This is a genomic window from Aeromicrobium stalagmiti, from assembly GCF_013283745.1.
In the GTDB taxonomy this organism is placed as follows: domain Bacteria; phylum Actinomycetota; class Actinomycetes; order Propionibacteriales; family Nocardioidaceae; genus Aeromicrobium; species Aeromicrobium stalagmiti.
On sequence record NZ_JABSTZ010000001.1, the window covers coordinates 282,694 to 508,686 of the forward strand.

The 225,993-nt window shown below is 70.7% G+C and carries 220 protein-coding genes, 1 tRNA gene, 1 pseudogene and 2 riboswitches (2 of these 224 cut by a window edge); of the genes and pseudogenes, 112 read left to right on the plus strand and 110 right to left on the minus strand.

Annotated features, from left to right (window positions below; all coding sequences use genetic code 11):
• Positions 1–1,005: the 3' portion of a tyrosine-protein kinase domain-containing protein gene (locus HQK15_RS01360; protein ID WP_173489642.1), read on the plus strand. 366 nt of this gene lie to the left of the window's left edge; the window shows 1,005 of its 1,371 coding nt (coding positions 367–1,371); its start codon lies off the left edge, out of view; the stop codon is at positions 1,003–1,005.
• Here HQK15_RS01360 and HQK15_RS01365 read toward each other — a convergent pair.
• From HQK15_RS01365 to HQK15_RS01375, 3 genes are read right to left on the minus strand one after another with little or no spacing between them, the layout of a single operon-like run.
• Positions 1,002–1,556, minus strand: a complete 555-nt coding sequence (locus HQK15_RS01365) for an arsenate reductase/protein-tyrosine-phosphatase family protein (RefSeq protein ID WP_173489643.1) — start codon at positions 1,554–1,556, stop codon at positions 1,002–1,004. The two genes, HQK15_RS01360 and HQK15_RS01365, sit on opposite strands and share 4 nt — an antisense overlap.
• Positions 1,553–2,503, minus strand: coding sequence for a CAF17-like 4Fe-4S cluster assembly/insertion protein YgfZ (gene ygfZ, locus HQK15_RS01370; RefSeq protein ID WP_173489644.1), 951 nt, complete (start codon positions 2,501–2,503; stop codon positions 1,553–1,555). Before ygfZ ends, HQK15_RS01365 begins: the two co-directional genes overlap by 4 nt.
• Entirely contained in the window at positions 2,496–2,990 is a 495-nt protein-coding gene (locus HQK15_RS01375) for a heme-binding beta-barrel domain-containing protein (RefSeq protein ID WP_173489645.1), read from the minus strand. The genes ygfZ and HQK15_RS01375 overlap by 8 nt, the downstream gene beginning before the upstream one ends.
• A 36-nt stretch (positions 2,991–3,026) precedes the next feature.
• Between HQK15_RS01375 and dtd the strand changes: the two genes are divergently transcribed.
• Together dtd and HQK15_RS01385 are read left to right on the plus strand one after the other, a co-directional pair.
• Entirely contained in the window at positions 3,027–3,449 is a 423-nt protein-coding gene (dtd, locus tag HQK15_RS01380; protein WP_173489646.1) for a D-aminoacyl-tRNA deacylase, read from the plus strand.
• A gap of 94 nt (positions 3,450–3,543) precedes the next feature.
• Positions 3,544–4,650, plus strand: coding sequence for an LCP family protein (locus tag HQK15_RS01385; protein WP_173489647.1), 1,107 nt, complete (start codon positions 3,544–3,546; stop codon positions 4,648–4,650).
• Between the two features lie 9 nt (positions 4,651–4,659).
• Here the strand turns inward: HQK15_RS01385 and HQK15_RS01390 are convergent, their stop codons facing one another.
• From HQK15_RS01390 to HQK15_RS01425, 8 genes are all read right to left on the minus strand, one after another.
• Positions 4,660–6,450 (minus strand): DUF4012 domain-containing protein, encoded by a 1,791-nt coding sequence (locus HQK15_RS01390; protein WP_173489648.1) that lies wholly within the window; start codon positions 6,448–6,450, stop codon positions 4,660–4,662.
• Positions 6,451–6,525: 75 nt separating this feature from the next.
• The gene (locus tag HQK15_RS01395; protein ID WP_173489649.1) at positions 6,526–7,125 is read right to left on the minus strand and encodes an LAVTG motif-containing sortase-dependent surface protein; all 600 of its coding nucleotides are present in this window, start codon (positions 7,123–7,125) and stop codon (positions 6,526–6,528) included.
• A gap of 273 nt (positions 7,126–7,398) precedes the next feature.
• The gene (locus HQK15_RS01400) at positions 7,399–7,695 is read right to left on the minus strand and encodes a DUF1416 domain-containing protein (protein WP_173489650.1); all 297 of its coding nucleotides are present in this window, start codon (positions 7,693–7,695) and stop codon (positions 7,399–7,401) included.
• Positions 7,695–8,543 (minus strand): sulfurtransferase, encoded by an 849-nt coding sequence (locus HQK15_RS01405; protein ID WP_173489651.1) that lies wholly within the window; start codon positions 8,541–8,543, stop codon positions 7,695–7,697. Before HQK15_RS01405 ends, HQK15_RS01400 begins: the two co-directional genes overlap by 1 nt.
• 61 nt (positions 8,544–8,604) lie before the next feature.
• Positions 8,605–9,045, minus strand: coding sequence for a DUF4395 domain-containing protein (locus HQK15_RS01410; RefSeq protein WP_173489652.1), 441 nt, complete (start codon positions 9,043–9,045; stop codon positions 8,605–8,607).
• 252 nt (positions 9,046–9,297) lie between these two features.
• Positions 9,298–9,723 (minus strand): TlpA family protein disulfide reductase, encoded by a 426-nt coding sequence (locus HQK15_RS01415; RefSeq protein WP_367649020.1) that lies wholly within the window; start codon positions 9,721–9,723, stop codon positions 9,298–9,300.
• Between the two features lie 43 nt (positions 9,724–9,766).
• The gene (locus tag HQK15_RS01420; RefSeq protein ID WP_173489653.1) at positions 9,767–10,573 is read right to left on the minus strand and encodes a hypothetical protein; all 807 of its coding nucleotides are present in this window, start codon (positions 10,571–10,573) and stop codon (positions 9,767–9,769) included.
• A 24-nt stretch (positions 10,574–10,597) separates the two neighbouring features.
• Positions 10,598–10,864 (minus strand): MoaD/ThiS family protein, encoded by a 267-nt coding sequence (locus HQK15_RS01425; protein ID WP_367649021.1) that lies wholly within the window; start codon positions 10,862–10,864, stop codon positions 10,598–10,600.
• 145 nt (positions 10,865–11,009) lie between these two features.
• Here HQK15_RS01425 and HQK15_RS01430 point away from each other — a divergent pair, with 145 nt between their 5' ends.
• The 4 genes from HQK15_RS01430 to HQK15_RS01445 all read left to right on the plus strand — a co-directional run bounded on the left by HQK15_RS01430 (position 11,010) and on the right by HQK15_RS01445 (position 14,879).
• Positions 11,010–11,723: a winged helix-turn-helix transcriptional regulator gene (locus HQK15_RS01430; RefSeq protein WP_173489654.1), complete on the plus strand. Its 714-nt coding sequence runs from the start codon at positions 11,010–11,012 to the stop codon at positions 11,721–11,723.
• Between the two features lie 12 nt (positions 11,724–11,735).
• The gene (locus HQK15_RS01435) at positions 11,736–13,160 is read left to right on the plus strand and encodes a carboxyl transferase domain-containing protein (RefSeq protein WP_173489655.1); all 1,425 of its coding nucleotides are present in this window, start codon (positions 11,736–11,738) and stop codon (positions 13,158–13,160) included.
• Complete coding sequence (gene mshD / locus HQK15_RS01440; RefSeq protein ID WP_173489656.1) at positions 13,157–14,002, plus strand: mycothiol synthase; 846 nt, start codon at positions 13,157–13,159, stop codon at positions 14,000–14,002. Before HQK15_RS01435 ends, mshD begins: the two co-directional genes overlap by 4 nt.
• 121 nt (positions 14,003–14,123) lie before the next feature.
• Positions 14,124–14,879, plus strand: coding sequence for an SDR family NAD(P)-dependent oxidoreductase (locus HQK15_RS01445; protein ID WP_173489657.1), 756 nt, complete (start codon positions 14,124–14,126; stop codon positions 14,877–14,879).
• 121 nt (positions 14,880–15,000) lie between these two features.
• On the opposite strand, the gene HQK15_RS01450 is transcribed toward HQK15_RS01445, so the two are convergent.
• Complete coding sequence (locus HQK15_RS01450; protein WP_173489658.1) at positions 15,001–16,056, minus strand: alpha/beta hydrolase; 1,056 nt, start codon at positions 16,054–16,056, stop codon at positions 15,001–15,003.
• Between the two features lie 91 nt (positions 16,057–16,147).
• Between HQK15_RS01450 and HQK15_RS01455 the strand changes: the two genes are divergently transcribed.
• Complete coding sequence (locus HQK15_RS01455; protein WP_173491036.1) at positions 16,148–18,268, plus strand: RNA degradosome polyphosphate kinase; 2,121 nt, start codon at positions 16,148–16,150, stop codon at positions 18,266–18,268.
• Positions 18,269–18,272: 4 nt separating this feature from the next.
• On the opposite strand, the gene HQK15_RS01460 is transcribed toward HQK15_RS01455, so the two are convergent.
• The gene (locus HQK15_RS01460) at positions 18,273–19,358 is read right to left on the minus strand and encodes a hypothetical protein (protein WP_173489659.1); all 1,086 of its coding nucleotides are present in this window, start codon (positions 19,356–19,358) and stop codon (positions 18,273–18,275) included.
• 45 nt (positions 19,359–19,403) lie between these two features.
• Here HQK15_RS01460 and HQK15_RS01465 point away from each other — a divergent pair, with 45 nt between their 5' ends.
• The 5 genes from HQK15_RS01465 (at position 19,404) to pstB (ending at position 24,417) form a co-directional block, all read left to right on the plus strand.
• On the plus strand, positions 19,404–20,291 hold the full coding sequence (locus HQK15_RS01465; protein WP_173489660.1) for an NUDIX hydrolase: 888 nt from the start codon (positions 19,404–19,406) through the stop codon (positions 20,289–20,291).
• A 123-nt stretch (positions 20,292–20,414) separates the two neighbouring features.
• Complete coding sequence (gene pstS, locus HQK15_RS01470; protein ID WP_367649022.1) at positions 20,415–21,512, plus strand: phosphate ABC transporter substrate-binding protein PstS; 1,098 nt, start codon at positions 20,415–20,417, stop codon at positions 21,510–21,512.
• A gap of 82 nt (positions 21,513–21,594) precedes the next feature.
• A complete protein-coding gene (gene pstC / locus HQK15_RS01475; RefSeq protein ID WP_173489661.1) occupies positions 21,595–22,542 on the plus strand; it encodes a phosphate ABC transporter permease subunit PstC in 948 nt (315 codons plus the stop codon).
• Positions 22,542–23,621: a phosphate ABC transporter permease PstA gene (gene pstA / locus HQK15_RS01480; RefSeq protein WP_173489662.1), complete on the plus strand. Its 1,080-nt coding sequence runs from the start codon at positions 22,542–22,544 to the stop codon at positions 23,619–23,621. The genes pstC and pstA overlap by 1 nt, the downstream gene beginning before the upstream one ends.
• A 16-nt stretch (positions 23,622–23,637) precedes the next feature.
• Positions 23,638–24,417: a phosphate ABC transporter ATP-binding protein PstB gene (gene pstB, locus HQK15_RS01485; protein ID WP_173489663.1), complete on the plus strand. Its 780-nt coding sequence runs from the start codon at positions 23,638–23,640 to the stop codon at positions 24,415–24,417.
• 108 nt (positions 24,418–24,525) lie between these two features.
• Here pstB and HQK15_RS01490 read toward each other — a convergent pair whose 3' ends face one another.
• From HQK15_RS01490 to HQK15_RS01505, 4 genes are all read right to left on the minus strand, one after another.
• Positions 24,526–25,548 carry an inorganic phosphate transporter gene (locus HQK15_RS01490; RefSeq protein WP_173489664.1) on the minus strand — a complete coding sequence of 341 codons (1,023 nt, stop codon included), beginning with the start codon at positions 25,546–25,548 and terminating at the stop codon, positions 24,526–24,528.
• 3 nt (positions 25,549–25,551) lie between these two features.
• A complete protein-coding gene (locus tag HQK15_RS01495; RefSeq protein WP_173489665.1) occupies positions 25,552–26,169 on the minus strand; it encodes a DUF47 domain-containing protein in 618 nt (205 codons plus the stop codon).
• An 86-nt stretch (positions 26,170–26,255) separates the two neighbouring features.
• Positions 26,256–26,441: a hypothetical protein gene (locus HQK15_RS01500; RefSeq protein ID WP_173489402.1), complete on the minus strand. Its 186-nt coding sequence runs from the start codon at positions 26,439–26,441 to the stop codon at positions 26,256–26,258.
• Positions 26,442–26,558: 117 nt separating this feature from the next.
• Positions 26,559–27,992, minus strand: a complete 1,434-nt coding sequence (locus HQK15_RS01505; protein WP_217361315.1) for an MFS transporter — start codon at positions 27,990–27,992, stop codon at positions 26,559–26,561.
• A 94-nt stretch (positions 27,993–28,086) separates the two neighbouring features.
• Between HQK15_RS01505 and HQK15_RS01510 the strand changes: the two genes are divergently transcribed.
• The 7 genes from HQK15_RS01510 to HQK15_RS01540 all read left to right on the plus strand — a co-directional run bounded on the left by HQK15_RS01510 (position 28,087) and on the right by HQK15_RS01540 (position 34,606).
• Positions 28,087–29,289, plus strand: coding sequence for a GAF domain-containing sensor histidine kinase (locus HQK15_RS01510; RefSeq protein WP_173489666.1), 1,203 nt, complete (start codon positions 28,087–28,089; stop codon positions 29,287–29,289).
• Positions 29,290–29,482: 193 nt separating this feature from the next.
• Positions 29,483–30,013, plus strand: a complete 531-nt coding sequence (locus HQK15_RS01515) for a TasA family protein (RefSeq protein ID WP_173489667.1) — start codon at positions 29,483–29,485, stop codon at positions 30,011–30,013.
• Between the two features lie 96 nt (positions 30,014–30,109).
• Complete coding sequence (locus tag HQK15_RS01520; RefSeq protein WP_173489668.1) at positions 30,110–30,742, plus strand: signal peptidase I; 633 nt, start codon at positions 30,110–30,112, stop codon at positions 30,740–30,742.
• A gap of 76 nt (positions 30,743–30,818) precedes the next feature.
• A complete protein-coding gene (locus tag HQK15_RS01525) occupies positions 30,819–32,657 on the plus strand; it encodes an Ig-like domain-containing protein (protein ID WP_173489669.1) in 1,839 nt (612 codons plus the stop codon).
• A 39-nt stretch (positions 32,658–32,696) separates the two neighbouring features.
• The gene (locus tag HQK15_RS01530; RefSeq protein WP_437340232.1) at positions 32,697–33,416 is read left to right on the plus strand and encodes a response regulator transcription factor; all 720 of its coding nucleotides are present in this window, start codon (positions 32,697–32,699) and stop codon (positions 33,414–33,416) included.
• Positions 33,409–34,239, plus strand: coding sequence for a sensor histidine kinase (locus HQK15_RS01535; RefSeq protein ID WP_173489671.1), 831 nt, complete (start codon positions 33,409–33,411; stop codon positions 34,237–34,239). Before HQK15_RS01530 ends, HQK15_RS01535 begins: the two co-directional genes overlap by 8 nt.
• 49 nt (positions 34,240–34,288) lie before the next feature.
• Positions 34,289–34,606 (plus strand): metal-sensitive transcriptional regulator, encoded by a 318-nt coding sequence (locus HQK15_RS01540; protein ID WP_173489672.1) that lies wholly within the window; start codon positions 34,289–34,291, stop codon positions 34,604–34,606.
• Between the two features lie 67 nt (positions 34,607–34,673).
• On the opposite strand, the gene HQK15_RS01545 is transcribed toward HQK15_RS01540, so the two are convergent.
• Positions 34,674–36,110: an MFS transporter gene (locus tag HQK15_RS01545; protein WP_173489673.1), complete on the minus strand. Its 1,437-nt coding sequence runs from the start codon at positions 36,108–36,110 to the stop codon at positions 34,674–34,676.
• A gap of 626 nt (positions 36,111–36,736) precedes the next feature.
• Here HQK15_RS01545 and HQK15_RS01550 point away from each other — a divergent pair.
• From HQK15_RS01550 to HQK15_RS01565, 4 genes are all read left to right on the plus strand, one after another.
• A complete protein-coding gene (locus HQK15_RS01550; RefSeq protein WP_173489674.1) occupies positions 36,737–38,476 on the plus strand; it encodes a PDDEXK family nuclease in 1,740 nt (579 codons plus the stop codon).
• A 111-nt stretch (positions 38,477–38,587) separates the two neighbouring features.
• A complete protein-coding gene (locus HQK15_RS01555) occupies positions 38,588–38,974 on the plus strand; it encodes a TA system antitoxin ParD family protein (protein WP_173489675.1) in 387 nt (128 codons plus the stop codon).
• Between the two features lie 86 nt (positions 38,975–39,060).
• Positions 39,061–39,450, plus strand: a complete 390-nt coding sequence (locus tag HQK15_RS01560; RefSeq protein ID WP_173489676.1) for a hypothetical protein — start codon at positions 39,061–39,063, stop codon at positions 39,448–39,450.
• Positions 39,451–39,729: 279 nt separating this feature from the next.
• Positions 39,730–39,900 carry a hypothetical protein gene (locus tag HQK15_RS01565; protein ID WP_173489677.1) on the plus strand — a complete coding sequence of 57 codons (171 nt, stop codon included), beginning with the start codon at positions 39,730–39,732 and terminating at the stop codon, positions 39,898–39,900.
• A gap of 232 nt (positions 39,901–40,132) precedes the next feature.
• Here the strand turns inward: HQK15_RS01565 and HQK15_RS01570 are convergent, their stop codons facing one another.
• The 3 genes from HQK15_RS01570 to HQK15_RS01580 all read right to left on the minus strand — a co-directional run bounded on the left by HQK15_RS01570 (position 40,133) and on the right by HQK15_RS01580 (position 42,619).
• Positions 40,133–40,531, minus strand: coding sequence for a hypothetical protein (locus HQK15_RS01570; RefSeq protein ID WP_173489678.1), 399 nt, complete (start codon positions 40,529–40,531; stop codon positions 40,133–40,135).
• Positions 40,528–41,166 (minus strand): nucleotidyltransferase domain-containing protein, encoded by a 639-nt coding sequence (locus HQK15_RS01575; protein WP_173489679.1) that lies wholly within the window; start codon positions 41,164–41,166, stop codon positions 40,528–40,530. Before HQK15_RS01575 ends, HQK15_RS01570 begins: the two co-directional genes overlap by 4 nt.
• Before the next feature lie 266 nt (positions 41,167–41,432).
• A protein-coding gene (locus HQK15_RS01580) for an IS3 family transposase (RefSeq protein WP_173489680.1) occupies positions 41,433–42,619 on the minus strand; the annotation gives its coding sequence in 2 pieces (ribosomal slippage) (positions 41,433–42,338 and positions 42,341–42,619; 1,185 coding nt in all).
• Between the two features lie 549 nt (positions 42,620–43,168).
• Here HQK15_RS01580 and HQK15_RS01585 point away from each other — a divergent pair.
• From HQK15_RS01585 to HQK15_RS01605, 5 genes are all read left to right on the plus strand, one after another.
• A tRNA-Lys gene (locus tag HQK15_RS01585) sits at positions 43,169–43,241 on the plus strand.
• A gap of 102 nt (positions 43,242–43,343) precedes the next feature.
• Entirely contained in the window at positions 43,344–43,805 is a 462-nt protein-coding gene (locus HQK15_RS01590) for a MerR family transcriptional regulator (protein WP_173489681.1), read from the plus strand.
• A gap of 45 nt (positions 43,806–43,850) precedes the next feature.
• Positions 43,851–44,894: an NAD(P)-dependent alcohol dehydrogenase gene (locus tag HQK15_RS01595; RefSeq protein ID WP_173489682.1), complete on the plus strand. Its 1,044-nt coding sequence runs from the start codon at positions 43,851–43,853 to the stop codon at positions 44,892–44,894.
• Positions 44,895–44,944: 50 nt separating this feature from the next.
• Complete coding sequence (locus HQK15_RS01600) at positions 44,945–45,472, plus strand: STAS domain-containing protein (RefSeq protein ID WP_173489683.1); 528 nt, start codon at positions 44,945–44,947, stop codon at positions 45,470–45,472.
• Positions 45,473–45,708: 236 nt separating this feature from the next.
• On the plus strand, positions 45,709–47,094 hold the full coding sequence (locus HQK15_RS01605) for an LCP family protein (RefSeq protein WP_173489684.1): 1,386 nt from the start codon (positions 45,709–45,711) through the stop codon (positions 47,092–47,094).
• Between the two features lie 14 nt (positions 47,095–47,108).
• On the opposite strand, the gene HQK15_RS01610 is transcribed toward HQK15_RS01605, so the two are convergent.
• Positions 47,109–48,725: an amidohydrolase gene (locus HQK15_RS01610; protein ID WP_173489685.1), complete on the minus strand. Its 1,617-nt coding sequence runs from the start codon at positions 48,723–48,725 to the stop codon at positions 47,109–47,111.
• 298 nt (positions 48,726–49,023) lie between these two features.
• Between HQK15_RS01610 and HQK15_RS01615 the strand changes: the two genes are divergently transcribed.
• Genes HQK15_RS01615 through HQK15_RS18945 form a run of 4 tightly spaced genes read left to right on the plus strand, consistent with a single transcriptional unit; the run spans position 49,024 to position 52,145 of the window.
• A complete protein-coding gene (locus HQK15_RS01615) occupies positions 49,024–49,494 on the plus strand; it encodes a peptidase inhibitor family I36 protein (RefSeq protein ID WP_173489686.1) in 471 nt (156 codons plus the stop codon).
• Between the two features lie 33 nt (positions 49,495–49,527).
• Entirely contained in the window at positions 49,528–50,067 is a 540-nt protein-coding gene (locus tag HQK15_RS01620) for an RNA polymerase sigma factor (RefSeq protein ID WP_173489687.1), read from the plus strand.
• Positions 50,064–51,152 carry a CU044_5270 family protein gene (locus HQK15_RS01625; RefSeq protein WP_173489688.1) on the plus strand — a complete coding sequence of 363 codons (1,089 nt, stop codon included), beginning with the start codon at positions 50,064–50,066 and terminating at the stop codon, positions 51,150–51,152. The genes HQK15_RS01620 and HQK15_RS01625 overlap by 4 nt, the downstream gene beginning before the upstream one ends.
• 51 nt (positions 51,153–51,203) lie before the next feature.
• On the plus strand, positions 51,204–52,145 hold the full coding sequence (locus tag HQK15_RS18945; RefSeq protein ID WP_173489689.1) for a sensor domain-containing diguanylate cyclase: 942 nt from the start codon (positions 51,204–51,206) through the stop codon (positions 52,143–52,145).
• Positions 52,146–52,160: 15 nt separating this feature from the next.
• Here the strand turns inward: HQK15_RS18945 and HQK15_RS01635 are convergent, their stop codons facing one another.
• From HQK15_RS01635 to HQK15_RS01645, 3 genes are read right to left on the minus strand one after another with little or no spacing between them, the layout of a single operon-like run.
• The gene (locus tag HQK15_RS01635; RefSeq protein WP_173489690.1) at positions 52,161–53,264 is read right to left on the minus strand and encodes a calcium:cation antiporter; all 1,104 of its coding nucleotides are present in this window, start codon (positions 53,262–53,264) and stop codon (positions 52,161–52,163) included.
• Positions 53,265–53,304: 40 nt separating this feature from the next.
• Positions 53,305–53,796: an SRPBCC domain-containing protein gene (locus tag HQK15_RS01640; RefSeq protein WP_173489691.1), complete on the minus strand. Its 492-nt coding sequence runs from the start codon at positions 53,794–53,796 to the stop codon at positions 53,305–53,307.
• Position 53,797: 1 nt separating this feature from the next.
• Complete coding sequence (locus HQK15_RS01645) at positions 53,798–54,136, minus strand: ArsR/SmtB family transcription factor (protein WP_173489692.1); 339 nt, start codon at positions 54,134–54,136, stop codon at positions 53,798–53,800.
• 83 nt (positions 54,137–54,219) lie between these two features.
• On the opposite strand from HQK15_RS01645, the gene HQK15_RS01650 reads away from it, so the two are divergent.
• Genes HQK15_RS01650 through HQK15_RS01665 form a run of 4 tightly spaced genes read left to right on the plus strand, consistent with a single transcriptional unit; the run spans position 54,220 to position 59,262 of the window.
• Positions 54,220–54,927: a lysoplasmalogenase family protein gene (locus tag HQK15_RS01650; RefSeq protein WP_173489693.1), complete on the plus strand. Its 708-nt coding sequence runs from the start codon at positions 54,220–54,222 to the stop codon at positions 54,925–54,927.
• The gene (locus HQK15_RS01655) at positions 54,928–55,728 is read left to right on the plus strand and encodes a lysophospholipid acyltransferase family protein (protein ID WP_173489694.1); all 801 of its coding nucleotides are present in this window, start codon (positions 54,928–54,930) and stop codon (positions 55,726–55,728) included.
• Positions 55,729–55,771: 43 nt separating this feature from the next.
• Positions 55,772–56,611, plus strand: a complete 840-nt coding sequence (locus HQK15_RS01660; RefSeq protein ID WP_173489695.1) for an alpha/beta fold hydrolase — start codon at positions 55,772–55,774, stop codon at positions 56,609–56,611.
• Positions 56,608–59,262, plus strand: coding sequence for a DEAD/DEAH box helicase family protein (locus HQK15_RS01665; RefSeq protein WP_173489696.1), 2,655 nt, complete (start codon positions 56,608–56,610; stop codon positions 59,260–59,262). Before HQK15_RS01660 ends, HQK15_RS01665 begins: the two co-directional genes overlap by 4 nt.
• 4 nt (positions 59,263–59,266) lie before the next feature.
• Here the strand turns inward: HQK15_RS01665 and HQK15_RS01670 are convergent, their stop codons facing one another.
• A complete protein-coding gene (locus HQK15_RS01670) occupies positions 59,267–59,500 on the minus strand; it encodes a hypothetical protein (RefSeq protein ID WP_173489697.1) in 234 nt (77 codons plus the stop codon).
• A 73-nt stretch (positions 59,501–59,573) separates the two neighbouring features.
• Positions 59,574–60,416: an exonuclease domain-containing protein gene (locus HQK15_RS01675; protein WP_173489698.1), complete on the minus strand. Its 843-nt coding sequence runs from the start codon at positions 60,414–60,416 to the stop codon at positions 59,574–59,576.
• A 130-nt stretch (positions 60,417–60,546) separates the two neighbouring features.
• Here HQK15_RS01675 and HQK15_RS01680 point away from each other — a divergent pair, with 130 nt between their 5' ends.
• Positions 60,547–61,401 (plus strand): SDR family oxidoreductase, encoded by an 855-nt coding sequence (locus tag HQK15_RS01680; RefSeq protein ID WP_173489699.1) that lies wholly within the window; start codon positions 60,547–60,549, stop codon positions 61,399–61,401.
• Between the two features lie 30 nt (positions 61,402–61,431).
• On the opposite strand, the gene ccsB is transcribed toward HQK15_RS01680, so the two are convergent.
• From ccsB to hemL, 6 genes are read right to left on the minus strand one after another with little or no spacing between them, the layout of a single operon-like run.
• A complete protein-coding gene (gene ccsB, locus HQK15_RS01685; RefSeq protein ID WP_173489700.1) occupies positions 61,432–62,367 on the minus strand; it encodes a c-type cytochrome biogenesis protein CcsB in 936 nt (311 codons plus the stop codon).
• Complete coding sequence (gene resB, locus HQK15_RS01690) at positions 62,364–63,947, minus strand: cytochrome c biogenesis protein ResB (RefSeq protein WP_173489701.1); 1,584 nt, start codon at positions 63,945–63,947, stop codon at positions 62,364–62,366. Before resB ends, ccsB begins: the two co-directional genes overlap by 4 nt.
• A complete protein-coding gene (locus tag HQK15_RS01695) occupies positions 63,944–64,696 on the minus strand; it encodes a cytochrome c biogenesis CcdA family protein (protein ID WP_173489702.1) in 753 nt (250 codons plus the stop codon). The genes resB and HQK15_RS01695 overlap by 4 nt, the downstream gene beginning before the upstream one ends.
• Positions 64,693–65,283, minus strand: a complete 591-nt coding sequence (locus HQK15_RS01700; protein ID WP_173489703.1) for a TlpA family protein disulfide reductase — start codon at positions 65,281–65,283, stop codon at positions 64,693–64,695. The genes HQK15_RS01695 and HQK15_RS01700 overlap by 4 nt, the downstream gene beginning before the upstream one ends.
• 2 nt (positions 65,284–65,285) lie before the next feature.
• On the minus strand, positions 65,286–65,936 hold the full coding sequence (locus HQK15_RS01705) for a histidine phosphatase family protein (RefSeq protein ID WP_173489704.1): 651 nt from the start codon (positions 65,934–65,936) through the stop codon (positions 65,286–65,288).
• 24 nt (positions 65,937–65,960) lie between these two features.
• Positions 65,961–67,277 (minus strand): glutamate-1-semialdehyde 2,1-aminomutase, encoded by a 1,317-nt coding sequence (gene hemL / locus HQK15_RS01710; RefSeq protein ID WP_173489705.1) that lies wholly within the window; start codon positions 67,275–67,277, stop codon positions 65,961–65,963.
• Between the two features lie 177 nt (positions 67,278–67,454).
• On the opposite strand from hemL, the gene HQK15_RS18730 reads away from it, so the two are divergent.
• Positions 67,455–68,678: a lytic transglycosylase domain-containing protein gene (locus HQK15_RS18730; protein WP_217361316.1), complete on the plus strand. Its 1,224-nt coding sequence runs from the start codon at positions 67,455–67,457 to the stop codon at positions 68,676–68,678.
• 205 nt (positions 68,679–68,883) lie between these two features.
• Here the strand turns inward: HQK15_RS18730 and HQK15_RS01720 are convergent, their stop codons facing one another.
• The 10 genes from HQK15_RS01720 to HQK15_RS01765 form a co-directional block, all read right to left on the minus strand.
• Positions 68,884–70,821, minus strand: a complete 1,938-nt coding sequence (locus HQK15_RS01720) for an ABC transporter permease family protein (protein WP_173489706.1) — start codon at positions 70,819–70,821, stop codon at positions 68,884–68,886.
• On the minus strand, positions 70,818–71,513 hold the full coding sequence (locus HQK15_RS01725) for an ABC transporter ATP-binding protein (protein ID WP_173489707.1): 696 nt from the start codon (positions 71,511–71,513) through the stop codon (positions 70,818–70,820). The genes HQK15_RS01720 and HQK15_RS01725 overlap by 4 nt, the downstream gene beginning before the upstream one ends.
• A complete protein-coding gene (locus HQK15_RS01730) occupies positions 71,510–72,043 on the minus strand; it encodes a PadR family transcriptional regulator (RefSeq protein WP_173489708.1) in 534 nt (177 codons plus the stop codon). Before HQK15_RS01730 ends, HQK15_RS01725 begins: the two co-directional genes overlap by 4 nt.
• 74 nt (positions 72,044–72,117) lie before the next feature.
• On the minus strand, positions 72,118–73,095 hold the full coding sequence (gene hemB, locus HQK15_RS01735; RefSeq protein WP_173489709.1) for a porphobilinogen synthase: 978 nt from the start codon (positions 73,093–73,095) through the stop codon (positions 72,118–72,120).
• Between the two features lie 9 nt (positions 73,096–73,104).
• Positions 73,105–74,730 (minus strand): bifunctional uroporphyrinogen-III C-methyltransferase/uroporphyrinogen-III synthase, encoded by a 1,626-nt coding sequence (locus HQK15_RS01740; RefSeq protein ID WP_437340234.1) that lies wholly within the window; start codon positions 74,728–74,730, stop codon positions 73,105–73,107.
• A 29-nt stretch (positions 74,731–74,759) separates the two neighbouring features.
• Positions 74,760–75,686, minus strand: coding sequence for a hydroxymethylbilane synthase (gene hemC / locus HQK15_RS01745; RefSeq protein ID WP_173489710.1), 927 nt, complete (start codon positions 75,684–75,686; stop codon positions 74,760–74,762).
• Entirely contained in the window at positions 75,683–76,975 is a 1,293-nt protein-coding gene (locus HQK15_RS01750) for a glutamyl-tRNA reductase (protein ID WP_173489711.1), read from the minus strand. The genes hemC and HQK15_RS01750 overlap by 4 nt, the downstream gene beginning before the upstream one ends.
• Positions 76,972–77,670, minus strand: a complete 699-nt coding sequence (locus HQK15_RS01755) for a redox-sensing transcriptional repressor Rex (protein ID WP_173489712.1) — start codon at positions 77,668–77,670, stop codon at positions 76,972–76,974. Before HQK15_RS01755 ends, HQK15_RS01750 begins: the two co-directional genes overlap by 4 nt.
• A gap of 125 nt (positions 77,671–77,795) precedes the next feature.
• On the minus strand, positions 77,796–78,059 hold the full coding sequence (locus HQK15_RS01760; protein ID WP_173489713.1) for a glutaredoxin family protein: 264 nt from the start codon (positions 78,057–78,059) through the stop codon (positions 77,796–77,798).
• On the minus strand, positions 78,056–79,630 hold the full coding sequence (locus HQK15_RS01765) for a class I adenylate-forming enzyme family protein (protein ID WP_367649023.1): 1,575 nt from the start codon (positions 79,628–79,630) through the stop codon (positions 78,056–78,058). The genes HQK15_RS01760 and HQK15_RS01765 overlap by 4 nt, the downstream gene beginning before the upstream one ends.
• A gap of 52 nt (positions 79,631–79,682) precedes the next feature.
• Between HQK15_RS01765 and HQK15_RS01770 the strand changes: the two genes are divergently transcribed.
• From HQK15_RS01770 to HQK15_RS01780, 3 genes are all read left to right on the plus strand, one after another.
• Complete coding sequence (locus HQK15_RS01770) at positions 79,683–80,570, plus strand: HAD family hydrolase (RefSeq protein WP_173489715.1); 888 nt, start codon at positions 79,683–79,685, stop codon at positions 80,568–80,570.
• A gap of 47 nt (positions 80,571–80,617) precedes the next feature.
• Positions 80,618–81,319, plus strand: coding sequence for a sigma-70 family RNA polymerase sigma factor (locus HQK15_RS01775; RefSeq protein ID WP_173489716.1), 702 nt, complete (start codon positions 80,618–80,620; stop codon positions 81,317–81,319).
• Positions 81,320–81,419: 100 nt separating this feature from the next.
• Positions 81,420–82,505, plus strand: a complete 1,086-nt coding sequence (locus tag HQK15_RS01780; protein WP_173489717.1) for a DUF5667 domain-containing protein — start codon at positions 81,420–81,422, stop codon at positions 82,503–82,505.
• A gap of 75 nt (positions 82,506–82,580) precedes the next feature.
• Here the strand turns inward: HQK15_RS01780 and HQK15_RS01785 are convergent, their stop codons facing one another.
• From HQK15_RS01785 to proC, 6 genes are all read right to left on the minus strand, one after another.
• Complete coding sequence (locus HQK15_RS01785; RefSeq protein WP_173489718.1) at positions 82,581–83,840, minus strand: lysophospholipid acyltransferase family protein; 1,260 nt, start codon at positions 83,838–83,840, stop codon at positions 82,581–82,583.
• Complete coding sequence (locus tag HQK15_RS01790) at positions 83,837–84,820, minus strand: NAD-dependent epimerase/dehydratase family protein (protein WP_173489719.1); 984 nt, start codon at positions 84,818–84,820, stop codon at positions 83,837–83,839. Before HQK15_RS01790 ends, HQK15_RS01785 begins: the two co-directional genes overlap by 4 nt.
• A gap of 6 nt (positions 84,821–84,826) precedes the next feature.
• The gene (locus HQK15_RS01795) at positions 84,827–84,928 is read right to left on the minus strand and encodes a 30S ribosomal protein bS22 (protein WP_019143756.1); all 102 of its coding nucleotides are present in this window, start codon (positions 84,926–84,928) and stop codon (positions 84,827–84,829) included.
• A gap of 194 nt (positions 84,929–85,122) precedes the next feature.
• Entirely contained in the window at positions 85,123–85,308 is a 186-nt protein-coding gene (locus tag HQK15_RS01800) for a helix-turn-helix domain-containing protein (protein ID WP_173489720.1), read from the minus strand.
• 156 nt (positions 85,309–85,464) lie between these two features.
• Positions 85,465–86,661, minus strand: coding sequence for an acetoin utilization protein AcuC (locus HQK15_RS01805; RefSeq protein ID WP_367649025.1), 1,197 nt, complete (start codon positions 86,659–86,661; stop codon positions 85,465–85,467).
• A 9-nt stretch (positions 86,662–86,670) separates the two neighbouring features.
• The gene (gene proC / locus HQK15_RS01810; protein ID WP_173489721.1) at positions 86,671–87,477 is read right to left on the minus strand and encodes a pyrroline-5-carboxylate reductase; all 807 of its coding nucleotides are present in this window, start codon (positions 87,475–87,477) and stop codon (positions 86,671–86,673) included.
• Between the two features lie 24 nt (positions 87,478–87,501).
• On the opposite strand from proC, the gene HQK15_RS01815 reads away from it, so the two are divergent.
• Positions 87,502–88,452, plus strand: a complete 951-nt coding sequence (locus HQK15_RS01815) for a bile acid:sodium symporter family protein (RefSeq protein WP_173489722.1) — start codon at positions 87,502–87,504, stop codon at positions 88,450–88,452.
• Positions 88,453–88,466: 14 nt separating this feature from the next.
• On the opposite strand, the gene HQK15_RS01820 is transcribed toward HQK15_RS01815, so the two are convergent.
• Genes HQK15_RS01820 through HQK15_RS01830 form a run of 3 tightly spaced genes read right to left on the minus strand, consistent with a single transcriptional unit; the run spans position 88,467 to position 90,860 of the window.
• The gene (locus HQK15_RS01820; RefSeq protein WP_173489723.1) at positions 88,467–89,111 is read right to left on the minus strand and encodes a LysE family translocator; all 645 of its coding nucleotides are present in this window, start codon (positions 89,109–89,111) and stop codon (positions 88,467–88,469) included.
• A 15-nt stretch (positions 89,112–89,126) separates the two neighbouring features.
• Entirely contained in the window at positions 89,127–89,912 is a 786-nt protein-coding gene (locus HQK15_RS01825; RefSeq protein ID WP_367649027.1) for a sugar phosphate isomerase/epimerase family protein, read from the minus strand.
• A 36-nt stretch (positions 89,913–89,948) separates the two neighbouring features.
• Positions 89,949–90,860: a Ppx/GppA phosphatase family protein gene (locus HQK15_RS01830; RefSeq protein ID WP_173489725.1), complete on the minus strand. Its 912-nt coding sequence runs from the start codon at positions 90,858–90,860 to the stop codon at positions 89,949–89,951.
• A 65-nt stretch (positions 90,861–90,925) separates the two neighbouring features.
• On the opposite strand from HQK15_RS01830, the gene HQK15_RS01835 reads away from it, so the two are divergent.
• Together HQK15_RS01835 and HQK15_RS01840 are read left to right on the plus strand one after the other, a co-directional pair.
• Positions 90,926–91,669 carry a DUF3109 family protein gene (locus HQK15_RS01835; protein WP_173489726.1) on the plus strand — a complete coding sequence of 248 codons (744 nt, stop codon included), beginning with the start codon at positions 90,926–90,928 and terminating at the stop codon, positions 91,667–91,669.
• Between the two features lie 42 nt (positions 91,670–91,711).
• Complete coding sequence (locus tag HQK15_RS01840; RefSeq protein WP_173489727.1) at positions 91,712–92,350, plus strand: VOC family protein; 639 nt, start codon at positions 91,712–91,714, stop codon at positions 92,348–92,350.
• Here HQK15_RS01840 and HQK15_RS01845 read toward each other — a convergent pair.
• Positions 92,340–93,002 carry a DUF2238 domain-containing protein gene (locus tag HQK15_RS01845; RefSeq protein WP_173489728.1) on the minus strand — a complete coding sequence of 221 codons (663 nt, stop codon included), beginning with the start codon at positions 93,000–93,002 and terminating at the stop codon, positions 92,340–92,342. The two genes, HQK15_RS01840 and HQK15_RS01845, sit on opposite strands and share 11 nt — an antisense overlap.
• Before the next feature lie 90 nt (positions 93,003–93,092).
• On the opposite strand from HQK15_RS01845, the gene HQK15_RS01850 reads away from it, so the two are divergent.
• Genes HQK15_RS01850 through disA form a run of 3 tightly spaced genes read left to right on the plus strand, consistent with a single transcriptional unit; the run spans position 93,093 to position 96,440 of the window.
• Positions 93,093–93,884, plus strand: coding sequence for an alpha/beta fold hydrolase (locus HQK15_RS01850; protein ID WP_173489729.1), 792 nt, complete (start codon positions 93,093–93,095; stop codon positions 93,882–93,884).
• Positions 93,885–93,919: 35 nt separating this feature from the next.
• The gene (gene radA / locus HQK15_RS01855) at positions 93,920–95,296 is read left to right on the plus strand and encodes a DNA repair protein RadA (protein ID WP_173489730.1); all 1,377 of its coding nucleotides are present in this window, start codon (positions 93,920–93,922) and stop codon (positions 95,294–95,296) included.
• A gap of 43 nt (positions 95,297–95,339) precedes the next feature.
• Positions 95,340–96,440 carry a DNA integrity scanning diadenylate cyclase DisA gene (gene disA / locus HQK15_RS01860; protein ID WP_173489731.1) on the plus strand — a complete coding sequence of 367 codons (1,101 nt, stop codon included), beginning with the start codon at positions 95,340–95,342 and terminating at the stop codon, positions 96,438–96,440.
• A gap of 19 nt (positions 96,441–96,459) precedes the next feature.
• On the opposite strand, the gene HQK15_RS01865 is transcribed toward disA, so the two are convergent.
• A complete protein-coding gene (locus HQK15_RS01865) occupies positions 96,460–97,149 on the minus strand; it encodes a hypothetical protein (RefSeq protein ID WP_173489732.1) in 690 nt (229 codons plus the stop codon).
• Positions 97,150–97,195: 46 nt separating this feature from the next.
• Between HQK15_RS01865 and HQK15_RS01870 the strand changes: the two genes are divergently transcribed.
• Positions 97,196–98,098: an HhH-GPD family protein gene (locus HQK15_RS01870; RefSeq protein ID WP_173489733.1), complete on the plus strand. Its 903-nt coding sequence runs from the start codon at positions 97,196–97,198 to the stop codon at positions 98,096–98,098.
• On the opposite strand, the gene HQK15_RS01875 is transcribed toward HQK15_RS01870, so the two are convergent.
• Complete coding sequence (locus HQK15_RS01875; protein WP_254450660.1) at positions 98,081–98,620, minus strand: TetR family transcriptional regulator; 540 nt, start codon at positions 98,618–98,620, stop codon at positions 98,081–98,083. The two genes, HQK15_RS01870 and HQK15_RS01875, sit on opposite strands and share 18 nt — an antisense overlap.
• A gap of 65 nt (positions 98,621–98,685) precedes the next feature.
• Between HQK15_RS01875 and HQK15_RS01880 the strand changes: the two genes are divergently transcribed.
• Positions 98,686–99,012 carry a DMT family transporter gene (locus HQK15_RS01880; RefSeq protein WP_173489735.1) on the plus strand — a complete coding sequence of 109 codons (327 nt, stop codon included), beginning with the start codon at positions 98,686–98,688 and terminating at the stop codon, positions 99,010–99,012.
• Positions 99,013–99,113: 101 nt separating this feature from the next.
• Here the strand turns inward: HQK15_RS01880 and HQK15_RS01885 are convergent, their stop codons facing one another.
• From HQK15_RS01885 to HQK15_RS01920, 8 genes are all read right to left on the minus strand, one after another.
• Entirely contained in the window at positions 99,114–101,624 is a 2,511-nt protein-coding gene (locus HQK15_RS01885) for an ATP-dependent Clp protease ATP-binding subunit (protein WP_173489736.1), read from the minus strand.
• 284 nt (positions 101,625–101,908) lie between these two features.
• On the minus strand, positions 101,909–103,384 hold the full coding sequence (gene lysS / locus HQK15_RS01890) for a lysine--tRNA ligase (RefSeq protein ID WP_173491041.1): 1,476 nt from the start codon (positions 103,382–103,384) through the stop codon (positions 101,909–101,911).
• Positions 103,385–103,591: 207 nt separating this feature from the next.
• On the minus strand, positions 103,592–104,554 hold the full coding sequence (locus tag HQK15_RS01895) for a hypothetical protein (RefSeq protein WP_173489737.1): 963 nt from the start codon (positions 104,552–104,554) through the stop codon (positions 103,592–103,594).
• 26 nt (positions 104,555–104,580) lie between these two features.
• The gene (locus HQK15_RS01900) at positions 104,581–105,375 is read right to left on the minus strand and encodes a type III pantothenate kinase (RefSeq protein WP_367649030.1); all 795 of its coding nucleotides are present in this window, start codon (positions 105,373–105,375) and stop codon (positions 104,581–104,583) included.
• A 10-nt stretch (positions 105,376–105,385) separates the two neighbouring features.
• Positions 105,386–105,820: an aspartate 1-decarboxylase gene (gene panD / locus HQK15_RS01905; protein ID WP_173489738.1), complete on the minus strand. Its 435-nt coding sequence runs from the start codon at positions 105,818–105,820 to the stop codon at positions 105,386–105,388.
• A complete protein-coding gene (panC, locus tag HQK15_RS01910) occupies positions 105,817–106,674 on the minus strand; it encodes a pantoate--beta-alanine ligase (protein ID WP_173489739.1) in 858 nt (285 codons plus the stop codon). The genes panD and panC overlap by 4 nt, the downstream gene beginning before the upstream one ends.
• Before the next feature lie 3 nt (positions 106,675–106,677).
• Positions 106,678–107,580 carry a Rossmann-like and DUF2520 domain-containing protein gene (locus tag HQK15_RS01915; protein ID WP_254450661.1) on the minus strand — a complete coding sequence of 301 codons (903 nt, stop codon included), beginning with the start codon at positions 107,578–107,580 and terminating at the stop codon, positions 106,678–106,680.
• Positions 107,581–107,721: 141 nt separating this feature from the next.
• A complete protein-coding gene (locus HQK15_RS01920) occupies positions 107,722–109,188 on the minus strand; it encodes a glycosyltransferase family 2 protein (protein ID WP_173489740.1) in 1,467 nt (488 codons plus the stop codon).
• Positions 109,189–109,224: 36 nt separating this feature from the next.
• Between HQK15_RS01920 and HQK15_RS01925 the strand changes: the two genes are divergently transcribed.
• The 4 genes from HQK15_RS01925 to HQK15_RS01940 are packed head-to-tail and all read left to right on the plus strand — an operon-like array spanning position 109,225 to position 114,446.
• Positions 109,225–110,154 (plus strand): SAM-dependent methyltransferase, encoded by a 930-nt coding sequence (locus HQK15_RS01925; RefSeq protein ID WP_173489741.1) that lies wholly within the window; start codon positions 109,225–109,227, stop codon positions 110,152–110,154.
• On the plus strand, positions 110,151–111,626 hold the full coding sequence (locus HQK15_RS01930) for a polysaccharide pyruvyl transferase family protein (RefSeq protein ID WP_173489742.1): 1,476 nt from the start codon (positions 110,151–110,153) through the stop codon (positions 111,624–111,626). The genes HQK15_RS01925 and HQK15_RS01930 overlap by 4 nt, the downstream gene beginning before the upstream one ends.
• Positions 111,623–112,765: an NADH-quinone oxidoreductase subunit D gene (locus tag HQK15_RS01935; protein WP_173489743.1), complete on the plus strand. Its 1,143-nt coding sequence runs from the start codon at positions 111,623–111,625 to the stop codon at positions 112,763–112,765. The genes HQK15_RS01930 and HQK15_RS01935 overlap by 4 nt, the downstream gene beginning before the upstream one ends.
• A 28-nt stretch (positions 112,766–112,793) precedes the next feature.
• Positions 112,794–114,446, plus strand: a complete 1,653-nt coding sequence (locus HQK15_RS01940; RefSeq protein WP_173489744.1) for a DUF885 domain-containing protein — start codon at positions 112,794–112,796, stop codon at positions 114,444–114,446.
• Between the two features lie 9 nt (positions 114,447–114,455).
• On the opposite strand, the gene HQK15_RS01945 is transcribed toward HQK15_RS01940, so the two are convergent.
• From HQK15_RS01945 to ftsH, 7 genes are read right to left on the minus strand one after another with little or no spacing between them, the layout of a single operon-like run.
• Positions 114,456–114,974: a DUF3180 domain-containing protein gene (locus tag HQK15_RS01945; RefSeq protein ID WP_173489745.1), complete on the minus strand. Its 519-nt coding sequence runs from the start codon at positions 114,972–114,974 to the stop codon at positions 114,456–114,458.
• Between the two features lie 38 nt (positions 114,975–115,012).
• A complete protein-coding gene (folK, locus tag HQK15_RS01950) occupies positions 115,013–115,576 on the minus strand; it encodes a 2-amino-4-hydroxy-6-hydroxymethyldihydropteridine diphosphokinase (protein ID WP_173489746.1) in 564 nt (187 codons plus the stop codon).
• Positions 115,573–115,950: a dihydroneopterin aldolase gene (gene folB, locus HQK15_RS01955; RefSeq protein ID WP_173489747.1), complete on the minus strand. Its 378-nt coding sequence runs from the start codon at positions 115,948–115,950 to the stop codon at positions 115,573–115,575. Before folB ends, folK begins: the two co-directional genes overlap by 4 nt.
• Complete coding sequence (locus HQK15_RS01960; RefSeq protein ID WP_173489748.1) at positions 115,950–116,396, minus strand: nuclear transport factor 2 family protein; 447 nt, start codon at positions 116,394–116,396, stop codon at positions 115,950–115,952. The genes folB and HQK15_RS01960 overlap by 1 nt, the downstream gene beginning before the upstream one ends.
• Positions 116,396–117,193 carry a dihydropteroate synthase gene (gene folP, locus HQK15_RS01965; protein ID WP_173491044.1) on the minus strand — a complete coding sequence of 266 codons (798 nt, stop codon included), beginning with the start codon at positions 117,191–117,193 and terminating at the stop codon, positions 116,396–116,398. The genes HQK15_RS01960 and folP overlap by 1 nt, the downstream gene beginning before the upstream one ends.
• A gap of 41 nt (positions 117,194–117,234) precedes the next feature.
• Positions 117,235–117,801, minus strand: coding sequence for a GTP cyclohydrolase I FolE (gene folE / locus HQK15_RS01970; RefSeq protein ID WP_173489749.1), 567 nt, complete (start codon positions 117,799–117,801; stop codon positions 117,235–117,237).
• Complete coding sequence (gene ftsH / locus HQK15_RS01975; protein ID WP_173489750.1) at positions 117,798–119,807, minus strand: ATP-dependent zinc metalloprotease FtsH; 2,010 nt, start codon at positions 119,805–119,807, stop codon at positions 117,798–117,800. The genes folE and ftsH overlap by 4 nt, the downstream gene beginning before the upstream one ends.
• A 197-nt stretch (positions 119,808–120,004) precedes the next feature.
• On the opposite strand from ftsH, the gene HQK15_RS01980 reads away from it, so the two are divergent.
• Both HQK15_RS01980 and HQK15_RS01985 read left to right on the plus strand, forming a co-directional pair.
• Entirely contained in the window at positions 120,005–120,685 is a 681-nt protein-coding gene (locus tag HQK15_RS01980) for a hypothetical protein (RefSeq protein WP_173489751.1), read from the plus strand.
• Complete coding sequence (locus HQK15_RS01985) at positions 120,682–121,725, plus strand: ATP-grasp fold amidoligase family protein (protein WP_173489752.1); 1,044 nt, start codon at positions 120,682–120,684, stop codon at positions 121,723–121,725. The genes HQK15_RS01980 and HQK15_RS01985 overlap by 4 nt, the downstream gene beginning before the upstream one ends.
• Here the strand turns inward: HQK15_RS01985 and hpt are convergent.
• Genes hpt through dacB form a run of 4 tightly spaced genes read right to left on the minus strand, consistent with a single transcriptional unit; the run spans position 121,716 to position 125,723 of the window.
• Positions 121,716–122,273, minus strand: a complete 558-nt coding sequence (gene hpt / locus HQK15_RS01990) for a hypoxanthine phosphoribosyltransferase (RefSeq protein WP_173489753.1) — start codon at positions 122,271–122,273, stop codon at positions 121,716–121,718. The genes HQK15_RS01985 and hpt overlap by 10 nt on opposite strands.
• A 4-nt stretch (positions 122,274–122,277) precedes the next feature.
• Entirely contained in the window at positions 122,278–123,231 is a 954-nt protein-coding gene (gene tilS, locus HQK15_RS01995) for a tRNA lysidine(34) synthetase TilS (RefSeq protein ID WP_173489754.1), read from the minus strand.
• 4 nt (positions 123,232–123,235) lie between these two features.
• Entirely contained in the window at positions 123,236–124,294 is a 1,059-nt protein-coding gene (locus HQK15_RS02000; protein WP_173489755.1) for a zinc-dependent metalloprotease, read from the minus strand.
• A 19-nt stretch (positions 124,295–124,313) separates the two neighbouring features.
• Complete coding sequence (gene dacB / locus HQK15_RS02005; RefSeq protein WP_173489756.1) at positions 124,314–125,723, minus strand: D-alanyl-D-alanine carboxypeptidase/D-alanyl-D-alanine endopeptidase; 1,410 nt, start codon at positions 125,721–125,723, stop codon at positions 124,314–124,316.
• 31 nt (positions 125,724–125,754) lie between these two features.
• Here dacB and HQK15_RS02010 point away from each other — a divergent pair, with 31 nt between their 5' ends.
• The 3 genes from HQK15_RS02010 to HQK15_RS02020 are packed head-to-tail and all read left to right on the plus strand — an operon-like array spanning position 125,755 to position 128,898.
• A complete protein-coding gene (locus HQK15_RS02010; RefSeq protein ID WP_217361318.1) occupies positions 125,755–126,291 on the plus strand; it encodes an inorganic diphosphatase in 537 nt (178 codons plus the stop codon).
• Positions 126,292–126,350: 59 nt separating this feature from the next.
• Positions 126,351–127,679, plus strand: a complete 1,329-nt coding sequence (locus HQK15_RS02015; RefSeq protein WP_173489758.1) for an endonuclease/exonuclease/phosphatase family protein — start codon at positions 126,351–126,353, stop codon at positions 127,677–127,679.
• Between the two features lie 58 nt (positions 127,680–127,737).
• Entirely contained in the window at positions 127,738–128,898 is a 1,161-nt protein-coding gene (locus HQK15_RS02020; RefSeq protein ID WP_173489759.1) for a PQQ-dependent sugar dehydrogenase, read from the plus strand.
• A 3-nt stretch (positions 128,899–128,901) separates the two neighbouring features.
• Here the strand turns inward: HQK15_RS02020 and HQK15_RS02025 are convergent, their stop codons facing one another.
• Positions 128,902–129,507: a TetR/AcrR family transcriptional regulator gene (locus HQK15_RS02025; protein WP_367649032.1), complete on the minus strand. Its 606-nt coding sequence runs from the start codon at positions 129,505–129,507 to the stop codon at positions 128,902–128,904.
• Between the two features lie 78 nt (positions 129,508–129,585).
• Here HQK15_RS02025 and HQK15_RS02030 point away from each other — a divergent pair, with 78 nt between their 5' ends.
• Both HQK15_RS02030 and HQK15_RS02035 read left to right on the plus strand, forming a co-directional pair.
• Positions 129,586–131,052: a flavin-containing monooxygenase gene (locus HQK15_RS02030; RefSeq protein WP_173489760.1), complete on the plus strand. Its 1,467-nt coding sequence runs from the start codon at positions 129,586–129,588 to the stop codon at positions 131,050–131,052.
• Position 131,053: 1 nt separating this feature from the next.
• Positions 131,054–132,388 carry a cytochrome P450 gene (locus HQK15_RS02035; protein ID WP_173489761.1) on the plus strand — a complete coding sequence of 445 codons (1,335 nt, stop codon included), beginning with the start codon at positions 131,054–131,056 and terminating at the stop codon, positions 132,386–132,388.
• A gap of 27 nt (positions 132,389–132,415) precedes the next feature.
• On the opposite strand, the gene HQK15_RS02040 is transcribed toward HQK15_RS02035, so the two are convergent.
• On the minus strand, positions 132,416–134,962 hold the full coding sequence (locus tag HQK15_RS02040; protein ID WP_173489762.1) for a DEAD/DEAH box helicase: 2,547 nt from the start codon (positions 134,960–134,962) through the stop codon (positions 132,416–132,418).
• Positions 134,963–134,992: 30 nt separating this feature from the next.
• A complete protein-coding gene (gene eccCa / locus HQK15_RS02045; RefSeq protein ID WP_367649033.1) occupies positions 134,993–138,955 on the minus strand; it encodes a type VII secretion protein EccCa in 3,963 nt (1,320 codons plus the stop codon).
• Between the two features lie 163 nt (positions 138,956–139,118).
• Between eccCa and HQK15_RS02050 the strand changes: the two genes are divergently transcribed.
• The 10 genes from HQK15_RS02050 to HQK15_RS02095 all read left to right on the plus strand — a co-directional run bounded on the left by HQK15_RS02050 (position 139,119) and on the right by HQK15_RS02095 (position 149,004).
• Positions 139,119–140,507, plus strand: a complete 1,389-nt coding sequence (locus HQK15_RS02050; protein WP_173489764.1) for a hypothetical protein — start codon at positions 139,119–139,121, stop codon at positions 140,505–140,507.
• Positions 140,508–140,631: 124 nt separating this feature from the next.
• Positions 140,632–140,946: a WXG100 family type VII secretion target gene (locus HQK15_RS02055; protein WP_173489765.1), complete on the plus strand. Its 315-nt coding sequence runs from the start codon at positions 140,632–140,634 to the stop codon at positions 140,944–140,946.
• Between the two features lie 14 nt (positions 140,947–140,960).
• On the plus strand, positions 140,961–141,263 hold the full coding sequence (locus HQK15_RS02060) for a WXG100 family type VII secretion target (RefSeq protein ID WP_173489766.1): 303 nt from the start codon (positions 140,961–140,963) through the stop codon (positions 141,261–141,263).
• A 6-nt stretch (positions 141,264–141,269) separates the two neighbouring features.
• Complete coding sequence (locus tag HQK15_RS02065) at positions 141,270–141,857, plus strand: hypothetical protein (RefSeq protein ID WP_173489767.1); 588 nt, start codon at positions 141,270–141,272, stop codon at positions 141,855–141,857.
• Positions 141,854–143,125 carry a S8 family peptidase gene (locus HQK15_RS02070; RefSeq protein WP_173489768.1) on the plus strand — a complete coding sequence of 424 codons (1,272 nt, stop codon included), beginning with the start codon at positions 141,854–141,856 and terminating at the stop codon, positions 143,123–143,125. Before HQK15_RS02065 ends, HQK15_RS02070 begins: the two co-directional genes overlap by 4 nt.
• Positions 143,112–144,419, plus strand: a complete 1,308-nt coding sequence (locus tag HQK15_RS02075) for a hypothetical protein (RefSeq protein ID WP_173489769.1) — start codon at positions 143,112–143,114, stop codon at positions 144,417–144,419. The genes HQK15_RS02070 and HQK15_RS02075 overlap by 14 nt, the downstream gene beginning before the upstream one ends.
• Positions 144,416–145,765, plus strand: a complete 1,350-nt coding sequence (gene eccD / locus HQK15_RS02080) for a type VII secretion integral membrane protein EccD (protein ID WP_173489770.1) — start codon at positions 144,416–144,418, stop codon at positions 145,763–145,765. The genes HQK15_RS02075 and eccD overlap by 4 nt, the downstream gene beginning before the upstream one ends.
• A gap of 15 nt (positions 145,766–145,780) precedes the next feature.
• On the plus strand, positions 145,781–146,464 hold the full coding sequence (locus tag HQK15_RS02085; protein ID WP_173489771.1) for a hypothetical protein: 684 nt from the start codon (positions 145,781–145,783) through the stop codon (positions 146,462–146,464).
• Positions 146,465–146,467: 3 nt separating this feature from the next.
• Positions 146,468–147,820 (plus strand): type VII secretion protein EccB, encoded by a 1,353-nt coding sequence (gene eccB / locus HQK15_RS02090; RefSeq protein ID WP_173489772.1) that lies wholly within the window; start codon positions 146,468–146,470, stop codon positions 147,818–147,820.
• Positions 147,817–149,004: a S8 family serine peptidase gene (locus HQK15_RS02095; RefSeq protein ID WP_173489773.1), complete on the plus strand. Its 1,188-nt coding sequence runs from the start codon at positions 147,817–147,819 to the stop codon at positions 149,002–149,004. The genes eccB and HQK15_RS02095 overlap by 4 nt, the downstream gene beginning before the upstream one ends.
• Here HQK15_RS02095 and HQK15_RS02100 read toward each other — a convergent pair.
• Positions 148,982–149,548, minus strand: coding sequence for a phosphatase PAP2 family protein (locus HQK15_RS02100; RefSeq protein WP_173489774.1), 567 nt, complete (start codon positions 149,546–149,548; stop codon positions 148,982–148,984). The genes HQK15_RS02095 and HQK15_RS02100 overlap by 23 nt on opposite strands.
• A 68-nt stretch (positions 149,549–149,616) precedes the next feature.
• Here HQK15_RS02100 and HQK15_RS02105 point away from each other — a divergent pair, with 68 nt between their 5' ends.
• Positions 149,617–150,576, plus strand: a complete 960-nt coding sequence (locus HQK15_RS02105; RefSeq protein ID WP_173489775.1) for an NADPH:quinone oxidoreductase family protein — start codon at positions 149,617–149,619, stop codon at positions 150,574–150,576.
• Here the strand turns inward: HQK15_RS02105 and HQK15_RS02110 are convergent.
• From HQK15_RS02110 to HQK15_RS02135, 6 genes are all read right to left on the minus strand, one after another.
• Positions 150,566–151,105, minus strand: a complete 540-nt coding sequence (locus HQK15_RS02110) for a GNAT family N-acetyltransferase (protein WP_173489776.1) — start codon at positions 151,103–151,105, stop codon at positions 150,566–150,568. The two genes, HQK15_RS02105 and HQK15_RS02110, sit on opposite strands and share 11 nt — an antisense overlap.
• Positions 151,102–153,084, minus strand: coding sequence for a penicillin acylase family protein (locus HQK15_RS02115; protein ID WP_173489777.1), 1,983 nt, complete (start codon positions 153,082–153,084; stop codon positions 151,102–151,104). The genes HQK15_RS02110 and HQK15_RS02115 overlap by 4 nt, the downstream gene beginning before the upstream one ends.
• The gene (locus HQK15_RS02120; protein ID WP_173489778.1) at positions 153,081–155,456 is read right to left on the minus strand and encodes a GNAT family N-acetyltransferase; all 2,376 of its coding nucleotides are present in this window, start codon (positions 155,454–155,456) and stop codon (positions 153,081–153,083) included. Before HQK15_RS02120 ends, HQK15_RS02115 begins: the two co-directional genes overlap by 4 nt.
• Positions 155,453–156,778, minus strand: a complete 1,326-nt coding sequence (locus tag HQK15_RS02125) for a lysine N(6)-hydroxylase/L-ornithine N(5)-oxygenase family protein (RefSeq protein WP_173489779.1) — start codon at positions 156,776–156,778, stop codon at positions 155,453–155,455. Before HQK15_RS02125 ends, HQK15_RS02120 begins: the two co-directional genes overlap by 4 nt.
• Complete coding sequence (locus HQK15_RS02130) at positions 156,778–158,247, minus strand: pyridoxal phosphate-dependent decarboxylase family protein (protein WP_367649034.1); 1,470 nt, start codon at positions 158,245–158,247, stop codon at positions 156,778–156,780. Before HQK15_RS02130 ends, HQK15_RS02125 begins: the two co-directional genes overlap by 1 nt.
• Positions 158,248–158,369: 122 nt before the next feature.
• Positions 158,370–159,374 carry an aldo/keto reductase gene (locus HQK15_RS02135; RefSeq protein WP_173489780.1) on the minus strand — a complete coding sequence of 335 codons (1,005 nt, stop codon included), beginning with the start codon at positions 159,372–159,374 and terminating at the stop codon, positions 158,370–158,372.
• Positions 159,375–159,475: 101 nt separating this feature from the next.
• Here HQK15_RS02135 and HQK15_RS02140 point away from each other — a divergent pair, with 101 nt between their 5' ends.
• Together HQK15_RS02140 and HQK15_RS02145 are read left to right on the plus strand one after the other, a co-directional pair.
• The gene (locus tag HQK15_RS02140) at positions 159,476–160,315 is read left to right on the plus strand and encodes a helix-turn-helix transcriptional regulator (RefSeq protein WP_173489781.1); all 840 of its coding nucleotides are present in this window, start codon (positions 159,476–159,478) and stop codon (positions 160,313–160,315) included.
• A 31-nt stretch (positions 160,316–160,346) separates the two neighbouring features.
• Positions 160,347–160,979: a DUF2461 domain-containing protein gene (locus tag HQK15_RS02145; RefSeq protein WP_173489782.1), complete on the plus strand. Its 633-nt coding sequence runs from the start codon at positions 160,347–160,349 to the stop codon at positions 160,977–160,979.
• A gap of 10 nt (positions 160,980–160,989) precedes the next feature.
• Here HQK15_RS02145 and HQK15_RS02150 read toward each other — a convergent pair whose 3' ends face one another.
• Positions 160,990–161,976: an aldo/keto reductase gene (locus HQK15_RS02150; protein ID WP_173489783.1), complete on the minus strand. Its 987-nt coding sequence runs from the start codon at positions 161,974–161,976 to the stop codon at positions 160,990–160,992.
• Between the two features lie 8 nt (positions 161,977–161,984).
• Complete coding sequence (locus HQK15_RS02155; protein ID WP_173489784.1) at positions 161,985–162,377, minus strand: MerR family transcriptional regulator; 393 nt, start codon at positions 162,375–162,377, stop codon at positions 161,985–161,987.
• 120 nt (positions 162,378–162,497) lie between these two features.
• On the opposite strand from HQK15_RS02155, the gene HQK15_RS02160 reads away from it, so the two are divergent.
• The 3 genes from HQK15_RS02160 (at position 162,498) to HQK15_RS02170 (ending at position 164,590) form a co-directional block, all read left to right on the plus strand.
• Complete coding sequence (locus HQK15_RS02160) at positions 162,498–162,980, plus strand: SRPBCC family protein (RefSeq protein WP_173489785.1); 483 nt, start codon at positions 162,498–162,500, stop codon at positions 162,978–162,980.
• Positions 162,977–163,294, plus strand: coding sequence for an antibiotic biosynthesis monooxygenase family protein (locus HQK15_RS02165; protein ID WP_173489786.1), 318 nt, complete (start codon positions 162,977–162,979; stop codon positions 163,292–163,294). The genes HQK15_RS02160 and HQK15_RS02165 overlap by 4 nt, the downstream gene beginning before the upstream one ends.
• Before the next feature lie 66 nt (positions 163,295–163,360).
• Complete coding sequence (locus HQK15_RS02170; RefSeq protein WP_254450662.1) at positions 163,361–164,590, plus strand: SGNH/GDSL hydrolase family protein; 1,230 nt, start codon at positions 163,361–163,363, stop codon at positions 164,588–164,590.
• A 23-nt stretch (positions 164,591–164,613) separates the two neighbouring features.
• Here HQK15_RS02170 and HQK15_RS02175 read toward each other — a convergent pair whose 3' ends face one another.
• Entirely contained in the window at positions 164,614–165,327 is a 714-nt protein-coding gene (locus HQK15_RS02175) for a TetR/AcrR family transcriptional regulator (RefSeq protein ID WP_217361319.1), read from the minus strand.
• Positions 165,328–165,424: 97 nt separating this feature from the next.
• On the opposite strand from HQK15_RS02175, the gene HQK15_RS02180 reads away from it, so the two are divergent.
• A complete protein-coding gene (locus HQK15_RS02180; RefSeq protein WP_173489787.1) occupies positions 165,425–166,900 on the plus strand; it encodes an MFS transporter in 1,476 nt (491 codons plus the stop codon).
• Between the two features lie 19 nt (positions 166,901–166,919).
• On the opposite strand, the gene cobF is transcribed toward HQK15_RS02180, so the two are convergent.
• Positions 166,920–167,687 carry a precorrin-6A synthase (deacetylating) gene (cobF, locus tag HQK15_RS02185; protein ID WP_173489788.1) on the minus strand — a complete coding sequence of 256 codons (768 nt, stop codon included), beginning with the start codon at positions 167,685–167,687 and terminating at the stop codon, positions 166,920–166,922.
• The gene (cobN, locus tag HQK15_RS02190) at positions 167,684–171,280 is read right to left on the minus strand and encodes a cobaltochelatase subunit CobN (protein ID WP_173489789.1); all 3,597 of its coding nucleotides are present in this window, start codon (positions 171,278–171,280) and stop codon (positions 167,684–167,686) included. Before cobN ends, cobF begins: the two co-directional genes overlap by 4 nt.
• A 47-nt stretch (positions 171,281–171,327) precedes the next feature.
• A riboswitch (cobalamin riboswitch) is annotated at positions 171,328–171,403 on the minus strand.
• 122 nt (positions 171,404–171,525) lie between these two features.
• On the opposite strand from cobN, the gene HQK15_RS02195 reads away from it, so the two are divergent.
• Genes HQK15_RS02195 through HQK15_RS02210 form a run of 4 tightly spaced genes read left to right on the plus strand, consistent with a single transcriptional unit; the run spans position 171,526 to position 175,048 of the window.
• The gene (locus HQK15_RS02195; protein WP_217361320.1) at positions 171,526–171,984 is read left to right on the plus strand and encodes a universal stress protein; all 459 of its coding nucleotides are present in this window, start codon (positions 171,526–171,528) and stop codon (positions 171,982–171,984) included.
• Between the two features lie 39 nt (positions 171,985–172,023).
• Positions 172,024–172,902 (plus strand): ferredoxin-like domain-containing protein, encoded by an 879-nt coding sequence (locus HQK15_RS02200; RefSeq protein ID WP_173489790.1) that lies wholly within the window; start codon positions 172,024–172,026, stop codon positions 172,900–172,902.
• Positions 172,899–173,549, plus strand: a complete 651-nt coding sequence (locus HQK15_RS02205) for a precorrin-8X methylmutase (protein WP_173489791.1) — start codon at positions 172,899–172,901, stop codon at positions 173,547–173,549. Before HQK15_RS02200 ends, HQK15_RS02205 begins: the two co-directional genes overlap by 4 nt.
• On the plus strand, positions 173,546–175,048 hold the full coding sequence (locus HQK15_RS02210; RefSeq protein ID WP_173489792.1) for a precorrin-2 C(20)-methyltransferase: 1,503 nt from the start codon (positions 173,546–173,548) through the stop codon (positions 175,046–175,048). The genes HQK15_RS02205 and HQK15_RS02210 overlap by 4 nt, the downstream gene beginning before the upstream one ends.
• An 8-nt stretch (positions 175,049–175,056) precedes the next feature.
• On the opposite strand, the gene curA is transcribed toward HQK15_RS02210, so the two are convergent.
• Positions 175,057–176,097, minus strand: a complete 1,041-nt coding sequence (gene curA, locus HQK15_RS02215; protein WP_367649035.1) for an NADPH-dependent curcumin/dihydrocurcumin reductase — start codon at positions 176,095–176,097, stop codon at positions 175,057–175,059.
• A gap of 59 nt (positions 176,098–176,156) precedes the next feature.
• On the opposite strand from curA, the gene HQK15_RS02220 reads away from it, so the two are divergent.
• Together HQK15_RS02220 and HQK15_RS02225 are read left to right on the plus strand one after the other, a co-directional pair.
• Positions 176,157–176,993 carry an SCO6745 family protein gene (locus HQK15_RS02220; RefSeq protein ID WP_173489794.1) on the plus strand — a complete coding sequence of 279 codons (837 nt, stop codon included), beginning with the start codon at positions 176,157–176,159 and terminating at the stop codon, positions 176,991–176,993.
• 20 nt (positions 176,994–177,013) lie between these two features.
• A complete protein-coding gene (locus HQK15_RS02225) occupies positions 177,014–177,826 on the plus strand; it encodes an SCO6745 family protein (protein WP_173489795.1) in 813 nt (270 codons plus the stop codon).
• A gap of 28 nt (positions 177,827–177,854) precedes the next feature.
• Here the strand turns inward: HQK15_RS02225 and HQK15_RS02230 are convergent, their stop codons facing one another.
• Positions 177,855–178,286: an organic hydroperoxide resistance protein gene (locus HQK15_RS02230; RefSeq protein WP_173489796.1), complete on the minus strand. Its 432-nt coding sequence runs from the start codon at positions 178,284–178,286 to the stop codon at positions 177,855–177,857.
• Between the two features lie 85 nt (positions 178,287–178,371).
• Between HQK15_RS02230 and HQK15_RS02235 the strand changes: the two genes are divergently transcribed.
• Complete coding sequence (locus HQK15_RS02235) at positions 178,372–178,941, plus strand: TetR/AcrR family transcriptional regulator (RefSeq protein ID WP_173489797.1); 570 nt, start codon at positions 178,372–178,374, stop codon at positions 178,939–178,941.
• Positions 178,942–178,956: 15 nt separating this feature from the next.
• Here HQK15_RS02235 and cobM read toward each other — a convergent pair whose 3' ends face one another.
• Complete coding sequence (cobM, locus tag HQK15_RS02240) at positions 178,957–179,715, minus strand: precorrin-4 C(11)-methyltransferase (protein WP_173489798.1); 759 nt, start codon at positions 179,713–179,715, stop codon at positions 178,957–178,959.
• Positions 179,712–180,923 (minus strand): precorrin-6y C5,15-methyltransferase (decarboxylating) subunit CbiE, encoded by a 1,212-nt coding sequence (gene cbiE / locus HQK15_RS02245; protein ID WP_173489799.1) that lies wholly within the window; start codon positions 180,921–180,923, stop codon positions 179,712–179,714. The genes cobM and cbiE overlap by 4 nt, the downstream gene beginning before the upstream one ends.
• A gap of 239 nt (positions 180,924–181,162) precedes the next feature.
• On the opposite strand from cbiE, the gene HQK15_RS02250 reads away from it, so the two are divergent.
• From HQK15_RS02250 to HQK15_RS02305, 13 genes and pseudogenes are all read left to right on the plus strand, one after another.
• A complete protein-coding gene (locus HQK15_RS02250) occupies positions 181,163–181,807 on the plus strand; it encodes a DUF2975 domain-containing protein (RefSeq protein WP_173489800.1) in 645 nt (214 codons plus the stop codon).
• The gene (locus tag HQK15_RS02255; RefSeq protein WP_173489801.1) at positions 181,804–182,019 is read left to right on the plus strand and encodes a helix-turn-helix domain-containing protein; all 216 of its coding nucleotides are present in this window, start codon (positions 181,804–181,806) and stop codon (positions 182,017–182,019) included. The genes HQK15_RS02250 and HQK15_RS02255 overlap by 4 nt, the downstream gene beginning before the upstream one ends.
• A 108-nt stretch (positions 182,020–182,127) precedes the next feature.
• Positions 182,128–182,270: riboswitch (cobalamin riboswitch) on the plus strand.
• A 46-nt stretch (positions 182,271–182,316) separates the two neighbouring features.
• A complete protein-coding gene (locus HQK15_RS02260) occupies positions 182,317–184,395 on the plus strand; it encodes a magnesium chelatase subunit D family protein (protein ID WP_173489802.1) in 2,079 nt (692 codons plus the stop codon).
• Positions 184,395–185,009: a cob(I)yrinic acid a,c-diamide adenosyltransferase gene (gene cobO / locus HQK15_RS02265; protein WP_173489803.1), complete on the plus strand. Its 615-nt coding sequence runs from the start codon at positions 184,395–184,397 to the stop codon at positions 185,007–185,009. Before HQK15_RS02260 ends, cobO begins: the two co-directional genes overlap by 1 nt.
• Complete coding sequence (gene cobBC / locus HQK15_RS02270; protein ID WP_173489804.1) at positions 185,003–187,480, plus strand: bifunctional hydrogenobyrinic acid a,c-diamide synthase/histidinol phosphate aminotransferase CobBC; 2,478 nt, start codon at positions 185,003–185,005, stop codon at positions 187,478–187,480. The genes cobO and cobBC overlap by 7 nt, the downstream gene beginning before the upstream one ends.
• An 11-nt stretch (positions 187,481–187,491) precedes the next feature.
• Positions 187,492–187,626, plus strand: a pseudogene (locus HQK15_RS18950) (NAD(P)-dependent oxidoreductase); the annotation flags it as partial.
• Positions 187,627–187,722: 96 nt separating this feature from the next.
• A complete protein-coding gene (cobA, locus tag HQK15_RS02275) occupies positions 187,723–188,475 on the plus strand; it encodes a uroporphyrinogen-III C-methyltransferase (protein ID WP_367649115.1) in 753 nt (250 codons plus the stop codon).
• Positions 188,472–188,933, plus strand: coding sequence for a histidine phosphatase family protein (locus HQK15_RS02280; protein WP_173489806.1), 462 nt, complete (start codon positions 188,472–188,474; stop codon positions 188,931–188,933). Before cobA ends, HQK15_RS02280 begins: the two co-directional genes overlap by 4 nt.
• A gap of 174 nt (positions 188,934–189,107) precedes the next feature.
• Positions 189,108–189,317: a CbtB domain-containing protein gene (locus HQK15_RS02285; protein ID WP_173489807.1), complete on the plus strand. Its 210-nt coding sequence runs from the start codon at positions 189,108–189,110 to the stop codon at positions 189,315–189,317.
• Positions 189,318–189,391: 74 nt separating this feature from the next.
• Positions 189,392–190,195: a CbtA family protein gene (locus HQK15_RS02290; RefSeq protein ID WP_173489808.1), complete on the plus strand. Its 804-nt coding sequence runs from the start codon at positions 189,392–189,394 to the stop codon at positions 190,193–190,195.
• Entirely contained in the window at positions 190,192–191,226 is a 1,035-nt protein-coding gene (gene cobT, locus HQK15_RS02295; protein ID WP_173489809.1) for a nicotinate-nucleotide--dimethylbenzimidazole phosphoribosyltransferase, read from the plus strand. The genes HQK15_RS02290 and cobT overlap by 4 nt, the downstream gene beginning before the upstream one ends.
• Positions 191,226–191,981 (plus strand): adenosylcobinamide-GDP ribazoletransferase, encoded by a 756-nt coding sequence (locus tag HQK15_RS02300; RefSeq protein ID WP_217361321.1) that lies wholly within the window; start codon positions 191,226–191,228, stop codon positions 191,979–191,981. The genes cobT and HQK15_RS02300 overlap by 1 nt, the downstream gene beginning before the upstream one ends.
• Positions 191,978–193,021 (plus strand): enoyl-CoA hydratase/isomerase family protein, encoded by a 1,044-nt coding sequence (locus HQK15_RS02305; RefSeq protein ID WP_173489810.1) that lies wholly within the window; start codon positions 191,978–191,980, stop codon positions 193,019–193,021. The genes HQK15_RS02300 and HQK15_RS02305 overlap by 4 nt, the downstream gene beginning before the upstream one ends.
• A gap of 5 nt (positions 193,022–193,026) precedes the next feature.
• On the opposite strand, the gene HQK15_RS02310 is transcribed toward HQK15_RS02305, so the two are convergent.
• Positions 193,027–193,557: a bifunctional adenosylcobinamide kinase/adenosylcobinamide-phosphate guanylyltransferase gene (locus HQK15_RS02310; RefSeq protein WP_173489811.1), complete on the minus strand. Its 531-nt coding sequence runs from the start codon at positions 193,555–193,557 to the stop codon at positions 193,027–193,029.
• Positions 193,558–193,604: 47 nt separating this feature from the next.
• Between HQK15_RS02310 and HQK15_RS02315 the strand changes: the two genes are divergently transcribed.
• On the plus strand, positions 193,605–194,546 hold the full coding sequence (locus tag HQK15_RS02315) for a cobalamin biosynthesis protein (protein WP_173489812.1): 942 nt from the start codon (positions 193,605–193,607) through the stop codon (positions 194,544–194,546).
• Here the strand turns inward: HQK15_RS02315 and HQK15_RS02320 are convergent.
• From HQK15_RS02320 to HQK15_RS18735, 5 genes are all read right to left on the minus strand, one after another.
• Positions 194,503–195,243, minus strand: coding sequence for a cobalt-precorrin-6A reductase (locus HQK15_RS02320; protein WP_173489813.1), 741 nt, complete (start codon positions 195,241–195,243; stop codon positions 194,503–194,505). The genes HQK15_RS02315 and HQK15_RS02320 overlap by 44 nt on opposite strands.
• Positions 195,240–196,733 (minus strand): cobyric acid synthase, encoded by a 1,494-nt coding sequence (locus tag HQK15_RS02325; RefSeq protein ID WP_173489814.1) that lies wholly within the window; start codon positions 196,731–196,733, stop codon positions 195,240–195,242. The genes HQK15_RS02320 and HQK15_RS02325 overlap by 4 nt, the downstream gene beginning before the upstream one ends.
• Complete coding sequence (locus HQK15_RS02330) at positions 196,730–197,305, minus strand: antibiotic biosynthesis monooxygenase (RefSeq protein WP_173489815.1); 576 nt, start codon at positions 197,303–197,305, stop codon at positions 196,730–196,732. The genes HQK15_RS02325 and HQK15_RS02330 overlap by 4 nt, the downstream gene beginning before the upstream one ends.
• Before the next feature lie 89 nt (positions 197,306–197,394).
• Entirely contained in the window at positions 197,395–197,598 is a 204-nt protein-coding gene (locus HQK15_RS02335; RefSeq protein ID WP_056208020.1) for a cold-shock protein, read from the minus strand.
• Positions 197,599–197,820: 222 nt separating this feature from the next.
• Positions 197,821–197,949 (minus strand): hypothetical protein, encoded by a 129-nt coding sequence (locus tag HQK15_RS18735; RefSeq protein ID WP_302477471.1) that lies wholly within the window; start codon positions 197,947–197,949, stop codon positions 197,821–197,823.
• A gap of 96 nt (positions 197,950–198,045) precedes the next feature.
• Here HQK15_RS18735 and HQK15_RS02340 point away from each other — a divergent pair, with 96 nt between their 5' ends.
• The 3 genes from HQK15_RS02340 (at position 198,046) to HQK15_RS02350 (ending at position 201,855) form a co-directional block, all read left to right on the plus strand.
• Positions 198,046–199,950 (plus strand): acyl-CoA dehydrogenase family protein, encoded by a 1,905-nt coding sequence (locus HQK15_RS02340; protein ID WP_173489816.1) that lies wholly within the window; start codon positions 198,046–198,048, stop codon positions 199,948–199,950.
• Between the two features lie 104 nt (positions 199,951–200,054).
• Complete coding sequence (locus HQK15_RS02345; RefSeq protein ID WP_173489817.1) at positions 200,055–200,891, plus strand: hypothetical protein; 837 nt, start codon at positions 200,055–200,057, stop codon at positions 200,889–200,891.
• 160 nt (positions 200,892–201,051) lie between these two features.
• On the plus strand, positions 201,052–201,855 hold the full coding sequence (locus tag HQK15_RS02350) for a hypothetical protein (RefSeq protein WP_173489818.1): 804 nt from the start codon (positions 201,052–201,054) through the stop codon (positions 201,853–201,855).
• A 67-nt stretch (positions 201,856–201,922) separates the two neighbouring features.
• On the opposite strand, the gene HQK15_RS02355 is transcribed toward HQK15_RS02350, so the two are convergent.
• Together HQK15_RS02355 and HQK15_RS02360 are read right to left on the minus strand one after the other, a co-directional pair.
• Complete coding sequence (locus HQK15_RS02355; protein WP_173489819.1) at positions 201,923–202,282, minus strand: nuclear transport factor 2 family protein; 360 nt, start codon at positions 202,280–202,282, stop codon at positions 201,923–201,925.
• 58 nt (positions 202,283–202,340) lie between these two features.
• Complete coding sequence (locus HQK15_RS02360; protein ID WP_367649036.1) at positions 202,341–202,847, minus strand: MarR family winged helix-turn-helix transcriptional regulator; 507 nt, start codon at positions 202,845–202,847, stop codon at positions 202,341–202,343.
• A 72-nt stretch (positions 202,848–202,919) separates the two neighbouring features.
• On the opposite strand from HQK15_RS02360, the gene HQK15_RS02365 reads away from it, so the two are divergent.
• From HQK15_RS02365 to HQK15_RS02385, 5 genes are all read left to right on the plus strand, one after another.
• Positions 202,920–203,249, plus strand: coding sequence for a type VII secretion target (locus tag HQK15_RS02365; protein ID WP_173489820.1), 330 nt, complete (start codon positions 202,920–202,922; stop codon positions 203,247–203,249).
• Positions 203,249–205,180 carry an alpha/beta hydrolase gene (locus HQK15_RS02370; protein WP_173489821.1) on the plus strand — a complete coding sequence of 644 codons (1,932 nt, stop codon included), beginning with the start codon at positions 203,249–203,251 and terminating at the stop codon, positions 205,178–205,180. The genes HQK15_RS02365 and HQK15_RS02370 overlap by 1 nt, the downstream gene beginning before the upstream one ends.
• Before the next feature lie 32 nt (positions 205,181–205,212).
• Complete coding sequence (locus HQK15_RS02375; protein ID WP_217361322.1) at positions 205,213–205,614, plus strand: hypothetical protein; 402 nt, start codon at positions 205,213–205,215, stop codon at positions 205,612–205,614.
• Between the two features lie 114 nt (positions 205,615–205,728).
• A complete protein-coding gene (gene icmF / locus HQK15_RS02380) occupies positions 205,729–208,956 on the plus strand; it encodes a fused isobutyryl-CoA mutase/GTPase IcmF (RefSeq protein WP_173489823.1) in 3,228 nt (1,075 codons plus the stop codon).
• A gap of 82 nt (positions 208,957–209,038) precedes the next feature.
• Entirely contained in the window at positions 209,039–211,126 is a 2,088-nt protein-coding gene (locus tag HQK15_RS02385) for an acyltransferase family protein (RefSeq protein WP_173489824.1), read from the plus strand.
• Here HQK15_RS02385 and HQK15_RS02390 read toward each other — a convergent pair.
• Positions 211,119–211,967, minus strand: a complete 849-nt coding sequence (locus tag HQK15_RS02390; RefSeq protein WP_173489825.1) for an NAD(P)-dependent oxidoreductase — start codon at positions 211,965–211,967, stop codon at positions 211,119–211,121. The genes HQK15_RS02385 and HQK15_RS02390 overlap by 8 nt on opposite strands.
• A 60-nt stretch (positions 211,968–212,027) precedes the next feature.
• Between HQK15_RS02390 and HQK15_RS02395 the strand changes: the two genes are divergently transcribed.
• The 3 genes from HQK15_RS02395 to HQK15_RS02405 are packed head-to-tail and all read left to right on the plus strand — an operon-like array spanning position 212,028 to position 213,797.
• A complete protein-coding gene (locus HQK15_RS02395) occupies positions 212,028–212,504 on the plus strand; it encodes an NUDIX hydrolase (RefSeq protein WP_173489826.1) in 477 nt (158 codons plus the stop codon).
• Positions 212,505–212,541: 37 nt separating this feature from the next.
• The gene (locus tag HQK15_RS18380) at positions 212,542–213,048 is read left to right on the plus strand and encodes a thioesterase family protein (RefSeq protein WP_173489827.1); all 507 of its coding nucleotides are present in this window, start codon (positions 212,542–212,544) and stop codon (positions 213,046–213,048) included.
• Positions 213,045–213,797, plus strand: a complete 753-nt coding sequence (locus HQK15_RS02405) for a helical backbone metal receptor (RefSeq protein WP_173489828.1) — start codon at positions 213,045–213,047, stop codon at positions 213,795–213,797. Before HQK15_RS18380 ends, HQK15_RS02405 begins: the two co-directional genes overlap by 4 nt.
• Before the next feature lie 251 nt (positions 213,798–214,048).
• Here HQK15_RS02405 and HQK15_RS02410 read toward each other — a convergent pair whose 3' ends face one another.
• From HQK15_RS02410 to HQK15_RS02430, 5 genes are all read right to left on the minus strand, one after another.
• Positions 214,049–214,327 carry a GIY-YIG nuclease family protein gene (locus HQK15_RS02410; RefSeq protein WP_173489829.1) on the minus strand — a complete coding sequence of 93 codons (279 nt, stop codon included), beginning with the start codon at positions 214,325–214,327 and terminating at the stop codon, positions 214,049–214,051.
• 465 nt (positions 214,328–214,792) lie between these two features.
• Entirely contained in the window at positions 214,793–215,545 is a 753-nt protein-coding gene (locus HQK15_RS02415; RefSeq protein ID WP_173489830.1) for an enoyl-CoA hydratase/isomerase family protein, read from the minus strand.
• A 60-nt stretch (positions 215,546–215,605) separates the two neighbouring features.
• Entirely contained in the window at positions 215,606–216,982 is a 1,377-nt protein-coding gene (locus HQK15_RS02420) for an NAD(P)/FAD-dependent oxidoreductase (RefSeq protein WP_173489831.1), read from the minus strand.
• 62 nt (positions 216,983–217,044) lie between these two features.
• Positions 217,045–218,079, minus strand: coding sequence for a hypothetical protein (locus HQK15_RS02425; RefSeq protein ID WP_173489832.1), 1,035 nt, complete (start codon positions 218,077–218,079; stop codon positions 217,045–217,047).
• Positions 218,080–218,116: 37 nt separating this feature from the next.
• Complete coding sequence (locus HQK15_RS02430) at positions 218,117–218,689, minus strand: TetR/AcrR family transcriptional regulator (RefSeq protein WP_217361323.1); 573 nt, start codon at positions 218,687–218,689, stop codon at positions 218,117–218,119.
• A 75-nt stretch (positions 218,690–218,764) separates the two neighbouring features.
• On the opposite strand from HQK15_RS02430, the gene HQK15_RS02435 reads away from it, so the two are divergent.
• Together HQK15_RS02435 and HQK15_RS02440 are read left to right on the plus strand one after the other, a co-directional pair.
• Positions 218,765–219,370: a hypothetical protein gene (locus tag HQK15_RS02435; protein ID WP_173489834.1), complete on the plus strand. Its 606-nt coding sequence runs from the start codon at positions 218,765–218,767 to the stop codon at positions 219,368–219,370.
• The gene (locus HQK15_RS02440; protein ID WP_173489835.1) at positions 219,367–221,292 is read left to right on the plus strand and encodes a linalool dehydratase/isomerase domain-containing protein; all 1,926 of its coding nucleotides are present in this window, start codon (positions 219,367–219,369) and stop codon (positions 221,290–221,292) included. Before HQK15_RS02435 ends, HQK15_RS02440 begins: the two co-directional genes overlap by 4 nt.
• On the opposite strand, the gene clpB is transcribed toward HQK15_RS02440, so the two are convergent.
• The 3 genes from clpB to HQK15_RS02455 form a co-directional block, all read right to left on the minus strand.
• Positions 221,286–223,877 carry an ATP-dependent chaperone ClpB gene (gene clpB / locus HQK15_RS02445; RefSeq protein ID WP_173489836.1) on the minus strand — a complete coding sequence of 864 codons (2,592 nt, stop codon included), beginning with the start codon at positions 223,875–223,877 and terminating at the stop codon, positions 221,286–221,288. The genes HQK15_RS02440 and clpB overlap by 7 nt on opposite strands.
• A gap of 114 nt (positions 223,878–223,991) precedes the next feature.
• Positions 223,992–225,548: an FAD-dependent oxidoreductase gene (locus HQK15_RS02450; protein WP_173489837.1), complete on the minus strand. Its 1,557-nt coding sequence runs from the start codon at positions 225,546–225,548 to the stop codon at positions 223,992–223,994.
• Positions 225,545–225,993, minus strand: partial view of an FAD:protein FMN transferase gene (locus tag HQK15_RS02455; RefSeq protein WP_173489838.1) — the 3' portion only. The gene runs 406 nt beyond the window's last position; only the last 449 of its 855 coding nucleotides appear in the window; its start codon lies off the right edge, out of view — the gene reads right to left on this strand; it ends in the stop codon at positions 225,545–225,547. The genes HQK15_RS02450 and HQK15_RS02455 overlap by 4 nt, the downstream gene beginning before the upstream one ends.

The window sequence follows — 225,993 nt, forward strand, 5'->3', positions numbered from 1 at the left end:
AGCCAGGCGGCCGCGGAGTCGTTCGTCACCTGGCTCGGCGAGCAGGACAACCCGCTGGTGGCGACGATCGTCGAGCCCGCCGCTGCGTCGTCCACGCCGTCCAGCCCCGACCGCGCGCCCTGGCTCGTGCTCGGCGGCCTCGTCGGGCTGCTGGCCGGCCTCGTCGTGGCTGCGGTCCGCGTGGTGTCCGACCAGAGCGTCCGCACGCCCGCCGAGCTGGAGGAGCTCGCAGGGGCCCCCGTGCTGGGCGCCGTCGCCTACGACCGCACCGCCGTCCAGACCCCGCTCATCACGTCGCTCGGCACCCACCACCCCCGCTTCGAGGCCGTGCGCATCCTGCGGACCAACCTGCAGTTCCTCGACATCGACCACGACCACAAGGTCATCACGATCACGAGCTCGGTCCCCGGCGAGGGCAAGTCGACCACTGCGACCAACCTGGCGATCGCGCTGGCCCAGGCTGGCTCGCGCGTCGTCCTCGTCGAGGGCGACCTGCGCCGTCCCCGCGTGAGCGAGTACCTCGGCATCGAGAAGTCGGTCGGCCTCACGACGGTGCTCGTCGGCCGGGTCAACCTCGACACGGCCCTGCAGGCAGCCGGCACTCCCGGACTCGACGTGCTGACCAGCGGCGCCCTGCCGCCCAACCCGTCCGAGATCCTGCAGACCAACGCCATGAAGGCCCTGGTCGCCGAGCTGCGCCAGCGCTTCGACGTCGTGCTGATCGACGCTCCCCCGCTGCTGCCCGTCACCGACGCCTCACTGCTCGCGTCGATCTCCGACGGGGCGATCCTGGTCGTCCGCCACGGCGAGACGGGACGCGAGGAGGTCCGGTCGGCGGCCGGACGCCTGCAGGCCGTCGGTGCCCGCCTGCTCGGAACCGTGCTCAGCATGGCCCCGGTCAAGGAGCTGTCTCGTCACGGCTACGGATACGGATACGGCTACGGGCCCGAGTACTTCGAGCGCACCACCGCGACCCGCAGCCGCGGCGGCGCCCGCAAGGGCTAGCCCCGGACGGTCTCGCTGCCCACGAGTGCGTTGAGCCGGGTGCTCACCGTGGTGACGGCCTCGGCGATCTGGTCGGCGATCATCCGGTGGACCTCGGGCCCGCGCCGGTAGGGGTCACCGATGTCGGCCTTCGCCGGGGCGAGGCTGCGCCGCACGGCGGCCTGGGCGACGAGCTGCTGGGGGGTGTCTGCGTCGACGATGCCGCACAGCGCCGCGAACTCCACCAGCGTGAAGCTGCGTCGCAGGGCCTGGGGGTTCATCGCCAGCACGTCGGAGCGGTGGGCCCGCGTCGCGGTGAGGATCAGGTCGGCGGAGTCGACGAGGTAGGAGTCGATCGCGTGGGAGCGGAACGTCGTCGCGGACTGCCCGAGACGCATCAGCTCCATCGCCGCCATCGAGTCCATCGGCTTGCGGTCCCAGCCCTGGACACCGGCGCTCGCGACCTCGAAGCGGGTGTCGTCGAGCTCGGCGCGCAGCAGGGCCTCGATCATCGGGGACCGGCAGATGTTGGCGGTGCAGACCGCCAGGATCGCGAAGCGGCGCTCGCTCACGACAGCACCGGCCGCACGTGCAGGCCGGCCTCGGGGTCGACCAGGACCTCCTGCGCCGCGGCGACGCCGTCGGCCTCGAGGGTGGCCGCGGGGTCGACGTTGCGCTTGACCATCGCGAGGGCGATCGGACCCAGCTCGTGGTGGCGGGCCGCGGTGCCGACGAACCCGACCCGCACGCCGTCGAGCATCACGTCGGAGCCGTGCGGCGGCAGGTGGTCGACCGATCCGTCGAGGTGCAGCCGGACGAGACGCCGGGGCGGGCGTCCGAGCGTGTGGACCCGGGCGACGGTCTCCTGACCGCGGTAGCAGCCCTTGTCGAGGTGGACCGCGACGCCGAGGAGCCCGGCCTCGTTGGGGATCGTGCGGTCGTCGGTGTCGAGGCCGACCCGCACGAGGCCCGCCTCGATGCGCAGCGCCTCCCAGGCCCAGAGGCCCACGGGGTCGCCCAGCTCGGCCGGCAGGTCGACGAGCGAGGCGCGGGGAACGATCTTCCAGGCCAGGTCGCGCAGGCCGATGACGGCCCAGGCGTCCGAGACGAGGGCGACCTCGACCCGCATCATGAAACGCATGCGGTCGAGGAACTCGACCAGGGCGGCGCCGGCGCCGGGCTCGGTGTGGGCCCAGAACGTCTCGCCGTCGTCGATGCCCGAGAAGCCGTGCTCGATCTTGCCCTGGGGTGACAGCAGCAGGACGTCGGTCGGGACGCCGGGGGCCAGACCCTCGAGGAACTGGGTCGTCAGCGAGTGGAGCCAGGTCAGGCGATCGGGCCCGCTGACGGTGACGACGTCGCGGTGCGAGAGATCGACGAAGGTGCCGCCGGCCGTGAGACGTCGCTGCTCGGCGGAGATCGCGCCGTAGTGGGCCGCGACGCCTCCGTCGGGGGCGTCGCCGGGCACCGCGCCCGGCAGGCTCAGCAGCGGGCTCGTCCGCACGGCCTCGTCAGACACGCTGCAACCGTCCCCACAGGTGCGACTGCATCTCCTGGCCCTCGGCAGCCATGTCGTAGGCGTACATCAGGTCTCCGTCGACGAGCCCGTACATGCGCTGGCCGGCGGTGTACTCCTTGGCCGACGACGTGCGAGCCACCAGGTCGGTCGCGAGCGTGACCCGCGCACCGTCGACCTCGCCGTACCAGACCTCGGCGTAGCCGGTGGGGTGAGCAAGCACCAGCTCGAGCTGGTTGTCGCCGGCCGGACGCAGGAAGCCCGTCTCGATCGCGCCGGGGCGGACGCGCTCGCCGGCCTCGTCGGTGATCCAGGTGCGGCTGAAGTAGTGCAGGAACGGCCTGGTGTCATGGGCGAACACGACGTCCTGCTCGTAGGAGAACGGCTCGATCGTGGGGTAGTCGCCCTGCCCGTTGCCGTGCCAGTTGCCGAGCAGCCACACGACCGGCATCAGGTCGGGGTGGAGGTCTGACGGGATCTCGAACGGCATGGATTCCAGTCTACTGTCCCCTACTAGTCTCGAACCATGAGAGCCGTCGTGCAGCGAGTCACACACGCCCGGGTCGACGTCGGGGGCGAGACGGTGGGCGAGATCGGCACCGGGCTGATGGTGCTCCTGGGCGTCACCCACGACGACACCCCCGAGGTCGCCGGACGCCTCGCGGCCAAGATCTGGGGACTGCGGATCCTGCGCGACGAGCTCTCCGCGTCCGACCTGGACGCCCCGATCTTGGTCGTCAGCCAGTTCACGCTCTACGGCGACGCCCGCAAGGGCCGACGGCCGACCTGGACCGCCGCCGCACCCGGCCCCGTCGCCGAGCCGCTCTACGACGAGCTCTGCGCAGCCCTGCGCCGGCTGGGCGCGACCGTCGCCGAGGGGGTCTTCGGCGCCGACATGCAGATCACGCTGACCAACGACGGTCCGACGACGCTGGTGCTCGAGATCTGACCTCGCCGGTCGACGCCGAGGGGCTTGGAGGGTCGACGCCGAGGCGGCACAATGGCCCGGAAGATCACCGGGGCGGAGGACGATGGCAGGCAGGATGCGCACGACGTACCGCGACGCCGGCAAGCGCCGGGTCGGCGGCATCCCCTTCCACCGCCGCCACCGCCGGCTGATCGTGACCCTCGTCGCGGTGCTCGTCGTGGTCCCGGTCCTCGGCACCGCCGCCTACGCGTACGTGTTGAACACCAAGCTCAACGGCATCGACAAGGTCGAGAAGAAGCTCCCCGAGGCGGACCGACCCGACCCCGACGAGGGCGACGCGATCAACATCCTGCTGATCGGGTCCGACAAGGGCAAGAAGATCCCCGGCGAGTCCGGGGACACCTCGATCGCCGAGGACGCCAAGGCTGACGAGTGGCCCGCCGGCAAGTACCGCAGCGACACGATGATGGTCGTCCACGTCACGGCCAACCGGAAGTACGCCTTCCTCACCTCGATCCCCCGCGACACCCTGACGACGATCTACGACGAGCAGGGCCGACCCCAGGGCATGTCGAAGGTCAACGCCGCGTTCTCCGACTATGGACCGCTCGGCACCCAGTCGACCGTCGAGCACCTCACCGGCATCCGCATGCAGCACTTCGCCATCATCGACTGGGCCGGCTTCAAGGACCTGTCGCGAGCCGTGGGCGGCGTGCCCGTCACGATCCCGCGCTCGTTCTACGACCCGCAGCAGAAGATCCAGTGGGAGGCCGGCGAGCAGGTGCTCGAGGGTGAGCAGGCCCTGTCCTACGTCCGCACCCGGTACGGCCTGCTCCGCGGCGACTTCGACCGCATCGCGCGGCAGCAGAACTTCCTGCGCGCGATGATGAAGAAGGTGCTCTCCAAGGGCACGATGCGCAACCCGGTCAAGCTCGTCAAGACGGTCTCGGCGCTGACCGAGAACCTCACGGTCGACGGCGAGTGGTCGGGCGGCGACATGCGGGGCCTCGCCCTGTCGTTGCGCGGGGTCAGCACCGAGGACGTCATCTTCCTCACCGCGCCGGTCGCCGGCACCGAGACGATCGACCCCTACGGCAGCATCGCCCGGCTCGACGAGGCCAAGACCGCCGAGCTCTTCGACGCGTACCGCAAGGACAACCTGCGGGCCTACCTCAAGAAGTACCCGGACGACGTGCTGAAGGGCGAGGACGAGGTCAGCTGAACGCCGGCGTCACTGGCAGGCGGACTTCACCTCGACGTCGTTCTGGGTGCTGCGCACACCCGGGGTCGTGGAGAACACCGCGTCGCCGTCCTGGCCCTTGCCCGTGATCATCGTCGTCGTGATCGTCTGCGTCTCGCCGGGCTTGATCGTCAGCAGCACCTTGGTGACGTTGCGCCCCTTCTGCTGGTCGGCGTAGATCGTCTGCGGCACGTTGTTGAGCTTGACCGACGTGAAGCCACCACCGAACGGCGCGTAGAAGCGGGCGATCAGCTTCATGGTGCCCTTCGGCGTGTACTTGCCGGTGCCCACGACCGACTCGGCCAGCTGGGCCGCGTTGGACGGCGCCGTGGACGTCAACGAGGTCGACGTGCTGATCTCCTGGATGTCGCCCGGGAGGCAGCGGCCGGCCGCCACGGACGTGGCGTAGTCGAGGTAATACTCCATCTTGCCGGAGGCCGCGTCGCCGAGATACATCCCGACGTGCGGGGTCGACCCGTCGTCGCCCTTCAGCGCTCCCGACAGCGCCGAGGGGCCGATGAGCGCCTGCTCCTCCGCGCGGGACGACCACACCATCACCCGGTTCTCGGCCACGCCCTGCACGAGACCTCCGATGACCAGCCGTGGGTCGGCCTTGCCCTGGGTGATGACGTCGAACACCGTCCGCGCCGCGATCTCGAAGGCGTCGTCCTGCTGCTGCAGGCCGAGCTTGAGGTAGGTCGTGTTGAGCAGCAGGTCGACCGCGTTGACCTCGTTGAGCACGAAGCCGGGCAGGTCGGTCTGCACGGGTCCCGTCGCCCGCAGGATGAACGACATCGCCACCGGGTCGACCGAGATGACGCCGTCGACGTCCTCGTCGCGGACCTTCTTGACGAGGGCACGCGCGATCTCGCCGGACCGCGGGAAGTCCGGGGTCACGTTGACGTCGAGGATGTTGGTGGCCAGGGTCGCCGGGAAGAGCGTCTTCTCGGACGTCGTCATGGCGACGACGGGCTCCGGCGACTGCACCAGGTCCGCGTAGGACCCCTGGAAGCCCATCGAGAGCTTGCCGTTCTTGGCCTTCAGCATCGCGAACGATCCGGAGATGCCGCCCGTCGAGCGGACCTCGGCGTTGTTCTGGATCAGGAGCAGGTAGCGCCGCGTGGTGCCCTCACCGAGCATCGACGGGAGCAGGCGCGCGGCCAGCACGCTGTTGGACGACGCGCTCGCCGCGTTGCCGATCTTGAACTGGATCGCGCCGACGGGACCCCGCAGCGGCACGAGCAGCGACTGGGCGTCGATGCCGTCGAGCTTGCGCTCGGCGCGCTGCAGCGCGCGGTCGGCGGTGATGATCGACGGCGAGATCTTCTTGACCGCGGCCAGGTCGACCCGGCCGTCCTTGGGGCTGAAGGTGTCGAGGTTGATCTGCTTCGACAGGGCCACGACGGGCGGGAGCGCCTCGGTGGCGACCTGGTCGATGACCTCGGACACCGTCTGGACCGCCTTGACGTTCTTGCCCACCAGCGGCACCCGGGAGCCGATGTCCCACATCAGGCCGTCCGTCGTGCCCTTGGCGCGGTCGGCCGACTCCTGCAGACGACCCAGGGTCGCCTTGGCACCGGCGTCATCGCCGGCGACGATCTGGTTCTGGAGCAGCTCGGCCTGGCTCGCGGCGAGCCGCAGCGAGCTCGAGGCGCGCATCGCCTGCCAGCCGAAGAGGAGCACGAGGAGCACGACAGCCGCGAGCGCGGCCAGCAGGGCCCGCTCGCGGGTGATCCTGCGGTACCACGGCTTCGGCCGACGACGTTGTTGCGACGATGCCATCAATACGCTTCCGTCAGAGCAGTCATGCACGCCCCGACACGCGGGACGTGCATGACCAGGTGGTGTACAGGGCGATCAGTGAGCCGAGTGGCGCCGGCGCGAGGCGTACAGGGCGCCTCCACCTGCGAGCACGAGGCCGGCTCCGAGCACGAGGATCCACAGGTTGGAGCCACCCGTGTCGGGCAGGGCGCCGTTGTCGTCCTCGTCGTCGCCGCCGCGGGGCAGCAGGGTCACGGTCGCCGAGGCGCTCGCGTCCTGGGTCGCGGCCTGCAGGGTGCTCGCGGAGCCGGAGTAGAGCGCGGGCGTCACGTCGTTGCCCGTCAGGATCTTGGCCGAGACGGCGGGCACGCCGTCGTCGTAGACGCACGTGGCGGTGATGGGTGACTTGAAGGTCTTGCTGACGACCTTGGTCTTGTAGGAGCCCGAGAGGGACTTGCCGCTGCCGTTCTGGCCGGCGGCCACGCCCGAGGCGCGACCCTCGGCATAGGTGACGGTCCACTCACAGTCGACGTCGGCCTTCGCCGTGTAGGAGAACGTCTCACCGCCGTAGATCACCGAGTCGGGGATGGTCAGGGTCACGTTGGGCACGTCGGGATAGGCCTGGGCTGCGCCCGAGGACAGGAGCGTGACCACGCCGGCGATGGCCGCCGCCGCAGCAAGCCGAAGATTCTTCATTCCATGTCTCCCCGTGGAGTCCGAGTGGGTGGTGCCGATGACACGTGCTGCATGGAGCAATCGGTCGGCGTTGACCGAGACCGCACGTCACGCATCGACAACGAGCGCGCCGAGCGGTTTGTTATGGGTCACTGTAGCGCAGGTCACCGGCGACGGGGCCGACTTCTCGGGCCGCCCCAACGGCTCGATTTTCGCTGTGATGGCGAGGCAGAAACGACGACGAGGTGTGCCGGCCGGAGCCGGGCACACCTCGTCAGGATCGAGCTGATCGGGTCAGACGGCGACCGCGACCTCCGCGACGACACCGGTGGCGGCGGTCACCGGGTTGTCGACCGACACCGCCTTCGGAGCGAGCGTGCGCAGCGTCCACTCGCCGGGTCCCGCGAAGAAGCGGAACTGACCGGTGGCCGAGGTGGGCACCTCGGCGGTGAACTCGCCCGTGCGGTCGAGCAGACGCACGTACGCGTTGCCGACCGGCTGGCCGTCACGCGTCACGACGCCCTGGATCACTGCTTCGTTGGCCACGTCGACGCCCTCGAGCGAGGGGCCGCCCTTCACCGCGCCGCACATCAGGCAGCACCCGGCTCGTCGCCCAGCGCGACCGGCACGGCGCGCAGGGCGCCGTACTCGGTCCAGGATCCGTCGTAGTTCTTGACGTTGTCGTGACCCAGGATCTCCTTGAGCACGAACCACGTGTGCGAGCTGCGCTCGCCGATGCGGCAGTAGGCGATGGTGTCCTTGGCGTCGTCGAGACCGGCGTCGGCGTACAGCGCCTTCAGCTCCTCGTCGCTGCGGAAGGTGCCGTCGTCGTTGGCTGCCTTGCTCCACGGCACGTTGCCAGCCGTCGGGATGTGACCGCCGATCTGGGCCTGCTCCTGCGGGAGGTGCGCGGGCGCCAGGAGGCGACCCGCGTACTCGTCGGGGCTACGGACGTCGATGAGGTTCTTGACGCCGATCGACTCGATGACCTCGTCGCGGAAGGCGCGGATCGAGGTGTCGGCGTCCTTCGCGGTGTAGGTCGTGGCCGCGCGGTCGACCACGTCGGTGGTCAGCTCACGCGAGTCGAGCTCCCACTTCTTGCGGCCGCCGTCGAGCAGACGGAGGTTGTCGTGGCCGTAGTACTTGAGGTACCAGTAGGCGTAGGCCGCGAACCAGTTGTTGTTGCCGCCGTAGAACACGACGGTGTCGTCGTTGCCGACGCCCTTGGCCGACAGGAGGGCCTCGAGCTTCTCCTTGGTCACGAAGTCGTGACGGACGCCGTCCTGGAGGTCCTTCTTCCAGTCGAGCTTGATGGCACCGGGGATGTGCCCCTTGTCGTACGCCTCGGCGTCCTCGTCGACCTCGACGAGAACCACCTTCGGGTCGTTGAGGTTCTCCTCGACCCAGTCTGCTGTGACGAGCGCGGTCTCGCGGCTCATGCTTACCTCCGTTGTGCCCGGGCGGGCGTTGGTTGTGGCGAGTGGTGGCGGGATGAAGTTGTCAGGCGTTGACCGGCCGGAGCCGGCGCAGCACCAGGTAGAGCTCGCATCCCAGGCAGAACCCGACGGATGCGTTGAGCAGGGCCGCCACGAGCGCGAACGCCGTGGCGACGAGGGCGGCCGTCGTCGCACCCGCGAGGAGCAGGACGAGGGCGACGGTCGCGAACGCGAGGCCGACGGCCTGCGCGAACCGCGGTGGGCGGGAGTCCTCGAGCTCGGCCGGACGGCCGATCCGGGGACGGACGACGCGGGCGAAGAAGATCGCGTACGGCGACTTCTGCAGGCCCGCGACGACGGCGATCGCGAACACCACGACCTGCACGGTGAGCAGCGCGGTCCGCACCGGCTCGGACGGAACCACCAGCACGACGGCCAAGACTGCGGACGTGATGCCGGCGACGACCCGCAGTCCTCGCGGGTCGACCTGAGTGGGTGTGGACATGATGCTCCTGCGCTGATGGCGTGGGCACAGCCCGGCAGAGGCCAGGGCGGTGCAGGCTGACGGTCGAGAGGTGTCAGGCCATACGACACAGCGACGAGCGCGTGCGGCAGTTGTCCACTGCACGTCGGCGCGTCAGGTGTGTCGTCCGGAACATGTCTCCAGAGTAGGGACACCACCCGGGGATTTCACTCCCTCATCCCACATGATGGACAACCATCCCACTATATGGCGCGCATGCTGCAACGACAGTGGTTATCGGGTGCTTCCGACGGCGGCGTCGAGGGCGGCCAGCACCTGATCCCGGCGCGGAAGACCCGATGCCCTGGTCGTCACGACCCCTGCCGCGTCGAGGACCAGCACCGTCGGTGTGCGCATGATGTCGAGCTCGCGCACCAGCTCGAGGTGCTCCTCGGCGTCGATCTCGACGGTCACGACTCCGTCGACCTTGTCGGCGATGTCGGCCAGCAGCACCCGCGTCGCTCGGCACGGGCTGCAGAACGCGCTGGAGAACTGGACCATCGTGGCCCTCTCGCCCAGCGGCGCACCGATCTGCTCGGCCGTGACGACCTCGCGATCGTCGTCGACGACGGACGTGAAGCGTCCGTTCTTCCACCGCATCGCGGCGGCGACGGCAGCGGTCACGACGACGGCGGCGATGAGGACGAGGGCTCCGGTCACCTCTTCAGGATACGTCGGTGACCACCGCCCGGCCCGGCGTCGCTCAGAGGCTGGGCACCGTGAGGAGCTGTCCCCCGACGTAGACGATCGGTGCGGCGAACGCGACCGCCATCGCGCCGGGGAAGCCCCACGTCGCGGCCGCGTGCGTGTGGCCCCTCGCGATCGAGCGGGCCGCGACCTGGCCGATCACCGCGAACAGTGCGGCGGCCGCGCCGACCAGCACGCCGAAGAAGACCGTCATGGACGACTCAACGGTGGCGGCGACCACTGCGCCGGTGCCGGCGCCGGCCACGACCGAGAGGCCGAGCGAGATCCAGCGGTCGATCGGCACCGCCCACGCGACCAGTCCGCCCGCGACACCGGCTGCTCCGACGGCGATGACCTCGGGCCCGTCGATGGCGTCCACGGCACCGATCCAGCCGACCGACAGCGCGGCGACGACCGCGAGCATCACGGCGTACCCCACCGACGTCACGAGGTGGGCCCTGCCGTCGGAGCGGAGCATCTGGGCGACGAGGGCGACGAACACCGCCGCGGCGGCCGCCGGGAGGACACCCGCCAGCATCCCGGTGTCGGTCGCGCCAACCACGTCGGCAGACGTGCCCGACGCCCCGGAGAGCAGGTCCGGCTCGAGCGTCACGACCGTGGCGACGACGCCGGCGACGACCACGGGGAAGAAGCGCGGGGACGGTATGGCCTCACCCGAGGCGGTCACGATGCCCGGGGCGGTGGCGACGAGCACCTGGACCAGCAGGACCGCGGCGCCGACCAGCACCGGGTCGGCGTAGGCAGCGAGCGTGATGACTCCCACGAGGACGAGGGAGAGCAGCGTGGATCCGAGTCGAGACACCCCCGCATGATGCCAGCCCGGCGGTCAGCCGCCCGCGAACGGTGGAAGGAACTCGACGTTGTCGCCGGGCCGCAGCGCGACCTGGGCCGGGTCCTTCGCGCCCACCGGGGTCTCCCCCACGAGCACCGAGCAGATCGCGATGACGTCGTCGAACCGGTCACGATCGCGGTGCCGGCGGCTGATCTCGTCGAGCAGATCGGCCAGGGTCACGGCCGAGACGGTCTCCTCGGCGATGCCTGCAGCGGCGCGCGCGGCGGCCCAGTAACGGACTGTGACGTCGTTCTCATTCACGTCACCTCGCGGCAATTGATCCGACACATGAAGTATTGTTGACCATGCAACGAGGCCACGGTGATCCACCATGGCCTTTTTGCATAACTGCACACAGTGCAAGCACGCTTGCCCCGCACGAATCGCAGCACCGGAGGTCGACACCATGTCCCACCTGCTCCTGCTCACCAAGAGCACGCAGTCCTCGGTCGAGGTGCTGCCCGCCTTGGCGCTGCTGCCTCACCACGTCAAGATCCTCCCGGCCGAGGCGAGCGCGCTGCTCGACGCCCCGCCCTGCGACGCCGTCCTGGTCGACGGCCGCCACGACCTCGCGCAGGTGCGCAGCCTGACGCGCGTCATCCGCACCACGGGCGTCGAGTGTCCGCTGATCCTCATCCTCACCGAGGGCGGCCTCGCCGTCGCCGCGTCCGACTGGGGCATGGACGACGTCATCCTCACGACCGCCGGGCCGGCCGAGCTCGAGGCCCGCCTGCGTCTCGGCATCGGACGCATCGCCGCCACCCTCGACGGCGACAACGAGAGCCACGTCATCTCCTCCAGCGGCCTCGTCGTCGACGACGCGACCTACACCGCCAAGCTCGAGAACCGCACGCTCGACCTGACGTTCAAGGAGTTCGAGCTCCTCAAGTTCCTCGCGCAGCACCCGGGCCGGGTCTTCACCCGCCAGCAGCTGCTGCAGGAGGTGTGGGGCTACGACTACTTCGGCGGCACCCGCACGGTCGACGTCCACGTGCGCCGGCTGCGGGCCAAGCTCGGCACCGACAACGAGACGCTGATCGGCACGGTCCGCAACGTCGGCTACCGCTTCGTCGCGACCAAGTCCGAGCCGGCACGCGACACCGCCGACGCGAAGTCCTGACACCATGGGCTCATGGCCCATCTGACTGCGCAGGGACTCCTCGACCTCGTCCTCGACGAAGGATCGTTCGAGTCCTGGGACCTCCCCGTCGACCGGTCGGGGCTCGACCCGGCCTACCAGCAGGAGCTCACGGCCGCCGCTGAGCGCGCCGGCACCGACGAGTCCGTCCTCACCGGACGCGGTCTCATGCGCGGACGCCCGGTCGCCGTCGTCGTCAACGAGTTCCGCTTCCTCGCCGGGTCGATCGGACGCGCCGCCGCCCTGCGCATCGTCTCGGCCGTGCGCCGCGCCACGGCGGAGGGCATCCCCGTGCTCGCCACGACCGCCTCGGGCGGCACCCGCATGCAGGAGGGCACGCCGGCGTTCGTCCACATGGTCGACATCACCCGGGCGATCATGGACCACCGGGCGGCCGGGCTGCCCTACCTCATCTACCTGCGCCACCCCACGACCGGCGGGGTCTTCGCCTCGTGGGGGTCGCTGGCCCACATCACGATCGCCGAGCCCGGCGCACTGATCGGGTTCCTCGGCCCGAAGGTCTACGAGATCATGGAGGGCAAGCCGTTCCCGCCCGGCGTCCAGACCGCCGAGAACCTCGCCGATCGCGGCATCATCGACGCCGTGGTCCTGCCGGACGAGCTGCCGCTGCTCGTCGACCGGGCGCTCGGCCTGCTCGTCGACGCGCCGACCCGCCAGACCCGAGAGCTCCGCACCTCCGAGGTGCGACGCGAGCGCTCCGCGTGGGACTCGATCCAGATCACCCGTGGGGCTCGGCGGGCCGGTGTGCGTGAGGTGCTGCGCTACGGCAGCGACGCGACCGTCCGCCTGCAGGGCACCGAGAAGGGCGAGCGCGACAGCGCGATGATCGTCGCCCTCGCCCGGCTCGACGGCCAGCCGTGCGTCGTGATCGGCCAGGACCGCACGACCCAGACCAGGTTCAAGCCCATGGGCCCGGCAGCCCTGCGCGAGGCCCGGCGCGGCATGCGGCTCGCCAACGAGCTGCGACTGCCGCTCGTCTCGTTCATCGACACCCCCGGCGCGGAGCTGTCGCCGGAGGCCGAGCAGGGGGCCATCGCCGGCGAGATCGCGCGGTGCATCAGCTGGATGTCGACGATGCGGGTGCCCACCGTCTCGGTGCTGCTGGGCCAGGGCTGTGGCGGTGGCGCGCTGGCGCTGCTGCCGGCCGACGTCGTCATCGCCGCCGAGAACGCCTGGCTGTCGCCGCTGCCGCCCGAGGGTGCGAGCGCGATCGTCCACGGCGACCTCGAGCACGCCGCCGAGATGGCGGAGGCGCAGCGCGTGGGTGCCCTCGACCTGTTCGACAACGGCACGGTGCACCACATCGTCCCTGAGCCTCCCGGCGACACCCCCGAGGCGTTCGCGCGTGCCATGGCGGCCGAGATCGGCGCGCAGCTCGTGGCGCTGAGGTCACGATGAGCCTCCTCGACCTCGCCGACCGGGCGACCACGGCCGACGGCGTCGCCCCGTTCAACGAGGCGAGCGTCTTCGCGTTGCGTGACCGGGCCCGGGCCCGCGTCCTGGTGCAGCAGTCAGACCGCGACGGCACGATCATCGCTGCGGCGTTCGCGGTCGGCGACGCGCCCGTCGAGGTCGTCGTCGACCCGCAACGACGACGCCAAGGCCTCGGCCGACGCATCGTCGACGAGCTGCTGGCTGACGGCGAGGACACCTTCTGGGCCCACGGCGACCTGCCCGGCGCGCGGGCGCTCGCCTCCTCGACGGGGCTCGAGGTCGTCCGCGAGCTGCTGGTGCTGCGCCTCACCTTCGACGGACCCCCCGCACCCGAACGGGTGCCCGCCGCGACCACGATCCGGGCCTACCGGCCCGACGACGCCGACGCGGTCGTCGCGGTCAACGGTCGGGCGTTCGCCCACCACCCCGAGCAGGGGGCCATGGACCGCGCCGACCTCGACCGCCGCATGGCGTCCAACTGGTTCGACCCGGCCGGCCTCTTCGTCGCCGAGCGGGACGGCCGGGTCATCGGCTTCCACTGGACCAAGGTCGAGGACGGCGTGGGCGAGGTCTACGTCGTCGGCATCGACCCCGACGCGCAAGGCGGCGGGCTCGGCACCGCGCTCACGGCCCGGGGCCTGCGTCACCTCCACCAGCTGGGGCTCCCCGTGGTCGACCTCTACGTCGAGGGCGACAACGCGCCCGCCCTCGCGGTCTACCGCAACCTCGGCTTCCGGGACTGGAAGAAGGACACGCTCTACGCAGCGCCGCAGGACGACGCCGCGCACGTCCACGACCACACCTGAGACACCAGCACGTCGTCGCGACGGGGTGTCTGGTTTGTCACAGCCGAGCAGGGCATGTCGACTGGTGGTTGAACGTTCACCTAGATGTGGCGCGTGCCCACCCTGTCGAGAGGAACCCCTCATGTCCACCTATGACGTCGCCCAGCGATCCGCCATCGTCACCGGCGCCGGCTCGGGCATCGGCGCATCCGTCGCCACCACGCTCGCCGCCCACGGCGCATCCGTCCTGGTGACGGACATCAACGCCGAGGCCGCGCAGTCGATCGTCGACCAGATCACCGCGAAGGGCGGAACGGCCGAGGCCTTCGCCGGCGATGTGAGCGACACCGACTGGGTCGCCGAGAGCATCGTCCGCGCCAACGCGCTGGCGCCCCTGCGCATCGCGGTCAACAACGCCGGGATCGGCGGCGAGGCCAAGCCGGTCGGCGACTACTCGCTCGAGAGCTGGCGCAAGGTCATCGAGGTCAACCTCAACGCCGTGTTCTACGGCCTGCGCGCGCAGCTGCCCGCCATCGCGGCCAACGGTGGCGGCTCGATCATCAACATGGGATCGGTGCTCGGCAGCGTCGGCATCCAGAACTCCTCCGCGTACGTCACCGCCAAGCACGGCCTCGTCGGTCTGACGAAGAACGCCGCCCTCGAGTACGGGCCGCAGAAGGTGCGCGTCAACGTTTTCGGACCCGGCTTCATCGAGACTCCCCTGCTGCTCGCCACCATGGACGTCGCGGCCCGCGAGGCGCTCGGCGCCAAGCACGCGCTGCAGCGGCTCGGCACGCCCGAGGAGGTCGCCGCGCTCGTGGCCTTCCTCTCCAGCGACGACGCGACCTTCATCACCGGCAGCTACCAGCTCGTCGACGGCGGGTACGCCGCCCAGTGACCCCACCCCGCTGATGAGAGCGTTCTCGCCCCTCGAGGAGAGGGTTTCCGCCCCTGACCGGGGCGGAAACCCTCTCGCCACGGGGCGACAACGGTCTCGTCAGGGGGCGGAAAGGGTCTCGTCAGCGGTGGGGGGTGGTGAGGCCGCGCTGGAGGGCGGTGGCGGCGCGGCGCGCTGCCTTGGGGGCCGTACGGCCGATCGCGACCATGTTGATGAAGCCGTGGATGAGGCCGTCCTCGCAGACGTGCTCGACCGGCACCCCGGCGGCACGCAGCTTGTCGGCATAGGCGTTGCCCTCGTCGAGCAGCGGGTCGAAGCCGGCCGTCACGACGTACGCCGGCGCCACCCCCGAGACGTCGCCGTGCAGGGGCGAGAGTCGCGGGTCGGAGCGGTCCTCGCCCCCGACGAGGTAGTTCTCCTCCGCGAGATCCATGAAGGCCTTGGTCAGGAAGAAGCCGTCGGCGTACGTCAGGCGGCTCGGCGCGGTCTCGAGGAAGTCGGTTGCCGGGTAGATCAGGAGCTGGAACGCCGGGGCCGGCCCGCCGGCACGCGTCGCCTGCTGGGCGACGACCGCGGCCAGGTTGCCGCCCGCGCTGTCGCCACCCACCGCGATGCGGTCGGGGTCGATGCCCAGGCCCTGGGCGTGCTCGACGACCCATGCCCACGCCGCCATCGCGTCGTCCACGGCCGCCGGGAAGGGCGCCTCCGGCGCGAGCCGGTAGTCGACCGCGACGACGCGCACCTGTGCCTCCTCCGCGAGGAACCGGCACGTGGCGTCGTGGCTCTCCAGGTCGCCGTAGATCCAGCCGCCACCGTGGAAGAACAGCAGCGCCGGCGCCTGGCCCGACAGGCCACGCGGGGTGTAGAACCGCAGGCCGAGAGGCCCGCCCGGACCGTCGATCGTGCGGTCGGTGACGGCGCCGATCGGCTGGTTGCCGCCGGCAAGGCGTGACGACGCGCGGATGATCTTGCGACCCCGGCTGATCGCGACCGTCTCGGCGGCGGGGCCCGCGAGGCGCTGGAGCCGCAGCAGCAGCTGCATCTCCGGGTCGAGGGTTCGCCCGTCGACGACGACCGGCGAACCCGCCAGACGAGCGAGGACGGGCCGCGGCAGCTGCATCAACGACCGTGCGGTGACGCCTCGTGCGGCGCCGATGAGCTGGGGTACGAGAGCCATGGGGCAACGCTAGCGCCTCGGAGCGCCGGAGCGCCTTGTTCAATCGGCGTTCACCTTGGTCTGACACTCTGGACGTGTGGACACACACGACATGGCGGTCGCCGATCTGGAGGATCCGGCCTCCCCGGACGAGTTCGACGTCGACCCGCCGTTCGACCCGGCACAGAGCGCCCTGCCCGCCGACCGGTTCCTCGACCGCGAGCTGTCGTGGATCGCGTTCAACTCCCGCGTGCTCGAGCTCGCCCAGGACGAGGACCTGCCGCTGCTGGAGCGCGTCCGCTTCGCGGCCATCTTCGCGAGCAACCTCGACGAGTTCTTCATGGTCCGCATCGCCGGCCTCAAGCGCCGCATCGCCGCCGGCGTGGCGGTGCCGTCGGCCAGCGGCCTGAATCCCCGCGGCGTCCTCAGCCGCAGCCTGGCCGCGAGCCAGGAGCTCATGGTCCGGCACGCCGAGACCTACCACGACCACCTCGTGCCCCAGCTCGCCGAGCAGGGCATCGAGCTGATCCACTGGGAGTCGCTGCGAGCGGACGAGCAGGAGCGGATCAGCTCGTTCTACCGCGATCGGGTCTTCCCGATCCTGACCCCGCTCGCGGTCGACCCGGCGCACCCGTTCCCCTACATCTCGGGCCTCTCGCTCAACCTCGCGCTGGTCATGCGCAACCCCGCCACCGGCAAGAACCACTTCGCCCGCGTCAAGGTGCCGCCGATCATCAACCGGTGGATGGAGGCCGACCCCGGACGGTTCGTCCCGCTCGAGGAGGTCATCGCGGCCCACCTCGACCTGCTGTTTCCCGGCATGGAGGTCATCGCCCACCACGCCTTCCGCGTGACCCGCAACGAGGACCTCGAGGTCGAGGAGGACGACGCCGAGAACCTGCTCAAGGCCCTCGAGAAGGAGCTGCTGCGGCGCAAGTTCGGCCCGCCCGTGCGCCTCGAGGTCGAGGAGTCGATCGATCCGGGCGTGCTCGACCTGCTCGTCTCCGAGCTGGGCGTGAAGGCCGACGAGGTCGTCCGCCTCAAGGGCCCCCTCGACCTGCGCAGCCTCAACGAGGTCGCCGACCTCGACCGTCCCGAGCTGCGCTACGAGCCGTTCATCCCGGGCACCCACCAGCACCTGGCCGAGGTCGAGACGTCGGAGCCGGCCGACCTGTTCAGCGCCCTGCGCAAGCGCGACGTCCTCGTGCACCACCCGTACGACTCGTTCGCCACCAGCGTCCAGCGCTTCATCGAGCAGGCCGCCGCCGACCCGCACGTGCTCGCGATCAAGCAGACGCTCTACCGCACGTCGGGAGACTCCCCCATCATCGACTCCTTGGTCGACGCTGCCCGCGCCGGCAAGCAGGTGCTGGTGCTGGTCGAGATCAAGGCCCGCTTCGACGAGCAGGCCAACATCCGGTGGGCCCGCAAGCTCGAGCGCGCCGGCTGCCACGTCGTCTACGGCCTCGTGGGTCTCAAGACCCACTGCAAGCTCGCGCTGGTCGTCCGCGACGAGCCCGACGGCCTGCGCCGCTACGCCCACATCGGCACCGGCAACTACAACCCCAAGACCGCGCGCCTCTACGAGGACTTCGGCCTGCTCACGGCCGACCCGGCGATCACCCACGACCTCACCGACCTGTTCAACAACCTGTCGGGCTTTGCCCAGGACTTCTCCTACCAGCGGCTCATGGTCGCTCCGGCGGGGCTCCGCGACGGCATCATCGAGCGGATCGACACCGAGATCGCGCACCACCGCGCCGGACGGCCTTCCGGCATCCGCATCAAGGTCAACTCCCTGGTCGACGAGGCCACGATCGACAAGCTCTACGAGGCCTCACGGGCCGGTGTGCAGGTCGACCTGGTCATCCGTGGCATCTGCACGTTGCGGCCCGGCGTGCCCGGCCTCAGCGACAACATCCGCGTGCACAGCATCCTGGGGCGCTTCCTCGAGCACAGCCGGATCTACTGGTTCGCCGGCGGGGGCGAGCCCGAGGCGTGGATGGGCTCGGCCGACCTGATGCACCGCAACCTCGACCGCCGCGTCGAGGTGCTGGTGCGCGTGCCGACGCCGGAGCACACCGAGGTGCTCGGCGACCTGCTCGCCCGCTCCGTCGACCCGGAGACGACCTCGTGGCACCTCGACGGCGACGGCGCCTGGACGCGTCACGTCGGGTCCTCGGACCTGCAGGCCGTCCTGATCGAACGGGCACGGTCGCGCCGCTCCCGCTGACGTGTCAGCGCGGGCAGCTGGCGAACAGCAGCGGACCCTCGCCGGCCATGTAGGCGCCGCGGTCGGGGTCGAGGTCGAACCGCAGCGTCGCGGTGCCGCCGCTCGACGTCGCCCCGACGAGGTCGAGGGAGTCCTCGATGCGGCCCGACTGGCCGATGAACGGGCCGAACGCCAGCGCGCGACGGACGCGCAGCTGCTCGGCGGCCTCGGCCGGTGAGTCGAACGCCGCGACGAAGCGGATGTCCTGCCGCGGCGACCCGTCGACCAGGCCGCGTCCGCTGAAGACCGGCGCGGCCAGCCGCCCTGCGCGGGCCACGGCTGCCGCGGCCTGAGCCGCGACGTCGGGGTCGGAGTCGCCGACCGCGGTCGAGCGACAGCCCTCCTGCCGCGCCTGCAGCAGCGCGGTGTCGGAGCCGGCCAGGGCGGTCGCCAGCTCGGCCACCGGGCGCCTCGAGAGCAACGATGCCCGCTCGTGACGGACGGTCGCGAGCACGGTGGGCGCGTACGCCTCCTCGCTCACCGCGACGACGAGCTGCTCGTCAGGCAGGACGGCCAGCGTGCCCAGCGCAGCCGCGAGCCCCTGGCCCACGGTCCGCCGCCCCTCGTCTCCCAGCACCCAGGTCTCGCCGCTGCGGGCGTAGCCGATCGAGCGGAGCCGCTTCTGGACGTCGTCGAAGGACACCGAGCCGGTGAGGCGGGCGACGAGAGCGGCTCCCCCGGCCGCCTGCCCGTACGACTCCCACTCGACGTCGGCGGCCGACCATCCGTAGAGCGAGTGCATCTCGTCGATCGAGGCACCCAGCACCGAACGGGTCGTGAGGTCGCGCAGCGAGGCGTCGTCGCTCAGCGCCGCCCTGGCGCGGGCCGTGGACGCATCGCCCAGGCCGAGGCCTGCACGGATCGCCGACCAGTCGGTGAAGCCTGCCACGACCGTCCCGGTCGGCAGCGCGTCGAGAGCCGAGGCGAGCGGCGGACGCGGGTCGGCGGCCACCCGATCGGCGACCCATCCGCCGGCCGCGAGCGCCACGGCGATGACCACGACCGGGGCGAGGACGGCACGGACACCGAGGCTGCGCAGCACGTCGTCCACACCTCCTTCACCTGTCGGCCACTTCCTCAGGGGACAATACGCACCATGGCAAGTGAACGGATCACGACCGCAGCGGGTGGCATCGTGTGGCGCAACCGGCCCGGACCCACCCGGCCGGAGCCGCGCGTCGAGATGCTGGTCGTCCACCGTCCCTCGTACGACGACTGGACCTTCCCCAAGGGCAAGACCGATCCGGGCGAGGCCCTGCAGACGACCGCCGTCCGCGAGATCGCCGAGGAGGCAGGTGTCCGCGTACGCCTCGGGCACCCGCTGCAGGAGCTGTCCTACCCGATCAGCGGCGGCACCAAGTCGGTCACCTACTGGTGCGCCCGGGCGACCGGACCTGACGAGGCCACGCCGTTCGTGCCCAACAAGGAGGTCGACGAGGTGCGCTGGGTCGGCGTGCGCGAGGCCCGCAAGCTCCTGACGTACGAGCACGACGTCGAGCTGCTCGAGACGTTCCGCGACCTGCGCGAGAACCAGGCCCACCGGACCCGCACGCTCATCGTGCTGCGGCACGGCAAGGCCGTCCCCCGGTCGAGCGACCTCGACGACCTGGACCGGCCGCTCACGGCCTCCGGCACCGGCCGCGCCCAGGCCCTCGTCCCCGTGCTCGACGCCTACGGGATCCGCCGGGTCGTCAGCAGCCCCGCCGTGCGCTGCGCCCAGACCGTCGAGCCGTACGCGCAGTCGATCAGCACGTTTCTCGAGATCGACGACCGCATCTCCGAGCAGACCCGTGCGGCCCAGGTGCAGCGGTCGATCACCTCGCTGCTCGACCGCAAGAAGCCGGTCGTCCTGAGCACCCACCGGCCCACCCTGCCGTGGGTCTTCGACGCGCTGGGCGTCGACGTCGTCGACCTTGCACCGGGCGAGGGAGTCGTCGTGCACCACCGCAAGGGTGTGGCGCTCGCCACAGAACCCCTGATCTGACGGCGATTCGTTCCCACCGTTACGGCACCGTTCACCCGCTGTTCACCGTCGGTCGGAAAGCGATACACCTGGGCTCCCTACGTTCACGGAGTACGCATCATCAGATCCCAGAGAGGGACCCCCGTGAACCGCAAAAACCTGCGCATCGCCGCCCCCGCGGCCATGCTTGCACTCGCCCTCGGCCTCAGCGCCTGCGGTGCCGCGAACGAGTCCGACGGAGGCAGCGACGCGCCGTCCGGCGACAGCGTCTCCGGCACGCTGAACGGCGCTGGCGCCACCTCCCAGGAAGCGGCCATCGCCGCCTGGAAGAAGGAGTTCCAGACCGCGAACCCCGACGCGACGGTCAACTACGACCCGGTCGGCTCGGGCGGCGGCCGTGAGCAGTTCATCGCCGGAGGCGTCGCCTTCGCCGGCACCGACTCCTACCTCGAGGACGAGGAAGTCACCGCGGCCGCCGAGAAGTGCGGCAGCGACATCGTCGAGGTCCCCGTCTACGTCAGCCCCATCGCCGTGATCTTCAAGCTGGACGGCGTCGACGAGCTGAGCCTCTCGCCGAAGACGATCGGCCAGATCTTCGAGGGCAAGATCACCCAGTGGGACGACGCCGCGATCAAGGCCGACAACCCGGACGCGACCCTGCCGGACACGGACATCACCGCCGTGCACCGCTCGGACGACTCGGGCACCACGAAGAACTTCACCAACTACCTCGAGGCTGCCTCCGAGGGTGGTTGGACCGGCGGCACCGTCGAGACGTGGCCCATCAAGGGCGGCGAGGCTGCTGAAGGCACCTCTGGCGTCGTCGCTGCCGTGACCGGCGGAAACGGCACCATCGGCTACGCCGACGAGAGCCAGGCCGGCGAGCTCGGCAAGGCGAAGGTCAAGGTCGGTGAGGACTACATCGAGCCCACCCCCGAGGCCGCTGCCAAGACGCTCGACACCGCCACGCCGGTCTCGGGCCGCGCCGAGACCGACATCGCCGTCGACATCGACCGCAAGACGTCGGAGGCTGGCGTCTACCCGATCGTCCTGGTGTCCTACCAGGTCGCCTGCCAGACGCAGAAGGACGCCGCGACGGCCGATCTCGTCAAGGGCTGGATGACCTACATCGCGAGCACCGAGGGACAGGCTGCCGCCGCCAGTGGCGCCGGCTCCGCCCCCCTCTCGGGCGACTTCGCCACCAAGGTCCAGGCCGCGATCGAGACCATCGCCGCTGCCTGATCCACCCGCTGCCGCCCGGTCCTTCACAGGGCCGGGCGGCAGCACCCGGTACTCCCCCCTCCACTCCTGAAAGGCACCGCCTGTGACCAGCACGCTGGCCCCCCGTCGCAAGCGCGGCACCGTCGTCCGCGCCGGTGACCGCATCTTCTCGGGGCTGTCGACCAGTGCGGGAATCCTGATCCTGCTCGTCCTCGCAGGCGTCGCCGCGTTCCTCACGATCGAGGGCGTCCCCGGCATCCTCGCCAACCCCGACGAGGTCAAGAGCGGCCAGAGCTTCTGGCCCTACGTGTGGCCCCTCGTCTACGGCACCCTGATCGCCGCGACCGTCGCCCTCATCATCGCGACCCCGGTCGCCGTCGGCGTCGCCCTGTTCATCTCGCACTACTCGCCGCGCAAGCTCGGCCAGATCCTCGGCTACCTCGTCGACCTGCTCGCCGCGGTCCCCAGCGTCGTCTACGGCCTCTGGGGCATCCAGTTCCTCGCGCCGAACATGGTGCCGGTCTACACGTGGCTCGAGGACAACCTCGGCTTCGTCCCGTTCTTCGCCGGTCCGGCGTCGGCCACCGGCCGCACCATCATGACCGCCTGCATCGTGCTCGCCGTCATGATCCTGCCGATCATGACCGCGATCTGCCGCGAGATCTTCCTGCAGACGCCCCGCCTCCACGAGGAGGCCGCCCTGGCGCTCGGCGCCACGCGCTGGGAGATGGCCCGGCTCGCGATCTTCCCGTACGCCCGCTCCGGCATCGTGTCCGCCGCGATGCTCGGCCTCGGCCGCGCCCTCGGCGAGACCCTCGCCGTCGCGATGGTGCTGTCGGTGACCGCCGGCACCGTGACCGCCAACCTCATCAGCAGCACCAACCCGAGCACGATCGCCGCCAACATCGCGCTGAGCTTCGGCGAGGCGAGCGGCAAGACCGTCAACGTCCTCATCGCCAGCGGCCTGGTGCTGTTCGTGATCACCTTCCTCGTCAACTTCGCCGCCCGGTCCGTCGTGGACCGCCGCAAGGAATTCTCCGGAGCCAACTGATGACGACCACGCTCTCCCCCCAGACCCCCGGGTCCGGTCCGCTCGACGTCCAGCAGGAGCTCTACGGAGCCCAGCTGCCGTCGTGGGGCTCCAAGGCCGTCGTCGGCCTCGCCCTGGTGGTCGGTGCCGCGCTCTACCTGACCGGCACCAACCTCGTGCTGGCCGCCCTCGCCGTCTGGGTCGTCAGCCTGGGCCTACCCGTCTGGTCGGTCGTCGTCGAGGGACGCCGCAAAGCCACCGACCGCCTGGTCACGGTGCTGGTCACCTCGGCCTTCGCGCTCGCGATGTTCCCACTGGTGAGCATCCTCTACACCGTCATCAGCAAGGGCACCAAGGTCCTGTCGGCCGAGTTCTTCACCTACTCGATGCGCAACGTGGTCGGCGAGGGCGGCGGCATCTACCAGGCCCTCGTCGGCACGCTGCTCATCACCGGCGCCGCGGCCGTCATCTCGATCCCGATCGGCATCTTCGCCGCGATCTACCTCGTCGAGTACGCCGACGGCAACCGGCTCTCGCGCTGGATCCGCTTCCTCGTCGACGTCATGACCGGCATCCCGTCGATCGTCGCCGGACTCTTCGCCTACGCCCTGTTCGTGGTGTTCTTCGGCGAGGGCGTCCGCATGGGCATCGGCGGCTCGGTCGCGCTGTCCGTGCTCATGATCCCGGTGCTCGTCCGCTCCACCGAGGAGATGTTGAAGCTGGTGCCCAACGAGCTGCGCGAGGCGTCGTACGCCCTCGGCGTGCCGAAGTGGCGCACCGTCGCCAAGGTCGTCCTGCCGACGGCCCTGGCCGGCATCGTCACGGGCATCACGCTCGCGATCGCCCGTGTGATCGGCGAGACGGCTCCCCTGCTGATCATCGCCGGAGCCACCGACTCGGTGAACTTCAACCTGTTCGACGGACGCATGGCGACCCTGCCGGTGTTCGCCTACCAGTCGATCCGCAGCCCCGGCATCCCGCCGGAGTTCAGCATTGACCGCGCTTGGGGCGCGGCACTTACCCTGCTGTTGATCGTCATGCTCCTCAACCTCATCGCCCGTCTCGTCTCCTACTTCTTCTCGCCCAAGGGCGAGCGTTAAACCGGAAGGTTCCACCATGGCCAAGAGCATCGACGTCTCGGACCTGAACATCTACTACGGCGACTTCCTCGCCGTCGAGGACGTCACCATCCCCATCGCGGCGAAGTCCGTCACCGCGTTCATCGGCCCCTCGGGCTGCGGCAAGTCGACCTTCCTGCGGTCGCTCAACCGCATGCACGAGGTCATCCGCGGCGCGCGCGTCGAGGGCAAGGTCCTCATCGACGGCCAGGACCTCTACGGCGCCGACATGGACCCGGTGAACGTCCGCCGCATGATCGGCATGGTCTTCCAGCGCCCCAACCCGTTCCCGACGATGTCCATCTACGACAACGTCCTCGCGGGCCAGAAGCTCAACAGCAAGCGCATGAAGAAGTCCGAGTCCGACGACATCGTGGAGCGGTCGCTGCGCAGCGCCGGCCTCTGGGCCGAGGTCAAGGACCGCCTCGACCGTCCCGGCTCGGGCCTGTCCGGTGGTCAGCAGCAGCGCCTGTGCATCGCGCGGGCCATCTCGGTCGAGCCCGAGATCCTGCTGATGGACGAGCCCTGCTCGGCGCTCGACCCGATCTCGACCAGCGTCATCGAGGACCTGATCCACGAGCTGAAGAGCCAGTACACGATCGTCATCGTCACCCACAACATGCAGCAGGCGGCGCGCGTCTCCGACGAGACCGCGTTCTTCAACCTGTCGGGTGTCGGCAAGCCCGGCCGCCTCATCGAGGTGGGCCGCACCGAGACGATCTTCTCCAACCCCACCGACCCCGCCACCGAGGCCTACATCCAGGGCCGGTTCGGATAACCCCTCCTCCTGATGCCTAGGAGAACCCCGCAAACCACCACCTCACCTCGGTCACGACCGAGGTGAGGTGTTCGTTTCCCAGGAGAACCTGGGAGACAGCCGGGGGGGTCAGTTGCCGGGGATGAGCACGCGCAGGATCAGGTACGTCACGGCGCCGACCGCGGCGGCGGCGGGGATCGTGACGATCCACGCCGTGATGATGCCGCGAGCGACGCCCCAGCGCACGGCACTGAACCGCTTCGTCGCCCCGGCACCCATGACCGCGGACGTCATGGTGTGGGTCGTCGAGACCGGGGCGTGCAGGCCGATCGCCATGCCGTACAGCACGACGGCGGCGGTGGACTCGGCCGCGAACCCGCGCGGCGGGTCGAGCGCGATGATGCGCCGGCCCATCGTCCGCATGATCCGCATGCCGCCCGACAACGTGCCGAGCGAGATCGCACCCGCGGCCGCGAAGACGACCCAGTAGGGGATCTCGCGCTCACCGGCGGACGGACCGTAGCCGCCGGCGACGAGGGCCAGCACGATGACGCCCATCGTCTTCTGCGCGTCCTGCAGACCGTGGCCGAGCGACAGGGCCGCCGCCGACACCGTCTGCGAGAGCCGGAAGCCCCGGTTGACGGTGTGCGGATTGGCGCGGCGGAACAGCCACATGATCGACAGCATGACCAGGAAAGCCCCGCCGAAGCCCAGCGCCGGGCTCATGACCATCGGGATGACGACCTTGTCGACGACCTTGTCCCAGTCGACCGTCACGCCCGCCGCCAGGCCGACCCCGATGAGGCCGCCGATCAGGGCGTGCGACGACGACGACGGGATGCCGAAGTACCACGTGATGAGGTTCCAGGTGATGGCGCCGACGAGCGCGCTCATGACGACGGTCAGGGCGTGCTGGGAGGTCATGTCGTCGAAGCCGACGAGGATCTCCTTGATCGTCTTGGCCACGCCGACGCCCAGCAGGGCACCGACGAAGTTGAGGATCGCGGCCATCGTCAGGGCGATCCGCGGCGTGAGCGCCCGCGTCGAGACCGAGGTCGCGATCGCGTTGGCGGCGTCGTGGAAGCCGTTGGTGTAGTCGAAGAACAGGGCGATGGCGACCGTGGCGATCACCAGAGCGAGGACGAGGTCCACTACTCAGGACTCCTTGACGGCGATCTGCTCCACCGTGTTCGCAACGGACTCGAGGGCGTCGATGGCGTGCTCGAGCGAGTCGACGACGTCCTTGAGCTTCATGACCTCGAGCGACTTGTAGGCGCCGCTGAACAGGTGCGCGACGATGCGGCGGTAGGAGCGGTCGCCCTGGTTCTCGAGGCGGTTGATCTCGATCCAGTACTCGTCGAGGTCCTTCATGGTGCGCAGGCGGGGCATGGCCTCGGCGGTCAGCTGGGTCGCGCGCTGCAGCACCTCGACCTGCGGGGCGAAGTCGGCCGGCAGGTCGCCGAGCTCGTAGAGCCCGACGAGGTCGACGGTCTCCTCCATGAAGTCCATGACGTCGTCGAGGCTGCTCGCGAGGCGGTAGATGTCCTCGCGGTCGAACGGGGTGATGAACGTGGAGTTGGCCCGCTTGACGATCGCGTGGGTCGTCTCGTCGGCCTGGTGCTCGGCTTCTCTCATCTGCTCACCGAGGGCCTTCTTGTCGGTGCTGGAATCGAGCATCTGCGCCAGCAGATTGGCCCCTTCGACGAGGTGGTTCGCCATCTCGGTGAACAGTTCGTAGAAGGATGTCTCAACTGGTCGGATGCGAAAACGCACGACTAGCTCCTGTCAATGCTGAGTAGGGCAAGCCCATGCTAGAGGCAGGCTGTTCACGCATGTCAATCGCGGGTGTCACCCACAGGTCAACTGGCGTTCGCTATGCCCAGGATCTCGTCGACCTCGCGCTGCGACAGGTGGCCGTCCTTGGCGGAGGCCGCGATGATCAGACGACTGGTGAGCTCGATCTCGTCGAGCGCCTCGTCGTCGCGCAGGCGACTGTCCAACGGCTCCGGCATACGGGGGGCTCCAGCGTCCTTCAGGTTCAGCATGTGTGTCGTCGTCCTGTCTGGGCCGGTGTCGAGGACCCGGTCCCCCAGGATCGTTCTCCCTGACGCCGAGGCTATCTGGTCGGTCCGCACGGCGCAGCCATATCGGTCGACTCGGGGTCAGTCGCTGCGGGCCCGCCGCACCCCGTCGGCGAGGGCCATCACGAGCGCGAACGCGACGAAGGCGATCGTCACGTGCAGGCTGTATGACAGCGCGTCGGCGTAGTCGCCGTCGGTCGACCTGACGCGTTCGAAGAACAGGGCGAGGACGATCGCGACCCCGATCGCGGAGCCCACCCGCTGTGCCGTCTGGAGAAGTCCGCCGCCCGCCCCCGCGCGCGCCGGGTCGACCTCGTCGAGCGACAGGGTGATGTTGGGCGAGATCACGAGCCCGCCGCCGAGGCCGGCGAGCAGCAGCAGCGGCGCGAGCCTGAGGCCGACCTGTCCGTCGAGGTGCGGGACGACGAGGTCGACCGCAACGAGCGCTGTGGTGATCATCACCAGGCCCGTGACCACCAGGGCCCGACCGAAGCGCTCGACGAGCCGGCCGCCGATCCACGCCGAGGTGGCGGACCCGATCGCGAAGGGCAGCTGCGAGAAGCCCGCCTCGAGCGCGGAGTAGCCCAGCCCCTGCTGCAGGTAGAGGGTCAGGATGATGAAGATCGAGGTGAACCCGGCGAAGTAGGCCGTGCCGACGCCGAGCCCGAGCATGAACGACCTGACCTTCACGAGCGACAGGTCGAGCAGGGTCTCGCTGCCGCGGGCCGCCCACCGGCGCTCCCACGCGACGAACACCGCGAGCAGCACGACCGAGATGCCCATGAGCCACCAGGGCCGCTGCGACAGCGACGAGTCCTGACCGCCCTGCACCAGGGGCAGCAGGACGAACAGCATCGCCGCGCCGAACAGCACGACGCCGACGGGGTCGAGCGACTGCTTCGGCCCGTGCTCCGCCCTGGGCAGGTAGCGAGCGGCGAGGAACATCAGCGCGATGCCGATCGGCACGTTGACGTAGAAGACGAGCCGCCATCCCGACTCGGCGCCACCGACGTGGACGAGCAGGCCGCCCAGCAGCGGCCCGATGGCGGTCGAGACCCCGATGGTGGTGCCGAACAGCCCGAACGCCCGGCCCCGCTCGGGCCCCTTGAACAGGTTCTGGATGAAGCCCGAGACCTGGGGCGTGATGAGGCCACCGCCGATGCCCTGCAGCACCCGGGCGGCCGCGAGCATCAGCGGGGTCTGCGCCGCCCCGCAGAGTGCGCTCGACAGCGTGAAGAGGCCGACGCCCCAGATGAAGACCGTGCGACGGCTGCGAGCGTCGCCGAGGCGGCCCGCCGGCACGAGCACGATGCCGAAGGCGAGCGCATAGCCCGCGACGACCCACTGGATCGTGCTGTTGCCGGCGTCGAGGCCCTCGCGGATCGAGGGCAGCGCCACGTTCACGATGCTCACGTCGAGCAGCGTCATCGCGCCGGCCACGAGGCAGACCGCGAGCGCGTGCCACCGCCGGGAGCGCTCGTCCGCCGTCAGGTCAGGGGTCTGCACGTCGGTCACTCCCCCACGCTAGAGCGGGGGCCATGACTGCGCGCGCCGATGCCGGCGGATGTGGCAAGGTCATAGGTGCAGACGGACGACACAGGGGGCGTCGATGACGACACACAGTGCGATCGACCGCGACGAGGCGCTCGAGCAGTACGCCGTGCTGAGCGAGCCCGCGGGCCGCGACCTGCAAGGTCTGGTCGACCTCGTCGCCCAGGTCTGCGCCGTCCCCACCGCGGCGATCAACATCATCACCCGCGACCAGCAGCACCAGATCGCGACCGCTGGCTTCGACCCGTCGGTCTGCTCGCGCGACGACTCCATGTGTGCCCTGGTCATGACCGAACGAGCACCGGTCGTGGTGCCCGATGCCAGCCTCGACCCCCGGTTCTCCTCCAACGCGTTCGTCACCGGAGACATCGGCAGCGTGCGCTTCTACGCGTCCGCCCCGCTCATGACCCCCGACGGCACGACGCTCGGCCGCCTCTGCGTCTTCGACGACGTCGCCCGCACCCTGACACCCGAGCAGGAGCAGGGCCTCATGACGCTCGCGGCCCAGGTCATGGACGTCCTCGAGCTGCGCCTGCGCACCCGCGAGCTCGAGAGGTCGCTCGCCGAGCTTGCCATGCTGCGCGACGAGCTGCGCCGGTCCAACCGGCACCTCACGCTCTTCGCCGGGCAGGTCAGCCACGACCTGCGCAGCCCGCTGACCGCGATCCTCGCGACAGCCGAGCTGCTGGCGACCGAGCCTGTCGTCGAGACCGACACCGACCTGCTGTCGATGGTCTCGGCCGTCAACAGTGCCGGCCAGCGGATGAACCGCATGATCGAGGAGATGCTCGACTACGCCCTGCAGGGCGGGCAGCTCCAGCTCGCCGACACTGCCGTCGAGCACGTCGTGAGCCTCGTGCTGGCCGACCTGGCGCCCCTCGTCACCCAGAAGGGCGCCACCGTCCGGGTGCTCGACCTCCCGACCGTCACGGCGGACGCCGACATGCTCTACTCCGTTGTGCTCAACCTGCTCACCAACGCGTTGAAGTTCGTCCGGCCCGACGTCCCGCCCGAGATCGAGGTCTCCGCGACACGCGGTCCGGACCGGTGGCGCGTCACCGTGAGCGACAACGGGGTCGGCATCCCGGCCGACCGGCGGCAAGCCGTGTTCAGCCTGTTCGAGCGCGAGGAGTCGACCGTCGGCGGCCATGGCATCGGCCTGGCGACGACCCGCAGGCTCATCGAGGCGCACGGTGGCTCGGTCGGCGCCGACAGCTCCCCCAGCGGTGGCGCCGCTGTGTGGTTCGAGCTGCCTGACTGACCCTCCGGGTCAGGAAAACCATCACTGAACGCTCGCACCTCGGTGTGAGCGCAGGGAAAAACACGCCTTCAAACAAACCGTTCCGAAATGTGGCAATCGCGGGGAACTGGTGTGGAACGTCCGTGGATCCGACCTCCGTAGCGTCGTAGACATCACCTCACAGACACCCTCACCGCACAGGAGCACCACCACCATGAACGCCAAGAAGAAGATCCTTCTCCCCCTCGCCACTCTCCTCGGCGCCGGCGCCATCGCGATCGGATCGGGTGCCACCTTCACCTCGACCACCGCGAACACGATCAGCTCGGTCACCTCCGGCACGCTGAACCACACGAACTCCAAGAGCGACAAGGCGATCCTCAGCCTCACCGACATCAAGCCCGGCGACACCGTCAACGGCGCGCTGACCATCACCAACACCGGCTCGCTCGCCGCCGACTTCAGCCTCACCGAGACCAGCTCGACCAACGGCTTCTCGGACAACTACCTGACGCTGACGATCACCAACAACACGACCGGCGCCTCGGTCTACAGCGGCACCTTCGGTGGCCTCGTCGACGGAGCGAAGACCGCCCTCGGCTCGGTCGCGCCCGGCGTCGCCAACAACTTCACCTTCAGCGTCCACCTCGCGGACGAGGCCCCCAACAGCCAGCAGGGCAAGACGGCCACGGCCGCCTACCAGTGGGACTCGGTCCAGCAGGCCGCCACCACCACCAACCAGTAGCACCGAGGCCGAGGGGCGCCCCCATCCAGGGGGTGGGCGCCCCTCGGCCCTCTGCCATCTCCACGCACTTCCCCCACCACCACGTCAGGAGCAACCATGAGCGCCAGTCATCTGCGACCCAGCCGCCGAATCTCGGGGCGTCTGGGAGCTGCCGTGGTCAACGGACTCCTGCTGATCGCCACGCTCGCCGGCGTCGCCTACCTCGCGCCGAGCCTGTTCGGCTACGAGCGCTACGTCATCACCGGCGGCTCGATGTCCGGGACGTTCGAGAAGGGCTCGATCGCGTTCGAGAAGCCCGTCCCGGTCGAGGACCTGTCGGTCGGCGACGTCATCACCTACCAGCCCCCCGCCGACAGCGGCGTGACGACGCTCGTCACCCACCGCATCGTGTCGATGAAGCTGCTCCCCACCGGCGCCACCCAGTTCCAGACCCAGGGCGACGCCAACCCCGACCGCGACCCGTGGAAGTTCCAGCTCGTCAGCGGCGACCAGCCCGTCGTCCACCACACCGTCCCGTATGCCGGCTGGATCTTCGTCGGCCTGGCCGACCGCGAGATCCGGATGCTCGTCATCGGTGTGCCCGCCGGACTGATCGCGCTGCTCAGCGTGGTCGAGCTCGGTCGGGCCCTGCGACCGAACCGGCGCGACGACGAGCCCCAGGCACCGAGCCCGACGTCGACGCCCAGCAGCACCGTGCTTCCCGAGCCCACCCTCGTCGGGGCCCGATGAACCGGTCGACAGCTGTGGATCTCTTGTCGATGTCTCGTGGAGATCGTGTCGATCGCTTCTTCGTAGCGTTGTCCTCATGAACCAGCAGCCCCGCCACCGCCAGGAAGCAGCTCGCAGCACCCGCGTGCCGCGCGCCCTCGCCCTGGTCACGCTGCTGGCCGTCACGGCGTTCTCGCTGACGGGCTTCTCCTCGGCGTCGTTCACCTCGATGAGCGCCAACACCGGCACGGTCAGCGCAGCGTCCGACTGGACGCCGCCGACCGTGACGATGCAGAGCCCCGGCACCTCGGTGCGGGGCACCCAGACACTCACCGCGACCGCCACAGACGGCGAGTCCGGTGTGCAGAGCGTTGCCATCCAGCACCAGGCCGCGGAGGGAGCGGGCTGGACGACGGTGTGCACCGACACCACGACACCTTTCACGTGCTCGTGGGACACCACGGCCGTGGCCGACGGCGCGTACGACCTGCGCGCCGTCGCCACGGATCGTGCCGGCTACTCGACCACCTCGGACACGACGCGGACGATCGTCGCCAACAAGTTCACGGTCGTCCTCACCGATCCGGGAGACGTCGTCAAGGGCAACGTCACCCTCACCACCACGATCTACAACGCCGGGCTCACGATCTCCGGCTCCTCCGTCCAGTACGCCGTCGCCGGCTCGGGCAACTGGAAGACCGCCTGCACCAACGTCCTCTCCTCCAGCTGCACCTGGAGCACGACGGGGCTCGCGAGCGGCTACTACGACCTGCGATCCGTCGCGACCGTGCTCCTCGGCGGCACCTACTACTCGGCCGTCAAGACCGACGTGCTCGTCGACAACACCGCACCGACCGTGACCATGACCGATCCGGGCACCCCGCTCAACGGCACGCGGACGTTCGCCGCGACGGCGAGCGACGCCGACTCCGGTGTCGCCCAGGTCGTCCTGCAGTACGCCACGAGCGGCTCCACGACGTTCAAGACTCTCTGCACCGTGACCGACGCGCCGTACAGCTGCCGCTTCGACACCACGACGCTGGCCAACGGCACCTACACGTTCCGCGCCGTCGCCACCGACGTCGCCGGCACCAGCACGACGTCCACGACCGTGACCAACCGCGTCGTCGACAACTCCGCGTCGTCCGTCTCGGTCGAGGACCCGGGCACGTACCTCACCGGCACGGTCACCGTCGCCGCCACGGCCAACGCGCCGTCCGGGATCACCTCGGTGCGCATCCAACGCTCCCCCGCCGGCACGAGCACGTGGACCGACCTCTGCACCGACACCTCGTCGCCCTACTCCTGCTCGTGGGACACCAAGACGGTCGCCGACGGCAGCTACGACCTGCGGGCCCTGCTCCTCGACGGCGCCGGCAAGACCACGGCATCCGCGGTCGTCTCGGGACGGCTCGTCGACAACAGCGTGGTGCGCGGCGTCGACGTCCAGACCTCCAACGGCGGTGGCACGGCCGGCAAGGTCGACAACGGCGACAAGCTCACCCTCACCTACAGCGAGCAGCTGAGTGCCGGCACGGTGCTGGCGGGCTGGGACGGCAGCGCGACCGCCGTCTCGTTCCGCCTCCGCGACGGCAACTCGCTCGGGCTCGGCAGCTCCGGTGACACCGTCGACGTCCTCAAGGGCAGCACCGCGGTCAACCTGGGCGCGGTCGTCCTCAACAAGGACTTCGTCAAGACCAACAAGACGGCGACGTTCGCAGCGACGATGACCGCCTCGACCACCACGGTCGCCGGCGTCACCCGCACGGTGGTCACGATCCAGCTCGGGGCGCTCGCGTCGGGCAGCGGCCTCAAGACCGTCAGCTCCGCCGGAACCATGAAGTGGACGCCCTCGGCCTCTGCAACCGACCTGTCAGGCAACAAGTGCTCGACGGCACCGGCCACCGAGACCGGCACGGCCGACCGGGACTTCTGATCCGGGTCCGGGGAGTGCTGTCACCATATGATTCATGAGGTGCCCCACCACCTGCTTCTCGTCGAGGACGACGACCAGATCGCCGCACCCCTGATCCGCACCCTCGAGCGCGAGGACTACGCCGTCGAGCGCGTCGCGGCAGGTCTGCCCGCCATCGAGCGGGTCGAGGCCGGGGGCATCGACCTGGTGCTGCTCGACCTCGGCCTGCCCGACATCGACGGGCTCGAGGTCTGCCGGCGCCTGCGCGCCGCGCAGTTCGCCGGCGGGATCATGATCCTCACGGCGCGCGGTGGCGAGCTCGACCGGGTGGTCGGGCTCGACGTCGGAGCCGACGACTACATCGCCAAGCCCTTCCCGCTCGCCGAGATGCTGGCCCGCGTCCGTGCCCTGCTGCGCCGGTCGACCGTCGCCCCGGCGGCTGCACCCGCCGCCGCGCCGGTCGATGCCGTCCCCGCGCGGGCCGACGTCGTGCGCATCGACGCCCCGGCCCGTCGCGTCTGGGTCGGCGACCACGAGCTCGCCCTGACGGCCAAGGAGTTCGACGTCATCGCGCTGCTCGGGTCTGAGCCCGGCGCCGCGATCACCCGTGAGCGACTCATGGACGAGGTCTGGGACGAGAACTGGTTCGGCTCCACCAAGACCCTCGACGCGACGATCGGACGGCTGCGGCAGAAGATCGAGGACAGCGGTGCGAGGTCACGGGTCGAGACCGTCCGCGGCGTGGGGTTCCGTCTCGAGATCGATCCACCCGATGCCTAGGCGGCTCGCGGCGACGTTCGTCCTGGTGACCGTCGCCGCCGTCGTCGGCACGTGGGTCGTGGCGCAGGCGTCCGACTCCCTCGTGGCGCTGGTCGCGATCGCCGTGATCCTGGCCGTCGCGGCCGGAGCTGTCGGCCTCGCGACGGGCTCCCGGCTCTCCCGCACGTTCCGGGCCCTCGTGCGGCGTGACCAGGCCGTGGCCGTCGCCGCGTCGCACGAGCTGCGCACCCCCATCACGGCGCTCCGCCTCTCGCTCGAGGACCTCACGCTGTGGAAGGAGACCCCGGGCGAGGTCTCCGACGAGCTGCACCGCGCGATCAGCGAGCTCGACCGTCTCTCCGACGCCGTCACGCGGATGCTGGCCTCGCACCGCCAGGATCAGCAGGACGGGGTCGGTCTCGTCGACGTCGCCGCCCTGACCGCCGGCGTGGTCGACGGGTGGCGCCCACGCCTGGACGCGTCGCGCGAGGTCGTCGTCGATGCCGGCACTCCGTCGTACGTCCGGCTCGACGCCGGCAGCGTGAACCGGATCGTGTCGACGGTCCTCGACCAGTTCGCCGGCGGCGGGCAGGGCACCGTCTCGATCGACGTCGCCCGCCTCGGCCGGACCGTCCGCGTGCGGGTCGGCGACCAGTCGCCGCCGCGGTTCGCCCCGGGCGTCATCCACGGCCGCCCGACCGGCAAGGGCGGGACGGACGGCCTGACCCTCGACGAGGCCGGCGCAGTCGCCGAGGCGCTCGGCGGATACCTGGCCGTCGCGGCGGCGCCGACGACGCGCCTCGCGCTGATCCTTCCCAGCGCGCCCGAGAACGTCACGACCTGACGGCTCATACCCCCACTAGGTATACTGGGAGCGACGGCAGGAGAAGCCCATGACCACCGACGCCTCGGTCGAGCACGATCACCACACCCACGGCTACATCGACGACAAGGATGCGCTGCTCAAGCGGCTGCGTCGCGTCGAGGGGCAGGTGCGCGGCATCCAGCGCATGGTCGACGAGGAGCAGTACTGCATCGACATCCTGACCCAGGTCTCGGCGACCAACAACGCGCTGCAGAAGGTGGCCCTGGCCCTGCTCGACGACCACATCGCGCACTGCGTCGTCGACGCCGCTCGCGAGGGCGGCCCCGACGCCGAGGCGAAGCTGAAGGAGGCGTCGGACGCGATCCGGCGCCTCGCCCGCGCCTGACACCAGCACACAGAAGGGCGGTCCCGGCTCACGCCGGGATCGCCCTCGCCTGTGCCTCGCCCCTGACTCAGACCGCGTGGACCGAGTCGTCGGCAGGTGCTGCGATCGGGCTCTTGAGGAGCACGCCGGCGACGACGGCACCCACCAGTGCGACTACTGCAGCCCCCACGAAGGCGGCGGAGTAGCCCTCGGTCAGGGCGGCGGCGTCACCGACGAGGTCCGCACCGTTGGCAGCCGCGACGGCCGTCATCACCGCGAGCCCCAGCGCGGACCCGACCTGATAGCTCGTGTTGACGATGCCGCTGGCGAGGCCGCCCTCCTCCGGCCGGGCGGCCGAGATCGCCGTGCCGAGGGTCGGGATGAACGCGAGCGACATGCCCAGCGCCGCGACCAGCGAGGCCGGCAGCACGTCGACGGCGAAGGATCCGTCCGCGTCCACCATCGACAGCCAGCCCATGCCGACAGCCAGCAGCACCAGCCCGACGACCGTGGCCCGTACGGGGCCGATGGCACCCATGACCCGCGGCGCGACGACGACCATGCCGATCATGATCAGCGCCGTCATCGGGAGCAGCGCTGCGCCCGACGGGAAGGCGGAGTAGCCGAGGACCTGCTGCAGGTAGAGGTTGAGGAAGAACCACATCGGGATCCACGCGGCCCCCAGGAGCATCTGGGCCAGGTTGGCGGCCGCCAGGTTGGGGGCTGAGAAGACACCCAGGCGCAGGAGCGGGTCGCGTCCCCGTGCCTGCAGAGCGACGAAGGAGCCGAGCAGCACGACGGCGGCCGCGAGCGCGCCCCACGTCTGCCCGGCACCCCAGCCGACCTCCGGCGCCTTGACGACGGCGTAGACCGCGAGACCGAGACCGGCGGTCACCGTCGACGCGCCGACCAGGTCGATGCGTCGCCCCTGGGCGGCTCCCGTCTGCGGGAACAGGCGCGGAGTCACGGCGAGGACGACGAGGGCGATCGGCACGTTGATCCAGAAGACCCACGGCCACGAGAGGTACTCGGTGATGACGCCGCCGAGGAAGACGCCGGCCGTGCCGCCCGCCGGGGCCGCCGCGCCGTAGACCGACAACGCCTTGGTGAGATCGCGGGGGCTCGAGCCGAACAGCATGAACAGCAACGTGAGTGCCGACGGCGCGATGAGAGCCGACCCTGCCCCCTGGACGGCGCGACCGACGAGCTCGACGGCGGGCGACGTGGCCACCGCGGCGACGACCGACCCGACCAGCAGCACGCTCCACCCGGCGGTGAAGATGCGGCGGGCGCCGAAGACGTCGGACAGCTTGCCGCCCAGCAGCAGGAGGCCACCGAGGGCGACCACGTAGGCGTTGAAGACCCACGACAGGCTGCCGGGGCTGAAGCCGAGATCTGCCTGCATCTCGGGCAGAGCGACACCGATGATCGAGGTGTCCATGATGACCATGAACTGGGCCGCGGCGATCACCGCGAGCCCGAGCCATCGACGGTCCGGGGCCGCCGATCTTGAGGTTCGAGACATGAGGGAGTCCTTTCGTTATATACCCTAGGGGGGTATATAAGCACGAGACGGCAGTCGTATGCAAGTACCCCCTAGGGGTATGTCCTCGCGGTCCCGGATCACGCGGGCCATCCCAGTCACCGGCCGATCGGCGCGGTGTCTGTCGCTTCGCCTCGAGGCGCATTCCACGCCCCGCCCGCTCCTCTGCGATACTCGCTGGTGGACGCCGCGAGCCGCGTGCGTCCCGGGCCTCTGGGACATGGGGACAATAGTTCTAACCTGCAGAAACGCGATGCTGTCGCCTTCGCGACGCAGCCGGTCGAGAACGCGTTTGCGCACTTAGCAGGAACGCCAACTCACTTCCAGCATCGGAACGGGTTCGGCCAGCCGCCGGAACGTCCGAGACGCCCGCTGCCCGTTCGGCTGATCAGTCCGCCCGCATCGATACGCAGGACGCTGATCGGCGGTTGTTCGGCACCACCGTGGGAGGGCCCCGACGCGGGCGCGCAACCTTTCGGGCCGGACTCGTCAAACGGGCCGCCTTTCCTTGATCCGCCGGTTGGCTCGGTGGCGAGCCCCTGCGGTATCCCTCGGGCTTTAGGGTTGGAGTGAGCTAGGCGAAGAGCCGGGCCGCGCCGAGGAGGATCATGCCGGGTCGCATCGAGTGGGGTCGCTATGGAGGTGATGACATCGAAGCTGTCGTATCGATGATGCTGAATCGAGAGCATCCCAACTCCGTCCGCATCGCGCCGTCGCAAGGCGATGGAGGAGTCGACATTCTTGACCGCGGTGCCGGGCCAGACGGCGGAGACATCGTCTACCAGGTCAAGCGGTTCACTGGGCCGCTAGATTCTGACCACAAGTCCAAGATCAAGAGTTCGCTAGAGACGCTGTGGGGCAACCTGCACGACGAGGGTCGGTGGTCGCACCTCAATGTCACGTCTTGGCAGCTCATAACCGCTACGACGCCAAGCCCAGAAGGCGATGAGTGGTTCCACGAGACCTTGATGGCGGACTACGACACTCACTCCGTCTGGCACGGCCTCGACCACCTTGAGCAACTGGCAGCGAAGTATGACGACGTCATCGACTACTACCTGCGCGCCGGCAGAGACCAGATCCTGACGGCGTTCTCTCAGGCTATGGAACTGTCCAACCTCAGCTTGACGCATGAAGACGTCACCCCGGCTGAGGTAGTCCAGAAGGTCCAGCGCGCCATCGGCCTGCTCGAGCGAGACCCTCATTACCGGTATGGCCTGAGGTTTGGGCATGGCGAGCCCTCCGGCCCGCCGGTCCCGCCCCCAGAGCGGTACATGTTCAGCGAGTACAGGGTCAATCCTGCGGCCGACCAATGGCATGCGGTCGACGTCAGTGCGAGGTGTGCGCACTCGCCACACGAACGCCCCATTACGGGTGCGGGAACCTTCACGGTTGAGCCGGGCAGCGACTTCGCCGAAGCAGTTAGGGCGTTTCATGAATACGGTGCAGGGTTCACCAGCCCACCCGGCGCCTTCACCGGCAACCTTGACGCGCCTGGCGGCTTGGGGGGCGGACTCGAGGGCGCGCAGGTTCGGCTCATGCCCATAACAGAGTCAGACACCGTGATCGACCTCCGGCTAGAGATCCTCGACCCCACTGGGGGCCCTCTTTGCGAGGTGAAGGTCAAGCGCATCCAGAACACCACCGGTGCCTTGGGAAAGCGCGCCGTCTTGGCCGAGAGCGCAGGAGTGTTCGAGCTGACCATGTTGTTCAACCAGGTCGATGATCAGGCTGCCGTCTCATTCCGATTTCACGACACGACGGGCAAACCGGTGTCGGCTGTCCTGCCCGCCTACGAGTTTCTCGCGCTCTTCCGCGCGCCGAACGCACTTCGGGCCAGCAACTGGAACACCGGCGCACACCACGGGATAGCGCAAGAACTTCCCGAGCTGGATCCGACCGATCCGCATGCGCCCGACCGCGCCGAACTTCAGGAGGCGCTCCAGTCCACTGCCCGAATCTGTGCACTCCTCAACACATTCCAGGCCCTGGTTTCGACGCCAATTGGTATGCCCAGCGATGACGACATCCAAAAGCAGCACGAACTGTGGGACTTCGCCGGTGGCGTCCTGGCGGGCGACGTCATGGAGGTCACCGTCGACGACACTCAGACATTCCAAGTCGTTCTCGACGCAGGCACCGAGTTGCCGGAGGGTTCTTTCGCCGTGACCGTTCCGCTGAACGTAGACGTCGGCGAACAACGGGTGGAGCTCGGTTGGATGGTCGCGGAGTTCGAGGACCCCGTCCAGAGCGCCGACCCGGTGACGGTGGGCGACCAAGTAGTCCACTCCGTCACAACACTCAGCCACAAAGTGCGATACAGCCGGACGATTGAGCCCGTCGAGTGAGCGTGCAGCGACCCTCCAGTGCCTCGACCATGCCATCAGCCCTGACCTATCCGTATGGCTACGAAGCCCCGCCGGACGTTTATGGTCGTCTGAAGTGGGAGGAGTTGCCCTATGACTAACAAGCCGCACCCTGCGTTACGAATCTCGACTGCCCTGATCGACTCCGCCAGAGCTGAGGGGGCGAAGCGATCAGTGACAGCGGAGCAGCAGCTCGAGCACTGGGCCCGAGTCGGCAGAGCGCTCTCGAGCAGCCCCTTTGTGGCGAAAGACAGGATCGAGTCCGCCTTGGCCGGGCATCTTCCCCTAGACGCGATGACCGGCGATGAGCGTGCCGTCGTCAACGCCGAGATCGCTGCCACAATCGAGGAGCGCGTAGTGACGTCCGACTTCAGTTCAGCCCTCGCGTCGGCGGGACTGACGACCGTGGCACTCGATGATGAGGGCAGGCTGATCGAGTACCACCCGGATGGAACGCAAACCCTCCTGGACGAGGGCTAACGTCACCCCTGCTCCCGCGGCGTGGTGCAGCGGCTAGTTCTGTCTATCTCGCCCCGCGTGCACCCTGACGGGTCTACTGTCTGGCCATGCTCCTCAGACGTCTGGTCGCTGGTGCGGCACTCGCCGCAGGTCTCGCGCTATCGGTGTCCGGGTGCGCTGGCTACGCCGACGACGGGAGCGGTTACTCGGGGAACGAGGCTCCCTCGTATGACGACGTCGAGGTGCCCGAGTCCGACTACGACGCCCTGATCGAGGAGCAGGATGCTTTGGCGGAGGAGCAGATCGCTGAGGCCGCGTCGCAGTGGAGGTGCACCTACGCGCCGTCCTACGACAACGACTGGCACAACGACGTCGCCTGCACGAACGGTATTGACGTAGAAGTCCCCTACCTTCGCGAGTGGGACACCTTCATCACCGAGGACGAGATCATGGAGTCCGCGCGCGAGTACGAGGACCAGCTCAACGCCGGTCGATAACGCTGGGCCCCGACGACTACCGGGGCTCGATGGTGACGTCGCACATCTGATCACCGTGCTGCAGCCCGACCATGCCGTTCATGACCGGGGTGGGGACCTTCTCCGAGAACGGGACGCGCACGTCGTCGCCCGGCTCAACTGTGACGGTCTTCGAGGCGGTGTACGCCCCTGACCGACCGGGTACCACTCGACCGTCACCCTGGCCTTGCCGGCGACGGTGCCGCTGTTGGTCACGTTGCCCGTGGCGACGAGGGAGTACGCCGGATCCGGCGGTGGCCGGTGTGGGTTGTCGCCTACGTCGACCCGGAGCACCCAGACGACATCTTGGTCGGCGGCGCGATCGTCGTGACCGACAATGGCGCCGTCCACACCGTCGGGTCGATCCCCGACGCGCTCGACGCACTGATGATGGCCCTCGGTGCTACGCCCGAGACCGGTGACGCCTGGTAGCGGGAGGGCTTGGCCCTGCTCACTAGAAGGAGGCCCGCGGCCTCGCGGCCTACGCCGATGAGCGGCACGCGCGGCGCCGGCCGTCGGCCGCCTAGCTGTGTTGTTCGGAGAGGTTGTTGTCCCGGAAGACCGTCCAAGCCTCTTGTGCCCTCTGGCACGACGACCTCCACCGCGTGGCAGCGCGCAACGACACCCTGCCAAGACTCCGAGCGCCGGCATGCCAGTCAGGCGGTCAGATGGTCCGCTGACGTGCCTCGTCGACGAGCGCGTGCCCTGCTCGCAGCGCGCTGGCGCGCTGTGCGGACGTGAGGAGGGCGTTGCCGTAGTGGGCACCTGGCTTGAGCGAGAGGAGCGACCGGAGCTTACTCGCGAGGTCCTTGTCGACACGTCCCAGCAGGTCGGCTGCTGCCGCGTGGTCGCTGCCAGAGTAGTAGTGACCTAGGGCGCTGACGCAGATGGCGTCGGCGGCGGCGATGCCTGCGAGGACTGCCAGACCGACGCACACGTTGATGGCTTCGCCGTCCTCGGTGGCGGCCAACTCCGCGACCTCTAGGTACTTGGCGCCGACGTCTCGGCGGCCCCGAGCCCAGGCTTTGTCGGCGTCGCGGGTGGTGAGCTTCTTGGGGCTCATCTCGTGGCCGTCGTCTGACGCGTGGCGGTGACCAGCGGCCCCAGGGCCAGGCCGCTGAGGTCGTGGGCGTCGTTGAGCAGTTCGTCGATGATGCGCTCTTGGTTGTGGACCGCCCGCCGGAACGCGTCCAGCTCGAGGGTCAGCGTCTCGAGGCGGTTGCCCGTCCAGGCGAGGACCTGGTCCTCGAGGTCGCGCATCTGCGCCTCCCAGCGGGGGGTCACGTGTTGTCCTTCTTGAAGCACGATGAGCAGGTCGATGTCGCTGCTTTCGTCGCCGTCTCCTCGCGCGAACGACCCGAACAGCGACGCATGCAGCGGCGCGGGGTCCAGCGTGGTCACTGAGTCGGCCAGGCGCTTAAACAGTTCCTGGCGGGCTCGCGCCGCTGACAGGACCGCCGGTGTCAGCAGGTGGTCGCGGTTGAGGCTGTACACGTGCCCACGATTCGTCGGCTCGGCGACGACGAGACCGTGCTCGACCAGCCGGTCGAGGACCAACTGGATTCCCTGACGTGTTCCACGTCCGGCCAGTCGCGCCAGCTGTGTGGGCCCGAGGCCGGTCTTGCTGCGCGACAGCACCTCGAGCACCGCAGAGTCCAGACTTGGCACTAGTGAGCGCAGAGGTGAGGAGAGGTCCATGCTCCCACTGTGCCAAATATGCTTGCCATAAGCCAGTATTCTTGCCTAAAGCCAAAATACTTGCTTTGCCCCGTGGGCGGGGCGGCCGCCGCGTCGGTTGGGCGCTGAGTTGGGTGAGCACGATGACCATGAAGAGGATTTTGATGAGGGTTGCCGGGGAGCACGACGTTCTTGGTCTTGCGCATCGTGGCGTTCCGTACAGACCGGACCAGCCGTTCCCGATCGGGACTGCCCAGCCTTTGGTTGACACCAATGGTTGACAGTTTTCAGGCCGCGTCAGCGGCCATGTAGATGGTCTCAAACTCGATCGGGGTGAGCTTTCCGAGGCCCCGTTGGCGTCGCTTGCGGTGGTACTTGCTCTCGATCCAGGTCACGATCGCCAGGCGGAGTTCGTCACGGGTCTGCCACCGCTGAGTGTTCAGCACGTTCTTCTGCAGCAGCGAGAAGAACGATTCCATCGCGGCGTTGTCGCCACAGGCTCCGACCCGGCCCATCGACCCGACCAGGCCGTGGGACTTCAGGACGCGGACGAACTTTTTCGACCTGAACTGGCTGCCTCGGTCCGAGTGCACGATGGTGCCGGCGGGGTCTCGCAACCCGATCGCGTTGCGCAGCGCTGAGACAGCCAATGACGCCTTCATCCGCGAGTCGATCGAATACCCGACGATCCGACCCGAGTAGCAGTCCTTGATCGCACACAAGTAGAGCTTGCCCTCGGCGGTGTGGTGCTCGGTGATGTCGGTCAGCCACTTCTCGTTCGGCCTACTGGCGGTGAAGTCGCGGCCGGGCCGGCCGTGGTGGTCGACGGTTGCGAGCAGGTCGTCATGAACTGGCGGGCCCGCCTTGCGGTTCAGGCCACGCTTCTTCGAATGGATCGAGAAGATCCCTTGGATCGAGCACAGCCGCCACACACGGTTCTCGCTGGCGATGAAGCCCTGGTCGGCCAGCTCGTCGGCTATGAACCGATACCCGAACCCCGGGTCCTCCAGATGGGCGTCGAACGCGGCGTTGATCAGGTGAGCGTCGTCCCAGTCGCGCTGACAGAACGGCTCGGCGAGCCACTGGTAATAGCCCTGCCGACTCACCTTGAGAACCCCACACGCCACCGCGACCGGCACCCGCACAGGGGCACCGGTCGCGGCCATCTCACGAACGAGTGGGAAGACTATTTTCCCGGCAGGTTGGCCTGAGACAGATACGCAGCCGCCCGCCGCAGGACCTCGTTCTCCTGCTCGAGCAGACGGATGCGCTTACGCGCCTCCCGCAGCTCGGCGCCCTCAGCGGCAGTGACACCGGGACGTTTGCCGTCCTCGATATCGGCCAGCTTCAGCCAGCGTTGAAGACATGACTCGGACACACCGAAATCCTTCGCGACCTGAGCGATCGACGCCTCGCCCTTGCGGGCGACCGCGACCACGTCATTGCGGAACTCGATGGGAAACGCTCTCGGCACGTGAACATCCTTCCAGCAAGGATCGAAATCCTCACAAGTCAGATGTCAACCAAACTCTGAGCAGTCCCAAACACGCTCACTTGGGGCTTGATGGATGACGGGATGCGGACACTTCGCGAGTTCTTCGGATGGATGGTCACGGTTGGCACCGCATCAAATGGCGCCCGCTCTTGATCATCCGTGGATGATCTCTCGATCGAGTTCGTGGACCAACTCTCGGGTATTGAGCGCGTGCTCGAAAACTTGCTGGCTGTGACCCTCGATGGAGGGGTGCTCGATGAAGACTTCGGCCCATGACGGTGCTCAGGTCGACTTTCCGTCCAAGATCCATCACGCTCTCGACCCAGGCGATGGAGCGCCTGGGTCGAGAGCGTGAGCCGCAGAAGCCAACCTCTCAAGGGCAATATTCGCGACAGCCGAACTACAGGCGTGTTGTCCCGAGGATTCTCCCTAGGCACCAACCACACCGGCCGCAGTCCTCTGCGATACTCGCTGTTGGGCGTAGCGGGATTCTCCGGAAGGTTCTCCGGATTATTGTCCCCATGTCCCGGGCCTCTAGCTCAATTGGCAGAGCAGCGGACTTTTAATCCGCGGGTTGTGGGTTCGAGTCCCACGGGGCCCACTGTGTGATGACGCCGACCCGCAAGACGACGCCATCCACCGTGACCACCCCCACAACCGCTCACGTTGACTTCGAGTGCTTGAAGTTTTCTACAGTGGACAGGTGAGCCCGACCACCGCACAGCGCACCTACTCGATCAGGCAGGCAGCATCATTGACCGGCCTGCCGGCCAGCACCCTGCGCTACTACGAGTCGATCGGCGTGATCGGCCCGATCGGTCGCGGCGAGACCAGCAGCCACCGGGTCTACACCGAGGACGACCTCGACCTGCTCACGTCGGTGGCCTGCCTCAGCGCGACCGGGATGTCGGTCGACGACATGCGCACGTACGTGGCCAACGGCCCTCTCGGCGCACACGCAGCGTCCGAGCAGCTGGGCCTGCTCGTCGAGCAGGAGCGACGCCTCACGCTCGAGGCCGAGCAGATCGCCCTGCGTACGACCTACGTCCGCATCAAGATCGCCTACTGGCAGGCCGTCGAGGCGGGCGACGACGCCCGTGCCGACGACCTCGCGAGCCAGGCCCGTGCCCTCGCCGACGACCTGCAGAAGATCAAGAAGACCTGAACCAGCACTCCCAGACCAGCACGCCGCACCAGGAAATGAGGACCCATGACCACCGTCAACGCCTTCGCTGCCCCCTCGGCCACCGAGCCCCTCGTCCGCACGACCATCGAGCGCCGCGAGGTCGGCGAGAACGACGTGTCGATCGCCATCCGCTACTCCGGCATCTGCCACTCCGACATCCACCTCGTCCGCGGCGACTGGGGACCTGTCACCTACCCGCAGGTCGTCGGCCACGAGATCGCCGGTGAGGTCGTCGCGATCGGCTCGGCCGTCACGAAGTTCTCCGTCGGTGAGCGGGTGGGTGTCGGCTGCATGGTCAACTCCTGCCGCGAGTGCGAGAACTGCCTCGCCGGCATGGAGAACTACTGCCTCAAGGGCAACACCCAGACCTACGGCTCCGTCGATCGCGACGGCACCATCACGCAGGGCGGCTACTCCAGCCACGTCGTCGTCGACCAGGACTTCGTCCTGCGGATCCCGGAGGCCATCCCCTACGAGGCCGTCGCGCCGCTGCTGTGCGCCGGCATCACCACCTACTCTCCCCTCGCCCACTGGAACGCCGGCCCCGGCACCAAGGTCGCCGTCGTCGGCATGGGCGGTCTCGGCCACCTCGCGGTCAAGATCGCGGCGGCGAAGGGCGCCGAGGTCACGGTGCTGTCGCAGACGCTGTCGAAGCAGGAGGACGGTCTCGCGTTCGGCGCCGAGCACTACTACGCCACCAGCGACCCGACCACGTTCAAGACGCTGCGCAACACCTTCGACCTGATCATCAACACGGTCTCCAGCGCCGACCTCGACTTCAACGCCTACCTCAAGCTGCTCCGGCTCGACGGGACGCTCGTCAACGTCGGCGCCCCGCCGCAGCCCATCCCCGTCTCGGTGTTCACCCTGTTCGGCAACCGTCGCTCGTTCGCCGGCTCCGGCATCGGCAGCATCGCCGAGACGCAGGAGATGCTCGACTTCTGCGCCGAGCACGGTGTCGCGCCTGCCGTCGAGGTCATCACCGCCGACCAGATCAACGACGCGTACGAGCGGGTGCTCGGCTCCGACGTGCGCTACCGCTTCGTCATCGACGCCGCCACGATCTGACGCACGCCTCGTCGGTACGGACGCACCCCGGCAAGCCCTAGAATTTCACCGTGAGACTGGTGGAGCGGGCAGCATGCCCCGACTGTGGTGCGTCCGTCCTGGCCGGGGTGACCCTGGCCGAGGGCGGCACGGCTCAGCGGCAGTCGTTGACGTGCCCTGAGTGCGGCGTCACGTGGACTCCCGAGCAGGCACCCGGCCTGCGCGAACGAGGTGCGCCGGCCGTCGTCCCCGACGGCTTCAGCATCGCCGTCCACGTGGGCGAGGGCCATGCCATCGTCTCCGTCAGCGGCGAGATCGACCTCGCCACGGCCGTCCAGCTCCGCGACGCGGGCCTCGACGCCCTGGGCGTCGAGCCGACCCACGTGGTCGTCGACATGAGCGACGTGACCTTCATGGACTCCACCGGACTCGGCGTCCTCGTGCTCCTGCGGCGCAAGGCCCGCACCCGCCGGTGCCGGCTCAGCATCGTCTCCAGCAAGAGCATCGAGACCGTCCTGTACGTCTCGGGGCTCGACCAGGCGTTCAACGTGCGGCGCTCGGTCGACGAGGCGCTGGCCGCACCGGACGAGACCGTCTGAGGCGCTTCAGCCCAGACGGGACTGCCGGTCGTCCGGGACCGATCCGGACCGGCTGGTCGACAGGATGACTCGCCGGTGGCGCGAGCGCCGCACGCTCCCAGCGGGAGGCGGCCGCCGAAGATACCCTGCGAATGCGGGCAAGGTCACGTGCCGTTCACACCTTGTTCTCAGGTCGGCCTCGTATTCTGGAAGTTCTGCCGGTCACCACCGGCACCCCGAAACCGCAGGAGATGATCGTGACCACCCCCGATGCGCCGACGTCGCGCAAGCGCGAGCGCACCCGTGGCAAGCGCATCCTGCGCCGCCTGGGAATCGGCGTGCTCGCCTTCTCCCTCGTCCTGGGCATCGGTGCTGCAGCGGCCTACTGGAAGTTCAACAACAACATCGAGTCGGCCGCGCTCGGCGACACCGATCACGTCGTCAAGGACGACACCCCCAAGGGCGCGCTGAACATCCTGTTCATCGGCTCCGACTCCCGCAAGCTCAAGACCAAGGGCTACGGCAGCGAGAAGGGCCAGCGCAGCGACGCGCTCATGCTGGTCCACTTCTCCAAGGGCAACACCCGCATCGACGCGGTGCAGATCCCCCGCGACACCCTCACCGACCTCCCCGCCTGCGACGACACCGGCAGCGGCGCCTTCGCCGGTGGCGCCAACCAGATGATCAACTCGGCGCTGGCCGGCGGCCCGGCCTGCTCGGTGCGCGCGGTCGAGCAGCTCAGCGGCGTCCGCATCAACCACTTCGTGCAGCTCGACTTCGACGGATTCGCCTCGATGGTCAACGCGCTCGGCGGCGTCAACGTCTGCCTCAACCAGGCGATGGTCGACCCCGACGCCAAGCTCGACCTGCCGGCCGGCAAGCAGAAGCTGAAGGGCAAGGACGCCCTCGCGCTCGCGCGCACCCGCCACGCGGTCGGCGACGGCAGCGACATCGGCCGCCTCGGTCACCAGCAGGTCGTCATGTCCTCGATCATCAGCCAGGCCCGCAGCGCCGGCACGCTGACGCGTCCCGACCGGCTGTTCAAGTTCGTCAACGCCCTGACGTCGTCCATCACGGTCGACAACGGCATCTCGTCGATCAGCAAGCTGACCGGCCTCGCCAAGCGCGCCAAGGCCGTCGACGACTCGGAGATCCGCTTCGTCACGATGCCGAACGGCGCCGCACCGACCGACCCCAACCGCGTCGTCAAGACGGCGGACGCCGACACGATCTTCGGCGCGATCGCCGATGACCAGAAGGTGCCGGTCGAGGCCAAGGACGCCGAGACCACCACCAACGCGACCCCGGTCACGGTGCTCAACGCCGCCGGCACCGAGGGCCTCGCCACGCAGGCCCAGGCCGCGCTCGTCAAGGCGAAGTTCACCGTCTCGAGCATCGACAACGCGCAGAAGAACGCCACCGCGACCCGCATCTTCGTCGACTCGACGCCCGAGGCCATGAAGACGGCCAAGGCGATCAACAAGAAGTTCGGCTTCGACGCCGAGATCGTCGAGCAGCCCAGCGGCGTGACCGGCGTGTGGCTGATCGTCGGCTCCGACCGCGTCCAGGCCGGGTTCGAGCCGGCCGAGCCCGACGCCGTCAAGGCCACGACCCGCACGGCCAGCGACTCCCTCTGCGCCTGACGGCTCGCTCGTCGTCAGCCGCCGTGGACGCAGCGACCGTCGACGTAGGTCCGCAGCACCCGCACGTCGGCGATCTCGTCGGCCGGCACCGAGAGCACGTCGCGGTCGACCACTACGAGGTCGGCGGCGGCTCCCACAGCGATGCGCCCTGAGGTCTGCTCCATCCGGCTCACCCACGCGCTCCCCCGCGTGTAGGCCTCGAGCGCCTCGGCGACCGTCAGGCTCTGATCGCCGAGCAGCGGTGGCAGCGGGCTGCCCGGAGCGGTGCGGTTGACCGCGACGTGCATCGCGCCGAACGGGTCGGGCGACGACACCGGCCAGTCGCTGCCGAAGGCGAGCCGGGCGCCGGACTCCAGCAACGACCGGAAGACGTACTGCTGCCCGCGAGCGGCCTCGCTGAGGAACGGCAGCGTCAGGTCGACCATCTGGTCGTCGAGGCAGGCCCACAGCGGCTGGGCGTTCGCCGACACGTCGAGCGCCGCGAACCGGGCGACGTCATCGGGGTGCACGATCTGCACGTGCGCCAGGTGGTGCCGGTTGCCCCGGCGCCCGTTGACCGTGACAGCGTGCTCGATCGCGTCGAGGCTGTCGCGCACCGCCCGGTCACCCAGCGCGTGCACGTGCACCTGGAAGTCGAGCGCGTCGAGCTGCTGGACGTACGCCGCCAGCTCGGCCGCCTCGATGAACGTCATCCCGTGGTTGTCCGTCGCGTGGCCGTGACGGTCGAGATAGGGGTCGATGACCGCGGCCGTGAACGTCTCGCAGACCCCGTCCTGCATGATCTTGACGCTCCCGGCGTCGATCCCGGCCGAGGCCGCCCGTGCACGGCGCTCGACCAGGGCGGCCACCTGCTCGAGCCCCCTCGCCCGGTCCCACCACTGCGCGGCGACCACCTTGGCGGTCAGCGACCCGTCCCGCGCCGCCCCGAGATAGGTGTCGAGCGAGTCGGCCATGCCCAGCCCCTCACCGACCAGCGCGTCCTGCCAGCCGACGATGCCGAGCGAGTGCAGGTGGGCCTGCGCCGTCAGCAGCGCGCGGGTCTGCTCCTGGGCGGTGGCGGGCGGCACGAGCCTGCGGACGAGCTCCATCGCCCCCTCGTGCAGGGCGCCGGTCGGCTCGCCGTCGGCGTCGCGCTCGATCCGCCCGTCGGCCGGGTCGGGCGTCGACCGGTCGATGCCGGCGAGGCGGAGCGCCGCGGAGCTGACCCACGCGCTGTGGTGGTCGCGGTTGGGCAGGAACACCGGCCGGTCCGGCAGCAGACGGTCGAGCGGAGCGGCGGTCGGCACCCCGCCCGGGAAGGCGTCCATCGACCAGCCACCACCGACGACCCAGTCGGCACCCGGGTGAGCCGCGACGTGGGCAGTGATCACCCTGAGGTAGTCGTCGAGATCGTCGCCACCGCTCAGGTCGCAGGCGTTCATCTCGAGGCCCGCCTGGACGGGGTGGACGTGGGCGTCGTGGAAGCCCGGCAGGACCCATGCCCCGTCGAGGTCGACGACGTCTCCCGCGACCGGCAGATCCGACCCGATCGCCACGATCCGGCCGTCCCGCACGGCGATCGCATCGGCGTCGGTGCGCCACGTGGACCCATCGTGGACGCGCCCGTTGACGAGCAGGAGATCAGCAGCCATGGGATCAACCTGCCAGAGGTCGGCCAGGACATGCCAAAGCGGTCACCGGGACGACCGCGTGACACCCCCCTCCCCGATGTCAGGAAGCTCGCACGCCGCCGGGCGCCCCCCGTGCTTGCGTACGACGACGTGCGAGCCTCCACCAGGGGTGTGACACGTCAGATTGTGGTGGTGACCGTCTGACACCTGTTCATCCATCTCGCGGCGAGGTATTCACCTGTCGTTGACGATTCTTTGACGTGACCTGCATCACATAGCAATACCGGTGAATTTCGGGTCTCTTCTGGGATGAACAGTCGTGAAGATTCCCCCTGCTCTTCAGATCCTGTCCCTCTGGCTCCTGGTCACGATCATCGGCACAGCGCTCACGATGACGCGTGCCGATGCGGCCGAGACCACCGATCCGCCGACTGCTCCGTCGTCGCTCGTCGCACCGGCGGAGGCGGAGGCCACGACGGCCGAGACCACCGACGGCCCCGACGTGACGCCAGCCTCGACCAACCAGTGCGCGAGCGGCTACTTCTGCGTCTGGACCCAGGCCAACTACACCGGCACGATCCAGCGCTTCAAGACACAGAGCCAGTACTCCTCCATCGCGGTCTACCGGGTCGGGTCGTTCTACAACAACCGCAGCAAGCGCGTCTTCCTCTACGCGGACGCGAGCGGCGACACCTCGGCCTGCTACGGGGCGGGCGCCAAGCGCAGCTCGACCTCGGGCTGGGTCACCTACGCCGAGGGCACCTATCTCTCGACCGCGACGAGCTGCTGACCCGATGATGCCCTGCTCACGTAGCCTCCCTGTGTGGGAGAGGAAGAGTTCGCCGAGGCGTACGCACGCCTGCGCACCGAGATCTTCCGCTTCGCCGTGGGCCGCCTGTCACCCGACCAGGCCAAGGACGTCGTCCACGACACCTTCGAGGTGGTGTGGCGCAAGCGAGCCGAGAGCCCGACCGACCCGGCGCAGTGGCCCGCCTGGATCGTGGGCATCGCACGCAACAAGGTGCTGCAGGAGATCGACCGCGCCGCGCGCAAGCACCACGACTCGCGCTTCATCGAGGACCAGTCGTCGATCGTCGAAGCCGTCGTGACGGCCGACGTCGCCGACGTCGTGGTCGCCTCCGACAACGGGCGGCGGGTGCTCAGCCAGCTCACGCCGGCCGAGCGAGAGCTCCTCGACCTCGCGTTCGTCACGCGCATCGACCGTGACCAAGGGGCCACGATCCTCGGCCTCACCCCGACCGCGTACGCCACGCGGTTGACCCGGCTGCGACAACGCATCATGCGACTCGATGCCGACGAGACCGCAGCCCCCACGACCGACAAGACGGGCGACACACCATGACCGACACGATTCCTCCCCCCGATTGGGACATCGAGCTGCGCGCGCTCCGCGCGGCCGCCACGTCCGCGGGCATCCGCGGCGCCCTCGATCCTGCTGACGCCGGCGTCCGGCTCGACACGGCCGACGAGCTGCTGGCCCGCCTGCTGGCGACCGACCCGGTCGACGAGCTGGCACAGCGCCGCCGCCGCACGCGCCGCCGCGTGCTGCTCGCGAGCGGTGTCGCTGCCGCCGGCCTCGTGGTCACGAGCATCCTGCAGCCATGGGGCGGCACTCCTGTCCAGGCCGCGACCCCCGCGATCCTCGACTACGAGTTCGCCGCGGCCGACACCATCGCGGTCGCCCCCGGCCAGGACCCGTCAGCCGCGCTGGAACGACTGTCCGCCGCGGCCGCCGGCGCCCCGGCGGCGACCGGCTCCGGCGTGCAGCACGTCGTGACCGACAGCTGGGTGGCCGAGTTCGACACCTCCGCCGACGATGCCACCTCAGCCCTGATCCCCCAGATCACCGAGTCGTGGCTGGCACCCGACGGCTCGCTGCGCACCGTGACCCGGCGCGACGACGCGCTGGCACCCGACGGACGCGGCCTGCCCCGCGACGGCGCGTGGAACGACCAGCCCACGAGCGCCGACGAGTCGGAGCCCCCCGGCACGATCGATGCCGAGCTCGCCGCCACCCTCCCGACCGACGCCACTGGCCTGCGCCGAGAGCTGCTGGAGATCTCCGGCTGTCGCACGACCGACCGCAGCTCGGCCACGTCGCTGTGCCTGTACGACCAGGTCGTGGCTCTCAACCAGACCTACGTCATCCCCGCGGCACTCGACCGGGCCATCTGGGAGATGCTCGGCGGCGAGGCCGGCTTCCGGACGCTCGGCTCGGTCGAGGACCGGGTCGGGCGCGATGGTGTCGGCATCTCGCTCATCTCGTCGGACCGCCCCGAGTACCGCCTGGTGCTGATCGCCGACCCCTCCACCGGCGACCTCCTCGGCAGCGAGCAGATCTTGATCCGCTCCGTCCCCGGCCTGACGATCGACGCCCCCGCGATCACGAGCTTCAGCGCGATCCTGGAGTCGGAGCACGTGACGTAGAGCCCCGGCGAACGCCTGCGGCGGCCACCACCCAGGGGGCACAATTGCAGGGTGAGTACTCGCGACGACGTGATCGGGGCCGACCTGTTCAGCGCCTCGGCGCAGCGCATCGTCGACTACCTCAACGCGCACACGCCGATCCCCGACTGGTCGGTCTCCCGTATCGCCGGAGGCGAGCAGGTCCACGTCCACGTGCATCCCGAGGCCTTCCTGAGCGTCGGTCAACGCGAGCCGTGGCCCGAGACCTTCTGCATCCGCATGCTCGGGGGCGCTGCCCGGGTCGTTCCCGACTCCCTCGCCGATCCCGACTACGCCGACCACCCGGCGGCCGGTCACGTCCGCGCCTATGCGGGCTTCCCGATCGTCGACGACCTCGGCAACACCTTCGGCACCCTCTGCGGCGTCGGGCCCGACCCGCTGCAGGGCATCGAGGCGGTCGACGTCGAGCTGATCGAGCTGATGGGCAGCCTGCTGTCGTCTCAGCTCGCGATGTCCCGCACCGCTGACCGGGAGCGGCGAGCAGGCGAGATCGCCGTGGCCCTCGCCCACACCGATGCCCTCACCGGGCTCACGAACCGTCGTGGCTGGGACCTGCTGGTCTCCGACGCCCAGCAGCGCGTGACCGCCTACGGCGATCCGGTCGCGGTTGCCGTCATCGACCTCGACGGCCTCAAGAAGGTCAACGACGTCCACGGCCACGCGGCCGGCGACGACCTGATCCGCGGGGCCGCCGCAGCGCTCGCGGCGACCGCGACCGAGAGCGACCGGGTGGCCCGCTACGGAGGCGACGAGTTCGTCGTGCTGTCCAACAACGTCCCTGCGGCTCGACTCGACGCACACTTCGCGGCCTTCCAGCACTCGCTCGAGCAGGTCGGCATCAGCGCATCGATCGGCTACGCGCCGACCAACCCGGGCGTCGTGTCGATCGCCGACGCCTTCACCCTGGCCGATGCCGCGATGTACGAGGCGAAGCAGGAGCGCCGGATCGCCTGACGCCCGCGGCTCCGATCAGGGGCTGGCGGCGAGGAACAGGAACGCACCGAGGATCGCCAGGTGGATGCCGCCCTGCAGCAGGGTCGCGCGGCCGGGCACGACCGTGAGCACGCTCGTGATGAGCGTGAGCACGAGCAGGACGATCTCGGTCTCACCGAGTCCGAGCACGAGCGGGCCGTCGAGCCAGATTTGCGCGATCGCGATGACCGGGATCGTGAGCCCGATGCTGGCCATCGCCGAGCCGTAGGCCAGGTTGAGGCTGATCTGGACCCGCTTGCGCTTGGCGGCGTTGACGGCGGCGATCGTCTCGGGGGCGAGGATCAGCAGCGCGATGATGACGCCGACGACGGCCTGGGGCATGCCGGCTGCCCGCACCCCTTCCTCGATCGACTTCGACACGTTCTTGGCGTTGCCCACCACGGCGACGAGCGCGACGACGAGGAACGCCAGGCTGACGAACGCGGCCTTGCGGGTCGGCGGCTCCGCGTGGTCGTCCTCGGGCTTGATCTCGCCGGTGCTGGTGCGGGGCAGGAAGTAGTCGCGGTGCCGCACGGTCTGCATCGCGACGAACAGGCCGTAGAGACCGAGAGACGCCACGGCCGCGAAGGCCAGCTGCCCGGGGGTGAACTCCGGACCCGAACGACCCGTCGTGAACGCCGGGAGCACGAGGCACAGCGTCGCGATCGTGCCGACCGCCGCAAGGGCGCTGCCGGTGCCCTCGGCGCTGAAGTGGGCGATCTGACGGTTGCGGGTCGCTGCCACCAGCGAGATGCCCACGATGCCGTTGCAGGTGATCATGATCGCCGCGAACACGGTGTCGCGCGCGAGGCTCTCGCTGCCCTTCGCGCCGGTGAGGACGAGGGTGACGATCAGCGCGACCTCGATGACCGTGACCGCCACGGCGAGCACCAACGAGCCGTAGGGCTCGCCGACCTTGTGGGCGATCACCTCGGCGTGGTGCACCGCGGCGAGCACCGCCCCGGCGAGGAACACCGACACCACGATCACCGCGAGCAGCGAGAGATCTCGTTGCCACGCGAGGGCGAACACGACCAGCGCCCCGATCGGGACAGCCGCCGTCCATCGTGAAGCGAGGGCGGCGGCCGTGGAGGTCGTCATGTCTCCATTCTCCCAGACTGGCGGCCCATGACCCAATCGGTCAGCTGGTCTCGACGACCCCGGCGATGCGGTCGAGGAGCCAGCCGGTCCCGTGCTCGCGGCCGGCGGCCGCCTCGGGGCCGGGCCCGTGGACGCCGTCGAGGTGGACTCCCTGCTCGGTGAAGGTCAGGTGGGTCCCGCTCGCGGTCGCCGCGAAGACGATCGTCGTGATCGACGTCGAGGCGTGCACGCCGTCGCTCCACATGTCGTAGGAGTAGACGATGCGCTCGCGGTCGACGATGTCGGTGTAGACCGCGCGGAACTGGCTGCGGCGACCGTCCATCGTGCCGTCGTTGATCGCGATGCCGCCCACCCGGAAGTCCTCGGAGACCTCGGGGTCCTCGATCTCGTCGGGGCCGAACCAGCGGCTCTTGACCTCAGGGTCGGCGAAGGCGGCCCACACCCGGTCGAGGGGTGCGGCGTAGTCGCGCTCGAGGACGAACGTGGCGTGGGTCTGGGTGCGTGCGGGCGTGGTCATGTCGGTGGTGGTCATGTCAGTGCTCCTGGGGGTCGTCGTCGATGAGCTGGGCCGCGAGGCGGTCGAGTCGTTGCTCCGCCGGGAGCCGCTGCCGACCGATCCACTCGCCGCCCGCCGCAAGGGCGTCGGGGGCGAGCTGGACGGTCCGGACCCGCCCGACCTTCTGCGAGGTCACGATCCCGGCGTCCTCGAGCACCTTGAGGTGCTGGACGACGGCCGGCATCGACATCGCGAAGGGCTCGGCGAGCTCGCTCACCGACGCGGGGCTGCGCACCAGGCGTTCGACCATGGCACGCCGCGTCCTGTCGGCGAGGGCGTGGAACGTCCTGTCGAGACTTTCCGAATAGTTAAGCATCTACTTAAGTATTGCGATCCGGCGTCGAATGTCAAGCCCTGCGTCGACCGTCAGGCCGGATCGCGGAGCGATACGGTGAGTCCATGACCGCCATCAGGAGCCCGTGGCTGATCGGGTTCGGACTCGTCACGGTCGTGCACCTCGTGCTCAACGGCGTCGATGCGACCCCCTGGGACAGCATCACCAAGTGCCTGCTCGCGCCGCTGCTCGCCGCATGGGTCGTCGAGCAGAAGGGCCCGCGCCTGCTGGTCGTCGCCTTGGTCTTCTGCTTCCTCGGTGACCTGTTCCTGGAGATCGAGGACCTCTTCACGGTCGGCATGGCCGCCTTTGCGCTCGGCCACGTCTGCTTCATCGCGTTCTTCGTGCAGCGCGGTGCGGTCAGCCAGCTGCGCCGCAAGCCGATCATCCTGCTGGCGTACGCGGCTGCGGCGGTCGGGCTCGTCGCGTGGTGCTGGGGCGGGCTCGAGCCCGACCTCAAGCCGCTGGTGCCCGTCTACGCCGTGCTGCTGCTCGGCACCGCGTCGACCTCGCTGGCGACCGACGTGCGAGCAGGTGTCGGCGGGGCGATGTTCCTCGTCTCGGACGGCATCATCGCGCTCGGCGAGGCCGGACGCATCGACCCGGACGCGACGCTCACCGGTCTGGCGATCATGACGCTCTACATCCTCGCGATCTTCTTCCTGACGACCGGCATCCTGTGGCGGGAGAAGCGCACGCTCGAGGCCGGCCCCGGATTCGACCCGACCGTCCGCACCGACTGCTGGCCGCGACTGCCCGCGGCGAAGGCCTAGATGGCCGTTCGACAGGCCCGGGGGACGCGCGACCTCCCGCTGGTCGGGTCCGACCGCACGTACCGGTGGGTCAACCGGATCTTCGCGGTGCTGTTCCGGCTCATGGGCTATCGCTTCGACGTGCGGGGCGCCGAGCACGTCCCTGCCGCCGGACCGGCCGTGCTCGCCGGCAACCACATCGGCTTCCTCGACTTCACCTTCATCGGCTATGCCGCCCGCGACCGGGGCCGGCTCGTGCGCTTCATGGCCAAGACGTCGGTCTTCGAGCTGCCGGTCGTCGGTCGGCTCATGACGGCCATGCGCCACATCCCCGTCGACCGCCGGCACGGCGCCCGCGCCTACCGCCGGTCGCTGCAGCTGCTCGACGCCGGCCAGCTCGTCGGGGTCTTCCCCGAGGCGACGATCAGCCGGTCGTGGCTGCTCAAGCCGTTCAAGCGCGGCGCAGCCGGCATGGCCATCAACCGCGGGGTGCCACTCGTGCCGGTCGTCGTGTGGGGCGGCCATCGCATCCTGACGGTGGACGGCCACCGGTCGCTCCGGCGGCGGATGCCCATCACGATCATCGTCGGCGAGCCCCTGGTGCCCGGGGACGACGAGACCGTCGACGAGCTGTCGGCGCGGCTCCACCTGCGCATGGAGGGCCTGCTCGCCGCGGCGATCGACACCTACCCGGCCGAGCCCCGCGACGACCAGGACCGATGGTGGCTGCCCTACGATCGCGGTGGGAGTGCCCCCGACCCCGAGACAGCAGCCGTGCTCGACCGCGAGGCCGTCGCACGCATCGGTGACACCTTCGAGTGAGCACCACCCGCCGAGCACCGTCGAGCGACCCAGGAGGTCCACCATGACGTACGACTCCACCACCCCCGTCCAGGTCGGAGACCTGACCTTCGACGTCCGCACCGCCGGGCCGCAGGACGGCACGCCGATCATCCTGCTGCACGGATTTCCCGAGACGTCGCTCTCGTGGACGGTCGTCGCGGCCCGCCTGGCCGAGGAGGGCTTCCGCGTGGTCGCCCCCGACCAGCGCGGCTACTCGCCCGGGGCTCGCCCCGAGAGCGTCGAGGACTATGCGACCGAGCTGATGGTCGCCGACGTCCTGGGCATCGCGGACGCCCTCGGCATCGGGACGTTCCACGTCTCCGGCCACGACTGGGGCTCGGTCGTGGCGTGGCTGCTCGCCGCCCACCACCCCGACCGGGTCCGCACCCTGACCGCGGTGTCGGTGCCGCACCTCACGGCCTACAACGCGGCGCTCCGCGACGATCCCGACCAGCAGGAGAAGGCGGCCTACATCCAGGTGTTCCGCCAGCCCGGCAAGGCCGAGGACCTCCTGCTCGCCGACGGCGCCCAGCGCCTCACCGCCCTCTACGGCGACGCCGTTCCGGTCGGGCTGGCCGTGCGCTACGTCGCGCACCTCGCCGAGCCGGGGGCCCTGACCGCGGCGCTCAACTGGTACCGCGCGATGAGCGCGGCTCTCGCCTCGACGCCCCGAGTCCAGGTGCCCACGACCTTCGTCTGGGGCGAGCTCGACATGGCGATCGGACGGGTCCCCGCCGAGGCGTGCGGCGACTTCGTCGATGCCGACTACCGGTTCGTCGAGCTCACCGGCATCGGCCACTGGATCCCCGAGCAGGCACCCGACTCCCTGGCCGAGGCGATCCTGGTGCGCGCCGGGACGTGACCCTCGCAGACGACCTCGCCCGGACGGCGCCACCCTTTCCCCTCCGGACCCTGCAGGCGCGGGCGCTCGAGGCGGTCGAGACGGCGGTGGCGTCCGGCCGGCGTCGCGTCTGGGTGTCGCTCCCGCCGGGGACCGGCAAGACCCTGCTGGGGCTCGAGATCGCCCGGCGCCTCGGCACGCGGACCGTCGTCCTCGCACCCAACACCGCGATCCAGGGGCAGTGGCGCGATACGTGGGCCCGCTACACGCCTGCCGTGGTCACGACGGGCACCGACCGCGACCTGTCGGCGCCGATCACGGTGCTGACCTACCAGGCACTCGCCACGTTCGACCGGGTCGAGGCCGATGACGATGAGCCCGAGGACGATCAGGGCGCCCTCGTCGACCGTCTGCACCCCAACGGGCAGGCCCTGGTCGCAGCGCTCAGGGCCGCCGGCCCCGTCACGATCCTGCTCGACGAGTGCCATCACCTGCTCGAGGTGTGGGGACGTCTGCTCGCCGAGGTGCTGGCCGACCTGCCCGAGGCGACCGTCGTCGGTCTCACCGCCACGCCGCCGACGGTGCTCGACACCCGGCAGGCCGCCCTCGTCGACGAGCTGTTCGGCGACATCGTCTTCAGCGCATCGATCCCTGCCGCGGTCCGCGAGGGGCACCTCGCCCCCTTCGCCGAGCTCGCCTGGCTGACCACGCCGACCGCGGAGGAGGCCGACTGGCTCCACGACCAGTCCCTACGGTTCCTGCAGCTCACGACCGACCTGGTCGACGTCAAGCTGGGCTCGACGCCGATCCTGGTGTGGTTCGATCGCCGGTTCCTCGAGCTCACGGTGCCGTGGGACCGTTTCGAGCGGGACTCCCCCGCTCTCGCCCGCGCCGCGCTGCGCCTGGTGCACGCCGAGCTGCTGGCTCTGCCCGACGGGGCCCGGATCCGTGAGGAGCACCGCCAGGCGCCGACCGCCGACGACTGGGCCGGGCTCATCGACGACTGGGTCAGACGCTGCCTGCGCCGCAGCGGCGACCCGTCCGACGACACCGTCTTGGAGTCGCTGCGCGCCGCGCTCCCGGGCATCGGCTTCCAGCTGACCCGTGCCGGCGTCCGCCGTGGCCGTTCACCCGTCGACCGGGTCATCGCCCGCAGCGAGGCCAAGATGCGCGGGTGCCAGCAGATCCTCGAGGCCGAGCACCTCACGCTCGGCGAGCGGCTCAGGTCGCTCGTGCTGTGCGACCACGAGCTCGCCGGTGCCACGACCCCGACCGGGCTGCGACCGACCCCAGCCCGGTCAGGGTCGGCACGGCAGATGCTGCGCACGCTCGTCGCGGCTCCGCCGACCCGCGCGCTGCGCCCGGTCCTCGTCACGGGTCGCACCGTCGCCGCACTGCCGGACGTGGCCCAGCGGATCGTCGACCTCGTCGCCACGACCGACCCCGCGGTCGCCGCCCGCCTGACGTTGGAGCCTCTGGACGATGCCCTCGACGACGACCCGCTCGTCCGCATCGCCGGCCCGTGGGAGAGCCGCGACTGGGTCAGGGTCGTCACCCGGTTCTTCGAGTCGGGCGGCACCCAGGCACTCGTCGGCACCCGCGCCCTGCTCGGCGAGGGCTGGGACGCCCGCGGCCTCAACAGCCTGGTCGACCTGACGACGGCCACGACGACGAGCGCGGTCGTGCAGACCCGAGGGCGGGCCCTGCGGCTCGACCCGTCCTGGCCCGACAAGGTCGCGATCAGCTGGACCATCACCTGCGTGGCCCCTGAGCACCCGCGGGGCGACGGCGACTGGCAGCGACTCGTCCGCAAGCACCAGGGCTTCTTCGGCGTCGACGACGCCGGCGAGGTCGTCTACGGCGTGGCCCACATCGACGCTCGCTTCTCACCGTTCAGCCCGCCCGACTCCACGACGTACGACTCCGTCGACGCCGACATGCTCGAGCGAGCCCGCGACCGCGACACGGTTCGCACCCGCTGGGCGGTCGGCACACCGTACGACGACCGGCTGGTGCACACGCTCCGCGTGCGGCCGACCTCGGCCCACCGCAGCACGACCGTCGCGGAGGGGCCCGTGTCGGCCGTCCGACCGGCCTACGTCCCGGGTCCCCACGGCCCCGTCGCGAGCGGTGGCGGGCCGGCCCCTTGGCGCAGCCCGTGGTCGTCGACACGGCTCGCGGCGCAGGACCCGGGCCTCATGGCCTATGCCTGCGTCGTGGCCGACGCGATGCACGCGGCCGGGCTGTCGCCCCACGGCGCCGACCGGGTCGAGGCCACGATCGACCACTCCGGTGAGTACCGGCTCCGGCTCGTCGACGTCGACGAGGCGACGTCCGCGCTGTTCGCCACCTCGCTCGACGAGCTGCTCGGCCCCGTGCGCTCGCCGCGCTACCTCGTGCCGAGGTACGTGCTCGGTGAGCCCGGGTGGACCGACGGCTGGCGGGTGCTCGTCGGCCGGCTGCGACCTGCCGGGCGGGTGTGGCACGCGGTGCCCAGCGTGTTCGGCACGCACGCCCGACTGGTGGCACACGTCGACGCCGCATGGGCGAGGTGGATCAGCGACGCCTCAGCGGTCTATGCCCACAGCCCGGAGGGCATCGCCGCACTGGCCGGCGGCAATGGCACGGCCCCGCTGGAGCTCGTGACGGTCATGCGCTCCGCGTGGTCGTGAGCGGTCAGCCCACTCCTACGCCACCGGGGCCGAACCAGTCACCGAACGATCCAGGCCCCTGAGCGGCTGCGGAGTCGCGGGTGCCGCGCAGGGCATCGCCATCCTGGCGGTGCCGCATGGTCTGGACCTGGTCCTCACGCGAGAGGCGGTCGAAGCCGGATCCCCGGTGACGCCGCAGCGTGAGCCAGAGACCGGCCAGTGTCGCGACCACGACGACAGCCACGATGATGAGCCACATGATGCCCCCGCCTTCTCGTCGAAGGCCTCGACCCTATCCGTGAGACAGGGAGAAGGCGAAGGTCTGTCGACGATCAGGCGGAGCGCACGACCGGTGCGGCGACTCGCTGCAGCGGCCATCCGGCCGGGTCGTCGAGGGTGCGACCCACCGTGGCGGCATAGCGGTTCCAGTCCTCGGCGCGATCGGCGTACCAGGCCCGCTGGCGATCCATGAGCTGCTCGAGCGATCCGGCGGCGATGTCCGGGTGGCGCCGGCCGATCTCGTGGGCGATCTCGCGAGCAGCCCGTGCATCGGCCGTCGCGTCGTGGGCGTTGTCGAGCGTGACGCCGTAGTAGGTGGCGACGTCGGTGAGCCGGCGCGGGCCGAGACCGCCCCGCTCGATGCCCCAGTCGACGACGTAGGGGTCGACGACGAGCAGCCGCGACCAGTCGGGCTGGGCCAGGCCCCAGCGCTCCGCCTCGGCCCGCAGCATCGTGAGGTCGTAGGCGGCGTTGAAGACGACGAGACCGATGCCGCGGTCGACGAGGTCCTGCACCCACGCGACGACCTCGGCGATCGCGTCGACAGGCGCGGGGGCGCCTGCCAGCGCCTCGGCGGTGAGGCCGTGGACGGCGGCGGACGCGGCGGGGATCGGGACTGCCGGGTCGATCAAGCCGCAGAAGTCGCGGCCGCGGTCGTCGAGCAGCGCGAAGCTGAGGACGCGGTCGGTCAACGGGTCGACGCCGGTGGTCTCGAAGTCGAGCGAGGCCAGGGCGAGTTCGTGCCACCCGCCGTGGTCGCCGCGCGGCGGGGGCGTGGGTGAGCAGGTCAGGCAGATCGTCCGCCAGCTGCCCGGAGCGCCGATCAGCTGACCGGCCTCGACGGCGACGGACGCTCCACACTCGGCGCACCGTCCTGCGTACTTGTTGACTCTCACTCGTGGCCTCCTGCTGACCACGCTAGTGGTCGGTCCCGACATGATCTGGGAGACACGTCCCACCGGGCTGATCCCCGACAAGCGATACGATCGTCCCAGTTGAGCCATCCAGGGGAGCAGAGGCAGATTCATGACCAGGACGACGTTCGACGGCCGGACTGCCGTCATCACCGGGGCCGGCAGCGGCATCGGCCGAGCAGCGGCCGTGCAGGCCGCGGCCAAGGGAGCACGGCTCGCACTGACCGACGTCAACGCCGAGGGTCTCGCCGAGACGGTCGCGCTGGTCGCCGGCAGCGTCGTCCACCACGAGGCGTTCGACATCGCCAACGAGGACGCGGTGGCTGCCTTCGCGCACCGCACGCTCGAGCGGGGGCCCGTGCACATCGTCATGAACGTCGCCGGCATCTCGACGTGGGGCCGGATCGAGGACCTCGCCTCGCAGCACTGGCGCGACTGCGTCGAGATCGACCTGATGGGACCGATCCACGTCATGTCGGCCTTCGTCCCGGCGATGATCGAGGCCCGCGCGGGCGGCCACGTCGTCAACGTGTCGTCGGCCGCGGGCCTGTTCGGCCTGCCGATCCACGCCCCCTACAGCGCGGCGAAGTTCGGCCTCCGCGGCGTCAGCGAGGTCCTGCGCTTCGACCTCGAGCGGCACGGCATCGGCGTCACCGTCGTCTGCCCGGGAGCCGTCAAGACACCTCTCGTCGGCACCGTCACGATCGCCGGGGTCGACCGCGACCATCCGGCGATCCAGAGGACGGTCGCCGAGTTCGAGGAGCGCGCGGTCACCCCCGAGAGCGCCGCGGCGTCGATGATCCGGGGCGTCGAACGGGGCAAGTACCTCGTCTTCACCTCCCGCGACATCCTCGCCGGGCACTACCTGCAGCGCTATGCGCCGTGGGCGTACGAGCGGGTCATGCGCGGGCTGAACCGCAAGCTCACCCGGGTGCTGTCGAAGGTCGAGGCCAGCCAACCCGCCTGAGCCGCTGGCCTGCCCGCTCGGGCTGTCGGACTACTTGGCGTAGGAGTGGAGCCCGCCGACGAACAGGTTGACCCCGACGAAGTTGAAGACGAACGTCGCGAAGCCGACCAGCGCGAGGATCGCGGCCGCCTTGCCCTTCCACCCTGCTGTGGCGCGGGCGTGGAGATAGCCCGCGTAGACGACCCAGGTGATGAACGCCCAGACCTCCTTGGGGTCCCAGCCCCAGTAGCGGCCCCAGGCGTACTGCGCCCAGATCGGGCCGGCGATCAGCGCGGCGAAGGTCCAGATCGGGAAGGCGAAGGCGTGCACCCGGTAGGCGAGCTGATCGATCTTGGCCGACGCCGGGATGCGCCACAGGAAGCCGACGCGGTCCTCCTCGGCAGTCGTGCGCTCGGCCTTGGCCTTGACGAGGTAGAGCACCGAGGCAGCGGCGCCGACCAGGAAGGCGGCACCGGCGATCATGGCGCCGAGCACGTGGATGACGAGCCAGTAGGAGTGCAGCGCGGGAACGAGGGGCCCGGCCGGGACGAAGACGAGGGCGGACGCACCGAGGACGACCGTGCCGAAGCCGGTGATGATCGGGCCGACCCAGTCGATGTCCCAGACACGGACCAGCACGACGTACGCGATCAGCGCCGACAGCGTCGCCGCGCAGCCGAACTCGTACATGTTGCCCCACGGCACCCGCTGGGCCGAGAGGCCGCGCGCCACGACACCGACGAGGAGCACGACGGCAGCCAGCTGCGTCAGGGAGAAGCCGATGCCGCCGGCCATGTTGCTGCGCTGGACCGGGTCGTCCGTCGTGGAGGGAGCCGTCTCGCCGTCGGACAGCACGAGCTCGCGCTCGGGTGCGACGTTGCGGGCCAGGCTCCACTGCAGGACGTACGCGACGAAGGCCAGGGCGAGCACGCCCGTGGCCGACGCGACGGCGTAGTTGGAGAACTGTTCGTACTGAGCGAGCGTCATGCCTGCTTCTCCTCGGTGTGTCCGAGCGCGTCCTTCAACCGCTCGAGGAAGTCGTCCAGGTCGGCGGGCAGGTCATCACGGGGCACACGGTCCAGGACGGCGACATCTACTACGGTACGTGAGCCCCCCTGACGTGCGCGAATCCACGTCCTGCGGGGCTTGATCGTGAGCGAGGCCATCAGCCCGAACAGGCCGGCGATGATGCCGAACAGCGGCACCTTGACCAGGGGCGACGAGCTGATCTGGAACCGGGCGAACTGGGCGACCTTGACGAACTCGATCGTCCCGCCGTCCGGGAGGTCGGCCGTCTGCCCGGGGCTCAGCGAGATCCGCAGGTTCTTGCTGCCGTCCTTGTACTGCGTCATCTTCGACTTGTCGAGGGTGAAGACCGACTGCGGGACGCCGTCGTCGAGCCCCAGGTCGCCGTGCCAGACGTTGAACGACAGCAGCGGGTTGGCGGCCGCGGGGTGGATCGAGATCGAGATGCCGTTCTGCTCCGCGGCCGTCGGCAGGAAGAAGCCCTGGAAGCCGAGCTGGTCGGGCTCGGCGTCGGGCACCTTGAGGACACCGTTGGACGTGTAGGTCGGGTCGGCCGGCAGGAACGGCACGGCGTCGTCCCAGACCGTGTTGCCCTTGCTGTCGGTCACCTTGATCACCGGCGCGTAGCCCTGACCCACGAGGTAGACCGCCGAGCTGCCGATCGAGAGCGGGTGGTTGACCGTGATGTCGAAGGGCCGCGGCGCCTGTCCGGGCTCGGCGGTGTAGGTGCCCTGGGCGCGGAACTCGCGCGGCGCACCCGCCTGCGGGCTGCCGAACGGCTGGAAGCGTGCCGTCATCTGCTCGAGCGTGAACGCGAACGGGGGCAGGTCGTCGTTGGTGAACAGCGAGCCGGAGGTGAACTCGTCGTACTGCGTCAGCGAGTTGGCGAACTGGCCGCCCTCGTCGGTGACGATGACCGAGCCGCGGTAGCCGAAGAGCGTCCCCACCGCGACGCCCACCAGCACCACCACGATGCTGACGTGGAAGACGAGGTTGCCGGCCTCGCGCAGGAAGCCCTTCTCGGCACTGACCTCGGTGACGTCGTCACGGTCGACGACGTCGACACGGGCCCGGCCGAGCGCGCTGCGGGCCGCCTCGACGACCTCCGCGGGCGAGCGGTCGGTCTCGAACGTCGCGGAGGCGGGCAGGCGCGAGAAGTTGCGGGGCGCCTTGGGCGGGCGGGCCCGTGCGGCGCGGAAGTAGACGAACGACCGCGGCAGGATGCAGCCGACCAGCGAGACCATGAGCAGCAGGTAGACCGCGCTGAACCACGGCGAGCTGTAGACGCTGAAGAAGCCGAGCTTGTCGAGGATGGGGGCGCTCGTGGGGTTCTCGATGAAGTAGGCCTCGACGGCCCTCGCGTCGACGCCGCGCTGCGGCACGAGCGATCCGGGGATCGCGGCGATCGCGAGGAGCAGCAGGAGGAACAGCGCCGTGCGCATCGACGTCAGCTGACGCCAGAACCACCGGGTGAACTCACGGCGCCCCAGGGCGGGGACCGCGTTGGAGGTGCCGCCGCGGGACGGACGCTGCTCGCTCATACGGGTGCCTCGAATCCGCTGACCCAGGTCTGCATCTCCCCGACGATGTCGGTCCACCAGCCGGTGACGAGCATGATGCCGACGGCGATCAGCATCGAGCCGCCGATGATCGAGACCGCCCGCTGGTGACGACGAAACCAGCTGAGCGCGTGCATGAACCGGCCGAAGCCGAGGGCGGCCAGCACGAACGGGATGCCCAGGCCCAGGCAGTAGACGAAGGCCAGGAAGGCACCACGCGCCGCGGTCGCGTCGTCGGTCGCGAACGACAGGCCGAGCACCGCCGCCAGCGTGGGGCCGATGCACGGGGTCCAGCCGAGGCCGAAGAAGACGCCCAGCACCGGGGCGATCGCCAGACCGACGGTCGGGACGGCGTGCACACGTCCCTCCCGCTGCAGGAACGGCACGAAGCCGATGAAGACCAGGCCGAGCACGATGACGAGGATGCCGGTGACGACCGACAGCGTGTCCTGGTAGCGGCGCAGCTCGAGCCCGATCGACCCGAACAGCGCACCGCCGAGCACGAACACGGACGTGAACCCGAGGACGAACAGCAGGGCTCCGGCGAGCAGCCGCCCGCGACGGGCCGACTCGAGGTCCTGTGCCGCGACACCGGAGACGTAGGAGAGATAGCCCGGCAGCAGCGGCACGACGCACGGGGAGAAGAACGACACCAGGCCCGCGAGCACCGCGATGGGCGCTGCGAGCAGGAGGTTGCCGGAGGAGACGGTGTCGCTGAACCAGTCGGTCACGCGGCACTCTTCTGGGCGGTGCTCTTCTGGACGTCGTCGACCAGGTTGGCGAGCGTCGAGGCGGTCGTCTTGCCGAGGATGCGGGCTGCGACCCGTCCCTCGGCGTCGATGATCCACGTCGTCGGCACCGAGATGCTCGGCAGGCTGTCGTTGAAGCCGAGCTCGAGCTGTCCGCCCTGGTCGGCGAAGCTCGGGTAGGTGACGCCCTGGCGACGGTTGAACGCGATGGCGCTCGCAGGGTTCTTGGTGCGGGTCAGGACGCCGACGAACTGCACGTCCTGATCGGCGTACTCCTCGGCGACCTGGTCGAGGGCGGGCGCCTCGGCCCGGCACGGCGGGCACCACGGCCCCCACACGTTGACGACGATGGTCTTGCCGGCGAAGTCGGCCGTCGACAGGGGCTGGCCGTCGAGTCCCTCACCCTCGAGGACCGGCGCCTCCTTGCGGTCGGCGGGGTCGACCCGGGTGATGGTGCCGTCGCCGGAGATGTAGCCGTCGGTGGTGCCGCGGTTGCCGACGCCTCCGCACGCGGCGAGCAGGACGCAGGCTCCCACTGCCGCCACGAGGCGGATGCGCATCGACGTCATGATCAGGCTCCGCCCACGACCTTGCCCCGCAGCGGCGCGGGCAGCAGGTCGGCAGCGGGCTCGCTGTAGGTGAAGCCCACGAAGTCGTCGCCGTCGAAGGTCAGGCTGGTGAGGCTGGCCAGCGTGCACTGACGCTTGCGCGGGTCGTGCACGAAGCTCTTCTGCTCGTAGGCGCGACGCGCGATCCACACGGGAAGCTGGTGCGAGACGATGACGGCCTCGTGGCCGCGGGCGGCCTCGCGGGCGTCGTCGACCGCGAGCCGCATCCGGGCGGCGATCTCCTTGTAGGGCTCTCCCCACGACGGACGGATCGGGTTGCGCAGCATCCACCAGTTGCGCGGGTTGGTGAACGCGCCGTTGCCGACGCCGACGGTCTTGCCCTCGAAGAGGTTGTCGGCCTCGATGACGCGGTCGTCGGTGACGATCGGCACCTCGAGCAGCTTCGACAGCGGCTCGGCGGTCTGCTGCGCGCGCTCGAGCGGCGAGGCGACCATGTGGACGATCTCGTTCTTGGAGAGGTACTCCGCCGCGCGGGCCGCCATCTGGTGGCCCAGCTCGGACAGGACGAACTTCGGCAGCCGGCCGTAGAGGACGCCCTCGGGGTTGTGGACCTCGCCGTGGCGCATGAGGTGCACGATCGTGCGTTCGGACATGACGTTCCTCGCTGGTGGTCGGGTCTAGCTCTCGGGCGTGGCCTGGGCAGCGGCGCGAGCGGCACCAGGAAGTGCCTCGCCAATTCTAGAGAGTGCCTGTTCGTCGTGTGCAGCCGAGACGAACCAGCACTCGAACGCGCTCGGCGGGAGGTAGACGCCGGCGTCGAGCATCGCGTGGAAGAACGGCTTGTAGCGCCATGCCTCCTGCGCCTGCGCACCCGCGAAGTCGGTGACCGGGGCGTCGACGCCCCAGAAGACGCTGAACATGTTGCCGGCGTTCTGGATGACGTAGGGCAGGCCGGTCGCGTCGAGCGCGTCGCGCACCAGGCCCTGCAGGTGGGAGGACGCGGCGTCGAGCCGCTCGTACGCTGCGGCGTCCGCGAGGCGCAGCGTCGTCAGCCCGGCCGTGGTCGCGATCGGGTTGCCGGACAGCGTGCCGGCCTGGTAGACCGGCCCGACCGGGGCCAGCTGCTCCATGACGTCGCGCCGACCGCCGAACGCCGCGGCCGGGAAGCCACCGCCCATGACCTTGCCGTAGGTCACGAGGTCGGGGGCCCAGCCCTCACGTTCGCCGTCCAGACCCCAGTGACCCGAGCGCGTCACCCGGAAGCCGGTCATCACCTCGTCGCTGATGAAGAGGGCACCGTGCCGTGCCGTGACCTCGGAGAGGAACTGGTTGAAGCCGGGCTCCGGCGGGACGACACCCATGTTGCCGGCCGCCGCCTCGGTGATCAGGCAGGCGATCTCGTCGCCGTACTCCGCGAAGGCCGCCTCGATGGCGGCCCGGTCGTTGTAGGGCAGCACGATCGTGTCGGCCGTGACGTGCAACGGGACGCCGGGCGTCTCGGGCAGGCCGAGGGTCACCACGCCCGAGCCGGCCTGGGCCAGCAGCGCGTCGACGTGACCGTGGTAGCAACCGGCGAACTTGACGACCTTGTCGCGACCCGTGAAGCCCCTGGCCAGGCGGATCGCCGACATCGTCGCCTCGGTGCCCGACGAGACCATGCGCACCATCTCCGACGAGGTCCGACCGACGATCTCCTCGGCGAGCAGCACCTCGGGCTCGCTGGGGGTGCCGAACGACGTGCCGCGGGAGACTGCGGAGCCCACCGCGGCGAGGACCTCGGGATGCGCGTGGCCCAGCAGCATCGGCCCCCACGAGCCGACCAGGTCGACATAGCGCTGCCCGTCGACGTCGGTCAGCCATGCCCCCTCGCCGGAGGCCATGAAGATCGGGTTACCGCCCACGGCGCGGAAGGCGCGCACCGGCGAGTTGACGCCGCCGGGCGAGACGGCACGTGCGCGGTCGAACAGCTGCTCTGATGCTTCGGTGGAGGTCACGTCTCCATTGTCCCGCGTGGCCCAACCGACCGGCAGGCGGCGTCATCTCCCCGTAACCTGAGGGGGTCGGGCCTCGTTGACTCACTGTTGGTGACTTGGCACACAAGTTCCCCGGCAGTAACATCGGTTTACGTTTCGCCGACGCGAGGTTCGCGTTGCTAGGGAGGGCACGTACGCATGGGAGCACGCAATCTGACGCGGTGGCAAAAGGCCAGCGCACTCGTCCCGATGGCAGTCCTGGTGGGCGCCTGGGGTGCAGCGCTGGGCAACTCCGGTCTCGCGACCGCATCCGGCGGCCTGTCCGACTCCGAGGTCCCCAGCGTTCCCGCCACGGCCTTCGAGCAGCCCGCGAGCGTCCAGCAGGCTCCCCAGGGCGTCGACGCCAAGGCCGGCGCTGCCGGCACGGTCTCGACTCTGTCGACCAACGGCATCCCGTCGGCGGCGCTCTATGCCTACCGACGCGCCGAGACCCTCCTGGGCCAGGCCGACAAGGAGTGCAAGCTCCCGTGGAACCTCGTGGCCGCGATCGGTCGCGTCGAGTCCAACCACGGCCGCACCGGCGGCAACGCGCTCAACGCCGACGGCATCGCCAAGCCCGGCATCTACGGCGTCCCGCTCGACGGCAACGACGGTCGCGCCCGCATCACCGACACCGACTCCGGTGCGCTCGACAAGAACTCGGTCTACGACCGCGCGGTCGGCCCGATGCAGTTCATCCCCGGCACCTGGAAGTCCGTCGGCGTCGACTCCGACAACGACGGTCGCAAGAACCCGCAGGACATCGATGACGCCGCCACGTCGGCCGGCATCTACCTCTGCGCCGGCGCGGGCGACCTGACCGATCCCGCCGACACAGCGGCTGCGCTCAAGCGCTACAACAACTCCGACGCCTACGTCGACCTGGTCATGAAGATCTCGTCGGCCTACGCCAGCGGCGACTTCACGCAGTCGCCCAACGGCTTCTCGACCGCACCGGTCCTGACCCAGATGGCGTCCGACCAGACCCTCACCCCGGCCGAGCGCAAGAAGGCCGCCCGGGACGAGCAGAAGGCCAGCTCCAAGCCCAAGCCCGACAAGGACCGCGGCGGATCGACCGGCGGCGGCTCCGGAACCGGAACGGGCGGTGGCACCGGCGGTGGCACGGACGGCGGCAACGGCGGTGGAACGGGCGGCGGCACCGGCGGCGGTTCCGACTCCGGCTCCAGCGGCAGCGTCGGCGGCCTCGTCGACGGTCTCGTCGGCGACCTGACCGGCGGCGGCAGTTCCAGCACGGGAGGCGGCTCGACCGACGGGTCGGCAACCCTCACCTGGGCCGAGGCCAAGGTCAAGTGCCTCTCGAGCGGCCTCTCCGCCCTCGACCTGGTCAAGCTGACCAAGTGCATCACCGACCTGCTCGCCTGAGCACCCGGTACGGCACGACCCAGCACTGACGCAGAAGGCCCGGTCCACCTGGACCGGGCCTTCTGCCATGTCATCGACTGCGCCGGGCCACCTGCACAGCGCGGTCAGCGCGTCTCAGTGCGATGAGCACCGCCAGGCGACGCCGCACGAGCAGCTGCCGCCGGCGCGCCGCGGCCCCCCGACCCCCGGTCATCCCACCCGCCCCTCACGCACGGCGGATCAGCTCGGCCCGGATGCGGGGCGCGCACGCCGCTACGGTCACACCGGCAACCGCGACAGCCGCGGCAGAGCTCACGGCGGCCAGGATCGTGATCGATCGCCACGGTGCGAACCCGATGTCGCCGGTCAGCGACAGATAGGCCAGGCCCACGGCCGATCCGGTCGACGTCGCGAGCAGCAGCCCCAGCACCAACGGCACCGCCGCCTCCCACCACTGGGCGACCCTGATGACGCGGCGCCCGGTGCCGACCAGCTGCAGGCTGACCATCTCCGCCCGTCGCGACACGGTGCGATCGATCGTCGCGATCGCGAATCCCAGCAGGCCGATCGCCAGCACCACGGCCGCGACGGCCCACAGCAGGGCCCGCAGACCGGCGACGAAGTCGTACGAGTCGTCGTCCCACGGATTGACGACGTCGGCGCTCGGGTCGATCGCCCGGACGGCCCGGACGAGACCGGCCTGGTCGAGCAGGCTCGTGTCGGCCTCGACGGCCACCGGCACCGCCGTGTCGGTCGCGATCGTGTCGAGGAGCGTCGCGACTCCCGCGGTGCCACGCGGGATGAAGACCTGCGCCTGCACCGCGTCGCTCGCGGCGTAGTCGGACTCGGAGGACGTGATGACGGCATCGGCGGCAGGAGCGGCCAGGTCGACCACGGGACGGTCGGGGTCCTCGCTGCCCGTGGTCCAACGGATGCTCGATCCGGGGCGCGCACCGGCCTCGGTGCCCACCCGGTCAAGCCAGGCGGCCTGCCCGTCACGACACCCGGCAGCGTCCGGAACGCTCGCCTCCAGATCTGCACAGGTGCCCACGAAGGCGCTGACGCACGGCGTGCCGATGTCGCAGGCGGTCATGAGCTGCCACTGGGGGTAGGCCGCGACGACCCCCTGCACCGAGGCGAGGCGCTCCGCCAAGTCTGTTGCTCCTGACCCCGGGTCGACGTAGACGTCGTAGGCCACCTGTCCGCCGCGGGCAGCACTGTCGGCTGCGAGGTACTGGGGGGTGCTCTCCCACGCGCCGAGCACCATCCGACCACCCGACACCACGAACAGCCCGATCAGGAGGCCGGCCACGACGCGGGAGACACCGGCGGGCTGGCTCTGGAGCCGCCGTCCCGCGATGCGCAGGGCGGGCCCGCCCTTGACCCGCACCACGAGGTCGGCGACGAGGCGGGTGAAGACCGGGATGACCATGATCAGGCCGAGCGCGGTGACGATGCCGCCACCGACCAGAACGACAAGGCGAAGATCGCCGACGTCTGCATCACTCTCCAGGCCGACCGTCGACAGGCTCACCGCGACCAGGCCGACAGGCAGGGGCAGGAGCCGCCACCTGCTGGGCGGCCTCGCCGCGATCGCCGTCGCCGGGGGCGTCGACAGCGTGGACGCAGGTCGTGCCCCCGGAGCCAGGGCGACGGCGACGGCCACCGACGGCAGAGTGAGCAGGACCAGGACGACCGCCCACCACCACGGCGCGAACGACGCCGACGACCAGTCGCGCCCCGCGACGTCGAGCCCGCGCAGGAGGGGCCGCGTGGCCCCGAACAGCAGTGCGCCGAGCACCGAGCCGATGGCAGCCGAGGCGCCGGCCTCGACCGAGGCGACCACACGCGTCCGGCCGGGCGACAGGCCCAGCACCCGAAGGCACGCCAGGCGACGGTCACGCAGGACCGCTGAGAGGCGTGCCATCGTCGCGAGCAGCACGATGATCGGCACGCCCACCGTGGCGACGACCGTGACGACGAGCAGCGGAAGCGCATCTCCGTCGTAGTCGGGCAGGGCGATCTCCGCACGAACTGCTGCGATGACGACCAGCAGGACCCAGACCCCGACGGCGTGGGCCAGCCCGGTCCCGATCATCCGCATCCGCTCGCGCGGACGACCTCCACCCGCCAGACGCAGTCCGAGTCGCACCTCGCCGCTCATGCGTCGCGGTCCTCGAGCACGACGCCGTCCCGCATGATCGCCAGACGGTCGGCGTGTGCCGCGACCCGGTGGTCGTGGGTCACGAGCACGACGCTGGCGCCCCGTGAGCGAGCACTGGTCAGGAGCAGCTCGAGCACCTGTTCACCGTTGACCGTGTCGAGCGCACCCGTCGGCTCGTCGGCGAGCACGACCTCGGGATCGTGGACGAGCGCGCGGGCGACGGCCGCCCGCTGCGCCTGACCCCCGGACACCTCGCCGGCTCGCCTGCCACCCGCCTCGGCCAGATCGACGGAGGCCAGCATCTGCTCGGCTCGACGGGCTGCCTCGGTGTGCCTGACACCCAGCAGCTGCAGAGGCAGCGCGACGTTCTCGGACAGCGTCAGCTCTGGGACCAGCTCGCCACCCTGCAGCACGAAGCCCACCCGGGACAGGCGCAGGTCGGCCCGGGCACGCTCGCCGAGGTCAGCCACCGGGTCACCGAGGAGGCGCACCTCCCCCGCGTCGGGCGTCAGGATGCCCGCCAGGCAGTACAGGAGGGTCGACTTGCCCGAGCCGGAGGCACCCATCAGGGCCAGCACCTCGCCGCGAGCGACGGTCAGGCTCGCACCCCGCAGGGCCTCGGTGCGACCGAACGTGAGGTGCAGGCCTCTCGCCTCGAGCGCCGAGGTGACCGTGGACGTCGCGGCGGTCATGCGCGGTCTCCCGACAGCTCGCCGCCGAGCGACTCGAGCCGTCCGCCCGCCTCCTCGATCCAGCGCAGGTCGGCGTCCAGATGCGCCAGCTCGTACGTCATGGCGAGCAGGTCGGAGGCCGATGCCACGGCCTTGGCCGCGGTGAGCTCGCGCATGCGCTCCAGGTGAACGGTCCGCTGCGCGTCGAGGACGGTGTCGGCGTCACGCCCGGAGATCAGGGCGAGCGTGACCTTGGTGAGCAGGGTGCTCGAGGCGTAGGTCGACGGAGGTTCAGGGGTGTACATCCAGGTCTCCCATGCAGTCACTCCATCGGGCGTGATGGCGTAGAGGATCCGGGACGGCCCGTCGCCGTCCTCGGTGCCCGTGACGACCGCCAGGCCGTCGCGTTCGAAGCGCGACAGCGAGGCGTAGACCTGGCCCGCCGGCAGCGGCTTGACCGGGCTGAAGCGCCGGTCGTACCGCTGCTTGAGGGTGTAGCCGTGCGCCGGCTCGGTCGCGAGCAGCCCCAGGAGGGTCTTCGAAACGGACATGCTCCGGACTATACACACAGTGTCTACTCGGAGCGACTAGCTAGGCATGAAGAACGACCCACGCCCCCAGAGCCTCAGCGCGACAGGCGCGCGGCCACCTCGGTCGCCCAGTAGGTCAGCACGATGTCGGCTCCTGCGCGGCGGATCGAGAGGATGATCTCGTCGATCGCCCGCTCCCGCTCCAGCCATCCGTTGGCCGCCGCGGCCTCGACCATCGCGAGCTCGCCCGAGATGTTGTAGGCGGCGACGGGGACGTCGACCGCGGCGCGCACGTCGGCGATGAGGTCGAGGTAGGTCATCGCCGGCTTGACCATGACGATGTCGGCCCCCTCCTCGATGTCGAGGAGCGTCTCGCGGATCGCCTCACGGCCGTTGGCGGGATCCTGCTGGTAGGTCTTGCGGTCGCCCTGCAGCGAGGAGTCGACGGCCTCGCGGAAGGGGCCGTAGAACGCCGAGGCGTACTTCGCGGCGTACGCGAGGATCACCGTGTCGTCGTGGCCGGCCGCGTCGAGCGCCGCCCGGATGACGCCGACCTGGCCGTCCATCATGCCGCTGGGGCCGACCACGTGGGCGCCGGACTCGGCCTGCACGACCCCCATCTGCGCATAGATCTCGAGCGTCGCGTCGTTGTCGACCCGGCCCCGCGCGTCGAGCACGCCGCAGTGCCCGTGGTCGGTGAACTCGTCGAGGCACAGGTCGGCCATGACGAGCAGGTCGTCGCCGACCTCGGCCCGCGCGTCGGCCAGGGCCACGTTGAGGATGCCGTCGGGATCGAGTGCCCCCGAGCCCTGAGCATCCTTGTGCTCGGGCAGGCCGAACAGCATGACGCCCCCGAGCCCGAGCTCCGCCGCCTCGGCGTAGGCCCGGCGTGCGGAGTCGCGCGTGTGCTGGACGACGCCCGGCATGCTGCTGATCGGCCGCGGCTCGCTGCGCCCCTCGGCGACGAACATCGGCAGCACCAGCTGGGACGGCTGCACGTGCGTCTCCGCCACCAACCGCCTCATCGCAGGCGTCGAGCGCAGACGACGAGGACGGTCAGTGGGGAACGACATGGGGCCTCCCTAGGCCTTGCGGCGCGACGACGGACGCTTCTGCGACGGCTTGGTCACCGGCTCGCCAGCCTCGACGAAGCCCAGACGACGGGCCGTGCCGAACTCAGCGAGCGCATCGGCCAGCTCCTCGACGGACGGCGACTCGGCGAGGACGTCGACCCGCAGGCCGTGCTCCTCGGCGGTCTTGGCCGTCGCGGGGCCGATGCACGCGATGATCGTCGACGTGTGCGGCTTGCCGGCGATGCCCACGAGGTTGCGGACCGTGGACGACGAGGTGAACATGACCGCGTCGAACTTGCCGGTCTTGATCGCCTCGCGCGTCGGCGCTGGCGGCGGGGCCGCCCGGACGGTGCGGTAGGCGGTGACGTCGTCGACCTCCCAGCCCAGATCGATCAGGCCGGCCACGAGGGTCTCGGTCGCGATGTCGGCGCGCGGCAGGAAGACCCGGTTGATCGGGTCGAGCAGCTCGTCGAACGGCGGCCAGTCCTCGAGGAGACCGCGGGCCGATTGCTCTCCCGACGGGATGAGGTCGGCGCGGATGCCCCACGTGGCGATGGCCTCGGCGGTCTTGTCACCGACAGCGGCGATCTTGAGGCCGGAGAACGCACGGGCGTCGAGCCCGTACTCCTCGAACTTCTCGCGCACGGCCTTGACGGCGTTGACGCTGGTGAACGCGATCCACTCGTAGCGACCCTCGACGAGGCCCCGGACGGCCTTGTCCATCTGCTGCGGGTTGCGCGGCGGCTCGACCGAGATGGTCGGGACCTCCTCGGAGATCGCTCCGTAGCCCCGCAGACGGGACGCGAGACCGGCCGACTGCTCCTTGGTGCGGGGCACCAGGATGCGCCAGCCGTAGAGCGGCTTGGTCTCGAACCACGACAGCGCCTCGCGCATCGAGACGACCTCGCCGACGACCGTGATCGCCGGAGCGGTCATGCCGGCCGCCTTGGCGTCGGCCGCGATCTCGGCGAGCGTCGAGACGACCGTGGTCTGCTCGGTGGTCGTGCCGACCCGGGTCATCGCGACTGGGGTGTCGGGCTTGCGTCCCGCGTCGACGAGGCCGGAGGCGACCTCACCGATGCGGGCGACGGCCGACAGCAGGACGAGCGTGTCCTCGCTCGCGTGGTCGGCCCAGTTGATCGACGCGTCGCCGACGCTGACGACCGAGTACTCACGGTGCGTGCGGTTGGTCAGCGGGACGCCGGCATAGGCCGGGACCGCGGAGATCGACGAGATGCCCGGCACGATCTCGAACCCGATGCCGGCCTTGCTGCACGCAGCGGCCTCCTCGGGTCCGGTGGCGTAGGTGAACGGGTCGCCGGCGATCAGACGGACGATGTGGGCGCCGGTCTTGGCGTGCTTGACGACGAGGCGGGCACGAGCGGCGTGGGTGAGGATCTCGCCGTCCTCGCCGATGCCGCCGTCGATGATCTCGGCACCGTTGGTGACGAGAGCAGCCTGCTCCGGCAGCTCCGTGATGACGACGTCGGCCTGCGCGAGCAGCTCGGCAGCACGAACCGTCAGGAGACTCGCGTCGCCCGGTCCGGCGCCGACGAAGCTCACGTGGCCGCGCGGGGCCTTGCGTGCGCTCGGCGTCGACGTGGTCGGTGCTTCTCGCATCGGGGTGATGGTCACGGTGGTCCTTTTCTCGGTCTGTCAGGGGGTCAGGAGGTGGCGACGGCCACGAGGGCGTCGGCACCTTCGGCGAGCATCTCGACAGCAAGACGTTCACCGACCGCGGCGGCCTCCGAGGGGAGGCCGGTCGCGGACAGTCGGATGGTGGGCGAGCCGGAGACGTCTCCGACGACGGCACGGAGCCAGAGCTCGTCGCCGTGGTCGCCGTCGGCGATCTCGGCCAGAGCTCCCACCGGTGCACTGCAGCCAGCCTCGAGTGTTGCGAGGAGGCTTCGCTCGGCGGTGACGGCAGCACGGGTGTCGCTGTCGTCGAGCCGTTCGAGCAGGCGAATGGTCGCGTCGTCGTCGGCGCGGCACTCGCACGCCAGGGCTCCCTGCCCGGGGGCGGGGAGCATCTGGAGAGGATCGATCACTTCGGTGGCCTCGTCGGCGCGACCGAGGCGGAGCAGCCCGGCACGAGCCAGGAGCACTCCGTCGTAGTCGCCGGAGGCGATCTTCGAGATGCGGGTGTCGACGTTGCCGCGGATCGCGACGACCTCGACCCCGAGCCCGAGGGCGTTGAGCTGGGCCTCACGACGCGGCGAGCCGGTGCCGACGCGAGCGCCCTGCGGCAGCTCTCCGAGGGTCAGGCCGTCGCGGGCCACGAGCACGTCACGCGGGTCCTCGCGCCGGGGGATGGCAGCCAGCACCAGGCGAGGATCGGGGGCCGTGGGCAGGTCCTTGAGCGAGTGCACCGCGAGGTCGACGTCGCCGCGCAGCAGCGCCTCGCGCAGGGCCGCGACGAACACGCCCTGCCCACCCATCGTGGCGAGGGGGGCCGAGCTGCGGTCACCCTCGGTCGAGATCGTGACGAGCTCGACCGCGGCGCCGGTCTCGGCCGTGATGCGGTCGGCGATGTGCTGGGACTGGGTCACCGCGAGCGCGCTGGCCCGGGTGCCGAGGCGAAGTGTCGTCATGGCTTGTCACCCACCCGGGTCACGGCGTCGACGGCCGACTGATCGAGCGCGAACAGGTCGGCCAGCGCATCGGCGTAGGTCAGGCCCGCCGGTCCGTCGACCAGCTGCTGCACGCGCACGGTGGGCGCGTGGATGAGCTTCTCGGCGACACGGTGCAGCGCCTTGCGGACGTCGGCGCGCTCGTCGTCGGTGAGGTTGGGCAGACGCGACTCGATCCGGGCCTGCTCCGCGGCGACGATGTCGGTCGCCATGGTGCGCAGCGCGACGACGGTCGGCGTGATGTGCGACGCGGCCTTGGCGGCGAGGAACGTCCGGACCTCGGACTCCACGATGTCGCGCACCTGCGCGACGTCGGCCGCGAGCTCGGCGTTGGCCGACAGCTGGGAGAGGACCACGAGGTCGACGAGGTCGATGCCCTCGATCTCGCGAACCGCCGGGTCGATGTCACGCGGCAGGGCCAGGTCGATCAGGGCCATGCTGCGGCCCTCGGCGGCCTTCGCGATCCGCTCGGGGGTGAACACGACGCCGCTGGCGCCCGTGCAGCTGATCAGCACGTCGGCGGCCGACAGCTCGACGTCCATCGCCTGCCAGCGCACGGCGCTGACGCCGAACGTCGCGACGAGCGCGTAGGCGCGCTGGTAGGTGCGGTTGGCGACCATGATGCGCGTCGGGTCGACGCCGCGGTCGATCAGCGTGCGCACGGCCAGGCTGGCCATCGTGCCGGCGCCCGCGACGAGGAACCGGGTGTCGGCCGCGTCGACGACGGGCCCGGCGGCATCGAGCCCGGCCGTCACGATCGACGGGGCCAGGCGGTCGATGCCGGTCTCGGCGTGGCCGCGCTTGCCGATGCGCAGGGCCTGCTGGAACAGCGCGTTGAGGGCCGAGCCGACCGTCGACTCGGCCTGGGCGCTGTGCAGCGCCTCGCGGACCTGGCCGAGGATCTGGCTCTCCCCCAGGATCATGGAGTCCATGCCGGCGGCGACGCCGAACAGGTGGGCGACCGCGGCCTCGTCGAAGTGCACGTAGACGTGGCGGACGAAGTCGTCACGATCAAGGCCGGAGTGCTCGGCGAGCAGCCGCGAGACCTCCTCGACCGCACCGTGGAAGCGCTCGGCCTCGACGTAGATCTCGACCCGGTTGCAGGTCGAGATGACCGCCGACTCCGTGACGAACGGGGCCTCGAGCACGAGGTGCGACAGCTTGACCGACGCGTCGACGTCGAGCGAGGCGCGCTCGAGCACGTCGATCGGCGCCGACTTGTGGGACATGCCCACCACCAGGACGCTCATGCGTTGCTCACCTTCGGCTCCTTGCTGTCCGTGCCGGTCTTGCGCTGCTCGTGGTAGGCCAGGATCTGCAGCTCGACCGACAGGTCGACCTTGCGGACGTCGACCCCGTCGGGCACCTGCACGAGCGCAGGCGCGAAGTTCAGGATGCTCGTGACACCGGCGGCGACCAGACGGTCGGCGACCTGCTGGGCCGCGTCGCCGGGCGTCGCGATGACACCGATCGAGATCGACCGGTCGGCGACGATCGCGTCGAGGTCGTCGAGCGAGCTGACCGTGAGGCCCGAGACCGTGGAGCCGACCCGCTGCGGATCGGCGTCGACGAGGGCCGCGACGCGGATGCCACGCGTGCTGAAGCCCTGGTAGGCCGAGAGCGCCGAGCCGAGGTTGCCGATCCCGACGATGACGACCTCCCAGTCCTGGGTCTGCCCCATCTCGCGCGCGATCTGGTAGCGGAGGTACTCCACGTCGTAGCCGACGCCGCGCGTGCCGTAGGAGCCGAGGTAGGACAGGTCCTTGCGGAGCTTGGCGGGGTTGACCCCGGCCTTCTCGGCGAGCTCGATCGACGAGCAGGACCCGACGCCCTGCTCGGTCAGCGCGTTGAGTGCGCGCAGGTAGACCGGCAGACGGGCCACGGTGGCATCAGGGATGCCACGGGCAGTTCCGTCGGCGAGCCGAGGGCTGCGAAGAATGGTCACGGTGCTCCTGCGCTGCCGTGCTGGGGATTATCCCTTGCGGGACGGGCACGAGGCGCATCACCAGTTTAAGAGTTTGTGAACGCGTTAACAAAATCGAGACATGGTCCGGTGGTCCATGTCACACGTCATCTGCGCCTGGCGAGCGCCTTCCGCAGGCGCAGAGGATCGACCCGCCAGAAGTCGTGCTGGGCGCCGTCGATGAACGTGACGGGCACCTGCTCGGTGAACCTGGCCCGCAGATCCTCGTCGTCGTCGATGTCGACGCGCACCCAGGTGTCGCCCGTCTCGGCGCAGATCTGCGCGACCTCGGCCTCGGCCACCTCGCACAGGTGGCAGCCCTCGCGGGTGTAGACGACGACCCGCGCGTCGGACGAGTGCGCGATGGTCATGACGCGTCGAGCCCGAGGGTCTCGCTGCGCGCGAGGGCCCGCAGGCGCCCCTTCGCGACCTTGCCGGTGGCCGAGTGCGGGAGCCCTGTCACCACGACCGACCGACGCGGCTGCTTGAAGCGCGCCAGGCGGGTGCGGCAGTGCTCGTCGACGGCAGCGAGCAGCCCCGCCTCGTCGGACGCGGCATCGGGCTCGGGCACGACGAACGCGACGACGGCCTCGCCGGTCTCCTCGTCGGGCAGACCGACGACCGCGACCTGCGCGACGCCGGGCACCTCCGCGATGACGTCCTCGACCTCGAACGGGTAGACGTTGAAGCCCGACACGATGATGAGCTCACGCAGCCGGTCGACCAGCGTGAGGTCGCCGTCCTCGTCGACGAAGCCGACGTCGCCCGTGGGGTACCAGCCGTCCTCCCGCGGACCGTCGACGCCGTCGGGCCAGTAGCCGGAGAAGAGGTTGTCGCCCTTGACCCAGATCTCGGCCGGGTCGCCGGGAGCCGCGTCCAGCCCGCTCGCCTCCACGATCCGCACCTCGATGCCCGGCAGCGGTCGTCCGACCGACCCGGGCTTCGGCGGCGTGCCGGGCTCGCGGGACGAGCCCATCGTCGTGGCGATGACGGGCGCGGTCTCGGTGAGGCCGTAGCCCTGCTCGATGTACTTGCCGGACGACTCGCGGAACGACTCGGCCAGCTCCGGGTCGAGGGCGGACGCGCCCGACAGCACCATCGAGACGCTGCTGAGCTGGTCACCGAGGCCCTCGCGGCCGGCCCACGCCGCCACGACGGGTGGCGCGAGCGGGATGTTCGTGACGCCCTCCGTGCGGATCAGCTCCAGCAGGCCGCCGGGGTCGAAGCCGTCCACCATCAGCACGCAGGCGCCTTGCCGCACGGCCTGGCCGAGCACGCAGTTGAGGCCGTAGATGTGGAACATGGGCAGGAGCCCGAGGCAGACGTCGTCCGGCGCGACCGCCGGCGGGTCGAGCTGCGCGATCTGCTCGATGTTGGCGACTAGGGCCCGGTGCGTGAGCATCGCGCCGCGAGGCTTGCCGCTCGTGCCGGACGTGTAGAGGACGACGGCCAGGGCCTCGGCATCGGCGGGCGCGGCCGGCGCCGCTCCGGTCGCATCAGCCAGGAAGGCGTCGAACGCCGTCTCGCCGGCGAGCGGCTCGGCGCCGTCGACGACGATGCTGACCTGGTGCTCGTCGGTGACGGCCTCGCGCACCTGCGCCACCCCGGCCTCGTCGCAGAGCACGACGCGCGCGAGGGAGTCGGCCAGCATCCGGCCGATCTCCCGCGTCGTCGACCGGGGGTTGATCGGCACGGCGACCATGCCGCCGCGCAGGATGCCGAAGTAGGCGATCGGCAGGTCGATGCGATTGGCCATGACGACCGCGACCCGCTGCCCGGCGACCAGCCCGCGGCCGGAGAGGGCGCGGGCCACGGCGTCCGCGGACTCGTCGACCTCACGCCACGTGACCTGTCGGCGCACGTCGCGGTGCTCGACCAGCGCGACTCCGTCCGGGTCGTTCGCCGCGGCCTGGTGGAGGTAGTCACTGACATTCACCGTCACCCCCCGAGTCAACCACAGGTCGTGGTGCCCGGAGGGCGTTAGGCTCGGGCCCATGGCACGGGACGCAACACCCGATCGGCCGCGCAATCTCCAGTCGAGATCAGTGCTCGCGGGTCAGGCCTCCGCGTCCTCGTCCGAGATGGAGAGCGCCCTGTCGACGGCGCCCGACCCCACGGCGGCCGCCTTCTTCGACGTCGACAACACGATCATGCAGGGCGCGTCGATCTTCCATCTCGCGCGCGGGCTCCACCGCCGCAAGTTCTTCACGACGCGCGACATCCTCTCCGCCGCCTGGCAGCAGCTGTACTTTCGCGTCGTCGGCAGCGAGGACCCCGAGCACATCGCCAAGGCCCGCGCGACCGGGCTCGCGTTCATCGCCGGGCACAGCGTCACCGAGCTCGAGGAGATCGGCGAGGAGATCTTCGACGAGCACATGGCGGGCAAGATCTGGCCGGGGACCCGGGCCATCGCCCAGTGGCACCTCGACCGCGGCCAGCGGGTGTGGCTCGTGACCGCGGCGCCCGTCGAGATCGCGTCGGTCATCGCCCGCCGCCTGGGCCTCACGGGTGCCCTCGGCACCGTGTCGGAGCACGTCGACGGCATCTACACCGGCGCCCTCGTCGGCGAGATGCTGCACGGCGAGGGCAAGGCCGTCGCGATCCGCGAGATCGTCGAGCGCGAGGGCCTCGTGCTCGACGACTGCTACGCCTACTCCGACTCCAGCAACGACCTGCCGATGCTGTCGCTCGTCGGACACCCCTGCGCCGTCAATCCCGACGCCCACCTGAGGTCGCACGCCCGCTCCCACGGATGGCGCATCCGCGACTACCGCACCGGACGCAAGGTCGCCCTGGTCGGCGGCAAGGGCGCGGTGGCCGCTGCGGCTGCAGGCGGAACGTGGCACCTGCTGCGTCAAAAGAATAAAAAACAAAGACACTGACACCCTGCCGTCATCAGGCTAGAATCGCCGATGATCAGGGAGGGCCTGTGAGGGATGTCGTCGGCGGACTGCGCACTGCGCTGTCGCTCGCCCTCGCGATCCCGGACGACCGCTCGCTGCAGGTGGCCCTGGCCCTGGCCGACTCGCCGGCCTACGCCCCGTCCAACGGGAGCCCGGTCCCTCATGACGACAACGATCCCGAGGCCTCACGGCTACGGGCGCTCGTCGACCTCGCCAAGGAAGGCGACTCCGAGGCGTTCGGTCAGCTCTACGACCACTACGTCACCGGCGTCTTCCGGTTCATCTACTACCGCGTCGGGTCCCAGCAGCTCGCCGAGGACCTCACGAGCGAGACGTTCGTCCGCGGCCTGCGGGCGATCCAGCGCTTCAACTGGCAGGGCAAGGACTTCGGCGCCTGGCTGACGACCATCGCGCGCAACCTCGTCGCCGACCACTTCAAGTCGAGCCGGTCGCGCCTCGAGATCGTCTCCGAGACGATCCCCGAGGGCAAGACGCACGCCGCGAGCCCCGAGCAGGAGGTCCTCGCCCTCATCTCCAACGAGATGCTGTTCGAGGCCGTCAAGGCGCTGCCCAACGAGCAGCGCGACTGCATCCTCATGCGGTTCATCCAGGGTCTCTCGATCGCCCAGACCGCTGCCGCGCTCGGTCGCAGCGAGGGAGCCATCAAGCAGCTCCAGCTGCGCGCCGTGCGCAGCCTGGCCAAGTCAGTGCCGGGAGATGCCCGATGAGTCGACATCTCAGGACCTTCGTCCTGTCACCTGGCCGTAACTTCTTCACCGTCGAGTTCGTTGTTCGTCATGACATATTCACGGCAGTGAGGAACCCATCATGATCGGCCGTCGCTCATCAGACGACGCCCAGTCCTTCGAGGAGGCCTGGAACGGTCGCACGCCTCGGAACGAGCACATCGCCGATCTCGTCGCGTTCGCCGAAGGCCTCTGCGAGGCTGCCGTCGTCGAGCCGTCGATGCAGTTCCGCACCGACCTGCGCGCGCAGCTGATGACCGAGGCTGCCACGGTCCTCGTGCCCATGCCGGGCGCCTCCCGACGCCCCGTCGCCGCGCCCGTACGTGAGACGCGCTCCGGCCGTCGCCGCGTCGCCGGCCTCACCGCCGCCCTCATCGCTTCCGCCGGCGCCGTCAGCATGGTCGCCTCGAGCGCCTCCGCGGTTCCCGGCGAGATGCTCTACCCGGTCAAGCGGGGCATGGAGAACGTCGAGCTCGCCCTGCACCGCGACGACGCGTCGCGCGGGCAGTTCCAGCTGGCCCGCGCGTCAGAGCGACTCGCCGAGGCCACCACGCTCGCCGCCGGAGACGGCAGCTCCCAGCAGCGCGTCGCCGACCTGCTCGACGACTTCACGACGACCGCGACCGACGCCTGGGTGTCGATGGACGAGGCCTTCGCGGCCGACGCCTCGACCGCGACGATGCAGCGGGTCAGCACCTTCGCCCAGTCCGCCGCCCAGGAGCTGACGGCGCTGCGGTCCGCACTGCCCGCGGGGTCCAACCCCTCGTTCAGCGACGCGACCGACGTCGTCGTCGCCATGACGACCGGCGTGGCCGAGCGCTGCACGAGCTGCGGACCGGTCGACCTCGGTCAGCTGGTCAACGCGGTCACCGACGTCGCCCAGACGACACCGGCCGATCGCACACCCGCCCAGGACACCGGCACGAGCAAGCCGGCCGGCTCGAAGTCGTCCGGCTCCTCCGACTCGACCACCGGGTCCGGCGGCAGCGCTTCCCAGCCGACCCAGACGCCGACCACCACCCCGACGACGACTCCGCCGGCCGTGCCGGTCAAGACGCCGAGCCTCAGCGACGTGACCGACCCCCTGCTGGGCGGCCTGCTCGGTGACGACGAGCAGGTGGGCCTCGTGCCCGGACTGCTCAACGGCCTGCTCGGCGGCGGCAAGTAGGTCGCGCGGGGCCCTCGGGCCCCGGGGTCGTGGAAGGCTCGTGGAAGACCTCCACGCCCCCGTGACGCGTCGCCCTCAGAAGAAGGCGTTGCCCCGGTCGACGAGCAGCTTGTAGAGCGTCTGCTGGATCGTCTCGCGCACCTGGTCGGTCACGTTGAACAGCAGCATCGGGTCGTCCGCGGCCTCGGGCTCGTAGGCGTCGGTGCGCACCGGCTCGCCGAACTCGATGATCCACTTGCTCGGCAGCGGCACCATGCCGAGCGGACCGAGCAGCGGGAAGAAGGGCGTGATCGGCAGGTAGGGCAGGCCGAGCAGCCGGGCCAACGAGGGGACGTTGCCCACGAGCGGGTAGATCTCCTCGGCGCCCACGATCGAGACGGGCACGATCGGCACACCGGCCCGCATCGCGGACGACACGAATCCGCCGCGCCCGAACCGCTGCAGCTTGTAGCGCTCGGCGAACGGCTTGCCGATGCCCTTGAAGCCCTCGGGCCACACGCCGGCGAGCTCGCCGCTGGTCAGCAGGCGCTCCGCGTCCTCCTGGCACGCGAGGGTCGCGCCGACCTTGCGGGCGACCTGGCCGACGATCGGAAGCGAGAACACGAGGTCGGCGCCCAGCGGGCGCAGGTGGCGGCCGGCGTACTTCTTGACCGCGTAGCCGGTGATCAGACCGTCGAGCGGGACGGTGCCCGAGTGGTTGGCGACCAGCAGGGCGCCGCCGTCCTCGGGGATGTTCTCGATGCCCCTGACCTCGAGGCGGAACCACTTCTCGGCGATCGGCTCGACCGCGGCGCTGAGCACCTCGGCGATCTGCGGGTCGAAGCCGAACTCGTCGATCTCGTAGTCGCCGCTGAGGCGCTTGCGCACCGTGGCCAGCAGCGTAGCGATGCGCGACTCCCAGTCGGTGCCGAGCACGCGCTGGGCCGCCTGGACGACCGCGACGACGATCTCGTCGAGCGGGATGCCGGCCGACAACGGTGCGGCCCCGGCCGTGCGGGTGCGGCGGGCGGCCTCCTCGGCCGCCGCGGCAGCGGCTGCTGCGGCGTCTTCGTCGGTGACGGCGCGCAGGCGGGGCTTCTCCGCGGCAGGAGGCGGCTGCGACGCAGCGGGCTTGGCGCCGGCCGGCTTCTTGGCGGCCGGCTTCTTGGCAGCGGGTGCCTTCCTGGGCGTGACCTTCTTGACCGGGACCGGCTCGGTGACCTTCTTCTTGGCGACGGCCTTGCGCGGCGCAGCACTGCCACCGGCCAGCGAGCGGGCTGCTGCCGACGGCGACGTCTCGCGGTTGCCGCGGCCCGGTGTGCCGCCGGAGCCGATCGTCTTGCGCTCGTCGGTCATGGACGTCCTCCGATCGAGGCGAGGAGGCCGGGGCGCAGCGAGGCACGGAACTCCTCGAACGTCTCCTGCGAGCTCTGGGTCAGGTCGTAGCCGAAGATGTCGCGCAACGCCGAGGTGTCGACCGCACGCCCGAACGTGAGCAGGCGGTGCAGGTCGGGCGGGATGTCGGAGCCCATCGCACGGATGAACCGTCGGGCAGCCATCGCGAAACCGACCGGCGGCAGCGGGATCGTCGGCCGGCCCATACGGCGTGCGGCCTGGCTCAGCAGGACGACCCCGTTGCCGGCGGCGTTGAAGGTGCCGGGTCGATCGTTGACCACGGACTCGGAGAGGATCGCGAGGGCGTCCTCGAGGCCGAGGAACTGCAGCCTCGGGTCGAAGCCGAGCACCGTCGGGAGCACGGGGTTGCTGAAGTAGTTGCGCATCGGGGTGTCGACGTCGGGGTGCAGCACCTGCGCCGCCCGGATCGTCGTGATGATGACCTCGGGCCGACGGCGGGAGAACCCTCGCACGTACGACTCGACCTCGACGATGTCCTTGGGGAATCCGGTGCGGACGCCGTTGCGGGCCAGGAGCGACTCGTTGAACATCGCCGGGTCACGCGGCGACGAGCCGTAGACCGCGGTGGACGAGCCCAGCACGAGCTTGCGCACCGTCGAGGAACGCTGGCACGCGGCCAGCAGCTGCATCGTGCCGATGACGTTGAGCTCCTTGGCGCCACCGATCCGACCGCGCTGCGGCGGGTTGACGTCGAGGTGCACGACGGTGTCGACCTCGTCGACGGCGATGACCTTGCCGATGACCGGGGTGCGGATGTCAGCGCGGACGAACTTGACCTTGCCGAGGTCGGCATCGGGCAGGATCGTGTCGATGCCGATGACCCGCTCGATGCCTGAGCCCTCGCCAAGGTCAGCGAGCCGCCGCGCGAACTTCGACGCGAACGAGCCCGCCACACCCGTGACAAGGACGACCCGGCTCATGTGGGACTACTTGCCCAGACGACGACGCTGCACTCGGGTGCGCTTCAGCATCTTGCGGTGCTTCTTCTTCGACATCCGCTTGCGACGCTTCTTGATGACTGAACCCACGGGTCACTTCACTTCTGGTCTGGCCACGCGGAGGTGGCAGGTGTGCACTTGAGACTGCTCGCCACGACGGCGGCCGCGGGCAGAAACGCCCTGCGCCCCCGGTGGCGGCTGAGCCTCAGCCTACACGTGTGCCTCGGTCGACACTGCTGCCGACCGGGGAGGTGGACGCGGCGGCGCCCGGCGGACGACTCGGGTCAGCCGGCCTGGAAGTAGGACTTGCCCAGGAACTCGGTGACGGCGTGCTCGGGCACACGGAACGAGCGTCCGACGCGGACGGCCTCGAGCTCGCCGGAGTGGACGAGACGGTAGACCGTCATCTTCGAGACGCGCATCTGACCTGCCACTTCGGCGACGGTCAAGAACGTCGGTCCGGATGCCATGTCACCACCTGCTTCCTGAGGGGCACGCGCGCTCTCTGGCTTCCCCACCAGAGAAACAGCGCGCGTGCCTTGGTTGAGACTAGTGCCTCGCGATGCTGCAGGGACAGTAGTTGTCCAAAATCGGCTCAGGTGGGACGCGTCACGCGATTCGGCCCGTCACGGCAGGGGGTCGAGGCCGTTGAGCGGGAAGACCGCCTCGCGGGTCGCGTGGATCGAGCGGTCGAGCCAGCTCGCGGGGTCGTAGCCCTGCTCCCAGGCCCGGTAGCCGACCGCCCGGCCGTCGGTCATCCGCTGTGGTCCGGGGGCTCCCCGCATCTGCTCGATGCGGTGCCGCCAGCCGTCGGGCGTGAGCGACTGCGGGTCGAGCGGGGCGCCGGCCACGATCGCGAGCAGGTGCGCCCAGGCCCGCGGGACCACGTCCATGACGGCATATCCCCCACCACCCGTGGCGACCCACTTGCCGTCGCACACCTCCTCGGCGAGGGACTTCAGGGCCAGGTAGGACGCCCGCTGCCCGTCGACGCTCAGCATGAGGTTGGTCAGCGGGTCGTCCATGTGCGAGTCGCAGCCGTGCTGCGTGACGAGGATGTCGGGCGCGAACTCCCGGACCAGGGGCGGGACGACGGCGTGGAACGCGCGCAGCCAGCCGGCGTCGGACGTGCCCGGGGGCAGCGGCACGTTGACCGCGGAGCCCTCGGCACCCTCGCCGCCGATCTCCGTCGAGAACCCGGTGCCGGGAAACAGCGTCTGGGGACCCTCGTGGATCGAGATCGTGAGGACCCGCGGGTCGTTCCAGAACATCCGCTGCACGCCGTCGCCGTGGTGCGCGTCGACGTCGACGTAGACGACCTTCTCGGCCCCGTTGTCGAGGAGCCAGCGGATCGCGAGCGCGACGTCGTTGTAGATGCAGAAGCCGCTCGCGTTGCCCGGCATCGCGTGGTGCAGGCCGCCGCTGATGTTGATGGCCCGTGGCGCCGCTCCCGTCCAGACGCGGCGCGCGGCCTCGACGCTCGCGCCGGCGATCAGGGCGCTCGCCTCGTGCATGCGCGCGAAGACCGGGTTGTCCTCGGACCCCAGTCCCACCGACAGGTCGGTGTAGGTCGGGTGGTCGCTGAGCTTGTGGACCTTCTCGATGTACGACGCGGAGTGGATCAGGTGCAGCTCGTCGTCGGTGGCCGGTGCGGCACCGACGACGTCGAGGCCCTCGACGATGCCGAGCTCACGGGCGAGGTCCATCGTGAGCTCGACGCGGACCGGTGCCATGGGGTGCGTCTGGCCGAAGTTGTAGTCGGTCAGGTGCTCGTCGAAGACGACGCACGCGCGATCGTCGGCAGCACCGGTGCTCTGGGTCACACCTGCAGCCTATGCCGGGCCCGAGAGCTCAGCCGAGCGGGCCGCGCAGGCGAGCACCCCGGCCACCAGGCCGTCCTTCACGCCACGGTCGTCGAACGTCGTGATCGCGGCATGGGTCGTGCCGTTGGGCGACGTCACGCGGCGGCGGAGCTCCTCGGCGCTGTCGCCCGACTCCGCCAGCAGCTTGGCCGCCCCGACGAGGGTCTGGGCGGCGAGCGTGCGGGCCGTCCCGGGGTCGAGGCCGGCCTCGACCCCGCCGGCGATCATCGCCTCGGCGAGATAGAAGACGTAGGCGGGACCGGAGCCCGAGACCGCCGTGACGGCGTCCTGCCGGCTCTCGTCGACCACGACGACCTTGCCACCCGACTCCAGCAGGGTCACGACGGCGGCCAGCTGCTCGTCGCTCACCGACGAGCCCGGCGAGATGCCGAACATCCCCTCGCCGACGAGAGCAGGGGTGTTGGGCATCGCCCGCACGACCGCGACGCCGCCGGGGAGGGCCGCCGTCATCGTGGCGATCGTGATGCCGGCGGCGAGCGAGACGACTGTCGCGCCGGGGCGGACCGAGCCGGCGATCTCCTCGAGCAGCGACGGCACGTCCTGCGGCTTGACCACCAGGAGGACGACATCGGCTCCGGCGGCAGCGGCGGCGTTGCCCGTCACCTCGACACCGTAGGACTCGCGGAGCTCGGCCGCGCGGTCGTCGCGCTTCTCGCTGATGACGAGGTCTGCGGTCGGGTGTCCGGAGGAGAGGATCGCCGACAGGAGGGTCTCCCCCATCACGCCGGCGCCGAGGATCGCGATCCGTGAGGTCATACGCCTCACACTAGTGTCGGGGGCGTGCGCCTTCGTCCCGACCCGTTCATCGTGGGACTCCTGCTCTCCGCCCTGGTCGCGTCGTTCGTGCCGGCGACCGGCGATGCCCTGGAGGTGCTCAAGCACGTCGCCGTCGCCGCGATCGGGCTGCTGTTCTTCCTCTACGGCACCCGCCTGTCGACCGCCGAGACCGTCGCCGGCCTGACCCGGTGGCGCCTGCACCTGGTCATCCTCGCCACGACGTTCGTCGTGTTCCCGCTGCTGGGCCTGGCGACCCAGCTGCTCGAGGGCAACCTCCTGCGGCCCTCGCTGGCCAGCGGCGTCCTGCTCCTGTGCCTCGTGCCGTCGACCGTGCAGTCGTGCGTCGTCTACACCCAGATCGCCGGCGGCAACGTCGCCGGTGCAGTGGTCAGCGCCTCGATGTCCAACCTCCTGGGCGTCTTCCTCACCCCGGCACTGGTCGCGCTTCTGATGGCAGCCGACGCCTCGGTCGACGCGGGCTCCATCATCAGGATCGTCCTGCAGCTGTTCGTCCCGTTCGTCCTCGGCCAGCTGCTGCGTCCCTGGCTGGGCGGGTTCGTGACGCGCCACGACAGCCGGCTCAAGCTGTTCGACCGGGGCAGCATCCTGCTCGTCGTGTTCGTCGCGTTCAGCGAGGGTGCCGAGGCGCACATCTGGTCGTCGCTCAGCGTCTGGTCGATCCTCGCGGTGGCGCTGGTGTGCGCGGTCCTGCTGGCCGTGGCGATGGGGTGGGCGGTCCTCGTCGGACGCCTGGCCCGGCTGCCGCGGGCCGATCGCGTGGCGGTGCTGTTCTGCGGCTCCAACAAGTCGCTCGCCAGCGGTCTGCCGATCGCGTCGGTGCTGTTCGCCGGCAGCAACGTGGCGCTGATCGTCCTGCCGCTGATGCTCTATCACCAGATGCAGATCATCACCGGCGCCGTCCTCGCCAAGCGCCTCGCCCGCCCCACCCGCTGAGCTGGCGCACCGCCTCAGCGGTGGTCGCCGGTGACGGCCAGGCCCACGCCCAGACCGATCATCGAGGTGCCGCCGACGACGCCCATCGCTGCACCCCGTCGCGGAGACGCGTTGAACCACGTCCGCAGCTGGCTCGCGATGACGGCCCAGAGGGAGTCGGACGCGAGCCCGATGACGACGGCCACCAGGCCCAGCAGGAGCATCTGCACCGGGACGTGACCGCTCTCGCGGACCACGAACTGCGGGAGCACCGCGCCGAAGATCATGAACGCCTTCGGGTTGGAGACGCCCACGACGAAACCCTGTCGGACGACGGTCGCCCACGAGAGCGACGGCGGGCCGCCCTCCCCGGCATCGCGCACGACGAACCCCGACCGGTGCCGGATCGCCTGCACGCCGAGCCACACCAGGAAGGCCGCGCCGGCGAGCTTGAGGACCGTGAACACCACGATCGACTCCTGCACGACCGCACCGAGCCCGAGGGCCACCAGCACGACGACCAGGAGCAGCCCGAGGGTGTTGCCGAGCACCGTGGCCAGGGCGACCCCGCGCCCGTACGCCAGTGCGCGACCGATCACGAACACGACGCTGGGTCCCGGGATCGCGATGAGCACGAACGCCGCGAGGCCGAACGTGAGCAGCTGGTCGCCGGTGATCATGACCGGCATCCTAGGTCAGACGGCAGCGTGCAGGCGCGTGAACGCCAGCGCCTCCAGGAGGTCGGCCTCGCGCTCGGCCGGGTCCTTGGCCTTGCGGGTGTTGATCTCGACGACGATCTCGCCGGTGAACCCGGAGGCCGCGACGGCGGACAGGAACTCCTCGCACGGCTGGGTGCCACGGCCGGGGATCATGTGCTCGTCCTTCGCCGACCCGGAGCCGTCGGCGATGTGCACGTGCGCCAGGCGCGGGCCGAGCGCCTCGGCCATCGCCACGGGGTCGCCGCCGGCGGTCGAGCTGTGCGAGAGGTCGAGGGTCACGTGGGCGTAGTCCTGCTCGACGGGGTCCCAGCCCGGGGCGTATGCCTGGAACTCACGCTTGCCGGTGCGCCACGGATACATGTTCTCGACGGCGTAGGTGATGCCGTGCTGCTGCTCGAGGTCGGCGATGCCCTCGACGAACGTCCTGGCGTAGTCGCGCTGCCAGCGGAACGGAGGGTGCACCACGACGACCGAGGCGCCGACCTCGTGGGCCATCTCGGCGCTGCGGTGCAGCTTGCCCCACGGGTCGCTGCCCCACACCCGCTGCGTCACGAGCAGGCAGGGTGAGTGGACCGAGACCACCGGGAGCTCGTGGAACGCGCTCAGCGCCTTGATCGCGGTGATGTCGGCGCTGACGTCGTCGATGCCGACCATGACCTCGACCCCGTCGTAGCCGAGCCGGGCAGCCGCCTCGAACCCGCTCGCGGTCGACCCCGGATAGACCGAGGAGGTCGAGAGGGAGACGCGGAGGGGATCAGGCACGACTCCCACTGTAGGGCGGAGGGATGAATCGACGGGTCAGAGACCGTCGAGATGCTCCAGCAGGACGCCTTCGCGCAACGCCCACGGGCAGATCTCGAGCTCGGTCAGGTCGAAGAGGTCCATCGTCGCCTCGGCCACGATCGCACCGGCCTGGATCTGGTGGGCCCGGTCCGGCGAGACGCCCGGCAGGTGCAGGACGCCGTCGGCCGGCAGGGTCCGCAGCTGCTCGACGAGGGGCGACAGGTCGCGCTTGTGGAGGACCCGGCGGACGAAGCGTCCCTCCGACGACGGCGCCGCACCACAGATGCGGGCCAGCGACCGGAACGTCTTGCTGGTGGCCACCGCACGATCGAACGAGCCGCCACGCAGCACGGCACCCGCCTCGTCGGCGATCGTCGCCCGCACGTGCAGCCGCAGCTCGGCCTGGCTGCGGCCGGCGTCGAGCCACTCCCGGGTGAGCCGTCCGGCGCCGAGCGCCATCGACTGGGCGACGTCGGGCGACTCGTCGGAGCCGGCGCCGATCTCGAGCGAGCCTCCGCCGATGTCGAAGACTCCGAGTCGACCGGCCGACCAGCCGAACCAGCGGCGCACCGCGAGGAACGTCAGCCGTGCCTCGTCCTCGCCAGCCAGCACCTGCAGGTCGACCCCGCTGGACTCGGTGACCCGCGCGATGACGTCGTCGGCGTTGACAGCGTCGCGCACGGCCGACGTCGCGAATGCCAGGATCGTCGTGCAGCCCTTGTCCTCGGCCTCGGCACGCGCCTCGATGACGTACTTGACGAGCCGCGAGATGCCCTCCTCGGTGACCGCGTTGTCAGCGTCGAGGTGCTCCGCGAGACGCAGCGGCTCCTTGTAGGAGTGCGCCGCGACCGGGGGGCCGCCGCGGAACGCGTCGACCACCAGGAGGTGCCCGGTGTTGGATCCGATGTCGAGGACGCCCATGCGCATGCGCCCCATTCTGGCACTCCCCGGTGGCCGGGCCGGGTGCGGCAAGGCCGGATAGACTCCAGCGGATGCCAGAAGTCGAGCTCGGATTCCCACGGACGTACGTGGAGTTCGCCCATCCCACCGATGCGGACGAGGTCTTCCGCTGCGACCTGACCTGGCTCACGTCGCGCTGGACCTGCATCTTCGGGCAGGGCTGCCCCGGCATCTACGAGAGCAGTCCCGAGGCCGGGTGCTGCACGCTGGGCGCACACTTCGCCGACGACGAGGACGCCGAGCGCACCCGGGCGGTCATGGAGCGACTCACCCCCGAGCAGTGGGAGAACCACGACGAGGGCCACCGCGGCGGCTGGACCGAGAAGGACGACGACGGCGAGCTCAAGACCCGCGCCTTCGAGGGCGCGTGCATCTTCCACAACTCCCGCGGCTTCGAGGGCGGCTACGGCTGCGCGCTGCACGGACACGCCCTCGCCAACGACCTCTTGCCCCACACCGTCAAGCCCGACGTCTGCTGGCAGCTGCCGCTGCGTCGACAGTTCCGCGACGTCGACCGCGGCGACGGCACGACCTACACCGAGACCCAGATCGGCGAGTACACCCGCGCAGGCTGGGGACCCGGCGGTGCCGACCTCGACTGGTACTGCTCGTCCAACACCGAGGCGCACGTCGGGACCGAGCCCGTCTACGTGTCCAACCGCGACGAGCTGACGGCCCTGATGGGCGAGGCCGGCTATGCCGAGCTGGCCCGTCATTGCAGGGACCACGAGGCTCGCGGGGCCAATACACCACACCTCGCCGACCCCCTGCGCTGACCCCCTGACCCACCGTGATCCGCTGCTGGGTCAGAATGCCGTATGCATCTCGATCACGTATCTTTTGCCGTCGGCGCCGATGGTCTCGCCGGCACGACCGCCGAGCTCGGTCGTCTGCTCGGTGCGACGTTCGTCGACGGCGGTGCCCACCCCCGCTTCGGCACCCGCAACATGATCCTGCCGCTCAAGAACCGCCAGTACCTCGAAGTCGTCGAGGTGCTCGACCACCCGGCGTCCGACAAGGCCGCGTTCGGCCAGGCCGTGCGCGAGCGCTCCAACGCCGGTGGCGGCTGGATGGCGTGGTGCGTCTCGGTCGACGAGATGACCGAGGTCGAGCACCGCATCGGTCGCCACGCGGTGCCCGGCAACCGTCGCCGCCCCGACGGGTTCAACCTGCAGTGGCGCCAGATCGGCACCAGCAGCATGCGTGCCGACCCGCAGCTGCCCTACGTCACGTGCTGGGACATCGACCCGGCGGAGCACCCGTCGCAGATGGCCGACTCCGAGATCGAGCTCGTCGCGATGGACATCGCCGGATCGCCGCAGCGTCTCTCCGACTGGCTCGGTGAGCCTGCCGTCGACGCGCTGGAGCAGATCGACGTTAACTGGACGGCCCCGCACGGACTGCCCGGCATCATGGCGCTGACGTTCAGGACCCCCGCGGGCGACATCAGGATCTGACCCGGCCCGCTCCCTGCTGGTGCGCCAGCTCCAGCTGGGGCGCCACCTCGGTGAGCCGTCCCCGCTGCCACAGCGCGTGCACGACGACTCCGGCGATGAGCGACCCCACCGCCCCGAGCGTCATGTCGCTCAGGGTGTCGGCATACGCGCCCAGTCGTTCCGGCGACCACCGCAGGAACGCGAAGTACTCCGCGATCTCCCAGACGAGCGCGGCGCTGACGCCGAACGCGATCGCCCGCTCGACCACGGCTCCGAGCGATGACGAGCGGTGCATCGTCAGGAGGATGACCGCGGCGGTCAGCAGGCCGGTGTTGGCGAAGTGCATCACGTTGTCGAACGACTCGATCGAGTCGTAGAAGTCGAGCTGGTTGCCGAGGGTGTCGGTGAGGCAGGCGATCGTGATCAGGAAGTCGGCGGCCCACGGGAACGACGCCCGTTGGCGCCACCACACGAGCCACACGATCGGCACGGCGAACGCGGCGAGCGGGTAGCTGACGGCACGCGGCACGAGGCCCTTGCCGTCGAGGTTGCCGAACCCCGGGATCATGACCGCGAGCGTCAGCAGCGCGACGAGACCGGCCTTGGCCGCCAGGTCGAACGACCGGATGAACGACGGAGCCTCGTAGCGGGTGATCACGGCGGCAGACGTCACCGACCGAGTCTAGGCTCACGCCCGACTCCCCGGACCGTCGACACCGCGAGAGCCCTGGCGCGAGGCACGGAGCCGGTCGTACCCTGCCGCATGGAGACCACCACGTCGGCCGACGGCACGACCCTCGCGTTCGACCGGCTGGGGTCCGGTCCGCCCGTCGTGCTCCTCGCCGGTGCCACCTGCACCCGCGGCGTGACCGCCCCTCTGGCCGAGGCGCTGGCAGCGCACCTCACGGTGCTCAACGTCGACCGGCGCGGGCGTGGCGGCAGCGACGACCGGAGCAGCCGACCGCCCTACCTCGTCGAGCGCGAGGTCGAGGACGTCGCCGCGCTCGTCCGGACCGTCGGCGGCGCTGCGGCGGTCTACGGCCACTCCTCGGGAGCCGCACTCGCCCTGCACGCGGCGGCCGCCGACATCGGCGTGACCCGGCTGGTGATGCACGACGCCCCCTACAGCCCGCCCGGCGCCGAGCAGCGGGCCCGTGACTGGCACGAGTCCCTGCTGACGACGCTGGCGGACGGCCGCCGGGGTGACGCGATCGCGATGTTCCTCGCCATGGTCGGCATGCCGGACCAGGTGCTCGCGGGCCTGCGCGAAGGGTCCGCGTGGCCGGCCATGGAGGCCGTCGCACCGACGCTGGCCTACGACTCCGCAGCGATGGGCGACCGCGACGGCGGTCTGGTCCCCGCCGATCTGCTCGGTGCGATCGACGTGCCCACCTTGGTCGTCGTCGGGGGTGCCGACCACGGCTTCATGGTCGACGTCGCGCGCTCGCTCGTCTCGGGCCTGCCCGACGCCCGGCTCGAGCACCTCGTCGGCGCCGGTCACGACGTCGGCGCCGACGTCGTGGCTCCGCGCATCCTGCCGTTCCTGCTCGAGTGACCGGTCCTGTCGGTGCCCTGACCTAGGCTGGCGCCATGGCCAGCACCAAGACAGCTCGACCCGCCTACGTGTGCGCCGACTGCGGATGGACGACGAGCAAGTGGGTCGGTCGGTGCGGCGAGTGCCAGGCGTGGGGCACGGTCGACGTCGCCGCGCCCGCTCGCGCCGGACGCACCCAGGCGGCCCCGGTCACGACACCGGCCGTCCCGATCAGCCAGGTCGCGGTCGAGACCGCCCGGTCCGTCGGCTCGGGCATCGGCGAGCTCGACCGCGTGCTCGGCGGCGGCGTGGTGCCCGGAGGGGTCCTGCTGCTGGCCGGCGAGCCGGGTGTCGGCAAGTCGACATTGCTCCTGGAGGTCGCAGCGCGCTGGGCCCGCGCCGGCCGTCGCACCCTCTACGTCACCGGCGAGGAGTCCGCGGCGCAGGTCAGGCTCCGGGCCGAACGCACCGGCGCGGTCGACGACAATCTCTACCTCGCGGCCGAGACCGACCTCGGCGGGGTCCTCACCCACATCGAGACCGTCAGGCCGAGCCTGCTGATCGTCGACTCCGTGCAGACGATCGGCTCGGCCGACGTCGACGGTGTCCCCGGCGGCGTGACCCAGGTGCGCGAGGTGGCCTCCGCGGTCATCCAGCGCGCCAAGCGCGACAGCATCGCGACCCTGCTGGTCGGCCACGTGACCAAGGACGGCTCGGTCGCCGGGCCCCGCGTGCTCGAGCACCTCGTCGACGTGGTGCTGCAGTTCGAGGGCGACCGCACCTCCCGCCTGCGCCTGCTCCGCGCCGTCAAGAACCGCTTCGGCCCCGTCGACGAGATCGGCTGCTTCGACCTCGTCGACGACGGCATCGTCGAGGTGCCCGACCCCACCGGGCTGTTCGTCTCGCGCCACGACCAGCCCGTCGCCGGCACCTGTGTCACGGTCACGATGGAGGGACGCCGTCCGCTCCTCGCCGAGGTGCAGGCGCTCAGCGTCGCCTCCACGACGCCGTCCCCGCGGCGCACGTCGAGCGGCCTCGACTCGTCGCGGGTGGCCATGATCCTCGCGGTGCTCACCAAGCACTGCGGCATCCCCCTCGGCCAGCTCGACGTCTATACCGCCTCGGTCGGGGGCGCGCGGCTCATCGAGCCGTCTGTCGACCTGGCCCTGGCCGTCGCGACGCTCTCGGCGGTGTCGGGCATCGCGGCGACCCCCGACCTGGTGGCCATCGGCGAGGTCGGGCTGGCCGGAGAGGTCCGCAAGGTGAGCAACCTGGCCGCCCGGCTGCGCGAGGCCGAGCGCATCGGGTTCAAGCGCGCGGTGGTCCCCGCCGGCTCCGAGGGGCTCGACACGATCTCGTCGACGATGTCGATCCGAGCGGTCCACACGATCGCCGAGGCCGTGGAGTGCCTGGACGTCTCCAGCCTCGCCTGACGCCCCGTAGACTGTCTGCCAACGAAGCGGAGGGGATGGGGACATGGCGACGGCTGCAGAACGTCTGGCGGCGTCTCTCGACGTGTCCACGCGCATGCGCGCGACCCTCTCGTCCGTCGCCCCGGGCACCTCGCTGCGTGAAGGGCTCGAGCGCATCCTCCGCGGTCGCACCGGCGCCCTGATCGTCATCGGCCACGACAAGAGCGTCGAGGCGATCTCGACCGGCGGGTTCGCCCTCGACGTGCCGTTCACCGCCACGGGCCTGCGCGAGCTCGCCAAGATGGACGGCGCGATCATCCTCGACAAGGATGCGAGCCGCATCGTCATGGCCGGCGTGCACCTCATGCCCGATCCGTCGATCCCGACCGAGGAGACCGGCACCCGCCACCGCACGGCCGACCGGGTCGCCCGCCAGACCGGCGTGCCCGTGATCTCGGTGTCGGCCTCGATGCACATCATCGCGCTCTACCTCGAGACGCTCCGCCACGTCCTCGAGGACACCGGCGCGGTCCTCGGCCGCGCCAACCAGGCGCTCCAGACCCTCGAGCGCTATCGCAACCGCCTCGACGAGGTCTCCGACGCCCTGTCGGCCCTCGAGATCGAGGACCTCGTCACGGTCCGCGACGTCTCCGCCGTGGCCCAGCGCCTCGAGATGGTCAGCCGCATCGCCGGCGAGATCGACACCTACGTGCTCGAGCTCGGCACCGACGGCCGCCTCCTGGCGCTGCAGCTCGAGGAGCTCATCGCCGGCGTCGACGCCGAGCGCGAGCTCATCATCCGCGACTACATGCCGACCGGACGCCGCGGCCGTCCGCTCGAGGCGGTGCTGGCCGAGCTTGCCGCGATCGAGTCGACCCACCTGGTCGACCTCGGCGCCGTCGCCCGGGCGTTGCGCATCGGCACCGAGGAGACGCTCGACGGCCCCCTGGCCCCCCGCGGCTACCGGCTGCTCGCGCGCATCCCGCGTCTGCCCATCTCGGTCGTCGAGGGCCTCATCGAGCACTTCGGCTCGCTGCAGAAGCTGCTCGCTGCGAGCATCGAGGACCTCCAGAACGTCGACGGCGTCGGCGACCTGCGCGCCCGTGGCGTCCGCGAGGGCCTGTCCCGCCTCGCGGAGTCCAGCATCCTCGAGCGCTACGTCTAGCAGCCGCTCGTCCGGCGGCCTACTCGTCAGCCGGCTTCGTCGTGCCCTTCGGCGGCTTGGGCGTGGCGGTGGTCTTCGTGGCCGTGGGCTTGGGGGCCGGCCTGTTCTCGAGGTCGAACGTCGCCTTGCCCGGCTCTCCGCCGAGCGTGCCGATCTGCACGGTGTACTTGCCCGGCGAGGCGAAGTCCTCCTTCGAGGTGCACTTCGAGCCCGACCCCCGACCGGTCCACTGGACCGTCGCGAGGGTCGACCAGCCGGGCGTGATCGCGACCGGGTCGGTCAGGGGCGACACCTTGCAGACCGTGGAGTCCCAGACCGCGGTGCCGTTGGCGCTGATGACCGCGATCGCGTCGGCGTCGGCCGGGGTCAGGGTGCACGCCTTGCTCGCGGTCGAGCTCACGACGAGCCCGATCTCGACCGCTGCACGGGTGAGCTGCCCTGAGCGGACCGTCGGAGTGATGCGGACCTTCTCGGGATCGCACGCCGCGGCATCGCTCACCAGGGCCACGTCGACGAGGCCGTCGACCTTGGCCTCCGGCGTCGGAGCCGTCGTGGGGGCCGGTGTGGTCGCCGTCGCCTTGGCGGTCGGCTCATCGACGTCGCTGCCACCGGCCACCTGGAGGACCAGCCAGACGATCGCGATGACGCCTGCCAGCAGGAGGAGTCGACGTCGCCAGTAGACCTCGGCGGGCAACCTGCGCTGACTCACGGTCACACGATATGCGGGTCGGGGCCCGTGCGAAGATCGACGCGCCATGACGTCACCGAAGCCTCCACTCCCGCTCACGGACCTGACCCACCTGCACGAGGACGTCCTCGACTGGTTCGAGGGGGCCGCCCGCGACCTGCCGTGGCGCCGAGACACCTCGCCGTGGTCGGTCATGGTCTCGGAGTTCATGCTGCAGCAGACACCCGTGATCCGCGTGCTGCCGGTCTACGCGGCGTGGATGGACCGGTGGCCCACACCGGCAGCGCTCGCCGCCGAGGCCACTGGTGAGGCCGTCCGCGCCTGGGGACGGCTCGGCTACCCGCGGCGGGCGCTTCGGCTGCACGCGGCCGCGACGGTGATCGTCGAGCGCCACGGCGGCGAGGTGCCTCGGACGCGCGAGGAGCTGCTCGCCCTGCCGGGCGTCGGCGACTACACCGCGGCCGCGATCGAGTCGTTCGCGTTCAGCGGTCGGGCCGTGGTCATGGACACCAACGTCCGGCGCGTCTTCGCCCGGGTCGTGTCGGGTGTCCAGTTCCCTGCGACGGCCGTGACTGCCGCGGAGCGGGCGCTCGCCACGGCCCTCCTGCCGATCGACGACGCCCATCGGTGGGCCGCCGCCACGATGGAGCTCGGGGCGGTCGTCTGCACGGCCCGTTCACCCCGCTGCGACGAGTGCCCCGTCGCCTCGCTGTGCCGGTGGCGCGCGGCGGGCTATCCGGCCCACGACGGCCCGGCGCGGCGCGGCCAAGCCTGGGACGGCACCGACCGGCAGTGTCGCGGACGACTGATGGCGGTCCTGCGCGAAGCGCCCGGGCCGGTGCCGAAGACAGCGCTCGACGCCGTCTGGCCCGATGCGCTCCAGCGCGAGCGCTGCCTCGACGGGCTCGTCGCCGACGAGCTGGTCGAGCCCGTCGGCGACGACTCGTTCGCGCTACCGGGCCAGCGCTGAGGCCAGGTCCTCGACGACCTGACGCAGCGCGGCGTCGCCGTCGAGCGGCCGGTCGAGCATCAAGCCGTTGAACGTGGCATCGACCAGGGTCGCCAGCCGCGGCGCATCCTGCTCCGCCGCACCCGACGCGGCCAGATGGCCCGCGATCGCGGCGATCCACACCAGGTTGGAGTCGCGGACCGACGAGACGTACGGCTCGCGGCCGAACAGTCCCAGCGCCGCCGCCTCGACATACATGCGTTGGCAGCGCTGGACCTGCTGGGCGGTGAAGGTGTCCCAGAGGTCGATGACCGCCTGCGCCACCGAGGCCGACGGCGGCATGGCCGAGATGATGGCCATCGACCGGTCGTTGGACGTCGACAGGACCGCCGCGACCAGCTCGTCCTTGGACCCGAAGTGGTAGATCAGCATGCGGTCGCTCGTGTCCATCGCTGCGGCGAGCGGCCGCAGGCTCAGCCCGATCAGCCCGTGCTCCAGCGCATGGTCGGTCGCCCGTTCGGCCAGCTCGTCCCGCCTCGACATGACCCCAAACGTAGCACGTGCTACGTTTGGCATGTAGCAAGTGCTACAGAAAGCCGGGATCCATCATGCTCGTCGCCGCAGCGCTCCTGCTGGTCGCCATCGCCACGGAGGTCTTCGCGACCGCTGCCCTCCCCCACGCCCAGGGGTTCACCGACCCACGCTGGACCGCCGTCGTGGTCGGCGGCTACGCCCTGTCGATCTGGCTCCTGACCCTCGTCGTCAAACAGATCCCGGTCTCGATCACCTATGCCATCTGGGCCGGCCTGGGCACGGCGGCGATCGCCGTGGTCGGCGTGGTCTTCCTCGACGAGCCGCTGAACGCCCTCAAGGTCACCGCGCTCGCCCTGATCATCGGCGGCGTCGTCCTGCTCAACCTGCAGGGCTCCCACTAGCCGCAGGCACGACGAAGCCCCCGCAGCCGGGCTGCGGGGGCTTCGTTCGTCTCAGGCCTCGCTGGTCGAGGACCCGCGAGGGGCGAGCAGGTGTGTCGAGATCACTCGGCTCCGGCCTCGACGGCCGGGGGCACGTCGGGCATCTCCAGCTCGAGCTCGGCCTTGTTACGACCCTCGAACGTGAACACCGCCTCGGAGCCCTCGCCCTCGACACCGACCAGGACGATCTGACCGGGGTGCAGCTCTCCGTAGAGAAGCTTCTCGGCCATGACGTCCTCGATCTCGCGCTGCACCGTGCGGCGCAGAGGACGAGCACCCAGGACGGGGTCGAAGCCACGCCTCGACAACAGCTCCTTGGCCTCCATCGTGAGCTCGATGTTCATGTCCTTCTCGGCCAGACGCTTCTCCAGGGAGCCGATCATCATGTCGACCATCTGGAAGATCTCGTCCTGCGTCAACGGCGGGAACACGATGATCTCGTCGACACGGTTGAGGAACTCAGGCCGGAAGTGCTGCTTGAGCTCGATCGACACGCGCTCCTTCATCTTGTTGTAGGACCCCGCGGTGTCGCCGGCCTGGCTGAAGCCCAGGTTGACGCCCTTGGAGATCTCCCGCGCACCGAGGTTGGTGGTCATGATGACGACGGCGTTCTTGAAGTTGACGACGCGTCCCTGACCGTCGGTCAGGTGACCCTCCTCGAGCACCTGCAGCAGCGAGTTGAAGATGTCGGGATGGGCCTTCTCGATCTCGTCGAACAGGACGACGGAGAACGGCTTGCGGCGCACCTTCTCGGTGAGCTGGCCACCCTCTTCGTAGCCGACGTAGCCGGGAGGCGAGCCGAAGAGACGCGAGACGGTGTGCTTCTCGCTGTACTCCGACATGTCGAGCTGGATCAGGGAGTCCTCGTCGCCGAACAGGAAGTTGGCGAGCGCCTTGGACAGCCACGTCTTGCCGACGCCCGAGGGGCCGGCGAAGATGAACGATCCACCGGGACGCTTGGGGTCCTTCAGACCCGCACGCGTACGACGGATCGCCCGCGACAGGGCCTTGATGGCCTCGTCCTGGCCGATGACCCGCTCGTGCAGCTCGGCCTCCATGTTGAGCAGGCGGCTCGACTCGGCCTCGCTGAGCTGACCGACGGGGATGCCGGTCGCCTTGGCGAGGACCTCGGCGATGAGCTGCTCGTCGACGACGGCCACGGTGTCGAGGTCGCCGGACTTCCACGCCTTCTCACGCTCGCCCTTGGCGTTGATGAGCTTCTTCTCCTCGTCGCGCAGCGAGGCGGCAGCCTCGAAGTCCTGCGCGTCGATGGCGCCCTCCTTGCGGCGGCGGACGTCGGCGATCTTGTCGTCGAACTCCTTGAGCTCCGGCGGGGTCGCCATGCGACGGATGCGCAGGCGGGCGCCGGCCTCGTCGATCAGGTCGATCGCCTTGTCGGGCAGGAACCGGTCGGAGACGTAGCGGTCGCCCATCGTCGCCGCGGCCACGAGGGCCTCGTCGGTGATGGAGACGCGGTGGTGCGCCTCGTAGCGGTCGCGCAGACCCTTGAGGATCTCGACGGTGTCGGCCACCGACGGCTCGTCGACGAGGATCGGCTGGAAGCGGCGGTTGAGGGCCGCGTCCTTCTCGAAGTGCTTGCGGTACTCGTCGAGCGTCGTCGCGCCGATCGTCTGCAGCTCTCCACGAGCCAGCATCGGCTTGAGGATGCTGGCGGCGTCGATCGCGCCTTCGGCGGCACCCGCACCCACGAGGGTGTGGATCTCGTCGATGAACAAGATGATGTCGCCGCGGGTGCGGATCTCCTTGAGGACCTTCTTCAGGCGCTCCTCGAAGTCACCGCGGTAGCGCGAGCCGGCCACGAGCGCGCCGAGGTCGAGCGTGTAGATCTGCTTGTCCTTGAGCGTCTCGGGCACGTCGCCGCGGACGATGTCCTGGGCGAGGCTCTCGACGACGGCGGTCTTGCCGACGCCGGGCTCACCGACGAGCACCGGGTTGTTCTTGGTGCGGCGCGACAGCGTCTGCATGACGCGCTCGGCCTCGTCGTCGCGACCGATGACCGGGTCGAGCTTGCCCTCGCGGGCAGCCTGGGTCAGGTTGCGGCCGAACTGGTCGAGCACCGCGGACGTGCTGGGGGCGGACTCGCTCGGGGCACCGGCGGCCTCGGCCTCCTTGCCCTGGAACCCGCTGACCAGCTGGATGACCTGCTGGCGCACGCGGTTGAGGTCGGCGCCGAGCTTGACCAGCACCTGGGCAGCGACGCCCTCGCCCTCGCGGATCAGGCCGAGCAGGATGTGCTCGGTGCCGATGTAGTTGTGGCCGAGCTGCAGCGCCTCGCGGAGGCTGAGCTCGAGCACCTTCTTGGCACGAGGGGTGAACGGGATGTGCCCGCTCGGTGCCTGCTGGCCCTGGCCGATGATGTCCTCGACCTGGCCGCGCACGGCCTCGAGCGAGATGTCGAGGCTCTCGAGGGCCTTGGCAGCCACTCCCTCGCCCTCGTGGATCAGGCCCAGGAGGATGTGCTCCGTGCCGATGTAGTTGTGGCTGAGCATGCGTGCCTCTTCTTGGGCAAGCACGACCACACGACGAGCGCGGTCAGTAAATCTCTCGAACATGGCGTCCCCTCTGATGGACTATCAGTTCAGTTTAGGCCCGTACGGAAATCCGCACGAACGAAGTCCATATGTGTAACCCAACCTTCATGCCGCCCGGGTCGTTCCCTCGTTCGCCGTCGGCGTAATGATCGGCGCGATGACCGCAGATCTGAGGTGTTCCCCTACTTCCCGGTTCCCTCCGTCTCGTTCCTCGACGTCGGACCTACCTACCCGTTCCCTCCGTCTCGTTCCTCGACGTCGGACCTACCGCCCGGTTCCCTCCGTCTCGTTCCTCGACGTCGGACCTACCTGCCCGTTCCCTCCGTCTCGTTCCTCGACGTCGGGAACAAGATCGCGTCGCGGATGCCGATGCCCTGCAGCAGCATCACCAGGCGGTCGACGCCGAAGCCCAGGCCACCGGCGGGCGGCATGCCGAACTCGAGGGCCCGCAGGAAGTCCTCGTCGACGTCGTTGGCCTCGGGGTTGCCGGCGGCCGCCTGTCGCGCCTGCTCCTCGAGCCGCTCACGCTGGATGACGGGGTCGTTGAGCTCGGAGTAGGCGGGCGCCAGCTCCACACCGTTGATGATGAGGTCCCATGCCTCGACGAGCCCCGGCTTGGTGCGGTGCTTCTTGGCCAGCGGACGGACCGACTCCGGGTAGTCGCGGACGAACGTCGGCTGGATCAGCGTGTGCTCGACGACCTTCTCGTAGAGCTCCAGCACGATCTCGCCGGCGTCCCAGCCGTCACGCAGCGCGACGTCGTGCTGCGCGGCGAGCGCGACCAGGTCGTCGACCGACGTGTCGATGTCGACGGTCTGCCCCACGGCCTCGCTCACCAGCCCGTGCACCGTGGCGTGGCGCCACTCGGCCTCGAGGTTGATCGGCGAGCCGTCGCGACCCGTGACGACCGTCTTGTCGACCGAGCGGGCTGCGTCGATCACGAGCTCGCGGGTCAGGACGGCCATCGTGTCGTACGAGCCGTAGGCCTCGTAGGCCTCGAGCATCAGGAACTCGACGTTGTGGGTGTTGTCGACCCCCTCGTTGCGGAACGTCTTGGCCATCTCGTAGACCTTGTCGATGCCACCGACCAGCGCACGCTTGAGGTGCAGCTCGAGCGCGATGCGCAGCAGGGCCGGCTCGTCGAAGGCGTTGACGTGCGTGCGGAACGGACGCGCGGCTGCGCCGCCGTTGGTGTGCTGCAGGACCGGTGTCTCGACCTCGACATAGCCGAGCCGGTCGAGGGTCGAGCGCAGCGACTGCATGACCTTGGCCTTGACCCGCACGTTGTCACGGGCCTCCGGCCGCACGATCAGGTCGACGTAGCGCATCCGGCTGCGGGCCTCGTCGGACAGCGGGTTGTGCTCGTTGGGCAGCGGGCGGACCGTCTTGGCCGCGACCTGCCACGCGGTCGCCATGACCGAGAGCTCGCCGCGCTTGCTCGTGATGACCTCGCCGGTGACGGCCAGGTGGTCGCCGATGTCGACGGTCGACTTGAACGCCGCGAGACTGTCCTCGCCGACGCCGGCCAACGAGACCATGGCCTGCAGCGAGGTGCCGTCGCCCTCGCGCAGCACGACGAACACGAGCTTGCCGGTGCCGCGGACGAAGATGACGCGGCCCGCGACGGTCACCGTGTCGCCGGTCTGGGTGTCGGGTCCGAGGGCCTCGGCGTCGTACGCCTCGACGACCTGGCCGATCGTGTGCGTACGGTCGACGACGGTCGGATAGGGCTCCTCACCGCGGTCGATCAGCTGCTGGCGCTTGTCCAGACGGACGCGCATCTGCTCGGGAAGATCGTCCTCGATGGCCGGGGTGTTCGTCGCGTCGCTCACGAGGATCAACTCTAGTGCCGTGGGAAGGACGCGAGAATCGGGGTTTGTCCGCGCCGGCACGGACAAACCCCGATTCCCGTCAACGGTCAGCCCTCGGCAGCCGCGCAGGTCGCCGCGCTCGTGGCATCCGGCGTGACGGCGCTCCTGCTGAGCTGTTCAGTCCTTCGCCGCTGCGCAGAGCTTGGCGCTCTCGCCTCGACTCTGAGCCGCAGCGAGGTCGCCGACTGCCATGAGCTCGTCCGCCGAGGGCGACGAGATGTCGACCGGATCGCCGAACCCCTCGTACGTGGTGACCATAGTCACGTGCTCCAGCGCCTCACCGAACATCGCAGCCTGGTCGGCACTCGCACCCTTAGACACCACCTGCATCCCGGCGTCCTCAAGTCCCGTCAGGGCATCCCCCAGGGAGATCCTCAGAGTGGAGAACTTTCCCTCGTCCAGCGTCAGCACGGCAGGCACCCAGATCTGCTCCTGCGGAAGCGTGACATAGCTGGACAGCATGATCCTGTTGAAGAGGACGGACAGCGCCGAGTCGGCGAACACCTCAACTGCGACGACGTCCTTGTCACCGTCGACGAAGCCCAGCGCCCGCGCCTCCGAGGCGATCATCATGGCTGGCTGGTACCACGGGTAGGGATTGGCAGGCATGCTCATGCCGGTCACCTGCTGCTGCACCTGATCGATCCCCTTGGTGCCGTAGTCGAACCAGCACTTGGCGGCGGGGCCGAACTCAGGACCTCCGTAGACATGATCGTCGATCGTCATGGAGCGCATGACGAACGTGCCGTCGACGGCACCTTCACTGTCCGCGCCGGGCGTCGACAGCCTAGCGAGACTTCGCCGGCCCTCGATGTCCCAGGCACCTTCTGCCGTGATGATCCTGTCGAGGAAGTCGGCCTCCGACCGAAAGCGTCCGGTGCTGTCGTCGACGAACTCCTCGTAGGCAGCGTCCAGCGCCTTGGTGGCCTCGGCCTTGGTGGCTGGGTCGACAGCCGGTCCGGTCGATGCGGTAGCCGTTGCCGTCCTCGCCGGCTGCTGGCGATCGGACTGCACGTCCTCGCTCGAGGCACAGCCGGCCAGCACCACTGCTGCAGCCGCGGCCGCCCATCCGATCCTCATGGGAGGACGGTAGCCGGGCGGCTGCCTCAGCCGTGGTTCTTCTCGTGCACCAGACGCAGGCCCGTGAGCGTCAGATGGGGGTCGCGGGTCGTGATGGTGGCGCAGTTGTCGACCACGGCCTGGGGGAACGAGCCGGTGGCGATGACCGTGACGTGGTCGGGATCGCTGCCCAGCGAGTCGATGATGCGGTTGACCATCCCGTCGACGAGACCCGCGAATCCGTAGACCAGGCCCGACTGGATCGCCTCGACGGTGTTCTTGCCGACCACGTCGCGAGGCAGCGAGAGCTCGACGCTGCGCAGCTGTGCGCCGCGCCGGGCCAGCGCCTCCAGCGAGAGCTCGACGCCCGGGGCGATGGCGCCGCCGATGTAGCGGTTGGACTCGTCGACGACGTCGAAGATCGTCGCTGTGCCGTTGAGGTCGACCACGATCGCCGGGCCGCCGTAGAGCTCGGCCGCCGCCAGGGCGTTGACGATGCGGTCGGCGCCGACCTCGCGGGGGTTGTCGGTGTGGATCGGCACCCCCGTCTTGACGCCGGGGCCGACGATCGCGACGGGCAGGTCGGCGTAGTAGCGGTCCTGCATCGCCCGCAGCTCGACGAGGATCGTCGGCACGGTGCAGCACATGCTCACCGCGTCGATCTCGTCGATGCCGGCGCGGATCGTCAGGCCGGTGATCAGCACCTGCCACTCGTCGGCCGTGCGGCGCTCGTCGGACGCCACCTGCCAGTGGTCGATCAGCGCCTCGTCGTCGCCGGTGGAGAGGTCGAACGCCCCGATCGTCGTGTGGCTGTTGCTGACGTCGAGGCAGAGCAGGATCACGGCCGCGGCCTCATCGCGAGGCGACCAACGGGTTGTCGACCACATCGCCGCGGATCAGCCCCGTGCCCGGCAGCGCCTCGGCAGGATCGCTGCCGAGCGACATGACCTTGTTGTCGGCGTCGACGAAGACGACGCTGGGCTCGAAGGCCCTCGCCTCGGCGTCCTCCATCTGCGCGTAGGCGATGAGGATGACCAGGTCACCGGGGTGCACCAGGTGCGCCGCGGCACCGTTGATGCCGATGACGCCGGAGCCCCGCTCGCCGGCGATCGTGTAGGTCTCGAGCCGCGCGCCGTTGTCGATGTCGACGATGTGGACGAGCTCGCCGGGCAGCAGGTTGGCCGCGTCGAGCAGGTCCTGGTCGACCGTCACCGAGCCGACGTAGTGCAGGTCGGCCTGCGTGACGGTGGCGCGGTGGATCTTGGACTTCATCATGGTGCGGATCATGGGAGGTTCCTTCCGGTGGCGAGCCCGCCGAGGGTGAGGCCGATGTTGTCGAGCAGACGTGGCTTGCCGACCCGGGCCGCGACCAGCAGCCGGGCGTCCTCGCCGGGCACGGCGGGCCCCAGCTCGGGATCGGTCAGGACGAGGTAGTCGAGGTCGACGTCGGCGGGGTCGATCACCGCGTGCGCGGCAGCCAGGACGGCGTCCGGGCCGTGCGCCGCGGCGGCGACACCGGCCCGCAGGGCGGCGGACAGCGCCGCAGCGGTCTGCCGCTCGTCGGCGGTCAGGTAGCGGTTGCGCGAGCTCATCGCGAGGCCGTCGGTCTCACGGACGGTGGGGCACCCGACGACCTCGACGCCCAGCGCCAGCTCGCGTGCCATCTGGGTGACGAGGGTCAGCTGCTGATAGTCCTTCTCGCCGAACACCGCGACGTCGGGACGGACCAGGCCGAACAGCTTGGAGACGACCGTGAGCACGCCTCGGAAGTGGGTCGGGCGCGAGGCACCCTCGAGGATCGTGCCCAGGGGCCCGGGGTCGACGGTGACGGTGTCGACGAGTCCGGAGGGATACATCGTCGGCACGGCCGGCGCGAAGACGACGTCGACGCCGGCCTCGGCGCAGCGCTCGAGATCAGCCTCGAACGTCCGCGGGTAGTCCTCGAAGTCCTCACCCGGCGCGAACTGGGTGGGGTTGACGAAGATCGACGCGACGAGCGTCTGGCCCAGCGGGCGGGCGTGCTTGAGCAGCTGCACGTGGCCGTCGTGCAGCGCGCCCATCGTGGGGACGAAGGCGACGGTGTCGCCACCGCGCGCCTGCGCCAGCTCGGCCCGGGTCCGGGCGATGACCGGGGTGGTCATGGATCAGATCCCGGCGGCGATGTGGGCCATCGCGTCCCAGTCCGCCTCGTCCAGCACCTGGCGGATCGTGCCGGCGACCGCAGGAGCCAGACGCTGGTCGACCTCGGCGCGGCCGGCCGTGGCACGGGCCAGCTCGAGGTAGGCGTCGACCGTCGCGTCGTCGACGTCGGCGGCAGCCAGGGCGTCGACGTGGGCGCGGATCGTCGTGACGTCACCGCGGACGACCGGTCCGGTCAGGGCGGCGTCTCCGTAGGCGAGCACGTTGTCGAGGGCGGCCGTGAGCAGCGGTCGCAGCACGGCGGCGGGGTCCTCGGCTCCGGCGGTGCGCAGGAGGTCCATCGACTGGGCCACCAGGGTCACGAGGTGGTTGGCGCCGTGCACGAGTGCTGCGTGGTAGAGCGCACGGTCGGACTCCGCGACCCACATCGGCACGCCACCGAGCGCGGCGACGAGCTCTTCGGCGAGCGGGCGGTCGACGGCCGCGGCCGTCAGGCCGAACACCGGGCTGTTCTCGAAGTCGACGGCCGTGCCGGTGAAGGTCATGGCCGGGTGGAACGCGATCGGACGGGCGCCGAGCCGGGTCAGCGCCGCGAGGGCGTCGAGGCCGTGACGGCCGCTGGTGTGCAGGACGTACTGGCCGGGGCGCACGGCGCCGGACGACGCGAGCTCCTCGGCGACGGCGATGAGGCTGTCGTCCGGCACGGCGAGCACCAGGATGTCGCTGCGTGCGGCGATCTCGGACGGGCTGAGGACGTCGACGCCCGGCAGCAGCGTGCTGATGCGCAGGCGCGAGGCGGCGGAGCGTCCACTGACACCGACGACCGGATAGCCCGCCGAGCGGAAGCGCGAAGCGAGGACGGAGCCGACCTTGCCGGCGCCGACGACGCCCATGGAGAGTCGCAGCATGAGGGGTGCCTTCCCGTGATGTCGCTGTGTTCCAGTCCCTGACGGGTACCAGACAGATTGACGACCTCAGTCTATCCCCGTGGGCCCGACTGCCTAGGGGAGCGGCCTGTGCGGTGGATCACAGCCGCGGCAGGCCCGAGGTCAGGGGTGCGGGATGCGCGCGGTGACGGTGCCCGACCGGGGACCGTCGACGAGCGTCACCGTGACGGTGCGCGGTGCACGACGAGCTGCCCCGCGCAGCGTCACGGCCCAGGCCGACCGGGCGTAGCGACGCTGCGCGCCCTGCCGCGAGGTGACGACCTGCGGCTCTCCCCACTGGACGACGTCGACGAGATCGCCGTCGGTCTTGACCGACAACGACGGCGAGGACGGCTCGACGTTGGTGAACCACGCGGCGACGTCGAGCACCAGGTCGGGCCCGTCGTGCCGCGCGGCGCGGACGACCGCCCTCGCCTGGGTCTGCTCCGCCGTCAGGACGTACGCCTCGGCGGGAACGTCGTCGACGCCCCACCCCGGCAGGTGCACCGTGAAGCCGGCGGGCTCCTCGGCCGACGGGTGCATCTCGGGCTGCATGCCCTCGGCCCGCACGAACCGCCACACGGCGTCGCGGTCGCCCGCGGTCAGCAGCGTGTTGAGGACGCGGTGCTGTGCGGGCACCTCGGCCGCGTAGCGACCAGCCGGTGCGGCCGCGACCACGCGCGGGACCCGCTCCACCAGCGCATCGAGGTAGGCGTCGTCGGCCCGTTCGAGCTTGAGCGTCGAGTTCGGGACGTTGTAGCGGAGGTACTGCAGGGCCCGCTCGGCCCGGACGTCCGGCAGGTCCGCGAGCAGGTCGAGCACGGCGTCGATCGCGTCGAACCGGGCATGCACCGCCTGCGCGGTCACCTGACCCTGCGAGATGGACGACTCCATGCGCCGCCAGTCGTAGGCCGTCGTGCCGCAGATGTCGATGCCGTCGGCGTCGCGGTAGGCCCGCGCCGTGACGATCTGGTCGCCGGCGAGCAGGACGGTCGGGAACTCGAGCGCCTGGGCGTCCCAGAACGTGCGCCGGAAGATCTTGGCGCACGCGATGGCGTTGACCAGCACGTCGGGGCGCTCCGCCAGTGAGGTGCGGCTCTCCGGCCGGGCGTGCAGGGCGCGGATCCACGGGGCGGCGGGCTTCAGGCCCGTGGGCTCGAGCCGCTGGTAGGGCATGACGGCGAGGTCGGAGCCGCTGGTCTCGAGGCCGTCCATGGCGGCCCGGATGCCGCCACGGGTGACGGTGTCGTCGGCGTCGACGAACGTCAGGTAGGTGCCCGTGGCTGCGGCGACTGCCGCGCGCCGGGCCGCACCGACGCCGGCGTTGGCCTGCGACAGCACCGTCACCCGGCGGTCGGCCCGCGCGTGCCGGCGGGCGATCGCGAGGCTGTCGTCGGTGGAGCCGTCGTCGATCACGACGACGTCGAGCCGGCGGTAGTCCTGCCGGCGGATCGACCGCAAGGCCTCGTCGAGGTGCTCGGCGCCGTTGTAGACCGGGACCACGATGCTCAGCACCGGACGTCGTCGTTGGCGCCAGCGGTCGAGGGGCGTCGCGGCGGCGCGTCGAAGTCGGCGCCTGAGTCGATCCACGCGCCGAGCATAGCGAGGGGTCACTAGGTTGAGCCCATGGCGAATCAGCCGCGTCCCTGGCGCAGCGTGTGGGAGCAGGCCCTCTATGGCGACGACGGCTTCTTCCGCCGCTCGCGGCCCGCGGCGCACTTTCGGACGAGCGCCCACGTCGCCCTGTTCGCCGAGGCCGTCGCCGAGCTGGCCCGACGCACCTCGGCCGGCACCGTCGTCGACCTGGGCGCCGGGGGTGGCGAGCTGCTGATCGCGTTGCACCAGCATCTCCCCGGCGTCCGTCTCGTCGGCGTCGAGCTCGCCCCCCGTCCCGCCGCGCTCCCCCACGAGATCGCCTGGGAGACAGCGCTTCCGGGCCGGATCGACGGCCTGCTGATTGCCAACGAGTGGCTCGACAACGTCCCGTGCGACGTCGTCGAGGTCGATCCGGCCGGCGTCGTGCGACAGGTGCTGGTCGACCCGTCCACCGGCGACGAGCAGCTCGGCGACCCCTACGCCGACCCGTGGCTCGACGGCTGGTGGCCCCTGACCGAGCCCGGCCAGCGGGCCGAGGTGGGCGCGGTCCGTGATGCGGCATGGGCCGATGCGGCCGCGCGGGTCACCGGCACGGCGGTCGCGATCGACTACGGCCACCGACGCGACGACCGTCCGCCGTTCGGGAGCCTGCGGTCCTACCGTGACGGTCGGGAGGTCGACGTCGTCCCCGACGGCAGCCGCGACGTGACGGCGGACGTCGCTGTCGACTCGGTCGCCCTGGCAGCGGGTGCGACGGTCCTGCGGCAGCGCGACGCCCTGACCCGCCTGGGGGTCGACGGAGCACGTCCGCCGCTCGACCTCGCGGGCACCGACCCCGCGGCGTACGTGCGGGCGCTCAGCCGTTCCGGCGAGGCCGGCGAGCTGCTGGCCCGGGGCGGTCTCGGCGACTTCTGGTGGATCATCACCGACACCACCGGCCATGGAACACTAGGCGCATGACACGGCTGCTGATCCGTTCGGGCAAGGATCCGTTCACCCCGGTGGTCGCTGAGTCGACGCTGACGCAGGACGTCTTCAACAGCAACAGCGGCAACTACCTCTTCCAGCACGCCGTGTGGAAGGCGCTCGCGACCGACGACGCCGAGCTCGTCTCGAACGGCACGCTCTCCGAGCGGGTCGTCCCCCAGCCGGGCGACGCCGCCCGCATCAACCGCGAGTTCGACCACTTCGTCGTGCCGCTCGCCAACGCGTTCCGCCCCGACTTCGAGGACCGCCTCTCGCGCCTCGCCGACCTCGTCGAGGGCCTCTCGATCCCGGTCACGGTCACGGGCATCGGCGCGCAGGCCCCCCACGGCCAGGGCATCGAGTCGCTCGAGCCGATCTCCGCCACGGTCAAGAGGTTCGTCGGGGCGGTGCTCGACCGGTCGGCGTCGATCGGCGTCCGGGGCGAGTTCACCAGGTCCTACCTGCTGAGCCTCGGCTTCCCCGAGACGTCCGTCGACGTCATCGGCTGCCCGTCCCTGTTCCTGCACGGTCGCGACTTCCGCGTCGACAAGCGCGTCGAGCAGATCAGTGCCGACAGCCCGCTGGCGCTCAACCTGACGCCCGAGGTGAAGGGCATCGGCGCCTTCGCCACCGCGCAGGCCGAGCGGCACCCACACCTGACCTACGTCGGCCAGGACGCGCACGACCTGCGGCTGCTGCTGTGGGGCACACCGTTCCCGCACGTCCACGACCCGCTGGTGCCGGTGCACCTCGAGCACCCGATCTACCAGCAGGACCGCATGCGGCTCTTCCTCGACACGTGGACCTGGTACGACTTCATGGCCACGCAGGACTTCGCGTACGGCACCCGCTTCCACGGCAACGTCGCGGCGCTCCTCGGCGGCACGCCGGCGCTGCTGCTGGCCCACGACTCCCGCACGCTGGAGCTCGCGGAGTACCACCAGATGCCCTACACCGTGATGCCCGAGCTCAGCGCCGACCTGCGGGCCGAAGACCTCTACGCCGCCACCGACATGACGACGTTCAACGCGACGCTGCCCGAGGGCTTCGACCGCTACACCGCCTTCCTCGAGCGCAACGGGCTGCAGCACATCTGGGCCGAGGGCAACGGCACCGGCGACTTCGACGAGCGGCTCGCAGCCGCGACGTTCCCGCGTGCCGTGCAGCCCCTCATCGCCTCCGACGGCCACGAGATCGCGTCACGCCTCAAGTGGCTGCGAGACGGCATGGTCCTCGACATCACGCGCCACCCCCAGGCGTACGTGCGCCCGTTCGAGCACCCCCCGTGGGACGGCGCCGGCAGCCGGCACGCCCGCCTGAAGGCGCAGACCGACGAGAAGATCCAGGCGCAGAAGGGCCAGATCGACGAGCTCTACGCCCGCCTCGAGCGGCTCGAGCGCAGCTCGCCGCGCGGCCTGACGCACCGGTTCATCCGCCGGGTCAGAGGCTGGTTCGGCCGCTCATGACCGAGGTCACCGCGAGCGTCGGCACCGGGTTCGCCACGACCGACATGGTGCTCAACATCGGTCCGCAGCACCCCGCCACGCACGGCGTGCTGCGCCTGCGTCTCACGCTCGACGGCGAACGGGTCAAGGCGTGCGAGCCGATCATCGGCTACATGCACCGCGGCGTCGAGAAGCTCTTCGAGGTCCGCGACTACCGCCAGATCATCGTGCTGGCCAACCGCCACGACTGGCTCAGCGCGTTCTCCTCCGAGCTCGGCGTCGTCCTCGCGGTCGAGGACATGCTGGGCATGGAGGTGCCCGAGCGGGCGACCTGGATCCGTACGCTCCTCGCCGAGCTCAATCGGGTGCTCAACCACCTGATGTTCCTGGGGTCCTACCCGCTCGAGCTCGGCGCCATCACGCCGATCTTCTACGCGTTCCGCGAGCGCGAGACGATCCAGGAGGTCATGGAGGAGGTCTCCGGCGGGCGGATGCACTACATGTTCAACCGGGTCGGCGGACTCAAGGAGGACATCCCCGCCGGGTGGACCGGGCGCGCGTCCGCCGCGATCGCCACGGTGCGCTCGCGGCTGGCCGAGCTCGAGGACCTCATCTTCGGCAACGAGATCTTCCGGGCCCGCACGGTCGGCGTCGGCGTGCTGTCGCCGGCCCTCGTCGCCGACTACGGGGTGTCCGGGCCCATCGCGCGGGCGTCCGGGCTCGACATGGACCTGCGCCGCGACGAGCCCTACCTCGCCTACGGCGACCTGCAGGACGTGCTGCGGGTGCCCGTGCGCTCCGAGGGCGACTGCTACGCCCGCTTCGCCGTCCTGCTCGAACAGACCAAGGTGTCGCTCGACCTCGCCGACGCCTGCCTCGAGCGGCTGGCGGGGCTGGCACCCGGGCCGGTCAACGTCCGGCTGCCCAAGATCCTCAAGGCGCCGGAGGGGTCGACCTACGTCTGGACCGAGAACCCGCTCGGCCTCAACGGCTACTACCTGGTGTCGCGGGGCGAGAAGACGCCGTGGCGGCTCAAGCTGCGGTCGGCGTCGTTCAACAACGTCGCCGTGCTGCCGGAGATCGTCAGCGACACCGTCGTCGCCGACCTCGTGGCGATCCTCGGGTCGATGTTCTTCGTCGTCGGCGACATCGACAAGTAGCCACGGCGCTCGCGGCTAGGGTCGAGGCATGACCGACCAGCGCATCGCGACACCCATGGACGACCTCGCCGAGGAGTGGCTCGACACTCTCCTCGACCTCGAGCCGGAGATGCACGTCCACCTCGGACGCCCCGGCCGCGAGTCCGACTATGCCGACCGCTCGCCCGACGGGGTCGCGGCCTACGCCGACGCGGCACGCGCGGCGCTCGCCCGCGTCCGCAGCACCGTCGTCGAGGACGACACCGACGCCATCACGCAGGCCGAGCTGGTCCGCACGCTCGAGCTCGACATCGAGAAGATCGAGGCGGGCTTCTGGCAGCGTGACCTCAACGTGATCGCGTCACCCGGCCAGGATCTTCGCGACATCTTCGACCTGATGGACACCGAGACCGACGACGACTGGTCGCACGTCGCCCGCCGCATGCAGAACGTCCCGGCCGCGATGTCGGGCTACCTCGACTCGTTGCGCATCGGCATCGCCGCCGGCAACGTGCCCGCGATCCGCCAGGTGCGGGAGGTCGCGGCGCAGGCCCGCAAGCAGGTCGGGCCCGACAGCTTCTTCGCCGCCCTCGCCGCCAGGGCCCAGGTGCCTGCCGCGCTGAAGGCCGACCTCGAGGCGGGAGCACGCGGCGCCTGCGAGGCGTACGGCGCGATGGTCGAGTTCCTCGAGAACGACCTCGCACCCGCGGCGCCCGAGCGGGACGCCGTGGGCCGCGACCACTACGCCCTGGCGTCCCGCGCGTTCGTCGGTGCCGAGATCGACCTCGACGAGACCTACGAGTGGGGCATCGAGGAGCTGCGCCGGATGGTCGAGGAGCAGACGGCGATCGCCGACCAGATCCTGCCGGGCGCATCGGTCGAGGAGGCCATCGCCCACCTCGACACCGATCCGACCCACCAGCTGCACGGCACCGACGCGCTGCAGGAGTGGATGCAGCGGACCAGCGACCAGGCCATCGCCGACCTCGGACGCACCCACTTCGACATCCCCGAGCCGATGCGGCGCCTGGAGTGCATGATCGCGCCGACCCAGGAGGGCGGGATCTACTACACCGGGCCGAGCGAGGACTTCGAGCGCGCGGGTCGCATGTGGTGGAGCGTGCCCGAGGGCATCACCGAGTTCGACACCTGGCGCGAGCTGACGACCGTCTACCACGAGGGCGTCCCCGGCCACCATCTCCAGCTGGGCCTCGCGACGTACAACAGCGCCCAGCTCAACGGCTGGCGACGGCTCAACTGGAACTCCGGCCACGGCGAGGGGTGGGCGCTGTACGCCGAGCGGCTCATGGCCGACCTCGGCTACCTCGACGCTCCAGCCGACCGGCTCGGGATGCTCGACGGGCAGCGGATGCGCGCGGCCCGGGTCGTCGTCGACATCGGCGTCCACCTCGGCAAGCCCAAGCCCGACGGCAGCGGCCCGTGGACGGGCGAGGACGCGTTCGGCTTCATGGCCCAGCACGTCAACATGAACGACTCGTTCGTCCGGTTCGAGGTCAACCGCTATCTCGGCTGGGCCGGTCAGGCGCCGTCGTACAAGGTCGGGCAGCGGATGTGGGAGCAGCTCCGCGACGACTGGGTCGCGGCCCACGGCACCGACCTCAAGGCGTTCCACGCGCAGGCCCTGGCCGTCGGCAGCATCGGTCTCGGCACGCTGCGCACGGCCCTCCTCCCCGACCGCTAGCGGGTGGGGTCAGGCGGGGGTGGGGTCAGGGCGGCCCTTGCTGCCCTTGCCACTGCTGCCCTTGCCGTCGTCGTCCTCGTCGTCGTCCTCGGGCAGGCGGCAGGCACGCTCGAGCAGCAGGGCGGCGCCCATCAGCAGCAGGCTGGCCACAGCCGCCCCGATGCCGCGGACGAACCGCTCCTTGCCCAGCGTCGCGTCGAGGCTGTCGATGAACGCCAGCGCGAAGCCTCCGTAGTAGCCGGCGACGAGAGCACCGACGATGGCGCACGACTTGGCCAGCGACAGCATCGTGATGCCGTGCTGGGCGGTCATCCGCTCGTGCTTCTTGTGCAGGCTCTGCCAGGTGTTCCACGCGAAGATCGCGACCACCATCGCACCGGCGACGAGCAGCAGGGGGGCCGCCCACCCGAGGCGCGGCGGGGTGCCGTCGAGCCGGACGATCAGCGGCGGCGTGAGGCGACCACCGATCAGACCGACGCCGATCAGGGCGACGAGGAAGAGCGGCGGCGTGGGCCGGGACATCCTCATGACCGGGCCATCATGACAGCGTCATCGGGGTGTGGAGATCAGAGGATGATCTCGAGGTCCTCACGCTTGACCACGTCGCTCGTGTCGACGCCCCCGATGAGGTCGGCGACGAAGCCCTTGCCCGGGATCTCGCCCTCGGGGTCGATCTCGAGCCACGGGACGAGCACGAAGCCACGCTCGTGGGCCCGCGGGTGGGGCAGGATCAGCTGCTCGTCGTCGGCGACGCGGTCACCGACGACGATGACGTCGACGTCGAGCGTGCGCGGCGCACCCGGCTCGGAGCGCTCGCGACCGAACGCGTCCTCGATGGCCAGCGCACGGTCGAGCAGGGTGTGCACCGTCAGCGTCGTGTCGATGAGGACGACGGCGTTGAGGAACTTGCCGGAGTCGTCGGGGCTGCCGACCGGCTCGGTCTCGTAGACCGAGGAGATGGCGACGACCGTGACCTCAGGGGTGTCCTCCAGCGCGGAGACTCCACCCTGCAGCTTGTCGATCCGATCACCCAGGTTGGACCCGAGCGCCAGGACGGCCTGACGGATGGGGCGCATGCCGCCTGTCATCGTGTCGGCATCGAGGACGTACGGGGTGGGCGCTTCGGTCACAGTTTGCTCCGCTCTATCGTGACGGCGACGTCGTCGAACGTCACCGCGATGGGCGCTTCCGGCTTGTGCACCGTCACGCTAACCCATTGAACCGACTCTTCGGCCAGACACAAGTCCACCATACGGAGCGCGACCGTCTCGATGAGGTCGACCGGATCGTTGACGATGGCGTCGTGTATCTGCTGCGCGAGGATGCCGTAGTGGACCGTCTTGGTCAGGTCGTGCTCGCGCGCGGCCGGGCCGAGGTCGAGCCCCAGGCTGACGTCGGCGATGAACGTCTGCCCGTCGCGCTTCTCGTCGTCGAACACGCCGTGGTGACCGTGGGCGGCGATGCCGCGCAGGTCGATGCGGTCGAGACCGTCCGGTATGGGCACTAGTCCTCCTCCAGGTGGAGCTCTGCGATCGGGGAGGCGTGACGGGACCAGAACTTCCAGTCGCCCGCCGTCCTGCCCCCGGACGGGTCACGCACCAAGATACTGGTGCACACCGCCTTGCCTCCCGAGAAGGCCTCCGGCGACGACATGCCCTCGCCCGACAGGATGTTCTCGGTGCAGACGACCACGGCCATGGTGGGCTCGTCGTCGCCGAGCGGGAACGTCCTGACGTCGATGTCGGTGAGGAAGAACTGGATGTAGCCGACGTTGGCCATGAGCACGGTCCACGACCGCAGCACCGCGCCGGTGCCCCGCAGCGGGACGGCCCCGGGGTGCACGCACGAGACCTCGGGGTCGTCGACCCACAGCGTCGCCATGAGGTCGACGTCGCCGGTCTCGACCGCGTCGTAGAACGCGCGGTGGACGGCGAGGGCGGTGTCGGACATCAACCCTCACGTCCCAGCCGGGCCGCGACCCGGACGGCGTCGGCGGACGGCGCCGGGTCGTGGACCCGGATGCACCAGGCCCCGGCAGCGGCCGCCAGGGTCGTGACGGCGGCCGTCGCGGCGTCGCGGCGGTCGACCGGACGCAGGGCGCCGTCGTCCCCCGCGAGCAGCTCACCGAGAAACCGCTTGCGGCTCGCCGCGACCAGCAGCGGAAAGCCCATCTGGACGAACTCGTCGAGGTGGGCCAGGACCGTCCAGTTCTGGTCGCCGGTCTTGGAGAAGCCCAGGCCCGGGTCGACGACGATGCGTGACGGGTCGACGCCGGCCGCGATCGCGGCGTCGACCTGCTCGCCGAGCTCGGCGCAGATGTCGGCGACGATGTCGTCGTAGTGGGTGTGCTGCTGCATGACGTCGGAGTGCTCGCGCCAGTGCATCAGGACGATCGGTGCGTCGGTCTCGGCGGCGACCGAACGCATCGCCGGGTCGGCGCGACCTCCCGAGACGTCGTTGATGATCGAGGCTCCCGCGGCGAGCGCCTGGGCCGCGACCGCCGCGCGCATCGTGTCGACCGACACCACGACCCCCTCGGCGACGAGTCCGGAGATGACCGGCAGGACGCGCCGCAGCTCCTCGGCCTCGTCGATGCGCAGCGCACCGGGGCGGGTCGACTCACCACCCACGTCGACCAGGTCGGCGCCCCGCGCCACCAGGTCGATGCCGTGCCGGACGGCGGTGTCGGCGTCGAGCCAGCGTCCGCCGTCGGAGAACGAGTCGGGCGTGACGTTGACGACCCCCATCACGAGGCAGCGGTCCTGTGCGAGGCCGGCGAGCACGGGTCCTAGTGCCCCATGATGAGGCCCATGGCCTCGGCCCGGGTGGCGGGATCGCGCAGCTGTCCGCGCACCGCACTCGTGATCGTCTTGGCGCCGCCCTTGCGGACGCCGCGCATGGCCATGCACAGGTGCTCGGCCTCGATCACGACGATCGCGCCGCGGGGCTTGAGGATCGAGACGAGCGACTCCGCGACCTGGGTCGTCAGGCGCTCCTGCACCTGCGGGCGGCGGGCATAGACGTCGACGAGACGACCCAGCTTGGACAGCCCGGTCACGCGGCCGCCCTCGCCCGGGATGTAGCCCACGTGCGCCACGCCGAAGAACGGCACGAGGTGGTGCTCGCACATCGACCACATCTCGATGTCCTTGACCAGGACGAGCTCCTCGTGGCCGACGTCGAACTCCGCCGTGAGGACGTCCTCGGCGGTCTGGTCGAGGCCGCACAGCAGCTCGTCGTACGACTTGGCGACCCGCTGGGGGGTGTCGCGCAGGCCCTCGCGGTCAGGGTCCTCCCCGACGGCGAAGAGCAGCTCACGGATGGCGGCCTCGGCGCGCGGGCGGTCGACGGTCATGGTGCGTCAGGTCCGTTCTCCATGGGGGGTCCGGCGGGCGGCGGTGCATCGACCCCCGCGTCGGGGCCGATGACGATCGGGGTGCCGTTGTCGCCGCTGTAGGACTTGCCGGGGATCGTGTCGACCGGCGGACGGGTGTCAGGCACCCGGGTCTCGGAGCCGGTCCAGGCGGGCCGGACGTCGCGGCGTCGCAGCGGCTCGAAGATCGCGGCGACCTGCCCCTTGTCGAGCGTCTCCTTCTCGAGCAGCTCGGTCACCAGGGCGTCGAGGACGTCGCGGTTCTCGTTGAGGATGTCGAACGCCTCCTGGTGGGCGAACGTGATCAGCTTGTTGATCTCGTCGTCCACGATCGCCGCGACGTTCTCGGAGTAGTTGCGCGCGTGGCCGATGTCGCGACCCAGGAAGGGCTGTCCCTCGTTCTCGCCGAGGCGGACGGCGCCGAGGCGCTCGGTCATGCCGTACTGCGTGACCATCGCACGGGCCAGGTTGGTGGCCTTCTCGATGTCGTTGCCGGCGCCCGTCGTGGGGTCGTGGAACACGAGCTCCTCGGCGGCGCGGCCGCCCAGCATGTAGGCGAGCTTGTCGAGCAGCTCGGCCCGGGTCTGGGAGTACTTGTCCTCGTCGGGCAGGACCATGGTGTAGCCGAGCGCGCGGCCGCGCGGCAGGATCGTGATCTTGTGCACCGGGTCGCTCTGCGGCAGCGCCGCGGCCACGAGCGCGTGGCCGCCCTCGTGGTAGGCCGTGATGCGTCGCTCGTTCTCGTTCATCAGGCGGCTGCGCTTCTGCGGGCCGGAGATGACGCGGTCGATGGCCTCGTCGAGCGATGCGTTGTCGATCGTCTTGGCCCCGTTGCGGGCCGTGAGCAGCGCGGCCTCGTTGAGGACGTTGGCCAGGTCGGCACCCGAGAAGCCGGGGGTACGACGGCCGATCGCCTCGAGGTCGACGCCCGGCGCGATCGGCTTGCCCCGTGAGTGGACCTTGAGGATCTGCGTGCGGCCGGCGAGGTCGGGCGCCTCGACGCCGATCTGCCGGTCGAAGCGACCCGGGCGCAGCAGCGCCGGGTCGAGGACGTCGGGGCGGTTGGTCGCGGCGATGAGGATGACGCCACCACGGACGTCGAAGCCGTCCATCTCGACGAGCAGCTGGTTGAGGGTCTGCTCGCGCTCGTCGTGGCCGCCGCCCATGCCGGTGCCGCGGTGACGTCCGACGGCGTCGATCTCGTCGATGAAGACGATGGCAGGCGCGTTCTCCTTGGCCTGCTCGAACAGGTCGCGGACGCGGCTCGCGCCGACGCCCACGAACATCTCGACGAAGTCGGAGCCGGAGATGGAGTAGAAGGGAACGCCGGCCTCACCGGCGACGGCACGCGCCAGCAGGGTCTTGCCGGTGCCGGGAGGCCCGTAGAGCAGGACGCCCTTGGGGATCTTGGCGCCGACCGCCTGGAACTTGGCGGGCTCCTGCAGGAACTCCTTGATCTCGCCGAGCTCCTCGATCGCCTCGTCGCAGCCGGCGACGTCGGCGAACGTGGTCTTGGGGGTGTCCTTGCTCATGAGCTTGGCCTTGGACTTGGCGAACTGCATGACGCGGCCGCCACCGCCGGCGGCGTTGTTCATCAAGAAGATGATGAGGCCGAAGATGAGGATGAACGGCAGGATCGTGAACAGCAGCTGCAGGACCGGGTTGGTCTTGGGGACCTTGACGTCGAACGTCTTGAGCTTCTTGTCCTGGACCGCCTGCTCGGCCTGCTCGACGAGCCGGGCGCCCTGCTCGCCGAGGAACTTGGCCTTGACCTTCTTGTCGTCGGTCAGCGTCGCCTGGATCTGCTGGTCGCCCTCGACGAAGGTGACGTCCTTGACCTTGCCGTCCTCGAGGTAGGTCACCATCGTGGCCGTCTTGACCTGCTTGAAGCCGTCGGCGGACGACGAGAACGACACGATGGTGATCACGAGGACCGTGATCAGGAAGATCCAGAGCCAGGGGCCCTTGAAGAGGCGCTTGAGAGTCATGTACGGCGTGGAGCTGGTCCACTCCTCCTCGTGTGCTGGTCGGTAGTCGAACGGTACACGGGGCACTGTTCACCAGTTGAACGTGCTCAGGACCGGCCAACGTTCCCCGATGGAGTTCGCCTGCAGCGAACGGCCGCGTCACGACAGGAACATCAAGACGCCTGACGGGACCGCGCCCAGCCCCTAGGGTGATGGCCGTGTCCGGACGATCGGCGGTCAGCTCGGCGGCGCGCCGCGTCGTCGCGAGGTGGCCGGGAGTGGCTGCTCGTCGCCGCCGGATCGCCGTCCTCGAGGCCTCGGTCCGGGCCACCCGCACGACCGTCGAGGCGGTCCGCGACGAGCGCGACGCGATCGAGAAGGCCGTCGGCCTCGAGCCGTCGCTGCTCGACCTGGAGTGGGTCGAGCACCGGGCCGCGCTGCAGCACGGCGCGTCGACGCCCGAGGACGATGCCGAGCTGGCCCGTTCCTGCGGCCTCGTGATCGTCCCCGGCCCCGGCGACATCGAGGTGATGGCGTTCTACGGCCAGGTCGGCGCGCTCGTCGAGCCGCGTGAGGGCGGCCGGCCCGTCGTGATGCTGATGGATCCCGGCGGCTGGCTCAAGCCCACGTCGACCGGCTACATCGAGCACCTCCCCGCCGATCTCGACACGTTCCTCGCCGGTGTCGCCGCGCTGTCGCTGCGTCGCAGCGCCGTGCACCTGCGCGTCGAGGCGCTGCGCTCGGGCGACTCGATCGGGTTCGTGCGGATCGTCCCGCCGACCGTCCAGCCCGAGCCCCGCTTCACCCGCAACGTCGACCGGCTGCTCGGCCTTCGCGCCGAGCGCGCCCGCGTCCGTCGCCGCCACGACCTCGCCCGGCCCGCGGCGGGTGACCCGTGAGCGGCCTCCCCCGCTGGCGCCTGCTCGCCCGGCTCGACGCCCAGATCGCCTCGCTCGAGCAGGAGCAGACCGCGCTCGACCTCGAGCTCGCCGACCTGGAGGCCGAGCTGGCGGTCGTGCAGCAGCGCGGCCCCCACGTCCCCTCCCAGCGCCGGCTGCTGCTCGCCTGGTGGCGGGACTGCTTCATCCGGGGCCGCCACTGGACCGACGACCCCGTCCACTTCTTCGAGAACAAGCTGAGCTCCTACCGGTGGGCCAGGTCGCACGGCATCGACCACCCGCCGCTGCACGGCGTCTGGGCCACGATCGAGGAGATCCCGTGGGACGACCTGCCCGACGAGGTCGTCGTGAAGTGCGCCCACAGCCATGCCTCGCGTGGCGTGCTGCCCATGCGCCGCGTGCCCGGCGGCTGGCAGGTCGTGACCGAGCAGCGCATCCAGACGTCCGCCGATCTCGCCGCGCGCCTCGCGACCCTCGTCGAGGGTCATCGCCGGTTCGCAGGGCCGTTCTTCGCCGAGGCGCTCCTGACCGATCCACACGACCCCGACCGCAAGCCGATGGAGGTCAAGTCGTTCACGTACGACGGCGAGATCTCGTACGTCGTCCTGCGCCACTCCCTCGACCACCACGACACGGGCGCCGTGCGGTTCCGCTATCTCACCGAGGACCTCGAGCCGATCGAGGCGGCCTACCGCAACACGGTCAGCGACCACACGCTCCCGATCCCCGACGACCTGCCGAGGGCCGTCGCAGCGATCCGCACCCTGTCGTCGGCCACGAGGCGCCCGTGCGCCCGGGTCGACCTCTACCTGAACGAGGGACGCCTGGTCTTCGGCGAGCTCACGGCGCTGCCCAACCGCTGGTCGGTGCTCGCGCCGGCCTGGGACGAGCGCGCCGGCGCGCTCTGGGAGGCCGCGGAGCGACGGATCACCGCCGACGCCCTGGCCGGACGGGGACTGCTGGCCGAGTGGGGCGACGGTGCGCGGACCCTCCTGCGGTCCGAGGACACGTGGCTCGGCGGGGTGCCGGGCTACGAGTAGACGTGCGGCGCGAGCGTGCCGATGCAGCGCAGGTTGCGGTAGTGCTCGTTGTAGTCGAGGCCGTAGCCGACGACGAACGCATTGGGGATGTCGAAGCCGACGTACTTGACCTCGACCTCCATCTGCTGCGCGTCGGGCTTGCGGAGCAGCGTGGCGATCTCGACCGACGCCGGTCCGCGCGAGCGCAGGTTGGTGATGAGCCACGACAGCGTCAGGCCGGTGTCGATGATGTCCTCGACGATCAGGACGTGGCGGCCGCTCAGGTCGCTGTCGAGGTCCTTGAGGATGCGCACGACGCCGGAGGACTTGGTGCCGGACCCGTAGGAGGACACCGCCATCCAGTCCATCTCGACGTGGCGGTCGAGGCTGCGGGCGAGGTCGGCCATCACCATGACCGCGCCCTTGAGCACGCCGACGAGGAGCAGGTCCTTGCCCTCGTAGTCCGCTTCGATCTGGCTCGCCATCTCCTTGAGACGGCTGACGATCTGCTCCTCGGTGAAGAGGGTCTGATCGAGCTCGAGGTCACCTTCGACATGCGTCTGATCCACGGTCTCACTGTCCCACAGGGGTGTCTGCGAAGGCGAGGGAAGCCCCCGTCCGGGTCACGCACACCCCGCCGGGCAGCTCGATCCGGTGCTGACCGTGCCACCCGGTCACGAGCCGGTCGAGCGCGGCCAGGTGCACCGCTCCCAGGGCGCCCGCGTCGGCGCCGGCGGCGAGCGCGACGTGCCGGAGCACCCGGGAGCGCAGGGCAGGGGGCAGCGCGGCGAGCGTCGGCACGTCGCAGGGGTCGGCGACGTCGGCGGCCAGCCGGTCGAGGACCTCGCTGTCGTCCCTCAGCTGGGCTGACGTGCGGGCGAGTGCCGCGGCGACCCCGCCACCGAGGACGTCCTCGAGCAGCGGCATGACCTCGGTGCGGATCCGCACACGACGGTAGGCGGGATCGCTGTTGTGCGGGTCGACCCACCAGGAGAGGCCGGACGCCTGGCAGATCTGCTCCGTGTCGGAGCGCCGGAGCGTCAGGAACGGCCGCCGCCAGACCCCCTCGTGCTCCGCCATCCCGGCGATCGACCGGGGGCCCGATCCACGCCCCAGGCCCAGCAGGACCGTCTCGGCCTGGTCGTCGAGCGTGTGGGCGACCACGACCGCGTCCGCCCCGCGCGACGTCAACGCTGCGTGCCGGGCGCGCCGGGCAGCGGCCTCTGGGCCACCCACGGTGCCGACCTCGACCGCGACGACCTCGACGGCCATGCCCAGGCTGTCGAGCTGGGCAGCGGCAGTCGCGGCCACCTCGGCCGACCCGGGCTGGAGCCCGTGGTCGACGACGACGGCCTGCAGGTCCCACGCCTCCCGCTCGGCCACGAACGCCGTGACGGCAGCGAGGGCCAGGGAGTCGGCGCCACCGGACACCCCGACGACGACGCGCGACCCCGCACCCAGGTCGGCCAGCACCCGACGCACCTGGTTGCGACCGAACGCGACGGTCGGGTCGAGGGCGCCACCCATGAGGTCAGCCGTGGACGCGCGTGACCCACGACGCGGGGTCGAGGATCTCGGACTTCCGGGGCAGGTTGGCCGGCTCGGCCCACACGGCGTTGAAGCCGCTGAGACCGACCTTCTCGTTGACCTCGCGGACGAAGGTCGCACCGTCGCGGTACTGCCGCATCTTGGCGTCGAGCCCGAGCAGCCGGCGCAGCAGCCGGTCGAGGCTGCTCGTACCCTGTCGGCGCTGGGTGAACTTGCGGCGGATCTCGGCGACGCTGGGGATGACCTCGGGGCCGACCCCGTCCATCACGACGTCGGCGTGGCCCTCGAGCAGCGACATGATGCCGGTCAGCCGGTCGACGATCTCGCGCTGCTTGTCGTTCTGGAACAGGTCGGCGAGCGATGCGTCGGAGTCGCCGCGCGCGATGCGGACGACCTCGCCCATCCCGTCGGTCACCAGCGACGAGAGCGCGGAGGCGTCCATCTCGGTCGCGTCGACGAACTCGTCGATCAGCGAGCGCATGTGTCCGCGCATCCAGTCGACCGCGGTGAACTGCACGCGGTGGGTCTCCTCGTGCAGGCACACCCAGAGCCGGAAGTCGTGGGGGTCGACGTCGAGCTGGCGCTCGACCTGGACGATGTTGGGCGCGACGAGCAGCAGCCGCCCGGCCTCGCCGTGGGGGCCGTCCCAGAACGGGTCGAACTGGCCCAGCACCTTCGACGACATGAACGACATCAGCGCACCGAGCTCGGCGCCGCTGATCTTCTCGCCGATCGATCTCGTGACGCCGGTGGGCATCTTGTTGGTCGAGGCGAGCTTGGCCATGACCGGGTCCATGATGATCTTGAACGAGTCGAGGTTGGCCTCGATCCAGCGTGGCCGGTCGATCACCAGGACCGGCGCGGGGCCCACCCCGCTGGTGGGCGAGACGTGCAGGTCGCTGAACTCGCGGACCGGAGCCTCCGATCGGGCGGCACCCTCCCGCAGCTCGGCCACGGCCTCGGCGACCTCGGCGGCGGACACCTCGGGGCCCGGCTTCGACAGCCTCTTGGCCGTCGTCAGCGCCAGGTTCCAGTCGATCATGGCTCCACCGTACGCCGGGCTACCCGCACCGACAGGACGCGATCGCGGCCGCGACCCGGTCGAGGGCGGCCTGCGCCTGGAACGGCTGGTCCTTGTCGGCACGGTCGACCATGACGGCGAAGACGACCGGCCGGCCGTCGGCGTCGACGGCGTAGCCCGCCAGCGAGTGGATGCCGCTGAGCGTGCCCGTCTTGGCACGCACCGAGCCGAGCGCCGTCGAGAGCTGTGAGAAGCGACCGACGAGGGTGCCGGTGAACCCGCTGACCGGCAGGTCGGCCAGCAGGCCCGACGCCCGGCTCGACGTCGACGCGGCTCGCAACGCCTCGACCAACGTCTCGGGGCTGACCCGGTTGCGCCGCGACAGCCCGCTGCCGTCGTTGAGGGTGAGCCCGGCCGTGTCGACGTCGGCGTCCTCGAGGGCGTCCTGCACCGCCGCCGCGCCCCCGTCGAAGCTCGCCGGCTCGCCGGCGGCGATCGCGACGTGACGCAGCACCACCTCGGCGGCCTGGTTGTCGCTGACGCGGATCAGGGTCTCGACGATCTGGCCGATCGTCGCGCTGCGCACCGCGGCGACGGTGCGGGCACCGTCCGGAGCCGTCGTCTCGGACGGCTGCCCCGAGACCGAGATGCCACGGCCTGTCAGCAGGTCGGCGAACCGGTCGGCTGCGGCCCGCGCCGGGTCGTCCGCGCGGATGCCGTTCCCGATGCCCTGGTCGGCCCACAGCGCGCTGACCCGGGTCGCGATGTTCTCGGTGACGTAGGAGGGCTCCCACGCCGGGCTCGCGTCAGGTCCGGTGAACAGGGAGGAGTCGTAGCCGAGCGAGACCTTCGAGACGCCGGCCCGGTCGAGCGCCGCGGCGGTGCGCCGCGCCAGCGTGGTCAGGTCGGCCCGCACCACGCGGTCGTCGCCCTTGCCGGCCGGCTCGGTGGCCAGATAGGGGTCGCCACCTCCGACCAGCACGATCCGGTCACCCGAGCGGACGACCGTCGTCGCGAACCGCGTGCCGGGGTCGATCGTCGTCAGGGCAGCGAAGCCGGTGAGGACCTTGGTGGTCGACGCCGGCGCGTAGGACCCCGTGCCCGTCTCGGCGAGGACCCTTCCGTCGTCGGGCGCGACGGCCGCGAACCCGACCCGGGGGCCGAGCACCGAGGCGTCGAGCTCGGGGGCGACGGCCGCCTCGAGCCTGGCCGGGTCGACCGGACCGGGATCCGCAGCGTCGACACCCGTGTCGGCGGGCGTCGTGCCGATCGCGAGCCCGGTGGGCGCGATGACGTTGGACGGCCCGCAGTCGCCGTCACAGATGTAGCGGTTGAGGTCGCCGCGCTGCCACAGCACCGTGCCGCCGGCCGCGACGAGCGCCACCACGAGCAGCGGAATCATGGCAGCGAGCAACGCCCTGCCGACCCTGATGTCTCGTTGACCCGTCACGTACGCCAGACTATAGAGACCCCGTGACGCGATGCCCTGTGGCGCGCGCACCCCACTTCAACCGCCGGAGGCACCAGTGATTTTCGACGTCACCGTGGAGATCCCCAAGGGCAGCCGCAACAAGTACGAGGTCGACCACGCGTCGCATCGCATCCGCCTCGACCGCACGCTGTTCACCGCGACCCAGTACCCCGCGGACTACGGGTTCATCGATGACACCCTCGGTCTCGACAGCGACCCGCTCGACGCCCTCGTGCTGCTGTCCGAGCCGACGTTCCCCGGCTGCGTCATCTCGTGCCGCACGATCGGCATGTTCCGCATGACCGACGAGGCCGGCGGAGACGACAAGGTGCTCTGCGTCCCGGCCAAGGATCCCCGCCAGGAGCACCTGCGCGACATCCACCACGTGCCGGAGTTCGACCGCCTCGAGATCGAGCACTTCTTCACGGTCTACAAGGACCTCGAGCCCGGCAAGTCCGTCGAGGGCTCCACGTGGACGGGTCGGGTCGAGGCCGAGGCCGAGATCCAGGCGAGCTACGACCGTTTCAAGGCCAACGGCGGATACTAGTCCGGGACACGCTGGCCTCAACGCCATGAGGTGACCTCACGCCTGCCTACGCTGCTGCGGTGCTGTCACCGCTGCGGATCGTCGTCGTCGCTCTCGCGACGGTCGCCGTGGTCGGCGGGCTGGCGGGTCCGGCGTCGGCCGGGCACGCCCGGGTAGGCACCCCCTACGTCACCGCGTCGTCGCCGCACTCGATGACGGTGAGCTGGCCGGCGTCGCCCGGCGCCCGCCGCTACGTCGTCTCGTACGCCACGAGCGCGTCCGCGGCGCGCAAGGCCTCCGCGCCGGTCAAGGTCTCGCGCAAGCACCGCACGTCGGTGCGCATCGCGGGCCTGCGCCGGACGACCCGCTACTGCTTCACGGTGCGCGCCGTGACCCGTCACGGCGCCGGCCCCCGGTCGGCCGTGCACTGCCACTACACGATGCGCCGGTCGATCCCGTGGGAGAGCTCGCGGGTCTCCGTGGCGACCTTCAACGTGTGCGCCGCGGCCGTCAACTGCCGCCGGTGGAAGGGCCGCGAGAACGCGATCGTCCGCCGGATCCTCGACGCGGACGCCGACGTCGTCGCGCTGCAGGAGTCGACCAACCGCTCTGACGACCTGGCCCGCCGGCTCGCCCCGCACGGCTATGCCCGCTACACCGACCGGGCCTACCGCGACGACGAGACGATCTACTACCGCACCTCCAAGCTCGAGATCGACACCCAGCCGGCGACCCGGACGACGTGCGCCCAGGACCCCTACGTCGGCGACGCCGACACCTCGACCTGGGCCGGACCCCGGCACTTCGACCAGGCGACGGGCCAGTGGTACCTCCTGCGCGACGAGGGCTGGTTCACCGAGGTCGACCTCTGCCGTCCGCGGAGCCTCGACAAGCTGTGGCGCGGGACGTTCGACTCACGCACCGGCGCGACGGCCGTGTGGGCCTCGCTCCGCCTCCGCTCGACCGGCACGGCGTACGTCTTCGTGTCGGCCCACCTGACCCACGCCAACACCCGACACATGTCGCGACTGCGCCGCACCGAGACCCGGCAGCTCATCCGCAAGGCGACGCAGGTCGCGCGCGGCCGCACGATCGTGTTCATGGGCGACTTCAACTCCTACCGCGGCATCCCCGACGACAGCCCCCGCACCGAGATGGCCCGTCGCGGCTGGTTCGACGCGTTCGACCGCTCGGCCACCTACACGCGGCCGTTCCTCAGCAGCCTCAACGGCTGGGACACCCGGGCGCGGACGTTCAAGACGTGGGGCGGCCACATCGACCGCATCTTCATCCGCAGCTCCGTCGGGTCGACCGACTGGAAGATCGTGGCCCGCACCAAGCACCGTCGCTACGTCGGCACCAAGGCGTCCGACCACAACCTCGTACGGACGACGCTCTACCTGCCCTGAGAGCGACTCTGATCGCCAGGCGGGTGCACATCGGCCACTCCCGGCGCACACTGGACAGATGATGCGCTGGTCGCGGGTCGTGCCCGCCGTTCTCCTGTCCGTCCCGCTGCTCGCCGTCCAGGCGGCGTCCCCGGCACAGGCGGCGAAGCCGGACCTCACGGTCACCGTGGTGCAGGACGGGCTCGCGATCCCGTGGGACCTCGCGTTCCTGCCCGACCGCTCGATGCTCTTCACCGAGCGCACCGCCAAGCGCCTGAGCCTGCGCACCGCGGACGGCTCGACGCGGACGATCTTCACCTCGCCGACGCACATGTGGGCCTCGGGCGAGACCGGCCTGATGTCGGTCGAGGTGGCGGCGGACTTCGCGACGACGCGCGAATTCATCACGTGCCACGGCTACAAGGCCGACGGCAACCCGGAGGTGCGCGTCGTGCGCTGGCGCCTCAACACCGCGATGACGTCGGCGTCGTACGTCCGCACCCTCGTCGCCGGCCTTCCCGCGACGAGCGGCCGTCACGGCGGGTGCGCGCTCGTGAAGGGCAGCCGCAACCAGCTCTACGTCGGCACGGGCGACGCCGCGACCGGCACGAACCCCCAGTCGCTCCGCTCCGGCGGCGGCAAGGTGCTGCGGGTCGACGCCACGACGGGCAAGCCGGTCTCGACCAACCCCTACGTGCGCAGCGGCAACAAGATGACCCAGCGGATCTTCACCTACGGGCACCGCAACGTCCAGGGCCTCGCCCGCCGCAGCGACGGCTCGATCTGGTCGGTCGAGCACGGCAGCTATCGCGACGACGAGGTCAACCGGCTGGTCAAGCAGGGCAACTACGGCTGGAACCCGGTGCCCCGGTCGTCCGGCGACCCGGCCTACAACGAGGGGGCCGACTCACCCATGACCGATCACACCCTCCCGGGCGCCCAGCGCTCGGCGGCGTGGCGCTCCGGCGACCCCACCGTCGCCACCAGCGGTGCAGCGTTCGTGGGCTCCTCGTGGGGCGACTGGAACGGCGCCCTGGCGGTCTCGGTGCTCAAGGACTCCGAGCTGCGGCTCCTGCGGTTCAGCTCGGCCGGCAGCCTGCGCGAGGTCTGGAAGCCGTCGGCCCTCGACGGGACGTACGGACGCCTGCGCGGCGCCGTGCGCGGGCCCGACGGGGCGCTCTACCTGACGACGTCGAACGGGTCGGACGACAAGATCCTCAAGGTCACCGCGACGCCCTGAGCCTCAGACGGAGCCCTTGAGCAGGGCGCGCATCGTGTCGGCGAAGACACCGACGTCGATCGTGTGGTCGAGCGAGCGGAGCGTCCCGAGCCCGATGCCGAGGCTGAGCAGCGTCGTGGCGGCCTGGTCGGCGTCGACCACGTCACCGAGGCCGGCCTCGGTCGTGACCTGCCGGACGAGCTGGGCGATCGCGGCGCGGATCTCACGGTGCCGCTTGACCAGCTCGGTCGCGACGTAGGGGCTCTGGCGCGCGATCGCGCCGAACTCGACCTCGAGCGCGGTCCAGCGGGGCTGGCCCAGCCCCTCGCGGGCCCACATGGCGAAGGCCTCGATGCGCCCGTCGAGGTCGGTGTCGCGGGTGAAGGCGTCGACGACTCCGGCGATCTGCTCCTCGTGGATGCTGTCGAGCACGGCCATGCAGAGCTCCTCCTTGCCCGAGAAGTTGGAGTAGACCGCGCCCTTGGAGAAGCCCGCCCGGACGGCGACCTTGTCGAGCGAGGTCGCGGCGTAGCCGTCGGAGAGGAACATCTCACGAGCGACCACGATCAGGCTCTGGCGGGTCTGCGCCTGACGCTCCGCGCGAGTCGTCCTGGCTCCGTCGACCGTCACTGCTGCTCCTCGTCTGCCGGACCCCTAGTGGTCCGAAACACCCTTGCATCGTACTCAGATACCGATAGTATCTGAAACGTGATCAAAAAGGACATCGTCATCATCGGTACCGGATTCTCCGGCATGGGCATGGCCATGAAGCTGCGGGCCTCCGGCCGCGAGGACTTCGTGGTGCTCGAGAAGGCACAGGACGTCGGCGGCACGTGGCGCGACAACACCTACCCCGGCTGCGAGTGTGACATCCCCAGCCACATGTACTCGTTCTCCTACGAGCTCAACACCGACTGGAGCAAGAGCTTCTCGGGCCAGCCCGAGATCTACTCCTACATGCGCAAGGTCGCCGACGAGCAGGGCATCCGCCCCTACATCGACTTCGGCGTCGAGGTCACCGGCGCCGCCTGGGACGAGGACCGTCGTGTGTGGACGATCCGCACCGCGTCCGGCGAGGACTACGAGGCGCGCTTCGTCGTGGCCGGCGTCGGCGGGCTGCACATCCCCAACATCCCCGAGATCGCCGGGGCCGACACGTTCGAGGGCCCCAAGTTCCACTCCGCCCAGTGGGACCACTCGGTGGACCTGAAGGGCAAGAAGGTCGTCGTCATCGGCACCGGTGCCAGCGCGATCCAGTTCATCCCGATCATCGCCCAGGAGGTCGGCCAGCTCACGGTCTTCCAGCGGACGCCCCCGTGGGTGCTGCCCAAGAAGGACAAGCCGACGCCCGAGTGGCGCAAGTCCGTGTTCGCCAAGGTGCCCGGAGCCCAGCGGGCCTACCGCAACGCCCTCTACTGGGGCCTCGAGGCACGCGCGATCGCGTTCAACGGCCACCTCAACGTGCTGCCGTTCGCCGAGAAGATCGTCACGAAGTACCTCGAGAAGAAGATCCCCGACCCCGAGCTGCGCGCCAAGCTGACGCCCGACTACCGCCTGGGGTGCAAGCGTGTGCTGCAGTCCAACACGTACTACCCGACCTTCCTGCGCGACAACGTCGAGCTCAGCACCGACGGCGTCAAGGAGATCCTGAGCGACGGCGTGATCGACGGCAACGGCGTCAAGCACGAGGCCGACGTCATCATCTACGGCACGGGCTTCCACGTGATCGACGCGTTCGACTACCTGGACATCAAGGGCAAGGGCGGCGTCGACCTGGCGTCGCAGTTCCGTGAGGGCGGCGTCGAGACCTACATGGGCATGATGGTCAACGGCTTCCCGAACCTCGCGTTCATGCTCGGCCCCAACACGGCGCTCGGCCACAACTCGGTCGTCTTCATGATCGAGCAGCAGACGAAGTTCATCATCCGGCTGCTCGACGAGATGGACCAGCGCGGCGCCGCGGCCGCCGAGCCGACCAAGGAGGCCCAGGTCGAGTTCAACGAGGAGATCCAGCGCCTCGTCGAGAAGGGCATCTGGACCCAGGGCGGCTGCACCAGCTGGTATCTCGACAGCCAGGGCAAGAACCGCACGATCTGGCCGAAGTTCACGTTCCAGTACTGGTGGGAGACCCGCAAGGTCAACGTGCCCGACTTCGCGTGGGAGCAGGCGGCCTGACATGAGCGGAGCGCAGGAGCGTCCGACGTACGACCTCCCGGACGGGCCCACGACCCACCCGGCGGTCATGACGTGGAGGTTCCTGCGCAGCCGCGACCGGCTCGTCCCGGCGTTCCACCGCGAGTTCGGTGACACCTTCACGATCCGCATCCTGCCGGGACCCCGCACGCTCGTGGTCTTCAGCGACCCGGCCGACGTGAAGGAGATCTTCGCCGCCGACCCGTCGCAGTTCCACGCCGGCAAGGGCAACGAGATCCTCAAGCCCGTCATGGGGCACCACTCGGTGCTGCTCACCGACGACGCCCAGCACCAGCGCGCCCGCAAGCTGCTGATGCCGGCCTTCACCGGGCCGTCGATGCGGGGCTACCAACCGCTCGTGGAGTCGATCGCCAAGGTCGAGGTCGACTCGTGGCGCGACGGCGACCGGCTCGTCACCCTCGACCGGATGAACGCGATCACCCTCGACGTCATCCTGCAGGTCGTCTTCGGCGTGACCGACGAGCAGCGGCTCGCCGTGCTGCGGCCCAAGGTCAACCGCATGGTCGACATCGACGCCAAGATGCTGCTCGCCTGGTCGTACCCCAGGCTGTTCGCCCTGCCACCGTGGCGGGGCTACTTCAAGAACCAGCAGGCGGTCGACGAGCTGCTCTACGCCGAGATCCGCGAGCGTCGGGCGGCGCACGACAGCGGCCCCGACGGCCTGGCGGGCAGGGACGACGTCCTCTCGCGGCTCCTGCGCGTCGGCGACGGCGACTCCGACGAGCCACCGCTGACCGACGAGGAGATGCGCGACCAGCTCGTCACCCTCCTGCTCGCCGGGCACGAGACGACGGCGTCCGCGCTGTCGTGGACGCTCCACGAGCTGGGTCGCTCCCCCGAGCTGCTCGCCCGGGCCACGGCCGCCGCCGACACCGGCGACGACGCGTTCCTCGAGGCCTGCCTCAAGGAGGGCATGCGACTGCACCCGATCATCGACTTCGTCGCCCGCACGCTGCAGAGCGACCAGGTCGTGGCCGGACGGCTCCTGCCCAGGGGCACGACCGTCACGCCGTCGATCATGCTGTCGCACAGCCGTGAAAAGAGCTTCGCGGACTCCCACACGTTCTCGCCCGACCGCTTCCTGGTCGACAAGATCGCCCCCAACACGTGGATCCCGTTCGGCGGCGGCGTCCGTCGCTGCATCGGTGCCGCGTTCTCGCTGATGGAGGGCACCGTCGTGCTGCGCGAGGTGCTGCAACGGTTCGAGGTGCACGCCGACCGGCCGGCGCCCAACAAGCTCCGCAACATCACCAACGTCCCCGCCGACAAGGCACCGCTCCGCCTGACCTCCCGCTGACCCTCGTCAGGACGCTGGTGCACCGCCTCAGGCGGGGCCGACCGCCGTCACGGTCACGACGGCCTCGCCGGCCTCGTCGGACGCCGCCAGGTCGACCGTCGCGCTGATGCCCCAGTCGCGATCGCCCTCGGGATCGTCGAAGGTCTGCCGGACGGTCCACGTGTCGGGCCCCTCCTGCACCATGAACAGCTCCGGCCCGCGCGACCCCGGCCCGGTGCCGATGTTGGTCGCGAAGCCCGACTCCGCCGGGTACTCCTCGCGGTAGGCCGCCATCGCCTCCATCCACGCGTCGGCGTCCCACTCCCCGTCGGGGTCGAGCGCGGCCAGCTCGGTCCAGCGGCCGAACGCCGCCAGCTCGACCCGGCGGAACATCGCGTTGCGCACGAGCACCCGGAACGCGCGCGTGTTGCCGGTGACCGGACGCGGCGTCTCGGACGCCATCGCCTGGGGCCGGACCTCGAGCGGGTCGACCCCGGGGGCGATCAGCTGCTCCCACTCGTCGAGCAGCGACGAGTCGGTCTGGCGCACGAGCTCGCCGAGCCACTCGGTGAGGTCCTCGAGCTCGTCGTTGCGAGCCTTCTCCGGAACCGTGCGGCCGAGCGTCTTGTAGACGTCGGAGAGGTAGCGCAGCACCAGCCCCTCCGACCGGGCGAGCTGGTAGTCGCCGACGAGCTCGGAGAACGTCATCGCCCGCTCCCACATCTCGCGGACGACCGACTTGGGCCGCAGCTCGTGGTCGGCGACCCACGGGTGCCCGATCCGGTACGTCTCGTAGGCCGCGGTGAGCAGCTCCTCGAGCGGCTTGGGGTGCGTGATCTCCTCGAGCAGCTCCATCCGCTCGTCGTACTCGATGCCGTCCATCTTCATCTCGTTGATGGCCTCGCCGCGGGCCCGGTGCCGCTGCGCGTTGATGATCGGCCGGGGGTCGTCGAGGGTCGCCTCGACGACCGACACGACGTCGAGCGCATACGTCGGCGACTCGCGGTCGAGCAGGTCGAGCGCCGCCACCGCAAACGGCGAGAGCGGCTGGTTGAGCGCGAAGTTGGCCTGCAGGTCGATCGTGAGCTGGAGGGTGCGGCCCTCGGCGTCGGGCGGATCGATGCGCTCGACGACCTCGCCGGCGAGCAGCGCCTCGATGATCTCGTCGACCTGCGCCAGCATCCGGTCCTGCGAGTCCTCGGTCTCGCCACTCTCACGCAGCAGCCGCTCGAGCGACGCGCGGGCGTCGCCGGGGCGCGAGACGACGTCGAGCACCATCGCGTGGCTGACCTTCATCCGCGAGACGAGCGACTCCGGCGTGCCGGTCGAGAGCTTCTCGAACGTGCCCTGCCCCCACGACACGAACCCCTCCTGCGGCTTCTTGCGCTGGATGCGCTTGAGCTTCTTGGGATCGTCGCCGGCCTTGCGGACGAGGCGGGCGTTCTCGATCTCGTGCTCGGGCGCCTCGACGACGACGTGGCCGATCGTGTCGTAGCCGGCACGGCCGGCCCGCCCGGCGATCTGCTGGAACTCGCGCACCTGCAGCTGGCGCTGGCGCGTGCCGTCGTACTTCGACAGGCCGCTGAACAGCACCGTGCGGATCGGGACGTTGATGCCGACGCCGAGCGTGTCGGTGCCGCACACGACCTTGAGCAGGCCCTGCTGGGTCAGCGTCTCGACGAGCCGTCGGTAGCGCGGCAGCATGCCAGCGTGGTGCACGCCGACCCCCATGCGGATGAGCCGCGACAGCGTCTTGCCGAACGCCGACGAGAACCGGAAGTCGCCCAGCGCGTCGGCGATCGTGTCGCGCTCCTCGCGCGTGGCGACCTTGATGCTGGTGAGGGCCTGGGCCCGCTCCAGCGCCGAGACCTGCGTGAAGTGCACGACGTAGACGGGCGTCTGACCGGTCTCGATGAGCTGCTCGAGCGTCTCCTGCACCGGGGTCGAGACGTACTCGCTGACCAGCGGGACCGGACGCTCCGTGGACGAGACGACCGCCGTCTCGCGTCCCGTGCGCCGTGACAGGTCGGCCTCGAGCCTGGTGGTGTCACCGAGGGTCGCCGACATCAGGAGGAACTGCGCCCGCGGCAGCTCGATCAGCGGCACCTGCCACGCCCAGCCCCGGTCGGGATCGGCGTAGAAGTGGAACTCGTCCATGACGACCAGGCCGATGTCGGCGTCCGCGCCCTCGCGCAGCGCCATGTTGGCCAGGATCTCGGCCGTCGCCGCGATGATCGGGGCATCGGCGTTGACCGCGGCGTCACCGGTCACCATCCCGACGTTCTCGGCACCGAAGATCTCGCAGAGGTCGAAGAACTTCTCGCTGACGAGCGCCTTGATCGGCGCGGTGTAGACGCTGCACTCGCCGCGGGCCAGCGCGGCGGCCATGGCACCGGTGGCGACCAGGCTCTTGCCCGAGCCGGTCGGGGTGGCCAGCACGACGTTGGACCCCGCCACGCACTCGAGGATCGCCTCGTCCTGCGCCGGGTAGAGGGTCAGGCCACGGCTGTCGACCCACTCGGCGACGGCCTCGTAGACGGCGTCCTCGTCGTACGCGGCTCCGGTGGGTGGGAGGAGGTCGATGAGGCGGGGCATCGTCCCATTGTCCCCGCCGTCCGGCCGTCCCTAGACCGAGGGCGGCGCCCAGGCGGCCTGGATGATCTCCAGACCCCGGTCACGGGTGACGAGCTGACCGCGCCCCGGCGCGGACGGCCGCGGACGGGCGTTGCCGATGAGCGCACCCTCGTCGGGGCTGCCCGAGAGCAGGATGCCGGGCTGGGCGAGCTCGCGCAGCGTCTGCAGCACCGGATCGAACGAGGCTCGCGACGCACCGCCGGAGCGACGGGCGACGACCAGGTGCAGGCCGACGTCGCGCCCTTGGGCGAGGAACGGGACGAGCGGGCCCAACGGCGAGGAGCTCTGCGGGGCGACGAGGTCGTAGTCGTCGACCAGCACGTAGGCCTCGGGGCCGCTCCACCACGAACGGGTGCGCAGCTGGTCGGGCGTCACGTCGGGCCCCGGGATGCGGGTCTTCAGCACCTCGGCCAGGCCACCGATGACCGCCTCGATCTGCGCCGAGCTCGAGACGTACTCCATCTGGAAGTCGTCGGGCAGCTCGCCGAGCATCGCGCGGCGGTAGTCGACGACCACGAGCTGCGCCTGCGCCGGTGTGCGGCTGCGCATGATCTCGCGGGCGTAGGCGCGCAGCAGCGAGCTCTTGCCGGATCGGCCGTCGCCGTAGACCACGAGGTGCGGCTCGGCCTCGACGTCGAGACCGACGGGCTTGAGGTCACGCTCGTCGATGCCGAGCAGGACGCGTCGGTCGCCCTCCTCCAGGGCCGCCAGCTCGCGCACGCGGTCGAGGTCGACCCGCGACGGCAGCAGCCGCAGCTTGGGTCCGCCCTGTCCGGGCCACGACGCCTTGACCCGCGCCACGAGGTCGTCGACCGCCGGACCGACGGTCGCGCCGTCGGCCTTGCCGTCGAGCCGGGGCAGGGCCGACAGGAAGTGCAGCTTGGACGAGACGAGACCGCGTCCGGGCCGCTCGTTGGGCACCAGCTGGGCGATCTTGCGGTCGACCTCCGAGTCGGTCGGGTCACCGAGGCGCAGCTCGAGCCGGGTGCCGAAGAGGTCGCGCATCGCGGCACGGAAGTCTCCCCATCGCGACGACGAGGCGAGCACGTGGACGCCGTAGGTCAGTCCCCGCTGCGCGAGGTTCTGCATCTCCATCTCGAGCGAGTCGAAGTCGGAGCGCAGGGTGCTCCAGCCGTCGATCACGAGATAGACGTCGCCGTAGCCGTCGTCGACCGAACCCTCGCGGCGGCGGGCACGGTAGGTCTCGACCGAGTCGATGCCCTGCGAGCGGAGATAGGCCTCGCGCCGGTCGGCGATGCCGCTGACCTCGGCGAAGATGCGGCGCACGACGTCGGGCTCGGCGCGGGTGCCCACACCGGAGACGTGCGGCAGGTCCGTCATGCCGGCGAACGTGCCGCCACCGAAGTCGAGGACGTAGACCTGGGACTCGCGCGGGCTGGACGTCAGCGCGATGCTCGCGACGACGGTGCGCAGCACGGTGCTCTTGCCGCTGCGGGGGCCACCGACCACGGCGAGGTGACCACCGGCGCCGGAGAGATCGACCGAGAGCACCTCGCGGCGCTGCTCGCGCGGACGGTCGAGCGTGCCGACCGGGACGCGGAGGCCGCCGTAGACGCTCCAGCGGGACGACAGCAGACCCGTGTCGTCGGTCTCGGTCAGGTCGGGCATGAGCACGTCGAGCGTGTCGGGCACGTCGAGCGGCGGCAGCCACACCTGGTGCGCCTGCGGCCCCTGCCCGACCATCGTGTCGACCGCGATGTCGAGCACGGACGCCGTGCTCTCGGCGACCGGAGCCACCACGACCTCGGGCGTCGACGGCTCGCTCTCGATGGGCGCGAGCACGTGGCTCGTCGTGAACGGGAGGATGCTGCGCGCCTGCTGGCCGTCGGGGGCGACGGTCGCGACACGACGCGGCGGCGGCCCCGAGACGTAGGCGGCCTTGAACCGGGTCATGCTCGACTGGTCCGCCTTGAGGTAGCCCAGGCCGGGCACCGAGGGCAGCTCGTAGGCGTCAGGAGACCCGAGCACCGCCCGGGACTCGCCGGCCGAGAACGTCCGGAGGCCGATGCGGTAGGACAGGTGGCTCTCCAGGCCGCGCAGGCGGCCCTCCTCGAGGCGCTGCGAGGCGAGCAGGAGGTGGAGGCCGAGCGATCGACCGAGACGGCCGATCGCGACGAACAGGTCGATGAAGTCGGGCTTGGCCGAGAGCATCTCGGAGAACTCGTCGACGACGATGAACAGGCTGGGGAGCGGCTCGAGGTCCTCCCCCGCGGCGCGGGCCTTCTCGTAGTCGCGCTGCGAGGCGTAGTTGCCCGCGCGGCGCAGCTGCTCCTGACGACGGACCATCTCGCCCGACAGGGCGTCCTGCATGCGGTCGACCAGTGGCAGCTCGTCCTCGAGGTTGGTGATGACCGCCGAGACGTGGGGCAGGTCGGACAGACCGGCGAACGTCGCGCCGCCCTTGAAGTCGACGAGCACCATGTTGAGCGTCTCGGACGAGTGGGTCAGGGCGAGGCCGAGCACGAGAGTGCGCAGCAGCTCGGACTTGCCCGAGCCGGTCGCGCCGATGACCAGGCCGTGCGGACCCATGCCCTGCTGGGCCGACTCCTTGATGTCGAGATAGACCGGTGCGCCGTTGCCGGCCACGCCGATCGGCACCCGGAGCTGGTCGCGGGCCGGACGGTCGCGCCAGGCGTCCTCGACGTTGAGGCCCCGGACGTCGCCGAGACCCAGCAGGTCGGTGAGGTCGGGGGTGCCGGCCATCGCGTCGTCGCGGACGGGACCCTCGACCGCGCCCAGCGGGGCGAGTCGGCGGGCGAACGCCTCGGCGGACGCCACGTCGAGGCGGTCGGCCGACGCGCGGACGGGCTCCTCGTGGCGGCGCCACGCGGTCACGGCGCTCTCGTCGCGGCGGTCCTCGAACTCCAGCCGCAGCCGGGTGGGGTCCTCCAGCTCGCCCCAGCGCTCGGGCAGCTCGAGCACCGTCACGCCGTGGACGCCCTCCTCGGGCACGAGGTGGTTGCCCGGAGGCAGCGCGGCACCGTCGACCACGAGCAGCAGGTGCGGACCCTCGACCGGCTGCTCGGCACCGAAGCGGGGACGATCGATGAGCTCGCGCGGCAGCATCGCGGCGAGGTCGTCGATCGACCGCGAGACCATGCGGCTCGGCCCGACCGCGTCGGACTCGCGGCTGCTCTGCGCGTGCGGCAGCCACTTGACCCAGTCCCACTGCTGCACCGCGTCGCCGTCGGCGAGCACGGCGACGACGAGCTGGTCGGGGCTGTGGAACGCGGCCGCCTCGCTCACCATCGAGCGGGCCAGGCCCCGGACGGGCTGCTCGGCGCCGATGAGCTCGATCCGGCTGAAGGCGCCGAGGTCGATCGCCGCGGGCAGGCCGGGCTGGGCCCGGTGCACCGCGAGCAGCCGGTGCAGCGCCGACGCGCACACGGGGTCGACCTGGTCGATGGGGGCGCTCTCCGGCGGCACCAGCTCGACGGCCAGCGGCTGGGTCGACGTGCCGTAGCGGACGTGGAGGCGGTGCGGGTCGTCGGCGCCACGCTCCCAGACCCGACTGCCCTCCTCGGCGAAGGTGGCGAGGACGGTCGGCGACGGGTGCAGCCACATCAGGCCTGCGCGCTGCGCGTCGGCCGCACGGCGGACGCTGCTGCGCACCGTCGAGAGGTACTGGAGGTACTCACGGCGGGAGCCGGCGACCTTGGTCTTGCGCTGCTTGATCTGACGCTCGACGTTGACGACGACGAAGCCGAGTGTCGCGACCAGGAACATGCCTGCCGCGATGAAGCCGCGGGCCCCGGCACCGCTCGACGCGACGAAGACGATCGAGCCGACGCTGGCCAGCATCGGCAGCGCCATCATCAGGGCACCGCCGATGCCCTCGTGCGGCTGGAGCTCAGGAGGCGACTGGACCTCGAGCCGTCCCTCGGGCACGGCCGGTCGCTCGATGCGCTCCCCGCGGCGCAGTGTCGTGGACACGTGGACCTCCGTCGATCCTCGGATGAGGGGCGGCCATGCCTCGGCCCCCCGTTGCTCGCACGATTCTAGGGGTCCAGATGTGGGCCGGCACCGCGGGCGACAGCCTGTGGCGACAACCTGAGCGCGATCGGGCACCATGGTCCCAGGCGAAAGGGGGGCCGACATGACCGACAGCATCGTCCACGCGACCGTGCGACTGACGATCCTCGGCGACGGCGGACGCGTCGACCTGGCCGTGCCGCTCTGGACCGAGATCACCTCCCTCGCCGCGATGTACGTCGACCACACGCAGTGCGACCCGATCACCCTGCACGCCTCCTCCGGTCGCCCCTTCGCCGCCGGCAGCACCGTCCACGGCGCCGGCCTGACGCACGGCGACGTGCTGGTCGCCATCACCGGCACCGGGCTGCCGGGGCGTCGGGTCCTGGGCCGCGACGAGGCCGACGACGACACCCCCGCACCCGTGCGCGCCGAGGCGCGGCGCGACCTGATGGGCCCGGTCGCCACCGTCGCCGCGGCGATCGTCGCCGCCGTCGCCGGATCGCTCGAGGGCGGAGTCGCCGCCGACGGCGTGACGGCCGGCCTCCTGGTGCTCGCCCTGCTGACGATCCTGCTGGCCCGCGGCCATCGCCGCGTCGACCGCGCCTGGCTGTCCGTCGTGCCCCTTCTCGTGGCAGCTGCGGCCGCCACGTCCGCCGTCGCCACGCTCGGCGACGGTGACAGCGGTGACGTCCTGCTCGTGGCCGCCGTCGCCGGGCTGGTGGCCGCAGCCTCAGCGGCCGCCGTCCGCACCGGATCCCCGCGGGTGGCCGACGACTGGCTGATCGCGTGGATCTTCACCGGCGCCGCCGTCGCCGGCGCCGCGTCCGCGTGCCTCCTGATGGACTGGTCCACCACGACCTTCTGGGTCCTGGTGCTGACGCTCGCCACCGTGTCGACCCGGCTCGTCCCTGCACGCGTCGTCGAGGTGCCCGACCACGTGCTGCTCGACTTCGCCCGGCTGGCCGTCACTGCCTGGACCGCTCGCGAGCAGCCCCGGCGCTCGTTCCGCGGGGTCATCCGCCGCGACGACGTCGAGTCGGTCGCCCGCCACGCCCTGCGTCTCGTCGACGCCGCGAGCGTCTTCGCCGCCGCAGCAGCCCTCACCGCCACGGCTGCGCTCGCCATGGGCGATCCCGGCACGAGCCGCCGCATCGGCATCGTCATGCTGTGCCTCGGCGCCGGTGCGTCCATGACGCTCGGTGCGCGCAACCTGCGCATCCGGGTGGCCCGACGGGTGCAGCGGACCACCGGCACCGTGATCCTCGTCCTCATCACGCTCTCGATGCTCACCGGGCTCGGGGTCTCGGCCCGGCCGATCTTCACCACGGCGGTGGTCGCGCTCGGTGCGCTGCTGCTCGTCGTGGCCCGAGCGGCCGGCCGAGGGTGGACGTCGGTGCGCTGGTCGCGGACCGCCGAGACGGCCGAGACGCTCGCCGGCGTCCTGGTCTACGGGTCGCTCCCGCTCGCGACCGGACTCTTCGACTGGATGCGGGTCCTGACCTCCGGATGACGACCGGTGCGACCCTAGTCACGATGAACTAGAAATTCATCATCCTCGAGTAGTCATTCAAGACTTGCTGTCATAGTCTGGGGCCACACATCGTCTGGGCGCGAGAGCGCAAGGGGGACCACTCATGACCGATCTCAGTCGCGAAGAACAAGCGCTGACCAAGGCCGCCGGACTCGTCCGTGACGCCTACGGTCAGCTCAACAGCCAGGTTGCCGACCTGCCGACCCGTCTGGAGACCAAGGGCTCCTGGGAGGGCGGAGGCTCCGAGAGCTTCACCGGTCTCGTCGGTGCATGGACCCGCGAGACGGGCCGCATCCTCAAGGCCCTCGAGGTCTTCGAGCAGAACCTCACCAGCGCCGACAAGGCCTACACGGTCACCGACCAGGCGCAGCAGGACAAGTACCAGCAGATGGCCAACCGCATGACGACGCAGGGCTGAGAGAGGACTTCACCATGACCGGAAGCACAGGACGTCTTGCTGTCTCCTTCGGCGGACTCGGCGGACTCGCCGGAGAGGTCGGCGCAGCTGTCACCAAGCTGCAGAGCCGCCTCGACCAGCTCGACCAGGACCTGACCCCGCTGAAGGCTGACTGGACCGGTGAGGCCTCGGCCTCCTACCAGCAGGCCAAGGGCAAGTGGGACCAGGCCATCGCCGACCTCAAGATGACGCTCCAGGCGTCGGGTCAGGCCGTCAACGACTCGCACGACGACTACAAGCACACCGAGGGCAAGAACTCGGCGGCGTTCGGCGGCTGATCGACCATGGTCCGTGACGACGACTCCGCAACCGCCCCCGCCACTGGCGGGGGCGGTTCGACCGCTGACCTCGAGCTGACGATCGAGGACGTCGAGAAGATCGGCCAGGACACGTCCGCACTCACGGCCAAGACCCAGGCCGCGCTGGCCATGCTCGCCGACGCCAAGGGATCGCCGGGCGACTTCAGCAGCTATGGCCCCGCGCAGGCCCTCTTCGCGCAGCACCAGGCCGTCGTCGAGGTCTTCGAGAAGACGCTCTCGGCCATGACGACCGACATCGACGACTTCGGCGCCACGATCGTGCAGGCCGCGCGCAACCACGCACAGACCGACGGCGACGTGCTGGCCGCGCTGACCGCCATCGGATCCAAGGTCACCGGCAGCGTCACCCGCAGCGCCCACAACGATGCCCGCAACGAGGGTGGCTACGCGCTGCTCGATGCCGACGAGCAGCTCGACTCCGACAGCGAGATCGACACGTACGGCGAGAAGCACGAAGAGGTTCTCGATCCGTCGATCAACGCTCTGCGCCCGCAGGACGAGGGGCACGCGGGCACCGGTGGCGCGGCGCTCGACGGGAACGGCCCGCCGTGAGCCCCCGCGGCCGCCGGGGCACAGCGGTCGCCGCCGCTCTGACGCTCCTCACGCTCGCCGTGCCTGCGCCGGCGTCGGCAGAACCGCTCGACCCTTGGTGGTTCCAGGGTCTGGCGGTCTCCGAGGCGCACCAGCAGTCGACCGGCAAGGGCGTGCGGATCGCGGTCATCGACGGTGCCATCAACACCGACGTGCCCGAGCTCGACGGCGCCAAGGTGACCTTGCGCGGGGCGGTCAAGCCCGATGGGTCCGAGGGACTCGCCGAGGCGCGCTCGTATCCCACTGCCCGCTATGCGGGTCACGGCACGGCGATGACGAGCCTCATCGTCGGTCAGGGCAAGGGCAATGCCCCGGGCGGAGCCGGCATCACGGGCATCGCGCCCGATGCGGAGGTCTTCTTCTACCAGAAGGACCCCGATCCGACCGATCGCGAGTCCGGCTATCCCTCCGAGCTGTTCGACCAGGCCATCAAGGACAAGGTCGACATCATCAGCTACTCGTTCACCAACACGCTCCAGCTGCAGTACGAGGTCGAGCAGGCCCAGAAGGCCGGCATCGTCGTGGTAGCCGGGGCCGGCAACCCCAACGGGCCCGTCACCGAGCCCGCCAGCATTCCCGGGGTCGTGGCCGTCGGCGCGATCGACAAAGACGCCAAGCCGTGGAGCAAGCAGCCCGACGGCAACCTCTCGATCGTCGCCCCAGGGGTCGACGTGGCCTCCGGGATCATGGAAGGCCCCGTCGACCAGGCCCGATGGGTGTCCGGCGAGGAACGGACCGGCACCTCCGACGCGACACCGCTCGTGGCGGGCGCCTTGGCGCTGGTGAAGTCCAAGTACCCCGACGCCACCGGCAACCAGCTCATCCAGCAGCTCATCCACAGCTCCGGAGGTCGTGACTTCGGCTACCGGCAGTCGACCGGCTTCGGCGTGATCAGCCTGCGCAAGCTGCTCGCCCGCGACCCGTCCGGCTGGCCCGACGTCAACCCGCTGCTGAAGAACCCCAACGACGCCTTCGCGGCCTACCCGCTCTCGGCGTGGAAGGACCCGAAGACCACCGAGCCGACGTCGCCGAGCGCGAGCCCGACGCCGGCCGACGATCCGACGCCGCAGGCCGCTACGACCGCCGACGACTCGTCCGGACCGGCGATCTGGATCAGCATCGCGGCCGCCGTGGCCCTGCTCGCGGTCCTGCTGGTCCTTCGACACCGACGCACCACTTCACGCGCACTCACCGGAACGACAGGGGGCAGCACCGATGGGACCCAATGAGCTGAAGCTGCAGGAGATCGCCGGGACGGGGGCCTCAGGCGCCGCGACCAAGAAGCGCGCCTGGAAGGACTCCTACGCCGAGGTCGACGACCTGCTGATCGACCTGCGGATCCACCGCGCCCGGACCCGCAACGCCTGGACCGGAGCGGACGCGGAGGCGGCCTCGGCGGCCTTCGACAAGAAGGTGACCGAGCTCGAGACGTACCGCGACCAGATGAGGGACTCCGCGCTGGCGATGGAGGAGGCCCGCAACGGCCTGGCCAACGCCAAGACCAACCTCGCGGGGCTCCCGGCGGTCGGCGCCCCGCCCGTGTCGCCGGGAACGATCGACGCCGGAGCGACGAAGGACGAGCAGGACGCGCACTCGGAGAAGCTGCGCGACCACGCGATGGCGGAGCGGGCACACACCGACGCCATCGAGGCGCGTGAGAAGCGCGCGGGCGAGGCCCTCACCGAGTTCGAGGCCTCGGTCAAGGTTGCGCAGGCACTGCTGAGCAAGGCGGCTCCTCGCGGCGACCAGCCCGTCGACTCCGCCGATCGCGGCGGCGACGGCCCCGGCACGTCGACCACCAACGGCACCACAGGCAGCACGGGCGGCAGCAGCACGGGCACCCCTGTGGTGGGCGGCAGCGCCTCGATCGACCAGATGCTGACCACGACCGGAGCCGTGGCGACCACCGGCCTCATCGGCGGGATCAAGTCCCCGCCGGGCACCCAGGGCTCCACGCAGGACGGCAACGCGGGCAGCAACGCCGGACAGGACCTCACCGGCGGCGCCGGCGGCAGCGCCGGCATGATCGGCGGCGGCGGCACGAGCGCCGCGACCAGTGCGGCCGGTGTGCTCGGTGCGGGCCGCGGCCTGCTCAACCGTCTCACCGGCGGCGCCGCCAGCGGCAGCGCGGGTGCACCGGCCGGATCCGGTCGCACCGCCGGCATGCAGAACGGGTCGACGCTCGGCTCTCGGACTGCGGGCCAGCCCGCCTCGGGCTCGAGCGCGGCTCGTCCCGGAGGCGCCCCGTCGTCCGGCGCCCAGTCGTCGGCCGGTCGCCCCGGGGGCGCTCAGCCGTCGGGTGGTCGCTCCGGCGGATCCGGCCAGGCCGGCAGCCGCGGGGCAGGCCCCGGCACCGGATCGCGCAGCAGCGGCACGGGCGGCACGGGCGGGCGTGGAGCCGGCTCCGGAGCCGGCCGCGGCGGTCAGCAGCGCGACGGTGACGACCAGACGCTCGACCACATGGCCTTCGACGACGACCAGTGGCTCGACGACGACGAGACGTCCCCGGGAGTCATCGCGTGAGCACAGCGGTCTACTCGCTCGGCGGCCTGGTGCGCGTCACGATCGCCTCGGGCGACCGGCGCACCGACCTCGCCCTGCCCTCGGCCGTGACGGTCGCCGAGCTGCTGCCCGAGCTCGCCCGCTCGATGGGCGTGCTCGACCCGAGCTCGGCCCACACCGGCTTCCGGCTGCTCGCCGCCGACGGCAGCGAGCTCTCGGCCTCGGCCGGCCTGGCGTTCCAGAACGTCCACGACGGCGCGCTGCTGACCCTCGCACCCGGCGGGCAGGCAGCCCCCCGCGTCTACGACGACGTGGTCGAGGCCATGTCGGACGTCATCGAGGACAGCACCAGCCCGTGGGAGGCCTCGGCCGCCCGCAGGACCGCTCTCGTCGCGGCCGGCTCGCTGCTGGCCCTCGGCGCCCTGTCCATCGCGATCGAGCGCACGAGCGTGCTCGCCGGATCGCTCGCCGGCGTCATCGCCCTCGTCCTGCTCGCCGCGTCGATCGTGCTGTCGCGGCTCGAGCACGAGGACGAGATCGCCCTGATGCTCGGCTGGTCGGCCGTCGTCTTCGCCGCCGTCGGCGCGTTCACCGGCGTGACGTCCGACGAGGTGCTCGGCGCCTCCGTGGCCTCCGCCGGCGGCGCAGGTGCCGTCACGGCCGTCCTCGCCATGGCCGGTCTGGAGCGTCACCGGCTCCTGCTCCTGCCCGGAGCGATCCTCGGCGTGCTGGCCGCCGCCGCCAGCGGCCTGGTCATCGCGACCGACCTCGGCGCTGCCGAGATCTACCTCGTCGCCCTCGCCCTCGTCGTGATCGCCTCGGGCGTGCAGCCGGCCCTCGCACTGACGTCGGCCGGAGCCTCGTCGCCGCAGCCCGAGGACCCGGCCCTCATGCCCGACGACCCGGCCGAGGTCAGCATCGACGAGGTCCGGGCCGGTGCCCGCATCGGCCACGAGATCCTGCTGGCCACCACGATCACCAGCGGGCTGCTGCTGGTCGCCGTCGCCCCGCTGGCCGTCACGCTCGGTGTCACCGGCATGCTGACGACCGTCGCCGCGGCGATCGCGCTGCTGGTCCGCACCCGTCAGTTCCGCTCCGGCACCGAGGTCGGCGCCGGACTCGTCACCGCTGCCGCCGGCATCCTCTCGATCGCCGTGAGCGTCCTGGTGCTGCAGCCCGACTGGCGTCCCGGCCTGATCGTCGTCCTGACGGTCGTCGCAGCAGGCACGCTCGTCACGACACTCGTCCCGTCCACCCACACCGTCTCGCGAGGACGGACCGCCGAGCTGCTCGAGCTCGTCGCCCTCGTCGCGATGATCCCCCTGCTCGTCATCGCCATCGGAATCGTCTCGGCCGTCCGGTCCTGACCTACTAGGAGAACCATGCACACCGCCCGCAAGATCGCCGCCACGAGCTCCATCGCCCTCGGACTCGCCATGGTGTCGTTCGCCGTGCCCGGGATCGCCCAGGCCGCCGACGGCGACGACCTCGCCGCCACTCCCGCAGCCGCCACCGCGACCCCGACCGACAAGGCACCGAGCCTCGATCTCGACCTCTTGGTGCCGCAGGTCGAGCTCGACATCCCCGAGACGCTCCCGACCCCCACGCTGCCCACCACCCCGGGCGACCCGGTCGAGACCACCGAGCCCACGCCCGAGCCGACGCGCCCGACGGACAACCCCGGTGACGACGTCGACGTGCCCGGCACGCCCGGAGGTGTCGAGACCGACGACGACAGCGGCAACAACGGCAACGGCAACGGCAACGGCAACGGGAACCCCGGCGACAGCACGGACGACGACAGCGGCTCCAGCGACCCGGGATCGGGCGACTCCTCCTCGCAGGGCGAGGACGACAACAACGGCGTCGACCCCGTCCTCGGCAACGGCGTCGCGCCGCAGCAGGGCCTACAGGACGCCACGCCGCCCGCAGCCGACACGCAGCGCACGCTGCCTGCCGCCGGTGGACCGGCGCAGCTGCCCGTGCTCGTGCTCGGCCTGGGCCTGATCGTGGTCGGCGGGGTGCTGGTCAAGCGCCCGTACGCTGCACGTCACCGCGTCGTCTGACGCATGGCGAGCAAGCGTGACCTGGTCGAGGCGCACGACTTCAACAGGCGTCGGCTGGTCACTGCGTTCCTGAGCGGAGCGCCGGGCGGACGGGAGGTCGAGCCCGTCCGCTACGGCCGTACGATCATCGGCGGGCTGGTCCTCGCGGCGATCCTCGTCGCCGGAGCCGCCGTGGCCGGCGTCCTCAAGCCGACCGTCAGCGACGACTGGCGCGAGAACGGGCTCGTCATCGGCAAGGAGAGCGGATCGCGCTACCTGATGTTCGAGAAGCAGCTCTACCCGGTCGCCAACATCACGTCGGCCCGCCTGGCGCTGCAGGACGAGCTCAAGATCAGCTACGTCCCCGACGACGTCCTGGTCAAGGAGCCCAAGCGCAACGCGATCGGCATCGTCAACGCCCCCGACTACCTGCCGCCGGCCAACCGCCTCGTGCAGGACGGGTGGACCGCGTGCACCAACGGCGACGGTGGTCTCCGGACCGTCGTCAGCACCCGGTCCGGTGCCGAGCGCTCCACCGGCACGGCCCTGCTGGTGAAGTCCCGCGACGACGGGAAGTACTGGATCGTCTCGGGCAGCCGGCGCTACCCCGTGCCCAAGGGCAACGTCGGGACCGCCATCGTGCGAGCCCTCGGCCTCGACACCACCACGGCGTTCCCCGGCACCAACCGCTGGCTCGACCTGCTCCCCATCGGCAGCACGGTCACGGCATTCACGGTGCCCGGCAGCGGCTCGTCCGTCGACAGCGGCGTCCCCGGCCTCGACGTCATCGGCACGCGCGTGCAGGCCGACGGGCGCGACTACGTCCTGGTCAAGGGCGGGCTCGTGCTGCTCCAGCCCTTTGCGGCGGCCATCTACTCGGTGAGTCCCGGCACGGTCGACGCCGACCCGGTCGAGCTCGACCCGACCGACTTCGGTCGCATCCAGACCCTCAACAGCGCCAAGCTGTTCCCGGCGGACTGGCCGAAGGCCCTGCCGAGCACCTACTCCGAGCAGACGCCGTGCCTCGTGCTCGGCCGCGCCGAGCAGGAGGACGACACCAGCCGGGCCTACCTCGCGACGCCGACCGAGCCGTCGATCGTGCCGACGGGTGCCGAGGCCTCCGCCGAGGTCCAGCAGGGTCGCGGCGCGCTCGTCTACGGCAGCACCCGCACCTCGGGTGGCCCCGTCGACACCGAGTACCTCATCGACTCCCTCGCGACGCGCTATGCGATCGAGCCCAAGAACGCCGCCGCCGAGGCGCAGCGCCGGCTCGGCTACGGCGACGTCGAGCCGGTGCCCGTGCCCCGCACGTGGACCGAGCTGTTCCGCGACGGGCCGGCCCTCGACGCCACCAAGGCCGGAGCGCCGGTCGGATGAGGCGACAGCTGTCCGCAGCACTCGCGGCGACGATCGGCGCCATCGCGCTGCCGGTCGTCGTCGACGCCCCGGCTCGGGCGGCAGAGGGCCGCAACTGCACGACTGATGAGACGCAGTACGTGACCGAACCGGCCGGGCTGCTCAACCTGCAGCAGACCGGCTTCGAGCAGTCGTGGCGGTTCGCGACCGGCAAGGGTGTCGTCGTGGCGGTCGTCGACTCCGGCGTCAACCAGCGCAACGTCCACTTCTCCCGGGGCCTCGAGGACGGCACGTCGTTCGTCGGCGGTGCGGGCACCGACGACCTCCAGGGACATGGCACGGCCGTGGCCGGCATCATCGGCGCCCGCACCTTCGGCGACTCGGTGCTGGTGGGCGCTGCGCCCGACGCCACGATCGTCCCCGTCCGCGTCAACACCGTGGCCGACCAGATCTCGACCGCCAACGTCGCCAAGGGCATCCGCTGGGCCGCCGAGCGCGACGAGGTCGACGTCATCAACATCTCGATCAGCACCGGACCCAGCGACCCGCAGCTCAAGGCCCTGAGGGCGGCAACGGCCCTCGCGGTCAAGAACGACAAGGTCGTGGTGGCGTCTGCCGGCAACGGCCCGGGTCGCGACAACCCCTACACCCAGGTGCAGTACCCCGCTGGATTCCCCGGGGTGCTGGGGGTCGCGGCGACGACTCCCGGGGGCGGCGTCGACAACTACTCGATCCATGGCAAGCACGTCGACGTGTCCGCGCCTGGCGTGAACGTTTTGGCGCCGTTCCACGCGGTCGGCGACTGCCTGTTCGGCATCGACCAGCCCTACACGAGCTATGCGACCCCGTTCGTCAGCGCACTGGCCGCCCAGCTGCGCGAGCGGTTCCCGAAGGACTCGGCCGCCGACATCGCCAACCGCATCACGTCCACGGCCGACCGGCCGCGCATCGCCGAGCGCAACGACATCGAGGGCTGGGGCCGCATCCAGCCGGTCGCCGCGCTCACGAGCAGCGAGGCCACACCTCCGGGTGAGCGCCGCTCGAGCATCAAGCCACCGGCCGGCACCAGCATCACCGCGAGGGCCGCGGCCGACGACCCCCTGGCCGGCCCGCGGGACCGTCTGCTCTGGTGGGCCCTCGGCGCGACCGCACTGCTGTCGGTCGCCCTGGTCGCCCGTCCGCTCAGCGCTCGGATGCGACGCTAGGACGACGCGCCCCCGGCAGCGACAGCCGCCGCCAGGCGATCATCACCCCGCCGGTGATGGCGCCGCCCAGCAGCCAGCCGACCAGCACGTCGGTGAGCCAGTGACCGCCCAGATAGATCATGGCGGCGGCCGACACGACGCACCCGACGACGCCGAGCGCCGCGACGACGCGGCGCCAGGCGATCGACGTCCACCACGGCGCCAGCACGACGGCGATCGTCGCCGCCGACGTGATCACGGCGTGCGACGAGGGCATCGACGACTGTGCCAGCGACGTGATTGCGAGGTCGGCAGGTGGACGCGGTCGGTCGAAGACCTCCTTGAGTGGCCCGGTCACCACGACCGTCACGAGCATCGATCCGATGACGCTGGGCAGGCTCGCCCAGACCCTCAGCCGGGCGACGACGACGAGGCCCACCAGCGCCGCGACGGCGAAGAAGATCCATGACGTGCCGAGGTCCTCGAGGAACCGGCACACCCGGGTCAGCGGCACCGTGCGGTGGTCGGCGACCCAGCGGGCGATCTCGAGGTCGACGGCGTCCATGCGCCCAGCGTACGGAGGTCGCGCCGATCTCCTAAGCGCTCGCTTAGTTCTGCGGTAGTGTCGCCACCATGAAGGCGATCCAGATCACATCCCTCGACGGCCCCTCCGCAGTGGAGCTCCTCGACGTGCCCGAGCCCGTGGCCGCACCCGGCCAGGTCCTGATCCGCGTCCGCGCCGCCGGCGTCGCGTTCCCGGAGGTGCTGCAGTCGCGCGGGCTCTACCAGATGAAGCCCGACCTCCCCTTCACCCCGGGAGCCGAGATCGCGGGCGAGGTCATCGCCGCTCCCGAGGACTCCGGGTTCGCCCCGGGCGACCGCGTCGCCGCGCTGTGCCTCCTGGGCGGCTTCGCCGAGCAGGCCGTCGCCCCGGTCACCGAGACGTTCAAGCTGCCCGACTCCGTCTCGTACGGGCAGGGCGCCTCGATCATCTTCAACTACGGCACCGCCTACTTCGCGCTGATCGAGCGCGGCCACCTGCAGGCCGGTGAGTCGGTGCTGGTGCAGGGCGCGGCCGGCGGCATCGGCACCGCTGCGATCCAGGTCGCCAAGGCGTTCGGCGCGGGTCGCGTCGTCGCGGTGACCTCGACCGCCGAGAAGGGCGCCGTGGCGCTGGAGGCCGGCGCCGACGAGTTCGTGCTGGCCGACGGCTTCAAGGACGCGACCGTCGCCGGCGGCAAGGTCGACATCGTCGTCGACCCGGTCGGCGGCGACCGCTTCACCGACTCGCTGCGCTGTCTCAAGGACGACGGGCGCCTGCTCGTCATCGGCTTCACCGCCGGCGAGATCCCGACCGTCAAGGTCAACCGCCTGCTGCTCAACAACGTGTCCGTCGTCGGTGTCGGCTGGGGCGCGTACGTGCTGCAGCGTCCCGGGCACATCGCGACCGAGTGGGCCGCGATGGAGCCGCACCTGGCCAGTGGCGCCCTGCAGCCGGTCGTCGGACCGACGTTCCCCCTCGCCGAGGCGGCACAGGCCCTGCTCACGCTCGACGAGCGTCGCGCCACCGGCAAGGTGCTGCTCACCCCCTGACACCCCCACCGGCCGGCGGGGAGGTGAGCTGCTCGCGGGTGACGAAGGCGAGCTGGGCGGTCTTGTCCGCCAGCTCGACCACGGCGCCCTTCGTCAGACCCGTGCGCTCGGCGCGGGCGATCGACCGCGCATTGGCGACGTCAGGCTCCGCGACGATGCGGCGCACCGCCGGGTCGGCCAGGACGACGCCGAGCAGGTAGGACGTCAGGCGACCCGTGAACCCGGGCTCCGGGACGTCGGCCGGCCCGACGAAGAGGTGGCAGCCCAGGTCACCCTCCTGCACGTCGTACGACTCCCCCATCGGGTCGTGCGCCGGGTCGTACGTCTGGAAGATCGCGACCGCCCGTCCGTCGCGGTGCACGAGATAGGCGTGATGTGTCGTCAGGCCGTCGAGGTAGGCGTAGACCTCACCGACCTCCTCACGGGTGTAGGTCGTCATGCCCCAGAACGTCGCCCGGGGCGCGGTGACCCACGCGTGCAGGAGGTCGAGGTCGCCGACCGGGTCGACGGGGCGGTGGGTGAAGGTCATGCGGACTCCGGATCAGTGGGGACGGGGACGAGTCGACCGCCCGACCAGTGGTCGAGCTGGTCGTGGTGGTGGGGATCGGCCGGGTCACCGGACGCCCCGAGCGGGACGATCCACCGGCTCGCGGCGCGATCGGCGAGGTCCCACACGTAGCGGGCGACAGGCCCACGCAGCACCTGGTCGGTGACGCCCGGGACGCTCGAGGTCGACAGCACGCACTCGGTGTCACCCGACAGCGCGACCGCCGGGACGCCCGCCGGCGCCCAGACGTGGGTCGCTCCCCAGGTCTCGGGCGGGCCCGCCGCGGCGACCTCCTCGAGCGCACGGGTCGCGAGCGCGGCCAGGTCGATGCCCCACGGGGTCGGGCTTCGGTCGACCAGCCGGTCGAGCTCCTGACCGAGCCGGCCGACCACGTCGACCCACGGGTCGAAGAGAGCGGGCCAGGGCGACGGCTCGCGCAGGGCGGCGAAGGCGGGCTCGTCGGCGAGGCGGCGCACGAGGGCGCCCCGCACCGCGGCGAACGCGGCGGCACCCGCGCTGCCGGCATCCATCCGCCCGTCCCACGAGCCGATGATCGAGCGGAGGTCGGCCGCCCCGGGCGTCAGGGTCTCGACCGAGTCGAGCAGAGACCGCAGCCTGCCGGCGGGCGCGAGGGCCGTGTCGAGGTGCAGCGACCGCGCGTCCTCGACGGTCAGGTCACGGCGGTCGCCGAGCAGGTCGCGCAGCCGGTCGGCGCGGTGCGGCGGGGCGAACTCGTGACCCACCGCCGCGCTCTCGGGGCCGCGGCGCTCGTTGGCGGTGACGAGCACGTCGTCCGCCCCGACGTCCGACGACGGCAACGGGTCGAGCCAGCCCATCCACGCGTGCTGCTCGTCCCACGCCGGGACCGGCACCCGCCGAGCACGCTCGTCGCGCACCGGCACCCGGCCGGCCACCCGGTAGCGGACCCGGCCGGATCGGTCGGCGATGACGACGTTGTTGACCGGCTCGACCCAGCGGTCGAGGGCGCGGTCGACGTCCTCGACGGTGCGCGACCGCAGCAGCGGCAGGATCGCGTCGAGCCCGAGGTCGCGACCGACCCGCGACGCCGTCCGCAGGCTGAGCCCCTGACCGGCATCGGGTCCCCCGACGACGAGCGGACCCTGTCGGGTGACGACGACCTCGACCGGCACGGGATCGGCCCCGCGGACGTCGATCTGCTCGGTGTGGACGTCGGCGGCGTACCAGCCCTCCGCACCCCGCGCCTCGACCCCGGCGGCGGTGCGCCGCAGCTGCTCGACGAAGAGATCCTGGTAGTCCGCCATCGCGTTGGTGATGGCCCACGCGACCTCGCCGGCGTGGGCGAAGTGCTGCACCCCGGGCACTCCCGGGAACGTGAGACCGACGACGTCGACGCCGGGGCAGACCAGCCGCACCTGCTGATAGACGCCCGGTGACTCGAGCACACGGTGCGGGTCGCCGGCGATGATCGGGCTCCCCGAGACCGTCCGACCGCCGCCCGCGACCCAGGCGTTGCTGCCCGACAGGGCGGGACCCTCGCCACCGATGAGGTCGAGCGCGTCCTCGCCGAGCGCCGCGGCGACCCGCGCCCGCCACAGCTTGGTCGGGAACGTCCCGAACAGGACGTGCTGCACGCAGAAGATGCCCAGCGGCGTCCACGGCGTCCATGCACCCGGCTGCCGGCGGTCGAGACCTTCCTCGACCCCCGCGACGTACGCCGCGCAGAACCGCTGGGTCTCGGTGTCCATGCGCTCGAAGCACTCGCGGGCGGTCCGGTCGATCAGGGTCTGCCGCGCGAAGGTGTCCCAGCCGACCCCGGCGACGCCCAGCACCTCCGCCGTCCGCCCCACGGCATGGAGGCGGTCCATCTCGATCTGGTCGCCACGGTCGATCGCCGTGACGCGCCCCTGCTCGCGCGCGAGCTCGTCGATCGACGCCGCCCGGACCGTCGGCACGCCCCACGGGTCGCGCTCGACGCTCACCGGCGGTGCCGGGCGATCGGGTTGGCGAGCGTGCCGGCGAACATCAGCGACGTCGCCTGGTCCGACAGGTCGACCATCTGACGGGTGTCGCGCAGCTGCAGCCGGTTGAGGCAGGAGTGGGCGAACTTCGGCGCGAACAGGTCGATCCGGGCGAAGGCCTCGGCCAGCTCGGGGTGGTCCGCCTGGTGCTCGGCGATCGTCGCCGCGACCAGAGACCAGAACTCGTCCGACGCCAGCACGCCGTCCTCCGCCAGGATCGCCGCGAGGAACCGCAGGAAACCGTCGAAGACGTCGGTCAGCACCGACAACGCCTTGACGTCGTCGGGGACGTCGGCCCGCACCCGCTCGATCTCCTCGGGCAGCGGCAGGTCGCCCAGCACGGCGATCTCCTCACCGATGTCCTTCATCAGCATCCGCGTGGGCACGTGCCCGTCGAGCACCATGATCAGGTTCTCCCCGTGCGGCATGAACGCGAGCTCGTAGCGGTGCAGGCAGTGCACGACGGGTCGGACGTAGGCCCGCAGGTAGCGACGCACCCACTCGCGCGGGTCGAGGCCGGAGGCGCGGACGAGCCCGACGGCGAACGACGCACCGTCGCGGTCGCGGTGCAGCAGCGACGCCATCGTGGCGAGCCGATCGCCGGGAGCGAGCTGGGCGACGGGGCTCTCGCGCCAGAGCGCCGCGAGCATCTTGGTGTACGGCTGGGGCGCCGCCCCGCTCGCCGGGGTCGACGTGCCGATCCGGTGGTAGGCGTCGCCGGTGTAGCCGATCGCCGCCCGCTCGCGCAGCACGCCGAAGCCGGTCGACCGCAGCTCGTCGTCGGACGCCACGAGGTCGGCGACCCAGTCGTTGATGGCCGGCGTCGCCCGCATGTAGCGCGGCGACAGCCCCCGCATGAAGCCCATGTTCTGGATCGACAGCGCGGTCTTGACGTAGTGCCGCTCCGGGCGGTCGACGTTGAAGTACGTCCGGATCGACTGCTGCGCCTGGTAGTGGTCGTCACCGCTGCCGAGCAGCACGAGGTCGTGACGGGCCACGTCGGGCGCGAACGTGATCGCGATCTTGTGCTCCCACTGCCAGGGATGCACCGGGATGAGCAGGTAGTCCGACGGGTCGAGCCCGAGGCCGCGCAGCGTCCCCTCGAAGCGTCCACGGGTCGCGGCGTCGATCTCGCCGGCGTAGAGCGCGCGCTCGTCGAGGCCCTCGCCGGTCGACAGGTGCGCGAGCGTCCGCCGGGCGGCGACCCACACCACCGCGAACGTCTGCCCGGTCTCGGGCGCATACGCCGCGTGGTCGGCGACGGAGAACCCGATCCGCCCGTTGTTGGCGACGAAGGCCGGGTGGCCCTCGGTCATCGCCGCCTCCACCGCCTGGAAGTCCGCCTGCAGCAGGTCACGGACCGAGGTCGTGGAGTGGACGTCCTTCCACGCCGAGCCCGCAAGGGTGCTGCTGATCTCCTCGAGATAGGTCGGCAGCAGGGCCCCGGGGATGCCGAGCACCTCGGCGTGCTCGATGACGAACGCGAGCGCATCGACCTCCGCCTCCTCGCCGTCGACGACGCGCGAGATCGACCACGGACCGACGACCCAGTGGTCGAGCTCGTAGCGGTGGGCGTGGAACCGGTAGCTGACGCGGCCGTCGGGCGAGACCAGCTCGTGGTCGGGCCCGACCGGGCGCGGGTCGAGCAGCCGCTCGTGCGCGAACTCGCCGATCGCCTTGGCCACGAGGAACCGGTGGGCTCGCTGCATCGGCTCGGGCGCGAGGTGACGGGTCAGGTCGCGCAAGCGGTCCCCCTCGTCGTCGACGGCTCGCAGCAGCTCGCTGCCCGCGAAGTCGTCGCGGGTGCAGACGCTCAGCGCGGCGACCTTGTCGGTCAGCTGCACCCGGCCGAGCACCCGGAACCCCGCCGCCGCGTTGAGCGCAGCGATGCGGTCGTTGCGGACGTCCGGCTCCACGACGACGCGCATCCGCCGCGGGTCGTCGAGGCACAGCTCCATGACGGTGCGGAACACCGCGGACGTGAAGCCGGTCCGCGGCGAGTCCGTGGGCGCGACGAGCACGTGCATGCCGATGTCGCCCGGCTGCCAGTCGTACGTCCCGGCGAGCTCGCTGTGCTCGGGGTCGTAGGTCTCGGCCAGGAAGGCCGGCTCCCCGTCGACCCGGCCGAGCCACGCCTCGTGGTGCGGGTCGGCACCGATCTCGGCGTACGCCGCGCAGACGTCGTCCACCGAGGCGCCCTGCATCCCCCAGAACACCGATCGGGGGTGGGTGATCCAGGCGTGGAGCAGGTCGCCGTCACGGTCGAGGTCGACCGGCTCGATCGTGATGCACCCGACCGCGGTGTCGCGCGACAGCAGGACCCCCGCGCTCATGCGCCGACCTCCATCCGCAGGCGCGCCCCGGGATGCCGGGCGAGGTCCGTCGGCACACCGAACTCCTGGAAGGCGATGTGCTCCTCGACGGGGTAGACCTCCCGACCACACATCTGCCGGATGATGATCGAGCTGCGGTAGGCGCCCATCCCGAGGTCGGGGGCGATCAGCCCGTGGGTGTGCTCCTCGGCGTTCTGCACGAAGATCTCCTGGTCGGTGTGGTCGATCGTGTAGCCGGCGGCCACGTCGTAACGGCCCCGGTCGTCCCAGCGGATGCGGTCGGCGATGCCCTCCACGAAGGCGGGCACCTGCGGGCGGTAGCCCGTCGCGAGGACGAGCCCCTCGGTCTGCAGGTCGAGGGGCTCGTCCAGCTCGGTGTGGCGCAGCTCGAGCGCGTAGCGCCCGGCGGCGGCGTCCCACGACGCACCGCCGAGCTCGGTGTGGGTCAGCAGACGGGTGGGGACGTCACCGTGCACGCGCTTGCGGTAGAGCGTGTCGAAGATGGCGTCGACGAGATCGCCGCTGATGCCCTTGTAGAGGCCCTTCTGGTCTCGCAGCAGCCGGTCACGGGTGCCGGCGGGGAGCGCCTGGAAGTAGCGGGTGTACTCCGGTGACGTCATCTCCAGCGTGAGCTTGGTGTACTCCATCGGGAAGAACCGCGGCGACCGCGTCGCCCACACCAGCTCGTAGCCGAACGTGTCGATGTCCTCGAGCAGGTCGAGATAGATCTCGGCGGCACTCTGGCCGCTGCCGACGACCGTGATCGACGCCGTGGCCTGCAGGGCCGCCTTGTGGGTGAGGTAGTCGGCGGAGTGGATCATCGGCCCGTCGACGCCCTCCACCACCGACGGCACGTGCGGCCGGGTGCCGGTGCCGAGCACCAGGCGCCTCGCCCGGTAGGTCTCGGTGCCGCCCGAGCGCAGACGCGCGGTGAGCACGTACGCCTCGCCGTCGTGCTCGACCCGGTCGACGTGGCGTCCGAAGCGGACGCCCTCGACCTGCGACGCGGCCCAGCGGCAGTAGGCGTCGTACTCGGCCCGGAGCGGGTAGAAGCTCTCGCGGATGTAGAACGGGTAGAGCCGTCCGGTCTGCTTGAGGTAGTTGAGGAACGAGTAGCGCGACGTCGGGTCGGCCATCGTCACCAGGTCGGCCATGAACGGGACCTGGAGCGTGGCGTCCTGCAGCATCATCCCGGGGTGCCAGCTGAAGTCGTCGCGTGACTCCAGGACGATGCCGTCGAGGCCGTCGACGGGCTCGGCCAGGCAGGCGAGGCCCAGGTTGAACGGGCCGAGGCCGATCGCGGCGAAGTCGTGGGTGCGCATCAGTGAACCTCCTCCGGCGCGTAGAGGTCGTCGAGGAGCTCGTGCCCGATCGAGCGGACGAGGTCGAGCACCGCCCGCAGGTCGTCCGTCGTCGTGGCGGGGTTGAGCATCGTCAGCTTGAGCCACGACCGGCCCTCGACCTTGGTGCCGGCGATCACGGCGGAGCCACTGCCGGCGATCGTCCGCCGGATGCCCGGGTTGACCTCGTCGGCCACCGACTCCGGCACCCCGTCCGGGCGGAAGCGGAAGACCAGGGTGCTCAGCGTCGGCGCGGTGACGACCTCGAGGTCGGCGTCGTCCCGCAGCAGCTCGTAGCCCGCCTGGGCGAGGTCGACCACGGCGTCGACGTACTCGCCGATCGCGTCGGCTCCCATGGTGCGGAGCGTCAGCCAGAGCTTGAGGGCGTCGAAGCGCCGGGTCGTCTGCAGGCTCTTGTCGACCTGGTTGGGCTGGGCCGAGGAGCGCGGGTTGAGGTAGTCCGCGTGGTACGTGACGTGCCGCAGGTCGGCCCCGTCGCGGAAGATCACCGCGCTGGAGCTGACCGGCTGGAAGAACGTCTTGTGGAAGTCGACCGTGACGGAGTCGGCGCGCTCGATGCCGGCCAGCAGGTGGCGGCGGCGCGGCGAGACCAGCAGTCCTCCGCCGTACGCGGCGTCGACGTGCATCCAGACGCCGCTCTCGGCGCACACGTCGGCGATGCGCTCGAGCGGGTCGATGCTGCCGAAGTCGGTGGTTCCGGCGGTCGCGACGACGGCCATCGGGATGAGGCCGGCGGCGCGGGTGTCGCGCAGTGCCTGCTCGAGGGCCCACGGGTCCATCCGGCGGCGCCCGTCGGTCGGGATCGTCACCACGGCGTCCATGCCGAGCCCGAGGATGTTCGCGGACTTCTGGACGCTGAAGTGGCTGTCGCGCGAGGCGAAGATCCGGAACCTGGCAGCGGTGTGGGCCAGCGGCTCGGCCGGGTCGGCGTCACCTGCGAGATAGGCCTGGCCACGGGCGACCAGGAGCGCCTGCAGGTTGGACTGCGTGCCGCCGCTGGTGAAGACGCCGTCCCCGGCGGCGTCGAAGCCGATCCGCGCGGCGGTCCAACCGACGAGCCGACGCTCGATCTGCGTGCCGCCGGCGCTCTGGTCCCACGTGTCGAGCGAGGAGTTGACCGACGACACCAGCACCTCGGCGACCAGCGCCGGGATGACGACGGGGCAGTTGAGGTGCGCGAGGTAGCGCGGCTCGTGGAACCACACGGCGTCATCGAGGTAGACGTCCTTGACCTCGGCCAGCGCCTGGCCCATGTCGGCGAGAGGACGGTCGAGATCGATGTCGTCGACCCGCGAGACCACCTCGGCCACGCCGGCGCCGGTCCACGGCCCGGTGACGGTGGCGACGTGGTCGGCCACGGCCGTGACGCCTCGGGTCATCTCGTCGCGATAGCGTTCGATGTTGTCGGCGTTGAACAGGTGCTGTCGCACGCGGTGGTTCCTTCCCCCGAAGATTGCTTAGGACAGGCTTACCTAAGCAGATCGACGACGGATGCGACAACCGGGTGGGAGATGCCTCACACCACCTCCCACCCGCGACGGACGTGACCCGCCTACTTCTCGCTGTCGAGCATCGCCATCTGGTCCTCGGCGTAGCGGGTGCCGGCGACCCGGTCGGCCGGCATCGCCTGCTCGATCGCGGCGAGCTGGTCGGCGGTGAGGGTCACGTCCACCGCACCGAGGCTCTCCGCCAGGCGCTCGCGCGTGCGGGCACCCACCAGCGGCACGATGTCGTCGCCGCGCGACGCGACCCACGCGATGGCCGCCTGGGCCACCGTGACGCCGGCCTCGGCCGCGATGCCGCGCAGCGCCTCGACGAGCGCGAGGTTGGCGTCGAGGTTGTCGCCCTGGAATCGGGGCGTGTGCGCCCGGAAGTCACCGGCGCCGGTCTTGGCGGGGTCGTAGTGCCCGCTGATCAGCCCGCGGGACAGGACGCCGTATGCCGTGATGCCGATCCCGAGCTCGCGGCACGTGTCGAGGATGTCGCCCTCGACGCCCCGCGAGATCAGCGAGTACTCGATCTGCAGGTCGCTGATGGGGTGCACCGCGTGCGCCCGGCGGATCGTCTCGGCGCCGACCTCGGAAAGGCCGATGTGTCGGACGTGCCCGGCCTCGACCAGCTCGGCGATCGCCCCGACGGTCTCCTCGATCGGGACGCGAGGGTCGAGCCGGGCGGGGCGGTAGACGTCGACGTGGTCGGTGCCGAGGCGTTGCAGCGAGTAGGCCAGCCACGTCTTGGTGGCGGCCGGGCTGGCGTCGAACCCGAACCAGGAGCCGTCGGGGCCGCGCAGCGCGCCGTACTTGACGCTGATCTGGACCGCGTCGCGGTCGACGCCCCGCAGCGCCTCGCTCAGGAGCAGCTCGTTGTGCCCCATGGCGTAGAAGTCGCCGGTGTCGAGCAGCGTGATGCCGGCGTCGAGCGCGGCGTGGATCGTGGCGATGCTCTCGTCACGGTCCGCCGGGCCGTACAGGGCTGACATGCCCATCAGGCCGAGGCCGATCGGCGGGGTGGCACCCAGGGTGCCGAGGGTCTTGGTCGTCCGTGTCTGTGTGGTCATGTCTCCACCGTGCGTCCGCTGCGACACCGGCGAAAGAGGAGCGTTCAACCACGGACTGCCGGTCCCTGTTTACGCGCTGCACACCGCGTCATGATGGACGCATGGAACGCGAAGCACTGGCCGACTTCCTCGTCCGCCGCCGGGACGCCCTGCAGCCGGCCGACGTCGGCCTGACCCCGGGCACCCGCCGCCGCGCTCCGGGGCTCCGCCGCGAGGAGGTCGCGCAGCTCACCGGCATGTCGGTCGACTACTACGCCCGCCTCGAGCAGGGCCGCAGCCCGCAGCCCTCGACCCAGATGCTGCGCGCCCTCGCCCGGACGCTGCGTCTCAGCCGCGACGAGAGCGACCACCTGCACCGGCTCGCCGGGCACCCGGCGCCCGACCGCGTCGGGGTGTCGACGCACGTCCGCCCCGTCATCCTGCACGTGCTGGACCAGCTCGATGACTGCGTCGCGTTCGTCTGCTCCGACACCGACGTCGTCCTGGCCCAGAACCGTCTCTCGCTGGTCCTCCAGGGGGACCACCGCGGACGGACCGGGGTCGAGGCGAGCTCGACGTACGAGTGGTTCACCCAGCCCGGCGCCCAGGACCGGATCGTCGCCGAGGACCGGCCCGAGCACAGCCGTGTGCGGGTCGCCGACCTGCGGGCGACGTGGTCGCGCCGCCACCAGGACACCGACATCACCGAGCTGGTCGACCGGCTGCTCGCCGAGAGCCCGGAGTTCGCCGAGATCTGGGCGCGCCACGAGGTCGGCGTCAAGCACCTGCAGACCAAGCGCTTCGACCACCCGCAGCTCGGCGTCCTCGAGGTCGACTGCGAGACCATGGCGACCGGCGAGGACGGTCAGCGCCTCGTCATCCTCGGCGCCGCGCCCGGCACCGAGGCCCACGGCAAGCTCCGCCTGCTCGGCGTCCTGGGCGAGCAGAGCCTCGAGGTCTGACCCCGCCGCGCCTCCCCCGTAGGCTCGTCGGGTGACCTTCGACGGATTCCCCGAGGCAGCGCTCGACTTCTACGACGACCTCGAGATGGACAACACCAAGACGTTCTGGGAAGCCCACAAGGAGACCTACACGACGGCCGTCGCGACGCCGATGAAGGCGTTGACGTCCGCGCTGACCGACGAGTTCGGCGAAGCCAAGATCTTCCGCCCCTACCGCGACGTGCGGTTCGCCAAGGACAAGACGCCCTACAAGACCCACCAGGGCGCGTTCGTCGCGAAGGGGCCGTCGACGGGCTACTACGTGCAGATCGGGGCACCCGGGGTGCGGGTCGGCGCCGGCTTCTACGAGGCCTCGGCGGCCCGGCTCGCCAGCATCCGCGAGGCGATCGTCGAGAAGCGCCGCGGCGGTGAGCTCGAGGAGATCCTCGCGCAGCTCACCGCCGCGGGCTGGGAGGTCGGCGGCCAGCGGCTCAAGACCGCGCCGCGCGGCTACGACGTCGACCACCCCCGCATCGAGCTGCTGCGCCACAAGTCGATGACCCTCGGGCGGTCGTACGGGTTCGAGCCGTTCATCCACACCCCCGAGCTGCTCGACCGGGTGCGCCTCGACTGGCGCGCCGTCACCCCGCTGGTCGACTGGGTCCTGCGCTACGCCAAGGGCTGAGTCTGCCGGGTCAGATCGTCAGGCCCTTGAGGGCGGCCTCGGGGTAGCGGTCGCCCGCCGCGACGCCGACCGGTGCTGCCTCGGCCAGCGCGGCCAGGTCGGCCTCGGTGAGCTCGATGTCGGCGGCGGCGACGTTCTCCTCGAGATACGTCCGACGCTTCGTGCCGGGGATCGCGACGACGCCGTCCTGGTGCAGCACCCACGCGAGCGCGAGCTGTCCGGGCGTGACGCCCTTGGCCTCGGCGAGCGCACGCACGCGGTCGACGACGCTCAGGTTGGCCGTCAGGTTCGCCTCGGTGAAGCGCGGGCTGCTCCGGCGGAAGTCGTCGGCGTCGAGGTCGTCGGCCGACGCGATCGCGCCGGTCAGCACACCGCGACCGAGCGGGGAGTACGCGACGAACGCGATGCCGAGCTCACGGGTCGTGTCGAGCACGCCGTTGACCTCGGGCGACCGCTCGAAGAGCGAGTACTCCGTCTGCACCGCCGAGAGCGGGTGCGTCGCGTGGGCGCGCCGGATCGTCTCCGGCGAGGCCTCGGAGATCCCGAGGTAGCGGACCTTGCCCTCCTGGACGAGCTCGCCCATCGCGCCGAACGTCTCCTCGATCGGCGTGCTCGGGTCGACCCGGTGGATGTAGTAGAGGTCGATCGTGTCGCGGCCGAGGTTGCGCAGCGAGCGCTCGAGTGCCGTGCGCAGGTATGCCGGCGAGCCGTTCGGGCCGCGGCGCTCACCGTCGTCGGTGATCTCGACGCCGGTCTTGGTCGCCAGGGCGTACTCGCTGCTGCGGCTGCCGATCGTCCGACCGATGAGCCGCTCGTTGAGGAACGGTCCGTACAGCTCGGCGGTGTCGATCAGGCTGACCCCCAGGTCGAGCGCCCGGTGCAGGGTCGCCGCGGACTCCTCGTCGTCCCGCGCGCCGTAGAACGCGGACATGCCCATCGCGCCGAGCCCCTCGACGCCGGCCTCGAGGCCCTGGCTTCCCCATGCTGTGGTCTTCATCTGCCCCATCACTTCCCGTCCATCACTGCGGTCTTGTAGTAGTCGATCTTGCGGTTGATCGCCGTGAGGTGCGTCTGCACCTCGTCGAGCTGCTCCAGCACGTGGACGCGGTGCGCCTCGAGGATCGCGAGGCGGTCGGCCTCGGTCCCGTCGCGGCGGTAGAGCTCGACGAACTTCTTGATGTCGCGGATCGGCATGCCGGTCCGGCGCAGCATCACCAACGTCCCGAGCCACTTCACGTTCTGCTCGGTGTAGCGCCGCTGCCCCGACGACGAGCGCCCGGGGCGATGGAGGGTCAGGCCCTCCTTCTCGTAGTAGCGCAGGGTGTCGACGCTCAGGCCGCTCATCTGGGCGGCCGCGCTGATGGTGAGCCCCTCCGGGGGCACCTCGGTGACGGTCATGCTTCCAGCATGAACCTTGGAGTGCGCTCCAGCACAAGTCGAACGACGGGGTGACTCCGCACGCGACGTCCCGGGCCACCGCTCGTGGTGGGGTCGGGGATCAACTGGCAGGATCGAGGCATGACCGATCGCATCGAGACCGAGCGGCTCATCGCCGCCTCCCCGGCCGAGATCTTCGCCGTGCTGACCGATCCCCAGGGACATGTCGCGATCGACGCGACCGGCATGCTGCAGGACGCCGACGGCGACCGGGTGACGGCGGCGGGCGACACGTTCGTGGTGCACATGGACCGCGAGTCGCTGGGCGACATCCCCGAGTACGGCACGTACGACGTCGAGGTGACGATCCGCGACTTCGTGCAGGACGAGCTCATCTCCTGGACGATCCTGGGTCGCGTCAGGCCCGGCATGGGGCACGTCTACGGCTACCGGCTGGTGCCCGAGCCCGACCACGGGACGCTGGTCGTCTCGTTCTACGACTGGTCCGAGATCACCCCGGAGTGGCGGGAGGCGGACATCTTCCCGGTCGTGTCCGAGACCGCCCTCAGCGGGACGCTCGGCATCCTCGACCGCACCGTCCGACGCGGCTACCCGCGCGGATGATCGTCGAGCAGGGCATCCTGCGCATCGTCCCGGGCGAGGAGGCCGCCTTCGAGCTGGCGATGGAGTCGGCGAAGACCATCATCGCGGCGATGCCGGGCTTTCGCCGGCTGCAGGTCTCGCGCGGCATCGAGGCCTCGGAGACGTACCTGCTGCTCGTCGAGTGGGACACCCTCGAGGACCACACGCAGGGGTTCCGCGGGTCGGTCGACTACGAGCGGTGGCGATCGGCGCTGCACCACTTCTACGACCCGTTCCCGGTCATCGAGCACTTCGCTCCCGTCATCGAGATCGATCGGACCATCGACAAGGTGTGACCTGGGTCACTAGGTTTGACGTGGGCCCGACGGGTCGGGGGAGCACGTCAACCAAGGAGACACCGCATGCTGCTGGTCCACCGGGTGCTGAGCACCCGAGCACGTCCGATCCTGGGGGCCGCGGCACTGCTGCTGGCCACGCTGCCCTTCACCGCGACGCCGGCCCAGGCCGACGGTCCCGGCGTGGGCGCACCGTGGGTCGTGTCGGTCGGTGACTCCTACATCTCCGGCGAGGCAGGTCGCTGGGCCGGCTCGTCCAACAGCAACAGCGCGGCAGCCGACGCCCTCGGCGGCACGGCCTACTTCGACAACGCCGGCAACAACGCCGAGCAGATCGACCGTTGCCACCGCAGCAAGAGCGCACAGGTCTACGTCGGCGGCGGCGTCAGCGGGCTCAACCTCGCGTGCTCCGGCGCGACGACCGCGACGTCCGACGGCAGCACCTTCAAGCCCGGCCTCGACTTCTACGACAACGGCGCCGGCAAGATCGGGCAGGCCAAGGCCCTGCAGCAGTTCGCCTCGACCCACAACGTGCGGATGGTCAACGTCTCGATCGGGGGCAACGACTTCAACTTCGCGAGCGTCGTCCAGTCGTGCGTCGTCGACTTCCTCTACTCGCCGTCGTGGGCCAAGGACTACTGCAACGACGACAGCAGCGTGAAGGCCAACTTCACCGCCGCCAACGTCGCCGCGGTCAAGACCAAGGTCGCCACCGCGTACCTCAACGTGCGCGCCGCGATGCGGAGCGCCGGCTACGCCGACAGCGCCTGGACGATGCTGGTGCAGAACTACCCCTCGCCGGTGCCGAACGGATCAGGGTTCCGCTACGGCCAGTCGGGCTACACGCGCCAGAGCACCGGCGGCTGCGGCTTCTGGAACAACGACGCCGACTGGGCCAACGCGACCGCGCTGCCGACGATCAACAGCACCGTGACCGGTGCCATCAGCCAGGCCGGGATCACGAACGCCAGGACGCTCAACCTCGCGTCGGCCTACAACGGCCGCCGCCTGTGCGAGGCCGGGGTCGGGCTCTACGAGGAGGTCGGGCTCAGCTCGTGGACCCAGTCCACCGCCGTCGACCGCACCGAGTGGGTCAACCAGATCCGCACGGTCACGACCGCCGGCAGCAGCCCGTACTACATCCAGGAGTCGCTGCACCCCAACTACTGGGGCCAGCTCGCCAACCGGTCGTGCGTCCGCCAGGCCTACAACGGCGGCGCTCCGCGTTCGGGCACGTGCGTGCGCAGCGGCAACGGCCTCACGACGCTCGGCGAGCCGAGGATGGCCCTGCAGTAGCCCGAGGGCCCGAGGGAGGTGGGTCAGCGTCCGGCCTGAAGCCTGAGACCGGCGAGCAGCAGGTCGAGGCCGGCGACGAACTGCTCGGCGTCGTCGTGGCCCTCGAACTCGTCGGTGATCTCGTGCAGGAACGGGAACTCGACGGGGTCGAGGGCTCGCCACTGCGCGACGAACCGCCCGAGGTACTCGTCGCGGTCGACCTCGCCGTCGAGGATCTCCTGGGGCGGCTGCTGCCCCAGGTCGGCGGCGATGCCGACCACGTAGCCGAGCACCGCGGACACGGCGTGGAACCGCTGCCGGGCCGTGAGGTCGAGCCGCAGCGCCTGCTGTCCGAGACGTTCGTAGAGCCTCAGCCCGTTGGGCTGCACCCCCGTGTCGCGCATGAAGTAGCCCCCCAGCCACGGTCGGTCGGCGACCGCGTCGAACAGCGTGATCGCGATGGCCCGTATCCCGTCGATCGGGTCGTCCTGCGCGGCCAGCTGCTCGGTGTCGGCGAGCACGTCGGCCAGGACGTGGTCGGCGGCCCGGTCGAGCAGCTCGTCCTTGCCCGAGACGTACCAGTAGATGCTGCCGACACCCGTCCGGAGGCGACCCGCCAGCGCGCGGAACGTCAGCGCCGACTCACCGGACTCGTCGAGCAGGGCCACCGCCTCGGTCAGCACCGCCTCCATCGAGTGCGACGCGCGCCGGCGTGGACCGGCGGGACGGGCGGGGGGTCGTTCACGTGCGGGTGCCATGACTCACATCCAATCAGGTCTTGCCGTACATCGAACACTGTTCTATCGTATAGAACGTCGTTCGATTGTCGAACGCCGTTCGATAGGAGGTGTCATCATGACTCCCACCACCACGTCCACGCCGCCGCGGACCTACCCGTCCCTGCGAGCCGCCTGGATCCCCCTCGCCGCCCTCTGCCTCGCCTTCTTCGTCGAGATGGTCGACAACACCCTGCTGACGATCGCCCTGCCGACGATCGGCCGCGACCTCGACAGCGGCACCACGTCGCTGCAGTGGGTCACCGGCGCGTACTCACTGACGTTCGGAGGCCTGCTCCTCACCGCCGGCTCGATGGCCGACCGGCTCGGTCGCCGGCGCGTGCTGCTCGTCGGGCTCGTCGCCTTCGGCGTGGTCAGCGCCTGCGTCGTGCTCGTCTCCAGCGCCGGCGAGCTCATCGGCCTGCGGGCCGTGCTCGGCCTCACCGCCGCAGCCATGGCGCCCATCACCAACTCCTTGGTGTTCCGTCTCTTCGACGACCAGGCGCTGCGCATGCGCGCCATGACGATCATGATCGTCGTCGGCCTGTCGGGCTTCATCCTCGGACCACTCCTCGGCGGGACCGCGCTCGCCCACGTCAGCTGGGAGTGGCTGCTGCTCGTCAACGCCCCGATCGCGCTGATCGCGTTCGTGGGCGTACGCCTCGGCGTCCCGGCCGACCACCCGGACGACCTGACCTCGGATGCCCTCGACCTGCCCGGCGCCGTGCTGAGCATCGCCACGATCGGCCTCGCCTGCTACTCGCTCACCAGCGGCGTCGAGCACGGCTGGCTCTCGGTCGTCACCCTCGCCTCGGTCCTCGGCGCCGTCGCCGCGGGCATCGCGTTCGTCCGGCACGAGCGCCGGGCCGCGGCACCCATGCTCGACCTCGGCCTGTTCGCGAACGGCACCGTCCGTGGCGCAGCGATCGCGCAGACCGGGACGTCGATCGCCATGGCCAGCGTGATGTTCGGGCTGATCCTGCACTTCCAGTACGCCTACGGGTGGAGCCCCGTCCGGGCCGGCCTGGCGAACCTGCCGCTGATCGCGACGATGATCCTGGCGACGCCGGTGTCGGAGTGGCTCGCCAAGCGCTTCGGGCACCGGATCGCCTGTCTCGTCGGCGCGGCCCTCCTGGCCGGTTCATTGGCCGGCATGGCTTGGAGCGTCGACCACGGCTACACCCCGATCGCGATCTCCATGGTTGTCATGACCATCGGGCTGCGCACCGTCATGACGATCTGCGCCGTCGCCCTCGTCGAGGCGATGCCGGCCAACCGCACCTCGATCGGCACCGCCCTCAACGACACCGCCCAGGAGGTGGGAACCAGCATCGGCACCGCCGTCGTCGGCACGCTGATCGCCGTGCTGGTCACGACCCAGCTGCCCGCGGGCACCTGGAGCAACGAGCTGGTCCAGTCGTTCTTCCACGGCGAGCGGGTGACGTACTCGATCCTCGCGGTGGTCGTCGGCCTGGTCGCCGCGCTCGGCGCCTCGACCCTGACGAGCTCTCGCAGCACCGACGAGCACGCCGCCGACACCCCACCGGCGCGGTGACTTCTCCACCGCGCTGGGGTCAGGAGCGGCGCAGGAGGTAGGCGTCCATGACCCAGCCCGCGCGAGCCTTGGCCTCGTCGCGGGCGGCGAGGACGGTCGGGAGGACGTCGCCGACCCGTCCGGCGACGAGCGCCTCGTCGGCTGTGCCGAGGTTGGCGCCCCACCAGATCTGCCAGTCGTCCAGGCCGTCGAGGTCGAGCCGCGCGTTGAGCATCACCAGGACGTTGTCGGCACCGGCCTCGACCGCCTCGCGCAGCCGGCGGCCGGTCGTCACCAGGATCGGCTGGCCGATCTCGTGCAGCACGATCCGGTGGCGGGCCGCCAGCATCTGCAGGCTCGAGATGCCGGGGATGACGTCCCACTCCGCATCGACCCGGCCGCGCGCCAGCACCTTCTCGACGATGCGGATCGTCGAGTCGTAGAAGGCAGGATCGCCCCAGACCAGGAAGCCGGTGTCACCTTCGTGCTCGAGGATGGCCTGCTCGTACGCAGCGGCGCGGGCGTCGTGCCAGTCGACGACGACCCGGTCGTAGCCGGCAGCATCGGCAGTCGACGACGCCGACCGGTCGCGCTCTGGATCACGCACGGCCACGACGGGCGGGACGACGTCGAGGTGCCGCGCCAGCAACGCCTGCCGGGCCGCGAGCAACGGGTCGTCGCCTCCCTTGTCGGCCGTGACGAAGAAGTCGACCGACCGCAGCGCCTCGACGGCCTCGACCGTCACCTGGTCGGGGTGCCCCGCTCCGATGCCGATCACCCGGATGCGCCGCGGCCGGTCCGGCGTCATGCCTGGCGGTCCTCCAGGTCTCCCTCGATGTCGAGGTAGACCTGCTGCATCTGCGCGAGCAGGTCGGCGTCGGGCTCGGCCCACAGGTCGCGGTCGACGGCCTCGTTGAGCCGCTCGATGATGCCGCGCAACGCCCAGGGGTTCGACTTCTTCATGAACGCCTGGTTGGTCTCGTCGAGGACGTACTCGTTGGCGAGGGTCTCGTACATCCAGTCGTGCACGACGCCGGTCGTGGCGTCGAACCCGAAGAGGTAGTCGACGGTCGCGGCCAGCTCGAACGCACCCTTGTAGCCGTGGCGCTGCATCGCGCCGATCCAGCGGGGGTTGACGACGCGGGCGCGGAACACGCGCGTCGTCTCCTCCTGCAGCGTGCGGGTGCGCACCGCATCGGGCGTGGTCGAGTCGCCGACGTACGCCTTGGGGTCCTGGCCCGTCAGCGCACGGACCGTCGCCACCATGCCGCCGTGGTACTGGAAGTAGTCGTCGGAGTCGGCGATGTCGTGCTCGCGGGTGTCGATGTTCTTGGCCGCGACCGCGATGCGGCGGTAGTTGGCGCGCATGTCGTCGGCGGCCGGTGCCCCGTCGAGGTCGCGGCCGTACGCGAAGCCGCCCCACGCCGTGTAGACCTCGGCGAGGTCGTTGTCGTTCTTCCAGTTGCCGGCCTCGATGACCTGCAGGATGCCCGCGCCGTACGAGCCCGGCTTCGAGCCGTAGATGCGGGTCGTGGCGCGGCGCTCGTCGCCGTGCTCGGCGAGATCGGCCTGGGCGTGGGCCCGGACGTAGTTCCGGTCAGCCGGCTCGTCGAGGTCGGCGACCTGGCGGATTGCGTCGTCGAGGATGCCGATGACGTGCGGGAACGCGTCGCGGAAGAAGCCCGAGATGCGGACCGTGACGTCAATGCGGGGGCGGTCGAGCTCGTCGAGCGGCACGACCCGCAGGCCGTTGACCCGGCGGGACGCGGGGTCCCACTCCGGCTCGACGCCGATCAGCGCGAGCACCTCGGCGATGTCGTCGCCGGACGTGCGCATCGCCGACGTGCCCCACACCGAGAGGCCGACCGACCTCGGGTACTCGCCGGTGTCGGCGAGGTGCCGCTCGATCAGCGAGTCGGCCATGGCGCGACCGGTCTCCCACGCGAGGCGGGACGGCACGGCCTTGGGGTCGACGGTGTAGAAGTTGCGACCCGTGGGCAGGACGTTGACCAGACCGCGCAGCGGCGACCCGGACGGCCCGGCGGGGATGAAGCCTCCGTCGAGGGCGTGCAGCACGTGGTCGAGCTCGTCGGTGGTCTGCGCCAGACGCGGCACGACCTCGGTCGCGGCGAACTCGAGCACGCGGACGACGTCGGGAACGTCGGTGAGGGTGCGGGCGACCGAGGCGTCCCAGTCGGCCGCTTCCATGGCCAGCACCAGCGCACGGGCCTGCTCCTCGATCTGGTCGATGGCGCCGAGGTGGCCGTCGCCCTCCTTGAGGCCCAGGGCGGCACGCAGACCGGGGACGGCACCGGCGTCGCCGCCCCAGATCTGGCTGGCGCGCAGGATCGAGAGCACGAGGTTGACCCGCGCCTCCCCTGCCGGCGCCTGGCCGAGCACGTGCAGCCCGTCGCGGATCTGGGCGTCCTTGATCTCGCACAGCCAGCCGTCGACGTTGAAGATGAAGTCGTCGAACTCCTCCTCGTCGGGGATGTCGTCGAGGCCGAGGTCGCGGTGCATCTCCGCGGCCCGCATGTGCGTCCAGATCTGCGACCGGATCGCCGGCAGCTTGGCCGGGTCCATGGCCGCGATGTTGGCGTACTCGTCGAGCAGCTGCTCGAGCTTGGCGATGTCGCCGTAGGACTCCGCGCGGGCCATCGGCGGGATCAGGTGGTCGACGATCGTGGCGTGGGCGCGGCGCTTGGCCTGCGCGCCCTCGCCCGGGTCGTTGACGAGGAACGGGTAGATCAGCGGCATGTTGCCGATCGCGGCGTCGGTGCCGCAGGACGCCGACAGGGCCGCGTTCTTGCCCGGCAGCCACTCCATCGAGCCGTGCTTGCCGAGGTGGACGACCGCGTGGGCACCCCACTCCTCCTCGACCCAGCGATACGCCGCGAGGTAGTGGTGGGACGGCGCCATGTCGGGGTCGTGGTAGATCGCGACGGGGTTCTCGCCGTAGCCGCGGGGCGGCTGGATCATCAGGATGACGTTGCCGGCGCGGATCGTGGCGAGGACGATCTCCTGGTCGTCGTTGACGAAGAGCTTGCCCGGCGCGGGGCCCCAGGCCTCGAGCATCCCGTCACGCAGGTCGGGGTGGAAGCCCTCGAACCAGCCGGCGTACTGGGCGGCGGGGATGCGCACGTGGCTCTCGGTGAGCTGCACCTGGGTCAGCCACTCCTCGTCCTGGCCGCCGGCCGCGATGAGCGCGTGGATCAGCGCGTCGCCGGCCTCGGTCAGGTCGTCGAGCTCGAGCCCGGGGACGTCGCCGGGCGCGCCGAGGTCGTAGCCCGCGTCTCGCATCTCGCGCAGCAGGCGGATCGTCGACACCGGGGTGTCGAGGCCGACGGCGTTGCCGACGCGGCTGTGCTTGGTCGGGTAGGCCGACAGCATCAGCACGATCTTCTTGTCGGCAGCCGGGAGGTGCCGCAGGCGGGCGTGGGCGATCGCGATGCCGGCGACGCGGGCGCTGCGCTCGTCGTCGGCGACGTAGCGGGGCAGCCCGTCCTCGTCGATCTCCTTGAACGAGAACGGCGCGGTGATGATGCGGCCGTCGAACTCGGGGATCGCGATCTGGTTGGCCGAGTCGAGCGGCGTGACGCCGTCGTCGGACGCCTCCCAGTCCTCGCGGCTCGACGTCAGGCAGAGACCCTGCAGGATCGGGATGTCGAGGGCCTTCATGCGGGCGACGTCCCACGCCTCGTCGTCGCCGCCGGCGCTGACGGTGCCGGGCTTGGTGCCGCCCGCGGCCAGGACCGTGACGATCAGGGCGTCGAGCGTGCCGAGTTCGGCGAACAGGGCGTCGGGGGCCGCGCGCAACGACGAGCTGAAGATCGGGACGCCGACCGCCTCGCCCGTCGCGTCGATCGCGTCAGCCAGCGAGTGGGCGAAGCCGCTGTTGCCGGACGCCTCGTGGGCCCGGTAGTAGAGCACGCCGATGCGCGGCAGCGCGGTGCCGGCGATCTCGACCGCGTCCCGCTTCGCGACGCCCCATTCGGGCAGCACCGCCGGGGGGTCGAAGCCCTCGCCGGTCAGCAGGATCGTGTCGGACAGGAACGCGTGCAGCTGCTTGAGGTTCTCCGGCCCGCCCTCGGCCAGGTAGACGTGAGCGTCCGCGGCGATGCCGATCGGGACGGTCGACTGCTCCATGAGCTCGGCGCTGGGGGTCTGCTCGCCGCCGAGGACGATCATCGGCTTGCCGATGTCGCGGATGCGCCAGAATCCTGAGCACAGGTCCTGCGGGGAGCCGAGGATGCGGGCGACGACGAGGTCGGCCGACATGATGGCCTCGGCCATCCCCTCGTGGGCCGGCCGGGCCGGGTTGGCGTACGTGAAGTCGGCCCCCGACGCCCTCGCCGACAGCAGATCGGTGTCGGACGTGGACAGCAGCGCGATGCGGGTCATGGTTCCTCCTCGGGGTTCTCGCCCCGTGTGGTGGGTTGCTCCACGCACAGTGTCTGGCTGGGCCTCCCGCTCGGGAGACGCCTCACAGTGGCGGAACCGCTCCGGACTCGCACCGGATTCCTGCGGCGTGGAAGTGGCCTCAGCCTACTGGCACCCGCTCCTGGACGACGAGTCGTCATGGCCGCTGCCCTTGCGGCAACGCCGAGTCGGGGACACGATGGGGCGAACTACTTCGGGGGGTCCACATGCCCATGCACGTCATCATCGCCACCGACGGCTCCAAGCAGTCACTTCAGGCAGCCCGTTATCTCCGCGGGTTCGCCGAGCCCGACACCATCGCGTCGGTGGGCGTCGTCGCCGTGGTGAGCCCGCTCGCCGCGGTCCCCTTCGCCAGCGACACGTCGGGCAGTCGGAGCAAGGACGCCGAGACGTCCTTCCGCACCGCCGCCGAGGGCGCTGCCAAGGACGTCGCCGCGGCCCTCGACGGCTGGGGCCCGAAGGTCACCACCCACGTGCGCAGCGGATCGCCCGCCACCGAGATCGTCAAGGCGGCCAAGGCCAAGGGCGCCGAGCTCATCGTGATCGCGAGCCAGAGCAGCCGCGCCGAGGCCGTGCTGATGGGGTCGGTCGCCCACAAGGTGCTCAACCACGCGACGTGCCCGGTGCTCGTCGTGCGGCCGGGGGCCAAGCCCAGGAAGAAGTAGCCCGCACGGGCTGCCGGGCACGGTCCGTACGATGACCCGGTGAGCCGACGCACCTACACCGACCGCTGTCCCGGGGTTTTTCGACCGTGGATCGCCGACGACGGTGCGATCGTCCGCCTTCGGCTCGTCGGCGGCGTCGTCCCGTCGGCGGCCCTGATGCCGCTGATCGACATCGCCGAGGAGCACGCCGACGGCACGGTCCTGATGACCAAGCGCACCAACCTGCAGCTGCGGGGCATCGCCCACGACGACGGCTGCGTGTCGTCCGAGCTCGTCGACGCGCTGACGGCGGCCGGGTTCCTGCCGTCCCCCAGCCACGAGCTGGTGCGCAACATCATGGTGTCGCCGATGACCGGCCGGATGGGCGGACAGGCCGACCTTCGCGGTCTCGCCCGCGAGCTCGACCGGCAGGTCTGCGCCGAGCCCGAGCTCGCCCGTCTGGCCGGAAGGTTCCTGTTCGTCCTCGACGACGGACGCGGTGACATCGGCGAGCGGTCCCTCGACCTGGGCGTCACGGCCGTCGACCGCGAGCACGTCCAGCTCCGCGTCGGCACGCACCACTGGGGCGACGTCGTCGCGATCGCCGAGGCGCCCGAGGCCCTCGTCGCGTACGCGCTCCGGTTCCTCGCGGCGGCCGGCACCGGCGACTCCGCCCTCTGGCACGTCGACGAGCTGCCGGGCGGCGGCGCCGAGCTGATGGGCGACCACCACGCCCGTGACGTCCGCACCCAGGTCACGTCGCTCCCCCTGCCGTACGGCATGATCGCGCAGGACGACGGCAGCGAGGCCGTGCACGTCGCCGTCCCTGACGGGCTGCTGGACCGGGGTCTCCTGGAGGCCATCACCGTCCAAGCCGCGGACGAGGTCATCGTGACGCCGTGGCGCAGCATCCTCCTTCCCGACCTGGAGCCTGAGTGAATCTCGAACGTCCCTCCCGCCACTTCGACTACGTCGACGACGGATCGGCGATCTATGTCGACTCGTTCGCGACGATCCGCGCCGAGTCGAACCTGTCGCACATCCCGGCGGACGCCGAGAAGGTCGCGGTGCGCATGGTGCACGCCTGCGGGCAGGTCGACCTGACCGACGACCTGGTGATCCACGACCACCTCGTGACGGCCGCCCGCGGCGCGCTGCAGGCCGGGGCGCCGATCCTGACCGACGCGACGATGGTCGCGTCCGGGGTCACCCGCGCCCGCCTGCCGCAGGACAACCAGGTGCTGTGCTTCCTGCGTGACGAGCGCGTGCCGGGCCTGGCGGCGGCGTGGAGCACGACCCGGTCGGCGGCCGCCGTCTCGCTGTGGGCCGACCACCTCGAGGGCGCCGTCGTCGCGTTCGGCAACGCCCCGACCGCCCTGTTCCACCTGATGGAGATGCTCCTGGACGGCGCGCCCCGTCCTGCAGCGATCATCGGCACGCCGGTGGGCTTCATCGGTGCCGCGGAGTCCAAGGACGCCCTGGCCGAGCTCTCGCTCGACATCCCGTTCCTGACGGTGCGCGGTCGACGCGGCGGGTCAGCGATGGCCGCCTCGGCGCTCAACGCGCTGGCCCAGGAGAAGGAGTGACAGCCCCCGGGCGCCTCTACGGGGTCGGCCTCGGCCCCGGGGACCCCGAGCTCATCACCCTCAAGGCCGCCCGGCTGATCGAGTCGGCCGACGTCATCGCCTATCACCAGGGTGTGGGCAAGCAGTCCAACGCGCGGCGCATCGCGGTCGGCCTCTTCCCCGCCGGCGTCGTCGAGGAGGTGCTGCAGTATCCGGTGACGACCGGCACGACCGACCACCCCGGCGGATATGCCGGCGCGATGGCCGAGTTCTACGAGGAGTGCGCTGCCCGTCTCGGCGCTCACCTCGAGGCCGGCCGGACGGTCGTGATCCTCGCCGAGGGCGACCCGCTGTTCTACGGGTCGTACATGTACATGCACGACCGGCTCGCCGACCGGTTCGAGACCGAGGTCGTGCCCGGCGTGCCGGCGTTCGCCGCCGCGACGGCCGCCGTCGCGTCACCGCTCGTACGACTCACCGACGTCCTCACGATCCTGCCCGGCACCCTGCCCGAGCCCGAGCTCGCGCGGCGGCTGGCCGACACCGACGGCGCCATCATCATGAAGCTCGGCCGGACGTTCCCGGCGGTCGTCTCGGCGCTGCGCCAGGCCGGCCGGCTGGACGGCGCGCTCTACGTCGAGCGGGCCTCGATGCCGGAGCAGCGGTGGATGCCCGTCGCCGACGTCGACCCCACCTCCGTGCCGTACTTCTCGCTCATCGTCGTCCCCGGCGACACCAAGCCGCGTCTCGCTGTGGATGTGACGAGATCCCACCCGGCTGCCGCCGAGCTGCTCGTCATCGGCCTCGGCCCCGGCCCCGACCGCTGGCTGACGCCCGAGGTCACCGAGGCCCTCGCCGACGTCCAGCACGTCATCGGCTACGCGCCGTACGTCGACCGGGTGCCGCAGCGCGAAGGCCTCACCCGCCACTCCTCGGGCAACACCGTCGAGGTCGACCGCGCCCGCCTCGCGCTCGACCTGGCGCTGGGTGGCGAGCGCGTCGCGGTGGTCTCCGGTGGTGACGCCGGCATCTTCGGCATGGCCGCCGCGGTCTTCGAGGCAGCCGAGGACGCGGCGTACGCGGACGTGCCGATCCGGGTGCTGCCCGGCCTCTCCGCCGTCCAGGTCGTCGCGGCTCGGGCCGGCGCGCCGATCGGAGGCGACTTCGCGGTCATGAGCCTGTCCGACCGGCTCAAGCCGTGGGAGCTCATCGAGAAGCGGATGCGTGCCGTCGCCGAGGCCGACCTCGTGCTCGCGGTCTACAACCCGCGTTCTCGGTCGAGGACGACCCAGGTCGCCGACATGCAGCGCATCCTGCTGGAGCACCGCGACCCGTCGACCGTCGTGGTCGTCGGCCGCGACGTCGGCCGCGCAGAGGAGTCACTGACCGTGACGACCCTCGGCGAGCTCGACCCCGAGACGATCGACATGAAGTGCCTGCTGATCGTCGGCGCCTCCGGCACCAGGGTCACCCCCGCCGGCCAGGCCTGGACCCCCCGTTTCGCTGACGAGACCCGCTGACGGTCTCGTCAGCGGGTGGGGTCGTCGCTGACCTGGATGAGCAGCTTGCCGAAGTTCTTGCCCTTGAGCAGGCCGAAGAAGGCCTCCGGAGCGTTGTCGAGGCCCTCGACGACGTCCTCCTTGTAGCGCAGCGAGCCGTCGGCGATCCAGCCGGACGCCTCGGCCTGGAAGTCCTTGTAGTGCGCCTTGACGAACTCGTTCTGGATGAATCCGCGGATCGTCAGGCTCTTGGTCAGCACGTGCCGCATGAGCTGGCCGGACCGGTCGGGCCCGGCGGGCAGCTCGGTGTCGTTGTAGCCGGCCACGAGTCCGCAGACCGGCACGCGCGCGTACGTGTTGAGGCGCGGCAGCACCGCGTCCCACACGTGCCCGCCGACGTTCTCGAAGTAGACGTCGATGCCGTCGGGCACCGCAGCCGAGAGATCGTCCTTGAAGGTCGGCGACCGGTGGTCGAGCGCGACGTCGAAGCCGAGCTCCTCGAGCCAGGCGACCTTGTCGGGGCCACCGGCGATGCCGACGGCGCGAGCGCCCTTGATGCGGGCGATCTGTCCGACGGTCGAGCCGACCGGTCCGGCCGCCGCCGCGACGACGACGACGGTCTCGCCGGGCTGCGGGTCGCCGATCTGCAGGAGCCCTGCGTACGCCGTGAAGCCCGGCATGCCGAGCACGCCGACCGCCGTCGACACCGGCGCACGCTGCGGGTCGAGCTTGCGGACGTGACGCGCGGGCTGCACGCCGTACGCCTGCCAGCCCAGGTGCGACAGGACGATGTCGCCGACGGCCAGCGACGGGTCGCGGGACTCGACGACCTCGGCGACGGTGCCGCCCTCCATGACCGTGCCGACCTCGACCGGCGCGGCGTACGACTTGGCGTCGCTCATGCGTCCGCGCATGTAGGGGTCGAGCGACAGGTAGATGGTGCGCAGCAGCACCTCACCGTCGCCGGGCTCGGGGATCGGCGACGTGGTGATCTCGAAGTTCTCGGCGGTCGGCTCCCCGTGGGGGCGCGAGGCGAGCAGGATCTGGGTGTTCTGGGTGGAGTCGGTCACCTGCCCGACACTACCCATGCGGCGTGGGAGGCCCGTCCGGCGTCGGCAACACTGGGGCCATGACGCAGAGCAGACCCTTCTGGCGCGCGATCGAGGCCATCCATTCCGGTGTCTACTTCGCCCCCGGCGCCAAGGAGCGCTACGAGGCACTCGGGCTCAAGGGCTATTGGATGGGCTACGTCGCGTCGCGGTCGGTGGCGCTCGGCACCCCGGGGCCCATCACCGTGACGGCCGTGTTCCACGGCTTCGCACCCGCCATCATCGAGCGGGCCGTGCCCGACGCGTGGTCGCTCGCCGACCGTGGGGCGATCCTCGCCGCCAGGCACGACCTGGCTCGTGACGCACTCGCCCCCGCCGTCGAGGGCTCCGACGTCGCGGCGCTGGCCCGTACGCTCGGCCTGGTCGTCGAGCGGCTCGACTTCGCGGGCAAGCCGCTCGCCGCGGCCCACGCCGACCTGCCGGTCCCGGACGACGAGGTGGGACGCCTCTGGCACGCGGCGACCGTGATCCGCGAGTATCGCGGCGACTGCCACGTCGCCGTGCTGACCGCCGCCGGCATCGACGGCTGCGCGGCCAACGCCCTCGCGGTCGCCACCGGCCTGGTGCCGCCCGAGCAGAGGACGTTCCGGGGATGGACCGACGACGAGTGGGAGTCGGCGATCGGTCGCCTCGGCGCCCGCGGCTGGGTCGACGTCAGCGGGCAGATCACCGACACCGGACGCGCAGCGCGCGACCAGATCGAGGACACCACCGACCGGGTCTGTGCCGCGGGCCTCGACCGTGAGGCGACCGCACGGGCCATCACCGCCGAAGCACCCCTCGTCGAGATCGCCCGTCGGATCGAGCAGGGCGGCGCGATCGGCTACCCGAACCCGACGGGCGTGCCGCGCCCCTGAGCGTGGGACATACTCGGCGGGTGACTCTCCGCAGATCGTTCTGGCACGCCGTCGAGACCATCCACCACGTCGTCTACTTCTCGCCGCACGCGAAGCCCGCGTTCGAGGGGATCGGGCTCAAGGGCTACTGGATGGGCTACTTCGCGTCGCGGTCGGTGGCGCTCGGCCGCCCGGCGCCCGAGGTCGTCATCGCGACGTTCCACGGCTTCGCGCCGCGCCTCGTCCACCGCGCACTGCCCGACGCCTGGGAGCGCGCGTCGCAGGGCGACATCCTCCGGGCCCGCTACGAGGTGGCCCGCGCGACGATCAGCCCCGGGTTCGAGGGCGTGGACGTGGCCCGGCTCGCGGCCGGGCTGCAGTCAGGCCTGCCGGGGCTGGAGCTCGCAGGGCGCCCCCTGGCCGCCGGTCACGTCGGGCTGCCCGTGCCGGACGACGACCTCGGCGCGGCCTGGCACGCGGCGACCGCGCTGCGGGAGTACCGCGGCGACTCGCACCTGGCCGTCCTGACCACGGCAGGCCTCGACGGCGTGGAGGCCAACGTGCTGGCCACCGCCGCCGGACTCGCGCTGCCCGGTCAGCAGCAGCTGCGGGGATGGGACGACGAGGAGTGGGAGGCCGGAGCGACCCGGCTGCGTGAGCGCGGCTGGATCGACGCCGACAACGCCATCACCGAGGCAGGCATCGCAGCGCGCACCCAGATCGAGGCCGACACCGATCGGGTGACCCTGGCCGGCATCCCCGCGGCGTCGGTCGAGGCCTTCGCCGCGGTGGCCGACCTGGCGGTCGCCGCCTCCAAGGGGATCGTCGCCAGCGGGGCCGAACCGACGCACTGATCCGGCCCCACCGGGCGACGCAGGCAGGTCAGGCGACCTCGACCTCGAGCGTGACCTCGACGTTGCCGCGGGTCGCGTTGGAGTAGGGGCACACCTCGTGGGCGACGGCGACAGCCTTCTCGGCGTCCTCCTGCGAGACGCCGCCACCGAGCTCGACGTGCAGCGTGACGGCGAGCTCGAAGCCGCCCTTGCCATTGGAGCCGATGCCGACCTCGGCCGTGACCGCGGAGTCGACGATGTCAACGCCGTGCACCTTGCTGGTGGCCTTGAGCGCGGAGTGGAAGCACGCTGCGTAGCCGGAGGCGAAGAGCTGCTCGGGGTTGGTCGCCCCACCGGCGCCGCCCATCTCCCTGGGCGTGCGGACGTCGGTGTCGATCAGTCCGTCGTTGGTGCGGACGTGACCGTTGCGGCCGTCGCCGTCCGACGTGGCGACGGCGGTGTAGACGATGCTCTCGGGCATGTGTGCTCCTGGAAATCGATGTAGACTAACTAGTACGTCCACCATAGAACCACGACCCTCCAACCCCGACAAGAGGCAGGTGCCCATGAGTGTCATCGAGATGAAGCCCGTCCGTGAGCGCATCCTCGACGCAGCGATCGAGCACTACTACGCCGAGGGCATCCGCGCCGTCAGCGCCGACAAGCTCATCGCCGCGGCCCACGTCTCGAAGGTCACCTTCTACCGCCACTTCCCCACCAAGGACGACCTCGTCGCGGCCTACCTGCAGAGCCGGTCGGACGAGGAGAAGGACGTCGTCACCGCGCGCCGCGAGGAGTCGCCGGACGACCCCGCCGCGGTGCTGCGGTGGTACGCCGAGATCGTCGGCGAGGCCAGCTGCTCGCCGGGGTTCCGCGGCTGCCCGTTCATCAACGCCGCCGCCGAGCTGCCCGGCGACGACCACCCCGGCCGCGCGATCATCAGCGAGCACCGCGCATGGCTGACCGGCCAGATCGCCGAGCTCCTCGGCCAGCTCGGCGTCACCGACACGGCGGTCAAGGCCGAGCAGATCATGATGCTCCGCGACGGCGCGATGGTCTCGGGCTACCTCGGCCGCGCGCCGGAGCAGGTCGCCACGCAGCTCGTGTCCGGCGCCCGCTCGCTCATCGGCCGCTAGGGCCGGCCGGCTCCCTCAGCGACGCTTGGCGCTGCGGTCGCGGGTGGGGTCGTAGAGGTACGACTCGGCGCCGCGCACGTCCGGCGCCAGCGCCTTGCCGACGAGGATGACCGCGGCCTGCCGCAGACCTGCAGCCTCGACCTGGTCGGCGATGTCGGCGAGCGTGCCCCGCAGGACGACCTGCGACGGCTGGCTCGCGTTGGCGACGACCGCCACGGGACAGTCCGCCCCGTACGACTCGGCGAGCTCGGCCGCCAGCACCCGGGTGCGCGTGATCGCCAGGTGCAGGACGAGGGTCGCGCCGGTGGCGGCGAACGCCGAGAGGTCCTCGCCCGCCGGCATCGCGGTCGACCGCGCCTGGGTGCGGGTGAGGACGACCGACTGGACGACCTCCGGCACGGTCAGCTCGGCGCCGAGCAGGGCCGCCGCTGCCGCGTACGACGGCACGCCCGGCGTGACGTCCCACGGCACGCCATGCGCGTCGAGGCGCTTGGTCATCTCGTGGATTGCGGAGTAGATCGACGGGTCGCCCGAGCAGAGCCGGACGACCTCGTGGCCGGCCGCGTGGGCGTCGACGAGCCGGGCCGTGATCTGGTCGAGGTCGAGGTCCTGGGTGTCGACCAGGTCGGCGCCGTCGCGGCAGTGCCCCAGCACCTCGGCATCGATGTAGGTGCCGGCATAGACGCAGACGTCAGCGGCGTTGAGCATCGCGACCGCCCGCAGCGTCAGCAGGTCGGCGGCGCCGGGCCCGGCCCCGACGAAGTGGACGGTCACGCGTCCGGCTTCGTGACGGCCCACTGGGTGATGGCCCGCGACGGCGTCCAGCCCGTGAACGAGCCGATCGGAGCAGCGTGCTCGACGTGCAGTCGGGTCAGCTCGCCGCCGAGACGGGCGTAGCGGTCGGTCAGCAGCGCCTCGGTCTCGAGCGTCACCCCGTGGATGACGAGGCGACCGCCGGGCAGGAGGGCGTCCCAGCAGGCGTCGACGAGACCCGGCTCGGTCGCGCCGCCGCCGACGAAGATCGCGTGAGGCGCCTCGAGGTCGGCCAGCGCCTCGGGCGCCTTGCCGGTGACGACCTGCAGCGCCGGGACCCCGAGGGTCGCGGCGTTGCGGCCGATGCGCTCGGCGCGGTCGTCCTTGGCCTCGATCGCGACCGCCCGGCACGTGGAGTGCGCGCGCATCCACTCGATGCCGACGGACCCGGCACCGGCTCCCACGTCCCAGAGCAGCTGGCCGGGCACCGGGGCGAGTCGCGCGAGGGCCGACGCGCGGACGTCCCGCTTGGTGATCTGGCCGTCGTGCTCGAACGCGTCCTCGGGCAGTCCGGCGACGAAGCCGAGCGGTCGGGCGCCCGAGCTGACGAGCTCGACGGCGATGACGTTGAGGGCCGGCGACTCGTCCGACCACGTCGCCGCGACACCGTCGACGCGCGACTCGGTCTCGGAGCCGAGGTCGGCGAGCACCGACATCGGGCTGCCGCCGTAGCCGGCCGCGGTCAGCAGACCGGCGACCTCGCCCGGCGTCGCACCGTCGGCCGACAGCACGAGCAGCCGCAGGCCGGGGGCGAGGGAGCGTGCGACGAGGTGCGGGTCGCGGCCGACGAGCGTGACGACCTCCGTCGACTCCGCCGACCAGCGCATGCGGGCCCGGGCCAGGGCGACCGACGACAGGGCCGGGACGACCGTGACGGCGTCCTTGCCCAGCAGGTCGACCAGGGTCGTGGCGACGCCGGAGACCAGCGGGTCACCCGAGGCGAGGGCGACGACGTCGTGGCCCTCGAACTTCTCCAGCAGCGCCGGAAGGCCCTCGACCAGCGGCGACGGCCACGGCTCGCGGATCTGGTCGGGCGTCTCCGGGAGCATCGCGAGGTGCCGCTGGCCACCCAGCACCACCGCCGCGTGGTCGACCAGCGCCCGGGCGGCGTCCGTCAGACCCGCCCATCCGTCCGCGCCGATGCCGACGACTGTCACCCGTGTGCTCACGAACGTCGACGATATCTGGCGCCGGCCGAACCCACCCCCGCGCGGTGCGTACGCCACCGTATGAGCGCCCAGATCACCTGAGAAGGTGGAATCTCAACCGCTCCCGGTCGAATAACGTTGCAGGTCCACCTTCGCCCGCGACGAGAGGTGGAAGATCCACCTTCCTGGGAGCGTGCGTGACAGGACCGCGCCATTGGCTTATCGTTTTTCGTTATTAGCGACTATCGATAAGGAATGACGTGGCCAAGAAGCCGAAGGTCGTTGACGCCCTGAGCCCCCTGGACGCGATCACGAGCGCGTTCGCGATCGTGATGATCGCCCTCATGAGTCTCGGCGTGGTCGCTGTCGTGTTTGGCGGCAGCTCCATGGGCATCGGCGAGGAGTCCGTCTGCGTGGACGCAAACTTCTCGTCCGGCGACGAGCCGACCGCCGACGACAGGGCACTCGCTCGCGAGGCGTTCGATCTCGAGAAGGGGGTGACGGTCCAGCAACCGGACACCGTCATCTGCCAAGCCGATCCGTCTCTCGCCCAGAGCACCCTGGACACGTTGTCGATCGCGCCGTCGTTCGTGGTGTTCCTCGGCTTCCTGCTCCTGACCCGTCGGATCATCAGGCATGCACGCCGAACCAGCCTGTTCTCGGCTGCACTGGCCCAGATAATCGAGCGGGCAGGCTGGCTCCTCCTGCTGGGCCTGCTCGCCGCCGCGGTCGTCGAGTTCCTGGCCGATGGCCTGCTCAAGGCATCGATGTCGTCGATGAGCTGGGTCAACGGCTCATTCAGCGTTTCCGTGGCCGGCATCATCGGCGCCTACGGGATCATCACGGTGGGCCGTGTCATGCTCCACGCCGCCTCCCTGCAGGCCGACTCAGACGCGACGATATGAGCGACCACCGCATCCGGATCACGCTCGACGAGGTGCTGGAGCGGCGGGGCATGACCCTGACGGAGCTCGCTGTGCGGATCGACATCTCGCTCGTGAACCTGTCGATCCTCAAGACCGGCAAGGCGCGGGCGATCCGTTTCAGCACGCTCACCCGGATCTGCGAGGTCCTCGACTGCCAGCCCGGCGACCTGCTCACGTACGACGGCCCTTGACCTTCTCTCTCCGCGCGGTGCGTACGCCACCGTATGAGCGCCGAATTCGTCCCAGAAGGTGGCAGATCCACCGCTCCCGGGGAGGACGGCAGCCGCAGCCGTTAGTCTTGCCCTCACAAGGCTCGAGGTGCCCCAACGCTCAGGTGACGGGGAGAATCGGGAAGCCGGTGAGAATCCGGCACAGGGCCCGCTGCGGTGACCGAGGCACAGACCCCGGAAGTCCGAAGACCGGCCTCGCGCCTGACCGGTGGTCGCAACCGCGCCCGCCGGACGTCGGCAGACGAGCGGGAGCCCCACATGCCACAGCACTACCCCTTCAGCGCTGTCGTCGGATCCGACGACATGGCGCTGGCCCTGACCCTCAGCACGATCTCGCCGGCCATCGGCGGCGTGCTCGTCCGCGGCGAGAAGGGCACGGCCAAGTCGACCATGGTCCGCGCGCTCGCCTCGATCCTCCCGCCGATCGACGTCATCGCGGGCGACCGCTTCTCCACCGACCCGCGCGAGGCCAACCCCCTGTCGCCCGACGGGCCGTTCGCCCCCGACGCCGACGTCGAGACCCGCGCCGTACGGCTCGTGGAGCTGCCGGTCGGCGCCACCGAGGACCGCGTCCTCGGCTCGCTGCACCTCGAGAAGGCCCTGTCGGAGGGCGTCACCGAGTACGAGCCCGGCCTGCTGGCCCGCGCCCACCGCGGCATCCTCTACGTCGACGAGGTCAACCTGCTGCACGACCACCTCGTCGACCTGCTGCTCGACGCCGCCGCGATGGGACGCTCGACCGTCGAGCGCGACGGAGTCTCGGTCGAGCACGCCGCCCGCTTCGTCCTCGTCGGCACGATGAACCCCGAGGAGGGCGAGCTCCGGCCCCAGCTGCTCGACCGCTTCGGCCTCACGGTCGAGGTCGCCGCGCCCCGCGACCCGGCCACCCGCGTCGAGGTGGTCCGCCGCCGCATCGCGTACGAGACCGACCCCGCGGCGTTCGCGGAGCGCTTCGCCGACGACGAGTCGTCCCTGACCGACCGCATCCAGGCCGCGCAGAAGCTCGTCGAGCAGGTCGACCTCAGCGACTGGGCGCTGCTCAAGATCGCCGAGGTGTGTGCCGCGTTCGAGGTCGACGGCATGCGCGCCGACATCGTCACCGCCCGCGCCGCGGCAGCCCACGCAGCGTGGAACGGCCGCACCGGTGTCGCCCGTGAGGACATCCGCGCAGCCGCCCGCCTCGCCCTGCCGCACCGTCGCCGTCGCAACCCGTTCGACGCCCCCGGCATCGACGAGGACCTGCTCGACCAGATCCTCGGCGACGACGAGCCCGAGCCGGAGCCGCCGCTCGACACCGACGAGCCCGGCGACGACGGAGACGGCCAGGACCAGGCCCAGCCCGAGGCCGGCGACTCCTCGCCGACCGAGAGCGACTCGTCGCCGACCGGCCCCGACTCGTCGGCCGACGCCGAGACGGCCGACGCCGGCGAGCAGCCCCAGGCAGAGCAGCCCCCCGCGCCGCAGCAGGAGCAGCCCGACAGCCCCGCAGGTGGCACCGAGGACGTGACCGTCGCCGCCCCGCAGCAGCCCTACCGGCCCAAGCTCTTCACGGTCGGCGGCACCGGCGCTGGCGAGTCCGGCCGCCGCTCGCGCGCGATCACCGAGACCGGTCGCCGCATCGGCGCCGCACCCCGCACGGGTGCCGGAGGATCGATCCACCTCACCGAGACGATCCGCGCCGCAGCACCGCACCAGGTCGCGCGCGGTCGTACGGGGCGCGGCCTCGACTTCCGCGCGTCCGACCTGCGGCTCGCGATCAAGGAGGGCCACGAGTCCAACCTGATCCTGTTCTGCGTCGACGCATCCGGCTCGATGGCGGCCCGCAAGCGCATGGAGCAGGTCAAGACCGCGATCCTGTCGCTGCTGATGGACGCCTACCAGCGCCGCGACAAGGTCGGCCTCATCACGTTCCGTGCCGACGGCGCCGAGCTGGCCCTGCCCCCGACCGGGTCGGTCGACATCGCCGCGACCCGCCTCTCCGAGCTGCCGGCCGGTGGACGGACGCCGCTGGCCGAGGCGCTGCTCAAGACCGTCGACGTCCTGCGCCTGGAGCGCGTCCGCGACCCGCGCCGCCGCCCGCTGCTCGTCGTCATCACCGACGGCCGCGCGACGTACGGCGACAACGCCCTCGCCCGCGCCCACCAGGTCGCAGCGCACCTCGGCTCCACCGGCGTCGCCAGCTTGGTCATCGACTGCGAGACCGGCAAGTTCCGCATGGGTCTGGCCCGTCAGCTCGCCGACCACCTGATGGCCGAGTACGTCCCGCTGGGCGAGGTCAGCGCGTCCGCGCTCACCGACGTCGTCCGGTCGGGCATGCACGAGAGCGGAGCGGCCTGATGCCCAAGGGTCAGCCGCTCGCCGTCCCCGACGACGGCCTCACGACGAAGCAGCGCCGCAACCGGCCGCTGCTGATGGTCCACACCGGCCCGGGCAAGGGCAAGTCGACCGCCGCCTTCGGGCTCGCGATGCGCGCCTGGAACCAGGGCTGGAACATCGGCGTCTTCCAGTTCGTGAAGTCGGCCAAGTGGCGCATCGGCGAGCAGACCGTCCTCGAGCGTCTCGCCGACCTGCACACCGAGACCGGTGTCGGTGGCCCCGTCGAGTGGCACAAGATGGGCTCGGGCTGGAGCTGGTCGCGCAAGGAGGGCACCGACGACGACCACGCCGCCGACGCCGCGGAGGGCTGGCAGGAGGTCAAGCGTCGCCTCGCCGCCGAGACGCACGACCTCTACGTGCTCGACGAGTTCACCTATCCCATGAAGTGGGGCTGGGTCGACGTCGACGACGTCGTCGAGACCCTCGCCAACCGACCGGGCCGGCAGTACGTCATCGTCACCGGACGCGACGCCGACCCGAGGCTGGTCGAGGTCGCCGACCTCGTGACGGAGATGCAGCACGTCAAGCACCCGTTCGACCAGGGCCAGAAGGGTCAGCGAGGCATCGAATGGTAGGCAAAGATCATCCTGCTGCGGTCAGCCTTCCACGGCTGGTCATCGCCGCGCCCGCCTCGGGTCACGGCAAGACGACGATCGCCACGGGACTCATGGCCGCGCTGAGCCGCGCCGGCCACGACGTGTCGTGCCACAAGGTCGGCCCCGACTACATCGACCCCGGCTACCACGCGCTGGCGACCGGCAAGCCCGGCCGCAACCTCGACCCCCACATGGTCGGCGAGCACCGCCTCGTGCCGTTGCTCCTGCACGGTGCCCGCGACGCCGACATCGCGATCGTCGAGGGCGTCATGGGCCTGTACGACGGACAGATCGGCGGCAACGGCTTCTCGTCGACGGCCCACGTCGCGACGGTCACGAAGACCCCGGTCGTGCTGGTCGTCGACATCTCCCACGCGTCGCGGTCGATCGCGGCGATGGTGCAGGGCATGGTGTCGTTCGACCCGTCCGTGCGCGTCGTCGGCGTCATCGTCAACAAGGCCGGCTCGCCCCGCCATGCCGGCGAGGTCGTCAGCGCCCTCGAGGCGACCGGCGTCCCGGTGCTCGGCGTTCTTCAGCGCGACGACGGCATCGTCGCCCCGTCGCGTCACCTCGGCCTCGTGCCCGCCGACGAGCGGGACGACGCGGCACACGCCCTCGACCGGCTCGCCGCCCAGATCGCCGAGAAGATCGATCTCGAGCAGCTGCTGGCCCTGGCCCGCACGGCCCCCGACCTCGACGCCGAGCCCTGGGACCCGGCTCGCGAGGTCCACCCCCCGAGCGATGCGGCAGCGTCCAGGCCGGTCGTGGCGATGGCCGGCGGCCGGGCGTTCACGTTCCGCTACGCCGAGACCGAGGAGCTGCTCCGCGCGGCCGGCTGCGACGTGGTCACGTTCGACCCCCTGACCGACGACGCCCTGCCCGAGGGCACGGCGGGCCTCTACCTCGGCGGCGGGTTCCCCGAGGTGCACGCCGCGGGACTGGCCGCCAACGCACCGCTGCGCGAGTCGCTGCGCGCCGCCGTCACGTCCGGCATGCCGACGGTCGCCGAGTGCGCCGGGCTGCTCTATCTCTGCAGCACGGTCGACGGCATCTCGATGGTCGGCGCCCTCGAGGCGGACGCCGTGATGACGCCGCGTCTGACGCTGTCGTACCGCTCCGTCGTCGTGCCGACCGACCAGCTGATGGGCGTCGCCGGCACCCGCGTGACCGGCCACGAGTTCCACCGCACCGCGCTGGTCCAGCCCGTGGAGCAGTCGACGGCGGCCTGGCTGCTCGACGGAGCGGGCCACGGCATCGGGTCGGACACCCTCAGCGCGTCCTACCTGCACACCCACTGGGCCGGGCACCCGCAGATGGCCCAGAGGTTCGCCGACGCAGTCCACGCGTACGTGCCGGGAACATCTGGTCTCGATACACCTGCTCGTTCCTCGCAGGCACTCGACCAGCGGGGCCCGGCCGACCGAGTGACCCCCGGGGCCGAGGGCCTCACCTTCCATGGGGACGCCGAGCTCGCCGAGGGCCTCGTCGACTTCGCGGTCAACATCCACGACGGCGCCCGCCCGGACTGGCTCACCGAGGCGCTGCGCACGAGCCTCGACGAGGTCGGCGCCTATCCCGACGCCCGGGGCGCCGAGCACGCGATCGCCCGCCGCCACGGCCGTCCCGCCGAGGAGGTCCTGGCCACCGCCGGCGCCGCCGAGGCGTTCAGCCTGATCGCCCGGGCCCGGCCGTGGAAGCGGCCCGTCGTGGTGCACCCGCAGTTCACCGAGCCCGACGCGGCCCTCCTCGCCGCAGGCCACACCCCCGAGCAGGTCATGTGTGACCCAGGCACCGGCTTCGCCCTCGAGCCCGACCGTGTCCCCGCCGACGCCGACCTGGTGATGATCGGCAACCCCACCAACCCGACCAGCCGGCTGCACCCCGCCCAGACGATCCGGGCGCTGCTGCGACCCGGCCGCGTCGTGGTGGTCGACGAGGCGTTCATGGACTCCGTCCCCGGCGAGCAGCACTCCCTGGCCGGCGCCCCGCTGCCCGGGCTGCTCGTGGTGCGCAGCCTCACCAAGCTGTGGTCGATCCCCGGAGTCCGGGCCGGCTACGTCATCGGCGGTCGCCAGCTACTCGACGACCTGCGCGCGCAGCAGTCGCCGTGGTCGGTCTCGGCCCAGGCCATCGCCGCCATGACGGCGACGGCGTCCGACCAGGCCCTGGCGGAGGCGGCCCAGCGCGCGACCCGCATCGCCCAGCACCGCGCCGTCCTCACCGACGGGCTCACCGAGCTCGGCATCACGTACGTCGCACCCGCCGCCCCGTTCGTCCTCGCCAAGGTCGGCCGTGGCACCCACCAGCAACTGCGCGAGGTCGGCTACGCCGTGCGCCGCGCCGACACGTTCCCGGGCCTCGACGACGGCTGGATCCGCATCGCCGTGCGGCGCCCCGACACGACCCGCAAGCTGCTCGCGACCCTGAGGATCGAAGGCCCATGGACCTGAACGTCACCGGCATGGATGCCGTCGTGGTCGGCGGTGACACGCGCGCGGCAGGCCAGGTCTCCGGACTGCTCGACGGCGGGGCCCGGGTCACCGTCATCGCCGCCGAGGCCACCGCCACGATCGAGGACCTCGCCGACCGCGGGCTCGTCACGTGGATCCGTCGCGACGTCGTCGCCGGCGACCTCGCGCCGTACGACCTGGTCCTCAAGGGACACCCGACGACGGCCGCCGACGACGACCGCATCCTCGGCACCGGCTCGGTCACCCTCGTCGGAGGTGGGCCCGGCGACCCGGGCCTCGTGACCGTCGCTGGTCGAGCCGCCATCGAGTCGGCCGACGTCATCGTCACCGACCGACTCGCCCCGCTCGCGGCCCTGAGCTGGGCCCGCGCAGACGCCGAGGTCATCGACGTCGCCAAGGTGCCGGGCGGACGATCGACCAGCCAGGACGAGATCAACCGCCTGCTGGTCGAGCACGCCAAGTCCGGCCGGCACGTCGTGCGGTTCAAGGGTGGCGACAACTTCGTCTTCGGTCGCGGCAGCGAGGAGCTGCTCGCGTGCCTCGACGCCGGCATCGCGACCCGGGTCATCCCCGGCGTCACGTCGGCGATCGCGGCACCGGCCATGGCCGGCATCCCGGTGACCCACCGCGGCCTCACGCAGGGGTTCACGGTCGTGTCCGGGCACGTCCCGCCGGGACACGCCGACAGCACCCTCGACTACACCGCGCTCGCCCGGTCGGGCTCCACGATCGTCGTGCTCATGGGCGTCCGCACCCTCGGCGCGATCTGCGCCGCCCTCGTCGCGGGCGGCCTCGACCCCGACACCCCGGCCGCGGTCGTCGCCGACGGCTCGCTGCCGAGCCAGCGGGTCGTCCGCGCGACGTTGGCGACCATCGACGGCGCCGCGGTCGAGGCGGGCATCGGCGCCCCTGCCGTCGCGGTCGTCGGCGACGTCGCCACGATCCCCGGCCTCGATGCGGAGGGCATCGCATGATCCTGTGGGTCCGCCACGGGCAGTCGACCTGGAACGTCATGGACCGGATGCAGGGCCACGAGCTCAGCCCGCCCCTGACCGACCTCGGCCGCGAGCAGGCCGCCGAGGCCGCCGAGTCGCTCGCCGATCGCGGCGTCGTCCGCCTGCTCAGCTCGCCGGCCACCCGGGCCACCGAGACGGCCGAGATCATCGCCGCACGGCTCGGCCTCGAGGTCGAGATCGAGCCGCTCCTGCTCGAGAAGGGGCTCGACGAGAACTACACGAACGTCCTCGTCAGGGTCCAGCAGATCCTCGACCGCGACCTGCCCGAGCACACCGTCGTGGTCAGCCACGGCGACACGATCGGCCTCGCGGTCGGCCTGCTGAGCGGCCAGCGCCCCGAGCCGGCAGCCAACGGATCGATCACCAGCGTCGATCCGGCGACCCGCGAGGTCAGCATCACGCGGACCCGTCGTTGACCGCGTGTGACCCCATCCCTAGGATGAGCGAAGCCACTCCAGAGGAAGCCGGTGAGATTCCGGCGCAGTAGCGCTACTGTGACGCCCAGATCGACGATCACGCGGCGGAGCCAGACCCGACGGAGCGGTGGTCACATCCATCCACGGGACGCATTCATCCCACTAGGAGCACCCATGTCGCAGGTCACTGCCACCCCCGAGGTCGAGATCCCCGCGATCCCGGTCGCCCAGCTCGCACCGTGGGCCGCGTTCGTCTTCCTCGTCGCCGCCATCGTGCTGTTCTTCATCAGCGCCGACCAGGGCGCCGTGTCGATCCCCTCGGGCACCGCGATCCACGAGTGGGTCCACGACGGACGCCACCTCCTCGGCTTCCCCTGCCACTGATCCTCACCCCCTGATCCGACTCGCCGGCCTCGGCCGCGGTCGGATCTTTGGGCTTTCCAGAACTGGACATGGTCATGACCCCACGCAACTTCCTGGTCCGCGGCCTGCTCGCGGGCTTCATCGCGTCCCTCTTCTCGTTCGCGGTCGCCTACACCGTCGGTGAGCCGCAGGTCGATGCCGCGATCGCCGTCGAGGAGGCCAACGCCGCCGCTCCCGCCGATGCGACCGCCGAGCACTCCGACGGCCACAGCCACTCCCACGCCGACGAGGACGCCGAGGCGGGCGGCACCGAGGTGTCGCGCGAGAAGCAGTCGACCCTCGGCCTGGCGACCGGCATCCTCACCGTCGGCACGGCTCTCGGCGGTGTCATCGGCCTGGCGTCGGCCTTCGCGGTCGGACGCATCGGACGCCTGCGCCCCAGCCAGTCCACGGCGCTCGTCGCCCTGGTCGGCTACGTGTCGTTCAGCCTCGTGCCGTTCCTGAAGTATCCCGCCAACCCTCCGGCGGTCGGCAGCGGCGACACGATCGGCGACCGGACGCTCTACTACTTCATCGTGCAGGGCATCGCGATCCTCGCCGCGATCGTCGCGGTGCTCGTCGCGCGCCGTCTGCTCGACCGGATCGGCACCTACCGCACGGTCCTGGCCACGGCCGGTGGCTACCTGGTCGTCGTCATCGTCATGGCGCTGGCCATGCCGACGGTCAACGAGCTCGGCGACTTCCCGGCCGACACGCTCTGGTACTTCCGCCTCGCGTCGCTGCTCACCAACGTCACCCTCTGGGCCGGCATCGGCATCGTCCTGGTCGGCCTGATCGGCCGCTTGTACGAGCAGGAGTCGGTCAAGGCCGCTCGTCGTGAGCTGGCGGCGAGCCTGTGAGCGCGCAGACGCCCGTCACCCCGCCGCTGGCGACCGTACGAGCCGCCGCGGCCGACCGTCTGGCCGGCCTCGCCACCCCGCCCGGAGCACTCGGACGGCTCGGCGACCTGGCCGTATGGGTCGCCGCGACGCAGGGCCAGGTGCCGCCCGTCCCGGTCGACCACGTCCGCACCGTGATCTTCGCGGGTGACCACGGGGTCTCCGACCACGGCGTGTCGGCCTTCCCCAAGGCGATCACGCCCGCCATGGTCCGCACGTTCCTCGCCGGCAAGGCCGGGGTCTCGGTGCTCGCGGCGCAGCACGGTGTCACCGTGCGGGTGCTCGACCTCGGGGTCGACGACGACCTCGACGGCGTCCCGGCCGACGTCACGGCGTTCAAGATCCGCCGCAGCAGCGGCGCCATCCACCTCGAGGACGCCCTCACGGCTGACGAGACCGCCCGGGCGATCGCGGCCGGCGAGGCCGTCGCCGCCGAGGAGATCGCCGCCGGCGCGCAGCTGCTCATCAGCGGCGACATGGGCATCGGCAACACGACCCCGGCCGCGGCCCTGATCGCCGCGTCGCTGGGCCTGCCGGCCTCTGAGGTCACCGGCACCGGCACCGGCGTCGACGGCGCCGGGCTCGCCCACAAGACCGCCGTGGTCCAGCAGGCCATCGACCGTGCCGCAGACCGCGTGGCCGACCCGGTCGACACCCTGACGGCCCTCGGCAGCGCCGACCTGGCGGCGGCTGCCGGCTTCATGGCCGCTGCTGCGCGCAGCGGCGTGCCGGTGCTGCTCGACGGCGTCATCTCGGTCGCCGCGGCGATCATGGCCGACCGGCTCGCCCCGGGTGCGGCGGCGTGGTTCGCCGCCGGCCACCGCTCGACCGAGCCCGCCCAGGCGTTCGCCCTCGGCAAGCTCGGCATCGAGCCGATCCTCGACCTCGGCATGCGTCTCGGCGAGGGCAGTGGCGCCGTCGCCGCCGTCCCCGTGGTCCGCTCCGCCGCGCTGCTGCTGGCCGAGGTCGCACTGCTCTCCGACCTCGGCTGATGCTCGACTCCTGGCGGCTTGCCGTCGGCACCCTGACGGCTCTGCGCGTCGGGCACCCGACCCAGGTCGATCGCCGGGTGGCCGGCGGGGCGATGCTGCTCGCGCCGCTGGCCGTCGTGCCGCTGGGCCTCGCGGTCGCCCTGGTCTGCTGGGCCGGTCGCGAGCTCGACCTCGCTCCCCTGCCCGTCGCGGCCGTCGCCGTCGGCGCCCTCGCGCTCGGCAGCCGCGCCCTGCACCTCGACGGCCTGTCCGACGTGGCCGACGGCCTCACCGCGTCGTACGACCGGGAGCGGTCGCTCGCCGTCATGAAGGGCGGGACGGCGGGCCCGGCTGGTGCCGCTGCCCTCGTGCTGGTGCTCGGCGCCCAGGTCGCCGCCCTGGCGTCGGTGCTGTGCGTGCCCCGTGGCCCCGTGGTCGCCGGGCTGCTGGTCTGCGTCTCGCGGGGCACCCTCGCCCTGGTGTGCGCTCGGGGCGTTCCGGGAGCTCGTGCCGACGGGCTCGGATCGACCTACGTCGGCTCGGTCCGACCGATCGCCACGGTGCTGACCTGGCTGGTCCTGGCCGCCGCGTGCATCGCCGCCTTCGCCTGGGCCGACCTCTGCTGGTGGCGCGGGGCGATCGTCGCCGCCGTCGGCCTGGCCGTCGCCGCGGTCGTCGTCTGGCGCTGCGTGCGTCGCTTCGGCGGGGTGACCGGCGACGTGTTCGGCGCCTCGATCGAGCTGTCGCTCGCGGCGATGCTGGTGGCGGCCTCGTGAGCGACGCCCAGCCCGAGCCCACCGAGCCCACCCAGCCCGAGCCCACGGTGCTCGTCGAGCGCCGCGGACGCCTCGGCGTCCTGGTCCTCAACCGACCCCGCGCGATCAATGCCCTCGACCTCGAGATGGTCCGGCTGATGCAGCACGCCCTCGACGCGTGGGCGACCGACGACGACGTGACGACGATCCTCGTGACCGGCAGCGGCGACCGCGGCCTGTGCGCCGGCGGCGACCTGCAGGGCATGTATCGCTCCGCCCGCGAGGGCACGACCGAGTCGGTCGACTTCTGGCGCGAGGAGTACGTCCTCGACCACACCGTCGCGACCTACGCCAAGCCCGTCGTCGCCCTGATGGACGGCATCGTCCTCGGCGGCGGCGTCGGCGTCTCCGCGCACGCGTCGCACCGCGTCGTGACCGAGCGGACGTCGGTCGGCATGCCCGAGACCCGCATCGGCTTCGTGCCCGACGTCGGTGGGCCGTGGCTGCTGTCGCGAGCCCCCGGCGAGCTCGGCACGCACCTGGCCCTGACCGCTGCCAACGCCGACGGCGCCGACACGATCGCGCTGGGCATGGCCGACGTCATGGTGCCGAGCGAGCGGCTGGCCGCGCTCGAGGCCGCGCTCGAGGGCGAGGACCCCGACACCGCCCTCGCCCGCCTGTCGGTCGATCCCCCCGCGTCTGCCCTGGCAGCACGGCGCTCGTGGGTCGACGCGGCCTATGCGGGCGACGACGTGCTCGCGATCGTCGAACGGCTCCGGTCGTCAGACGTCGAGGACGCTCACCGCGCCGCTGACGAGATCGAGGCCAGGTCGCCCACCGCCGTCACCCTGACCCTCGCGGCGCTGCGCCGGGCTGCGACCCTGCCCGACCTGCGCACGGCGCTCGACCAGGACCTCGCGGTGTCGACGTTCCTGCTCGACGTCCCCGACATGGCCGAGGGCATCCGTGCCCAGGTCATCGACAAGGACCGGTCACCCCGGTGGGACCCGCCGTCCCTCGCCGAGGTCGACGTCGCGGCCTTCGACCACCTGTTCGCCTGATCGGGTCAGAGGCGCAGGGCGCGACCGGCGACGACCAGCAGCACGTCGTCGCACTCCTGGGCGACCCGCTGGTTGACGATGCCGAGCAGGTCGCGGAACACCCGGCCGGAGCGGTGCTCGGGCACGACGCTCATGCCGACCTCGTTGGTGACGGCCACGACCGTGCCGTCGTGCTCGGCGATCGCCTCGACGGTGTCGGCAAGGCGATCGAGCAGCACCGGCTCCCAGTCGTCACGGACCTGGTCCCAGCCGTCGAGCTCGTCGATGACCGACGTGAGCCACGTGCCGAGGCAGTCGATCAGCACCGCACCGTCGGCGCCGCGCACCGCCGCCGCGAGGTCGTGGGTCTCGATCGTGTCCCAGTGGTCGGGGCGCCTGGCCCGGTGGATCGCCACGCGGGCAGCCCACTCCGGGTCGAGGTCGACGTCGGGCTCCGGGCCCGGCGCGACGTACGTGACGCGCGGCGCTGCGACGAGCAGCGACTCCGCGTGGAACGACTTGCCCGAGCGCACACCGCCCGTGACCAGAACCTTCATGCCACCTCGCTAGTGTCGTGACGAGACTACCGCCAGAGGAGCACCCCATGCGATCGCGAGCCATCGGACTCGTCCTCGGGTTCGCCGCCGATCGCGTGCTCGGCGACCCGGCCCGGCACCACCCCGTGGCCGCCTTCGGCACGATCGCCGGCACGCTCGAACGGCGGGTCTGGGCCGACGACCGCCTCACGGGCGTCGCCTACACTGCAGCGCTCGTCGGGGGCACCGGTGCCGTCGGGCTCGTCGCCGACCGGCTCAGCGCGCGGCACCCCGTGGCCCGCACGCTGCTGACCGCGGCGGCGACGTGGGCCGTCGTGGGCGGACGGTCGCTCGGCCGCGAGGCCGAGCACGTCCTCGCCTGGCTCGAGGCCGACAACGTGCCGGCAGCGCGGCAGCAGCTGACCCACCTCGTCGGTCGCGACCCGTCACGGCTCGACGCCGGCGAGATCTCGCGCGCGACGGTCGAGTCCGTCGCCGAGAACACGTCCGACGCCGTCGTGGCGCCCCTGCTGGCCGGCGCCGTCGGTGGCGTCGGCGGGCTGATGGCCTATCGCGCGGCCAACACCCTCGACGCGATGGTGGGCCATCGCAGCGAGCGCCACCTGCGCTTCGGCTGGGCGGCCGCCCGCCTCGACGACGTGCTCAACCTCGCGCCGGCCCGGCTCTCCGCGCTGCTCGCGGCCGTCCTCGCCCCGACAGTCGGTGGACGCACCTCGGCGGCTTTCGAGGCGTGGACCCGCGACGCCCGCCGCCATCCCAGCCCCAACGCCGGACCCGTCGAGGCGTCGTTCGCCGGGGCCCTGGGCATCCAGCTCGGTGGCACCAACGTCTATGGCACCCGGATCGAGCACCGTCCGACGCTCGGCGACGGCGTGCCCGCGCAGCAGGACGACATCGGTCGCGCCGTACGTCTCGCCGACGCGGTGGCCGTGGGGGCCGTGGCGGTCAGTGCGTGGATCGCCGCACGACCCAGTCGGCGGCCTCTCTAGCACTCGGCACGGTCTCGACACCCGCGACGGCGGCCGCCCGACGCACCACGACGACCGGGATGCCCATCTCGCCGGCGACCCGCATCTTCGACCAGGTGTGGTCGCCCCCGGAGTCCTTGGTCACCAGTGCGTCGATCGTCGCCATGACGGCCCGCTCGTCGTCGAGGTCGTACGGGCCACGGCTCTGCAGCAGCGTCCATGCCTCGGGCAGCTCGATCTCGGGCGGATCGACGACCCGGACGACGGCCCGATGGTCGGCGAGAGGCCCGACGAAGCGGTGCAGCGACTGACGTCCGACCGTGAGGAAGGGCCGCTGGGCGAGGGTCGCGGTCAGCGCCGCTGCTGCATCGTGGTCGGCGACCCAGTGCCAGGTGTCGGCACCGGGGCGGTCGGACCAGCCGGGACGCTCGAGGCGGAGCAACGGCACGCCGTCGGCGGTGCACGCCTCGACCGCGTTGCGACTCATGCCCTCGGCGAACGGGTGCGTCGCGTCGACCACCGCCACGATGCGCTGCTCGGCAAGGTAGGACCGCAGACCGTTGACCCCGCCGAAGCCGCCGATCTGCACGGCACCCACGGGCAGCCTGGGCCGGGCCACCCGCCCGGCAAGGGACGACACGAAACGCACCTGCGCCTCGAGCAGCAGCCCTGCGAGGGCACGGGCCTCGGCCGTGCCGCCGAGCACCAGGACGGTCATGCGGGCCCCGCAGGCAGCAGCGGCAGGTCGGCCGGCGCCCCCGCCTCGGCCAGCGACAGCAGGACGTCGACGTCGAGCTTCTGCTCCACGAGGTCGCCCAGCAGGTCGAGACGTGCCTCGCGACGCTCGGCGAAGCTCACGTCGGACGGCTCGTAGGTGCCGCCGGCCAGGCCCGCAGCCTCGGCGAGGAACGCGCGGCGCAGCCCGTCGGACTCCAGGCTGCCGTGCCACATCGTGCCGAAGACGTTGCCCGCGCGCGCTCCCCCGAGGAACTCCTCGGCGTCGCCGCGGGTGATCCGCCCGTGGTGGATCTCGTAGCCGTGCGCCTCGGCACCGAGCGCCTCGCCCGTGGGCAGGCGCAGCACCTTGTCGGCCCCGAACGTCGTCGTGACGTCGAGCAGACCCAGTCCCTCGACCTGGGCGCCGGCGTCGCCCTCGACACCGTCAGGGTCGCTGATCGCGCGACCCAGCATCTGGAACCCGCCGCAGATGCCGAGGACGGGACGTCCCGCAGCGGCGTGGTCGAGGATCGCCCGGTCGAGGCCACGCGACCGCAGCCAGCGCAGGTCGGAGATCGTCGCTCGCGTGCCCGGCAGGACGACGATGTCGGCGTCGGTGACGTCGCGCGGATCGCTGGCGAAGAGCACGTCGACCCCGGGCTCCAGGCCCAGCGCGTCGACGTCGGTGAAGTTGCTGATGCGCGGCAGGCGGATGACCGCCACCTTCAGCGCGGCATCGTGCTCGACGGCGCGACGTCCGGCCAGGTCGAGAGCGTCCTCGGAGTCGAGCCACAGGTCGGCGCTCCACGGCAGGACGCCGTAGACGGGGCGACCTGTGGCGGCCTCGAGGCTCCGCAGCCCCGGCGCCAGCAACGTCTCGTCACCACGGAACTTGTTGACCACGAACCCGGCGATGAGCCGCTGGTCGGCGGGCTCGAGCAGCGCCACGGTGCCGTACATCGCGGCGAACACCCCGCCCCGGTCGATGTCGCCGACGACGATCGTCGGGATGTCGGCGTGCCGGGCCAGGCCCATGTTGACGTAGTCGCCGGCGCGCAGGTTGACCTCGGTCGGGCTGCCGGCGCCCTCGCACACCACGATGTCGTGACGCGCCGCGAGGTCGTCGAACGCCGCATGGGCGGCCGCGGCGAGGTGCGTGCGTCCGCCGATGAACTCCGCCGAGGTGATCTCGCCGGCCGGCTGCCCCATGACGACGACGTGGCTCGCCCTGTCGCCACCAGGCTTGAGCAGCACGGGGTTCATCGCTGCCTCGGGCACCGCGCGGGCGGCGAGCGACTGGATCCACTGGGCCCGGCCGATCTCAGCGCCGGTGCCGTCGGGGCCGAGGCACACCATCGAGTTGTTCGACATGTTCTGCGCCTTGTAGGGCGCGACCTTGAGCCCGCGGCGGGCGAAGGCCCGGCACAGCCCGGTCGTCAGGATGCTCTTGCCGGCGTCGGACGTCGTGCCGGCGACGAGCAGCGCTGTCATGCCAGGCCCTTGGCCGGTGAGCGGTGCAGCCACGGGGCGAGGAGGCGCGTGATCCACGGCAGGAAGACGTAGGTCATGAGGGGGGTCATCACGCAGACCGTGAGCAGCACCCGCGGCGCCAGCCACCAGTCGCTCAGATAGACCCGGCCCAGCTCGTTGGCGACCAGGCTCAACGGGAAGAACACGATGAAGATCGACACCATCTGCTTCCAGCGCGGGGGCGGGGCCGGCGTCGCCCGCAGGTCGCGCACGTCGACGCTCGACGGCTCGTCGAACCAGCCCTCGATGCCGGTGCGGTGCTCGCGCGCCGACTCGTCGACGATGCCCTGCGCGGAGTCGAGCCACCAGCGGCGCTGCGCCGACTGCTCCCACGACTCCAGCGACTCCTGCGAGGCGAACCGGTAGAGCATGTGCCACTCGGTCGAGTCGATCTCGGGGCGGATCCAGCCCGACCCCAGGAAGCCGTCGAACCGCTCGGCGAGCTCGGTGCCGGCGCGCAGCCAGGCGAGCATCTGGTCCTCCTGCGACGGATCGACGTGTCGCGTGATGGAGACGGTCACGGGTCCGGTCATGGATCAAGCCTAGGCCCGTGGTGGAACGACAAGACCCCCGGAGCCGAGGCTCCGGGGGTCTTGCTACTGATCTAGATCAGGGGGGTGAGTCAGAGGGGACGGATGTTCGTCGCCTGCAGGCCCTTCTGGCCCTGCTCGACGTCAAACTCGACCTTCTGGTTCTCGTCCAGCGAGCGGTAGCCGCTCGTCGCGATGGCCGAGAAGTGCGCGAACACGTCCTCGCTGCCGTCGTCGGGGGCGATGAATCCAAAGCCCTTGTCAGCGTTGAACCACTTGACGGTTCCTGTTGCCATTGTCTTGCTCCTTCATGCGAATTGTCATTCGCGCATTTCGCGAACGACCGTCGCGACACACATCCAACCGAGAAGAAATCAAGACCAAAACTTGGAACGTCATTCGTTCGTACAGCCCAACGTCGTGCAACTACCCACCACCCTACCGGTTAGGTGCACCCAGCCGTCAATCGTCGATCCTCGGCGTGTGCGCGGCGCCGGCCGGCGCGGGCGAGCTGACGGCTAGACCGACAGCTCCACCGAGGAGACGACGACACCGTTGGCGTCGGCATAGACGAAGGAGCGCAGGATCGGCTCCATCACCCGCACCTGCGAAGGGTGGGCGTCACACAGGTCAGGGGTCGCGAACACGGTGGATCCTCTCGACGGGTGAGCCCCACGCTACCGACGCCTGTGAGATCGGTCGGACGACCTGCCGACCGCGCTACCCGCGAGTACCGTTGACACATGACGCTCAGCGACGAACTCCGCATCTCCCTCGACGGCAAGTGGCGCCACGTCCGCGAGCAGTCCCGCAAGGAGCTCGCCGAGCTCGACCTCGCCTACGACCACGACCTGACGCTCGACGAGGCCCGCGCCCGCGTCCTCGACCAGATGAAGAAGCTGGTCCCGACCGGCATCCCCGCGGCGGGCTTCCGCGAGTCCAGCGGCGGCACCGGCGACCCGGGCATGGCCGTCACCGGCATCGAGATGCTCGCGCAGTTCGACCTCTCGCTGATGGTCAAGGCCGGCGTGCAGTGGGGACTGTTCGGCGGGGCGATCGAGAACCTCGGCACCGAGAAGCACCACCAGGCCTACATCCCCGGCCTCATCAACCTCGACATCCTCGGCTGCTTCGCGATGACCGAGTCGGGGCACGGCAGCGACGTCCAGAGCCTCGAGACGACCGCGACGTACGACCCGGCGACGCAGGAGTTCGTCATCAACTCCCCCACGCCGTCGTCGCGCAAGGACTACATCGGCGGTGCCGCGGCGCACGCCCAGGTCGCGGCGGTGTTCGCCCAGCTCATCACCAAGGGCGACTCGTACGGCGTGCACTGCTTCGTCGTGCCGCTGCGCGACGAGGACGGCAACGACCTGCCCGGCATCACGACGTCCGACGACAAGCACAAGGGTGGCCTCGGCGCGGTCGACAACGGCCGCATCATGTTCGACCAGGTGCGCATCCCCCGCGAGAACCTGCTCAACCGCTACGGCCAGGTCGACGAGGGCGGCACCTACTCCTCGCCCATCGACAGCTCCAACGCCCGCTTCTTCACGATGCTCGGCACCCTGATCCGCGGCCGCATCAGCGTCGGCGGGTCCGCCAGCGCCGCGACCGAGGTCGCGCTCAGCATCGCCGGTCGCTACGCGCTCAAGCGGCGTCAGTTCGGCCCCGACGCCGATCACGAGATCCTGCTCATGGACTACCGCATGCACCAGCGTCGGCTGCTCCCCCTGATCGCCAAGTCGTACGCGATGCGGTTCGCCCAGAACCAGCTCGTGGCGCGCATGGACCGCATCCAGAGCTCGGAGGAGCCGCCGCCCGCGCACCAGCAGCGCGAGCTCGAGAGCCGTGCAGCCGGCCTCAAGGCCGCCCAGACGTGGCACGCGACCCAGGCGATCCAGGAGGCGCGCGAGGCCTGCGGCGGTGCCGGCTACCTCGCCGAGAACCGCCTCACGACCCTCAAGGGCGACACCGACGTCTTCACGACGTTCGAGGGCGACAACCACGTGCTGTTCCAGCTCGTCGCCAAGGAGCTGCTCACCTCGTACGCCCAGGAGGTCGGCGGGCTCGACCCGGTCGGGCTCGTCCGCTTCGCTGCCGGCACCGTCGCCGACGTCGTCAAGGAGCGCACCGCGGCCTCGCAGCTCATCCAGCGCCTCATCGACGCGCGCCCCGGCAGCAGCGACGACAACCACGACCTGCTCGACCGCGGCACCCAGCTCAACCTGTTCGAGGACCGCGAGGAGCACGTGCTCGAGACAGCGGCCCGCCGCCTGCGCCGCGCAGGCAAGGACCCCGTCGAGGCGTTCACGGTCTTCAACGCCGCCCAGGACCACGTGATCCGCGCCGGCCGCGTCCACATCGAGCGCATCGTGCTCGAGGCGTTCACCGCCGGCATCGCGCGCTGCGAGGACCCGGAGGCGCAGGACCTGCTCCGCGACGTCTGCTCGCTCTACGCCCTCACCGCGATCGAGCAGGACCTCGCCTGGTTCATGGGCCACAACCGGCTGTCTGACCAGCGCGCCAAGACCGTCACCTCGCTCATCAACGAGCTGCTCGACAAGCTCCGGCCGCACACCCTGACCCTCATCGAGGGATTCGGCGTCCCGGAGTCGACTCTCAACGCCGCGATGCTGGTCGACTGACGCCCGGAGGACGTCGCGTGAACGCTCTGGGAAATACCCCACGGAGCACCCCGGCCCCGTGGCAGGATGAGACGTCCTTTCACAGATCCTTCGGGGAGATACACATGCGTATGACCACCCTGGCCAGGGGCGGAGCCGTCTCGACGGCCGCCGTCCTCGCCCTCACCCTCACCTCCGGTCCGGCCAACGCCGACTCGGACGACAGCGCCTCACTGCGCGCCAAGGCCACTGCGTCGCAGGGCCTGACCAACACCGGTGGTTCCGAGTGGGCCCCGGTCGCGGGTGGCAAGTCCACTGCCAACGTCAAGACGCCCTCCGTCGTCATCATCGACAAGCTGCGCATCGCCTCGGGCGTGCTCTTTCGCGATGGAAGCAACAGCGTCCAGATCCTCGAGATCAACGGCGAGCCGGGGTCGTCCACGGGCGGTCAGCCCCCCGTCAAGACGGCCTTCACGCTGAAGGTCGGCGACAAGACCCACCGTGGCGTCCTCTACAAGTACGACGAAGGCGCAGACGTGTCCTACTTCGACACCAAGAGCGGCTGGGGCTCCGGCAAGGCACAGATCCTGGCAACGACGGTCACCTACGCTGACGGCACGTCGTCGACCGACGGCACCGACAGCAACGTCTTCTACCTCCGCCGCGCCGTGAAGACGTCGGACCCGGCGGCGAAGATCAGCTTCTACAGCCCCGGCACCAAGGTCAAGGTCCAGCCCCGTGGCTGGAAGGTCTTCAAGCCGTCGAGCGGCAAGTACGTCTCGCTCGGCAAGGTGCGCCTGCAGTACCGCAAGAGCGGATCGTGGAAGACGCTCAAGAGCATCAAGCTCGACAGCCGCGGCAACGGCTCCTACACGTTCAAGGCGCCGACCCGCACCTACCGCCTGTACGTGCCGAAGACGTCGAACGTCCTCGGCAACAGCACCACATCGGTCACCGGCTGATCCCAGCCACCCGAAGGCCCTCGACCCGTACCGGGTCGGGGGCCTTCGCTCGTCCACCAGCGTTCATCGGCCGGACGACGAAAGACTGTCTGGTCCGCGCGGACGTGTGGAAGGATGAAGCGTCTTTCCAGACCATCCGACATCTCAGGGGAGTTTCACCATGCGTCCATCGACCCTCGTCCGCTCGGGAGCCGTGCTCACGGCCACCGCGCTCGCGATCACCCTCGGCACCGGCCCGGCCTCTGCCACCGACTCCACGTCGAGCAGCGCCGTCCGCGCCGCCGCGCCGGCCGCCGAGGCCCGCGGCTCCTTCGCCGACGCCGCCGCCCGGACCTCCGGACCGGTCAAGCCCGCGGCCGTCACGCTCGGCACCTTCCGGCTCAACTCCGGCGTCATCACGAGCAAGGACCTCACCGGCATCTTTGGCGACGTCATCCCGTCTGGCTCCGGCACGGTCACCTCGGCCGTGACGACCGTCACCGTCAACGGAGTCGTCAAGGGGCAGGTACCTCTCTACCCCGGTGACGACAACGGCGGCGTCGACATCCCGCGCGTCTGGGGCTCCGGCGCGGTCGTCCTCGGCCCGACGACGTTCAACTACCAGGGCGAGCCCAGCACGCTCGAGACCAAGAAGAGCAACACGTTCTACGTCCGCAAGAACATCAAGACGACCCGCAGCGACGGCATCGCCCTGAAGATCCGTCGGGTCAACAGCAACATCTCGTTCAAGGCCCAGCAGATCAAGATCGTCAACCCGTCGTCGGGTCAGTACGTCTCGGCCGGCTCGGTCAAGCTGCAGTACAAGTCGGGCACCACCTGGAAGACCAAGAAGACGATCAAGCTCGACAGCTCGGGCAACGGCTCCTACAGCCGCACCACGTCGAGCAAGTACCGCTACCGCCTCTTCATCTCCAAGACGTCGCGGAGCGTCGAGTTCCGCACCGAGCAGAGCAGCCGCATCTGATCGCGTCGCACCACTGACGAAGGCCTCCACCCGCCCGGGTGGGGGCCTTCGTGCGTGCGGGGCCCGGTCAGCCGAGCGGGACGACGTACGAGTCGACGCGAGAGATCAGCCCGTCGCGGAAGGTGAAGAGGTCGTTGAACGCAAAATGGAACGGGCCGTGTTCACGGTGCACCCCACGCCCCTCGCCCGTCGTGACGACGACCGCACCGGCCTCGATCACCCGGTCGACCCTCAGGTCAGGACTGCCGCTGAAGGCGGGATTCTCGATCTCGCCGTCGAACTCCGCCTTGCCCACCGTGGTGCGGTGACCGTGGATGACCCACTCGACGTCGTCCGTCAGCGTCGCGAGGACGCGCGCATGATCGCTCTCGCGGAACCCGTGGAAGTACTCGTCCACCAGACGCTGCTGCGGGGAGCTCTGAGTCATCGCCGTCTCCGATCGTGTCGTTGCGGTGATACTGCCAGACGCCGGTCAGGACAGAGCCTCAGTCCGAGAAGTCGCCCGAGGCCTGGCGCACGTGGCGGAGCAGCTCGTAGGCCTCGTCCTGCTGGCTCGCATCGAGACCGACGACCGCGAAGTCGATGTCCATGACGGCAGCGGTCGACTGGGCCAGCACCCGCTCACCCTCGTCGGTGAGCTCGGCGAACGTCCGTCGGCGGTCGGTCTCGTCGGCGACGCGGCGCACGAGGCCCTGCGACTCGAGCCGGTCCATCGCGTTGGTCACCGACGTCGGATGCACCATGAGCCGCTCGCCGATCTTGCTGAGCGGCAGGCGTCCGGCCGAGCTGAACGAGATCAGCTGCAGCACCTCGTAGCGCGCGAAGGTGATGCCGAACGGCTTGAGCGCCGCGTCGAGCTCGGAGCTGATGAGCTGCTGCACCCGCATGATCGAGGTCGCGAGCCGCATCGAGCGGGACTCACCGATGTGCCGGTCCCAGATCGCGGAAGCGCGCTCGATGGGGTCGAAGGGGAGCTTGGGCTCGCTGGGCACCGCCCCATCGTAGGGGACCGGGTCCGACGCCACGGCATCCCGCTCGTCGACCGTTCCCGGTAGCCTGACGGCATGACCGGGGGGTTTGGCGTATGGATCGATGCACTGCGGACGTCTGCGACCGAGTGGGACGCCCAGGCAGAAGAGCTGCGCGGGGCGCGCCGATCGCTCAACTCGGCGTCGTCGTCGACGGCTGACCTCGGGCCTCGGGTCGCGCCCGCCGCCGAGGCCTTCCTCGACGCCTGGATCAACGGCCTCAAGGACCGCGTCGAGGACGCCGCCGCTCACTCGACCGCGCTTTCCGACGCCGTCACCGCCTATCAGGTCACCGACGCCGCCCAGTCCGAACGACTCGCCCAGCTGCTGCCGTGGGACGAGCGCAACCTGACCCCGGAGGGCTGATGCCGACCGTCATCATCCCGGCCCCGCCGCCCACCGTCCCGGCCCTCGAGGCTGACGCCGACGCCACCGCGGTCTCGTCCGCCCTGCGCCGCGCCGGCTCGACCACCTCGAGCATCGCCGACTGGGCCCACGACGGGGGCGCTCCCGCCGACTGGACGGGAGATGCGGCCGAGGCCGCGTCTCACGCGCGCACGTCGTTCGGCTCCGAGCTCGACATCGTGGTGACGGTCATCGGTCACGTGGCGGGCGCCTGCGAGCGCTACGAGTCGGCCCTCGTCGGCCTGAAGTCACAGCGCGACACGCTCGTCGAGGAGCGCTCCTCCCTGTCCGGCCGGCAGAGCGACTTCGCACAGCGGGCCGCGACCTACACCGAGGACGAGGAGGCCGGGCTCGTCTCGGAGTCGACCACGTTGCAGGGCGACATCGACGCCTTCGTCGACCGCGTCGAAACCTGGCAGACCTCCCTCACGCGGGCCGAGGACACGCTCATCGCCGCGTTCCAGTCGGTCGACACTGCCGCCGAGGCCGACCAGTTCACCGCCGGTCAGTCGCAGGGCGTCCAGTCGACGATGAACCGCCTGATCGACAACGGCACGCTGCCCGAGGACGTCCGCGGCATGGACGCGACGCAGCTGCGCGAGTATCTCGCCGACCACCCCGACGTCGCCCGCCAGCTCTCCGAGCAGCAGCCGGCGCCGGGCGCGACCGGCCCCGAGGGCGTCCTGGCCGGGCTGCTGCAGCCGGCGTTCACGACCACCGACGGTGCAGCCGACCTGCACGAGCAGCGACGCACCGACGCGCGCACGCTGTTCGAGGGCCTCTCACCCGCCGACGCGAGCCTGCTCGCGACCCTCTTCCCCGGCGCCGTCGGCAACATGTCGGGCGTCCCGTTCGACTATCGCGCCGACGCCAACGCGGTCAACGTCATCGTGGCGCTCGACGACGAGCAGGACCAACTACGCGACCTCGAGGACCAGCACCAGGACAACCAGCACGACGGGGACCTGTTCGGGCGCAACAACAACGACCTCGACGACCCGATCAGCGACTCCCAGGACCGGATCGAGCTCTATCAGTCGATCCTCGACGGCGACCGCCAGATCATCTTCTTCGATGCCGCCGACGACGGTGCGATCGCCGAGCTGCACGGCGACATCGACTCGTCGACGCAGAACGTCGGCGTCAGCGTGCCCGGCACGACGACCGACATGTCGAGCTACCAGGGGGTCGCCGACAAGTCGGAGAACTTCGTGGCTGATTCCGGAGGCGATCTGGCGATGATCTCGTGGATGGGCGGCGACCTGCCCGACGACATCATCAAGGACGCACCCTTTGCCGACTACTCCGAGCGGCTCGGCCCCGGTCTCGCCGACTTCTCGCACGACGTGCGCCAGGAGATCGAGCACTCGGCGGCCGCCCCCAACGACGTGCAGACGACCTACCTCGGGCACTCCTACGGTGGAGCCGTCGTGGGCCGGGCCGAGCTCTCCGGGCTCGATGCCGACCGCGTGCTGCACGTCGAGTCGGCCGGCATGGGCCATGACATCTGGTCGCCCAGCGACCTGCCCGACTCACAGCAGGGCGTCGACCGCTACTCCATGACCGCGCCGGGCGACATCATCGGAGACATCCAGGGCATGCAGGTCGGCGACATCGGCCACGGCGCCGACCCGGACGGCTTCGACGGCACGACCCGTCTCGACACCGGCGACAGGACCGACGGCACCCCCAACATCGGCAAGGACTCGCACTCCAACGTCTTCCAGCGTCAGTCTGACGCCTACACCAACATGCTCGAGGTGCTGAACGGTGGCGAGGTGACGACCTATCGTGAGCCCGAGTACGAGGACCCGCCGCTCTATCCCTACCCGGGATGGACCCCCGAGCAGACGGGCTGGGAGACACCTGGCGAACGGATCGACATCGAATGAGACGACTCTTCGCGGCAGTAATGCTGATCAGCATGGCGGCTCTGGCCGCCTGTGGCGACAAGGAGGACGAGATGGTGGACCAGGAAAAGGTCGAGAGCGTGGCGGCCGAGGCTCGAGCTTCGATCGACAAGCTTGCAGCCCTTGTCGGATCACGTCCGCAGGTTCAGGACGATGTGATGACCGACTGCGTGCCGGGCGATCGAGAGTCCGGCACGATGCTCAGCTACGGCGTGAAGGTGTCGATCACGGACGACGCGCTTGACCGCCTGTCGTCTGAGATCGCCGACAGCTTCGAGGGTGATGGCTGGACGGTCAAGCGCGAGACGTACAGCAATCGCGTTCGGTTCCAGCGCGGGAACGCCACGATCGGCGCGACGATCTTTCCTGGCCGCGGGTTCGCGGTTGTCAGTGGGTCCGGCGGCTGCGTGAAGTGAGACTCGCGCCGACCGACCTCACGGCTCGGGCGGATGCGTCCCGTGACAGGAGACGGTGGCCTTAATTAGTTGGATGTCCTAGTATTGGACTTCCACAGATCTTTGGGAGCCTGCATGCCCGACCTCCACGTCCCCGCGAACCCCGTCCGGTTCGTCACCGCGTCCGCGCTGTTCGACGGCCACGACGCGTCGATCAACATCATGCGGCGCATCTTCCAGAGCCAGGGCGCCGAGGTCATCCACCTCGGGCACAACCGCTCGGTCAAGGAGGTCGTCGACGCGGCGATCGAGGAGGACGTGCAGGGCATCGCGGTGTCGTCCTATCAAGGCGGCCACGTCGAGTACTTCGAGTACCTCGTGGAGTCGCTGCGCGAGCAGGGCGCCGGGCACATCCACGTCGTCGGAGGCGGTGGCGGCGTCATCGTCCCCGACGAGATCGCCCGGCTGCGCCAGTCAGGCGTCACGATCTTCTCGCCCGAGGACGGGCAGCGCCTGGGCCTCGTCGGCATGATCAACTCCGTCGTCAAGGACTGCGACTTCGACCTCAAGGCAGTCGGGGAGCTCGACCTCGACGCGGTCGTCGCGGGCGACCGCGCATCGATCGCACGGGCCATCACGTATGCCGAGTCCGGCTCGCTCTCCGACGACCAGCGCGAACGGATCCGCTCGGCTGCGGCCGGCCACACGTCCCCCGTGCTCGGCATCACCGGCACGGGCGGCTCCGGCAAGTCGTCGCTCACCGACGAGCTCGTGCGCCGCTTCCGCGTCGACCAGCAGGACAAGCTGCGCATCGCCGTCATCGCGGTCGACCCGACCCGCCGTCGCGGAGGCGGCGCCCTGCTCGGCGACCGCATCCGCATGAACTCCCTCGACGGCGAGCGCGCCTACTTCAGGTCGCTGGCCACCCGCGGCTCGCACGAGCTGCCCGAGTCGCTCGCCGACGTCATCGACGTCGTGAAGGCAGCCGGCTTCGACCTCGTCATCGTCGAGACCCCCGGCATCGGCCAGGGCGACGCCGCGATCGTCCCCTACGTCGACTCCTCGATGTACGTCATGACGCCGGAGTTCGGCGCCGCCTCGCAGCTGGAGAAGATCGACATGCTCGACTTCGCCGACACCGTGGCGATCAACAAGTTCGAGCGTCGAGGCGCCAAGGACGCGCTGCGCGACGTCGGGCGTCAGATGGTCCGCAACCGCGAGGCGTTCGGCAAGAAGCCAGAGGACATGCCGATCTTCGGCACGTCCGCCGCGACGTTCAACGACGACGGTGTCACCGCGCTCTACCAGCACCTGCGCGACACCTTGGGCGAGCAGGGTCTGCCCGTCGAGGAGGGCATCCTTCCCGCCGTCGACGTCCGCCACTCCAGCGGCATCCGTCAGGTCGTGCCGTCCGACCGGGTCCGCTACCTCGCCGAGATCACCGAGACGATCCGCGGCTTCCACGCCGACACCGAGCGGCTCGCGACGGCGGCGAGCCGTGCGCAGCGTCTAGAGCTCGTGGCCGGCGAGGACCTCTCGGCCACCTCCCGGGACGAGATCTCGGGCCTGCTCACGGAGGCGAGGAAGGCTCTCCCGGCCGAGATCGCCGACCAGATCGAGGCCTGGCCCACCGTCGTCGAGTCGTACTCCGGCGACGAGATGGTCGTGACGGTCCGCGACAAGGAGATCCACACCCAGCTGACCCGCGAGTCGCTGTCGGGCACCAAGGTGCCGCGCGTCTCGCTGCCGAAGTTCACCGACCACGGCCAGCTCGTGCGCTACTGGCGCAAGGAGAACCTGCCGGGCTACTTCCCGTTCACCGCGGGCGTCTTCTCGTTCAAGCGCGACGGCGAGGACCCGGCCCGCATGTTCGCCGGCGAAGGCGACCCGTTCCGGACCAACCGCCGCTTCAAGCTGCTGTCGCACGACGGCGACGCCACGCGCCTCTCGACCGCGTTCGACTCCGTGACCCTCTACGGCCGCGACCCCGACCCACGCCCCGACGTCTACGGCAAGGTCGGCACCTCCGGCGTCTCGGTCGCGACGCTCGACGACATGAAGGCGCTCTACGACGGCTTCGACCTGGTCGCTCCCACCACATCGGTGTCGATGACGATCAACGGCCCCGCGCCGACGGTGCTCGCCTTCTTCCTCAACACCGTCATCGACCAGCAGGTCGACGCGTTCCGCGAGCGGGAGGGCCGCGAGCCGTCGGCCGACGAGCACGCCGAGCTGCGGTCGTACGCGCTGCGGTCGGTCCGCGGCACCGTGCAGGCCGACATCCTCAAGGAGGACCAGGGCCAGAACACGTGCCTGTTCTCGACCGAGTTCTCGTTGCGGATGATGGGCGACATCCAGCAGTACTTCATCGACGAGGGCGTGCGGAACTTCTACTCCGTCAGCATCTCGGGCTATCACATCGCCGAGGCCGGGGCGAACCCCATCAGCCAGCTCGCGTTCACGCTGTCCAACGGGTTCACCTACGTCGAGTCCTACCTCGCACGCGGCATGGACATCGACGACTTCGCGCCCAACCTGTCGTTCTTCTTCTCCAACGGCATGGACCCGGAGTACTCCGTGCTCGGCCGTGTCGCCCGCCGCATCTGGGCGGTCGCGATGAAGGAGAAGTACGGCGCCAACGAGCGCTCGCAGAAGATGAAGTACCACGTGCAGACGTCGGGCCGCTCGCTCCACGCGCAGGAGATGGACTTCAACGACATCCGCACGACCCTGCAGGCCCTCATCGCGATCTACGACAACGCCAGCAGCCTGCACACCAACGCGTACGACGAGGCCGTCACGACCCCCTCGGAGGAGTCGGTGCGCCGCGCCCTCGCGATCCAGATGATCATCAACAAGGAGTGGGGCCTCGCGATGAACGAGAACCCGACCCAGGGGGCGTTCATCACCGACGAGCTGACCGACCTCGTCGAGGCGGCCGTGCTGGCCGAGTTCGACGCGATCAACGAGCGCGGCGGCGTGCTCGGCGCGATGGAGACCGGCTACCAGCGCGGTCGCATCCAGGACGAGTCGATGCTCTACGAGCACAAGAAGCACGACGGCTCGCTGCCCATCATCGGCGTCAACACGTTCCGCAAGCCCCACGTCGAGGGCGAGGAGCCGCCGACCGTCGAGCTCGCCCGCGCGACGGAGGCCGAGAAGGAGTCGCAGCTCTCCCGGGTGCGCGGCTTCCAGGAGTCGCACACGTCCGAGGCTGCCGAGGCCATCGAGCGGCTGCGGCTCGCCGCGATCAACGACGAGAACGTCTTCGCGGTCCTGATGGATGCCGCTCGTGTCTGCTCGCTGCAGCAGGTCACCGAGGCGTTCTTCGAGGTCGGCGGGCAGTACCGCAGGAACGTCTAGTCGACCTCCTCGCTCCTGCGGCAACTTTCGCCCCGCCCGGCGCATCTCTTCGTGACGACGACGGTCACGAAGGGGGTCCGGCATGACGATGGTGCAGGAGCAGCGGCGAGCGCTCGGGGAGTCCGTGGCGACGCCCCGCGCGCAGCACGCGCAGCGCGACGACATCCAGGGGTTGCGCGCGCTCGCGGTGCTGGTCGTGGTGGCCTATCACGCGGGGCTGCCCTTCGTGCCCGGCGGATTCGTCGGTGTCGACCTGTTCTTCGTGCTGTCGGGCTTCCTCATCACGCAGCTGCTCCTGCGCGAGATCACGGCCACCGGCACCGTGAGCCTGCGGGAGTTCTGGGCGCGACGGGCGCGGCGCATCCTGCCGGTGTCGGTCCTCGTGCTCATCACCACGATGATCGCCTCACGCGTGCTCATGAGCCCGCTCGAGCGACCTGCGATCGGGACCGACGTGCTGTGGTCGGCGCTGTTCTCGGGCAACTGGCGGTTCGCCCAGCAGCAGACCGACTACCTCGCCGCCGACCGTGACCCCTCGCCGGTGCTGCACTACTGGAGCCTCGGCGTGGAGGAGCAGTTCTACCTGGTCTGGCCGGTCCTCCTGATCGTCCTGGCCGTCGTCTGGCGCCTGTCCGGGCGGCGGCCGCGGGCGTACGCCGTCGTGTTCGGCGGTGCCTTTGTCGCCGTGATCCTGGTGTCCCTCGCCTGGTGCGTCCGCACCACCGCGACCGACCAGCCGTACGCCTTCTTCGGCACCCCCGCCCGTGCGTGGCAGCTCGCGGCCGGCGCGCTGACCGCTCTCGCAGTGCCCGTGCTCGTGCGGCTGCTCCCCCGCACACGCGTCGTCCTCGCCACCGCGGGGATCGCCGGCTTCGCGCTCTGCGTCGCCGCGCTCGACGAGGCGGGCGTCGCCGGCCTGACCTATCCGTCGTGGCTCGCCGTGGCACCCACGGCTGCCGGGGTGTTGCTGGTCGCCGCCGGCACGGGTGGCTCCACCCCGCTGGGCCGGCTCCTCTCGGTGCGCCCGCTGACGTACGTCGGTGACATCTCGTTCTCGCTCTATCTCTGGCACTGGCCTGTGCTGGTCATCGGCATGGCGGCGATCGGCGCCGAGACCCCGGACGTCCGGATCGCCCTCGTGGTGCTCGCCCTCGGCCTCAGCGTCGTCAGCCACCACCTGGTGGAGAACCCGCTGCGCCGTGCGCGCGTGCTGGCTCGACGCCCGGCGCTCAGCCTCGCGTTCGGCGTCGCGCTCGTCGCCGCCGTGCTTCCGGTCGCCTCCTATGCCTCGGCGACCGGGACGATCGACCGGGTCACGGTGGCACCGGTCGCTCAGGGCGGGACGCCCACGGCCACACCGGCGACGCCCGAGACGATCACCCCCGCGCTGGAGGACGCCGCCGGTGACGAGGGCCCGTTCAAGGCGAGCGGGTGCCACGTGGGGTTCTCGCAGGAGACGACGCCGTCGTGGGACGGCTGCACCTTCGCGGACCGCGGCGGCTCGCGCGAGGTGGTCGTGCTGGGCGACTCCATCGCCGGCGCGGTGGGTCCCGCCGTCGTCAGGGCGGGCGAGCAGCATGGCTGGGCCGTCACGGTCTGGGCCAAGAGCAGCTGCCCCATGGCCGACGTCACCCGCTTCGACGCCGCACGCGGTGGCGCCTACCTGGCCTGCGACGCCTTCCGTGAGGCGGCGCTGCGGGAGATCGAGCAGCGACACCCCGACGTCGTCGTCCTCGCCATGAGCCGTCTCACGACCGAGCGCGTGACGGTCGACGGCGAGATGGCCGGCGGCCGCGAGTCGGTCGTCCTCGCCACCGAGGGCATGGAGCGCACGGTCGACCGGCTGCATGCGGCCGGCATCGGGGTCGTGCTCTCGGACTCCCCGAACCGTGCGCCCTTCTTCCCGACGGACTGCCTCGCCGAGACGCGGGACGCCCGTCAGTGCACCTTCCACGTCAACGGGAAGACGTCGATCATGGCCGCGACGTCAGACGCGATGGGTGACGACGTCGTCCTGGTGGAGCCCAACGAGGCGGTCTGCCCCGACGGGACGTGCCAGCCCGTCGTCGACAACGTCGTGGTCTATCGCGACAAGGTGCACTTCACGCAGACGTTCGCCCGGACGCTGGCCGACCGGTTCACGGCGGGCGTCGACGCCGCCCTCAGGTGACGGGCCTGGCGATGGCCGCGACGTCGTCCTCGCCGTGGCCGCTCTCGATCTCGGCGCGTAGTGAGGCGGCGGCCGCCTCGACCGCCGGGAGCGGCTCCGCCGTGGTCTGCAGCATCAGGCCGAGGTCCTTCGCCAGGGCGTTGACCGAGAACTGGGCGTCACTGAAGTCACCGCCCCGGACCAGGTCGCCCTTCATCCCGGCGATCGCCTGCAGCATGGTCTTGTCCTGCACCTGGGCGAGCACCTCGTCAGTCGTCAGGCCTCCGCCGCGTCCCAGCCGCAGCGCCTCGGCGAGGCCCTGGAGCGACACGGCCAGCGCGAGGTTGGCGACGAGCTTGCCGGTCGCGGCCCTTGCGGCGTCGTCGAGGACGTGGAGCCGATCGGGGTCGGCCCAGAGCGAGACGACGGGCAGCGCGACGTCGGTGGCGGCCTTCGTGCCTCCCAGCAGCACCCCGAGCTGCCGGGCGCGGGCCGGCGCCAACGAGCCGATGACCGGCGAGTGCGCGTACGCGACCCCGTGCTCGGCCGCCCACGCTGCGAGCTCGGTCGCGTCGGACGGCGCGACGGTCGTGATGTCCACCCAGGTGGCGCCCTCGGCGAAGGGCAGCTCTCCGCGGAGCACGACGTCGCGGACCGTGTCGGGTCCGAACAGCGTCGTGACGACGAGCTCGGCACCAGCGACCGCGTCGGCGGCGGAGTCGGCCACCCGCACCCCCTTCGGCTCGAGGGCGCGGGCGCGCTCCGGGCTGCGGTTCCAGACCGTCACGTCGTGTCCGGCGTCGATGATGTGCAGGACCAGCTCTCGACCCATGCGGCCGAGTCCGAGGAAGGCGATACGCATGTCCTCGACACTAGTTCGGCCTCGCAGAGCCCGCCGCCCGGCGACGGCTAGCGTGGTGGCATGGCCACGCCGGAGTTCGTCCTCGACCTGCGCGACAAGATCGGCACGGCGCCGCTGTGGCTCTCGGGCGTGACGGCCGTCGTCGTGAGGGGCGACGACGTGCTGCTCGTCCGTCGTGCCGACACCGGTGAGTGGACGCCCGTCACCGGGATCATCGACCCGGGCGAGGAGCCGTCCGTCGCCGCCGAGCGGGAGGTCTTGGAGGAGGCCGACGTACGGGCCACCGCCGAGCGCCTCTGCTGGGTGCACGTGACGCGGATGTACACCTACGCCAACGGCGACCAGTCGCAGTATGTCGACCTCGTGTTCCGGGCCCGCTGGGACGCCGGCGAGCCGTCTCCCGCCGACGGCGAGAACACCGAGGCACGGTGGTTCCCCCGCGACGCCCTGCCCGAGATGTCGCACGACATGCGGCAGCGGGTCGACGCCGCCCTGAGCGAGCGGGTCGAGGCCCGTTTCGGGCCGTTCGGCGACTGATCGGCAGCGCACGGCCGCCGCCGACTATCGTCGGAGGGTGAGCACTTCCCTTCCCACGTACGAGCAGGTCCTCGAGCTGGCGGCCCCGATCGACCGCACCGTCCCGCCGGAGTTCATCGACGAGAACGGCCACATGAACATCAGCCGCTACCTCGAGCTGGGCGGCACTGCTCTTTGGCAGCGCTGCCAGATCGAGCTCGGCATGCCGGAGGACTACATCGCCACCCGGGGCATGTCGACGTTCACCGCCGAGCACCACCTCACCTACTACGCAGAGATCCTCGAGGGCGAGCGCGTCTCGGTCCATCCGCGACTCATCGCCCGGTCCGACAAGGTGCTCCACACCGCGACCCTGATCCTCAACCGCACGCGGCAGCAGCTGGCCTGCGTCGTCGAGGCCACGCTCGTCCACATGGACATGACCGCCCGTCGTCCGACGCCCTTCCCCGACGACGTGGCCGACCTGGCCGACGCCGCGCTCAAGGCCGACGACCTCGCGTGGGCCGCTCCGCTGAGCGGCTCCATGGGAGTGCGTCGCCGGTGAACGACGACCTCGGGCACCCGGTCGACGTCGCCCACCCGGCCCGCCGGGTGGTGTCGCTCGTGCCGTCGCTGACCGAGGCGATCGCCGCGACCCGCCCCGAGGCACTGGTCGGCGCGACGGACTGGTGCACCCACCCCGCCGACCTCGACGTCACGCGGGTGAGAGGCACCAAGAACCCGGACCGCGCCGCCATCGCCGCGCTGGCGCCTGACCTGGTGATCGCCAACCAGGAGGAGAACCGCGAGCTCGACGTCACCCGCCTGCGCGACGCCGGCATCCAGGTCTGGGTGACCGAGATCGAGACCCTCGACCAGGCGTTCACCTCGATGCGCCGGATGTTCGTCGACGCGCTCGGGTGGGACGTGCCGCAGTGGCTCGTCGACGCCGAGGAGGTGTGGGCCGCGCCCCCGGCAGCCGACGGCCGCCGGGTCGCGATCCCGATCTGGCGCGACCCGTGGATGGTCGTGGGCGCACGGACGTTCACCGGCGACCTCGTCACCCGGCTGGGGCTCGTCCACGCGTTCGGTGACAGCGCAGACCGCTATCCCCACGTCGAGGTCGACGACATCGATGCTGACCTCGTCCTGCTGCCCGACGAGCCGTACGTGTTCACCGCCGACGACGGGCCGGAGGCGTTCGGCTCGACCCCGACGACGCTGGTCTCCGGCCGAGCGCTGACCTGGTACGGCCCGTCGCTGGTGACAGCCCGCGCCGACCTCGAGCAAGCCCTCAACCCCTCCGGTCCCTAGCGACACAGCCGAATCCGCTCCCTAGCGACGAAGTCGCGGGAGGGAGCGCCAGCGACCGAAGGGACCCACCCAAGCAGTCACGCCTAGACCCTTCGGTCGCTCGTACCTCGCTCCCTCCCGCTCGCAAGCTCGCTAGGGACCGGACGGGGAGACATCTCGCAAGCTCGCTAGGGGACGAGGTGCCAGCCGAATCCGCTCCCTAGCGACGAAGTCGCGGGAGGGAGCGCCAGCGACCGAAGGGACCCACCCCCTCACGCGTACTGCGACGGATCAGTGACCCTCACTCCGGGACCCGACTCGATCAGCCGCTTCTTCTTGCTCCGGGTCCACCCGTGCACCCGCCGCTCACGCCCCCACGCCTCGGACACCCGGTCGTACTGCTCGAAGTAGACGAGCGTGACCGGGAGCCGTTTTCGTGTGTACGCCGCACCGAGGCCCTCGCTGTGCTCCCAGAACCGTCGCTTCAGGTCGCGGGTGCTGCCGGCGTAGAACGTCCCGTCGGCACAGATCAGGAGATAGAAGTAGCCCATCGCTGCATCGTCGGCCTCGCGGCTGCGTTGCGCATCTCGCTGTCCACAGCCCCTTCGGTCGCTCGTACCTCGCTCCCTCCCGCTCGCAAGCTCGCTAGGGAACGGACGGGATGCCGAATCCGGTCCCTAGCGACGAAGTCGCGGGAGGGAGCGCCAGCGACCGAAGGGACCCACCCAGACAGTCACGCCTAGCCCCTTCGGTCGCTCGTACCTCGCTCCCTCCCGCTCGCAAGCTCGCTAGGGACCGGGGTGGAGGCACCTCGCAAGCTCGCTAGGGGACGGGGTGCCGGCCGAACCCGGTCCCTAGCGACGAAGTCGCGGGAGGGAGCGCCAGCGACCGAAGGGACCCACCCAGACAGTCACGCCTAGCCCCTTCGGTCGCTCGTACCTCGCTCCCTCCCGCTCGCAAGCTCGCTAGGGGACGGGGTGGGACGGGGTGGGGGACGGGGTGGGGTGTAGGGGTTGTCAGCGGGATGTGAAGGCTCGGACGAGGCGCTGCGCCTCGTCGGAGGTGACCGCTGCGGCGATCGTCGCCGACTCGTCGGCACCCTGCTCGGGACCCGTGGTGTCCCACGAGCTGCGGATCAGCCGCTTGGCCTGGCCGAGGGCCGCCGGCGCCGTGTCGGCCCACGTGCGGGCGATCTCGTCGACCTTGGTCTCGACCTCGTCGTCGGCGACGACGTACGTCACCAGACCCCAGTCGCGCGCCTCGGCCGCTGTCAGCACCCGGCCCGTCAGCGCGAACTCGAGCGCCCGGTGCTGGCCGATCGCCCGGGGCACCAGGTAGGACACGCCGCAGTCGGGCGTCAGGCCGATGCCCGGATAGGCCATGACGAACTTGGTCGACTCCGACGCCACGATGACGTCGGCGCTCAGCATGACGGCGAGACCGGCTCCGGCCACGGCCCCGCGCACGCCGGCGACGACGGGCTTGGGCAGGTCGGCGAGGTCGCGCAGGGCGCCTTCGAGCGCGTTGGCGAGCTCGAGCAGGTACGCGGCAGGCTCCTGCGCCGCGACGAACGACGCCACGTCGCCCCCGGCGCAGAACCGCTTGCCCTCGGCCGTCAGGGTGATCGCCTGGACGTCATCGCCGCTGACCGCGTCGACCGCGAGCGCCATGTCGCGGGCGGCCGGGAGGTCGAAGGAGTTGGCCTGGTCGGGTCGTGCGAGGACGATCCGACCGATGCCGTCGACGATCGAGTGGGTGACTGCGGCCATGGGGCGCCTGCCTTCGTGCGGGGTCTGGGTCGAGCCCAGCCTAGAGCGCCTGCCCGCGACCTACTTGTCGGCCGTGACCTTCTTGGCGGCGGTCTTCTTGGCCGTCGTCTTCTTGGCGGCACCGCGACGCGGCGAGCGCGCCTCGACCGTCGTGGGCTTCAGCGCGACGACCGGCGGCGTCTCGCCGACGATCGCGTTGTGGCTGCCCCAGACGAGGTACTTGGCCGTGAGGTTGATCAGCGTCGCGAACCGGTTGCGGTTGCCCAGCAGGGTGGCGATGTGCAGGCCGACCCAGATGATCCAGGCCGGGAAGCCCTTGAGCCGCGGCAGGAACTTGATCTCGGCGACGGCGGACGAGCGGCCGATGGTCGCCATCGTCCCCTTGTCCTTGTACTTGAACGGCTTGGGCAGGCTCTTGCCCTTGAGCTCGGCGTTGATGACCTTGGCGACGTGCTTGCCACCCTGGATGGCCGGCTGGGCCAGCTGCGGGAGCGGCTCGTCGGGGCTGACCGAGACGTCACCGATCGCGTAGACGTCGGTCATGCCCTTGACGCGCAGGTGCTCGTCGGTCTCGATGCGCCCACCGCGACCCTGCGGCACCGACCACTCCTTGACCGTCGAGTGCGCCGTGATGCCCGAGGCCCACACGACGATGCCGGCCGGCAGGAACTCCTGCTCGCCGTTGTGCTCGACGAGCACACCGTCCTCGCGGACCTCCTTGACGGCGGTCTCGAGGCGCAGGTCGACGTCGCGCTTCTCCAGCGAGTTCCTGGCGTAGTCGCGCAGCTTGGGGTGGAACGGGCCGAGCACGTGCGGCAGCATCTCGATCAGCGTGATGTGGACGCGCTTGGTGTCGAGCTCGGGGTAGGTCGTCGGCATGTCGTTGTTGCGCAGCTCGGCGAACGCACCGGCGGTCTCGACGCCGGTGGCGCCACCACCGACGACGATGATGCGCAGGTCACGGTCCTGGCCGTTGATCGCGGCGTCCTCGAGGTTGGCGAACATCTTGTCGCGGACGGCGAGCGCCTGCGAGCGGCGGTAGAGCGGCATGGAGTACTGCTCGGCGCCGGGGATGCCGAAGAAGTTGGCGGTCACGCCGACCGCGATGACGAGCTGGTCGTACTTGACGTCGAGGCCACCGTCGAGCTGCAGCGTCTTGGCGTCGTGGTCCATCGAGATGACGGTGCCCTTGAGGAAGCGCACGTTGGACTGCTTGGCGCGGATCGCGCGCAGGAACCAGGTGATGTCGCCGGGGTTGAGGCTGGCGGTCGCGACCTGGTAGAGCAGCGGGTTGAACGTGTTGTAGTTGTGACGGTCGATCAGCGTGACGTCGACGTCGGCGCGCTTGAGCTTGCGGACGGCTGCGATACCTCCGAATCCGCCTCCCACGACGACGACGTGGGGGCGTTTCTGACCGGACGCAGTGCTGTCTGACATGTTTTCAGTCTAGTCCTCGCACCAGAGACGGCGCACATCGCGTGCGGAGGATGTGACCACCATCATGTCTTGACAAACCAGCGCTTCGACTCAGGCTTGCGCAGCTGCACGATCACGACGATCGAAGCGGCCGTCCAGGGCAGCCCCACAGGGAAGAACACGATCGACGTGATCGTCGTGACGACGGCCATCACGAACAGGAAGACACCCGCCGAACGCTTCCGGGCGAGGGTGAGCGACGACGCCGCGATGCCGCCGATCGAGAGCGCGACGCACAGGCCGGAGACCAGCAGCGAGGCCCGGTAGAGCTGGTCGTAGTCCATCCCGGAGTCGACGAGCCGGTCGCTGAACGGGCTGTCGCGCATGAGCGACTCGTAGTCGTTGCCGATCAGGCCCAGCGTGAGGAGGGCGAGGGCCGACATGCCGCCCACGACGATCGAGCCGACCAAGGTGACCCAGCCCGCGACGCTGACCGACTTCGGCAGGCGCTCCGACCCGGCGTGGACCTGGGGATCGGTCCAGCCGGGATGCACCGGATGCACGGGCTGCGCCGGCCCGGCGACCGGCTCCACCACCGCCGCCGCTGGCGCCGCGGCCTTCTCGGCTGCCCTCTTGCTGGGCTTCTTGACCGGCAGGACCATCGGCTCGCCGGTGCGCAGTGCGCGGAACCAGGCCTTGGACTCGCCGGTCCAGAGCCGGACCGTGAAGGCGATGGCGAGCGCACCGATGACGGCGTCGAAGAACGATCCCCCGGTCGCGCCGAGGAAGAAGAAGATGCCGACCAGGGTCATCACGACCGTGAGGCCGACACGGCTGGCCCGGTCACCGCGGGCGGTGTAGACCGCGAACACGACGCCGGCCGCGGCGAGCACGGCGAGGACGGTCAGGAACACCTTGTAGGCCGACTCGGCCGATGCCTGCGACATGCCGCCGTCGCGCAGAGCCCTGAGAAGCGGCGCGACCTTGTCAGCACCGTTCTCGGCGTTCCACGTGGAGACGAGCACCATCGCGCGGATGCTCTGGATGGCGGCGAGGCCGCCGAGGTAGGCACAGGCCGCCGCCAGCATGGGAGGACGCTTCGGCGCGGGGGCATTCATGCGCCCATCCCATCATGGCGGGGCAAGGAGGATGCGGTCAGAGCCCGCCGACGGCCACGCCGATCCGCGCGATCTCCTCGACCAGGTCGTCGCGGCCCAGCGGGAGCCCGTCGGCCAGCCACCGGCTGACGACCTCGGTCGTGCCGGCGACGACGAGCAGGCCGACCATCCGGTGGCGGTCGTCCGGGGGCGACGCCTGCAGCACGTCAGACATCAGCAGGTCGGCGAACGTGTCGATCGCGGCGTCGCGTCGTGCCCGGAGCACGGGATGACCGGGGGCCTCGACGTACATCCGCGCCCGTCGCCGGTCGCGGTCGAGCTCGTCGACGAGCGCGCCGACCGTCACGGTCGCCCGGTCGGCCACCGTCGGTGACGCGCCGGTGAGCGCTGCCCTGATCGCCTCGAGGACGTCGACGAACATCGCATCGATCGCGACGGCGAGGATCTCGTCGCGGTCGCCGAAGCTCTCGTAGAAGTAGCGCTTCGTCAGTCCGGCCCGGGCGCACACGGCCTCGACCGTGGTGTCGAGGACGCCGACGTCGAGCACCGTGTCGAGCAGCGCCTCGACCAGTCTGGCCCGTCGTTCCAGGCGCCGATCGTCGGCGCTCACGCCACGGTACGAGCGCACGGGCGGGGTCGACGAGCTCACACCCACATCTTGACACGCGGGTGTCTCAGATTTAGCGTGACTTCTGACACGGTGTCGTGTCAGAAGGAGGTCCCGATGGGGTGCTGCCTGGTCGCCGCCCTGGTGATCTCCGTCCTTCGTCGGGTCCGGTACGCCGTGCTGCCGGGCCAGCCGCCCGTCACGGCGGCGTTCGCGCCGTCCCCGCGCCGCCCCGCCCCCGGGACCATGCTGGTCGGCCTGGCCGCAGCACCACCCGCCACCGCACCGCCGGCCCGCCTCGTGAGCGCCCCGGTCGCGGCCGGCCTCGCGGTGCTGGCCTACGTCACCGCTGTGGCGCTGCTCGACGCGGTCGGCCTGCTCGTCACCGGCGACGACCCGCTGGTCGGCTGGACGGCCCGCGACCTCGGCGCCGCCGCCCTCCTCGTCGCCGCCCTGCTCGCGGCTGCCGGCACCACACCGCGAGCACGATCGCGGCTGGACGACGTCTCCGTCGCCTGCATCGCCGCAGGCGTCACGTGGACGGCGCTCGCGATCGTCGACATGCACGTGCTCGGGCTGTTCGAGCTCGGCACCGTCGGCGACGTGCTGCTCCACGGATCGGGACTCGCCCTGCTCATGACCGGCCTCGCCCTCCACGCACCACCGAAGGAGTCCTCCCGATGACCGCCGAGACCCAGATCCCGTCCGATCGCGACCGCACGGCCCGCGTGCTGCTGCGCACCCCGAGCGGACCGTTCGCCCCGGTGACCGCACGCCGCATGCGCCGGGCCCTCCTCACGTACGCCGCGGTGTGGGTCGTGGCGGTCGCGCCGAGCGTCCTCGGCGCAGGCCCCGGCCTCGCGACCGGCGCCCTCGGCCTGGCCCTCCCGGGAGGGGGCTTCGCCGCGGCGGGCCATCCGTGGCTGGCCGTCGCGACGGTCGTGGTCTTCGTCGTCGCGCTGGTCGTGTGGTGGTTCTTCGGCGCGACGATCGTGCCGCCGATCATCTGGATCGGCGCAGCCGTCCTCGCCGGCGTCGGCGCCGAGGCGGTGTCGGACGCCGGTCGCGCCGTCGCCCTGGCCGCCGGGCCGGTGCTCGTCGCGCTGTCCGCGGCCGTGCACGTCGTCCGCCACCGCGCCCAGGTCCGCATCGGCGAGCGGCTCAACCGTCGCCTCGAACAGGTCGACTTCGTCATCACCGGCATGCCCGACATGTCGGCGGGCCTGCCTGTCGCCGAGAGCAGCGCCGAGGACCTCGCGCGTCTGCGCTACGGCCTCGACCTCGCGCTGCAGCCGATCGACCGCTTCGACGGCTTCACGCACCTCGACCAGTACCGCGAGGCGGCGCTCCGCTACCAGCTCAACGCACTGTCGTACGGACTGTCGATGTCACGGTTCACCCGCACCCCGGCCTTCAGCGGATACCTCGCGGAGGCGCAGCGCAGCTCGATCGAGAAGATGCTGCAGCGCAAGGTCTGGGGCTACTGGGCCAAGGAGAACGCGTGGGGCAACCTGCGGTGGGACCCCGAGCCGGTCGAGAACTCCGAGAACATCATGCTGACGGGCTTCATGGGTCTCATGCTCGGGATGTACGAGACACTCAACGACGACCGATACGCGCAGCCGGCGGGACTGCCGTTCCGGTGGTCGCCGACGCGGACGTACGACCACTCGTACGGAAGCCTCGCGGCCTCGATCCACCGCAACATGGGCGGCTCGGACTTCACCCTCTTCCCGTGCGAGCCCAACTGGATCTACACGGTCTGCAACACGTTCGGGCTGAACACCCTGGTGAGCCACGACCGGCTGCACGGCACGTCGTACGCCGCGGACGTCCTGCCGGGTCTGCGCGACGGCTACGAGGACGAGTTCATGCGCCCCGACGGCAAGATCGTCGGTGTCCGTGCGCGGCACCTCGGCCTGTCGTGGAACTTCTGGGCCAGCCCGTCGGTGCAGATGACGACGACGTACTGGATGCACGCGGGCCTGCCCGAGCTGTCGCAGCGCACGTGGTGGCTGCTGCGCGAGAAGGGGCTGACGCTGCGCGACGGGCTGCTCGAGCTGCCGAAGTTCGCGACGAACGGCCTCGACCCGGGCAACTACCTGATGGGCCGTGACACGTTCGGCCAGGTCGTCACGATCATGGCCGCGCGCGAGGTCGGCGACGAGGAGTACGCACGGGCCGCCGAGCGGACCCTCGACGAGCGGGAGCCGATCGAGACCTCCGAGACCGGCGTGCGCCGCCTCAAGGACTCGTCGGGCCTGGCCAACCACTACGCCAACCTCGGCCGGTTCGGGCGTCGCAGCGGTCTGCGCGACCTCGTCGCCCACGGCGTCCCTGACACGTGGCGCACCGGGCCACGCCTGGCCGAGGCGGCCTATCCCGAGGTGCTGGTGGCACGCGCCGTCACCGACGGCACCGCCCTCGACCTCGTGCTGCTGCCCGGCGCCGGCCCCGTGCGGACGACCCTCGGCATCGACCGACTGGTGCCCGGACGGACGTACACCGCCACCGGCACGACGACCGGCGGCGTCACGGCAGACGCCTTCGGTCGCGCGCTGGTGGAGGTCGACCTCGGCGAGAGGCTCGAGGTCAGGCTCTACTGACCCCGCTCGACGCTGAGCTCGTCGGCGTCGACGGGCTTGTCGACCACGACGGTGTCGCCGTCACGGACGTCGCCCGCGAGCAGCGACCGCGCCAGGCGGTCACCGATCGCCTGCTGCACGAGGCGGCGCAGCGGACGGGCGCCGTAGGCCGGGTCCCATCCGGTCAGCGCCAGCCACTCGCGGGCCGCTGCGGTCACGTCGAGGGTGATGCGCCGCGGTGCGAGACGCCTGCCGAGCGCCGTCACCTGCAGGTCGACGATGTGGGCGAGCTCCTCGGTGCCGAGGGCGTCGAACGTGACGATCTCGTCGAGGCGGTTGAGGAACTCCGGCTTGAACGAGGCCTGCACGACGTCCATGACCGCCGACCGCTTGGCGGCGTCGTCGAGGGTCGCGTCCATGAGGAACCTCGAGCCGAGGTTGGACGTCAGGATCAGGATGACGTTGCGGAAGTCGACCGTGCGACCCTGCCCGTCGGTGAGCCGACCGTCGTCGAGCACCTGCAGCAGGATGTCGAAGACCTCGGGGTGCGCCTTCTCGACCTCGTCGAGCAGCACGACCGAGTAGGGCCGGCGACGCACCGCCTCGGTCAGCTGACCGCCTTCGTCGTAGCCGACGTAGCCGGGAGGTGCACCGACGAGACGGCTGACCGAGTGCTTCTCGCTGTACTCGCTCATGTCGATGCGGATGATCGCCCGCTCGTCGTCGAACAGGAACTCCGCCAGCGTCTTGGCCAGCTCGGTCTTGCCGACGCCCGTCGGGCCGAGGAACAGGAACGACCCGGTCGGGCGATCGGGATCGGCGATGCCGGCGCGCGAGCGGCGGACGGCGTCGGAGACCGCGGTGACGGCGGCGCGCTGTCCGATCAGTCGCTTGCCCAGCTCGTCCTCCATGCGCAGGAGCTTGCCGGTCTCGCCCTCGAGCAGCCGGCCCGTCGGGATGCCCGTCCATGCCGCAACCACCTCGGCGATGTCGTCGGCGCCGACCTCGTCGTGCACCATCGAGTCGCCCTCGCGGGCGGCCTCGGCGGCCTGGGCGTCGGCGAGCTGGCGCTCCATGCCGGGGATCTCGGCGTAGAGCAGGCGGCTGGACGTCTCGAGGTCGCCCTCGCGCTGGGCCCGCTCGGCGGCGACGCGCACCTCGTCGATGCGCTCCTTGATGTCGCCGACCGCGTTGAGGCTCTGCTTCTCGGCCTCCCACCGCTGCTCGAGGGCGCGGAGGGTCTCCTGCTTGTCGGCGAGCTCGACGCGCAGCTTGTCGAGGCGGTCGCGGCTCGCGTCGTCGGACTCCTTGGCCAGGTGCAGCTCCTCCATGTGGAGGCGGTCGACGGACCGACGCAGCTCGTCGATCTCGATGGGGCTCGAGTCGATCTCCATGCGCAGCCGGCTGCCGGCCTCGTCGATCAGGTCGATGGCCTTGTCGGGCAGCTGGCGACCGGGGATGTAGCGGTCGGACAGCGTGGCCGCGGCGACGAGCGCGGCGTCGGAGATCGAGACCTTGTGGTGCGCCTCGTACCTCTCCTTGAGCCCGCGCAGGATCGCGATGGTGTCCTCCGGCGACGGCTCGCCGACGAAGACCTGCTGGAACCGGCGCTCGAGCGCGGGGTCCTTCTCGATGCGCTCGCGGTACTCGTCGAGCGTCGTGGCACCGATCATCCGCAGCTCGCCGCGGGCCAGCATGGGCTTGAGCATGTTGCCCGCGTCCATCGCGCTGTCGCCGCCGGCACCCGCGCCCACGACGGTGTGCAGCTCGTCGATGAACGTGATGACCTGACCCTCGGACTCCTTGATCTCGGTGAGGACGGCCTTGAGACGCTCCTCGAACTCGCCGCGGTACTTCGCACCCGCGACCATCGCCGCGAGGTCGAGCGAGATGAGGCGGCGACCCTTGAGCGACTCGGGGACGTCGCCGGCGACGATGCGCTGCGCGAGCCCCTCGACGACGGCGGTCTTGCCCACTCCGGGCTCGCCGATGAGGACCGGGTTGTTCTTGGTGCGCCGGCTCAGCACCTGCACGACGCGGCGGATCTCGCTGTCCCGGCCGATGACCGGGTCGAGCTTGCCCTCGGCGGCGACGGCGGTCAGGTCGACGCCGTACTTCTCGAGGGACTGGTAGGTGTCCTCGGCGTTGGCGCTGGTGACGCGCGTCGAGCCGCGCACCGCGGCGAAGGCGGCCTCGAGGTTGTCGGCGGTCGCGCCGGCGTCCTGCAGGACGGTCTGGGCAGAGGAGCCGACCGTGGCGACGCCGACCACGAGGTGCTCGGTCGAGACGAAGTCGTCGCCGAGCCGATCGGCGAGCTCCTGGGCGCGCTGCAGCACCTCGTGGCTCGACCGGCTGAACGCGGGGTTCTGCACGCTGCTGCCGCTCGCGCTCGGCAGGGCGTCGAGAGACGCCTTGAGCCCGGCGGCGACCACCTGGACGTCCACGCCGGCGGCCTGGAGGAGCGGCGCCGCCGTGCCACCCTCCTGGGTCAGGAGGGCGTGCAGGACGTGGGCCGGCTCGACACCGGGGTTGCCGGCCGCGGCGGCGGACGACATCGCGCTGCCCAGCGCCTGCTGGCTGCGCGTCGTGAACTTCGCAAGGTCCATGAGTGTTCTCCTGACAGGACGGTCACACCAAGGATGTGGTGTCATCAGGGTCAACGTCTACAAAGTTGAGTCCATTCCTGTCAACTTTGGATATTTTTCCTGGACAGGCGAGGGTCAGTAGCCCGTGAAGTAGTCGGTCCGCAGGCTCTTGCACCGCTTGGCCAGATCGGCGCGAACCGCGTTGACCATGGCCGGCGGCCCCGAGACGTACGCCGCGCGGTGCCCGAGGTCGGGGACGGCGCCGGCGATGATCTCGGCTGACAGGAACGGCGCCTCGACGTACGTCCACCCCTCCGGCAGCGAGGACGGTCGCTCCGGGCAGACCAGCACGACCCGTACGCCCGCGAGCTCCTCGGTGAACGGCACCTCGTCGGGCGACGACGCGCCATAGACGAGGACGGCGTTGCGGGTGCCCTCGTGCCGCAGCTGACTCAGGAACGGGGTGATGCCGATGCCCCCGGCGACCAGCAGCACCGGCACGGACGGGTCGGCCGGCAGCACGAAGTCACCACCGATGCCCGTGCCGTGGACCCGATGACCGGGCTCGAGGGCGAGCAGGGCCCGCTTGAAGCTCGACGACTGCTCCGGCACGCGCAGCGCGACCGAGACCCGCCCGTCCTCGTCGGGCGCCGAGCTGATGCTGAACGTCCGACGGCTGCCGCGGCTGTCGACCCCGGCGTGCGGGACCGTCAGCTCGACGTACTGCCCCGGCGTGAACGTGACGGGACGCCTCGACCGGAACGTCAGCTCGTGGGTCTCCGGCGTCAGCTGGCGCGTGCCCTCGAGCTCGAAGGTCAGGCCGCGGCGACGGGCGAACGCGAACGCGACCAGGTTGCCGAGCAGCAGCGCGATCTCCGGCGACAGGAACAGGACGCCGACCGAGATCGGGCCGACGCCGATCACCGGGGAGAAGATGGCCCATCCCGTGGCCACCGCCATCACCGTCGCGACGGCGAGCTGCTGCAGCCGACGCGGCGGCAGGGTCAGCGGCTCCGTCACCATGAAGCCCGCCATGAACACGACGGGGTAGGAGTAGGCCGTGACCTTGGCGAGGTCGACGAACGACTGGTCGGAGGAGTCGGCGAGTCCGATGATCAGCAGGGCTCCCGCCACGACGACGAACAGCAGACCGACGTCGAGGCGACGGGTGCGCCACAGCACGAGCAGCACCGCGACCGCCACGAACGGCAGCAGCTTCTCAGCAGCGATCCACCAGGTCGGGTTGATCGACAGGTCACGCCCGACGAGGTCCTGCACCACCACGACGAGGACGGCGCCGGCGGCGGCAGGGTTGAAGACGTGGCGACCGCGCCACGCGAGGACGTACTTCGACGCGTTGGCGAGGACTGCCGCGATGCCCAGCCAGAGCAGGTCGTCTGCCTCCTCCGAGGGCCAGAACATGAAGAACAGCAGCAGCGCGGTGATGATCGACGACTCCGCATGGGGCGTGATGCGCCACGCGAGACCGAGCAGCCGGTTGCTGACGTACGACGCCACGAGCAGCACGGCGAGCGTCATCAGCTGGCCGGGCACCGTGAACGGGTCCTTGAACGTCCCGGCGGCCGTGAAGATGATCATCACGACCGCGAGCAGCGCGAGGACGATCGTGACGAGGCGATACATCGTCACGCGTCCGAGCTGACGGTCGAGCAGGTCGCGAACTGCGGTCATACGAAGACCTCTCCGGGGAAGTCCGGCGACCACTGGACGCGGCCGTCGGCGTGCATGCGCACGAACTCGTGCTGGAAGCGTCCCATGAGGACGTCGGGCCCAGCGAAGAAATGGGCGGTGGCCAGACCGTCGGCCCGCATGCACGACTGCGGCGCGACGACCCACGTCGCGACGACATCGGTGGTGGGGCGACCGGTGCGGGCGTCGATGACGTGATGGAGCCCGTCGCCCCACGTGCGGCGGTTGGTGGCGGAGGCGCACAGGGCGTGACCGGGCGCGAGCTCGACCACCCCGATCGCGCGGGCGGGGTCGTGCGGGTGCTCCAGCGCGACGCGGATCGGGGCCGATCCCCCGTGCCGGATGTCGCCACTGGCGTCGATCGTCGCCCCCTGGCTCTGGGGGATCAGGCCCGCGACGAGGTCGACGAGCAGGCCCTTGCCGCCCG

Bases quoted from the DNA above. Each gene is read 5' to 3' on its own strand.
- HQK15_RS01375 (WP_173489645.1), bottom strand. From the start codon at position 2,990: ATGCCGTTCGAGATCCCGTCAGACCTCCACCCCGACCTGATGCCGGTC.
- dtd (WP_173489646.1), top strand. From the start codon at position 3,027: ATGAGAGCCGTCGTGCAGCGAGTCACACACGCCCGGGTCGACGTCGGG.
- HQK15_RS01385 (WP_173489647.1), top strand. From the start codon at position 3,544: ATGCGCACGACGTACCGCGACGCCGGCAAGCGCCGGGTCGGCGGCATC.
- HQK15_RS01390 (WP_173489648.1), bottom strand. From the start codon at position 6,450: ATGGCATCGTCGCAACAACGTCGTCGGCCGAAGCCGTGGTACCGCAGG.
- HQK15_RS01395 (WP_173489649.1), bottom strand. From the start codon at position 7,125: ATGAAGAATCTTCGGCTTGCTGCGGCGGCGGCCATCGCCGGCGTGGTC.
- HQK15_RS01400 (WP_173489650.1), bottom strand. From the start codon at position 7,695: ATGTGCGGCGCGGTGAAGGGCGGCCCCTCGCTCGAGGGCGTCGACGTG.
- HQK15_RS01405 (WP_173489651.1), bottom strand. From the start codon at position 8,543: ATGAGCCGCGAGACCGCGCTCGTCACAGCAGACTGGGTCGAGGAGAAC.
- HQK15_RS01410 (WP_173489652.1), bottom strand. From the start codon at position 9,045: ATGTCCACACCCACTCAGGTCGACCCGCGAGGACTGCGGGTCGTCGCC.
- HQK15_RS01430 (WP_173489654.1), top strand. From the start codon at position 11,010: ATGTCCCACCTGCTCCTGCTCACCAAGAGCACGCAGTCCTCGGTCGAG.
- HQK15_RS01435 (WP_173489655.1), top strand. From the start codon at position 11,736: ATGGCCCATCTGACTGCGCAGGGACTCCTCGACCTCGTCCTCGACGAA.
- mshD (WP_173489656.1), top strand. From the start codon at position 13,157: ATGAGCCTCCTCGACCTCGCCGACCGGGCGACCACGGCCGACGGCGTC.
- HQK15_RS01445 (WP_173489657.1), top strand. From the start codon at position 14,124: ATGTCCACCTATGACGTCGCCCAGCGATCCGCCATCGTCACCGGCGCC.
- HQK15_RS01450 (WP_173489658.1), bottom strand. From the start codon at position 16,056: ATGGCTCTCGTACCCCAGCTCATCGGCGCCGCACGAGGCGTCACCGCA.
- HQK15_RS01455 (WP_173491036.1), top strand. From the start codon at position 16,148: ATGGCGGTCGCCGATCTGGAGGATCCGGCCTCCCCGGACGAGTTCGAC.
- HQK15_RS01465 (WP_173489660.1), top strand. From the start codon at position 19,404: ATGGCAAGTGAACGGATCACGACCGCAGCGGGTGGCATCGTGTGGCGC.
- pstA (WP_173489662.1), top strand. From the start codon at position 22,542: ATGACGACCACGCTCTCCCCCCAGACCCCCGGGTCCGGTCCGCTCGAC.
- pstB (WP_173489663.1), top strand. From the start codon at position 23,638: ATGGCCAAGAGCATCGACGTCTCGGACCTGAACATCTACTACGGCGAC.
- HQK15_RS01500 (WP_173489402.1), bottom strand. From the start codon at position 26,441: ATGCTGAACCTGAAGGACGCTGGAGCCCCCCGTATGCCGGAGCCGTTG.
- HQK15_RS01510 (WP_173489666.1), top strand. From the start codon at position 28,087: ATGACGACACACAGTGCGATCGACCGCGACGAGGCGCTCGAGCAGTAC.
- HQK15_RS01515 (WP_173489667.1), top strand. From the start codon at position 29,483: ATGAACGCCAAGAAGAAGATCCTTCTCCCCCTCGCCACTCTCCTCGGC.
- HQK15_RS01520 (WP_173489668.1), top strand. From the start codon at position 30,110: ATGAGCGCCAGTCATCTGCGACCCAGCCGCCGAATCTCGGGGCGTCTG.
- HQK15_RS01525 (WP_173489669.1), top strand. From the start codon at position 30,819: ATGAACCAGCAGCCCCGCCACCGCCAGGAAGCAGCTCGCAGCACCCGC.
- HQK15_RS01535 (WP_173489671.1), top strand. From the start codon at position 33,409: ATGCCTAGGCGGCTCGCGGCGACGTTCGTCCTGGTGACCGTCGCCGCC.
- HQK15_RS01540 (WP_173489672.1), top strand. From the start codon at position 34,289: ATGACCACCGACGCCTCGGTCGAGCACGATCACCACACCCACGGCTAC.
- HQK15_RS01545 (WP_173489673.1), bottom strand. From the start codon at position 36,110: ATGTCTCGAACCTCAAGATCGGCGGCCCCGGACCGTCGATGGCTCGGG.
- HQK15_RS01550 (WP_173489674.1), top strand. From the start codon at position 36,737: ATGCCGGGTCGCATCGAGTGGGGTCGCTATGGAGGTGATGACATCGAA.
- HQK15_RS01555 (WP_173489675.1), top strand. From the start codon at position 38,588: ATGACTAACAAGCCGCACCCTGCGTTACGAATCTCGACTGCCCTGATC.
- HQK15_RS01560 (WP_173489676.1), top strand. From the start codon at position 39,061: ATGCTCCTCAGACGTCTGGTCGCTGGTGCGGCACTCGCCGCAGGTCTC.
- HQK15_RS01570 (WP_173489678.1), bottom strand. From the start codon at position 40,531: ATGAGCCCCAAGAAGCTCACCACCCGCGACGCCGACAAAGCCTGGGCT.
- HQK15_RS01575 (WP_173489679.1), bottom strand. From the start codon at position 41,166: ATGGACCTCTCCTCACCTCTGCGCTCACTAGTGCCAAGTCTGGACTCT.
- HQK15_RS01595 (WP_173489682.1), top strand. From the start codon at position 43,851: ATGACCACCGTCAACGCCTTCGCTGCCCCCTCGGCCACCGAGCCCCTC.
- HQK15_RS01610 (WP_173489685.1), bottom strand. From the start codon at position 48,725: ATGGCTGCTGATCTCCTGCTCGTCAACGGGCGCGTCCACGATGGGTCC.
- HQK15_RS01625 (WP_173489688.1), top strand. From the start codon at position 50,064: ATGACCGACACGATTCCTCCCCCCGATTGGGACATCGAGCTGCGCGCG.
- HQK15_RS01635 (WP_173489690.1), bottom strand. From the start codon at position 53,264: ATGACGACCTCCACGGCCGCCGCCCTCGCTTCACGATGGACGGCGGCT.
- HQK15_RS01640 (WP_173489691.1), bottom strand. From the start codon at position 53,796: ATGACCACCACCGACATGACCACGCCCGCACGCACCCAGACCCACGCC.
- HQK15_RS01645 (WP_173489692.1), bottom strand. From the start codon at position 54,136: ATGCTTAACTATTCGGAAAGTCTCGACAGGACGTTCCACGCCCTCGCC.
- HQK15_RS01650 (WP_173489693.1), top strand. From the start codon at position 54,220: ATGACCGCCATCAGGAGCCCGTGGCTGATCGGGTTCGGACTCGTCACG.
- HQK15_RS01655 (WP_173489694.1), top strand. From the start codon at position 54,928: ATGGCCGTTCGACAGGCCCGGGGGACGCGCGACCTCCCGCTGGTCGGG.
- HQK15_RS01660 (WP_173489695.1), top strand. From the start codon at position 55,772: ATGACGTACGACTCCACCACCCCCGTCCAGGTCGGAGACCTGACCTTC.
- HQK15_RS01670 (WP_173489697.1), bottom strand. From the start codon at position 59,500: ATGTGGCTCATCATCGTGGCTGTCGTCGTGGTCGCGACACTGGCCGGT.
- HQK15_RS01680 (WP_173489699.1), top strand. From the start codon at position 60,547: ATGACCAGGACGACGTTCGACGGCCGGACTGCCGTCATCACCGGGGCC.
- ccsB (WP_173489700.1), bottom strand. From the start codon at position 62,367: ATGACGCTCGCTCAGTACGAACAGTTCTCCAACTACGCCGTCGCGTCG.
- resB (WP_173489701.1), bottom strand. From the start codon at position 63,947: ATGAGCGAGCAGCGTCCGTCCCGCGGCGGCACCTCCAACGCGGTCCCC.
- HQK15_RS01700 (WP_173489703.1), bottom strand. From the start codon at position 65,283: ATGACGTCGATGCGCATCCGCCTCGTGGCGGCAGTGGGAGCCTGCGTC.
- HQK15_RS01705 (WP_173489704.1), bottom strand. From the start codon at position 65,936: ATGTCCGAACGCACGATCGTGCACCTCATGCGCCACGGCGAGGTCCAC.
- HQK15_RS18730 (WP_217361316.1), top strand. From the start codon at position 67,455: ATGGGAGCACGCAATCTGACGCGGTGGCAAAAGGCCAGCGCACTCGTC.
- HQK15_RS01720 (WP_173489706.1), bottom strand. From the start codon at position 70,821: ATGAGCGGCGAGGTGCGACTCGGACTGCGTCTGGCGGGTGGAGGTCGT.
- HQK15_RS01725 (WP_173489707.1), bottom strand. From the start codon at position 71,513: ATGACCGCCGCGACGTCCACGGTCACCTCGGCGCTCGAGGCGAGAGGC.
- HQK15_RS01730 (WP_173489708.1), bottom strand. From the start codon at position 72,043: ATGTCCGTTTCGAAGACCCTCCTGGGGCTGCTCGCGACCGAGCCGGCG.
- hemB (WP_173489709.1), bottom strand. From the start codon at position 73,095: ATGTCGTTCCCCACTGACCGTCCTCGTCGTCTGCGCTCGACGCCTGCG.
- hemC (WP_173489710.1), bottom strand. From the start codon at position 75,686: ATGACGACACTTCGCCTCGGCACCCGGGCCAGCGCGCTCGCGGTGACC.
- HQK15_RS01750 (WP_173489711.1), bottom strand. From the start codon at position 76,975: ATGAGCGTCCTGGTGGTGGGCATGTCCCACAAGTCGGCGCCGATCGAC.
- HQK15_RS01760 (WP_173489713.1), bottom strand. From the start codon at position 78,059: ATGACCATCGCGCACTCGTCCGACGCGCGGGTCGTCGTCTACACCCGC.
- HQK15_RS01770 (WP_173489715.1), top strand. From the start codon at position 79,683: ATGGCACGGGACGCAACACCCGATCGGCCGCGCAATCTCCAGTCGAGA.
- HQK15_RS01780 (WP_173489717.1), top strand. From the start codon at position 81,420: ATGATCGGCCGTCGCTCATCAGACGACGCCCAGTCCTTCGAGGAGGCC.
- HQK15_RS01785 (WP_173489718.1), bottom strand. From the start codon at position 83,840: ATGACCGACGAGCGCAAGACGATCGGCTCCGGCGGCACACCGGGCCGC.
- HQK15_RS01790 (WP_173489719.1), bottom strand. From the start codon at position 84,820: ATGAGCCGGGTCGTCCTTGTCACGGGTGTGGCGGGCTCGTTCGCGTCG.
- HQK15_RS01800 (WP_173489720.1), bottom strand. From the start codon at position 85,308: ATGGCATCCGGACCGACGTTCTTGACCGTCGCCGAAGTGGCAGGTCAG.
- proC (WP_173489721.1), bottom strand. From the start codon at position 87,477: ATGACCTCACGGATCGCGATCCTCGGCGCCGGCGTGATGGGGGAGACC.
- HQK15_RS01820 (WP_173489723.1), bottom strand. From the start codon at position 89,111: ATGATCACCGGCGACCAGCTGCTCACGTTCGGCCTCGCGGCGTTCGTG.
- HQK15_RS01830 (WP_173489725.1), bottom strand. From the start codon at position 90,860: ATGCGCATGGGCGTCCTCGACATCGGATCCAACACCGGGCACCTCCTG.
- HQK15_RS01835 (WP_173489726.1), top strand. From the start codon at position 90,926: ATGCCAGAAGTCGAGCTCGGATTCCCACGGACGTACGTGGAGTTCGCC.
- HQK15_RS01840 (WP_173489727.1), top strand. From the start codon at position 91,712: ATGCATCTCGATCACGTATCTTTTGCCGTCGGCGCCGATGGTCTCGCC.
- HQK15_RS01850 (WP_173489729.1), top strand. From the start codon at position 93,093: ATGGAGACCACCACGTCGGCCGACGGCACGACCCTCGCGTTCGACCGG.
- radA (WP_173489730.1), top strand. From the start codon at position 93,920: ATGGCCAGCACCAAGACAGCTCGACCCGCCTACGTGTGCGCCGACTGC.
- disA (WP_173489731.1), top strand. From the start codon at position 95,340: ATGGCGACGGCTGCAGAACGTCTGGCGGCGTCTCTCGACGTGTCCACG.
- HQK15_RS01870 (WP_173489733.1), top strand. From the start codon at position 97,196: ATGACGTCACCGAAGCCTCCACTCCCGCTCACGGACCTGACCCACCTG.
- HQK15_RS01875 (WP_254450660.1), bottom strand. From the start codon at position 98,620: ATGTCGAGGCGGGACGAGCTGGCCGAACGGGCGACCGACCATGCGCTG.
- HQK15_RS01880 (WP_173489735.1), top strand. From the start codon at position 98,686: ATGCTCGTCGCCGCAGCGCTCCTGCTGGTCGCCATCGCCACGGAGGTC.
- HQK15_RS01885 (WP_173489736.1), bottom strand. From the start codon at position 101,624: ATGTTCGAGAGATTTACTGACCGCGCTCGTCGTGTGGTCGTGCTTGCC.
- lysS (WP_173491041.1), bottom strand. From the start codon at position 103,384: ATGCGCGTCCGTCTGGACAAGCGCCAGCAGCTGATCGACCGCGGTGAG.
- HQK15_RS01895 (WP_173489737.1), bottom strand. From the start codon at position 104,554: ATGAGGATCGGATGGGCGGCCGCGGCTGCAGCAGTGGTGCTGGCCGGC.
- panD (WP_173489738.1), bottom strand. From the start codon at position 105,820: ATGATCCGCACCATGATGAAGTCCAAGATCCACCGCGCCACCGTCACG.
- panC (WP_173489739.1), bottom strand. From the start codon at position 106,674: ATGACCACCCCGGTCATCGCCCGGACCCGGGCCGAGCTGGCGCAGGCG.
- HQK15_RS01915 (WP_254450661.1), bottom strand. From the start codon at position 107,580: ATGCTGCGACTCTCCATGGGCGTCGTCGGCGCCGGCAAGGTCGGCTCC.
- HQK15_RS01925 (WP_173489741.1), top strand. From the start codon at position 109,225: ATGGCGAATCAGCCGCGTCCCTGGCGCAGCGTGTGGGAGCAGGCCCTC.
- HQK15_RS01930 (WP_173489742.1), top strand. From the start codon at position 110,151: ATGACACGGCTGCTGATCCGTTCGGGCAAGGATCCGTTCACCCCGGTG.
- HQK15_RS01935 (WP_173489743.1), top strand. From the start codon at position 111,623: ATGACCGAGGTCACCGCGAGCGTCGGCACCGGGTTCGCCACGACCGAC.
- HQK15_RS01940 (WP_173489744.1), top strand. From the start codon at position 112,794: ATGACCGACCAGCGCATCGCGACACCCATGGACGACCTCGCCGAGGAG.
- HQK15_RS01945 (WP_173489745.1), bottom strand. From the start codon at position 114,974: ATGAGGATGTCCCGGCCCACGCCGCCGCTCTTCCTCGTCGCCCTGATC.
- HQK15_RS01960 (WP_173489748.1), bottom strand. From the start codon at position 116,396: ATGTCCGACACCGCCCTCGCCGTCCACCGCGCGTTCTACGACGCGGTC.
- folP (WP_173491044.1), bottom strand. From the start codon at position 117,193: ATGGGGGTCGTCAACGTCACGCCCGACTCGTTCTCCGACGGCGGACGC.
- folE (WP_173489749.1), bottom strand. From the start codon at position 117,801: ATGACCGTCGACCGCCCGCGCGCCGAGGCCGCCATCCGTGAGCTGCTC.
- ftsH (WP_173489750.1), bottom strand. From the start codon at position 119,807: ATGACTCTCAAGCGCCTCTTCAAGGGCCCCTGGCTCTGGATCTTCCTG.
- tilS (WP_173489754.1), bottom strand. From the start codon at position 123,231: ATGGGTGGCGCCCTCGACCCGACCGTCGCGTTCGGTCGCAACCAGGTG.
- HQK15_RS02000 (WP_173489755.1), bottom strand. From the start codon at position 124,294: ATGATCGACTGGAACCTGGCGCTGACGACGGCCAAGAGGCTGTCGAAG.
- HQK15_RS02010 (WP_217361318.1), top strand. From the start codon at position 125,755: ATGCCCTGTGGCGCGCGCACCCCACTTCAACCGCCGGAGGCACCAGTG.
- HQK15_RS02020 (WP_173489759.1), top strand. From the start codon at position 127,738: ATGATGCGCTGGTCGCGGGTCGTGCCCGCCGTTCTCCTGTCCGTCCCG.
- HQK15_RS02035 (WP_173489761.1), top strand. From the start codon at position 131,054: ATGAGCGGAGCGCAGGAGCGTCCGACGTACGACCTCCCGGACGGGCCC.
- HQK15_RS02040 (WP_173489762.1), bottom strand. From the start codon at position 134,962: ATGCCCCGCCTCATCGACCTCCTCCCACCCACCGGAGCCGCGTACGAC.
- HQK15_RS02050 (WP_173489764.1), top strand. From the start codon at position 139,119: ATGACCGACAGCATCGTCCACGCGACCGTGCGACTGACGATCCTCGGC.
- HQK15_RS02055 (WP_173489765.1), top strand. From the start codon at position 140,632: ATGACCGATCTCAGTCGCGAAGAACAAGCGCTGACCAAGGCCGCCGGA.
- HQK15_RS02060 (WP_173489766.1), top strand. From the start codon at position 140,961: ATGACCGGAAGCACAGGACGTCTTGCTGTCTCCTTCGGCGGACTCGGC.
- HQK15_RS02065 (WP_173489767.1), top strand. From the start codon at position 141,270: ATGGTCCGTGACGACGACTCCGCAACCGCCCCCGCCACTGGCGGGGGC.
- HQK15_RS02075 (WP_173489769.1), top strand. From the start codon at position 143,112: ATGGGACCCAATGAGCTGAAGCTGCAGGAGATCGCCGGGACGGGGGCC.
- HQK15_RS02085 (WP_173489771.1), top strand. From the start codon at position 145,781: ATGCACACCGCCCGCAAGATCGCCGCCACGAGCTCCATCGCCCTCGGA.
- eccB (WP_173489772.1), top strand. From the start codon at position 146,468: ATGGCGAGCAAGCGTGACCTGGTCGAGGCGCACGACTTCAACAGGCGT.
- HQK15_RS02095 (WP_173489773.1), top strand. From the start codon at position 147,817: ATGAGGCGACAGCTGTCCGCAGCACTCGCGGCGACGATCGGCGCCATC.
- HQK15_RS02100 (WP_173489774.1), bottom strand. From the start codon at position 149,548: ATGGACGCCGTCGACCTCGAGATCGCCCGCTGGGTCGCCGACCACCGC.
- HQK15_RS02105 (WP_173489775.1), top strand. From the start codon at position 149,617: ATGAAGGCGATCCAGATCACATCCCTCGACGGCCCCTCCGCAGTGGAG.
- HQK15_RS02110 (WP_173489776.1), bottom strand. From the start codon at position 151,105: ATGACCTTCACCCACCGCCCCGTCGACCCGGTCGGCGACCTCGACCTC.
- HQK15_RS02120 (WP_173489778.1), bottom strand. From the start codon at position 155,456: ATGAGCGCGGGGGTCCTGCTGTCGCGCGACACCGCGGTCGGGTGCATC.
- HQK15_RS02125 (WP_173489779.1), bottom strand. From the start codon at position 156,778: ATGCGCACCCACGACTTCGCCGCGATCGGCCTCGGCCCGTTCAACCTG.
- HQK15_RS02135 (WP_173489780.1), bottom strand. From the start codon at position 159,374: ATGACCACACAGACACGGACGACCAAGACCCTCGGCACCCTGGGTGCC.
- HQK15_RS02140 (WP_173489781.1), top strand. From the start codon at position 159,476: ATGGAACGCGAAGCACTGGCCGACTTCCTCGTCCGCCGCCGGGACGCC.
- HQK15_RS02150 (WP_173489783.1), bottom strand. From the start codon at position 161,976: ATGAAGACCACAGCATGGGGAAGCCAGGGCCTCGAGGCCGGCGTCGAG.
- HQK15_RS02155 (WP_173489784.1), bottom strand. From the start codon at position 162,377: ATGACCGTCACCGAGGTGCCCCCGGAGGGGCTCACCATCAGCGCGGCC.
- HQK15_RS02160 (WP_173489785.1), top strand. From the start codon at position 162,498: ATGACCGATCGCATCGAGACCGAGCGGCTCATCGCCGCCTCCCCGGCC.
- HQK15_RS02165 (WP_173489786.1), top strand. From the start codon at position 162,977: ATGATCGTCGAGCAGGGCATCCTGCGCATCGTCCCGGGCGAGGAGGCC.
- HQK15_RS02170 (WP_254450662.1), top strand. From the start codon at position 163,361: ATGCTGCTGGTCCACCGGGTGCTGAGCACCCGAGCACGTCCGATCCTG.
- HQK15_RS02175 (WP_217361319.1), bottom strand. From the start codon at position 165,327: ATGGCACCCGCACGTGAACGACCCCCCGCCCGTCCCGCCGGTCCACGC.
- HQK15_RS02180 (WP_173489787.1), top strand. From the start codon at position 165,425: ATGACTCCCACCACCACGTCCACGCCGCCGCGGACCTACCCGTCCCTG.
- cobF (WP_173489788.1), bottom strand. From the start codon at position 167,687: ATGACGCCGGACCGGCCGCGGCGCATCCGGGTGATCGGCATCGGAGCG.
- cobN (WP_173489789.1), bottom strand. From the start codon at position 171,280: ATGACCCGCATCGCGCTGCTGTCCACGTCCGACACCGATCTGCTGTCG.
- HQK15_RS02195 (WP_217361320.1), top strand. From the start codon at position 171,526: ATGCCCATGCACGTCATCATCGCCACCGACGGCTCCAAGCAGTCACTT.
- HQK15_RS02220 (WP_173489794.1), top strand. From the start codon at position 176,157: ATGACGCAGAGCAGACCCTTCTGGCGCGCGATCGAGGCCATCCATTCC.
- HQK15_RS02230 (WP_173489796.1), bottom strand. From the start codon at position 178,286: ATGCCCGAGAGCATCGTCTACACCGCCGTCGCCACGTCGGACGGCGAC.
- HQK15_RS02235 (WP_173489797.1), top strand. From the start codon at position 178,372: ATGAGTGTCATCGAGATGAAGCCCGTCCGTGAGCGCATCCTCGACGCA.
- HQK15_RS02255 (WP_173489801.1), top strand. From the start codon at position 181,804: ATGAGCGACCACCGCATCCGGATCACGCTCGACGAGGTGCTGGAGCGG.
- HQK15_RS02260 (WP_173489802.1), top strand. From the start codon at position 182,317: ATGCCACAGCACTACCCCTTCAGCGCTGTCGTCGGATCCGACGACATG.
- cobO (WP_173489803.1), top strand. From the start codon at position 184,395: ATGCCCAAGGGTCAGCCGCTCGCCGTCCCCGACGACGGCCTCACGACG.
- cobBC (WP_173489804.1), top strand. From the start codon at position 185,003: ATGGTAGGCAAAGATCATCCTGCTGCGGTCAGCCTTCCACGGCTGGTC.
- HQK15_RS02280 (WP_173489806.1), top strand. From the start codon at position 188,472: ATGATCCTGTGGGTCCGCCACGGGCAGTCGACCTGGAACGTCATGGAC.
- HQK15_RS02285 (WP_173489807.1), top strand. From the start codon at position 189,108: ATGTCGCAGGTCACTGCCACCCCCGAGGTCGAGATCCCCGCGATCCCG.
- HQK15_RS02290 (WP_173489808.1), top strand. From the start codon at position 189,392: ATGACCCCACGCAACTTCCTGGTCCGCGGCCTGCTCGCGGGCTTCATC.
- HQK15_RS02300 (WP_217361321.1), top strand. From the start codon at position 191,226: ATGCTCGACTCCTGGCGGCTTGCCGTCGGCACCCTGACGGCTCTGCGC.
- HQK15_RS02310 (WP_173489811.1), bottom strand. From the start codon at position 193,557: ATGAAGGTTCTGGTCACGGGCGGTGTGCGCTCGGGCAAGTCGTTCCAC.
- HQK15_RS02315 (WP_173489812.1), top strand. From the start codon at position 193,605: ATGCGATCGCGAGCCATCGGACTCGTCCTCGGGTTCGCCGCCGATCGC.
- HQK15_RS02320 (WP_173489813.1), bottom strand. From the start codon at position 195,243: ATGACCGTCCTGGTGCTCGGCGGCACGGCCGAGGCCCGTGCCCTCGCA.
- HQK15_RS02325 (WP_173489814.1), bottom strand. From the start codon at position 196,733: ATGACAGCGCTGCTCGTCGCCGGCACGACGTCCGACGCCGGCAAGAGC.
- HQK15_RS02330 (WP_173489815.1), bottom strand. From the start codon at position 197,305: ATGACCGGACCCGTGACCGTCTCCATCACGCGACACGTCGATCCGTCG.
- HQK15_RS02335 (WP_056208020.1), bottom strand. From the start codon at position 197,598: ATGGCAACAGGAACCGTCAAGTGGTTCAACGCTGACAAGGGCTTTGGA.
- HQK15_RS02340 (WP_173489816.1), top strand. From the start codon at position 198,046: ATGACGCTCAGCGACGAACTCCGCATCTCCCTCGACGGCAAGTGGCGC.
- HQK15_RS02345 (WP_173489817.1), top strand. From the start codon at position 200,055: ATGCGTATGACCACCCTGGCCAGGGGCGGAGCCGTCTCGACGGCCGCC.
- HQK15_RS02350 (WP_173489818.1), top strand. From the start codon at position 201,052: ATGCGTCCATCGACCCTCGTCCGCTCGGGAGCCGTGCTCACGGCCACC.
- HQK15_RS02355 (WP_173489819.1), bottom strand. From the start codon at position 202,282: ATGACTCAGAGCTCCCCGCAGCAGCGTCTGGTGGACGAGTACTTCCAC.
- HQK15_RS02365 (WP_173489820.1), top strand. From the start codon at position 202,920: ATGACCGGGGGGTTTGGCGTATGGATCGATGCACTGCGGACGTCTGCG.
- HQK15_RS02370 (WP_173489821.1), top strand. From the start codon at position 203,249: ATGCCGACCGTCATCATCCCGGCCCCGCCGCCCACCGTCCCGGCCCTC.
- HQK15_RS02375 (WP_217361322.1), top strand. From the start codon at position 205,213: ATGGCGGCTCTGGCCGCCTGTGGCGACAAGGAGGACGAGATGGTGGAC.
- icmF (WP_173489823.1), top strand. From the start codon at position 205,729: ATGCCCGACCTCCACGTCCCCGCGAACCCCGTCCGGTTCGTCACCGCG.
- HQK15_RS02385 (WP_173489824.1), top strand. From the start codon at position 209,039: ATGACGATGGTGCAGGAGCAGCGGCGAGCGCTCGGGGAGTCCGTGGCG.
- HQK15_RS02390 (WP_173489825.1), bottom strand. From the start codon at position 211,967: ATGCGTATCGCCTTCCTCGGACTCGGCCGCATGGGTCGAGAGCTGGTC.
- HQK15_RS02395 (WP_173489826.1), top strand. From the start codon at position 212,028: ATGGCCACGCCGGAGTTCGTCCTCGACCTGCGCGACAAGATCGGCACG.
- HQK15_RS02410 (WP_173489829.1), bottom strand. From the start codon at position 214,327: ATGGGCTACTTCTATCTCCTGATCTGTGCCGACGGGACGTTCTACGCC.
- HQK15_RS02415 (WP_173489830.1), bottom strand. From the start codon at position 215,545: ATGGCCGCAGTCACCCACTCGATCGTCGACGGCATCGGTCGGATCGTC.
- HQK15_RS02420 (WP_173489831.1), bottom strand. From the start codon at position 216,982: ATGTCAGACAGCACTGCGTCCGGTCAGAAACGCCCCCACGTCGTCGTC.
- HQK15_RS02425 (WP_173489832.1), bottom strand. From the start codon at position 218,079: ATGAATGCCCCCGCGCCGAAGCGTCCTCCCATGCTGGCGGCGGCCTGT.
- HQK15_RS02440 (WP_173489835.1), top strand. From the start codon at position 219,367: ATGACCGCCGAGACCCAGATCCCGTCCGATCGCGACCGCACGGCCCGC.
- clpB (WP_173489836.1), bottom strand. From the start codon at position 223,877: ATGGACCTTGCGAAGTTCACGACGCGCAGCCAGCAGGCGCTGGGCAGC.
- HQK15_RS02450 (WP_173489837.1), bottom strand. From the start codon at position 225,548: ATGACCGCAGTTCGCGACCTGCTCGACCGTCAGCTCGGACGCGTGACG.